The following is a 230,686-nucleotide window of genomic DNA, read 5'->3' on the forward strand; positions in this document are numbered from 1 at the left end:
CGGTAGGCTGGGCGCCATTGTGCAACCATTTGACCGATCCGTCAACATCTAGGTTGATGGTAGCGGGATTGGTGTTTGGGTTGTACGTACCCAATTTTTCCAAAAATTTTCCGTCTCTTTTTGATCTTGAATCTGCGGCAACGATCCAGTAGAATGGTTTTCCTTTTTTACCGTGGCGTTGCAATCTAATCTTTACTGGCATATCACATTAATTTGTAGGGTGCCCGACCCTGATTATTAATTCATTCCCAAGAAAGTGGGAATCTTATTCTTGCTCCCAACAAGCATAGTCGATGAAAGCGGGTGCAAATATACATTTATTCAATTATTTGACAATAACTTCAAGATTCTTTTTTAATGGTTGATAAGTCCTCAAAACTCCTTTTTTTGAAAAGAGGTGTTTTGGGTATTTTAGCTTGTTGCTTTTTTCCTTCCTTAAAATCAAAATTGATAATCATCCCCTCTTGGGAGGGGAGCGAGGGGCGGGTTCGAAAACTGGCAGCAAAAGATAATAGGTTTCTATATAGCTGTAAATCTATTGAATGTGAGATTTCCACCTTTACCGAAATGAATTCGGCACAGACGTGGAAATGAAAAGAAAGTATATGTATTTAATCTTCGATACCGAAACCACAGGCCTTCCCAAACGTTGGGATGCCCCTATTACCGATACTGAGAACTGGCCACGTTGTGTACAATTGGCCTGGCAGCTACATGATGAAATGGGCAATCTGGTCGAACAGCAAGATTTCTTGATCGAACCAGATGGTTTTAACATTCCCTATGAGTCAGAACAGATTCATGGCATCTCCACAGCGTTGGCAGAACAAAAAGGTGTTCCGCTAGAGGATGCTCTTGAAAAGTTCAATGAAGCGTTGTCAAAAACCAAATTCGTGGTGGGGCAGAATGTGGATTTTGATGTCAACATCATGGGCTGCGAGTTTTATCGATTAGGTGTCGAAACCCCTTTGCAGAAATTGCCCGTTTTGGATACCTGTACCGAAGCTACGGCTGAACTCTGTAAGATTCCCGGGGGGCGAGGGGGCAAATTTAAACTACCCACACTGACCGAATTGCACGAATATCTTTTTGGCGAACCTTTCGCCGAAGCACATAATGCTTCCGCAGATGTGGAGGCCACGACAAGGTGCTTTTTGGAACTGGTCAGAAAGCGTCATTATTCCGCTGAAGAACTTGATGTTCAACCTGATTATTTTGAACGCTATTCAGAGGCCAATCCGCAAGAGATAGAACTTATAGGCTTAAAGCATATCAACCTCAAAGAAGCTTCCAAAAAAATAGCGGACCAATTTTGGGAAAAAGATACGGGCGGAATTTCACAAGAGGCGATTGAGGAGAACGAACGGGATCTCGCAGATGTTCCTTTTGTGCATCTGCACAACCACTCTCAATTTTCGGTGTTGCAGTCCACCATGTCAACGGCAGCTTTGGTCAAACAGGCTATTGATGCCCAAATGCCCGCGGTGGCCTTGACCGACCACGCTAACATGATGGGAGCCTTTCATTTTGTGAGGGAGGTCAAAGCGCATAATAAATCCATCCAACAACAAAAAAAAGAGGCAGAAGAAAAAGGTGAGGTGTTCGAAGGCCAAGCGATAACCCCCATCCTCGGCTGTGAATTTTTTGTCTGTGATGACCATACCAATAAAAATGTCAAGGATTACGGCTATCAGATTGTCATGTTGGCCAAGAACAAAAAGGGCTACCACAATTTGGCAAAAATGGCCTCCATCGCCTATACTGATGGATTCTATTACGTGCCCCGCATCGACAAGGAAGTCATCAAAAAATATAAGGAAGACATCATCGTACTCTCGGGAAACCTCTATGGCGAGGTGCCAAGTAAGATTTTGAATATCGGCGAAAAACAGGCCGAGGAAGCCCTGTTGTGGTGGAAAAAGGAATTCGGGGCGGATTTTTATCTGGAAATCATGCGCCATGGCCAAGAGGATGAAGACCGCGTCAACCAAGTTTTGGTCGAGTTCTCTAAAAAGTATGGGATGAAACTGGTGGCCACCAACAATACCTACTATGGCAACAAAGAGGATGCCGAGGCCCATGATATTTTATTGTGCGTCAAGGATGGTGAGAAAGTGGCAACGCCCATTGGTCGCGGTCGCGGTTATCGCTATGGGCTGCCCAACCAAGAATATTATTTCAAGTCTTCAGAAGAAATGAAGGCCCTTTTTAAGGATTTGCCAGAGGCCATTTTAAACCTTCAAGAGATTGTAGATAAAATAGAGTCTTTTGAACTCGCCCGTGACGTGCTTTTGCCCAAGTTTGAGATTCCTGATGCGTTCAAAGTTGCCCAAGATGACATCGATGGGGGTAAACACGGTGAGAATGCATATTTGAGGCACATTACTTACGAAGGAGCCAAAGAACGCTATGGTGAAATCACGCCTGAAATTTCGGAACGCATTGATTTTGAACTGCAGACCATTGAGAATTCTGGTTATCCGGGCTATTTTTTGATTGTTGAGGATTTTATCCGTGAGGCCAGAAATATGGGGGTTTCCGTGGGTCCTGGTAGGGGGTCCGCAGCGGGTTCGGTGGTCGCTTATTGTTTAAAGATTACCAACATTGACCCGCTGGAATACGATTTGCTTTTTGAGCGGTTCTTGAATCCCGATAGGGTATCGATGCCCGATATCGATATCGATTTTGATGATGAAGGGCGTGGTAAGGTGATGGATTATGTCATCAACAAATATGGATCCAACCAAGTCGCCCAGATTATCACCTATGGTACCATGGCGGCGAAATCTTCCATCCGTGATACCGCTCGGGTGCTCGACCTGCCCCTGAACGATGCCGACCGCATTGCCAAGTTGATTCCCACCATGGGAAAGCTGAACAAGATATTTGGTGCAGAAGAGGCGAACCTCAAGAAAATGTTCCGCTCCGATGATCTCGAAAAGGTACATCAGTTATTGAACATTTCAGAAGGGGATGATTTGGAAGGCCGCACGGTGAACATGGCCAGAGTGTTGGAAGGTTCGTTGCGAAACACTGGCATCCACGCCTGTGGCGTTATCATTACTCCCGATGACATTACCAATTTCGTACCCGTGGCCACGGCCAAGGATTCCGACCTCTATGTCACACAATTTGACAACTCTGTCGTTGAAAGTGCGGGATTGTTGAAAATGGATTTCTTGGGATTGAAAACCTTGACACTTATCAAAGACACCGTCAAAATAGTCAAGGCGAGAACAGGGGTCGAGTTGGTGCCCGATGAGTTTCCGTTGGATGATGAGAAGACCTACGAACTTTTTCAGCGTGGCGATACCGTGGGGATTTTCCAGTACGAATCCCCAGGAATGCAAAAGCACCTCAAAAATCTTAAACCTACGGTGTTTGATGATTTGATTGCCATGAACGCCTTGTACCGCCCGGGTCCGATGGAATACATCCCAAGCTTTATTGCCCGAAAGCACGGCGAGGAAGAGATTTCCTATGACCTTCCCGAAATGGAAGAGTTTCTAAAGGATACTTACGGAATCACCGTTTACCAAGAGCAGGTGATGCGATTGTCACAGAAACTGGCAGGCTTCTCGAAGGGTGATGCCGATGTGCTCCGAAAGGCCATGGGGAAAAAGATTTTTGCCCTGCTTCAAAAGTTGAAGCCCCAATTTTTGGATGGCGGCGAAAAGAATGGGCATCCAAGGGACATCCTTGAAAAAATATGGAAAGACTGGGAAGCTTTTGCCTCCTATGCCTTCAACAAGAGCCATTCGACCTGTTACGCCTACATTGCCTATCAAACGGCTTATCTAAAGGCACACTATCCCGCAGAATACATGGCCGCGGTGCTGTCGAACAATATGAACGACATCAAGCAGGTCACTTTCTTTATGGAAGAATGCAGGCGCATGGGGCTTGAGGTATTGGGGCCCGATGTCAACGAATCGTATTACAAATTTGCCGTCAACAAAGAAAATGCCGTTCGTTTTGGTATGGGAGCCATTAAAGGTGTGGGGCGTTCAGCGGTTCAGGCATTGGTTGATGAGCGTAAAGAAAACGGACACTATAAATCAGTATTCGACATTGCAAAACGGGTCGATTTACGGTCGGCCAACAAAAAGGCTTTTGAGAACCTGGCCTTGGCAGGTGGGTTCGATTCTTTTGGGGAAACACATCGTGGCCAGTACTTCCATGACGAGGGTGATGGGGTAAGCTTTCTCGAGAAAGTTATCCGCTATGGGGCCAAATTTCAAGAGAACGAAAATTCATCACAGGTAAGCCTTTTTGGTGATGCCAGCGAGGTACAGATTCCTGAACCTGTGGTGCCACCCTGCGAAGAATGGGGCACCATGGAAAAACTCCGCAGGGAAAAAGAGGTGGTCGGCATTTATATTTCTGGCCATCCGTTGGATGATTTCAAAAAAGAGATCAATGCCTTTTGCAATACCAGTGTTTCCATTTTCAATGATGATCTCGAAAACTATGTGAACCGTGAGCTTTCATTTGCTGGGGTTATCACCGATGTGCAGCACCGAATATCTAAAAACGGTAAAGGGTGGGGATTGTTCACCTTAGAAGATTACACCGATACCCATGAGTTCCGAATTTTTGGAGAGGAATATCTGAAATTCCGTCATTTTTTGATGATTAACTCGTTTGTCTACGTCAAGGTTTTTATTCGGGAAGGATGGATCAATCGAGAAACGGGTAAAAAAGGCGACCCAAGATTGCAGTACAACGATTTCAAACAATTGCAGGATGTTATGGAATCGTATGCCAAAAAACTGACCATTCAATTGAACATTGATGCTCTGCAAGAGAAACGAATCAAATCACTGAAAGATACGTTGCATTCCTTCAAAGGAAAGCATCCGTTGAATTTCACCGTTTATGAAGCCCAAGATGAGATAAAGTTGAACCTATCAAGCCGAAAACAAAAAGTGAACATTACGAGTGAGCTGTTATCCACTTTAGAGGAACAGGAAGTGCATTATAAATTGAATTGATATAAGTTTTGCCAATGTTTTCATAGTCAAAATGAATATCAAACGGGTAAGGAAACCCTGCCATAATTGACTAACTTTGCGAATATTAAAATAAACAGACATGGCATTAGAAATAACAGACGCCACTTTCGAAGATGTGGTTTTAAAAAGTGATAAGCCCGTAGTGGTCGATTTTTGGGCTGCATGGTGTGGTCCTTGCCGAATGGTGGGCCCTATCATTGATGAGGTCAGCGAAGAGTACGATGGCAAGGCTGTTGTCGGTAAGGTAGATGTAGATGCCAATCAGCAGTTTGCAGCCAAATATGGAGTGCGAAACATTCCGACCGTTTTGGTTTTCAAAGATGGTGAGATTGTGAACCGTCAGGTAGGGGTATCTCCTAAGAAGGTATACACTGACGCTATCGATGCAGCACTATAATAGCATACGTTAAGTTTTTATAAAAGGCCCGATTCTTTCGGGCCTTTTTCATTTATCTTCGTTTAGCCATGGATGTAAAATCTTCATTGAACGAAGCAAGACTGTTCCAGAATTTGGAACTTTTGGCCAGCCAAGTAGTCGAGGGTTTTATAAGCGGCATCCATAAAAGCCCTTTTCATGGCTACTCGGCTGAGTTTGCTGAGCACAAAATTTACAATACAGGGGAAAGCACCAAGCACATCGACTGGAAGCTCTTTGCCAGAACCGACAAGCTCTACACCAAAAAATACGAGGAAGAGACGAACCTTCGTTGTCACATGATATTGGATAATTCTTCCTCGATGTACTATCCCGAGGTGAAGCAATTGTCCATCAAAAATTTGAACAAAATAGGATTCGGTGTACTGGCCATCGCCGCTTTGATGAACATACTTAAAAAGCAACGGGATGCGGTCGGACTCAGCATCTTTTCAGATACCTATGATTTTTATGTTGGAGAAAAAAGCAGTGAAAGACACTTTCAAATGTTGCTGCACCAATTGGACTCTGTCGTCATGGACGAGTCAAAAAAGAAAGGCACCCGAACATACCACTACTTACACCAAATCGCCGAAAAAATACATCGACGTAGTTTGATTGTTCTGTTTTCTGATATGTTTCAGACCAAGGTTGAAGAAGAGCAACTGTTTGAGGCATTACGGCATTTAAAGTACAATAAGCATGAGGTGGTATTGTTTCATCTGTTGGACCACGAACATGAACTGAACTTTGATTTTGACAACTCCCCAAAACGATTTGTTGATGTTGAGACCGGAAAGCATATTGACCTGTATGCCGATACTATTAAAGACGCCTACTCAAAAAATGTCAGGGCATATCAAAAAGCCCTTCAACTTAAATGTGCACAATACCGTATCAAGTATGTAACTGTTGATGTCAGGGCAGATTTCTCTACGGTTTTGAATACTTTTATGGTAGAGCGACAAAAATTTGTATGAGGCATTTGATAAAAATTTTTGTTGTGCAAACAAATTAGTAGCTGTATATTTGCCCTCGCTAAACTGAAAAGGTAGCAAGGTTTGAATTCCGCTGTCGCGGAAGTCTGCAAAAAACGGATAAAATCATTGGTCTGGTAGTTCAGTTGGTTAGAATACCTGCCTGTCACGCAGGGGGTCGCGGGTTCGAGTCCCGTCCAGACCGCAAGTGAAACAAGCCCTTCGAAACTCGAAGGGTTTTTTTATGAAACCCTCCTTCCATCCAGTAAATTAATTATTCGAGAACCATAGGCAGCATTTTTTTCTGAATGGGTCACTTGGATGATTGTAACCCCATCTTCCTTGTTCAATTTTTTGAACAGTGCCATGATTTTCTCGCTTTGGGTAGAATTTAAGTTGCCGGTGGGCTCATCGGCCAAAATCAATTTTGGATTGGCAATCAGTGCCCTGGCAACCCCCACTAACTGCTGCTGGCCACCACTGAGTTGGGAGGGAAACAGGTCTTTCTTGCCGACAATATTAAAACGATCCAATATATCCGCCACCATGGCTTTCCGTTCTGAGCCTTTGTATTTTTTATATAACAAAGGCATTTCCAAGTTTTCGTAAACTGTCAGGTCATCCAGCAAATGATAGGATTGAAAAACAAAACCAATGTATTCCTTGTACAAAGTGGAACGATACTTTTCTTTTAGGGTATGTACGGACTCATCCAAAAAGTGGTATTCTCCTTCATTAAAAGTATCGAGCATGCCGATGACATTGAGCAGTGTTGATTTTCCAGAGCCCGAGGGTCCCATTACGGAAATGAATTCACCTTCTTGAACTTCAAGATTGATGTCTTTAAGTAGAAATATACGTTGGCCCCCAGAGTTGACCCATTTGAAAATATTTTTGAGTTGTAGCAACATATCTAGCTATTTATTCCGTTCGTAAACTTTTCACTGGGTTCACAATAGCGGCCTTGATGCTTTGATAGCTTACTGTCACAACTGCAATGCCCAGCGCCAAAACTGCGGCCAAGATCAACATCCACCATTGTATTTCTATGCGGTACGAGAAATCTTCAAGCCACTTGTTCATGGCAAACCACCCCAAAGGCAATGAAATCAATATGGCCCAGCCGACCATTTTAAGAAAGTCAGTGGTCAATCTATAAGAAATTTGGCCAATACTGGCACCAAGCACTTTTCGTATTCCTATTTCCTTGGTCCTTTTTTGTGCGTTAAAGGTTGCCAGGCCAAACAACCCCAGACAGGCAATCAAAATGGACAGCACAGTAAAAATAGAGAAAATTTGGCCAAGGCGTTGTTCGGCCTCGTAACTATTGTTGAATGAATCGTCCATAAAATAATAATTGAAAGGTTGGCCAGGGGCTATCGTTTTCCAGATATTTTCAATGCTAGAAATGGTCGAAGAAATGTCTTGCCCTCCCAACTTTATGGCCATAGACCCCGGAAATCGACCGATAGACAAGCCCAGTGCCTCTATATTATTTCTAAAGGAATCAAAATGAAAGTTTTTGACAACCCCGATAATGGTACTATAATTGACTTGATCCTCGCTAGCGCCTAAATCTGGAGAGATTCTGAGACCAACTGCATTTTTTGCATCTACATTCAATGTTTTGAGCGCTGCTTCATTGACGATTATGGCCGTGGAATCTGTTGGAATACTTGGATTGAAATTCCTGCCTGCGACCAATTCTAACCCCAAAGTGGAAATGTAATCATAGTCTACCATCCAATTTTCTATATTGATTGCATCCTCTTGATCAAAAAAGCCTTCCTTGAAAAAAGTCCAACTGCTTCGCTCAGAGGGTGTGGGCAAAAAACTGGTCAGCGAGGCGCTTTTCACTTCCGCCAATCTTTCAATTTCTTTTTTCAATGTTTGTTCTTGGCTATTTGTATTGTTGACATCCTGCAAGACCAAGATCTGTTCTTTGTCGTAACCCAGTTCTTTATTTTGGATAAAGCGCAATTGCTGATAGACCACTAAGGTCGCCACAATGAGAAAGATTGAAATGGCAAATTGAAAAACAACCAACGAGTTTCTCACCTTACTGCCACCAATATCTGCCAGGCCACTTCCTTTCAAGACTTTTGCGGGTATGAACCGTGACATAAAAAAAGCTGGATAGATGCCCGACAAAAGCCCCAGTAATACTGTCACGCCACACAAAATCAACCAAAACATGGGGGCTGCAAATGGAATGGAAATCGCTTTATCAGCCATATCGTTGAAAATGGGGAGCACCAAATAGGCCACACCAATGGCAAACAATAGAGACAACAGACAGATCAATCCTGACTCCGTAAGAAACTGGCGAACCAAATCGGTCTTGTTTGACCCCAAGGTTTTACGGACCCCAACTTCTTTGGCCCTTTTTAAGGAATAGGCCGTTGATAGGTTCATGAAATTGACACTAGCCAAAAGCACCAAAAATAGCCCTATAAAAGATAGTATGTAGATGTTTTGTATGCTGCCATTGGTACTGAGCTCAGTTTTCATGTTCGAATACAGGTGAATATCGGTCAGGGGCATGGTAGAATACTTGATATAATTTCCGGAAGCCTTAAAGGATTCTTCGGTCATTCCCGGAAAAAATGCTTGAACCCATGGAATAAGGTACCTACCTATCAAAGATTTCAGTTCCGCATTAAAGGATTCCATGTCTGCGGCAGGCGCCATTTTTATGAACGTAAAATAATTATGGCTTCCCCAATGTCCTATCTGCGGATTTTGAAATCCCGCCATGGCCAAGAAGACGGAATGATCGCGTAAAAAAGAATTTTTTGGCAAATCGTCAACCACTCCTGAAACTGTATACGTCTGTGAATTGTTCAACACCATATTTTGGCCCAGGGCATTGGTAATACCAAAATGCTTTTCTGCTGCGGTTTTGGTCAAGACCAATGTGTTTGGTCGGGTAAGTGCTGTTTTCGGATTTCCGACCAAAAGGTTTAATCCAAACATTTTGAAAAAAGTGGAGTCGGCATAGATGGTATGCAACTCCTTTACATTGGAAGTTGTGCTTGCCTTTCGAATGAGGAGGTTTCCCTGATTTAACAGTCGGGTTGCAAGTTCAACTTGGGGGTAGTCACGCACCAACGTTTCGGCCATTGGCTCAGGGGTCTCCGCAAGCTTTTCTGCCAATCCACCGAATTTATTGTCGGCATTGATTCTATAGATGCGATGGGCATCAGCAAACATTTTGTCATAGCTGAGTTCATCATAAATATATAGAGAGATAAGTAGTGCCCCCGCCATACCGATGGCCAATCCGAAAGTGTTGAGAAACGTAAAAAAGGGTTGCTTTTTTAGACTTCTCCAAGCGATTTTAATGTGATTCTTTAACATGATTGTTCGTTTTTAGGCCTGCCAGACTTTTAGAACCTGACAGGTCTTAGATGATTTATTCGGTGCGAAGGCTCTTTGCCGGGTTTGCTATTGCCGCTTTTATGGCTTGAAAACCAATGGTAATCAAGGCAATAAGAATTGCGAGTACCCCCGTGAGAACAAAAACCCACCAACGAATGTTTATTTTATAGGCAAAATCCTGAAGCCAATTATCCATAAAATAGTAGGCCAAAGGAGCGGCCACTAAAATGGAAAGCAGTACCAGTTTTAAGAAATCCTTTGACATAAGTGCAGTGATACTGCCCACACCTGCGCCCAATACTTTACGTATTCCAATTTCCTTGGTACGCTGTTTGGCCATGAAAGTTGCCAATCCGAAAAGTCCTAAGCAAGAAATCAGTATGGATATCATTGCAAAATAATAGGCAAGGGTGCTCGTCAACAGTTCGGTTTTGTATGAGGCTGCAAATTGCTCGTCCAAGAAATCGTAGTACAGGGGAACATTTGGAATTGTACTTTTGAATACAGCTTCTAGCGAGGCCAACGCTTCCTTGGTCTTTTTTGCTTTAATTTTTACAAACAGACTTCCTGCATTTTCAGGGTTTAACAAAAAGATTGCGGGCTGTATTGGTTCATAAAGGGACTGATTGTGAAAGTCTTTCAAAACACCGATAATTTGCCGTGGCTGACCCCATAATTGAATTGATTTTCCAATCGGATTTTGGAGCCCCATAACTGCAACTGCCTCTTGATTGACCACAATGTTAAGTGTATCCATCGACCCTTCACGATAATAGGTTCCCTCAGCAACTTCCACTTCAAAAACATCAGGAAAATTATGCGCTCCCCATAGTAATGCAAATTCTATGTTTTCTTGCTCAATGGATTTGCCGGGCCAAACAACACCACTTGTAGAAGCGCTCATATTGATTGGAGAGGGGCCTGCGAGTGTAACACCCTCAATGCCATCGGTAGCAATCAATTGATTTTTTAGCGCTTCGTAATTACGGGTAACATCTTGGTCTTGATGAATGGATATGAGATGGTCCTTTGCAATTCCCAAATCTTTTTCGCGGATAAAATCTACCTGCATCTTTACCACTATGGCTGCAAAAATCAAGAGTACTGTCAAACCAAATTGCAGTATAACCAACCCTTTTCTTAAAGATACAGTGTTCTTTCTCTCTCGACCATTTCCTTTTAGGGCCATAATTGGCTTAAAAGAAGAAATGACAAAAGCAGGATATAACCCTGAAAGCAATGTGGTGAACAGAAATAGGCAGACAATGCCCACCCAAACAGAAGGTTGGGCAAAATCTATGCTTAGATTTTTTTCAACGAAAGTGTTTACCGAAGGCAGTAGTAGCAAAGTACTTATAGTGGCAATGATAAAAGCGATAGCAGTAACAATTGCAGTCTCTGTTATAAATTGGGCAATAAGTGCATTTCTTTGCGCACCAACCACTTTGCGCACCCCAATTTCATTAGATCTTTTTACAGCATGCACTGTTGATAAATTCACAAAGTTGATGCAAGAGACGATCAGTAGAAAAAAGGCGGCAATGGTAAATATGCGAACATATTCGATTCGTCCTCCACTTACTTCTGCCTTTTCATCGAACTTACCATAAAGGTAGCCGTCAGAAAATTTTTGTAACAGAATCCCCTCTTTTTGCTCTCCTTGTAAATGCGACTGAAAAAGCGTTTCAAGTTTGGCCGTGACATTTTTGTAATCGGAACCTTCTTTTAATAAAAGTACTCCTGCCATTCTATTATTGTCCCACTGTTCCATCCATTCATTTTTGGCCAGAAAGCCATTGAAGCTGTAATAGAAATCATTTTGAATTGTAGAGCTTTTGGGAAAATCTTCATAAACGGCCTCCACGGTATATGTGCCATTGTCCAATATATCAATAGCACTTCCTATCGCTTTTGCTTCCCAGTTGGCACCCCAAAATCGCTTTGCCAAACTTTCGGAAATAACCATTGCACTTGGTTTTTTGTCAAGTTGGGTGATATCACCTTTAAGAATGGGAAATGTAAAACTGGAAAAAAGGGCGGCATTACCGAAAGCCCCCTGCGCCCTCAAATTGACGTCTTCAAGTCTTAAATTGTCTTCATAACTATATCCCAATGTAACGTAATTCTCTACCTCGGGGAACTGTTCTTTTGCATTGTGCAATACTGGATAGGATATTGACCTATATACATCTAGAGTGCCATCGCCCATCGGAATTGTTCGTTTTACACTGAAAAGACGATGGTCATTTTTGTGGATTTTATCCATGTTCCTCTCATCTTGCACCCAAAGAAGCATTAGGAGGGACACCGTCAATGCCACGGATAAACCAAAAATATTTGTAAACAAATACACTTTATTTTTGAAGAGGGACCTAAGCGCGATTTTAATGTGATTCTTTAACATGATTGTTCGTTTTTAAACCTGACAGGTCTTAGATGATTTATTCGGTACGGAGGCTTTTTACCGGGTTTACGATAGCGGCCTTGATGCTTTGATAACTGACCGTAACAATGGCAATGGCTAAAGCCATGAAAGCGGCCAATAGCAACATCCACCACTGAATTTCAATGCGATATGAAAAATCTTGTAGCCATTTGTTCATCGCAAACCAGCCAAGGGGCAACGATATGAGTATGGCCACACCAACCATTTTGACAAAATCGGTGGTCAATCGATAAGAGATTTGGCCGATACTGGCACCCAATACTTTTCGTATACCGATTTCTTTGGTTCGTTTTTGGGCGTTGAAGGCAGCCAGACCAAACAATCCTAAACATGCAATCAGAATGGATAGTATGGAAAAGACCATAAATATCTTGCCCAACCGTTGTTCGGCTTCATATACGGTATTAAAAGAGTCGTCCATAAAACGATGACTAAAGGGTTGACCAGGAGCAAGTTTTTCCCATAGCCCCTTAATGCTTGCGATTGTATTTGAAAAGTCCCCGGCATTCAATTTTATGGCCATATTCCCGGTAGACCGCCCCATCGATAGGCACAGTGCGTCAATATCTTCCCGTAATGATTCATAGTGAAAATTTTTGACCACTCCGATGACGGTGTAATATTCCGGATTTTCTGAATCGATATCTTGGGAAATCCGCGTGCCCAGTACTTCTTTGGCATCCATGCCCAAAACCGGCAGTGCAGCTTCATTGACGATTACTGCTGTAGAATCGGTACCGAACCTGTCGTTGAAATTACGACCCGCTACAAGCTCCATGTTCAAGGTCGGAATATAGTCTTCATCAACATTCCAAATCTGCATCTGAATGGCATTTTCTTGCTCCCGGGAACCTTCCTTAAAAAAGGAAGTGTTTGACCGTGCAGAAGGTGTTGGCAGAAAGCTGCTCAGGGTGGCACTTTCAACTTTCCCCAGTTTAACCACTTCTTCCTTAAACGTATCCACTTGATTTTCTGCGGCAAAGGTGTCATCAATCAACACGATTTGGTCTTTTGTAAAACCAAGGTCTTTGCCCTGAATAAAATTCAATTGTTGATAAACCACCAATGTGGCAATAATCAAAAAAACCGAAATCGCAAATTGAAATACCACCAATGCGTTTCGAATACCCCCACCGCCTGCATCTTTTTGTCCGCCACCTTTTAAGGTCTTCACGGGCATGAATCGCGACATAAAAAAAGCAGGGTAACTCCCCGAAAATAGCCCTAGCAGAATTGTTGCTGCCAATACAATCAGCCAGAAAAAAGGATTCCCAAAAGGAATCGAAATCGATTTCCCTGAAAGGTCATTGAAAAAGGAAAGTACCACCAAGGCCAGAACCATAGCCAAAAGCAATGAAATGAATGAAATCAATCCTGATTCGATCAAAAACTGGCGTACCAGATCTAATTTATTAGACCCCAAGGTTTTTCGGATGCCAACCTCTTTTGCCCTTTTTAAAGAATGTGCCGTTGAGAGGTTCATGAAGTTCACACTGGCCAAAACAATCAAGAAAAGTGCAATAAATGAAAGTATGTACACATTTTGAATGCTACTGTTGGCGCTCATTTCAGATTGCCGGTTAGAATATAGATGGATGTTGGTCAGGGGCATGGTATGATATCTGTAATAGTTGCCCGCCGCCGCAAACGACTCCATCGTTAGGCCTGGAAAAACCTGTTGTGCCCACGGAAGCAGGTATTTTTCGAGTATGGATTCCAACGGCGCCTGAAAATCCTCAATCTTGGCAGTGGGTATGAGTTTGATGAATGTATAATAGTTGGTATTGCCCCATAGATCTTCACGAGAGTCAGCCAATCCGGCCATGGCCATAAAAACACTATGATCTCTTAAGAAAGAATTTTTGGGCAGATCATCAATGACCCCTGTCACAGTGTACGTATCGGTATTGTCTAGAACAAGACTTTGGCCCAATGCACTGTTGATGCCAAAGTGTTTTTCCGCTGCGGTTTTGGTCAAAACCAAGGTATTGGGTTGGGTAAGCGCGGTCTTGGTATCACCGACCAATAATTTGATGCCAAAAAAATCAAAGAAGGTGGAATCAACGAATGTGGCCCGTAGTTCTTTGGTATTGGCCTCTGCGCCAGTTTTTTTTAAGAGCATACTGCCTTGATCCCGAAATCGAACCGTAGATTCAACCTGTGGGAAATCATGCTGTAACGTTCCTGCCATTGGGGCGGAGGTTTGTGAAGCTTCAATTTCTGCACCACCGAACTTAATATCGGCATCTATACGATAAATCCGTTCCGCATCAGCGAACATTTTATCAAAACTTAGTTCGTCATAGATGAACAATGAAATCAATAATGCCCCTGCCATGCCAATAGCAAGGCCAAACGTGTTGAGAAAGGTAAAAAAGGGCTGCTTTTTTAGGCTTCTCCAAGCGATTTTGATATAGTTTTTAAACATGACAGTCTGTTTTTGATTGATGATGGTTGTTATTTCACTCCGTTCGTAAACTCTTTACCGGATTTTGCTTGGCAGCACGAATAGCTTGAAAACTTACCGTAAGTACCGTTATTCCCATGGCCCCCAACATGGCAAGGGCGAAAATCCACCATTTTAAAATGACCCGATAGGGATACTCTTGTAACCACCCGTTCATTACATAATAAGCAATGGGCACGGCAATAAAACACGAGATCACGACCAGTTTCAGAAAATCTTTGGATAGCATGTTCCACACATTGAAGACCGTGGCACCCAATACTTTTCGCACCCCAATTTCTTTGGTGCGTTGCTCCGCCACAAAAGATGTGAGCCCAAAAAGCCCCAAACAACTTATCAAAATGGCCAAAGCGGTAAAAATGCCCGAGAGCGTGCCGATACGCTGTTCGGCTGCAAACTTTTCGGCGTACTCATCATCAACAAAATCGTATTGAAAGGGTATCGCAGGGAAGTTATCTTTAAACACCCGTTCTATAACCGCCAAATTTTGACTGGCACTTTGGTCTGGGTTCAACCGTAGGTTATAATAACTGAAATTATCATGTCGGTCATACACGTACCAAGCTTGCTTCACTGGCTCATAGGGCGATTGTGCAATAATGTCTTCGACCACCCCGATAATTTTCATGGTCGGTCCGGGATCCTCTCCATCTGAATCGCGAATGAGCATGCCCACAGGATTTTCAACCCCCATATACTTGACCCCGGTTTCATTGATCAATATTCCCAACGAATCAGAGGCGATATCCCTAGAGAAATCCCTCCCTTTGACAATCTTTAGATTGAGTGTGCCGGCATATTCGGGTGAAACCTCGGTCCATGCAAAATCTTCTTGAAAACCATCAGGTTTTCCTTCCCAAGTAAACCCACTTCTATTTGACCAAACGCGTGTTGTTGGGCTACTTGATGTCGCCATGGCAATCGCTGCGCCCGACTTTAGAAATTGCTCTCGCATTACATCAGTCTTGCCTTCGAAATCTGCGGACCAAGTCGGTATTTGTACGAGCCCCTGCCTATCATAACCAATCGGCCTGTTTTTCGCATGGTTGATCTGTTGCATCACGATGACCGTACCAATGATGAAAGCCACAGAAACAGTGAACTGTAAGACCACAAGTATTTTTCTGGGCAAACCGGCATATTTACCGGCTTTAAATGTGCCTTTCAACACATCTACCGGCCTAAAAGAAGATAGGTACAATGCAGGATAGCTGCCCGCCAAAAGGGCTGTAAAAAGGACAAAAACCATTGAAATCAACCAAAAATTGACACTTTCCCAAGGAAATGTAATTTCTTTTCGTGCCAACTCATTGAATCCGCTCAACGACAACAGCACGATGGCCACTGCAACGACGAAGGCGAAAAGCACCACCAAAAAAGATTCGCTTAAAAATTGATTGACCAGTTGCCTTTTTTGTGAGCCTATGGATTTTCGGATACCCACTTCTTTGGCCCTTTTCTCTGAGCGTGCAGTACTGAGGTTCATAAAATTGATACATGCCAATAGCAGCACAAAGGCACCAATGATTCCAAAGAGCCACACATATTTGATTCGCCCGCCTACCTGTTCGCCGTCTTCAAAGTTACTCCGCAAGTACCAATCTTTCATGGGAAGCAAAAACAGTTGGGGATTAAATTCTGCGGTATCTTCATTGAGGTCTTTTTTCACATCTCTAATTGCCTGCGAAACACTTTCCATATCAGTGTTATCGGCCAATTGCACAAACAACTGAAAAGAATTGTTTCCCCAATTGTCCAACGATTCCTGAATCCATTCCCGGTTGGCCACATAGTTGTCCCACGGTATGATGTAATCAGTATCGTTGAATGCATTGTTGAAAGGAATGTCTTTGTACACAGCAGAGACATTGAGGTCGTATTGATTGCCTATTTTTACCACCTTGCCAATGGGGTCTTCTGCGCCAAAGAGCGCATCAGCAGTGGATTCAGATAGCATGATGGAATTGATTTCGCGCAAGCCGTCTTTTTCACCTTTGCTGATTTCAAGGTTCAGCAATTCGGGTGCCATGGGCTGCATGTAATTGCCTGGGCGTGATATGCTGTTGTCTTTGTATTTGATATAGCTGTCTTGCGTCCAAGAGGCCATCATCAAGTGTTTGAAGTTGTCAGCATAGCCATCACGCAATGCGGGCTCGAGCGGCAGCGGTATGGCGGGGCCAGTGCCCACATTGCCGTTAAAGGTTTGTGACTGAAAGACCTGTGCAATTTTGTCCTTGTTTTCAAAATAGCTGTTGTAGGTCAGCTCGTCATACATCCAGAGCCCAATGATGAGAGCCACTGCCATACCAAGGGCCAGCCCACCTATGTTGATCAGAGAGTATCCTTTGTTCTTTAAAAGATTCCTCCAGGCGATTTTTAGATAGTTCTTAAACATGATGATTTGTTTTGATTGCCCCTTCGACTACGCTCAAGGCAGGTTTGATTGATGAATAAGCTCTCTTAGACCAGTGCCCCAAACGGTTTGTTTTGACTTTCGGTTACAATTTGACCATCAAAGAGATTGATGATTCGGTGTGCATAATGTGAATCACGGTCAGAGTGGGTGACCATGACTATTGTTGTTCCCTCTTGGTTCAATTCGGTCAATAGGTTCATGACCTCGATTCCGTTTTTGGAATCTAAATTACCAGTAGGCTCATCAGCTAAAATCAATTTAGGATTGGTCACCACGGCCCTTGAGATGGCAACCCTTTGCTGTTGCCCCCCTGAAAGTTGTTGGGGAAAGTGCTTTTCTCGATGCGCAATCTTCATGCGCTCCAAAACGGTCTTCACCTTTTCCCTGCGTTCTGATTTGTTCAATTTTAGGTAAATCAGCGGAAGCTCAACATTTTCATAAACCGTGAGCTCATCGATGAGGTTAAAGCTCTGGAACACGAAGCCGAGATTGCCCTTGCGCAATTGGGTGCGCTGGCTCTCTTTTAATCCTGCCACTTCGTGGCCTGCAAAATTGTAGCTGCCCTCAGTGGGGTTGTCCAACATTCCGATAATGTTCAATAGGGTGGATTTGCCACAGCCAGAAGGCCCCATGACTGCGACAAACTCTCCCTCTTCAACTCTTAGGGTGACCCCATTGAGTGCCAAGGTCTCTACCTCTTCGGTTCTAAAGCTCTTCTTTAGGTCTTTGATTTGTATCATTTCTGTTCGTTTTTCTATTTGTTTTTTCAACTCTTTTTTACACCTTCCTTCTAGGGGGAAAACATTCTCCCCCTGTGGGGGGCTAGAGGGAGCCTCCCTTTATTTCAACACTATTCGCTCTGCTTCTCCGAAGCTATCGTAATTGCTGGTGATGACTTGTTCACCAGGTTGCAGCCCATCAAGGACTTCATAATACCTGGAATTCTGTTTTCCTATTCGTATGTCGCGTTTCAGTGCTTCATCTCCGTTGGGATTTACCACGAAGACCCATTGCCCGCCAGTACTAGTAAAAAAGCCACCTTTTGGCAACAATAAAGCATCGCTTGAAGCACCCAATTGCAATCTTATATTGTAACTCTGCCCGGCCCTAATGGTCTCAGGTTTTTCTTTGGTAAATACCAGGTCAACCCTAAATCTTCCATTGCGTACTTCGGGATATACCTTTCTCAATCGAAGCGGATATTCTTTTTCATTTCTTTCAAGGGTGGCCGATAAATCTCTCTTTACCCGGTCAATATAATGCTCATCAATATCAGCTTCAATCTTAAAATCAGTTAGTACATTGACCTGGCCAATGCGTTGCCCTTGCGTAATGTTCTGCCCAATCTCGGCATCCAAAAAACCCAGTTGCCCGTCGGCAGGGGCACGAACGTTAAGATGGTCAAGCCGCTGGTACACCATGCCCAAGGTTTTTTTCATACGCTGTAAATCGGTATCCAAACCTGCCAAAGAAGTCTTGCGAAGCGCATCATCTTGTTCGGTCTGCAACTTTACAATATCATACTGTTTTTGTGCGAGTTCGTAGTTTTCTTTTGAGGTCAGGTACACTTCACGTGAAACCAATTCATCTTCAAACAATACTTCGTTCTGTTCATAATTTCGCTTTAAGCGCTGAAGGTCGGTACTGGCGGTGGCCAATGACCTTCGGCCCTCAACCTGTCTTGCATCAAAGGTGAGCCTAGTGGAACGTAAATCATTCTGCTTAAGGGCTAGATTGCTTTCACTGGCCAAAATTTGCTCGTAGAGGTTCATGTTCTCCAGTTTCAAGATAATGTCTCCCTTTTTGACCATCGCGCCTTCTTCAATCAACTTCTCAGTTACCCGACCACCCTCATAAGCATCCATATAAATAGTGGCAATAGGGGCGACATTTCCGTTTATAGTGATGTAATCGTCAAACTTTCCCTCACTTACCGAAGCTATGGAGAGTCGCTCTTTTTCCGTTCTAAAAGTGGATTTTGAACTTCCGAATGCTAGCTTCCATCCCACGAAAAGCAACAAAGCGCCCAATGCGATATATCCGTAGTGTTTTGGCCGCAAACCTTTTTTCTTTTCCAGTTGTATATCCATTCTAATTGATGTTAAATATTGGCAACCCCCTATAAAAATCGAGAGTGCTGTTATTGACCCGCAATCGCAACTGGGCCTGTAAATTTTGGTTTTGGGCTGTTGCAAAAAGTGTTTTCGCTTGCCCGAGCTCTATTGCGTTTATCATGCCCTTTTCATATCGTTTTTGTGCTATGTTGAAAGCAAGACGTTGAGACTCCATTCCCTTTTCGGTTTGTACCGTTTCGGCCATAAGGGCGTCATGCTCCTGTACTAATTGCTGTATGATTTGATACAACTCCTGTTCGGTAATTTTAGCATTGTTTCTGGCTCGCTCCAAGGCTATTTTTTGCTGTTTTACCCGTGAGCGTGATGCCCACCCATTGAATATCGGAACATTTAAAGAAGCCCCAATGAATCTGAACGTATTGTCACGAATTTGATCCCGAAAAGGAATGGTTGTTCCGAGCGTATCCCTTATGGTTTCAAAGTAGCCTGTGCCAATGCCACCCAGCAAAGTAACTGAGGGATAAAGACCCCCTCGAGTGGCCGACAATTGTTTTTTAGCGGCCATTACCCGGTACTCTTGTGCTTTTAGTGAGGGTATAAAACCTTTTGCCGTAATAAAAATAGAGTCGGACACCACGGTTTCTGAGCTTTCACCCGAACCAGTTGAAATCATTTCCGGTTGAATGGAAATATCACTTTCACCCTCAATATTCATCGCTTGCAATAAGCTCAGCTTTGCGGCCTTTAATCGATTTTCATTCTGTGTGAGCGATAATTTATCGGCAAGGAGCAAAGATTCGGCTTCATACAAATCGGCCCCCGCCATGACCCCCAATTCTACTTGCTTTTTGACTAAATCATAATTTGTTTGGGAAATCTCCACCTGTTCTTCCGAAATGTCAATGAGTCCTTCAATAAAGTGAATGTCATAGTAGGCCGACATCACCCTAAAAGCCAACAGGTATTTTTGCTGAAGACTTTCTTCTTGTGTAGCCCTATATAAAAACTTAGAAGCTTTAATATTATTTATTTTTTGAAACCCCTGAAAAAGGTCAAATGAGGATTGTACTAAATAGTTGTTGGAAAAAAATTCTGTGTTCACAAAGCTGTTGTCCTCGGGGTTGATAGAGCGGCCAAAATTGACCGTGTAATCTGCAAAACCATTAATGACCGGTAATAGATTGCGAATAGACTGCCGATAGGTTTCCTTGGTGGACGCTGTGTTCAACTCAAAATCGTTAAGTTGAAGATTATTTCCAATTGCGTAGGTCACACATTCGTCAAGCGTCCAAATTTTTTGGGAAAAAATAGCTGTGCTACCAAGAAAGATGAATAAAAGAAAGACGGTTTTTATGTACATTTTATAATACTATGCCAAACTAGTAGCTATTGCTGTGCCATTATTTCAATGTATTGAATATCAGAATTATATATACAATATGTTATAATTATTTTTTGTAAGTGTAAAATATTTATACAAAATATGTCAAAAAATTTGACACAAAAAAGAAACTGTTGTGTTGAATTTGTAGTTTTAGCCCAAATCTTTTCAACCCATGGTCGACGCTAAAGTTTTGGTCATTGATGACAACAAGAGTGTGTTGAGCGCCCTGGAAATTTTATTGCAGTTCGAATATAAGAGCGTTGAAACCCTGTTCAACCCCAATCAAATCTCTTCCTTTCCCGATTTAGAGAATATCGATATCATTTTGCTGGATATGAATTTTTCGGCTGGGGTGAACACGGGCAATGAAGGGCTGTTTTGGTTGAAGGAAATCAAGAAAAAATCCCCTGATACCTCTGTAATCATGATGACGGCCTACGGTGCGGTCGATTTAGCGGTCAAAGCCCTAAAAGAGGGAGCTTCTGATTTTGTGTTGAAACCTTGGAACAATGAACGTTTGCTCACCACGGTAAAATCGGCCTATGAACTGCGCCAGTCCAAACAAGAAATCAACCAGCTCAAAAAGAAGGAGAACAGTCTGAAGCAAGTCATCAATGAGGACAAAAACTACATTATCGGCAATTCAAAGGCATTGACTGCGGTTTTAAATTTGGTGCGGAAAGTGGCCAAGACTGATGTCAATGTCTTGATTACGGGCGAAAATGGAACGGGGAAGGAATTGATTGCCCGCGAACTGCATCGTCTTTCTCCTAGAAAGGATGAGGTTTTTATTGGGGTTGATATGGGTTCTATTGCCGAGAACCTTTTTGAGAGCGAGCTTTTTGGGCACCAAAAAGGTTCTTTTACCGACGCCAAAGATGACCGTGCGGGCAAGTTCGAAGCGGCCCATCAAGGCTCATTGTTTTTGGATGAAATCGGAAACCTTTCCCTACAGACCCAGGCAAAGTTGTTGTCGGCAATCCAAAACAAAGCTGTTGTTAGGGTGGGGGCCAATAAACCCATGGCCGTTGATATTCGTTTGATATGTGCCACCAATTGCAACTTGGAACAAATGGTCGCCGATGGACTTTTTCGCGAAGATTTGTTGTATCGAATCAATACCATACACATTAAAGTACCCCCTTTACGGGAACGAAAAGGGGATATATTGCTTTTATCCGATTTCTTTTTAAAACGATTTGCGAACAAATACGACAAGCCAGGGCTACGTGTCAATAATATGGCCCAAGAAAAATTGGAGGCATATTCTTGGCCCGGAAATATTAGAGAGTTACAGCACACCATGGAAAGAGCGGTGATCCTATCTGAAGGCAATGTGCTAAAACCATCTGATTTCCTCTTGCACCCAAAACCCCCACAATCTTTTGAAGACGGCCCAAAAACCCTTGATGAAATGGAATTTCAAATGATAACGAGGGCCTTGCAAGAGCATGACGGAAACTACACCGCAGCAGCAGAACAACTTGGGGTGTCTCGGCAGACGTTGTACAATAAACTCAAAAAGAGCCCCCTAGCCCCCAAAGGCGGAACAAAGCGTTAGTTACAACAGTGTTACAACAGTATGGAGCAAAAAGAATTGATAAACCGAAAAGAACAGGCCCAATGAAGATGATGCCTTATGAAACTTATGGTTTTAAACTTGATACTTGAATTTGATTTTGTAAATGGCCAGTAGAAACTTTTATTTTCAATTGATTGCAAGGGTCATTTTTTTGGCCTTGACCTCACTTGCGATAGCATTTTCGATTTCTTATGCATCCTATATCGCTCTGGGGTTTTCGATCATCTTGTTGATTGCCCAAGTATTTTCCCTTATCTCATTTATCAACAGCACGAACCGAAAGATTGCCTATTTCTTTGATGCCATAAGAAATGAAGATTTTACGCTACGTTTTCCTGAAAAGGTAACCATCAAATCCTTTAAAGAATTGAACCAGAGCCTCAATCGTGTCAATGGATTAATCCAAGAAGTACACTTGCAGCTTCAAATACGCGAAAATTATTATCAAGAAATCTTAAAGCAGGCCAACATTGGGATAATGACATTCAATGAAAAGGGCCATATTCTATTTGCCAATCCCACTTTAGAAAAATTGCTCAACTATAGTCCATTGAACCACATCAAGCAACTCAATCAAATAGACAAGGGGTTGTACGAAATTTTTAAGCCTTTCGAGCCTTTTGAACGTAAACTGTACCAATTCACCAATGAAAGGGAACAAAAGCAACTGGCTTTAAAATGCACCCAAATGACCTTGAACAATAATCCCTTGCTCTTGGTGGTAGCACAGGATATTCATCATGAATTGGATAAAAAAGAAACTGATTCTTGGGTGCGGTTGATTCGGGTGTTGACCCACGAAATCATGAATACCATTACACCCATCACTTCGATTTCAGATTCTATCTTAAAGCATTTTAAATCAGTGGAGCTGGAATCTTCCAACGACATTGACAAAGACAAGATGGCCAGTTCTATAAAGGGTATGGAAGTGATTCGTGAACAAGGGGGCGATTTGATGGAATTTGTACAATCGTATCGAAGTTTTTTAAGTGTTCCGAAACCTGACAAAACTTTAATATCTGCCCAAAAACTATTTGAAAAAGCACGTGTGCTCACCTCAAAGGAGGCCAGTCAAACAACAAAAATCAACTGGTCTATACAACCCAATGGATTAGAGTTGTTCATAGATGAAAAACAAATCACCCAAGTGTTGATCAATCTGGTAAAGAATGCAGCTCATAGTTTGGAAGGACAAGAAAACGGTACCATTGATGTAACAGCTTCCCTTGACGGGAATGACAAAAAATACATCGAGGTAAAAGACAATGGGCCTGGAATTTCCGAAGAACTGCTGGATGAGATTTTTGTTCCTTTTTTTACAACAAAAGAAAAGGGGACTGGAATAGGGCTAAGCCTATCAAAGCAGATCATTCAGCAACATGGGGGAAACATTGTCGTTCAATCATCATTGAACCATTATACATCATTCATACTTTCATTTTAATCGCAATGAATTCCCCGATGCTTTGTGTCGGGGTTCCCATAAGATGTCATTCCCGTGAATCCCGCCCGTGAATCCCGATAGCTATCGGGATGGTTTATGGCCTTTAGGTCAAAATGAAACCAACAAAATACCCCTACGGCCCTGCCTTGAGGATAGTTGGCTTAAAGAGATTCTTTATTTCACTGCAGCATTTAAAGTCAATGCCAATAGAATGTTTCATATCGGTGCCCTTGGCGATATCAAAAAGCCACAATAAAAAACCCCCAAGTATATGGGGGCGTTCATTCTTGGTGCGGTGCCACTACCAATTTTCAATTTCACGCTTTAGATTTTCTTTTGCCTTGCCGGTTTTCTCTTGAAGCTTCCCCAGCATTTCATCAAACTTGCCGTCTGCGTAGGTTGTATCGTCATCAGTGACCTTTCCATATTTCTGTTTGAACTCACCTTTGATTTGGTTCCATTTACCTTCTATTTGTTCTTTGTTCATTTCTATATTTTTTGATGTTGTTTCTTATAATCGCATATAAAGGTATGGTTGTGCGCATGTGACCATTGCCGACATCAAAAAAAATGTTGACACAAAGACTGAAATCACTGAAAAACAATGGATATCGCTAACAAAAAAGTGAATCGAATCAAACCAATACCGTCACAATAGAGATTTTTGAACACTGCAAACAATAGAAGCTATGGATATACCCAGTATAAAAAACGAAGACCAATATGAGGCCCTGCGTGACAAGGGCTACAGCAAAGAAAAGGCGGCACGTATTGCCAACACTAAAGATGCCGGAAAAAAAGGAGGCAAAGCAAAACCGTACGAAGAATGGACCAAAGAAGAACTCTATGAACAGGCAAAGAAAATAGGTGTTGATGGCCGTTCAAAAATGAACAAATCAGAACTCATCGAATCCCTGCGCGAATAATCGTCCACCAATGTCAAAATCCAAGACCATAGACCCCAATGTCATACGGCAAGTATTCATCTTGTTGCTTGTCTTTTTATTGGGTGGGCTCATTTTTAAAGAAGTGGTGCCCTATCTGACCGGGGTGCTCGGTGCCATTACCCTGTATGTGGTTTTGCGCAAACCGATGGCCAAATTGATAAAAAAGGGATGGCACCCTGATTTGGCCTCGGGGGTGTTGATGTTGTTGTCTTTTATTGGCATATTGATTCCGCTTTCTGGAGTAGTGCTCATGCTCGGCACGAAGGTGAACCAAGCGGTAGAAAACTCCAAAGAGATGACCAAAGAGGTCAAGAAAATGGTGGGTGAATGGGAAAATAAGCTTGGTTTTGATATCGATTCAAAAATAGATACCTCATCTGTCTCGGGCTGGGTTTCTGACAACCTACAAAGCTTTGCCGGGGGCACTTTTGAAACTTTCATCGCAATCGGTATCATGTACATTCTTTTATATTACATGCTCACCAATAGAAAGAAACTCAAAGAATCGCTTTACGAATACATTCCCATCAGCAATTCCAATTTAGATGTCATAGGAAACGACAGCCAGGCCATGGTGAAAGCCAATGCCCTCGGCATTCCCTTGGTGGCCTTTGCACAGGGTATAGTAGCACTTATCGGCTTTTTGATTTTTGGGATAAAAGAACCCTTCTTTTGGGCGGTCATAGTGTTTATTGGCTCTATGATTCCGTTTATAGGCACTTTGGTGGGCACCTTGCCCGTTTTTATCATCACCCTTTCAAACGGCAACACGTTTGCGGCATGGGGCATTTTGCTGTACGGGCTGATTGTGGTTGCTGCCACGGATAACCTCATCCGATTGTTTGTGCTAAAAAAACTGGACAACGTCCACCCCCTGATCACCTTGATTGGCGTACTTGTCGGAATACCCCTTTTCGGATTTATCGGCTTGATATTCGGGCCGCTTATCGTCAGTCTTTTTTTGATTATCGTCCGCATCTACAAAAAGGAGTACGGAACCAAAAAGGCATCTGAATCTGAAAAGTTATAATGTACTCCTTTTTGAATCATTCAATTTGAATCAACAAAATCTTTGTTTACGGCAATCGTTGCCTTGATGATACTGTAATATTGCGTACAACATAAAATTAGAAGATATGATGCAAGATGATGTTGATACAGACACGATTTACCAAGACATAAAAAACATACAGAATAATAAACCCCTGGCCATCCTTCCTGACACCTATCTGATAAAGATGACCAATGGTGACGAAACCAATAACGGTTATGCGTTGTTGCACTTAAACAGGAAGAATATCTTTCTTGTTGATGTGTTGGCGTTGGATGTGCTGAAAACGTACCAAGACAAGGGGTATCATGTTTCAGGCCTGGGCATCACCCATAATGAACTGGTCGATAAAAATCGGCTCGAAGAAGTAACGGAAATTTTAGGGGATGCCCCTATTTTTATGCATCCGCTGGAAAGCCAAAACTACGGCGATTTGACTACGGATGCCCTACAACCGCATGATGCCTTCAAGGGTTTTTCCATCCAAATTTATGATGGGCTCGGCACCGATTCCGGGGATTTGGCATTTTACAGCGAAATCAATAACGGTATGCTCTTTACCGGAAAAACTGCAAAAGGAAGCGAGTACGATTCAGAAAACACATCGATTGAAAGGCCTCGTGGTGCCGACACCACAAATGACATCGCAGCCGCGGAAAATTGGAGGAGATTTACCGCCACTTTTTTACACGTACTGCCTGGCAAGGGAAAACCAGCACTGTACCTGACCGAAGGAGAACAAAAAGACCTCATCATTCAATTGGGAAAGAAACACAGCTAGAAAAAGAAAATATGACCGAAACAGAACAGTTACAATTAGAACAGATAGCAGATACAGGGCATGACATCATTCCGTTACTGCGGTTGCGATATAGTCCCCGGGTTTTCGAAGAGCGAAAAATTCCAGAGGAAGAACTCAAGCAACTTTTTGAAGCGGCAAGATGGGCGGCGAGCTCAAACAACATACAACCGTGGCGGTTTATTTATGCGGAAAAAGGAACCGAAGCCTTTGACCGCATGGTCAACTGTCTGAGCGATTTCAACCAAAAATGGGCTGTCAATGCACCAATTTTGCTGTTTACGATTTATAAGGAAGAAACTGATGACGGCAAAGAAAATTTTCACGCACTGCATGATTTGGGGCTAGCCATGGGCAATATGACCATACAGGCCCAGCACATGGGTATCGCCCTGCACCACATGGCCGGGGTAGACTGGCAGAAAGCTGAAGAAGAATTCAACGTGCCCAAAGGGTACCATTTGAACTCAGCAGTGGCGTTGGGTTATTATGGGGGTGTCGTTGAAAAGTTACCGGAAGAATTAGAAGAACAGGAAACCGCACCAAGAAAACGTATGGAGCAGGATGAATTTGTCTATAAAAATTCTTGGCAGTAGGCTTATCCGAATTATATAACATTGAAAACGTAATTTATGAAGATAGGAATCATTGGTAGTGGAAAAATTGGTGGTAATCTTGGAAAACACTGGTCAAAGGCTGGGCATGATGTGCTCTTCAGCTCGCGCCATCCTGAGGAATTGGGAAGTTTGGCCAAAGAAGCTGGGGATAATGCGGAAGCAACCAGTGTAGAAGCGGTATTTGAAGCAGATATGGATGTGTATCTCTTGGCCGTGCCCTTCGGCGCCATCGATAAGATATCAGAATTATATGCGGGAGAATATGGCAACAAAGTCATCATTGATGCCACCAATCCATATCCGAGCCGGGATGGTGAGGTTGCAGAAAAAGTGCGTGACGCCAATTATGCTGCCTCGGAATATACGGCCACAAAATTCAGCACTGCAAGAACTGCAAAGGCATTCAACACCATTCAAGCGGCCCATTTGAAAAATCGGGCCTTTCAAGAGGTCGATCGTTTGGCCGTTCCGTTTGCAGCCCAAGATAACATCAGCAAAGAAATTGTTGAAGGCCTCATTGAAGACATTGGTTTTGATGCGGTTTACTTGGGCGATTTGGGGAAATCAAAGATGATGGACGTGGATGAAAAATTATATGGAAAATCATTGTCCAAAAATGACCTTTTAAACTTATTTGAATAAAACCTTGTATATGGAATTTGTTTTTGAATACGTAAATGTGAGTGCCAGTGACCGATTGGAAACCCTGGCCAAGGAAAAACTGAGCAATATGGCGCACAAGTACCCTTTTGTACACCGCGCCGATGTCTTTTTCAAAAAAGAAAACCGGAATGATGATAAAGAGCAAATCTGTGTCATTCGATTGAGCATGCCCGGCCCTCGAATACATGCAGAGACGAAGGCCGAAAGTTTTGAGAACGCGATTTCAGAGACCGTACGCGACCTGACCAAACAACTGGACAAGAAAAAAGAAAATTGGGCAAGGTAGTTTGCCCAATTTTTTTATCGAAACTTAAACTATACCACTATTGCCTAAAGGCGATAAGTACAATCCCCCTGTCACAAATCGGCCAATGTTGTAACCGGAAAAGACACCCCAAATAACTTAATCAAGGAATAACTTCACAATCGGAAAACTCAAGTCCTCACCCAAAAACTAGGCATTTCTCCCCGATTGGGATATTGCTTACGCTGGGGTCACAAAAAAGTACAGAGAAACGGCCACCCCAATAATCAACAAGATTAAAAAGGCCAGCACAACTTTAAACCCGATTTTCGTCTTGGTATTCTTCTGAAAAATATAGCCCTGTTTTTCTTTGTGGGGCTCTTTTACAAATTCTGTAGCTTCTTCTCCTTGTTTCATTGAGTTTCAATTATTTGTTGATGTATACTGTTTTTTTGTTCACAAATTCATGTATGCCCTCACGTGATAGCTCACGACCATAGCCCGACGCTTTGGTTCCGCCAAAGGGCAGCCTTGGGTCTGATTTTACCATTTCATTGATAAAGAAACTGCCATCGGGTATGGTTCCGACCATTTTTTTGGCTTCCTCTATATCTTCAGTGAAAAGCATGGTGCCCAATCCGAATCTTGAGTCTGCCAACTTTTGTAGAGAATCTGCCCTGTCATTTGCCTTGACAACAGCAGCTACCGGCCCAAAAAGCTCTTCTTCAAATGCGGGCATGCCGCTGGCCACTTGTTCTATGATTGTGGGTTCGTAATACGTTCCTTTTCGTTCGTTGCCAAAAACCAATTTTGCTCCTTTTTTAAGCGAGCTTTGTACTTGGTCCTCTAAGGTCTCTGCCAAATCCTCACGGGCCAACACGCCAATTTCCGTTTTTTCATCCATCGGGTTTCCAGAAACCAGTTTTCGTACTTTTTCCTTGAAGATTTCCATGAAATCATCATAAATGGCCTCTACCACGATAAACCGTTTTGCAGCGATGCAACTCTGGCCCGTGTTCTGCATTCTCGCCTTTACCATGATATCCATGTATTTTTCCAAATCGGCATCTTCCCACACCACACAGGCGTTGTTTCCGCCAAGCTCCAATACGGTTTTTTTCAAATGTTTTCCTGCTATGGAGGCAATTGCTTTGCCAGCCTTCTCACTGCCGGTAAGACTTATAGCCTTGACCACATCATCTGAAATCACTTTTTCTACAAGATTGTGATCTACAAAGAGTGTTTGAAAACAGAATTCTGGATAGCCAGCGTCGTTGAACAATCTTTCAAGCGTATTGGCACACCCGCTTACATTTGAAGCGTGCTTCAACAACACCGTGTTGCCAGCTGTCATCGTGGGGACCGCAAACCGGAAAACCTGCCAAAAAGGAAAGTTCCACGGCATGATGCCCAATATACAACCCAAGGGGTCATAACTTATAAAACTTTCATGGGCATTGGTCTCAATCAATTCGTCGGCCAAGAACTGCTGTGCATTTTTCTCATAGAATTGGCACAGCCATGCACACTTTTCGATTTCAGCAATGCTCTCGGTAATCGGCTTGCCCATTTCTAATGTAACGAGCTTGGCATAGTTCATCTTGTTGTGCTGCAACAATGCTGACAGTTTGTTTAGATAGTGTATCCGCTCTTCAAGCGGTACTTTTTTCCATTCGCAAAATACTTTTTCAGATTTGGTCAATGCGGTACTTACCTCTTTTTCATCATGTAATGTGTAAGTGCCCATAACTTCTCCGTTATATGGGTTTTTACATTCAATCGACTTCATAGTAAATTTTGCATTAAAGCTAAAAAAGACTGTTCTGGGGCATTGATTCGTTCACTGAAAACATTGATTCGTTCACCCAATAAGCGAGAGTTATGATGCTCAGGTGCTTGTTTCGAAATCTAAGGTTTGTTTCCTTCCAATGCATCGTGGGCTTGCCACAAGGGGGTTGGTGGCAAATCCGTTAACATTAACCTTTTTCGCGTCAATTGGTTTTGCAGAATTCCATCATTTTTGTGGTTGTAGAATGAATATGAACTTTAAAATTTACAACTATGAGCAATAACATAAATACAGTTTTGGGCGTGTTGGCCGGTACGGCGGTAGGAGCCATCATCGGTATGCTTTACGCCCCAGATAAAGGAATCAACACACGAAGAAGAATTTCAGAAAAAGCCATTGAGGCCAAAGACCAATTGGCAGAAAGTGCTCTGAACCTAAAAGACAGCGTAGTTGATTCGGTATCATCAAAGAAAGAAACTTTGGATTCTAAATTGGATACGATCATCACAGACGCCAGCTACAAGGCCGATGAGGTCATTACCAAGTTAGAAGCCAAACTCAAAGATTTGAAAGAACGCAACAAACGGATTCAAAAAACCGCCTAATGCAAATTTTAAAGACATTGGATAGAGCTTCTTCCGATGCTGTCAACACCGGAGAAGATTATCTTGAACTGACCAAGCGATACTACAAGCTGAAAATTTTTCAGCAACTTACCAGCAATTTTGCGGCACTCTGCAAAATGGCAATTATTGGTGGAATCGTCTTTTTGGGAATCATCTTCTTATCGGTAGCTGGTGCCATTGCCTTTGGCAATGCAGTTGACAACTTGCCCTTGGGCTATGTCGCCATGGCTACGGTGTTGATTTTGATTGCACTTGTAATTTATATGGTGCGAAAAAAATTGGTAGATCGATTTGTGCTCAAAAAAATGTCTAAAACTTTCTTTGACGACTGATATGAACAGATTTAATTCTTTTGAGGAGCTCGACCTTGAGTTGAAACAGGTATACCTGAAAAAAGAAATCGCCAAAGAGCGGATTAAGGGCCTGGGTCTGGAAGTACAACATGAACTCAACTCGATAAGCTGGCTCAAAAAAGGCCTGAACGGCATTATCAAATATGGTGCATTATTATTTGTGCGGAAGCTTATCAAAAGATGACAGACTGGTACGAAAAAGAAAAAGCCGCCATTTCTAACGGCGGCTTTTTTTATTCGCATATATCGTTTTGTGGGTGACGGTATCGCAGATAGATGGCCAAGTATGAAAAGCGTCAATCAATTATTGGTTAAAGCACACTGCAACGCAATCATGTCGCTAGTTTTGTAGCGAACACAAACACATAAAAACATACAAGATGAAAAAAATAGTACATATAGGTATTGCAATGTTATTGATAGCTTCTTGCAATATCAAGAAAGAAGAAGAGGGCGAATTGCCCGAAGTGGATGTCGATGTAGAGGCTGAAGCAGGAAATTTGCCGGAATATGAAGTTAACTGGGCCGATGTTGATGTGGGTACAACCACCAGAACGGTAGAGATTCCAAAAGTGGTCGTTGTGATGGAAGAAGAAGAGGTAGAAGTGCCATATTTGGATGTGAACATGCCCAATGAAGGAGAAAAAACCGAGCGCACTGTAATGATAGAGGCTGAGGTCACCGACACTTCGCACGACCTTGAAATCGAAGAAATCTGGGCGGCGAACAACACTTTATATGTCATTTCACGATTGGAAGCCACCGGTGATAATCTAGGAGATAAAAAAATGCGGGTATCTGACCAAGTGACCCTCAATGCACCAGATTTGAACGTAAAGCACCTCATTATCGGAGAGCGTCCAGACCGGGTGTTCAACAATCAGCACACTTACATTTCCACAGAAGACAATGTTCGTGACCATGTGGGTGACGGTGCCAAAAAAATATACTCAAGTTAAAACTTTTTGATTGGTTAGTTTGGTTGGTTTTGACAATGGCTTTAGCTGTGGATTGGCTAGGGCCATTTTCTTGACGTGACCTGCGACAAGAGATGGGCTCTTTTCCACATGACATATTGACCAAAATTTATGAGTCTCCTGAAACCTCGATGAACTATTTGAATTTGGTATACGTGAATCAAAACCAACTTTCAATTGAGCGGAGAAAGCAAAATGAAAAATTTCAGTACTACCAAGACGGCGACTTTTTAAAGGATGGGAAACAGCTGAAAAGAATAAAAGCCCTGGTGATACCGCCAGCTTGGCAAAATGTATTCATCACCCATTTGCCCAATGGCCATTTGCAGGCCATCGGCCATGATGCCAAACAGAGAAAACAGTATCGGTACCATGAGCTTTGGAAAAAGGTGCGTAACCAGACCAAGTTCTATCGCATGATTGAATTTGGCGAGCGATTGCCGACCATCAGAAAACAAACGGAAAAAGACCTTGACCAAAAAGGATGGCACAGATCAAAGGTATTGGCCTTGGTGCTCAAATTGATGGATGAGACCCATATACGAATTGGCAACCATCAATACGCAAAACGCAACAAAACGTACGGCCTGACCACCTTACGAAAAAGACACGTTGCCATCAATGGCAACAAACTTCGCTTTGAGTTCACGGGAAAGCGCGGAAAAAAGCACAAGATTACCCTGAGAAACAAAAAACTGTCACAACTGGTAAGCAAATGCGAAGAAATCCCAGGGTGGGAACTTTTCAAGTTTTTTGACTCCGATGGAGAAAAACATCATGTAGACAGCAGCATGGTCAACGATTATTTATATGAAATCACTGGAGCCGATTTTACGGCCAAAGATTTTAGAACATGGGCAGCAACTCTTGTCTTTTTTGACACCCTGATTGATTTGGGCAGCACTACAGATTCCAGACTAAACCAGAAAAACATCCTGCAGGCGTATGATGCTGCGGCCGCAGCTTTGGGCAACACCAGAAACACCTGCAGAAAATACTATGTGCACCCTATCGTGCCGCTGACCTATGAAAAGGGCAGCATTGAACCCTATTTTGAAAAGGCCGATAGGGCAGAAAGCTCCAATCTGTTCTCAGCATCAGAGAAAGCCGTTTTAGAGCTCATACGAGCCTACAAACCCGAAGTTTTAAAAATGATACAACATGAAGATTGATTTACAACAGGCATGGACAGACATGCTCGAAAAAATGGAATCTTGGGTAGATACCCTGATTATAAACCTGCCGAACATCGTACTCTCAATAGTCGTGTTCGTCATGGCACTGATTCTGTCAAAATACGTGAGCAGATTGGTGCTGAAGCTCCTGCAGAAAAGCTCACTTCAAAAATCGATGAAGAGCCTAATCTCAAAACTGGTATCGGTCGTGGTCATTCTATTGGGCCTCTTTTTGGTACTTGGCATATTGGATCTGAGCAAGACATTGAATACCATCTTGGCGGGTGCCGGTGTGGCTGGTCTGGCCGTGGGGCTTGCCCTGCAAGGTGCGTTGGCCAACACCTATTCGGGCATTGTGCTTTCGTTCATAAAGACCATAAAGTTTGGCGATTGGGTCGAGACCAACGGCTTTGAGGGTGAGGTTGTAGACATTGACCTGCGTGTGGTGACCTTGAAGCAACCTGATAATAACCTGGTCTACATTCCGAATAAGTTGGTGGTTGAAAATGCCCTAAAAAACTTTTCGACCACGGCACAGTCACGGGTTATCTTAGAGTGTGGCGTGGCGTACGGCTCTGATTTGGAGTTTGTGCGAAAACTGGTGCAAGAAACCATCGTCAAAGAATTTGAACCTGTTGACAAAACTGAAGAGGTCATTTTTCTGTATAAGGGGTTTGGAGATAGTTCCATCAATTTTGAGACCCGTTTTTGGATAGATTCCACCTCGGCCCTTGAGGTGGCCAAAGCCAGGACAGAAGCCATGATTGCCATCAAAAAAGCGTTTGATGCCAATGATATCAACATTCCGTTTCCGATTCGCACGCTGGATTTCCCCAGTAATTTCAGATTCACTGAAAAAGAAAATGAGTAGTGGTTTTTAGTGGTCGATGAGGTGCTTTGGGTTCAGTCGACCCTTTGCACCTCATTTTCACTTTTTAGAATCTTGGTGCCATCCTCTTGTTCAATGAACAGCGCTTTGTTGCCAGGCTCCCCATCCCGGGTGACTTCATTTCCCTTTATTGTTTTGGTGACCTTTTCGGTGTAGGTCTCGATGACCTTGCCTTGGGCGGTTCCATCGCCCCATTTCCACTGTACGGTGCTTCCTTCTTTGATCATGTGCTGTTTTTGAACCCAATATGGGCATTATCCTTAGAAATGGATAACGATATCACGTTTTAGAGTAGCGCAGACCATCATCAAATTCAATCGCATCAATCATTTGTTGAAAAGGACAAACAAAGGCGGAATGCTCCTTGTATTTTTGGGATGAGGATGTGAAACGGTAAGCATCCCTAAAGAAATTACCATAACCTTAAAATTTACACGATGAGTACATATACTGATGCAAATACATTGACCGACAAGTTGAACGACCTCTTGGAAAAAACGTATGATGCTGAAAAAGGATATAAGAAAGCAGCCGAAAACGCCGATTCTTCAAACCTTCAAGCCTATTTTGAAAGAAAATCAAAAGAGCGCAACGAGTTTGGCCACAAGATAAAAGCCGAAATACAGACCTTCGGAAATGATGTGGACAAAGGTGGAAGTGCCACCGGAGCCATGCATAGAACCTGGATGGACGTAAAGGCCTTTTTCTCGGCAGACAGCGACGAATCGATGTTGGAGGAAGCCATCAGGGGCGAAAAAGCTTCGGTTGAAGAATATAAAGAAGTCTTGAAAGACACGGCACTGCCCCCAAGCACATCTACCGTTTTGACACAGCAGATGAATCAAATCTCTACTGACTTGTCAAACATCAAAAGCTTGGAAGACCTGAAATAATGGAAAATAGCCCCGAATCAAAAAAAGGGATGCCGATCGGCATCCCTTTTTTCATTTCACCTTTTGCCTGCGAATGCGGTCAGCATATATTTTTGGCGTGACCCCATATTTTTCTTTGAATAGTCTGGCAAAATAGCTTCTTGAATTGATGCCGATTTCGTAGCAGATCTCGGTAATGTTCAAATCGGTCTTTTCAATATATTCTTTTGCCCTTTCGATCCTATAGTTGCGTATATATTCGTTCACAGAAGCATTGTGAAGCTGTTTAAAGGCGCTTTGCAGGGTATTTTGGTTGATGCCCACCCGTCTGGCCAAAAGCACCACACTGTCCATGCTGGCTATTTCTTCCTTGATGATCTTAACGGCCTTGTTCACCTTTTCAATGATAGCTTGCTGTACAATTTTTTGTTCTTTCGGAGAATTCTTTACCTCAAGATACTGCCGTAATTGGTGCGATAGCAGCTCGTAGGCCTTCCCCTCTTGAAAAACAGCCTTGGTAAAACCGCTGAGCTCACATTCCGTGAATTCTTTCAACAATTCGGAAATGTCTAGGCTGTAGTTCATCTTGTGGAAAAAACGGTTGACCCCATTGACGTCTTGAAAAAGCTCGACCAGCTCATCGTTCATTTCTGATAAGAACTGCTCTGTTTTTTCTTCAAAAAGCTTTCTGTTGATTTCAAGGCTAAAGATACAGATAGGCACTTTGCTCGGAAGACGCATAATATGCGGGTCGGTGCTGCTGCCCGACACCATGATGCTCTGTAGCTTTTCTATGGAATTGAACTGCGTCTGGCTCTTGAACCGGTGCTTAAAGGCATGCTCACGGTTGAAGATGATCTTGAGAGGCCTTAAGTTGCCCTGTAGAATCTCAAATTGAACACCTTCATGCAATAGGCAATCCACATCCAACACGCCAAGGCCATGGTCAAATTGAATACATTTTATGTAGCCCGAACCCAGTGCTTCGGGTATTCTGAGACAGTGTTCGTTATGGTCAACATCAAGCGAAACGTTCAGTGTTTCTGACAAATCCGCAAGAATGTCGTAAACCTCACGGTCATCGAATTTGATTGATTTTTTCATGATTGGATATAGTGGACTAAAGATACGCCATCCACATGTATTATCAGGGATTAGAATTAAGATTCAAATGGATAGCATCAAGCCCATTACCAGACTTTTGTGACATTTGTTTTGAAGGCTGATAAAGTGTCGGCCCACTAATCTAAAACAAACATTATGTTACGTTGGACAGTTACATTTATCATATTGGCCGTAATAGCAGCGATTTTTGGTTTTGGGGGCATTGCCGCCGGGGCTGCCAGTATTGCAAAAATATTATTCTTCATTTTTCTGGTATTGATCGTCATTTCATTGATCACAGGTAGAAAAAAAGTATAAACAGTTAACCAAAAACTTATAGAAATGAAAAAATCAATTTATTTATTCTTCGTATTCATATTTGCGGCATTCACCATGGCTTCAACGAGCAGTTGTAGAGATGATAAAGCCAAAAATGAGGTAGAGGAAGTCGGCGAAGACATTGAAGAAGGTGCCGAAGAAGTCGGTGAATCCATCGAAGAAGGTGCCGAGGAAGTTGAAGAAGAAGTAGAAGACGCTACCGACGATCATTGATTTCTGTCAATGTATCGGTAGCATTATAGTAGTGGTCGGGTGGCTGTCTTTGAACGGTCACCCAATTACCATTTAAAAAATTATTAAAGATGACGGAAGAATACGCAAAGCATGAAAAAAATCTGATAAGAGAACTCCAAAAAAAGGGCTACACGGCCAACTATATCATCAAAGACAATACGTTGGTCGATGTGGATACCAAAAAGGAGTATACTTCAGATGAGGTCACCATCGTGGGCGAGCACCGGTACGAAGGCATGAGCAATCCCTCAGACATGTCAATTTTGTATGCTCTGAAAACAAAAGATGGTAGAAAAGGCACCTACCTCGCAGGTTATGGGCCATCTGCCGATATGGAAACCGCTGAATTCTTCAAAAACGTCAATGAAGTACAAGGATAGTTTAAAAAGAGAATTATGGGAACGATAAAGGACAAAAGAAAATTCAAAAGAAAAAAAGAACAAGATAATCCTACGAATCCGACAGGAAAAACAGATAGGGACAACAATGTCTTTGACATTGAAAAAGATACGGTCAAAGAACAGCAGAACAAGAATTGAGAATCCACACATACACCATCGACACTATAGAAACCACTGTAAGGCAGTGGTTTTTTTGTTGGCAAAACCCTCTAGCTATTGTCCTCCTCTTCCTCGGCAACCAAAGGATGGTCGTCCGTGTCAAGCCCCACAATCTTGATGATGTTGACCACGGTATTGTAGAGCATCAACACGACCACGATCAGGGCAGCGCTCAGAATGCTCGAAATGCCCAAAGACACGTAATAGATGATGCTGAACCAATTGGCGGGCACATTGTCAGATTCGGTAATGGGCAGGTTGAACAATAAAAAAGAGGTCACGGCTGCAATGAACACTGCGGTATCCAGCTTTGCTATCTGTAGCACGTGTTTGTAGTGGTCTTTTTTGAGTTTTGATTTTGCGCCTGAACTGATGCCCAAAAGTGTCAACAAAAGGGCCAGAATCGTGGCAGAGGCCAAGGCAATGGTATTGCAGAGCGTGTTCAGGCCCGAAATCGAGTTCTTGATCAATTCCTTGGCTTGGTATCCACTGAGTTCTCCCATCAAAATGGTTCCGATAAGTATCACCATCATTGATATGGCACCGCCCACTAGGGCCCTTTTTGTGTATTTGCTCAATTTTATCCCCATACGTCACAACGTTGTTTCAAGTAAAGTTCAATTTTGGCATATTTTTCATTCAAATTGTTAAACATTCCTACAAAAAAATATGAATTTAGCGTGATTGATTCGTTCTAATACTATTTTTATTGCTGCTATCAAACAGTAGGATCACCAAGGCTTTCTCTAATGAAAACGTATCTGAAATACGACCATGACAAGGTGGGCAAATCATTGCTCAAATTTTTACTTGAAAAAGAAAAAGTTACCTACACTATTCTTGACACAGGGCAATTGGAGCTCAAAGGCAATATCGATACCAAAAGAAGGGATGAGATTATAGCTGTTTTGGCCGCACACGGCATCTATTTCTTGGAAGATAAAAAGACAGCATTGGTACAACGCATCAGAGACACCATAACCGAGATGATCCATGATGAAGACATTGTTAGAAAGCACAAGGTTTCAGTGTATTTGTCCAAAAAACTGGGCTATTCCTATACCTACTTGTCCACCCTTTTTTCTGAGAGCACGTACACCTCTATCGAAAATTTTATCATCCTCAAGAAAATAGACTATGCCAAAACCTTGTTGGCTCAAGGCGATTTGAGCTTGACCGATATTGCATTCAAGCTCAACTACAGCAGCGTCGCCCACTTATCGGGCCAGTTCAAAAAGGCAACGGGCATCACACCGTCACAATTTCAGCGAATTTTAAAAAAAAGAACCCAACAATTGACAGACACTTGATTTTGTGGAACACTAAATGAAAAAAGAGCTACTTCACATTGTTTTGGCAGATGACGACGCAGACGATAGAATGCTGTTTGCAGATGCTGTGGATGAAATTGACATCACCACCAGCCTGAAAGTATTCAAACATGGCCAAGAGTTGATGGATTATCTTATGGATGAATCTGTTCTGTTGCCCGATATTGTTTTTTTAGATTTGAATATGCCCATTAAAAATGGGATGCAATGCCTGAAAGAGATACGACAGACACCACACTTGGCAGCATTGTGTGTCGCCATTTATTCCACCTCATCTTCAGAGCAGGATATTGAGGAAACCTTTGTCAAAGGGGCGAACATTTACATCAACAAGCCGACCAGCTTTACCAAACTGAAAAGAACCGTTGAAAAAGTATTGCGCCTGAACTGGCAATACCATACCGCCAACCTCAACAAGCACAATTTTTTGTTACGTTTGTAGCCATTGAAGTACCATGGGCCTATTCAAAAAACCATCATCAGCAACTACCTATACCATTTTACTGATTTTGGCCAGTGTGCTGTTGCTGTTTATCGCTTCGATTTCATACAAGCGCATCTTGCAACTACAGGAATCGGGAGACATGATCTCACACACCCTGCAGGTCGAGGGCAAGATCAACGAGCTGTTTTCATATTACCCCATGATGGAAGCTGCAGAGTTCAGGGCCTTTCTCATGGCAGATACCACCAACCTGTTCTCATCGAACAATTACAAAGAACAGGGCAAAGTGACGATGCACCAGCTGTATGGCTTGATCGATGATAATCCTAAACAAAAAACCTATTTAGATTCGGTCTCTCGCTTACAAGAAAAGCTGTACAGTTCTTTGACAGCGTTGGATTCTGCTTTTTTGGCAATGCCAGAGCTTAAAAATGTCTCACGTAGGCCAATGGCCGAGGTTTCTAAAATTATGGCCCAAATGGCTGATTTTAGAAATAAAATGTTAGGTGAAGAACGCCGGTTGATTAAGGAGCGAAAAGAAATCTATGACATCAACATTAAAAGGGCGCCACTGTTTCTTCTGCTACTCTCTTTGTTTGCCCTGTTCATTTTTGGGTTCTCGTTCAGGCGGGTCTACCAAAACCGAATGAAAATTCAGCGCACCGAAGCCTTTTTGCAGAACATCCTCAGAAACTCGAACAACATCATCAGTTTTGTTACCCCTATTTATGATTCCAATGATACCATTGTCGATTTTAATTTGGAGTTTACCAACCAGAATATCGAAGAGATAGAGGGGGGAACAGCACCCGAGGTTATTGGCAAACCTTTGTCAAAGACCTATCCGTTCATTTATGAGAACGGGGTCTTTGAGATCATGAAAAGAAGCATGGAAACCCAACAGACCATCTATAACGAAGAGGACTATGAGCTTGAAAATGGCCATTTTTACTACTACACTACCTATGCGCCATCTGAACGGGGGCTTCATATCACTTCGGCAAACATCACGACCCTAAAAAATGCAGATTTACTGGTGCAGCAGGCCAATAAAGAGCTGGAAGCGTTGAACGTCAAATTAACGATGCAGAACACTGTTCTAGAAGATGCCGAAGTTGTTACGGGTATTGGCAGTTTCAAGTGGGATCTTGAAAATGATGTTTCTGAAATATCAAACAATTTTTATCGTCTTATAGAATACGAACCCGAAGATTTTGAGCCTTCTATGGAAGGGTTTAGAAAATTGGTGCATCCTGAAGATTTGCCGCTATACGATAAAAAGGGAAAACAAGCTTTACGAGAGCGAAAAATGACCCAATTTACATACCGTGCGATTACAAAAAGCGGAAAGATAAAGTACTTAAAAACATTTGGCCATTTTGTGGAGCAAAATAATAAACAGTACATGTTGGGGGTTGCCCAAGATGTCACGCAACAGATAACTTACGAACAAAGGCTCAAAAACAAAAACCAAGAGTTGAAGGCCTCCAACGAAGAATTGAAATCGTTCAACAGGGTGGCCAGTCATGACCTTCAAGAACCGCTGCGAAAAATTCAAATGTTTATCTCACGTATTTCTGAAAACGAAGAGAACAATCTCAGCGAACGCGGTCAGGCCTACTTTGATAAAATTGATGATGCTGCCACACGTATGCGCTCGCTCATCAAATATTTGTTGGCCTATTCAAGAATCTCAAAGAAGGTAAAAAAGGTTGCCGATGTTGATTTGAATGTGATTTTAGAGGGTGTCATTGATGATTTCAATGAACGGATAAAAGAAAGTAAGGCACAGATAAAACATGATATGTTGCCCATTGTCAAAGCGGTACCCTTTCAAATGGAACAGCTGTTTTCTAACTTGATTTCAAATGCCTTGAAGTACAAAAGCGAAACTGATAGGCCACGTATTGCAATCACCTCGCAGACCCTCAAAAAGAAAGAGATCACCGAAAAGTTCACCAAAACGGCCAAACAATACCATCGCATAGCCATTCAAGACAACGGCATTGGCTTTGACACCAAGAAAAAGCAAAAGATCTTTGAGGTCTTTCAACGATTGCATGCCAAAGATGAGTACTCGGGTACGGGCATCGGTCTGGCCATCTGCAAAAAAATCGTGGCGCAGCATGGGGGTTTTATCAGCGCCAGCAGTACCCCGAACGAAGGGTCCGTTTTTTACTTTTACCTGCCCGCATAAGCATACAGATTAAGAATAAATTTTTTTCGACCATCAAAAAAGTCTCATGGTAGCGACCTTTGGGGCATAACCTTAAAATACAATAACATGTCTATTTTGACCATTATACTGAACATTTTGTTGCCCCCTTTGGCCGTATTTCTCAAACATGGCCTGGGCACCACATTTTTATTGAACCTTTTGTTGACCTTGATTGGTTGGTTGCCAGGCGTGATACACGCATTTTACGTCAACCAATAGTCAGCATTGAACACTTTATGAATCAAGGGATTCCCAGTACGGGAATCCCTTTTTAATGTTAAAAACCTGTTAATCAGAAAATGTTATAACATCTGTGAATAATGATGTAACAGCTTAAGGGTACTTTCTTGCGAATTTTACGGTGTTGAATCGTTACAGTCAAATTTCAAACGTATAGAAGCAATGAAAGCATCTTTGAAAATTTCCTCGCAAAATGCCAGAATTGGGCAGGTCAGGCCCAAGTACAAAGACGTATCCAATTTAAAAAGTGCCGCACAAAGCCTGTTTCTTGGGTTGAACAATACCTTGACCGAGGCTATCAAGTAATCAGTTTGTTATCGCATCATGTACAAGGTATTGACAATAGCATTGTTTCTCATTTGGGGCATCGGATTCTTTTTTCTGGGCGCAGGCCCAGAAATACACACCAGTCTGGTACTGGCAACGGCCATTTTAATTGTAAAGGTTTACCAAGAAAATTAACGTCTAAATCAACATAAAATCACGATACCATGAAAGAACTACAGATACAATCCACAGAACTGCAGACCATATTTCCAAAGCTTCGAGAGCTATTGGACGGCGAATTAAGAACCCAGCACAAAGAATATGACCTCGACTTTGACAATGAGAGCGGAAGGGGCCATATTTCAGGCATCAGCTTTAAAGGGAACATTGATTACATCGCCTTCGACTTTGAGCTCGAACAAGACTTAGTTCTTAAGCAGCGGGTTTCTGATGGCTATCCGTTATATTTTGCCTATTGCTCAAATGGGGAGTTGTTGCATTCTTTTGGCGAGAACGGCAGAGAAAAAGAAGTTCAAAAATACCAGACCGGGATCTTTTCGAACAGCACAGACGATACAAGCATCTTTACGTTCAAAAAAGGCTCAAGACATCAAGTGACCATCATCGCCGTGAATACCCAAGAACGTTTGGGTGTCGAAGAAAAAAATGATTTTGTGAACCATCAATTGCGCAATGTTTTTGATGAGAAACAGATTGATGGCAAGTTCAGTTATGTAAGCTCGTTCAACCTCAAAATTCAGGATAAGATCCGTCAGTTGAATGCCATCTCTAAAGAAGGAGTAGTGCGCAACTTGATGATGAAGGGCATGGTGCACGTAATTTTGGCAATGGAGGTGGAGCAACATGCCATGGACATCAAGAAACAATCAGAAAACTACGGTTCGCTTACCAAAAGGGAAATGGAAACCATTCGAGAACTCTCTGAGTTTATTGAAAACTATCCTGAAATACAGTACAGTTTAAAATACTTAAGTAAAAAAAGCGGACTGGCCCCTTCAAAACTGCAGGAAGGCTTTAAGATACTGCACGGCAGAACGGTCACAGATTTCATTCGCAACACCAGGGTCGAGGCCGCAGAAGACTTGATAAAGACCACAGACATGAACATTTCAGAGATTGTGTACAGCATCGGCCTGACCAGCAGAAGCTATTTCTCTAAAATTTTTAAGGAAAAATACAGTTGTAGTCCAAAATTTTATCAAGACCATCAAAATACGTTAGCTGCGACAGCCTGATATAAACACTTTCACTTAAGCAAAGGCTGTCCGCCATTAGCGGATGGCTTTTTTTGTGTTCGAACGTCACGCTAACCTGTTTGAGCACAATCGGTTATAATATTTGCCCAATCCATTTTCGACCTTTACTTTCACTGTAATTCCATGTATTTTTAAGTAAACCGAAACCATGCAAAAACCCAACAACAGACTGGCCGGTCAGACCGCCATAGTTACTGGTGGCAGTTCGGGCATCGGTGCTGCCATTACAAAATCTTTGGCTTTGGAAGGAGCCAACGTTTGCATCAATTATCACAGTGATCAGAAAGGTGCGAATGAAGTCGCCGATTGGGTGGCCGACAACATCGGTGCGAACAAAACACTGATTGTGCAGGGCGATGTGGGCCGTGAAGAAGATGTGGACCAACTTTTTGAACAGACTTTGGAACGTTTTGGTACGTTGGATATTTGCGTGGCCAATGCGGGCATTCAGAAAGACTTCCCGATGCACGAAATGTCGTTGGAGGCTTGGCAGGCGGTCATCAACACCAACCTCACGGGGCAGTTTTTGTGTGCCCGTGCCGCCATACGCATCTTTTTGGAGCAGGGCATGCGGCCAGAGGTTTCCAATTCCTTGGGAAAAATCATTCATATAAGCTCTGTTCATGAAGAGATTCCCTGGGCTGGGCATGTCAATTATGCAACATCAAAGGGTGGCCTGGTCATGCTCATGGAAAGCATTTGCCAAGAATACGCCCCCCAGAAAATTCGATGCAACAGCATCGCCCCGGGTGCCATAAAAACAGATATCAACAAGGATGTCTGGAGTGACGAAGAGGGATTGGAAAAAATCCTGAAACTGATTCCCTATGGACGAATGGGCAATCCTGAAGAAATTGGCAGTGTGGTGGCTTGGCTGGCATCCGACGAATCGGAATATATCAATGGCACCACCATTTTTGTGGATGGTGGCATGACCTGTTATCCGGGATTCTCCCAAAACGGATAATCCAAAATTATTTAGACATGACAGACAAAGAAACAAGACAACCTAAAAATAAACGAACAGATAAAACTAAAAAAATGGCGCAGGAGACGAATTGGGAAGGGCAAGCAGAAAATCTTTTGAAAGAATTGTTGACAGCAAAGGAGACCTATGGAAAGCTCCAAAACTTGGAAGTGTACAAAGAGCTCAAAAAATCTTTTAAGGAAAAGGAAAAACTATATTCTAAATTTTCAAAGAAATTGATTGTTGAGCTGTACGACTACAAGCAAACGGTGACCACCGAAAAAAACCTTACGGAAGACTGCATTTTTGAGCCCGTAAAGTATACTTTGATGAACGGCGAAATGACCAACGATGAGGTCAAACAGCTGCTTAGAAAGAAAAGAGTGACACTTGTGGAACTTTACGACGAGGTTTTGGCCAATGCCAATCTTCCTGCATCCTTGAGAACTGTCATTGATTCCCAAAAGAAGGAGCTGCAGCAATGATGGAATATGCTCGTCGTCAGTGCGAATCATCCACAAAAACCACGGCACCCGTTAACTTTCCACACCCTCAATAATCCAATCCTGCAATTTTTGATCGGAATCATTTGTGTGCAGCACGGCGATGTCGCCCGTAGTTTCAAAAACCACGGCACGTACCTGCGAAAGATCTAACACATTGGCTTCCCGTAATTTTGATTTTAGGTCTGATTCCGTAACCCTCGCTTTCTTCAAATTATCGTAATAAATTTTTTCACCCACCATCAAAAACAGTGGCGTGTTGTCGGTCAACTTGGCAATGCCACTGTACCTACGAAGGTAGGCGGTTGACAACTGTAACCCGTACAATACCGCCAAACCGATGATGCCATCCCAAAGGCTCACCGATTTAGACAAAATCGTCGTCGCCACCATGGAGCCCAATGCCACCGTTATCGCAAAATCGAAACTGCTCATTTTTGAAAAGCTCCGTTTGCCACCCAAGCGGGTAAAGAGAATTACCGCAACATAAGTGCCCAATGCCGTCAGTGTGATGGCACATAGCCCTTCATTTGAAAATTTAAACCATTCATCCATTGCTATCGATGTTTTAAGCTTTTATGACCAGTATCTGTTGATTTCTGGTGTAGTTTTACGATTGGGGTATCATTGCGGCAAATCAGGTACTTCAAGCATCCTATCAGGGCCATAGAATTTCAGGGCCACACCAAATACGATCACCGATAAAATCATTCCGATCATAAAGACGGTGTACGTCCACCGCAGCAGCTTATATTTTCGCTCCAAGACCACCCCAAGCGCATGTAGATCTTTGGTCAAGGATGAATAGATGTAATCGTGGTCTTTGATCAATTCCATCATGGCCCACTCATAGTTTTCTACCTTCATTTTATGAAAGTTGCCAAAGAACAACAGGTTGACCCTTTTCTTTTTGACATCTTCTTTGGTAAACTCACCACTCGTAACATTGGGGCGCGTCGCCATGATCGACATCACCATGGAGATGATGCAAAAAATAACAAAAATGGCCGTGGGGTAGATGAGGTAGTCATTGCTCGGATTGTCCAGTTTTGGAACGAGATTGGCCAACGAAAGTGAAATGATGATGGCATTGACCGATAACAAAATGTTGGCCTTGGTATCGGCGATGTCGCTCAATTTGATATGGTTGCGAAGCGTGACCCGATACAGGGTCTGCACCCCACGATCCGGGATTCGGTTTTTGTACTTCGCTTTTAACCGCTCCTTCCGTTCGGTGCGCTTGGCCTTTCGCTTTCGCTTCAACAATTTTTTGAGGTTCTTCTGTTTTTCAGGCTCCCACTTTTCTAAAGCATAATCGGTATAGTAGCGGTGCTCTATCTGAAAAAATTTAATGCTCTTTTTACGCCATTCTTGTGCGGTTGGCAATTCACCGACATGGGCGTTTATTTCTTCTTTCTGGAGCTCAGACCACTCTACGTAATCACTTTTGGCCAAATGCCAATAATAACTGTCTAGCGCTGCTTTTTCCACCTTATTTTTTGGCACGTCAAGCTTGTGCACCAAAGAGATTAGGTTTTGTATGGTTCCCACCTTTTTCGAAGCTATTTTTTCTTGCTCCAAAAAGGTGGTGGCGTTTGATATGTCGATGGATTTCCAGTTGGCATAATCGGTGAGATAGCCCGTGTCCAAGAACCAAACTGCCACGAGCACCAATTCTTGCTGTTCGGCATTCAAATCTGATGCTTCCAACAGTTCTTCGGTATGCTGAATGGTCTCTTGCTTATGCTTCAAGTTATGGAACAAAAGCTTAGGCCCTGTTTGTTCTTTGAATAGTTGCGTTACATGTTGTGCTACTTTTTTAACGAATTCTGACATCATTGATAATTTTAGATTAAAAGGAGGCCACAAAACCAACCTGTATCAGATTGTTTTCTTTTGAGTTGAAATACCCCAAACTGAAGGTCAATGCCTTTAGGCTGCTAATCCATAGCCCGCCCCCTTGTGAGGTATGCCACGTATTTGAATCTTCATTCTTTGCCCATACCCGACCATAATCGAACCCACCGAACATTCCGATGGTCACTGGTGACACCGCTGTCACGTACTGTTTCAAGCGCAATCGCAAATCGGTGGATTGATAGAAATACGAATTGCCCGAGAAGCGTTCATCTCGAAACCCTCTGAGCCCGTTTGCACCGCCCAAGGCGGGGGCGTGGTAGAAGAAAACCTCGTTGGGGCCGATATTGGTGTAATAGGCGGCCTCTGCGGCTAAGGCCAAACTACCGGAAGAAATCAATTTGTGCTGCGCCCCCAATTTGATGTGGGCATAGCCAAAACGGTTTTCCTCTAAATCAAGGTTGAATTTGTATCCCGTGGTCAGCCCCATGTAAATGGACTTAGCAGGAAAATCGCGGGCATCATCCCTTTTGTAATAGAGCGACACTTCTCCACCGGCGAAATGCTGGGTGTTAAAAACCTCTTCTCCCAAATTTGCTGGGGTAAACAAGCGGTTTTCAACTTCAGCAGTACTGAACGATTCGTAAAGCGCCCTGATCTTAAGGGTATGGAATTGTATGCCCACACTCGCTTTCAGCTGTCGTAAACGTGCACGATAAAAATCAATGTCCAAAGCATCTTCGTTGTTCATCGTTTCATTGCCCAGGCCGAAAAAGTTTCGGGCATAGAGGTCGCTGGTGTAATAGCCGTCAACAATAAAGTTCCAGTTGGGGAAGATGTTTCCCCAAGCCCCACTGTACTGCATTTCAAGGGCTTTGAAGGTAAAGTAGTAATTGGCGGCCAGTGAATGTTGTTGTCGAAAGGGGTTACCGTTCAATCCATTTTTATTGTAGGTGTATTTTGCCCCCAGAAAAACACCATCGTCGGTTCTGAATCCTAAGGTGGGCAGCAAAACTTGGGTATCAGGCTTAAAATACCGCCAATGAAAGCTGTTGGTCTTATACAAGTCGCTTAGTTGTTTTGATGGGGTCTTATCCTCAAAAACAATTTTTTCATGCTTCCAATCAAAAATTTTGACCCTTTTGGTGTTTTGAATGTCGTATACATCTTCACCATAGCCACCAATCAATCTAATTTTTAAGGACGGAAGGTCTCCTGAAACAACAAACCTATCATCGTCACCCAGGCCATAGACCAACAGTTCTTTGGTCTCATCAGCCCTAAAAACCCTCTCGTAAAAAACGGGGTTCTTTTCGTCGGTAAGTATACGCTTGACCACCACCTTGGTGCTACCATCGGGCAAATGCTCAATTTCGAACAGATCATCTTTTTCGGTGCCCTTAATGGCCACTGTTCGGTTCAGATATTCGGCATATTCTTTAGCCACCTTGGGAAGTTGCTCCAAACGGGCCAATAGGGCTCGCTGTATTCTCTTTGCTGTGGAATCCTGAATCGCAGCAGGCAATTTTTCGAATGCCTTTTCGATATCGGTTTGTTCCAATTGGTTCTTGATGGCCAATGCTTCTTCTTCCCACGTCTTTATACCATGCCTGGTGGTCAGTGTTCTGTCCAAGCCATTGCCCGCCATGGCCAGCCACTTGATATTGTCAAATTCGGCATCAAAGGTTTGCCAGCGTCGGGCGGTGGGCACAAATAGTTTTACGACCTTCAATGCGGCCCCATCAAACCTGGGAAAGGCATTGTCCCTATCCCGCGGAATGGGCATAAATTCTTTGGTGTCATTATTGGTTTCGTATTCTATCCATCGCCACTGGTCTTGGTGCCTGTCCCAATCGCCAATCAGAAAATCAAAGATTCTGGCACGGATGTAATTGCGTTCGTCGACCACATACGATTCGTCGCTCTTTATCTTCTCGAGCATATCCGTGGTGCTTTCGTAATCTTCTACCTTACCCGATTCATCAAAAGTTCTGCGGTACCCTTTGTAGTTTGCCTGCTCTTCGGAAGGGCGTCTTTCAATAAAGTACAGTTCATCGCCGTAGGTTTCGTTGAATTGGCCCAGTGTCTCTTGTTTCGGCACGTAGAACAAATCGTTGTCAGAATGATTGATGCCCACGGCTTTTGCCAACGGATTGATGACCAGTTGCATGTACGGGTGGGCCGAGGTGAAAAAATCAGAAACCACCTCTTCTGCCCAGGTATCGCGATACTCTTCTTGGTTGTAGGCAATTGCCGGAATTTGAAATTTCAAAAACTTCAGGGCGCTTTTTCTGAGCGAGCGCATGGCATATTGCCGTCCGTTTTCATCTTCCAGACGAAGGGAAAACGATTGGTGCCCACCACCTTCTTTGGTCACTTTGAGGCCACCGTACAATGTATCCAAATACACCACGGGTGCGGTGACTTCCTTTCCAAAATAGGCTCGGTAGCGGTCACCCCAAAGAAATTTGTGAAACCCACTTTTTTCATACGCTTCCGGATTCTGCAATACCTTGTCGGTTTTGGTGGTTTTTTGGCTTTTGGCATAGCTGTCTGGGCCTTGCCATGCTTCCTTTTTGGAAAGGACATCCATCGTGATTCCATTTTTAAAATCGTCCTCTCTGAAAAAAGTCACTTTTGAACTTCCATCCCCGAAATAGTCGAGTTTGGCAAAACCTTGGGTGCCGCGGGTGTACTTGCCCTTAAATTCCAAAGAACCGCCAATGGCCGTGATGCGACCATTGTTTCTGTTGGTTCGGTCTTTTGAACCCAGGGAACCACTGATGATTTGATGGATGTCGCCCCCTGTCAAATACTGCAGGCTTTCTTCATGGCCGGAGACAATGGTGATGCGGTCTGATTGTTGCGCCAAGGCGCTGACCAAAATCCGTAGGTAATTGTACCGTCTAGAGTTCAGGTGGTCTGGGTCGAACGCCCCAAGGTCATTGATGCCCTGCCAGAGCGTACCCAACACCGGAAGCGGAACCAAATGCTGTTTTGCACTGATATTGCCCGCATACATACCGTTACTGAAAACGGGGTGGTGCATGGCAATAAGGATGTTCTTGTCTTGGGCGTCGTTGATTTTATCCTCGAGTTCTTCGGCAAATCGACGTCGGGTGACGATATCGGTACACTTTTGGTTGATGTCTTCTACCCGTGACCAATTGGTAATGAACCATTTGGAATCAATCAGTATCAAATCTAAATTTTCATTGATGACCTTGTGCTCGATGGGGCACGCATTTTCAGGAAAAAATTTGATGTCGTCTTTATCGATATCCTTCACAAAATCTTCCACACGCTCTACCTTATCGGCATCGTAGGCTTTCCACTCATTGTTGCCGGGAATAAAAATGGTGTTGCCCTTAAACTCGTTCACCAAATTCAAATGTTTGTTCAATAGGGCCTTGTCGGCTTCCCAATTTTGCTCTTCGGGGGTGATGTTGTCTCCCGTAAAAATCACGGTGCTGTTAGCGCCGGATTGCTGCAATTGTGTTTTAAAGGCTTCCAAAAGCTGGGGATTGAAGTTGTTTTCGGCATTGCCCAATCCCCCAGCAATAAAAAAGGTGTGGGTTGGAGATTTTTCCGTTGCCGGCGAATCTCTTACTATGCGTTGCTCTTTTAAAGTGGCACACGAGGTGATGAGTGCCATGCTGAAGAGCATCGAAATTCTAAAAAGAGGATTCAAAGGTTTGTTTTTGAAATATCCGAAGATGTTACCCATTGGTTGAATTTTGTGTTACTTATCAATATAATTTTAGATGGTCTGGCGTATTGATGCAATACGCTATTTTGTTGATGTAGAAGCAACGGTTCAAATGCTGTGCTTGAACATGGAAAAGCCGGTCAATGACCGGCCCTTCAATACCTTTTTAGGGGATTTACCTATTCTTCCATGTCTTCTACAAATGGACTGTAACCGAATTTTTGGCCACCTACGGAAGCATCTGCCATCAACCCAGCTTTTGGCAGGGCGAAGACAGCAACGCCATCTTTGTATTTTGCATTTGCGGCCACGCCAGATTTTACGGCCACGGCAGATACACCGGCGGCAAATTCAAAATCTCCATCCTTAAATTCAGCGACATCATCTTCGGTTTCAAAGAAAATGACCTCAGTAAGTGCTTGTCCGCCTGCTTTTAGGCCAATGCTCAGTTTTTTGAGGTCTGCCATGCCAACGGCAACACCGTCTTCGTACAATACACCGTTACCGGATGCTCCACCGACCAAAAGGCCGCCTTTGCCTACATTGGGAAAAATGACGTATCCGGCTGAATCGTCAAAAAAGCGTTCCAATCCGCTGTCTTTTTGCATCAGGGTCTGTCTGGCCTGTTCGGCATCCTGCATGATTTCTTGGTCTTTTTCTGTCTGTGCCATTACAACAACGCCGAAAAGCATTGTGAACAGTACTGTAATTGATTTTAATGTTCTCATGATATTTTCTGGATTTTAGATTATTGTTTGGGGATTCCTATCCCATAAATTCATTACGAAAGTAGCGTACAGATACTGCTTTGATTGACCCTTTCCGTTTATTTATTGATGCAATTCACCTATTGCTACCGCAACGATTCAAATACTTTTATTTTACTGATTATCAATGGTTTGAATTAAAAATTTTGCTTTTTTTTGATTTGTATGTCGAGGCAAAAAAAATGAATCATGAATAGATAGCATATACGGTTCACACCCATCATTATGTTTCAACAGCTTGCAACCACGCTTTTTTATTTATCATTCTTTCTCGCCATCTCCGGTCACGGTGTCGACAAGGCCATCCTTTACGTTGCGCCATAAATAGTTGAAGAACGATTTGGTGGGGTCGCGCTCAACTTCAATTTGTCCGTAGCGATACCCTTGCGCATCGGTTTTTGAGCCATCGTTGGCAAAAATGTTGACCACAGCCGTGAATACTTTGTTGATGCCCAAAAGGTCTTTTTTCAGTACCATAAACTCAAAATCTTCGTATTTCATCTTCATATCGCCCGATGATTTAATGGCATTGCCACTGACAGTAAAATAAAACTCATTGACCTCTCCCTTCACTTTTGCCTCGAGGTTGGTACGCAAAAAGGGGTTGATGTTCTCTGAATTGAAATCCATCAACTGGCCAGATGCGGTAAACCTGTCCGATACATCCAAGGGATAAAACGACCAATCCAATTCAAATGCACCTTTGCCCATGAGTTTGGCCGTTGAGTTCACCGAAGCTTTTTTGTCTTCTATGTTTTGTACGTTAGTGATATTCATATCAATGGCTGTAAAGAGGAGGCTGTCAGGCTGAAAGCCTTCCTTGACCTTTTCTTTGTAGGATAAACGACCATCTTTGATGTGTACGCTATCAATAGCCAACTTCCATGAAATATGCCTTAGCATGTGGCCGAACATCTTTTTATGCCGCGTATCATCGGGCAGTAGCTTGTCGCGATACACCTGCGCTTTGGGGTTGCTGAATGTCAGTTTTGAAATCTTGAGTGAAGCGGGTTCTGCCCAAAAATTTTGGTGCAGCCCTTCTAACTCCACCTTTGGAATGGTCAGCTGCACATGGTCACGTTCCTTATTGAGCACGCTGCTCAATGTTTTTTTGTCATTCTTGGTTTTCAATTCCACATTGCGTAGCTCCGCAGTTGATGATTCCAGATGGATATCATCCAGTTTGAGAATTTCAAACCTTCCCAAACGTGCTTCAATATTCTTGGCCAAAAGCTTTTCCAAGCTGTAATTGACGGGTTTCTTTAAACTGGATTTATCTGAAAAATTGGTCAGTTCACTGACCTTGATATCAAAGGCCCCGACGCTGTGAAGTACGCTGTCGGACTTTTGGTCAAAGACTGTCAGGCTTCCATTTTCAATAATGACCTCACCAATTTCAAATTTATTTTCCCCCGTAGAAAGCGTATCTGATTTGGCACCATTAGATTGAAAATCATTGTTCAGGTACGCTTTTGGATGCTGTATGGTCAATTGGTCCGCCTTCAATTGTTTTTTGAGCAACATATCGCTATAATCAAGACCCTTCAGAATGATGCTTCTTGCCTGAATTTCCAAGCCTTGTTTTTTATCAGGATTTGATTTTGAGAGTTTGATGTTGTCCAGCGAGATTTTGCCCAAAAGAACATTTGTCTCTAGGCTTTCATAGTTGAGATGCCATGCAGCTGGAATTTTGGATGACAGTGCTTCTTCGGTTTTTGTCTTAAAGATGTGCCCAGCAATCAGAATTCCAACGATTAGAATAAAGCTAATTGCTACCGCAATGGTGAACAATGTTTTCTTTTTGGGGCTTTTCATCTTTGATAAGGCGAACAGGTGGTGGCATAAAGGCGTCGCCTCACTTTTTCTCTATCTCGGCACTGTCGCCATCCAAGAAGATTTTGGCATCCGAAGGCTGTTTTACTTGCAGATAAGTTTCTTCACTGACAATAATGGGATATTTCAATACAGAAGGGGTTTTTTCCAATATTTTCATCCAGTCGTGTTCGTCTTCAATCTCGACCTCTTCACCATATTCGTTGATAAAGTCGGGATGGGAAACATCAATCAATTGATGCACCTTCTTACCGAGACCAGCGGCAATTTCTGCCCATTGTGTACCGGTCATATTGGTTTTGCACACATCAATGTTCATCACCTCTTTATCAGAAGACTGCACGTAGCCCAAGGCTTGTTTTCCGATAGATGATGCCGAACTGTAGTAGAATTTTATTTCGCGCTTGTCTGTAGCGATTACACCCATTTTTTCCATTTTAAAAAGCTTTACCAACAATATATTGCCATTGGATTCTAAAAATTAACTTGTTCAAGACATTTATTGGCCCATTTGATGGGGCAATTTGTGCAAGCATGTATATCCTGTTATCTTTCCGTTCAAAGCTTCGCTATGGGCAATTTCTGGATCGTTCTCTATGTGGTCGTCACATTTTGGGCCCTGGGCAATATCATTTTTTACGGTGCCAGGCCTACCAAATCGTTGGCGTGGGCCTTGGCGGTGATTACCTTGCCCTTTGCCGGACCAATTCTTTATTATCTATTCGGGGTCAATAGAAGAAAGTTCCGATTCTTCAAGCGAAAGGAGACTTGGAGAAAAGCGGTTTTTGATGATTTCTATGACGAATTGGGACGAACCGCGAACACCGTTGAAAACAATAATGCCGTACACGAAAAATTTGTTCGGCTCATTACCAAAAATTCCCATCATACCGCTATTTCAGGCAATAAGTTGACCCTACTGAACGATGGTAGGGAAACCTTTGATGCCATTTTTGAGGCATTGGAAAAAGCTGAAAAGTTCATCCATCTGCAGTATTACATCTTTGAAAAAGGCGAATTGACGGATAGGATGCATGAAATTTTTAAAAAAAAGGCAGCCAAAGGGATAGAGATTCGCTTGATTTATGATTCTTTTGGAAGTTTTTCCTTTCGGGGAAAGTTTATGAAGAAGTTCAAGGATATTGGCGTAAAGGCCCACCCCATGTTGCCCATCAGATTCGGAAACCTTTTGTTCAGCCTCAATTATAGAAACCACAGAAAAATTTTGATCATAGACGGAAAAGTAGGTTTTACAGGCGGTGTAAACGTTTCCGATAAATACATTGAACCCGTTTCAGAACTTGGCATTTGGAAAGACCTGCACCTGAAAATAGAGGGACCCGCCGTACAAGACCTGCACCAAATCTTTATTCAAGATTATTTTGTGGCCAGCCGAGAGAAACTGCTGGCAAAGAAAAAATACTTGCCGAAACTGACCGAAAAGGGGGCCACCACTTTGCAAATGGTGGCCTCGGGCCCAGACTCGTTGCATCCGGCAATTTTGCAGCAATACATCGCCATGGTGAATTTGGCAAAAGACGAAGTTTGCATCGCCAACCCCTATTTCATACCAAGTGTCGCATTATTACAGGCCATAAAAATTGCTGCGCTGAGTGGGGTTGCCATAAAACTCTTGGTGCCCAAAAAATTGGATTCGGCGATGGCAAAATACAGTATGTTCTCTTATTTTGAACAGCTTTTGGAAGTCGGTGTTCAAGTTTATTTAAGAACCGATTTTTCACACAGTAAGTTGATTATCATTGATGGAGAAATGGCTTCTGTGGGTTCCGGTAATTTTGATTATCGCAGTTTTGAGCACAATTATGAAACCAATGTCATTGTTTACGACAAGGCAATAGCCCAACGCTTGTTAGCCCTATACGAGGATATCAGAGCAGAGGCGACACAATTACATTATGAAATTTTTAAAAGGAGGCCGAAATGGCAAAAATATTTGGAGGGACTATCAAAGTTTTTTGGCCCGCTGCTTTAAGAAGGCTTCCGTTCATCCAATCGTGATAATCGTTTTGTGCATGGTCTATACCATTGAAGAAAAACAGAAAATATTTCCCAAGGCCATCGAAGAAGAGGTCAGGATCGCTTTATCGTATTTTCCAGAATTAAAAGATACCCCCATTGAGTTTAAGTTTAAGGAAAACATCAAAAAGTCGACGATGCAGGCCCAACCTAATTTTTGGAGCCTCTTGAGACCCAAAAAACACCGTAGCTATTATGTGCTGATCAGTGAGCGGTTTAAAATTTCGGGGAAGCAGTTTCAGACCAAAGACATCCCCAAAGATGTCATGGTCGGTTGGTTGGGGCATGAGCTCGGACATATTATGGATTATAAAAATCGAGACGCCCTAAATATGATTTGGTTCGGAATACGGTACCTGTATTCAGAAGACTATATCAAAAAGGCAGAGCGGGAAGCAGATTCCCATGCGGTGGATATGGGTATGGAAAAATACATCTTGGCCACCAAAGACTTCATCTTGAACATGGCGGGAATCTCAGAGGCTTACAAAAACCGGATAAAACAATATTACCTATCTCCAGAGGAAATCATGATTCTGGTCAAAGAGCGTGATACGGTGAAACAGCTCAAAAAAGAAATGCCCTTGGATTAGCTTATTCTTTTTTGGCTACAAAGTCTTCCCAAGAAGCGAATTTTTCCTCCCCCATCACCCGTTCCATCTTCACTTGTCCACCTTTCTTTTTGTTGTGCGCATTCCAATCATAGAAAACGTCAGGCCGTACCACTGTGGCTTTTACGCCTTCGAGTGCTTTTGACCGCGCCACTTTGTAATTTTTATTGGCATTTTTCAAATGGTCGTCCAAAGCTTGAGCCAGACGTTGCCCATCCAAAGCCATATTATTTGTGCCCAAATACCAGCTGTGGTAAAAACCATCTTCATATCGCTTGGCACATAACGTATACTCCTTGATTTGTACGTCAAACTGATTTTCAAGATGTTTCACGGCATCATCCAACTTGTTCACGGATAATTGCGACCCCACCGTGTTCAAGAAAAATTTTGTTCTGCCCGTAATCTTTATTTCTGCCCTTTCTACATCGGTAAACTGTATCGTATCACCAATGATGTAGCGCCATGCCCCGGCCACGGTGCTGATGATGAGCACGTAATCTTGTTCGGGTTGCACATCGGCAAGGGTAATCGATGGGGCATCTTGTACGAGCGAGCCGTCTTGGTTGATGTATTCTGCCTTAAAGGGAACAAATTCAAAATAGATACCATTGTTGGTGACCAATTGCATGGCATCTGTCTCGGGCCGGCTCTGAAAGGCAATAAACCCTTCAGAGGCCAAATAGGTATCGATGATGGTGATGGGCCTGCCCATAAGGGCATTAAAACTCTTTTCGTAAGGCCCAAACGCAACGCCACCTGAAGTATATACCTCTAGGTTGGGCCAGACTTCATGAATGTTCTTTGCGCCATGGTGTGAAATGACTTCCTGTAGCATCAATTCTATCCAAGAGGGGATGCCGCTTATGGCTCCGATATCCCAATTCTTGGCATTTTTGGCAATTTTCTTTACCCGCTCATCCCAATCATCGATTTGTGCGATTTCTTCCCCAGGCTTGTAATAACCACGAAACCAAGACGGAATGTTGCTCGCGCTGATGCCGCTGATTTCACCTTCTAAATGCCCATTGTTTTCGTCTAAATCTGTTGAACTGCCCAACATTAGGGTTTCTTTTTCGAAGAAATCGGCGGGAAGATCAAAATTGCTCAATGCGTACACCTGTTGTAGGCCTGCATCGCGTATGGCCTTTACCATTTCATCGGTGACGGGTATACGCTTGCTAGTGGTACCTGTTGTACCAGAGCTCAAGGCATAGTAATCGGGTGTTCCGGGCCAGGTCACATTTTCCTCACCATCATGCAGCCTGTGCCACCACTCTTTATTTATGTTGTCGTAGTCAAAAAAGGGGATGCTGTTGGCAAACGACTTTTCGGGTTGTTCTGAAGATAGGATATCGTCAAAATTATAGTGCTTTCCGAAAGTGGTGTGCTTTGCGGTCACCAACAAATCGTTCAATACTTTCTGCTGTTGAAGTATGGGGTCTTTTTCGGGGGACAAGGTGTCGCGAACCTCTATGAACCCTTTAATGATGTTTCCTAAAATCGCCATGGTATAAAATTATAAAAGGGGACAAGTATCTGTTTGCCCCCTTGGTCTCTTTTTCAGAACTATTAAGCGTTTATTTCCTGTCCTTCGTGTTTGCCTTCCTTGATTTCTTCGATAACCTTATCAATAAATGCTGGAAGGTCATCAGGATTTCTACTTGTGGTCAACCCTTCGTCGACCACAACTTCTTCATCAACCCAATTGGCACCGGCATTGATTACATCATCTTTGATGCTTTTGTACGAAGTCACTTTTCTGTTTTCAATAACTCCGGCACTGATGAGCAACCAAGGGGCATGACAAATGGCGGCAACGGGTTTGCCGCTCTTGAAAAAGTCTCGAATGAATTGCAATGCGTCTTCGTTGGTTCGCAAGGTGTCGGGGTTTGAAACACCACCAGGAAGTACCAAACCATTGTAATCTTGTTCTTTGGCATCGGTGACAACTTTGTTCACGTTGATGGTCTCACCCCAATTGCCATTTTCCCAACTTTTGATTTCGCCCATTTCAGTAGAAACGATATCTACGACCGCGCCTTCTGCTTTGAGGGCTTTGTAGGGCTCAAATAATTCCGATTTTTCAAATCCGTTTGTGGCCAAGATGGCCACTTTTTTATTCTGTAGTTTCATGTTGTTGTTTTTTGTTCCAAACAAAGCTAATTACGCTACTACAGAACCATTTGTCCGTTTGCTATTTTGTTTGACTTATTTGGATAGAAAATTACTCGCTACAATTGCAGAGAAAAATAAGGTCAGATTTAGACTGTACAAAAGTTTTTATCAACCCCTAGCGTTTATATTTCGAAAGGCGGATTTCAACCAAAAAAAGGGGGAGGAGGATATTAAATGTACTGGTTCAAAATATTCTCATACAGCTCCTGTTTGCCGCTGATTTGTTCGGGTTCCCCTTTGTTGTTTGCATATTGATATAAATCTATCAGGCTTAGTTTTTCTGCAACGAAATCTGCGCCTTTTCCTTTTTTGAACGATTGGTATCGATGTTGTAGCAGTTCTTCATACTTAGAATTTTGGAGAACGGCATCCGCTACCAAAAGTGCCCTTGCAAAAGTGTCCGCACCACCGATATGTGCCAAGAAAATGTCTTCTAAATCCGTAGAATTCCTTCGTGTCTTGGCATCAAAGTTCACGCCTCCACCTTTTAACCCGCCAGCTTTTAAGAAAACGAGCATGGCCTCCGCGGTTTCAAGCACATTGTTCGGAAATTGGTCGGTGTCCCATCCGTTTTGGTAATCGCCCCTATTGGCATCAATGCTTCCAAGCATCCCGGCATTGGCTGCCACCTGCAGTTCATGTTGAAAGGTATGTTGTGCCAAGGTGGCGTGGTTCACCTCAATGTTCAGTTTAAAATCTTTTTCCAGGTCTTGCTCCCGAATAAAGTTGATGGATGTAGCCGCATCAAAATCATACTGGTGCTTCATGGGTTCCATGGGTTTGGGCTCAATGAAAAAGGCCCCTTTGAAACCTTGTGATCGGGCATAGTCCCGAGCCATGCGCATTATCCGGCCAATATTGTCCTGTTCCAATTTCATATTGGTGTTGAGTAGTGACATATAGCCTTCGCGACCGCCCCAGAACACATAGTTTTCACCGTTGAGTGCGATGGTGGCATCCAATGCGATTTTTAACTGAGCCCCTGCCCGTGCGACCACATCAAAATTGGGGTTCGAACCCGCTCCGTTCATATACCGCGGATTGGAGAATAAGTTTGCTGTGCCCCAAAGCAATTTCACCCCCGAGACAGCTTGTTTTTTCTTTAAATAAGGAACGATTTTTTCGATACGCTTTTCAGATTCGGCCAGAGACCTCCCCTCATCGACCAAATCATGGTCGTGAAAACAGTAGTAATCGAATCCCATTTTGGTGATGAATTCGAAAGCGGCATCCGCTTTTTCTTTGGCAGCCTCAACAGGGTCGGTTGCAGTTGCCCAAGGAAAATTTTTGGTGCCAGGCCCAAAAGGGTCGCCACCGGTTCCGCAGAGTGTGTGCCAATAGGCCATGGCAAACTTAAAATGTTCGCGCATGGTCTTACCGGCCACTTTTTGCTCAGGATTGTAAAATTTATAGGCCAAGGGGTTGTCAGATTCTTTGCCCTCAAATTTGATTTCGCCGATTCCTTTGAAGTATTCTTTATTGCCAAGTAGTGCCATATCTATATATCGAGTATTAATTTCAATTCTTTTTTCCAGGTTTTATATGCTTTTTCATAAAGTGATGGGTCCTTTTCAGGTGTGATGGTCATGACGTGGTCATTTTTTATGTAGGTTGAGAACCTATCATGGTTTCCATCGATTAGGGTACACGCTCTTGCTGCCCCGATGGCTCCCGTAGTGTCATAAATTTCTATTTCTTTTTGAAGTAGTGTTGCTATGGTATCGGCAAAAATTGCTGAACGGAAGAGATTGTCATTGCCAGCACGTATTACTTTGGTCTGTATGCCGTCTGATTGCATAATTTCAAATCCGTAGACAAATGAAAACGCTATTCCTTCCAATGCGGCACGGCATAGGTGCCCATTGCGATGCCGGTTGAGGTTAAGGTTTACGATACGGGTTCCAATATCTTGATTCAATAACATGCGTTCAGCCCCATTGCCAAAAGGGAGAATGACAACCCCATCTGAACCGATGCCTACTTTGCTTGCCAGTTGGTTCATTTCATCGTAGGAAGATACGGCGAGGTTGTTCATCAACCATCGGTATTGAATTCCTGCCCCATTGATGCACAACAGTTTGCCAATACGCTTGGTCTGTTTGTTATGGTTTATGTGGATAAAATTATTGACCTTTTGGCATTCTTTGGCAGAGAGGTTGTCGGTTACGGCATACATCACTCCAGAGGTGCCCCCAGTAGCCGCTACCTCACCAGGATGAAACACATTTAGTGAAAGGGCGTTATTAGGTTGGTCGCCTGCCCGATAAAGAATTGGGGTGCCCTCTTGAAGGCCACAAACCTCTGCAGCTTCTTTTGAAATTGTACATTGTTCGCCAAATGTGGGTTTTATTTCAGGAATAAAGTCGGATGTGATTCCGTAGAAATCCAAAAGCTTTTGGGACAAACGATTTTCTTTAAAGTCCCAAAAGATACCTTCTGAAAGTCCAGATAAGGTAGTGGTGGGGCTTCCAGAAAGGCGAAAGGCGATAAAATCGCCCGGAAGCATCATTTTGTGGACTTTTTCAAATATTTCAGGCTCATTTTGCTTTACCCAAGCCAGTTTCGATGCCGTAAAATTTCCGGGGGAGTTCAATAGATGGTTGTCGCAATAGTCTTGCCCCAGATCCTTATAAGCTTTTTCACCTATCTCAACGGCACGGCTGTCACACCAGATGATGGCCTTTCGTAACGGGTCACCTTGTTTATCGACTAAAACCAACCCGTGCATTTGATAGGCAATGCCCACCCCTTTTATCTGTTTGGCGGCCACACCATGTGTTTCCTTGATTTTTTTGATGCCTTCACAGACCAGCTGCCACCAAGTTTCAGGGTCTTGTTCGGCCCATCCAGACTGGGGGGCATCTATTTCCATTTCTGAATCTGGCACTTGAACGACCCCCAAACTTTTACCGGATACTTTTTCGACAAGGGAAACTTTGATGGAGGAACTGCCCAAGTCCAACCCCAAATAATATGCTTTCTGCTGGTGCATCTGAAGGAGTAATCCTTAAAAATATTGAAAAAGTATTTTAAATGGCGAATCAAAAAGCTTTCTTATCTTTGTCGCGTTGTGTTGGTTCCGAGAACATCGGAACATGTTGTGACATCTAATCGATGTCTATCAATGAAAGGCTTTCCTAAATGGAAGGCTTTTTTTGTTTGACAAAACAGGGTTTTGTCAAATTCCGAACTTGTTTCGGAATCTGTTTAATTAGATTGTGCTCATAGCAAATGATTTAGCTTAACAAATTCCGCACCTATCATGGAATCAATAAAAAATCCCGACAAAGGTCGGGATGAGAACGATTCATAGTATTAAAAACTTAAGCCGTATCGCGAGGCAGATGATGGTCGCGTTTATCCTCTACCTGATGGTTGATGTCTTGTCCATCAACTTCAGATTTATTGATGGCCTGCTCGCGGAGGCTTTGATTGTTCTTGTTTTTTTCTTTATGCTGTTCTTTTTTCTTGTCTGTCATAATAGGTGATTTATCAATTCTGTAATTGTTTTAGGCATCAAGGAAAAGCAAAGGTCACAACGGCGTAAACCAAGGCAAGAACGATGAAAATGATGATGAATGTGGTCCAAGGCACTTTCTTTTTCGGCATTTGGGTCATTCGGTCTTGTACCTTGCCAATGGATTCTTCATTTTGAGCATCGGATACAACTTTTTTATGCGTTTTATCTTCACTTTTCTTCATGTCTTTATGGACTTTTTTCTAAGAAAAATAAAATACCACCTTAAAAACATTGATTCAAAAACCACCTTTTTTTGATTCAAAAGGGATTTTTGCGAAAATTTCATGAATAATGGTGAAGCACATAGTGTACCAAAGAGGCTGCAAGCTTTGCCGTTTGGCCATCCAAATCATATTTTGGATTCATTTCAGCGATATCAAGGCTGATGAGTTTTCCCGTTTGTAGGATGGTTGTTAAACTCTCCAAAACGACATCGGGCGAAAAGCCCATGGGCGATGGCGCGCTTACGCCCGGGGTGTATGCAGAAGAAAATCCATCTAGGTCAATGGTGACATAAACTTTGTCCACTTTATTGATAAATGCATTGAGCTGGGCATTGATTTCGTTTTGAAATCTTGTGCAAAATTTATCCCGCATCACGTAATCAACATCGAGTCGCTTTGCAGTCCCGAAAAGGCTTTGGTCGTTGGCGTCTTTTCGTATGCCCAGACAGAGGTAGTGAAACTCTGAATTTTCCTGTGCTATTTGATAAAAAGGCGTGCCCGAATTGTTGCCCTTTGCATTGTCACGTAGGTCAAAATGGGCGTCAAAATTGATGATCCCGATTTTCTTGTTGTTGCCCAAGTGTTGCTTTACCCCATTAAAATGACCATACGCCATATCATGACCACCACCAAGCAGTATCGGGAAGGAACCTTGCTTTAACAAAAAAGCTGTTTTTTGAGATAGAAGATTTTGGGCCTTTTCCATGTTTTGATTGCTGCAGACCACATCGCCCACATCAAAAAAATGTGTCTTGTTGTCAAGGTGGTTGGGCATTTTTCCCAAGGCAACCCTTATGGCTTCTGGTCCGTTGATGGATCCAACCCTGCCCTGATTTCGGCGAACCCCCTCATCGCAGCAATAGCCCAACAAAGCAAAAGAGTTATTTAGTGAGGACAGTTCATCAACACTTTGGCATTTTACCTTTTCATGCAGGTATAGCAGTTCACCGGAAATTCTTCCTGACCAATCTTCTTTTGATGGGGGGATGTATTCAACCATAATCAGAACAAATTATCGAGTATTGAATCATCCACAATATTTGGCAAGGTCACTTTTAAATCTGGACTCCGTTTCATTTCCCGTTTGATGGCGAACATCGCTTCGTCATTTCTGGCCCAGCTTCTTCGGGCGATGCCATTGTTGACATCATAGAACAGCATGTTTCTTAACCGTTCGGAAGCTTCTGTCGAACCATCCAACAACATTCCGAAGCCGCCGTTGATGACCTCGCCCCAACCCACGCCACCGCCATTGTGGATGCTTACCCAGGTCGCTCCCCGAAAACCATCACCAATCACGTTGTGAATGGCCATGTCGGCGGTAAATTGGCTGCTGTCATAGATGTTGCTGGTTTCCCGAAAGGGGGAATCGGTGCCGCTTACATCATGATGATCACGACCCAACACGATTGGGGCTGAAATCTCACCTTTGGCAATGGACTTGTTAAAGGCTTCGGCTATTTTGATGCGTCCCTCAGCATCCGCATAGAGAATTCGTGCCTGCGAACCGACCACTAGTTTGTTGTCTTCCGCTTCACGAATCCACGTAATGTTGTCCTGCATTTGTTGCTGGATTTCCTTTGGGGATTCCGCTTTGATTTCCTCCATCACTTTTAAGGCGATGGCGTCGGTCTTACGCAAATCTTCTGGTTTGCCCGAGGCGCAGACCCAACGAAAGGGGCCGAAACCATAATCAAAACACATGGGCCCAAGTATATCTTGTACGTAGGAGGGATATCTGAAATCTTTGCCATTATTGGCCATTACATCCGCATTTGCGCGGGAAGCTTCCAACAAAAAGGCATTGCCGTAGTCAAAGAAATACGTGCCTCGTTGTGCGTGTTTGTTAATCGCCGTTACTTGTCTCCGCAGCGATTCCTGCACTTTTTTATTGAATGCTTCTGGGTCTTCAGCCATCATCGTATTGGCATTCTCAAAACTTAATCCCACTGGATAATAGCCTCCTGCCCATGGATTGTGCAATGAGGTCTGGTCGGAGCCCAAGTGTACGAAAATAGCTTCCTCGTAAAACGTTTCCCAAACATCGACGATGTTGCCCAAGTAAGCTATGGAAATTACTTCTTCTGCCTCAATCGCTTTTTTGGTCCGAGAAACCAATCCATCCAAATCTTCAACCAGTTCATCGACCCAACCTTGTTCATGGCGTTTTCGAGCTGCATTCGGATTCACCTCGGCACAGACCGTGATGCATTTTGCAATGTTGCCCGCTTTGGGCTGGGCACCGCTCATGCCACCAAGGCCTGCAGTCAAAAAGATTTTTCCCTTTGGCGATTCATTGGGTTTCAACACCTTGCGGAAAGCGTTCATGACCGTAATCGTGGTGCCGTGCACAATGCCTTGTGGACCGATATACATATACGAGCCTGCAGTCATCTGCCCATATTGGGTCACACCAAGCGCATTGAATCGTTCCCAATCATCTGGTTTTGAATAGTTGGGAATCATCATGCCATTGGTCACTACCACCCTTGGTGCTTCTTTGGTGGATGGGAACAGTCCCATAGGATGTCCAGAATATACATGCAAGGTCTGCCCATCGGTCATTTCGGCCAGGTATTTCATGGTGAGCAGGTACTGCGCCCAGTTCTGGAACACCGCACCATTACCGCCGTAGGTGATCTGCTCATTGGGATGCTGTGCCACTGCGGGATCCAAATTGTTTTGGATCATGAGCATGATGGCTGCCGCTGCTTTTGTTTTTGCTGGATAATCTGAAATGGGCCTAGCATATATTTCGTACTCAGGTTTGAAACGGTACATATAAATGCGTCCATACTCTTTCAGCTCGTCTGCAAATTCGGGAGCCAGTTCAGCGTGCCATCCTTTTGGAAAATAGCGCAGCGCATTTCGAATGGCCAATTTTTTTTCTTCTTTGGATAGGATGTCTTTTCTCTTGGGCGCGGGATTATCTCCTTTGGGATATGGTTTCTTGGGAGGCAATTCGTTCGGAATGCCTTGTAGGATTTGTTGTTTGAAGTTTTCTTTCATGATTGTTTATAAATTGTCCCCTTGAGGGGGCTTTAGGGGTGTTTTTTACATCCCCCGTTTTGCTTCGCAAACCGCCCCCTTCAAAGGGGGAGTATCTAGCTTCCCTCTTCAGATGAAGAGGGGTGGTTCCGCCATGGGTGGAATCGGGGAGTTTGATTAATAATAATTCAAACTCTCCACCTTGATTGAAAATCAAGGTACCTCCCTTTTTCTAAAGGGAGGAGCAATTTTTTTATGCTAGCAGACCATTTTTATAAACCATACTGGGCTTCAACTGCCCTTGGTGGTAGGTGATTTCTTGATAATTATCCGTGGGAAAAAGTGTAAAATCCGCTTTCTTCCCGGCTTCCAAAACCCCTCTGTCGTTCAAGTTCAGGGCAGCAGCGGCCCGCTGCGTGATTCCCGCAAGCACTTCGGCATTCGATAATTTTTCAAACGTACCCAGAATGCTCGCTTGTGCCAGCAGATTGCCCATGGGTGCCGAACCTGGATTGTGGTCACTGGCAATGGCCAAACATGCCCCAGCATCCAAAAGTTTTCGGGCGGGGGTGAACGCACAGCCGAGCCCAATAGAGGCTCCCGGCAACGCCGTGGCGACGGTGTTGCTCTTTGCCAAAAGTGCAATTTCTTTATCGGTGCTGGCCTCTAAATGGTCGGCACTGACTGCCCCAACTTCGACCGCAATTTGGCTGCCGCCCGTCGAAAATTGGTCCGCATGTACGGTAATGTCAAAACCCATGGCTTGCGCCTTTTCAAAATAGGGTCGTATCTGCGACGGCGAATATGCACTTTCTTCGACAAATGCATCGATGCGGTGTGCCAAACCTTCTGATTTTAAGACAGGGAATAACTCATTGCCGATTTCTTCCAGATATCCTTTAGCTGTACCTGACCAATCTTTGGGCACCATGTGCGCCGCCAAACAAGTGGCTATCAAATCTTGGGCAGAAGTTTCGTTGGCTTTTTTGATGGCGCGTAACATTTTCAGCTCCTCATCTACCGATAATCCATAACCGCTTTTTACCTCTAGGGTTGTCACCCCATTTTTGAGGTGTCTTTCACATTGCTTCAAAGTGTTTTTGACCAATACTTCTTCAGGAGCTTGGCGGGTTTTCGTCACGGTATCCCATATACCGCCGCCGGCTTTGGCAATTTCCAAGTAGCTCTTTCCGGCATTTCGAAGTGCATAGTCATGGGCACGACTTCCCCCAAAACAGATATGGGTATGGGCATCCACCAATCCGGGCAAGCAAACTGTTGGGTGGTCGATGGATTCAATTTCATCCGCTTCGGATTTTAAACCCCCATAAAGGCCGATTTTCAAGATTTTTCCTTCGGAAACCAGTAATCCCCCATTGTTGATGATGGTCAACTGCTCGTCTTTCAGGGCACCCTTCAATGGCAAACCTGATAGGGGAAGCAATTGTTTGAACGGACCTATGAGGATTTTCTTTGGCATTTATAGTATTTCAAATTCTTCTCCGAACGGGGTGCCCCAAGTAATGTTTTTTTCGTTCATCACGTTTTGTATCAAGTCGATGATGCTTCCCGATTTAATAAGTTCAATCGTCCTTTCGATATCATCGGCAAACACACGGTCTTTGTCTGCAAAGGATACTTTTTCCCGAAGGAATTTATGTACCTCATCCAAAAGAAGTCCCGATTTTAAGGGTTTCCGAAATTCAAAGGCCTGGGCTGCGGTCAAGAGTTCAATGGCCAGAATCTTTTCTACATTTTCAATGACCTGCAGCGCCTTTCGCCCACTGATGGAGCCCATGCTCACATGGTCTTCTTGGCCTAGCGAAGTGGGAATGCTATCGGCACTCGCAGGAAAACAAAGCCCTTTGTTCTCGCTGGCCAAAGCCGCTGAGGTATACTGTAGCATCATATAGCCCGAATTGATGCCCGTGTCTTTCATCAAGAGCTGTGGCACGCCATGGCCCCCTTCCAACGCCAAATAAATTCTTCGGTCTGAAATGTTGCCCAGTTCAGAGGCAGCCAAAGCTGCATAATCCAATGCCATGGCCAAAGGCTGACCGTGGAAATTACCGCCACTGATGGCATTGTTTTCATCAATAATCACAGGATTGTCGGTCACCGAATTCAACTCAACCTCCAACAATTCTTTTAAGTGCAGCCACGTATTTCGAGAGGCACCATGTACCTGTGGCATGCAGCGGAGGGAGTAGGGGTCTTGTACCCGGTCACAGTCGATGTGTTCCTCGAGAATTTCAGAACCTTTCAGCAGCGTTCGAATGCGACCCGCTACATGCTGGTTGCCCTTAAAGGGTCGCAACGCATGCAGTTTTTCATTGAACGGACTGATGGAACCCTGTAGGCCCTCTAACATCATTGCTCCTATGATGTCTGCCTGTTTTAGGCAGTTTTGGAGCTTTATTAATACCCAAACTGCATGGGCCGAGATGAACTGGGTGCCGTTGATAAGGGCGAGACCTTCCTTTGGGCCAAGTTTCAACGGTGAAAGTCCTGTTTTTTCAAACAATGTTTGGGTAGCTATCTCCTTGTTTTGATACCGGACTTTTCCAATGCCAATCAAGGGTAAAAACAAATGGGCAAGCGGGGCCAAATCGCCCGAAGCACCCACGGAACCTTGTGAGGGCACCACAGGAATCGCATCGTTTTCTATATGCCAGATAATGCGCTCAAGGGTCGCCAATTGAATGCCCGAATGCCCTTTGGCCAAGGCGTGAACTTTCAAGATCAACATCAGTTTGGCCAGTTCGGTTGTGATGGGTTCACCGACCCCTACGCTGTGGCTTTGAAGTATGTTGGACTGTAAAATGCGGGTTTCCTCTTTTGAAATGGAGGTGGTACACAACGGCCCAAAACCTGTATTGATGCCATAAACGGGTGCACCACGATCAACCATTTGTTGTACATGGTCGGCACTTTTTTTGATTTTTGCGATGGTTTTGTCCGAAAGCGTAGCTGCAAGCGTGCCATCGGCCAATTGTAGGGCCCTACCCACCGTCAAAAGGTCTTCTCCGTAGTGAAAATGCTTATCGGTTGGCTTCATCAAGAAAACGTTTTCGTAAAGCAAAAATAGCCTTTAAGTTTTAGAATAGGCCTACCTTTAAAGTTGATAACGTAAACCACTGTATGAATGGATATTTTTGACTTGATTCGAAATCGAAGAAGCGTTTTTCCTGCCCAATACAATGATAAGCCCATCGCAAAAAAGGACGTCGAAAAGATTTTGGAAGCCGCGAATTGGGCACCTACCCATAAAAAAACAGAGCCTTGGCGTTTTACCGTGTTGACAGGAGAAGCGAAAGAGAAATTGGGGCTTTTTCTTTCCTACAAGTACATGGCAACCACAGAGAAGCCAAAAAAGATAAAGACCAAAAAATTGATTGAAAACCCAAAAAAGGCCGGAGCGATTATTGTCATCAAAATGCAACGAGACCCAAAGCTGAGTTTGCCTGAATGGGAAGAAGTGGCCGCGGTGGCCATGGCCGTACAGAATATGTGGCTCTGCTGTACACAACTTGGTGTCGGCTGCTATTGGAGTTCCCCCAAACTGATCGAGCACATGGGAGAGTTTTTGGATTTGAAGATGGGTGAGGTATGTCTCGGTTTTTTCTATATGGGGCATTATGATGGGGAGATTCTCGACCAAACCCGAACCCCTATTGAGGAAAAAGTAGAGTGGTTGGATTGAGTTAATCATCTTTTTCCAAGGGGAACGACCAATGCTAAGTGACTCCGGGAAGCTTGTAAATAATCAAATTTCATTATTCATTTTGTCTTGATACAAAACGAATCAAAAAATCAAGAAGATTTTAAGGAAATTTTTATCCCGATATTTCTGGATAAAATCGTTCCAATCTGGCGCTGCATGCTCCTTCCACTTTTGGTGGACGCACTTTCGCTGGATTGTTCACTATTTCTGGAAAATCTTCGGGTTGTTACATTGGAAAATTGACATCATGGCATTGTCCCCTTGAGGGGACAGCCAATCCGCTTTTGGCGGATGGCAGGGGTGTGATAGTCCTAAAAAGGATTTAATTCCGCTGCATATTTTACGGCCACGACAACAAAAAACACCAAATAGGCAGCGGTTAGCACGAATTTGAGAAACGTCCCCGTCAAAAAACCAATAAATGACCCAAATGCAGCCTTCATGGCTGTTTTTTGATCTGCCTTATTGATGAGCTCGCCCACCAAAGCCCCGATAAAGGGCCAGATGATGATTCCGAAAGGTCCGAATATGGGGAAAAAGATGGCGACCAGTAATCCGACAATGGTGCCCCACATGCCTGCTTTGCTTCCTCCAAAACGTTTTGTGCCCGCTGCGGGAATCACATAATCCAATACCGTGACGCCAATGGCAATCACAAAGGTCACGCCCAAAATCCACCAATTGTCAGGTACCGCTTTGGTCAGGTAGAGCAACAGCAGTCCGACCCAACTAATGGGCGGCCCTGGCAGCACAGGCAAGAAACTGCCCAGTATTCCAACGAGCATTAAGAGAAAGCCTAAAACGAGTAGAACAATATCCATTTTGATATTTATAGTTGGACAAATTTAGGGTTGATTTGTTACATGAATAAAATATTTTCAGATAAAGATCATTCAAATGAGAGTTGCCAAAAAGTCGTAATTTCAGCCAAACTTTAGGGCTGTCATGCAGAGGATGTTGTTCTGTTTATTCATTGTGTCTTTTACGTCTTGTGAGTATTTTAAATCCACTCAAAATCAGACCCAACAAATGGTGAATGACGAACTCTTGGCCATTGATTGGAACGATGTAGATCAATATCCCCTTTTTGAAACTTGTGACGAATCCGCAGCGAAAGACCAACAACTCACTTGTTTTCAAGAGCAGATGTACACGAACATGGTTACTACCCTTGAGGGACTTCAATACACCGTGCCACAAGAGTTGAACGACACCGTAAATATTGACTTGCTCATTGATGAGCATGGCTTTATTACTGTGATTGATGTGCATGATTCAGGTGTTGTCGATGAATTGATTCCTGAATTCAGTCAAGAGGTGACACAGCGATTGAATGATGTGACCACAGTGGCACCGGCACTGAAAAGGGGCATTCCTGTGAGCATGAAGTTCAGACTGCCTATAATTTTAAACACTGCAAACTAATTTGGATAGCGAGAAAATTATATTGGGTATTGACCCTGGTACACAGGTCATGGGCTTCGGCTTGATCAAGGTGGTGAAAAAGCAAATGCACTTCATTCAGATGAACGAACTATTGCTTAAAAAATACCCAGACCCCTATACCAAACTGAAACTTATTTTTGAACGCACCTTAGAGCTTATCGATACGTATCACCCTGATGAAATTGCCATAGAGGCCCCTTTTTACGCCAAAAACGTTCAATCAATGTTGAAATTGGGCCGTGCACAGGGGGTTGCGATGGCCGCGGGGCTTTCAAGACAAATTCCCATAACGGAATACATGCCCAAAAAAATAAAGATGGCCATAACAGGCAATGGCAATGCTAGCAAGGAGCAGGTGGCCAAAATGCTACAGGGATTACTTCAACTAAAATCGTTGCCCAAAAATTTGGACAGCACCGATGGGCTGGCCGCTGCGGTTTGTCATTTCTACAATGAAGGTCGGGTTGATGTAGGTAAACGGTATACGGGTTGGGAGGCCTACGTACGCTCCAATACTGACCGTGTGGATGGGGATGTTTAGGTTTATTCTATTGTTGAAAGGGAGCAGTTTACAGTGAACGGTAAATAGTGAACAGTAAATAGTTGGTATGAAGTTTTACGAGTTGTTGGCTTACCAAAAGTCTTTTGATTTAGGGATGGAAATTTTTGAGATGACCAAATCTTTTCCCAAAGAAGAAATATATTCGTTGACAGACCAAATCAGGCGTTCTTCGCGGAGTGTTTCAGGAAACGTTGCGGAAGCGTATGTAAAAAGAAGATACCCCAGACATTTCATCAGTAAGTTGACCGATAGTGATGGGGAAAACCTAGAAACACAAAACTGGCTCAGATACTCTTTTGCTTGTGATTACATTGAAGAAACACTTTTTAAAAATTTAATTTCTAGAAGTGAAGAGGTTGGCAAATTGATTCATTATATGATTAACAATCCTGGTAAGTTTGGTTCAAAAGAAAACTACAACTGAATACTGTTCACTAAAAACTGTTTACCTTCAAGAGCATGAGTGGCATCTACATCCACATCCCTTTTTGCAAACAAGCCTGTCATTACTGCGATTTTCACTTTTCAACGAATCTGAAAAAAAAGAAGGAGCTAGTCGATTGTCTGGTTAGAGAAATTGAATTTCGCAAAGAAGAGCTCAAAGGTGATCAGATTGAAACCATTTATTTTGGTGGTGGCACCCCAAGTGTATTGACCATTGACGAATTACGATTTTTGATTTCAACGATTTTTGAAAATTATGAGGTGGTTGAAACTCCTGAAATCACGCTCGAGGCCAATCCTGATGATTTGATATCGCTTCAAGATGTCAGCTGTCACACTGAGCGCAGTCGAAGTGCAATCGAAGAGGCATCGGGAACTATCTTTGAGAACTATCAAAATATAGGAATCAACCGTCTCAGCATCGGCATACAATCTTTTTTTGAGGAGGATTTACAGCTGATGAACCGCGCCCATGATTTCCGCGAAGCGGAAAAATGTATCCGCGAAGCGAAAAACCACTTTCAGAACATTTCCATTGACTTGATTTATTGTATTCCGGGGATGGATGACGACCGCTGGAGGGCCAATATCGAAAGAGCCCTGTCGTTTGATATTCCCCATATTTCAAGCTATGCACTGACAGTTGAACCCAAAACTGCTCTTGCTGCTTTTATAAAAAAGGGGATGGTGCAAGATGTGGATGATGAACAGGCCGAACGGCAATTCCATATTTTGCAGGAAATCTTGGAAGGAGCGGGATTTATACATTATGAAACCTCCAATTTTGGAAAACCCAGCTATTTCTCAAAAAACAATACGGCCTATTGGCAGGGCAAGAAGTACATAGGCATTGGGCCTTCGGCACATTCTTTTGATGGCGAAAAAAGGGGTTGGAATGTTCGGAACAATCAAAAATATATTACTGCAATTCAAAGCGGGCAAGTACCGATTGAGTATGAAGAACTCTCAAAAACCGACCGCTACAATGAATATGTCATGACGGGTTTGCGTACCATTTGGGGAGTGTCGCTTTCAAAAATTGAGAATGATTTTGGCTCGAAGTATCGCGAATATCTTGAAATGCAATCCCAAAATCATATTGCCAAAAGTTTACTTTTTTGGGATGGTGATACGCTTCTGGCGACCAAAAAGGGGAAGTTTTTGGTAGATGGAATCGCCTCAGACCTATTTATGGTAAATTTGAAAAAATAACAGCTCCTCCCCTCAGATGAGGGGAGGTGGCTCTCGCCAAAGGTGAGAGACGGAGGGGTTTGAAAACAACCCACCCCGTCCCGACCAAATGTCGGGACACCCCGACCAAGGAGGGGAATTGCACCATTAAAAAGTTGAATATTGCAAGCAACTATCAAATATAACAACGGGCTGTACACCATCGATTTATCAAAACCACTTGATATTTCAATTCCGATTCGTGGCGGTGAAAACAATGTGAACGCTTGGTACGTTGATCCTGCTAAGATAGCTCCGCATCGAGACGGTGATTTTATCGGGAAGGTTTCCGAAGGTGCTTCCACCAATTTCAATGATATTTGGTTCAATCCGCATGCACACGGTACTCATACAGAATGTGTGGGACACATTACCAAGACCTTCCATTCCATCAATCAAAACTTGAATAATTTTTTCTTTGCGGCCGAATTGCTTACCCTTGCTCCTGAAAAGAAAGGGGAAGACTTTGTGATTTCAAAAAAGCAGCTGCAATATGTTTTGGGCGGGGGCACTAGGGACGCGGTCATTATACGCACCCTGCCGAACACGAAAGCCAAATTGTCAAGGCAGTATTCACACACCAATCCCCCATACCTACTTGAGGAAGCTGCACAATTTTTGGCCGAAAAGGGTGTGGGGCACTTATTGATTGACCTGCCATCTGTTGATAAGGAAAAAGACAACGGCGAACTACTTTCCCATAAGGCATTTTGGAATGTTGGCGGTGTCATCAGAAAACATGCCACCATCACTGAGCTGGTCTATGTTCGCAACACTATTGCTGATGGAAAATATTTTTTGAATCTACAGGTAGCCCCGTTTGAAAATGATGCGGCACCCAGCCGTCCGGTGTTGTATAAAGCAATTGAAACATGAAATGGGCATAAACAAATTTCATCATTTATAACCGCAGATATGATTAAATTTTTTATGCGAATTACTGAATGTGCAAAAATTTTTAGTTTCTTCATTTTCAGCAAACTATAAAATTTTAAACAGATGAAAACGATTTTAAAATTGGAAGAGTTGGCGTTGTTTGTATTGGGCTTCTTTTTGTTTATGAAAATGGATGTATCATGGTGGTGGTTCTTTGCACTGCTTTTAACGCCCGACATTGGCATGCTGGGCTATGCGTTTGGCAACAAAGTCGGGGCATTCACCTACAACCTTTTTCACCACCGGGGAGTGGCAATAATGCTATACCTTGCGGGAATCAGTGTTTTAAACCTTCCTGCTTTGGAATTGATAGGGATCATCATTTTTTCACACGCTGCCATGGACCGTATTTTTGGTTACGGACTCAAGTATGAAAAAGGATTTAAATTTACCCATTTGGGAGAAATAGGAAACAACAATGGATAGTGCGATAGAAGCTTTCTTGGGCTTGATTCTGGGGGCCATTCTCATGTATTGGCTCTATTCCCTTTTTAATCGTAAAAAGCGGAGAGAACTAGTTGAGCACCAGTCTGTGGTGATTTTGGATAAAATCAAAAGCGTCTGCAAGCTGGTTTCAGTGGAAGGTGATTTCGCTGAGATTTATCGCTATGAGAATACCAAAGAGAGTTTCTTTAATATGCTCAAGGATAAAAAGAAAGCTTTGATTGTCATCAATGCAAAGGCACAAATTGGTTACGACCTGAAAAAGCTGAGGTTGGAAGCCGACAATGAAAACAAAAAAATCATCCTCTCAGAATTTCCACAACCTGAGGTACTTTCCATTGAGCCTGATTTACAGTTTTACGACATCAAAAGTGGTATTTTCAATACGTTCTCGCCTGACGACCTAACGCAATTGAACCAAAAGGCAAAAGAGCACATCCGTGAGAAAATTCCAGAGAGTGGTCTTATAGATACCGCCAAAAAGGAAGCCTTGCAAGCCGTGCTTTTGATTGAGAAGATAGTGGAGACCATCGGCTGGAAATTGGATTATTCAGCATTGGAGATTTCGAATCGAGAAAAACAATTCATAGAAACTGACACCCAACCATGAAGAGACTATTTTTGACCCTGACTTTGGTTTTGACCGCAAACACGATTATGGCACAAGCCGAAAATGACATGAAAACCTTTGATTCCAACTTTGCCCATGTGGTCTATTTCTGGTTTAACGACCCAGATGATGAAGAGGGGCGACAACGTTTTGAAACTTCGCTCAACAAATTCTTGAACAATTCCAACTTTGCCAAGACCAATTTTGTGGGTACGCCCCCCAAAGGCGGTACGCGATGTGGTCGATGATTCATTTACCTACAACCTGATAGTTACTTTTGAATCCGCTGAGGCCCAAGAGGGCTACCAGAATGAAGCGGCACATTTGGCCTTTATCGAAGAATGCAATGACCTATGGAAAAAAGTGATTGTTTATGATGCAACAGGAATTCCCCCCTTGAGGGGGGAGTAAGGGAGGTGTGAAAATGTGAAGAGATAAATTTACACCTCCCTCTATCCCTCCTTTTTAGAAGGGAAGCTATAAACCTTATTTTCATAATAGTCAAAATGAACATCGAAGAATTTCGTGAATACTGTATATCAAAAAAAGGAGTGGAAGAAACCTTCCCCTTTGATGAACATACCTTGGTCTTTAAGGTGATGGGAAAAATGTTTGCATTGGTCGCCCTTGAACGGCTGCCCCCACAAGCCAATTTGAAATGCGACCCAGAAAGGGCCATAGAACTTCGCGAGGAACATGACGGAACCATAATCCCCGGCTACCACATGAGCAAAAAACATTGGAACACCCTGTTTTTAGAACACCTTTCTCCAAAATTGATACTCGAATTGATTGACCATTCGTATGATTTGGTGGTATCAAAACTTCCGAAGAAATTAAAGGAAGAACTCGACAGCTTACCTGAAGTCTGAGGTTTACCTTTGCCATATCCATTACAGCACATGCAAAAGCTTTTTGATTTTTATCAGGATAAAATTGGGCAGTACACAGAAAAGGCCGAAAAAGTACAGCGCTATTTGAAGGTGCTTTCCTTTTCACGTTTGGGGCTGTTTGTCATCATGTTATTGTTGGTCTACCTGCTTCGCAATGAAGTGAAAGTCGCCTCAGTGGTTGCAGTGCTGTGCGTCGTTCTTTTTTTGGTTTTGGTAAGCCATTATGAAAATGTCAAGACCAAATATCGGCTGCTGCATGCCTTGGTCAAAATCAATACCACGGAAACAAAAGTTTTGCGGCACGAATTTTCCGATTTGTCACCGGGAAGTGAATATACCGATGCTCGACACGCCTACAGTGAAGATCTTGATTTGTTCGGCCAAGGTTCTTTTTTTCAATACCTGAACCGTACCGTACTTCATGAAGGGCAAGGTGAACTTGCACAAAGGTTGACGGCCAATGATATCGATGCTATTACGGCAAAGCAGGAAACGATTGACGAATTGGCCCAAATGCCCGAATGGCGGCAAGACTTTACAGCAAAGGCCATGTTGGTTCAACAAAAAGTGCGGATAGCCGAGATTACCGATTGGCTGAGCGGTTATGAACCTTTCGTGCCCAAATCAATGCGGTTTCTGCCATGGTTGTTTTTGATGCTCACCGTTTTTGTGGGGATTATGGTTTTTAAGGGTGGATGGCCAGAAAGTGTTTTGGTTTTTTCCGTTTTATTGGGTCTGGGCATCACGGGCCGCTATTTTAGGCGAATCATGCAATTGGCAACTAGGGCTGACACGTTAAAGGCCATTTTCAAGGAATATGGAAAGTTGCTCACCATGATAGAGCAAACTGATTTCAAGGCTGCCCAGCTACGCTTTCACAAGCAAAAATTGTTGAAGGATACCCTTGAAGCTTCCGAGACCATAGAAAAGTTTTATCGCCTGCTCAATACGATGGACTATAACAATAATTTCATCTATGCCATTTTGGGCAATGGTTGCTTTCTCGGGGCTTTGCATACGGCGTATCAGATTGAAAAATGGATTTCACGGCACAAAAACGACGTTGCCGAATGGTTTGGAGTCATCGCTCTTTTTGATGCCTATAATTCATTGGGCAATTTCTCATTCAACCATCCGCTGTACAGTTATCCCATAGTGCAAGAAAGTAACAAGGTGTTGGTCTGCGAAGGCATGGGGCATCCTTTGATTCCGCAGGATAAAAATGTGCTGAATGATTTTAGCATTGACCAAAAGGCGTTCTTTATCATCACGGGCTCGAACATGGCCGGCAAAAGCACCTTTCTGCGCAGTGCAGGCCTCATGGTGGTCATGGCCAATATCGGCTTGCCCGTTTGTGCGACGCAGTGTCTGTATTCACCCATTAAACTGGTCACCAGTATGCGCAGCATTGATTCGTTGAGCAAAGGGGATTCCTATTTTCTCTCGGAACTCAAACGGCTTAAAATGGTCATAGAACATCTTGAAAAAGAGCATTATTTTGTGGTGTTGGATGAAATTTTGAAAGGCACCAACAGTACTGACAAGGCTGAGGGGTCCAAACGGTTTTTAAGGCGATTGGTGGGAGCAGGTGCCACAGGGCTTATTGCTACCCATGACCTAAGCCTTTGTACGGTTGCAGAACAGTTGCCCCAAATACAGAATTATTATTTGGATGCCACTATAAAAGACGACGAACTGTATTTTGATTACCGCTTGAAAATAGGAGTCAGCAAAACGATGAATGCCTCATTTTTGCTTGAAAAGATGAAATTGGTCTAGCAGTTAACTTTAAAGTCCTTTGGTCTGTACTTTGTGAAAGCTATCGGCCTGTAGTTTGAGCAGTTCTTCCGCTTTCTGTTTTTTGTAGTTGTACAGTTCTTCTTCTGATTTGATGTCGGCATAGACTTCATCGTTGATGGCCGCTTCAGTGGAAAGCACCAACTTGCGCTGTTTTACCTTTTGGGTGACCCATGTGGCGACAACACTCTCTTGCTCCTCAAACTTAAAATCATATTCCCCTTTTGGTGCCAATAATTTGGCGATGATGGGTGCTGTTTCGATGGCCAGAAAGAGCAAGAATATAAAAAATGATGGAAACCAAGGCAATTTGCCCAAGGCATTGATACGGGCCATGAGTCCGTCAAAGCCATCAATGATGGGTTGCGAATTGGCGACGACTTTTTCATAGTCATTGTTCAATGTTGCAATTTGATTTTCAATGGCCGCTATCTTTTCACCATTGGTTTGTTTTAACTGTTGCAGCTCGGCCAAGTAGGCGTCATGTTTTTCCCGCTTTTCTTTGTAGACGGGCCCTTTTCCTAAAATGCCAGTGCCCGCAGTACCCTCGGCCTCAGAAATGTAGGTGTCGTAAAGCGCATTGGTTTCCGCTTCCTTTGTGGCAACCTCGCCTTTCAACGCAGCAATATCTTGGTTGAGGCTTTCAATGGTCGGAGTGTACTGTAACGCCAGTTGTTCTTTATTGGCCAAGGTCATTGCATTTTTTTCTTCCAACAACACTTGGTTGATTTCCTTTTCAAAGATTTTCATCTCCAAGGGTTTTGAAATGACCACGGCGATTATGATGGCCAAAATGATGCGGGGTGTGGCTTGGGCGATTTCACTCCATTTGCTGTCCCTTTTTCTGATGGTCGAAACGATATACCTGTCGAGATTAAAAATGAGCAGTCCCCAAATCAACCCAAAGAAAATAGCGGTATATACATTGTCAAAGACGGTGTACAAGGCATAGCCACTGGCGATAAAGGCCATAACGGCAGTAAAGAAAACAGTGGCACCAATACCTGCGTATTTGTTGCGTTCTCCGTTTGAACAAGTTTCTAAGATTTGGGTGTCGGCTCCTGAACAGAAGATAAAAAAGCGTTGTAACATGATAGTGCCCGTTTAGGTTTGATAGACTATTAGAACGCAAGTATTTATGATTTGTTACACAAAAAAGCCCTGAAATCAGGGCTTTAACGCTTATTTAGAAAGTTCTGTAAAATATTTATAAAAATAAGGGATGGTCTCAATGCCTTTTAAATAGTTCCAAATGCCAAAGTGTTCGTTGGGGGAATGAATGGCATCACTGTCTAGCCCGAAGCCCATTAAAATGGTTTTGCTGCCCAAAACCTGTTCGAAAAGGGCCACTATGGGAATACTTCCCCCAGTGCGCTCAGGAATGGCTGTTTTGCCAAAAGTGGTTTCATAAGCCTTGGCCGCTGCCCGATAACCAGTGCTGTCGATATTGGTGACATAGGGCAATCCACCATGATGGGGAGCAACCTTAACCCTGACGCCTTTTGGGGCAATCGATTCAAAATGTTTCTTGAACAGTTCGGTAATCTCATCGGGGTCTTGATGAGGCACCAGCCGCATGGAAATCTTGGCGTATGCTTTGCTGGCAATTACTGTTTTAGCCCCTTCACCCGTGTAACCGCCCCAAATTCCGTTTACATCCAAGGTAGGTCGGATAGAGTAGCGTTCTGGGGTAGTATATCCCTTTTCGCCATATACCGCATCAATATCAAGATGGGCTTTGTATTCTTCAATGTCAAACGGGGCTTTGGCCATTTCAGCACGCTCCGCATCGGAAACTTCCTCCACCTTATCATAAAACCCTGGAATGGTGATATGGTTGTTTTCATCATGCAGGGAGGCTATCATTTTCGAAAGTACATTAATCGGATTGGGAACAGCACCACCATAGATGCCCGAATGCAGGTCGCGGTTTGGGCCGATAACTTCGACTTCAACATAGCTCAATCCTCTCAGGCCGGTAGTAATCGAAGGCACATCTTTGGCCATCATACCCGTATCGGAAATCAGGATGATATCATTGGCCAGTTTTTTATGATTCTCTTTTAGGAAATCTTCCAAACTGTCACTGCCCACTTCTTCCTCACCTTCGATCATAAACTTGACGTTACACGGCAGCTGGTTGGTCTTGACCATAAATTCAACCGCTTTTACGTGCATGTACATTTGGCCCTTGTCATCACAGGCACCACGGGCAAAAATGGCCCCCTCAGGATGGATTTTCGTCTTTTTGATGACGGGTTCAAAAGGAGGCGAATCCCATAAATCCATAGGGTCTGGCGGTTGTACGTCGTAGTGACCATATACCAGAACCGTTGGCAGGTTTGGGTCGATTATTTTTTCGCCGTAGACGACGGGGTATCCTTTGGTCTCACAGATTTCAGTAACATCACAACCTGCTTTCTTCAAGGATTTTTTCACCAATTTGGCCGTTTCGGTAACATCTTCCTTATAGGCTGAATCGGCACTTATCGAAGGTTTTTTTAATAGTTCAATAAGCTCGTTGATAAAGCGGTCGTTATGGTCGGCGATATAATTTTTTATGTTTTTCATAGAGGGTATAAGTGTGAAGGCTAAAGTACGAAAAGAACTTTTTGAATATGGCTGCTTTGACTGTTGAAAAATTGAAGTATATTTGCGCTCCCTAAGCGGATGTGGTGGAACTGGTAGACACGCTAGACTTAGGATTTAACCAAATAAAAAGTGTTAATTTGCACTTTATGCGGGTGTGGTGGAATTGGTAGACACGTCAGACTTAGGATCTGATGCCGCAAGGTGTGGGGGTTCGAGTCCCTTCACCCGCACTAAAAGCCGAAGAGAAATCTTCGGCTTTTTTATTTCAAAATTTTGCCGAAAAAAGACACGGGTACAACATAGGTACAACATTTGGTCTATTTTCAGGATAAACTTTGATTTACTGCCATATAATTCTATTTGATATTAACCACTATGTCAATCAATATAAATTCATAGAATTTAGGTTTTCTCGACTCTTGTTCTTCGATTGAGAGTTTATTATCATACAATATTCCCGAAAGTTAAACTCGTAAAATACTTCCATCAAAAGACTACGGCATAAAGCCATCGCTTCTGCCCCTACTCATTTATTCCGTTTCCTTTTGAGCCAAGATTTTATCTTCCGTTTGGTTCACTGCTCAAATATTGTTTAATCTAAAATTTGAGTATTATGACAACAAAAGCGAGTACCAAAAGAAACCGTAGAAGTACAACGACTACTGCGAAGAAAGAATTGAACGGGAAGAAAGTCCCGACACTTCAAATCGAGAACCTTCCCATCGGCAGAATCAAGCCTGACCCCAAGCAACCGAGAAAGACCTTTGATGAGAAACAGCTACAACAGCTCTCGGATAGTATCAAAGAATTTGGTGTGCTACAACCGATAACGGTTCGGAAATCTGAAAAGGACTTTATCATCGTAATGGGCGAACGAAGATTTCGCGCAAGCAAATTGGCGAACAAGAAAACGATTCCCGGCATTGTAAGAACCTACGAAAATGATGACGTACTGGAAGTTCAAATTATCGAAAACCTACAACGAAAGGACGTAGAACCTACCGAAGAAGCCGAAGCAATAGCTTATCTGAGCAATAAGTATGCGCCTTCTGAAATCGCAAAGCGTTTGGGAAGAACGGACAATTTCATTAGACAACGTTTGAAGTTGGCTGGATTGATTGACGGTTTCAAACATTTTGTACGCAGTGGCGAAATGACCATTTCTTTAGGTGTCGGTGTGGCACTTTTTGAACCAGAAGAGCAGCAGATGATGCTGGAAACGATGGGCGAAGAATTCAACGCACATCAGATAAACCGTATGATAAACAACCGAACCTACGACTTGGAAAAAGCACCCTTTGATGTTGCAGATAAGACATTGGTGGCTAAAGCGGGTTCCTGTGTGGAATGTCCATTAAATGCGGCCAATCAAGGTAATCTGTTTGGTGAAGGCAAAATGGTCTGTACGAAGTCAGCCTGTTTTGAAACGAAAAAAACCAAATCGTTCTTGAACCTGATTGAAAAATCTAAGAAAGACAACATACTGCTCATTCCTCAAATACGACAGTATTGGGCAGATGAAGAAAAAAATCAACTGGTCATTTCACAACTTGAAAATAATGGGTTGAAAGTCTATTTGCTGGATGATGTTGAAATTATTGAGACACCCATCGAGCCGACAATGGATGCCATTAAGATTGAATACCAACATTATGATTATTCTGAGGATGAATTGAAAGCAGAATTGGACGAAGCCATACAGAGCTATAAAGAAGACCTGGAAACTTACAATTCAGCAGAAAAGAACGGTTTTGTAAATGGTATCGTCTTCCATCCCGAAACGTATCAAAACAAAAATGTTTTCGTAAAAGTGATTGAGAAATCGAAGAAAGTTTCTACAGACTATTCTGCACCATTGGCCAACAGAAAAATGGCAGATTGTACACCGGAAGAACAAATCATCAAAATCAATGAACGTGAAATCCGTAAGAAGCAAATTGAGAACAACAAGCAGTTTGAGGAAGTGGTGCAGATGATTCGTGAGACGGATTATATCGATACCAAAAAAACACTTTCGGTAGATGAGATGGTTGCTTTTTCCATTTCGCTGTTTGAGAACAATGTAGATTACATAGCACAGCAAAAGTTTTTTTCAAAACTCTTAGGTGATACATCAAAAATGACCAGAGTAGAAACCGTAGCGCATTTCAAGAAGAATTTCAAAAAAGAAATTTTCCATAAGTTGATTCGCTATATCCTCACGAGGCAAGTCCATTTTGGCGAAAGTAATCACGTCAATAATCTCACCAACATTTCATTCTACAATGCGATGCAGGGATATTACAAATCCAAAATTGCAGACATTGAGAAGAACTATGCTGAGAAACGAAACAAGCGTGAAGCACGTTTGAAAGAGCGCATCTCGGTTCTTAAAAAGAAAATTCAGGAACTCAACGATTAGCTTTTGTTGTTTGAAGAAGGATCGGCATTCGTGTCGGCCCTTTTTCTTTTTATAATAACCCTGAAAGAGTTTTAAAAAAAACCATCAATCAATATCGGCGCAAAGATAAACTCGTAAAATACACCCATCAAAAGACTACGGCATAAAGCCGTTGCGCGCATCCCATTTCTCATTTATTCCGTTTCCTTTTGAGCTGTGATTTTAGCTTCCGTTTTGGTGATGCTTAAATATTGTTTAACTAAAATTTCAGCATTATGAAAGACGCAACAAAAGCAAAGATTTCGGTCAAAGAAGCCGAAGCACATTATGAATCTAGTAGAGCAAACTACACGATTGAAGGTGCCGAAAGCCATCTCGCCTATTACCGAGAAAAACATCCAGAGTATTATGCTCTGTTATCACAAAATGTTTAACCAAAAATTAAAAAGCTATGTATTTACAAAATTTGCAACAAGATGAGATTTTCGTTTCCAATGAAATGAAATCCCTAAAAAGTCTGACCCAGATGGAATCCCGTCGTGGGCTTGAAAATGCCATTATCTCAAATGGGAAGATTGTAAATGTGGTATCGAACAGTTACGGCCACATTCCGAATCAACTCTTCTTCAAGAAAGCCGAAGAAATGTTGATTGATGCCGGACTGAACTATCATAAGCGAACCATCAACAAAAACGATAGGTCATTTATCACCGATTTTATCATTGATGATAAAAGCCAATTCACGGTCAAAAATGACAACGACTTGATTCTTCCGATGCTTCGGTTCAAGAATTCCTATGACGGAAGCGAAAAGACCTCTGGCCATTTCGGGTTCTATCGAAAAGTATGTTCCAATGGTCTTCACGTCTCACAGGCCGAAATCGAGTTTTCGATTAAGCACAGCAGAAACAATACAGACTTTATAATGCCAAGGTTGAACAATCTTTTCGATAAATTCTTGGATAACGAGTTCTACACCATTACCAAGAAATTCGACAAGATGAAGGAATTCAAAATCATCGATACCAAGGAATTTGTAAAAGCGATTCTTGACAGAACAAAACTGTTTCGCTATGAATGTAGCGACAAGAACAGCGACCCATCAAAAAAGTCACGAGAGGTTCTGGAAATCCTTAATTACGAAGCCATTTTACTTGACGAAGAACCAAATCTCTGGTTAGGTTACAATGCCTTCAATTCGGTCCTGCACAATGTCCTCAAAAAGAGCTTCGGTCAACAAGAACGGTTGGATAAGAAATTGTTCGGTGAAATCTATGCAATGGCTTAAAGCCAAAAAAGGTTTATCCAGTACCTTAAACTGGATTTTCGACTATTACAAATCCCTACCATCAATACCGCTCAGCACATTTCCCTACATTCCGTTGCACTTCATTCCGGGAAAAGAGCTTCACTACAACTATCTTGGACACAATCCCCAATTTCAGCTTTCCATTCCGCTAACCCTTCCCGCTTAGGCTGGGAAGGAACACTACATTCCTGAGCCAAAATTGTGGATTAAGTCCGCTTTACCAAGTCGGAAGGACAGCACCTCGATTTTCTTAACAGAATTTACGGCAAGAACTTCTTGAGCCCTTGCTCGAAAATTCTTAAAAACCAAGGCACTGTCCCACACATTTTAAGGGGTTTATAATGGATGAAGCCTTGAATGTTTTTCGGGGCATCGAAAAACAGGCAGTGCATAACCAATTCTACATTAAACCCAATCGCTCGCCTCGCTTAACTTCCCGTACGCTCAACTCACAATCGGCTTTAAAAGAATTGCTAATGCCCTTATGGAACTTGTCAAGACCGAGGCAAGTTTCAGCGAAAAATAAGGTATCTACTTCCTTGAAAATGCGAGCATTTTACTACGTCGCAAACACACCTGATTTATTCCCTGAAAGTCTTGACAAAACCCACGTCACCCATTGTGCTACGCACGAAAGAAATCAAACAAACACCCCTTAAAATTTCATCACAACTGAATTAAACAGGGGAATTATAAATCTTTAATTTTTTAGTTATGAGTACTTTAAGAAATCACGTACAACTGATTGGAAACGTTGGTCAAGAGCCAACCATCACGAACCTTGAAAGCGGAAGCAAAGTAGCCCGTTTTTCACTTGCCACAAATGAATATTACAAGAACAAGAAAGGCGAAAAAGAGCAAAGCACCGAATGGCATACTGTGGTTGCCTGGGGCAAGACTGCTGAAATTGTAGAAAAGTATGTAGTCAAAGGAAAAGAGGTAGGCGTAAGCGGAAAACTGAAATCCCGAAGCTATGAGGACAAGGACGGTATCAAACGATACGTTACCGAAATCGAAGCCAACGAAATCTTATTGTTGGGTACAAAAAACGGTAACGGTTCTGACGAATAGACCTAAAAGAAAGAGGGCGCACCTGTGGAAAGTTTCGCCCTCTTTATCATTATCTAATTCTAATACCATTAAACAATGAAAGCACAAGTTAAGGAAATAGAACAAAATTTACGACACTTCACGGGAACGGAAATGTTCTACTACATTCCCATTCTAAGAACCCGATTTACCGACGGGCTGAAATACCTTGCCAACGCGGCGGACTGTTATTGGCTCATTACGGATGCTTCGGTAATTGCCAAAAGTTTGAAGAACCGTAGCAAATGGGTAACGATTGACTTCAAAAGAATGTCAGAAGAAAAACAGGATTACACAGGGTATGAGGCTGAAATCATTTACAGCGATGGTAACGACAACGTTTTGGAAACCCATCGTTACAACGCTACCGATTTTCCATTGGATGAACTGCGGTTGTTTTTTGTAAATGATACGCTGATGTTACCAAGTGAATATTAAAATCTGGTAGCTATGGTATATCTAAATTTCACCGATTTGAATGAGGAAGCACAAAACCGACTTTTAGAGACTTCCAAGGAAGATGTGAAACGAAAATTTGGCGATAGTATTCGCAAATACGTAAATGAGAATTATGGCTGTTTTGAAACAATGATTGAAGAAGAAGCCCTTCGGAATTTATATTCCTATACCTATGTATTTAATATCTGAATGATAAATTTGAATGAAACACACCTCTGAATTTTCAGGGGTGTTTTCATTTTTAGTGCATTCATAATCACGAAAAAATCGTATCTTTATTTCGCTGAAATACAGCACACAATTTATTGTAGGGTTATCCACTTTTTGACTTTCGCCGATAACCGTAACCATCGAAAATTAATATATCGGAAATTTTATTTCCTAAAAAATGGCAATCAGCTTTTTAGCTGGATTGTATGGATTTTTTGTCCCGCGAGCGGGACGAAAAGGAATAGCAAGAGGGTAACACGCTGCGCGATGTTACGGATTCCTTTTCGTATTCAAATCATTGATAATCAATCGTTTAAGTTTATTTTAATCTTTTGATTCTCAGCAATTTGCGACAAATGCCCTCAAAACGCCCATTTTTCGGGAAGGATTTGCGACAAATCGGCGAAATATGGACACATTTATTGGCATCAGGTTCAAGAAGGAAACAGCCAAGCGTTTTCAGGAATTCTCACGCACACACTTCAAGACCCATACCGAGGCAATGGAAGCCATCCTCGATTTTTTCTTCTACAACGAGATATCACCAAAGGAAAATTTAGGTCCTACAGGACGCACCATTGAAGCCAAATTATTGAAACGTATTAATGCGGTAATCGCAATTATGCGTGATGTAGAAAAGACCCAAACCAAACCCACAGTGGCAATGTTGCAATCTCTTTTTGAAATGGATGAACCCAAAAAGAAACCTTTGATTTTAGAAAAGAAATTTACTGAAGTAAAGAAGGAAGTCAAGTTTCAAGAAATCGAGGATACGAGATTCACGAACGAAGAGAGAGCGAAGCGGTAAAAGCGAAAAAGCCAGAATCAACTTTAAAATTCTAACCTATGTATATAAACATCACCGCACAAAAATTAGGAACAAATTACAGTCAGAGCTCGGCAGATTTTGTGGACTATCTCGAAAAGGAAAACGAGGGTTTGGAAAAAGAAGAGATGGAACACTTTTTTAATCAATATGGCGATGAGATTTCAGCTAAGGAAGTGGTCAAAGACATTGATGGTAATACGGCGAAACTCAAAAAGAAAGAACCAAAATTTTATTCTATCACAGTAAGTCCTTCAAAATACGAACTTCGAAAACTTGAAAACAGTAGCGAAGATTTAAAACGATATACCCGAGAGCTGATGAAGGATTATGCCGCCAGCTTCAACCGGGAAATCAATGGGCGAAAAGTAACTGTAGATGATATTAAATACTTCGCCAAAATCGAACATCAACGCACGTTCAAGGGAACGGATTTTCAAGTGAGGGAAAACCAACCATTTGCTACAAAGATTCTTGAATTGAAACAAGAAGTCAGACGCATTCAACAAGGTCAGGCAAAAGGAAACATCGATAGGTTAAAGCTCAAAATTGCCAAACTAGAACGTGAAGCACCGCACCAACTGAATGGGAAACGAATTGTCCAGGGAATGAAAAAGGCAGGCAATCAAAGCCATATTCATATCATCGTCAGCCGAAAGGATGCATCCAACACGTTCAGTCTTTCCCCAGGAAGCAAGCACAAGGCCTCTGAAATAGAGATGCACGGCAAAAAAGTAAAACGAGGTTTTGATAGGGATGCATTTTTCACGAAAGCGGAAGAGACATTCGATAAGACTTTCGCCTACAAACGCAACTATGCGGAAAATTACAAAGCGAAAAAAGATTTTGTAAAGAATCCCAAATTGTACTTCGCCGCTTTGATGAAATTGCCAGCCAATGAAAAGGCATTGGCTTTTAAAATTATGGGTAAATCGGGCATGCCATTGATGCCTAACATCCCAACAAGTAAAGTACAACTCGCACTCAAAGTTATTAAACAGTTGCGAAAAGGCGTTGAAGTCGCAGTGAAATCAAGTTCTATCGGGATATGAATTGGTCATTGGTAGAAATAGTGATTTATTTAGTGGTGCCGGTGCTGTCATTAGCCATACTCTTTTATGCCTTTTACGATACTGAACCAACGGAAAAAACAGATAAACGATACCAGGTAAAATTCTTGACCAAATCGGGAACGTTCAAAATCGACAATGTAAAACGCGGCGCATCCGTCATCGGATCGGCAGGAAGCGGAAAGACTGAAAGTGTAGTTTATGCATTTTTAAAACACTTTCGTGAAAACAGTTTCTGCGGAATTATTCACGACTACAAGGATTTTGAACTGACAGAAATGGCTTATCCGCTTTTTAAGGATGGTGAGATTCCGATTAAAGTCATTTCGTTTGATAGGATTATCCATCGTGTAAATCCCATTGCACCTCGCTATTTGGAAAATGAAGAAAGCGTCAATGAGGTGTCCAGAGTTTTGATTGAAAACCTTTTGGAACAGCGAGAATCCGGAACAACAGGCACCACCAAATTCTTTAACGATGCTGCAGAGGGTTTGATTGGTGGATTAATTTGGAAGCTGAAAACGGACTATCCACAATTCTGCACTTTGCCACATTTGATTGCGATATACCAAATGCTTGATACCGATAGCTTGGTTCAGTTTCTGGAAAGCAACACAACATCGAGGGCAATGGCAGATGCATTCATTAGCGGCAAAGATTCTGACAGGCAGACGGCTGGTGTAAAGAGCACCTTGGCCAATGCGCTAAAACGTATTAGTACCCAACGCATTTTTATGGCACTGTCTGCAGATGATGTACCGTTGAACATAAATAATGAAGAAAACCTGGCGGTCATTTCGGTAGTGAACAACCCCAAATTTGAAACCTCTTATTCGCCAGTAATCGCAACCATAATTCACACCATCACAAAACAGATGAGTGTGCGTAATTCCAGACACTCTTTTCTGCTGATGGAAGAAGCGCCGACAATCCGGCTACTGAATATGCACAGGATTCCAGCAACCTTACGAAGTTATGATATCGCCACCATTTATGTGATGCAGGACAAAATCCAAAACGATATGATGTATGGCGATAAGGCCAGCAAAGCAATATTGAGCAATCTATCCTATCAGTTTTTTGGCAAAGTAAATGACCCAGACACGGCCAAGTATTACGAACGCTTTTTCGAAATCATCAAAAATCCAACTAAGAGCGTAAGTAAGGCCGCCAACATCTTTAAAACCGATACCCGAATAACCAAAGGCGAAAGAGAAGTTTCCAAAAGAAGAGCTGATATTTTCTTTAGACTTAGGCAAGGCGAGTTTGTGACCTTTGCCGATGGGAAGGACAAGAAAGTTCAGTTTAGATTATCAAAGATTCAGAGGCAGCTTCCAACTGACACCAAGGGATATTCGGAAGCAGAATTAAGAGCAAATTTTGAGCGGATCTATGAGGAAGTGAGGTCGATATTTAAATGATTATTTACTCAAAATAATTTAGACTTTTTTAATAGAATGCGAATCAAGTTTGCTATTTTACAAAGAACCAAACCAACAGTTCTATTTATAAATGAATAAAAAAGCAATACAACCATATCGACTTAGCGAAGAAAAAGAAGCGAGATTATGGGCAAACGCTGAGATTATCTTTGATTCTTCAGCCTTACTTGATTTTTACTTTTTACCAAAAACTGCCCGAAAAAAAATTTCCATAGAGGTATTTAAAAAGCTTAAAGACCGACTTTGGTTGCCACATCACGTACAGTATGAGTATTTAAAAAATCGGGAGAAGACCATCAGAAAACCAATCGAAGAAAAGTATAAGCCCTTACGCCAAAAAATCCAGAAAATTGGTTTTTCTGCTAATTCCCAAATTCTAAAAAAGATTGAAGAAATAAAGCGGGAAACATTCAAAGATGATAAGCATCCTCATCTCGACCAGAGTCATCTCGATAAATTTAAAGAGAATACCGAACAGTTTCTTGCACATAGTAAGACTTTTGAAGAAGAAATTCTAAAAGCGGTCGAGACCATTGAAAAGGAAATTCAAGAATTGGAAGATAACGATGATGTGCTTTCAACTTTGGAGAAATACTTTAAAGTTGGTAGAGAATATTCTTTTGAGGAAATAATTGAGATTACGAAGGAAGGAAAACATAGATATGAGTTTAAGATACCACCCGGGTATGGGGATTTTTACGGTAAAGAGAAAAAGGGAACTCAGATTTTTGGGGACTTAATTATTTGGAAGCAGATATTAGAATATGCGAAGGAGAATCAAAAACCAATCATCTTCATTACAAATGATATTGCAAAAGACAATGATTGGTGCTATCGCGATACAAAAGCTACCGAACCACGGATTTTAAGTCCAAGGGAGGAGTTGATTAAGGAAATTAAAGATTTTTCGGGGGTTGAATTCTGGATGTATAATTGGCCTCAATTTCTTTACGAGTCCAACAAAAGATTACAATCAACTATTCAAGAAGAGACTATTCAGAACCTATTTCAATTCATAGGCAGTAGAGAGGTTAAGGGAAATAGTCTGAAGTTTAAGTGCAACAACTGCAGTAAAATCCAAAGTTTCGATAAGTCAGACTTTGATTTGAACTTTGAATTCGTAGGGTCTTCTGATAGAAGTATGGGTGCCGAGAATCAGTATGTCGCAGAAGAAGAATTGAATTGCGGCAATTGCAGCAATCCTATCCTTGTAAAGTTTGGTGTATGGGAGTATCCTGTTGGTGCTCATAATTACGATGATGTTGAAATTGAAGGAGCAGAGCTTCTTGATTCCTTCCATTTCACAATAGATTTCCACGAAGATGACCATCACGATTTTATCACTTGTCAAGCCTGCTCAGGAAATAGGGATGGTGTCGGGAATTTCGTAAGAATGGATGGGGATAGAGCACTTGTAAATGAGTATCCACCAGATCATCCGAAAGGAAAATACGATTCTGTTACTTGCGGTCATTGTGACTGGTGCAACACTATTCATATAGTATGTCCTGACTGTACTTCTATTAATGAGATAGAACAATTTAGGTATGATGAAAATATTGAGTGTGAGGGTGGTTGTGGTCTTGTCTTTAATGCTGACAGCAGTAATGATAGGGAAAACTTAGGCGAATTTGACCTGAAATTAATGGATGACAGGGTTAAACACTGCGAGTCGTGTGGTGAAAATTTTATTGACGAAAGCAATACAGGTATTTGTGAGGAATGCGAAAATGCATACAATGAAAATTAAAATTTAGATTCTGCCTCATTTCCAAAAAATTGGATATATTCCAAAATTTATCAATGCTTGTCTATGCAAAAATCGCAAAATCATTTGTACCTTTGAAATTAATTTAGTATGTAACTAACTATTAGCATTTTGGACGGCTTTAGATATGAATGATTTTGATTTAATAGAAAGTCTTGGCTTGGACAGAGCCATATCTATTACTTCAGAATCTTCACAAATTACTGAAAGTCAATCTGTTGTTCTTAATCAAGTAAAAGATTTTGGTGTTGATGAGATTTATTTCAGTACCGATGAAAACCAAAATAGCTATCCTGCGATATTCCTAAAAAAAGTTGAGAGATTCGACGACCTGACCCTTCGAAGAATTGCCATTGCCCAAAGAAAGATATGGAATTTCAAGAAGGTGATTTTTTTGTATGTGTATTCCGATACAGAGATACGTATATATAATTGTGCCGAGAAACCACTTCAATTCAGGTCCAAGGATACAAACTACAAAAAAGAGCTAAAAACTCTTGAGATAGAATCGTACAAGTTTTCCAATAAGAATAAGCTAAAAGAACTGCTAAGTCTTTTCTCTTCCATCGCCATTGATACCGGTATAATCTGGACAATTGCTGAGGCCCAAAAAATCAGGAATAAGATTAGTCTTCAGCGCAGGGTAGATAAGTATCTCGTAGAGAGTCTGACCAAAACTGCTAAACAACTACAGACAGAAGGGTTGGATATCAACCTTATTCATAAAATAATTATGCGCTCTTTATTTCTTCTTTATCTTGAAGATAGAGGTGCCACCGATGCCAAGTTCTATTCTGAAATTAAAATTGGGGCGCAGTCGTATTTTGACATACTCGACGAAGTTGATAAAACCTATGCGCTATTTCGGAAACTCGAAGAGTACTTTAACGGCAATGTCTTTACCATCGATAACAGCGAGTCAATTTCTAAAGAGCATTTGCAGATAGTAAAAAAGTGTTTCATCAATGGCAACGACGATTCGATACAGCAAAATCTTTTTGAAGACTGGAGGCTATTTGATTTTAGTATTATTCAGATTGAGTTGCTCAGCGAAATTTATGAAAACTTTCTGGCCGAGATAAATCCGACCTTAAAGCAAGATACCGGCACCTATTATACGCCACCATCACTTGTTGAGTTAATCTTGAATGAAAAACTGCCTATTTCCCAAGCAGAAAATAAATACAACGTTAAGATTTTGGACCCATCTTGTGGGTCGGGGATTTTTCTGGTGGAGAGCTTTAAGCGTTTGGTAAAACGCTATGAAATTGCAAATAATAAAAAGCTTACTGACTTTAACGAGTTAAAACAGTTACTCACGGACAATATTTTTGGCATAGAGATTCATCCTCAGTCAATCAAGGTAGCTGCGTTTAGCTTATATCTCGCTTTGGTCGATAATTTAAATCCAAAAACGATATGGCAGAACAAAGACTACCAGTTACCCTATCTTATAAACGACCCATCTGACGAGACCTTAATTAAACAAGGAAGTAATTTGTTTCGTACGGACACTATCAAAAAGAATCCCCAAGTCGAAGCAATCGACTTTGATTTGGTAGTTGGGAATCCGCCGTTTGGCACGAAGAACCTATTACAATCTATCCGAGATTATAGTGACAAATATGGTTTCGCCAAGGAAATGGTTCTTCCGTTTATGCACAAAGCAACAACATTTGCAAAAAATGGAGAAATAGCTCTTATTTTCAACACCAAGGTACTTACAAATAATGCTTCCACATACCAGGTTTTCAGAAAATGGCTTTTTAATGAGTGTTATGTAGAGAAAGTTTACAATTTCTCAATACTTCGAAAAGCACCCAAAAACTTTGGAGGACAACTTTTCGGGTCAGCTACTGGGCCAATCAGTATTGTTTTTTATCGAAATAGTACCCCAAAAGACAAATCCGATACTATACAATACTATGCCCCCAAAACCTACATTAAGTCAAATATTATTGAAGGTGTAAGTATTGATAGTTCAGATTTAAAATATTTACCAAGGGAAGAGTGTCAAAAGCCAGATAGCAAAATTTGGAAAATTGCAATGTGGGGAGGAATGAACGACTTTAATATTATTAAAAAAATTGCATCAAATATTGAATCTTACAATGAATATTTTAATGATGCTAATAATAATTGGAATCCACCAAGATCAGGATTAAATGGCGATAGGGAGCATCAAGATTTTATACCATCAGAAATAATCAATTCAAGATATATTCGAAGATTCTATACCCCAAAAAGTGCCTCAGAACAAAACAGTAAATACTTTAGGAATATAGATTCAAAACTCTTTGAACCACCTTTCGTAATTCTCAAAAAGGGGCAGCAAAAAAGAAAAATCGCTGCATCCTACATCGATTATTTTTCTTACTGTACAACAGCCTGTTACATATTTAACGGCAATGTTGAGCCTGAGAAAAAGAAGGCACTGGTTAGCATACTCAATTCCAAAATCACAACATATATACTGTTTATGGTCAGTTCATCCTGGGGAATTGAGAGAGAGCAGATTTTTAAGGATGAAGTATTGGAAACACCCGCCATAATTAAATTACTCAAAAAGAATCATCTGGCAGGCCTAACCAAGTACTTCAACCAAATTATGAACGGTATAAACTCTGATATCCTCTTCAAGGACTACTCTGATATAGAAAAATCAATCGACAAAATTATATCAGAAGATGTTTTGGGGATGTCCGAAAAAGAAATGATCATTATCAATGATAGCTTGGATTTCAGCCTTGATTTATTTGAGAATAAACAAAAATCAAAAGCTTTAGCGCCAGTAAAAAATATTGCGCACTACGCGAATCGGATATGTTCTGAGTTGAATAATTTTCTGGACAATCAGAATATAGTTTGTAACGCAACAGTTTTTGAAACACCACATTTTTCGCCCTTAATGATAATCAAACTTTCATTTGACTCAGAGAAAAGCGGTATTGCGGAATCTCAAGAAAATGTGACCCAAGAATTACAGAAAATAGACAAACATTTATGGGCAAAGCAAAGCACAAATATCTATTTCAGAAAGAAGCTAAACTATAAGACAGGTAATGAAGTTTTTGTTATCCGTCCCAACCAAAGAAGATTCTGGACGCAATCAATGGCAATTGAGGATGCTTCGGAATTGATATTGGAAATTTTAAACGAAGTGTAGTTAATGGGGCTGGATAAAGGAATAGTTAACAGCTTCAAAAGGGGCTTTGAGAATAAATGTCTTAGGTTGATAACCGATTCTTATTCTACCGCGTTGGAAGATAATGCCATTAAAAGAAATTGGGATGAAAACGACATCACAGCCCAACTGCACCAACATATAAAGGATAATCCTCTGAGATTGGAATGGAATATCTATTCCAATGTAGAGGAACCGCTACCAAAGAAGGGAATGAAAAAGGAAAAAGGCTTTGCTGCTAAATTGTCCCGAATTGACCTTAAGTTTTCAGTCATTACTTCCAATTTAGAATACGTTTACCATATGGAGGCTAAAAACTTGAAAGAAAATGATTCAGCTTTAAAGCGACGCTACATAAATACAGGAATCAACAACTTTCTGTCTGGTAAGTACCAAGAAGGTTGCTTGTTGGGATACGTTTTAGAAGGTGCAATAGACAAATCCATTAATGGGATAAACAAACTTTTGAAAAAGGACAAACGAACGTCTGAGTTTTTGAGCAAAGAGGAAAATAGTGTTCACGGCGACTGTTACAGGTCCAATCATCCTAATGATTTTTCTATTCAGCATTTTATGTTTGACTTTACCTCTCTAAAAAGCGCTTAAAATCATAGTCATCCCTCGTATTTTAGAACACTATGGTAAAGAGAGTTTTAATTTTTCTGATAACTTTCTTAGAATGACGTTTGTAGCTAAAGAAACTACTGTTGAAGATGGTGGTGCAAAAGGTGGTCAAATAGGTGGTGTAACAGGTGGTGTAACAGATGCTGCAATTGATGCCGCAACTACACTTACCAAAAGACAAAAAGAAGTAGTTAAACTTATTGCTGCAAATCCATCTATAACTTATAATGAAGTAGCAGACGCTTTAGGTATTAATGAATCTGCTGTTGGAAAACATATAACAGCAATCAAGAATAAAGGCGTATTAGTACGTCAAGGTGGCACACAAGGTTATTGGGAAGTTAAGCTACCGAAACACTAACAACTACCTTTCATCAAAAAGGCGACTTATCCTTTGAACCTCTGGCATCCGCCAGCCATTTACCATCTTGTTTAACCAGCTTAAAGAGACCAGGTGTTTTATCGTAAGCTGTGGTGTATTTTACCCATGCTACGTCGCCCATAATCGTGTCCCGCAAAACAGTAAAGTTGGAATCATCTTTTGGCGTAGCGTTGAACATATTTATGGTATTCATATAGTTGGAATAAGCCTGTGGCGTTGAGTTGGCTTTTAAGGTTTCTTCATCCTTTTCATAAAAGCTTTCGATAACAACTTGGGCTGTGGCACTTGGTCCTGAAACTTTAGTTTTAGAATCGGCACAAGAGAGGAACAGCACTACAAGTAAGAAAACAACAATATTTTTCATAATGACTTTAATTTGGGTTATTGATATATCTGTGCGACAGTCTCATTTCGATATTTCGTTCACCATCTTTTTCGTTTAGTTCTAAAACAGCCCTACGATCATTGGATAATGAGAACTTGGGCAACACATAAACGAACCGTAGCATTTGGCCTTCCACAATTTTTGAAGGCAATTTATGTTTGTATATCGGTTCTTGATATAGGCGTTGCAATGACTTTTTTTTTCCTTTTTGTCGTGTTTCAATCGAAAGGTTCAAGAAATTCAAATCGTAATCCAAAGTAGAATTATTCTCAATCTGGATGACGAAGTACAGTTCTTCTTTATCGAAAACAATATTCTCAACACTTAAAACAATGCCTTCATTTCGCTTTTTGATACGACCAATGCGCTGTTTCCTATTGAGAAGGTATGCGCAGAATTTTTGGTAATGGTATGTTCTGTTATCTACACGCTCTTCAGAAGATTCAGCAAGAATTGAATCGGTAACAATCGGTTTTTCATTCCCGATACTACTTGATATCGGAATAAAATAATTGAGCTTAGAAAGCTGTTTTTTATACCTTACAATATACGAAAAAATCGAGCCATTTCTGTTGACTACCAGCAAATTACTTTCCTTTCCTGGCTTGGCTTGCAACAGGCCGAAATACTGTTCTTTCTCACGATTGTAGGTAAAGACAAAATTATCTGAACCGGTTATACCTTGCCGAATAGGTTCTGGGAAGAATAGTGCAACATTCTTGGTGTCGTTTGCATAAATGGTATCTAATTTTATAGTTGTTTGCGCTTTCGCGAAAGCAAAAATAAATACAGTCAATATTGAAATTATCGCTCTCATAACTTTGGTTTTAGAATTAATCTGTAATTATTCAGGACGGTTACTTTTACCCTGCGGTTAGAACGCCTAAATACTTGGGTAAGTCCGCCCACTTGCGGTACGCTGGGAATATTAATATCACCAATAACATCATCAAATACCTCTCTGGTTACTTCTTCCCTAAAGTTGTTTTCTACATAAATGCCCTCGCTACCGTCTTGTAAATCGAAGGCTTTTAGTTTGGTGGGATGGTGTTTAATATTCTCAATTTCAATTAAAGCACGATTGGGCTGAAAGCTGATAAAGCCGAAAACTGGTGTGTTCTTCGGCATCAGTTTACCATTGATGGTAGCCGATTTGGTTAGGCGCATCCGCAATCGGGTATTCGCTTGAACAATTTGGTCACCATCTACGACTACGTAAATCGTTTCATCAGTATTGCCGATAATTGAAACTTCATTGGGCTTGGGCGAGGCCGCAAAAAACAGTTGATGTTCCAGACCCAATTCCTTGGCTTCAATTTTTTGTTCTCTTTTAACTTCAGCAGAATCCACCTTTGGTGTTGTTTGTTGAACAACTCGCTTTTGTCCCAAATTATGATAGCGTTTTCCAGAATACTTTATCTTGCCAGCCTTGTAAATGCTGTCCACAATGCGTTGCTTTTTTTGTTCGGGCAAATCGGGATTGTACAGTCCCGTAGAGTCCAGTAGCTTTTCATCATAGATGCTGGGTGCTTTACTTTCGCGGACTTCTTTGAGGTCATTAATCGCATCGAGTTTGGAATCATATTCCTTTTGGTCATCTTCCAGTTCAGGAACAAGCGTCTGTTGCAAGGTGTCTTCATCATTGTCCTCATCTTCCATAAGCATCACTGAATATGAGATAAGGAAGAGGAAAATGATGGCGAGTACACCAGCAAAAATGATTTTATTCTTTTCTACTTTCATAATCTATTTTTCTTAAAGTGTTTTCGAAATAATTGGTAATCAACAATCCGTGTGGATTGTTGGGAAAGTTTCGGTCTACCATAATCAAGTTTCCAGTAGATACCAATTCGTAAGTGTCAATGACGGATCCACGGTTGATTTCAAAAATGGTAACGGTTCGGAAGACGTGGTTTCCGTTTTGTTGCTCAACTTGAGAATCGATACTCAATACTTTTTGCACGAGTGAATACTGCAACAATCGGTTATAGACACCATCAGCCTTTTTCTGACGGTAAAGGTCATCTACAGAACTATTTCCCAGCCAAAGCGCCTTTTCCAAATTGCGTTCGTAGTTGCTGGCATCAATATTATAGAAGTAGGTATGGAACAAATCCAGATGTGCCAAAGCTTCTACCTTAAAATTTTCCTTTTGGGTAACGAGCTTCAGAGGGATAATACTACCGTCTGTATTGATGGCGAAAGCACTGTTTAGCGCATCTTTTTTTGTTTTGAACGCCATCCAAATGGAAAAGCTACTGGACAACATCGAGCATACCACCACGGCCATCACGATAAAGCGGTTCAACATTAGGACTTTGTAAATGTTCTTGTACGGTGTTTTCATAATCAGTTGGTAAATAATCTTAGGGTGAAAGAGGTAGCACGTCTGTACAATTTGAATTTCAGGAACACGATAAACCCTACTGAGCCTAACTGGACCACAGGTGCAAAGAAGCTCTGGCCTGTGTCAGTTCCGAATAGGTTGACCCAGAAATTGGTGTTGATTTCCGTATAAATGGCATTGACAAACACATTGACCAGAAAAAAGGCTGGCACAAGCATATAAACGGCAGCGTACAGTTTAAAGAAGGTATAGGCGAGCGAGCGAAACTTTTCAAATACGGCAAGGCTAATGACCAAAGGAAAAAAGGCTTGCATTATTCCCAATAGGAAAAAACGCTCTGCTAAGAATAGCGGATAGATGAACAAATCCAATATCCAGAGTATGGTACTTAATATAAAGGCCAAAATTTTGAATCCAAACAATGGCGTCACCAACGCCTCGTACAAAAGTGTCATTGCCGAACTTGCCGCATCAAAAAGACTTACATCTTCCTCTAATGGTATATCCTGCATCTGTAACGGTAGTAATGCAGGTGCGGTTCCTCGATACTGTCCTTCGATGGCCACTAAAATCCCATCAAAAAACCCTAATACCTGCGTTGAGAATATGACCAAAAGCACAATGGCAAAATTCTTGGCCAATTCGCCCGGACTCAAACCCCAAGTATAGCCGTCTTTATCAGCAACGCCTTCGTTGTATTTTTTAAGAATATTGACCAAGAAAAATAGGACAGCGAGCGTTTTCATTCCGGCAATGGTATATTGCGAAAAGTCGCTGGCCTGTATGGTCTGGAAAACCGTATCGATGTATTCCAAGCCAATTCCTAAAATGATGGTCGCGGTCATTTTTAATACTCTGTTTCCCGATTATTGACTTTATCCTGCATCTTTCTGAATGAAATAATATCACGGTAGCGTTTTGTTTTCATAGTGATATTGGAAACCATCTGCTTCGATTCCAGTTCCTTGGCTTTCAGTATTTCAGCACGTTCGGCATCACTCATTTTTAGATAATCACTTGAGAGAACTTCGTCTATGAAATCAACCGTGTCAAGGGAATTTTGTACAATGGTTTCGAAAGAACCCATAACCTTGTCAATTTCCTCGGGTTTGATGTAGGGCGAATTCAAAATATCCTGAAGGTCGTTCTGCATTACATTGATAAGGCGCTGATTGTTCTGTGCGATTTCCTCAACTGCCCTAAGCTGTTGGACGACGCTCGATACTTTCTCTATCGCCTCTTTGGCATCCTTCAAGAACTTTACGGACTTAATCATTTCCGCAGTCTGCTTACCGGATTCCAATAGCTGTTTTACCAAACTGATAAAGTTGGTGTTATCATAAACTGGCATCCCTTGGGCGGTAGCACCGCTTGGCAATAAAAGAGCTATTGCCAGTGCCAATCCAAATAAAATTGATTTGATTTTTGTTTTCATAATATTATGTTTTAGATGTAAATTGAATGATTGCTTTTTCCATATCCTGATGCTCATTGTAGAGCTTCATTATTTCCTCGTTTTCCTTTCCATCCGTTAAGTAGGCGGCATAAACTTCCTTTGGAACTTCTAACCGGAAGATGTTGCTTTCCTTCCCGATTTTGATGAACATTTCGGTGTACTTCCGTGGTCCGGAAAGATTGTTTTTGATGGACTTTAATTGGTTCAAATCGTGGCTCGAAAGGTTAAGCCTTTTGACCAGCTCATCGTAGCCTTTTTCATTGTTTAAGCTGTAGATGACCTGTGTGTTTTCAAGAATACTTGCCGATGTGGAATTGTTTGGTAGCTGATTAATGGACTGTAAAATGATACCGATAGCACCATTTTGTTTTCGGATGGCTTGATAATAGAATTCCACACTTTCCAATACGTTGTCGAACTTCAGTTGCTTGGCAAACTCATCAAACAGGATGATGCCTTTTTCGGCGCGATTTCGCCAAATGGTACGCTGGATAGCCGACTTAATCAACTTGAGCATTACGGATAAAATTTCCTTATTGTCCTTCACTTCATCGAGCTCAAAAACAATCAATCGCTTATCTTCTATTTTATAGGTCTGGTCTTCGCTGACCTCAAACAGAAAACTATATAGACCATCACCGACATACTCAGACATCACGTGCAGAAAGCTCGTGACATTAAAGTAGTCGGGATGGATTTTAAGGGTGTTCAGAATATCCTTCTGATGCCTTTCTATAAAATTGTAGAAGCCTTCCAGAGAATGGTTTTCAGAGGTGCTATCGTAATAATGGCGCAATATTTTTTTGACCGAAACCGATTGCGCTTTGGTCACTTTTAAATCTGAAGCAAACAATTCAAAAAGGAAAACCGATAAATCCTCAAGACGTTCCGGTGTGAGGTCATTTTTATCGCTTATAAAGAATGGATTGATACCCAAATTCTTTCCACTTTCATAGCGAAGCACGGTGTATTTCTCAGGGTAGAGCTTGGCAAATTTAGTGTATGAACCACCCAAGTCGATGATGACCAACCGAACCCCATTTTCAAAGTATTGACGTAGAATGTTATTAGCAAGGAACGATTTGCCTTCGCCCGTTGGTGCAAAAATGGCAAAGTTTCGGGCCTTGATACGTTTCTTACGTTCATCCCAAACATCCTTTAAAACAGGAATGTTATGTTCTCGGTCGTTAAAAATGATTCCAGTATCGTCAGATTTGTAATTGGTGTTATTGATGAAAAGGCAAAGTGCGTGCTTTAAATCGGTGACGTATAAATCATTATTCGAAAAATTGGATGAGAAACAGCAATAGCTATTGAGGATGTAATTTTTTCGTTCTTCACCTCGCGGATAGTAAGGGATGATATCGAGTTCCTTAAACTCAGTCTTGATTTTTGAGGTAATCGAATCGAGATTCTTTTTGTCCTTCGCCCAATACACAACGTTGAGATGGCCACGAATAATCCGTGCATTGTCGTCGGCATTAATTTGGTCAAGTATGTGCTGGATTTTGCCCAACACCACTTTGTTTTGTGAACCGAAATTGGAACTTTTGTTCAACTCTTCGATTTTCTTATCGAGTAGTTTTCGCCATTTCTGTTTATCATCCAAATACAGGATTTGGTTGACGATGTGATTTTCATTCAGCGTAAGCCCTAAGCCATCAATAAACCCTTGATGAAACACAAAATCGTCCGAAGTGAATTTCTCATTGGTCTTGCTACTCTGCACACTTTCGCCAAAGCACAGTTCACTGTTGACGGCCAGGGCATCAAAATGATTGTCACCAATGGTGACGTTTTTCTTTTCGAGAAGAATATCAGTATCAAAACCTTCACTGAATCCATTGAAGTATGAGCTGGTCAAGTCTTCTATCTCTTTCGCTTTAAGCGAAACAAAGCGCATCTTTCGGCTGTTATTGATAAATGAAACCGAATCGCTTACTGCATTGGCAAACACCTTAATGTTATCATCCAGTTGTTGGACAATTCCTATGGAAACCTTGCGGAACGGATTGACATATTTAGGATTGTTGAGTGCCTTGTTTTTGGTCAGGATAAAAAACAGATAGCATTGATGTTCGATATAACCACGCCCTTTAAAATGATTGTGAGTCGCTTTTTCGAGAAAGGATTCGTTAGGCAACTGTTCTGAAGAGTAGGACTTCTTCAAATAGATGTCCTGTTTGTGGACGACCGTTCCATCAGGCAATGACTTCAAGGCCTGAAACCAGGCACCGTGTATATCCTCAAAATCCTTTTCGGATAGCGAGTAGATTTCAGGTAAGTTTCCTTTATAGCACAGAACTACATTACCGTTATTGGCAAAAACGATATTATCCTGAATATCTGCAATGGGTTGATATGCCGAAAGGTTCAACTTATTCATAATCAAAACCAGAATTACGCTTGTTACTGATGATTCTTGGAAATGGATTGCCTATTTGAAAAAGCTGAGGGTTGTTGGCAATTCGCGTTAGGGCTATGTAGAGCCCACCATTAAAGACCATTAGCCCGATGATGATGCCAAAGCTGAAAGAAAAAATGATAATGAGCAGTGATGCCAAAATGGATACCATCATTAAAGCGAACAGGGAAATGGGCAGACCAAAAATGACTGCCCGTTTCCGCATATTTCTATAGACCTCGAACCGCTTCATCTTATACCACGATGCCTATGAGATAGGTGAAGATTCCAACTACTGCACCTGCAATCAGTACAAAGACCAATACGCGCGTAATTCCTTTTTTAAGGTCAGCATTCTCACCAAAGAAATGACCCGCATTGAACAAAAAGCCAATGAGAAATATGACCCCTAAGATGATGGGAAAAATGGTTCTGATGGTATCGGAAACGTCATTGACCGAATCTTCAATACCACCAATCTGTGCAAAAAGCGATGTGGATAAGAGCGAAAGAACGCCCGCCAAATAATATGTTTTTTTCATAACGAATGAGTTTAAAATTTTGGTTCATTTCCGTTATGTGAAATTTACATATATTTGAATATAAAATACTGAAAATCAAATATTTGTGAATAAAATATTATTTGATATTATTTGATTTTCGTTGCTGTTATTTGGTGTCAAATTCTATGGTATTTTGAAATCCAACTGTTGAAAACCTAAAAGTTGAAAATGAAAAAGTGGCTCAAAAACGTCAGTTTTGTGATTTTACTTCTCAAAAGTTGCATCCTTTTTGGGCAGGATTTGGATGCAAAAAAAATTATCGTAATTGACCCTGGCCACGGCGGAAATGATTCTGGTGCGATTGGGGTAAATAACTTAAAGGAAAAGAGTATAACCTTGGAAATAGCAAGGTCGATTTCGGAATTGGCAGAGAAAAAACACAGTAAGACTGTGGAAATTTATCAAACACGTTATAGTGATACCTTAATTTCATTAAGGGATAGGGCAAGAATAGCGATAGCTTTGAATGCAGATTTATACTTGTCTTTGCATTGCAATCATTCCGATAATCCGAATGCAAGAGGTGTGGAAGTCTATGTCTCTAATCAAAGGTCAAAGTTTTTGGATGAAGCAACTTGGTTTGGCTTTCAATTACAAGCTGACTTGAATGAGAAACTGGGTTTTGAAAGTAGAGGCGTGAAGTTTGCCAATTTTCAAGTGCTTCGGGAAACTACGGACTTTATGTCTTCAGTTCTTTTGGAATTGGGGTTCTTGAGTAATAAAGATGAGAGTCATTACATTTCTGAATATGGAAATCTTCAGCGTATTGCAATCGCTATTTTATCACTATTAAAAATACCTTGATTATGAAAGAACTAATTTTAGAGTTAACAAAGAGCTTAAAGGATATTGTTTTACAATTCATTTCAGAAGTGATTCTGCTATATAAGTCCTTCAGAAATTGAGCTACTTCCTTTTGTCCACAGCTTTTGTATCAAAAGCAATCAAATTAAAGAGTTCCCGCATTCGGCTTCGGACACGGTTACCATAGCGTTCTTCCAGTTCTGCGGCATTGAGATTGGTGGTAGCGTGGGTTTTTATTTTGCGTTTGGTATCGAGATAGAGTTCGTAACGAGAGAGTAATACTTCACCCATTACGTTCAAATCCTTACCATAAAAACGGCCAGCAGGCTCAACGCCCAAATCATCAAAGCAGTAGAATTTTGTGTTGCCATATTCTTCAACCGTTTTAAAACCCAAGTGGTTAAAGCTAAACGTCACGTTCCGGCAAGGAATCATTTCGTAAGGCCTTTGCAGAGGGACGATATGTCGTAGCAGCTTCATTAAACTCGTCTTGCCACAGCCAACAGGTCCGGAAAGCAGGATGCCCTTTTCGATGTCGATTTCATATTTCTCACAGTTGTCCTTGTCTTTGATAAAATATGAACAAAGCTTCAACAGAATGCCCTTGTCCTCATCATAAATCCTGAACTTTTTACCAAATAGCAACTTGCCCTTGGCATTCAAATAAATCAAGATTTTTGGGAAGTCGTAAAGTACGCTTTTCCCATCAAATTTGCCGAGCGAATATTCCACGCCGCCTTCGGTGATTTTAGAGGGGTTGTCCATAGTCTTTCGATTTAGTGGTTCGCAAGTTGTCCTTGATTTGGGACGGTTGTTTTTTGTTTGGTTTGTTTTCTGATTCGAACAATTCGGTTCTATCCATCCAGTTGATAGCCACAGCTCGCCAATCCCGAATCGGTTCGCCACCGCCTGTTTGCCAATCTCGGTCAGCGTAGTGCTGGTAGAACTTTTCAGCTTCAGCTTTATCAAAATTCTTTTCTTCAAAAAAATCAACGACAGCCAGACAGTCCTTTGGCTGTTTTATTAAGTTTTCTTGTTTGATATTGTTTGTATTAGATACCAATGCTTGTCCATTGGTGGGACGGTGTTGGTACACAGCCTGTCCATTTTTGGGATGGTGGTGTCCCTCAAGCGGTACACCTCTGGGATAGTACTGTTCTGCAAGCTGTTCTAATATGGGATTGTACTGTCCCGTAGCTGGTTCATCACTTGTCCCTAAAATGGACATCTTGATTTTACTGCCCTTATACGGATTATTGGAAGGAAAGTAGGATAGGTATTCCCAAGAATGAAGCTCTGTTATGCACCTGTGGTAAGTTGATTTTGACCCAATCTTGGCCACGCGCATCAATTCTCTTCGATTTACATAGAACTCGTCCATAAAGCGACAGCTGTTCCATTCCTGGAACAGCGCCATATACAGACTGATATGGGTAGGATTTAGGCGGTCATCAAAATAGAACGTTTCAAAAGCCGCGTTGAGTAGCTTTATGTAGTTCATATTCTCAGGAATTTATTCCGTGATGCACACGGTTGGCATCCATTACCTTTTGAATTTCCTCGGAATCATAATAGATGATTCCGCCTACCTTTGTGTAGGGTAAGGTGCCATTGATGCGAAGATTCTGAAGTGTTCCCGGACTCACTTGAAGCAAATCCATTACTTCGGAAGACTTTAGATACTTCTTGATTTTTCCAGAAGCCTGTTTGGCTAAAAGACTTTTGATGTCATCGAGCAATTCCATTTTGAATTCCCGAAGGTCGTCTGTGGTGATGATACTTGTCGGCATAATAGAACGATTTTAAAAGAAAAGGACTATCAGAGGTTTTAAATTTTTATTGATAGTCCTTAACCCGATTTGACTTTCGTTCTACAAATTTGCTATGGATTAATGGATTTTCTTCTCCAGTACGACCGTACTACGGTGAAAATTTAACATCTTTAATTCTGGTATGATTTGGTGCTATTTGACTGTATTGATTCCGAAATTTTCACTCAAAATGAACTGAATTTTATGGGAACGAGGTTAAAAATGAAATCACCGTAGGTTAACCGTACTACGGTTTTTTTTATATTTTGATTTGATGGATAAATGGCTAATAGACACTACTATTTCTCACTTTTATCCATTTCAGAAAGAAGAGAAGTGGTCAGCTCATCAAGGAAAAGGGTTCGGCTTTTTTTCCTGTATTTGATGTCTTGATAGGTTTTGTAAATGTCTTTCGGCTCAACATCGAAAATCTGGCTTAAATAATCTGAAATTTTAACAATACTCAGATTGTTTTTAGCGCCAAGCCCTTTCGCGTGAAGTGCATAAATGAGTTCCACATAGTCTGTATTGCTGAACGGCCAGTGCATTTTTTCATTGTTAGATAAGAAAATCTCATTTCCGTTCAACCCGTTTTTCAATCTGTTTTGCTTGTCCACTAAATATTTGGTCAGGGACTTGTAGGCATTGTATTTGCCGAGCAACATATCCCTTGCCGTACAGAATTCTGGGTCTTGGAAATAGAATTTGGAAAGTGTGATATGATACCCATTGAGATAATCACGAGTGTAATATTCTTTGTCAAAATGCGTCTGCCCTGAATCAATGTATCTTCCGAAGTCCAGATTGTAGAGAAAGAAACGATTGAGTTTGTTGCTTTTCTTTTTGATGGATTTGAGTTGGCTTTTTAAGTCGATTTTCGGAAATTGAATTTCAAACGAATGGATTTCGGAATAATAGATTAACTCAACGAGAGGGACTTGTTTGGTTACTTTAAAAAAATGGATTTCGTCTTGAATGGATTTGAAGCCTTGCGACAGGACTTCTTTTTTAAGCGTGCTTAATGAATCACGGCAGAGCCCAATGGAACGGTGTGCCCTTTCAAGGATGCTCTTATTTTGAAGTTTTATACCATCAAGTTCATTTTTTAGTCGCTGTGTTAATAATTGAAAGTCCATAAGCAGGTGTAATTTGATATGAAACCATAGAAATGGGATTTAGTTGATACGGTTGGTTAGATGATATCATAGTCCTGCAAAATGATATAAATGAATGCCACAGGTCATTTAATTTGTGGTTCATTGGTGTATTTTATGGAACTCTCACTAAAATAATTTTACTTCGTAAACGTACAAGGAAAACTTGCCGTATTTAATTACGGAACGAGCCGTATTTTTCTACGGAAATTTTGTGAGACGTTGAATTTACTTAGGTTGTTTCAGAGGTAATTTGCTCATCTTTTTTTGCGAAATCGCTTTAAAAATTCGCGACGGTTCTTCACGCCAGTCTTTTTGAAGATGTTTGAGGCGTGTTTTGATACGGTGCTTTCGGCAATGAAAAGTTCCTCGGCAATTTTCTTATAACTAAGATTGCTAAGGATGGATAGTGCAACTTCAATTTCCCGTCGGGTTAAATCCTCATAGATTATCTTGCGCTCTACAGATTCTTCGCGCTGTTTTTTCTTCAGGGCAAATACCTCATACATTCGGGTATTGTTTTCAATGAAGTATAAATATCTATCTACCTCAATGGCTGTGATGGCAAAGAAGGCCAAATTCATTACGGTAAAGGTTATCCATTGATAATCACCTATTACGGTGCAGATGGGTAACAGGGCTATACTTGCTACACTCACCATAGATAATTTGTTTCGCCTTAAAATAAACGCATTCGGATTGCTCGGATTTGAAATACGTCTATAGAAAATGATGAGAAATATAAACGCTATTAAGGATATGGGAATAGTAAAAAGAAAGCGAGCCGCATCCAAAGAGTCTGTCAAAAAATAAGGCATCAAAAAAAGAACAACATAGCTGCCACTCGCTAAAAATGCGAGATTTTTAATGGATGAGTTGAATTTCAATACGACGATATCATATTCTTTATAGAGGTAGTAAACGATATATACGCATAATGCAATGGCCACACCATACGTAATGATATATTGAAGGATGAATGGTCCTGGAAAGTTGTCTATGGGTAAAAATCCACCCGTGGCATTGTACGTAATGAAAAGTACGCCGAGATATAAAAACCGTCGAAGGCTACTTCGTGTATTCCTTCTTGAAAAGTAAAAAGTGAGCAATACAATGACCGTATCTATTAAAAGATAGAAGAAAGTTGTCCAATGTATTGATGTGCCGAACATTTACATTACTGGTCATTGCGCTCAAATTTGTTGGTTTCTAAATTCTTTGAAACGTTGTTCCAATTGAAAATCTGTCCGTTCATAGCAATATAAACATCCGGTTTTAGAAGCTGTAATGAGCTCAGTGCATAGCCTAAATTAAATGGTGCATCTGTCTCTGCAGATGAACCTAAAATGAAAGACCCAACCAGTACGATGGTTTTATTCAGGTTGAGTTTTCCGATATATTTTGCGGTATCTTCCATCGTGAAAGTACCGTGAGTTATCAAAATTTTTGTCGCAGCAGATTCCTTAATCTTGCAAACCAACTGCGCTCTGTCCTTATCTGTGATGGCCCTGCTATCCTTTTTGAACACACTTTCGATGGTGTAATCAAAATCAACATTGGCTTTCTCAAGAAAACCTTGAATCGTGACATTTGATTGGGTTACACCTTTTCCGTCCACATAATCCAGTCCTTCAATGGTGCCGCCTGTTGTAAGAATATGTATCATAAAATAGGACTTGTTGTGACCTATAAAGATAGCAGATTTTTAACGGTAAATATTAAATAACATCGCATTAATGACTTGGAAAGAATATCATTTCCACCTCTTTTTTTGTAACCGCACAGCATTAAAAATTGCCAATAATGCCACCCCAACATCAGCAAACACAGCTTCCCACATCGATGCCAAACCACCAGCACCGAGGATAAGAACAATTACCTTCACCCCAAACGCTAATCCGATGTTCTGCCAAACTATCCTTCGGGTGGAACGACCGATTTTGACCGCTCTCGCTATCTTGCTCGGTTGGTCAGTCTGGATGATAACATCCGCCGTTTCGATGGCCACATCGCTACCCAAACCACCCATTGCGATACCTACATCGCTTGCAGCAAGTACGGGCGCATCATTGATACCGTCGCCCATAAAGGCTACAGTCGTATCAGGTTGTTTTTTGAGTTTCTCGACTTCGTTCAGTTTATCTTCCGGTAGCAGACCACCTTTCGCCCAATCGATTTTCAATTCTTCAGACACCTGTTGGGTAATGGAATCCTTGTCGCCCGAGAGCATTATGATTTTAGAGATACCCGCCTCTCGTATCTGATTGATGGCTTGGTGTGCATCTTCCTTCAGTTCATCGGCAATGGTTACATATCCGGCAAACTTTTTATCGATGGCTACCATTACTATGGATTCGACTATAGTATCGGTTTCAGAGGGGACTTCGATGCTATTAGAAACCATCAAAGCTTTATTGCCCACTAATACCTGCTTTCCATTGACCGTACCTTTCAGTCCCTTTCCAGCAACTTCGGAAACTTCGGTTGCTTCAAAATCGGCACCATCGGCCTTATATTCCAGTATCGCTTTTGCAATGGGATGGGTGGATTGTTCTTCCATCGCCATCAGGTATTGCATAAATTCCGCTTCTGCAAAATTGGATTTATTGACCACTTCCTTAATCTTGAAGACCCCTTTGGTAACTGTACCCGTTTTGTCCATTACCACGGTATTTACCTTGGTCATCGCATCGAGAAAGGACGCACCCTTGAACAAAATCCCGTTGCGGGATGCCGCACCTAATCCGCCAAAATAGCCCAAGGGAATGGATATGACCAAGGCACAGGGACAGGAAATTACCAAGAAAATCAGAGCGCGGTAGAGCCAATCCCTAAACACATAATCGTCCACGAAGAAATAGGGCAAAAACGTCAGTCCGATGGCAAGGAAAACCACGATGGGTGTATAAATTCTGGCGAATTTTCTAATGAACAGTTCCGTTTTAGATTTTCGGGCGGTAGCGTTCTGAACCATATCCAAGATTCGCGCGATGGAACTGTCCTTAAATTCTTTGGTAGTCTTTACTTCAATGACCCCATCCAAGTTGATGCTTCCCGCATAGACTTTTTCGCTCTTGGCAATGGTATCGGGTTTGCTTTCACCGGTAATGGCAGCCGTGTTCAGCGATGCTTTTTCTGAAAGTAAAATGCCGTCCAAAGGAATTTTTTCGCCTACGCGAACCTGAATTCTTTCACCAATCTCGACCGTTTCGGGATTGACCGAAACAAAATCCTCATTTCTATAAACCAATGCTTCATCGGGTCGCGCATCCAAAAGTGCCTTTATATTTCCCTTTGCCCGATTTACCGCAGCATTCTGGAAGAGTTCGCCCACAGCATAAAATAGCATTACGGCCACACCCTCGGGATATTCGCCTATGGCGAATGCCCCCAAGGTGGCAATGGACATCAGTAAAAATTCCGTAAAGAAATCGCCTTTTTTGATGCTGTTCCAACCTTCCTTAATAACAGGAAACCCAACGGGAATGTAAGCTACAGTGTACCAAATAATCCGCACCCAGCCCCTGAAGAATGGGAACGTATCGAAATAATCTATGGCAATGCCCGTAATCAGCATTAAAAAGCTGAAAATGGCGGGCAAGTAGGTCTTAAAATTGGATACCTCTGCGGCACTGCTATGGTTATGGCCGTCATCGTGACTGTGCTCACCTTGATGTTCTTTCGGGTCTAAATCCCGTAAGTTTACTTTTTTCTTTTTCATTGCGTTTTTCGGTATTTATTTAAAATTTTGGCTATGTCTTCGGGCATTTCCATTCTTTTCAAAGGTGGTACGTTACTACCACCCGTATTTCCGATAGGTACGTGGTCGATAAGTGATTTCCAACCACCAACCAAAAGTCGCAACACCTGACCCAGAACTTCTTTTGTGTTTCGCTGGCGTAACCCGAATTTTAACATTAACCAATGGGTATAGGTATGTTCCAACGGGTAGGATTGACCGAGAATATGGGAACGTTCAAGGTGATGCCAAGCTTGGGATGAATTTCCACTATGTAATGAAGAACGATATAGGTTCAGTTCATTCAAATAGAATAGCTTTAGACCTTCCGGTATCGTGGTATTGAGTTTCATAATCATTAGTTTTTACTTAGAGTTTTAAGATTCAATCCAAGCCATTGCCTTTTCCTTGTTTTTCATTTCAAAATATTTGGCTTCACTTCCGGTAAAAAAATCGGTTGCCTTGGCCGCCCATTCCTGCCATTTTTTATTCCCGACGAATGCTATTTTCCCGTAATCGTTGATATGGGCTGCATCGGTCTTGATGTCTTCCCAAAATCCCTTGAGCGTATAGCCTTCAAAATCTTCCATTTCAAAGTAGAAGTCCACTTTGTGACCTTTATCGATGATTTGATGGATACGCTGGTGGATGGTCTTTAAGTTGGCTTCATCCAATTTTCCCGATAGCCTTGCGGCTATCAGATTTTCTTTTGTTGTATCTATAAACTGTACCATAATTTTTGACTTTTCAGCTTTCAATATAAGGCTTCGACCCGTGCAACGGAAGTGCATTTATTGTCCGCTGCACTTGTCGCAAATGCCCTTTAATACCAAATTGGCATCCTCTGCCACAAAGCCTTCGGGCAGGTTGATATGCGGAATCTTATGTTCGGTCAAACAAACGGTCTCATCGCAGTTGTTGCAATGGAAATGCAGGTGCAAATCTTGTTCAAGCTCACAATTGCAACCAGGTTCGCATAAGGCATATTTATGAACACCGGTTCCGTCGTCTATTTGATGAACCACGCCCTTTTGTTCAAAAGTTTTTAGGGTTCTGAAAAGGGTAGTTCGGTCCGCTTTCGCGAAAGCCGTCTCAATATCGGTCAGCGAGGTGGCCACGTCCTTTTCTGCAAGATATTTGTAGATAAGTATTCGCATCGCCGTGGGGCGAACGCCATTGTCATTCAATCTTTTTTCTATTTCTTTCATTTTTTGTCGAGTGTTTTTCTAATATTTTTCGCTTTGGTAAAGGCTTCCCAGCCTTCTTTTCCTGCATAGGGAACTATCAATAAAGCTGCAACAGGGTCTGCCCACCACCAACCCAGCCATTTTACGAGCAACAGCCCAATGAGTACGACCACGGTTTGGTAGAGGCATATAAATGTGTCCTTGGCATCGGCCAATAGTGCGGGACTGTCGAGCTTATGTCCATATTTTCGTTTGTAGTAAATCAAAATAGGGTTCACTATGAGCGATACTGCCAGAATCACTATCCCGACCGTTGACCACGAAGCCGTTTCTTGACTGATAAGTTTTGAAATGGAATCATAGGAAATGAACAGGCAGATAAGCGCAAAAGATATAGCTATGACATAGAGCGTTATCATTTTACGTTTTTCTACGCGTCTTTCATCAATTCCCTTGATTTCACCGTGCAATCGCCAGCCCAATGTTCCTGCGCTTATGACCTCGATGGTACTGTCAAGTCCCCAACCAATTAATGCCGAACTGTTCGCTGTGAATCCTGCAACAAGTGAGACGACCACTTCGATTACGTCATAAATGACGTTCCAGATTTGAAGTGTCCTCGCTGTTTTTAAGTCTTGTTTTCTTGTCGCTTCCATATCCTTAATGACTGTGTTCCGCTTCGCCCTTTTTTAGTTCCGCCATTAGATAGTAAGCGTTGTTGACGGCATACTGCGTATTCGGTTCTTGTTCGCTCAAAAGATCAATGGCAATCCAATTGCCATCGTGGGTGCCTTTGGTGACTTCAATGGGTTTGAACGACCAATCATTACCTTCCTTTTCGGCCGAGAATACAAAAAATCTCTCGCCATCGGCTGCTATGGCAGCTTCGGGCATCGCCTTAGTTTGTGTATTTTCCGTTTGGATGCGCCCCTGTATGTACATCCCGGGAATCAGGTTACCTTCCTTGTTCTCGATTTCGGCGTGTACGTGAATCGCCTTCGGGTTTTGTTCAAAGGTCTTTCCTACGGAATAGATTTCGGCAATCAGTTCCTTTCCGGGAATGGACTGTACATTGAATACCACTTTTTGGCCTTCCTTCACCTTATGGACATCCTTTTCAAAAACCATCAAATCTGCGTGTACGTGGTGGGTATCCACAATTTCCATTAAGTCCGTCTGCGGATCCACGTATTGGCCAGTTTTTATGGTAACTTTTTCCACGAACCCTTCGATGGGACTTCTAAGTGCCACCCGCTGATATATAGTTCCGTTCCGCACGCCAGATGCGCTAATGCTCAATTGTTGCAGTTGCGCTTCGAGACCGTTGACCCTGCTTCGGGATGCCTGGTATTCTGCTTCGGCCTTTTGAAAGTTGGCACCGCTGCCCACGCCTGCATCATACAATGTTTTTTGCCGCTCGTAATCCTTTTTTAGAAACTGGCTGTTGCTGAACGCATCGAGATAATCGGTCTGTTTTTCGATGATATTGGGATGAGATAGGTAGGCAACCGTTTGACCCTTGTTGACCTTATCGCCCTCAATGACCTCGATGGAAACCACGTTGGCACCCACTACCGTTGTGACGGTGGCCTCGTTCTGTGGCGGGACTTCCAACTGTCCGTTGGCTTCCACGTACCCGTTCATATTCCGCATTTTCAGGGTATCGATTTCCATTTGCAGGGCATCGAACTGTTTGGCCGTGAGCATTACTTCCTCGGCTTCGCCCTCGGAATGTTCTTTTTCCGTTTCCACATTGGCTTTGTTGTTCTCTACGGATTCTTTTTTGGAATCGCCACAAGCGGCCAACACCAAAAGCATCGCCAACAAACCAATAGCTGTATATGTTGATAGATTTTTCATTTTATTGCTTGAAATATTGTAGTTCGAAAACTGATTTTAGATAATTGTCGAGTGCGTCCAGCGCATCCATTTCCGTCTGTATGGCATCCCTAATAATTTGGGTAAAGGCTGAATAATCCACAGCACCTTCCTTATAGGCCAACAATGCGCCTTGTCGCTGTTCCTCGGCAAGTGGTAAGGCCTTGTCCTTATAGAATTGCCAGGATGCTTCCCATTTTAGATAGGCTTGCAACGCCTGTTGGTATTCCGATTGCAATTGCCGTTTTACAAAGGCTGCATTGGTCTCGGCAATTTCGCTTTGGATTTTGGCTGCCTTGGCCTGACTGCGTTCCGTGCCAGAGAACAGCGGAAGGGATATTCCTGCCTGATAGGTATAGAACCCGCTACTGCCGTTCACCTGTTGCAGTCCGCCCTGAAGGTTGAGATTGGGCAATAAATCGGAACGTTCAGCTTGGTAGCTGGCTTGGGCTTCCTCAATCTGCTTTCGCGAAAGTTCCAGTTCTGGATGGCTTTCTATAGTTGATGGAATTCCCAGTACTGCCACTTCATTTTCATCAAGGGTATCGGGAACGGTATAGAACGTGTCGGAAACCAACCACAGATTGAGCTTCTGTAGGGCAATGGCATAATCGCTTTCGGCCTGTTGCAGTTTATTGGTGATTTGTAAGGCCTGATTGGTTGCCGATGAATATTCCAAACGTGAAATGGCCTCTACCTCGTAATTCAGTTCAATGGCTTTTTCAAATTGGGAATAGATGGAATCCAGTTCACGGTAGAGTTCAAATTTCTGCCGTTGCTGATAGGCCTCTGACCACGCTTTTTTGACTTCCTGTTCGACTTGAAGTACTGAAAGGTTAAGAGCACTTTCCGCCAAGGCGATACGCTGTTTTTGCAACCGTTTCTTCGCACCGATACCGAACAGGTTGATGTTCTGTTGGCCAACGCCTACAATGGTATAGATGCCCTGACCGTCCGAAACTTCCTCACCGCCTGTAAACACTTGGGTATTCCCTAAATCATAGGCCGTGCCTTTCAGGGCGTACTGCTTTTGGATTTCCAGTTGTTTTGTTTTTAAGAGCGGATAGTTTTCCTTGGAAATTTCTACCGCCTGTTCCAATGAAACAACAGGCAGCGTATCGTTCAGACGAACTTGCTGCGCTTCTACTTCTGCGAAAGCAAAAAAGAAACATACCACTACAGAAGCGGTTACCATTTTTGGATTGACCTTTACTTTACGTTCCGAGCGTTTTTCTACCCATTGATAGAAAATGGGAAGAATAAAAAGGGTCAACAAGGTGGATGTAATCAATCCACCAATAACGACGGTCGCCAACGGTCGCTGAACTTCCGCCCCTGCGGATGCGGAAATCGCCATTGGTAGAAACCCAAGGATATCGGTGAAAGCCGTGAGCATTATAGGGCGCACCCGTCGTTTGGTGCCCTCGATGATACGTTCTTTCAAATCGGTCACACCTTCCTCTTTCAGTTCGTTGAGTCCGCTTATCATTACCAAACCGTTCAATACGGCTACCCCAAATAAAACAATGAAACCGACCCCTGCTGAAATACTAAACGGCATATCCCTGAGCCAAAGGGCAAACACACCACCTATGGTCGCCATCGGGATGGCCAGATAGATCATCAGGGTCTGTGGAAAGGATTTTAAGGCAAAATATATCAGGATGAATATGAGCAACAGCGCAATGGGAACCACGGTCTGCAATCGGTCGCTGGCCCGTTCCAGATTTTCGAATGCACCACCATAGCGTATGTAGTAGCCTGCGGGCAACTCAAACTGCGCATCCAGTCTTGCCTGAATGTCCTCGACAACCGACTTTACGTCCCTGTCACGGATGTTGATGCCCACATACGTTCTACGGTTGGTGTTGTCACGGCTTATCTGCATCGGTCCGGGTTCATAGCTTACTTCGGCGATTTCCCGTAAGGGTATCTGGGAACCGTTGGGCAGATTGATGAAGAGGTTTTGAACATCTTCGATATCCTGGCGGTTTTCTTTTTGCAACCGAACTACCAAATCGAATCGCTTTTCGCCCTCGAAAATCACACCTGCCTTACCGCCTGCAAATGCGGCCTGCACCACATTGTTAAGCTGGTCGATTTCCAGGCCGTACTGTGCCACTTTGTTTCGGTTGTAATCAATGGTAATTTGCGGCAGTCCATCGGTGGCCTCGACTTTCATATCGGCAACACCGGGAACGGTCGCAATGATTTTGCCCATTTCTTCGGCCTTGCTTGCAAGCACGTCCAAATCCTCACCGAACAACTTGATGGCCACATCTTCACGAACGCCCGTGAGCAGTTCGTTAAAGCGCATTTCGATAGGTTGGGTAAACTCAAAATTGACACCAGGAACAATACTAATGGCATCTTTCATCTTTTCGACCAGTTCATCTTTACTTTCCGCAGATACCCATTCATCGGTCGGCTTGAGGATGACAAAGACATCGGCAATATCCATCGGCATAGGGTCAGTGGGCACATCGGCCACACCGATACGGCTCAGGACGGTTTCCACTTCTGGAAATTCAGCCTTGACGATGCGTTCTATTTTGGTGGTCGTCTCAATGGTTTCCGAGAGCGAACTTCCCGGTTTCAAAATGGCGTGGAAGGCAATGTCGCCCTCGTCCAATTGTGGAATGAACTCGCCGCCCATTCTGGTAAAGACAAATATGGTCACCGCAAAAAGGGCAAGTGCAATACCGACGACTATTTTTCCCTTTGAAAGTGCCTTCGTAAGCAAGGGTTCGTATTTTCTTTCTATCCAATGCACGAACCTATCGCCATAAGACTTCTTCTCGGTTTTCGGTGGTCGTAGGAACAGGGCGGATACCATCGGCACATAGGTCAGGCAGAGCAGCATCGCACCAATCATTGCAAAGATGAACGTGAGTGCCATAGGCTGGAACATCTTGCCCTCGACACCTTCCAACGCCAATATGGGAAGGAATACTATAAGGATGATAAGTTGACCGAAAAAGGCTGCGTTCATCATTTTTTTGGAAGCCTTGGCTGCGATTTCATCTCGTTTTTCCGAACTGACCGCCTTCTTTTTGACCACGTAGGAATACATTAGGAACACCGTGGCTTCCACAATGATTACCGCGCCGTCCACAATGATACCGAAATCGATGGCCCCCAAACTCATCAGGTTGGCCCAAACGTCAAAGACGTTCATCAGGATAAAGGCAAACAACAGCGATAGGGGAATGGTCGAAGCCACAATCAGCCCACCACGCCAGTTCCCTAAAAGTAGTACCAGTACGAAGATGACAATAAGGCCGCCTTCCAAAAGGTTTGTGGTCACCGTTCCCGTGGTTTCGGCAATCAGTTCGCTACGGTCAAGAAACGGTTTGATGACCACGCCTTTAGGCAAGGATTGCTGAATCTGTTCCATTCGCTGGGTCACGTTTTCGATGACCTCGTTGGAATTCGCCCCTTTCAGCATCAGTATCATCCCACCAACGGCCTCGCCCTTACCATCTTTGGTCAATGCACCGTAGCGCACCGCACTTCCGATGCGAACGTTACCCACATCCTTGATTTTAATGGGAATACCCTCAACGGTCTTGACGACCATATTTTCGATGTCCGAAACATTTCTGGCAAGACCTTCGCCACGAATGAAATTGGCCTGATGGTTACGTTCAATATAGGCACCACCCGTATTCTGGTTGTTGCTTTCAAGGGTCTGGAAGACTTCCGAAATCGTGACGCCTATTGCTCGCAGCTCGTCAGTGTCAACGGACACTTCATATTGTTTTTTGTTCCCACCAAAGGCGTTTACTTCCACAACACCGGGAACCATTGCCATCTGTCTGCGTACAATCCAATCCTGAATCGTTCGCAGTTCGGTTGCCGAGTAGTCGTCTTGATATCCTTTTTCAACTTCAAGCGTGTACTGATAGATTTCGCCCAACCCCGTTGAGATTGGCCCGATAGACGGTTGGCCAAAACCTTCGGGAATCTGTTCGCGTACTTCGGTCAGTTTTTCGGAAACGAGCTGTCGGGGCAAATAGGTTCCCATATCATCATCGAAAACCACGGTTACCACAGAGAGTCCGAAACGAGATACCGAGCGGATTTCCTTAACGTCCGGTAAGTTGCTCATCGCCACTTCCACGGGATAGGTCACGAACTGCTCTATATCCTCTGTACCCAAATTGGGCGATTGCGTGATGACCTGCACCTGATTATTCGTAATATCCGGCACAGCATCAATGGGAACCTGGGTCATACTGTAGATACCGGCACCGATAAGTGCCAATGTGAGCAGACCGATAATAAATTTGTTATTGATTGAAAAATCAATGATTCTGTTAATCATAAAAGAATGGTATTAATTCAGTTTAAATATTGAGGTGCGTTCGCAAGCAAGCGCAAACATACCTTTGAAGTTTTCAAAGGTTGATAACTTCAAAACCGGATATAGTTATCCTGTAAAGCTGAATTAAACCTGCGGGGGCTGAAAGAGAGAGAAAGTAATATCCTTGCCTATACTGTCGAAGTGGGCAAAATTATCCTGAGGAATGGTCGCTTGAAGAAGCTGGAATTTTGCAATGCCAAAGTGTATCGTGTGAACGTGACAGCAGTGGCATTGGCAAAACGGCGAGCAAAGTTCACAATCGTCACCGTGGTCGCCATCAAAATCGACTACCGAAACAGTTTGAACATCATCGGAAACATTTCCCGTATCGCTACAAGGCACTATATTGAGTGCCAAGAAGTAAATCGATAATATGATTGCCAAAACTTTCACGATGCAAAGATAACAGAATTTGTGTGCAACTGGGTTGCAAAGTCCTATTTCAACGAATCAATAACACTTCCACACGTTAACATCGCATCACCGTAATAAGGATTACGGATTTCTTCTTCGGTGCTTAACCAAACCGCCCCTTTATTGTCATTTGCCATTGGGCACTTTTGAACGTATAGAGTATCATCGACATCTTCAAGGTTCATTGCAATGGCAACCAGATTTTCATTGAGAATAATGAAATGGCTGCGTTGGTTTTCCAAATCGGAATTGCTTGCTATGGCATCCAGCATTTCTATACTTTTGGATAGATGGGATTTAAGCATCTTGTCCAAGTCCGTTTGAGTTATTGCCTTCATTTCTTCAGAGGTTGCTTTCGCGAAAGCGGAAACTTTTTCAGCATCACTGGCCACCAAAGCATCTTTGAGTTTAAGGTATGACGGCAAAGCCTTCATAAACTGTTCTTGAAAAGAAGTTGAAAGTGACATTTCCATCGCCATCATTTCTTTCTCTTCTTCAGTACTTTGATTCATCATCGATTTCTTGCCCTGTAATTGGGCAGCGGCATCCACGGTAAAGGTGCCATTGGTCACAATCTCATCACCATTTTCTAAACCGGATGTAACCAAAAACATATCGCCATTGCGATTGCCGAGGGTTACTTCCCGCATTTCAAAAACAGGCTCGTTGGGATTGGTCTTAATGTACACCAAAGACCGTTGACCCGTCCACATCACAGCACTTGCGGGTATGGTCAGGTTTGATTCCGTATTTGCCGTTGTTCCTTCTACTTTACCCGTAACGAACATTCCCGGCTTTAGCAATCCATCGCTGTTTTTGAGATTGGCCCTCACCGTTACGGTTCGCGTTTGGGTATTGAGTATAGGGTCTATGAATGAAATTGTTGCATCAAATTCCTTATTCGGATAGGCATTGGTCGTTACCTTTATTTTTTGTCCTTTTTTAAAATCTGAAATCTGGTTTTCATAGGCATCAAATTCTGCCCATACGCTGTTCAGGTTACTGACTTTTACAATAGGCTGCCCCTGTTTTACATAGTCGCCTTCGGCAGCCATTTTTTCTGAAACCGTGCCCGATACAGTCGCGTAAATCGGGAAGTTTTCTTTGACTTTTCCTGATTCCTCAATACTATTAATTTGGGATTCCGAAAGTTTCCAAAGTTTCAGTTTGTTGCGTACGGCATTGTATAGCGAGGGTTGCGATTCTTTGAGCGATGCCGCTGTAATCAATTCTTGCTGTGCCGCGATAAGACTGGGCGCATAGATTGTGGCCAACAACTGTCCTTTTTGTACTTCCTGACCTTCAAAGTTGATGTTGAGGCGTTCAATCCTACCATCGAAATAACTGGCCTGGACTGCATTTTCTTCTTCGTTCATTTTGATTTTGCCCGAAAGGGATATCGTATTCTCATCATTTGCAGAAGCATTGCCCACGATGGATGTCTGGATGTCCGCCAATGCCATCGCATTTTTGGTCATCTTTATTTCGCTCATTGCCAGTCCATCGGCACCCGATTCCGCAGGAATCAAATCCATTCCGCAAATGGGACAATCACCCGGTTCGGGTTGCATAATCTGGGGGTGCATTGAGCAGGTCCACATTTGACCTTCCGCTTCTGCGGAATGGTCGTGCTTATCTGTCATAGATTCTTCTGACGAGCCACCGAAAATGAGCCAACCACCAAGCAGTCCCACAAGGACCGCAATGGCGATGTATATCATATTCTTTTTCATAGGTTATTATTTTTCGTTCTGTAATCGTTCAATCATTTCTTTCATTTCGGCAATTTCCCTGCGCTGTGCCTTAATGATTTCTTCTGCCAGTTTCTTCACCTCTGGGTCTTTGATGTCCGCACGTTCACTGGTCAAGATGGCAATGGAATGGTGTGGTATCATCGCTTTCATCCATAGTACGTCGCCGACGGTGGATTTTTGGTCCCGAACCAAAAACAATGCCCCCAAAAACAAGACCAAACTACCTAACAAGATGGCTATGTTCTTTTTTTTATCGGTGTACATTTTGCGCATAAAGAACCACATAATGACTGCCATTGCTGCTATGCCCAGACAGACCATATAGAAGCGCGTAAGGCTGAACCATACGTGGTCCCATTCATAGGTGTTGAGATACATCGTAATGTACATTGCCACGAATGAGCAAGCCAGCATCATAAAAAATGTTCTGTATTTTCCTTTGTTTGAGTGATTTGAATGTTCCATTGTTTTTGAATTTTTGGTGTTATTTGTTTCTCTTTTTTATTTTTCTGATTGTGGGTGAACTGATGTACCATAACAAAAACCCGCTCAATACGGTTATCAATCCAAGTAGGGAAAAGGCGCGTAGTACGATTGTGTTAAAATCATCGCGACCTTCATAATCCATCGTATGGGTCATCCACAGAAAGTCGAACCATCGCCAATCCCGATGACGTAGCGTTTGGAATGCGCCATCTTTTTCTGAAACGTAGGCCTTGATGTTTTCAGAGGTTTCATAACTGATGACATAGGCCGGAAGCGGTCTGCCACGATACTCGCTATGGCTGCCCACTTGCTCGATGCGCTCGATTCCTTTTACTTGAAGTTCCGGCAGCATATTCCGTTCAGCGATTTTCAGAGCTTCACTTTCTGAGATTACTTTCTTTACTTTGCCTGTCTTGGCATCAAAAAGTTGCTTGTCATTTATCCAGTAATAGGGATTGCCATCAATTTCCCGAAGTTCTACGGAAACTATCCCTTCTTCAGGATTCACATCGGATGGACTTATCAAATGTGTAAAAGCAGATACCTCGACCGGGGCTTGCCGAAACTGGTCGCCGTGAATTTCGTCGATGTCCGTCCAACTGAAATACATACCACTTATCGTCCACATCAAGAACTGGATGCCCAAGAAGATGCCCAGATAGCGGTGCGCCTTTCTAATTTTTATCGCTGTTTTTCTTTTTACCATATCATTTAGTCGATGTTTGAACCTTTGAGCCTTAGCGAATTGGCGATTACCGAAACCGAACTGAAGCTCATTGCCAGGGCCGCAATCATTGGGGACAATAAAATCCCGAAAAATGGATACAGCAATCCCGCAGCAATGGGTATTCCCAAGGTGTTGTAAATCATCGCAAAAAACAGGTTTTGCTTGATGTTTCGCATTACCACATCGCTTAAATTTCTTGCCTTGACAATACCGTGCAGGTCGCCTTTGACCAAAGTAATGGCAGCACTTTCTATGGCCACATCTGTACCCGTTCCCATTGCGATACCCACATCACTTTTTGCGAGAGCTGGGGCATCATTGATACCGTCACCCGCCATTGCAACTACCTTTCCGTTTTCTTGTAGTTTTTCAACTTCCTGCAATTTGTTTTCGGGAAGCATTCCCGCTTTAAAATCTGCAAGATTGAGTTCGTTGGCCACTGCCTGAGCTGTATCGTGGTTGTCGCCCGTTAGCATAATCACATCGATTCCTTTGTCCTGTAATTCTTTGATGGCCTTGGCACTCGTTTCCTTGATTTTATCACCAATTACTACATAACCGACAAGGTTTCCATCAATCGCGAGATAGGAAACGGTTTTGCCCTGCTTTTGGAAGGATTGGGCTTTTTCTTCCATAGTTTCCAACAACTCGGCATTGGCGTGTTCCATCATCTTGGCATTGCCCAAAGCCACTTTCTTACTATTGACTTCGCCTTCAACACCTTTTCCGGTAACGGCATTGAATCCATCGGCTTTAAGGAATTCGGTGTTTTGTTCTTTTCCAAATTTCACGGTCGCTTCCGCCAAAGGATGTTCACTTTGGTTGTTCAGGGAAACGATGTATTGTAATACTTTACTTTCGTTGAAACCGTTATTGAATGAACCTACTTTTTCCACCGTGGGTTTTCCTTCTGTAATCGTTCCCGTTTTATCCACGATGAGGGTATCGACCTTATCCATCTTTTCGAGGGCTTCAGCATTTTTTATCAGCACACCATTCTGTGCACCCTTACCGACACCGACCATCACGGACATTGGCGTTGCCAATCCCAAAGCACAGGGACAGGCAATTATCAACACCGCGATGGCATTGACCAGGGCATACACATAAGCTGGTTCAGGTCCCCAAATCGCCCAAATCCCAAAAGTGACCACAGCTATGATGACCACAATGGGCACAAAGTAACCTGAAACTGTATCGGCCAATTTTTGGATAGGCGCACGGCTACGACTGGCATCATTGACCATTTGGATGATTTGTGAAAGCAAAGTGTCGGAACCTACCTTTTCCGCTTTCATAAGGAAAGACTGGTTGCCATTAATCGTTCCGCTACTGACTTTATCATCGGTGGACTTGTTGACTGGAATGGGTTCGCCCGTTATCATCGATTCATCGATAGAAGTTTCGCCTTCGGTGATAATACCGTCAACTGGAATTTTATCACCCGGTTTTACCCGAAGGATGTCACCTAACTGAATCTTGTCGATGGCCACTTCCTGTTCCTCACCATCCACGACTTTAAGTGCCATATTAGGTGCCAGTTTCAAAAGTTCCTTGACTGCGGAATTGGTCTTGCTATGTGCACGAGCTTCCAAGAGTTGGCCAAGTAGAACTAACGTGAGAATGACCGTGGCCGCTTCAAAATACACGTGAACGGTTCCCGCTTCGGTCTTGAACTGGTCGGGGAAAAAGTCCGGCACAAGCATCCCGAACACGCTGAACAACCAAGCCACACCAGCGCCAATACCAATAAGCGTGAACATATTGAGGTTCCAGGTTGCGATACTGCGGTAGGCACGCTCGAAGAACATCCAAGTGGCGTAGAAAACCACGGGAATGGAAAGCACGAACTGAATCCAGTTCCAGTATTTCAGTTCCAAAATATCGTATAGCGGATTGTCAGCAATCATTTCCGACATCGCAATGATGAAAATCGGCAATGTAAAGGCCGTGGCTACCCAAAACTTTTTGAGCAGTTTTTTATAGGTTTTTTCTTCTGCGGATAGGTCGGGTTCCATTGGTACCAAGTCCATTCCGCAAATAGGACAGCTTCCCGGCTCGTCCTTTACGATTTCAGGATGCATTGGGCACGTCCACTGTTCAGTAGTAGTTGTAGTCAACTTTTGCTCTTCGACCAAATCCATTCCACAGACAGGACAATCGCCCGGTTTGTCATAGGTTTTGTCACCCTCGCAGTGCATTGGGCAGTAGAATGTTCCTGTTCCTTTGCCTTTAGGTTTTCCTTTTTTCGCTTTCGCGGAAGCGGAATCATCCTTGTGATGATGTTCGCCTGGTTTGTGGATGCTATACGAACCACCATCTTGCTTTAGTGCTTCCTGAAATGTTTCGATAGGAATATGCGATTCCATTTCAATGACCGCTTCAGATTTTTCCAAATTGACCGATGCTTCAATTACACCATCTACTTTAGAAAGAGTTTTCTCAACGTGGGTTCTACAGCCGTTGCAGGTCATTCCGTGTATGTGGTACGTATGTTTCATTTTCTTAGTTTGATATAGAAGTAAATAGCGATAAGGGTATCTGCTGCGATGCACAGTATTTCATAACCTTCGGGAAGGAAACTCGCATTTTCCCAAAGCAGATGCCCTACATCCCAAAGCCCGTGCAGGAACAATCCCAAGGGAATCAACATCGGCTTTTTTGTAAGGCCGAAATACGCCAGCATAAAAAACACCAAAGCACCAAGAGCTTCGATATAGAGTTCTGGGAAATCGGTGGTCACAAAACCGATGTAGATAAAGGCAATGGCGGTAAGGGTCAACGCCCCGATGGTTCTCTTATCAAAACGTAATAGTTCCGTCAAGAGCGGGATACCGATACCGAATGCTATGCCTATGAGTGCTGCCGTCATCTCGTTTTACTTAATTGATGAAAAATTTTATAATCAATCCACCCGCGAGCCAGACATAACAGATAAAGGCCGCATATTTCAAAATGATTTCGAGCAAAGGGCTTTTGGGCGCCATTTCGCTCATAGAGTGTTCCACATCCTTTTTCTTATAGAATCCCAGATAAATTAGGTATCCTGAAATTGCAAGAAAGGCAAGATTGAGATAGAAGGTGTAGTCAATCTTAAAATGTTCCTTGTCCTGAATCTTGACCTGCGACGGGTCGGGCAGCATTCCCAACAAATCGAAACCATAATGCAGTGCCAACGAAGTACTAATCAATGCGGTAAACAACAGGAACAGAATGAAAAATGACATCTTCCACCCATAATATTTCGCATTGATGCGCAGGACGGGAAAAACTACCAAATCACTAAAGATAAAGGCCATTACACCTGCAAAGCTGACCCCTTTACCGAACAGTAATGCTGCCAATGGAATATTGCCCATTGAGCCAATGAATGTGAGAAAAGCCGCTACGGGACCGACCACGATATGTTCCAGAATTTCAAGAAACGTAAAATCCGTTTTGCCTTGGCCGCTGTTAATAAAAAGCGTCTGGAAGAAGGAATCGGGTATAAAGGCCGCTACGATTCCAGCGATGGTAAAGCCAACGGTGACATCTTTCCAGACCATTTGCCATTCCATCTTATATTTTTTGGCGACCCTGGCCCAGCTGTCCTCGTTTTGAATCTGTTTTTTCCAATCCTTGGAATCATCCATCTCATCATCGTCCTGTCCTTCCAAGTTCTTACGTGCTTTTTCTATGAGTTTTTTGGGATTGATGACCCGAATGAGAATCCAGCATATCAATATCAGTAACAGACCGCCCACATATTCCCCAACCACGAACTGCCAGCCCAAAAAGATCGATATGATTATTCCCAATTCGATGACCAGGTTGGTCGATGCCAATAGGAAGGCAATTGACGAGACAAAGCTTGCCCCCTTTTTAAAGATGGATTTTGCACTCGCCAAAGCCGCAAAGCTGCAGGAACTGCTTATGAAACCGAAGAATGTACCCAAGGCCACACTTTTTCCTTCATTTTCGCCCATCGTTTTTTGCATCCGCTTTTCGGTCACGAAAATCTGTATCATACTGCTGATGATATACCCCAAGATAAATGCCCAAAGTGCCATCCAGAAAAATCCCGTTGTGGTATAGGCCGCTTCGCCCCATTGTTTTAAAAAATCGTTCATACGCTTTACTTTTTGTGCCTGTCACGGGAAGGGTCACTAACCAACCATCATATTTCCCTTCCCGCAGCAGGACTTTATTCTAAGCTATCTTTTAGTGTAATCATATAGTCAAGTACTATTGTCTTATTCTTTTCGGAAAGAACGGCATCCCTATGAATTAGTGTGTAACTGTCCAAAGGCATTTCCCCATCCTTAATCTGGCTTATAATTGACCTTAATTTGCTGGTTTTCCTACGGTCGGAAAGGTCATCCCATTCGTTGAAATTCAATTCTGCCTTTCCTTCCTTAATATGATGTTCCAAATACCAAGCAGATGGTTGAATTTTGCTATACCAAGGATAATTGGTATTGTTACTGTGGCAATCATAGCAGGAAGCCCGCAACGATTGTTCAACCGTTGCAGGTACTTTGTTCACGAGCATAAAATCGGTTTGTGGCACCATTTCGCTCTGGTTATAATCCACAGGGAAAAATTGGATGACCACAAAGGCAATCAATGCTATCCACGCTATGATTTTTACTACTTTCATTTAGTTTATTTCACGCTGCACTTTACCACATTTCAGCATTTGAGCACCGAAATAAGGATTCCTGATTTCTTCATTCATACTTAGCCAAGCGCCGCCTTTATTGTTATCATACATTGGGCAATACTGCTCATAAATGATCATTGAAGTTCCCGTTATCGCCACCATATCGGTCATATCCTTACTAAGTGTTTTGAAATGCTCACGTTGGTGGGCTATATCGCTCTCGCCAATATGCTCGGCGTGTTCGGTGGCATCTTCGATGATGTCCTTTAGTTCGTTCTGCTCGCTGTCCGCATAGCTTGATGCATCAAAAGATTTTAGTGATTGTGCCAAGGTGTTGCCCAGTTCCTTTGCTTTGGAATTGTCATCGTTGACCAAAGCATCCTTCAGGTTGAAATAGTCTTTCAATACCACTTCTGCCTTTGTATCTTGATTTTTGTCCATAGCCATATCTTCCTTATCATTCATCGTTTCCTGATGCATCTCGTTGCTCATAGGTGCAGCTGGTTCATTCTTGTTTCCATCCTTGCAGGAAACGGTTAGAATCATTGTGGCAGCAAGTGCCATTGTGCTCATTCTTAATTTGATTGTTTTCATTTTGTGTCTGTTTTAAAGGTTTATAAATGGTTTGTGTTTAAAATCTTGCCGATAGACCGCCACCCCAACCAAAACGGTTGTCGTAGCTGCCCATCAACGAAAAGTTTCTGCTTAAAACGTATTCGAGGCCTACCTGCCAAGTGGTCTCTTCTTCAAAGTCAATCCCTTCCTCAAAATCGGTGACCCAGCCGAAGTCCATCTGGTATTCATATTCCCCGTAAAGGGCGATATTTCGGAATATCATCGTTGCAGTTGCAAACGATATGGTCGGCCTTAATTTGTTGTCTATCCGTAAATCGGAATCGATAAGAAGCGGTAATAGGTAGCGCACACCCACAACGCCCGTCGTTGAAATCTCATCAAGGCTGTCCTCGCCCTCGTTTTCAACATTTACACCACCGAATACACGGAAATAACTGTTGAGCCAACGTTCATACGTGAATTCAGCTTCCAGATTTTCGTTCCAACCGTATTCCCCGCGAAGTGTAAACTGGTTACGAATGTTGGTGGCTGTATAAAAAAGTTCTGTCATATGGCTTGCACCTGTGACTTCACCCCACGTCCACATATGGTCTGCCTCTGTGGTCAGATTGGAAAGTGGATAGCCCTTTAAGCGTTCATCGCGTGGTGTATCATAACTGAACACCCGTGCCATCCCGCTATTGATGTGATAGAGGACGTGGCAATGGAAAAACCAGTCACCGTATTCAACGGCATCAAACTCGATGACCACTTTCTGCATCGGTGCCACGTTCACGGTATGCTTGAGCGGACTGTATTCGCCGTTCTCGTTAAGCACCCTAAAGAAATGCCCGTGCAGGTGCATCGGGTGGTGCATCATCGTCATATTATTCAGCGTGATTCTAACGACTTCGCCCTGTTTAATTTTTATCTTGTCGGTTTCAGACAATGGTACGCCGTTGATTGACCATACGTAACGGTTCATATTTCCCGTTAGGTTGAACAGCATTTCCCGGACAGGTTTTCCATCTTCAAACTCGGTTTTGCCCGGTGCTTTCAGGTAGTGATAGTTGAATTCTGGATTGCCGCCCGTTTTCATATTATCGCCAATTACTTTGTCCTGTGGTACCATATAGCCCATTTTCATTCCGCCCATTTTGCCGCCATCATCCATCTTCATCTTGTCGTCCATTTGCATATCTTCGTGACCCATCTTATCGTGGTCCATTTCGGTGGAATCCTTTTTCATTCCCTTCATCTTGCCCATCTTCATTCCGTCCATTTTCATCGCATACTTTTTCATCTTCTCGATGGAATCGTTTTTTGAGGGATTGAGCTTCGCAGCAGGCGCACCCATCTTCATATCCATTGCCATCATTTCCTGCATCTGTTTGATAAGGTCTGGCTTGGGAACTTCTGGTGCGGGCAAGACTTCGCCCGTTCCCAAAAACGCCGAAGCCTTTCCAGAACCGTCCTGTGAAGTAGCAAGTATTTCGAGCTTCCCGCTTTCGGGAATCGTCACGATAAAATCGTAGGTCTCTGCTACGCTGATAAGCGTTTTGTTCTTTTTTACCGGTACAACATCCAGACCGTCAGATGAAACCAGCATTGGGTCTTGGCCACCAAAGGTGAGCCAGAAGTAAGAGGCTGCGGCGGCGTTGACAAATCGTACCCGCACCCGTTCGCCAGGCTTGAATTCAGGATAGATTTGTTCCGCCTGTCCATTGATAAAGAAGAGGTCATAATAGTTATCGAGTATGGCCATATCGGGCATTCGCTGCCACATCATCTTCAATTTGGCACCTGTGGCACCTTTGGCGATAACCTTGTCCCAACTCTGTATCTGGTTCTTTTTGATGAGATACCATTCATTGCCACGTTTAAGATTTCTCAGCTGTGATTTGGGATTTTCGTCCATCCAATCGGATAGTACCAATACCAAATCCTTGTCATATTCCAAGTCGGTTTCCTTGGGGTTGATTTGGATAGAACCATAAACGCCACGTTGTTCCTGCAAACCTGTGTGGGAATGGTACCAATATGTACCCGATTGTTTTAACGCAAACTTGTACTGTTGGGTCTCGCCGGGTTGAATCGGTGGTGTGGTCAGATACGGTACACCATCGTAAAAGTTGGGCAGTATAAGCCCGTGCCAATGCACCGATGTTTCCACATCCATTTTATTGGTCACGTTGATGATGGCAAATTCCCCTTCGTTGAATTCAAGGTTCGGCCCGGGAATACTTCCGTTAAAGGTCATTGCCTTTACATCCTTACCTGTGTAGTTGACCGTTTCGTAATCTATGGTCAAATCATAGACCCGTTCCGGCCAGTTGTCAATATTCTCTTCACTTTCATTTGCTTTGAATTGGGCGTTCGCACCAAAGGAAATGAGTAATAAGAGAAGTAAATTTATTTTCAGTTTCATAAATATATATTCCTAATTTTTTAAAGTAGCCCTTCCCGTTCAGGAAGGGCTGAACTATTCTTAAGCCAAATAGCTTTCACAAGCCTCGGCACATTTTCTGCACGCTTCGGCGCAATCCTTACAGTGCTGATGGTCGTGCTTGGCACATTCATCGGCACATTTTTCACAAATGCTTTTGCAGTATTCCACCAAACCTTTTGCATCGGCATAATTGGCCGCAAGCAATTTGGCCGTGGCGCTACATACTTCTGCACAGGCTCTGTCCGTACGGATACAATCCACCATCATCTTGATGTCATCGGTATCCAGACAGGCATCGGCGCAATGGTTGCAATGGGTTACACAGTTGTTCAATGCTTCGATTAATCGTGAGTTTTTCATTGTAAAATGATTTTTAGTTAAACATTTAATTTCCTGCGGAAATTACCTCTGTATATCAATGTTTTGTGTCATAATTTTGGTTCTTATCTACATAATTTTGTCCAACGAATTCCTAAAATTCTTTTGTTGGGATTTATAGGTTGAAAGGCTCATTCCCGTCTCGCTTTTAAACTGTCCGCTTAAATGGTTGATATGGCTATAGTCGAGCAGTTGCGCCATTTCAGTAAAATTGTGTTCGTTAGCCTGTATGAGTTCTTTTACCTTTTCAATTTTTAGTTTGATGAAATATTTTTCAATGGTAACACCTTGCGTAAACGAGAATACCTTGCTGATTTTTGAATACTCGTGTCCCAAGGCATCCACCAAATGTTCGGACAGTTTTTTATCAAGTTGAATCGGTAGTTCCTGCATCGTTTTTATGAGTTCGACCTTGACCTTTTCGGTCAACTTTTCTTCCGTACTTCCGATGAGCGAGAAACCGTTTTCTTTCAACAAGGTTTCGAATTTGTCCAAATCAAGGTCATCAATGTCCAGCCGCAATCGACCCAATTCAATCTGATGCAACTCGATATTATTTGCATTCAGTTCATCCTTCAACACCTTGATGCATCGGTCGCATACCATATTTTTTATGTAAAAGTCCTTGACCATAGTTAGTTGATTAGATAATTGATAATCGCAGACTGTGCATAGTACATCCGCACCGACTCGATTTGGTTCATCTGAAATTTCAGTTGCAGTTCCTGTATGTCCAGTACATCATTAAAATCGATGGTTCCCGTTTCATAATTCTTAATCAGGATTTCTTCGGCATCGTTCGCTTGCTTTAAATTCTTTTCTTGGGTATTGAATTGAATACGGGCTTGATTGCGTTGCGATGTTGCTTTCGCGAAAGCGGTTTCCAATACATTCAATCGTTCGTTTTTCTGGGATTCGATTTCCAGTTGCTTCAGTTCGTTCTGTTTGGAAACCGATGAATAGCGGTTGTTGAAAATAGGTATGGACAGCGATACCATTGGCATAATGATATCCTTGCCGTTGTCGCTAAAGGTCATATCGGGACGTTCGGAAACGGGTACATAGTCCAATCCAAAACCGATATTCGGGGCACTTTCTTTCTGATTGAGCAATTCGGATTGCTCAATGGACTCGTAAAGTCTATCGTATTTTAGCAGTTCCGGATTGAGTGCCAATCCTTCTTTGCTATACATCGGGTCTTCCGTTGGAATGGTCATTTCCGGAACAACTTCCACGGCGATACTTTCCTTTCGGTTCAGCAGATTGTTGAAGTTGGACTGTTCCGCCAAATAGTCTTCCTGAAGGACTTCCTTTTGTTGTTGTAATTCGTTCTGCCGAATCTGCAATCGTAGTACGTCCACGGCAGAGGCTTTGCCCACTTCAACAGAGGTCAATGCCAACCGTTCATAGGTCTCTAAGAGTTGGATGTTTTCGTCCAAAATATCCTGCTTCGCCTTATTGGCATACAATTGGTAATAGGATTGGGCGACCGAAAGTGCCAGTTTTCGTTTGGCAATGGCAATTTCTACAAACTCATTTTCCGCCATTGAGCTGGCATAGTTTTCCCGTGCCGTTATCGTGCCGAACCAAGGCAACATCTGCGAAATCGAAAACCGTGCCCGTTGCGCACCCGTTCGGGTTTCGGGTTCGCTTACAAAGTATCCTGCGCTTACAATGGTATTGGGCAATGCATTGACCTCGTTAACCTTTTCTTCGGCAATATTGTACCGCAGCCCGTAAGCCTGAATATCTGGATTGTTTCTTTCGGCTTCCTGAATATAGGATTGTAATTTCTGTGCCTGCCCGCCGATTGAAATCAGTCCAAGGCTCAATATTAGCAATGCGTTCAGGCGGGCTTTCGCACTTCGTCTTCGCTCAGCATAAACTTCAGCGGAAACAAGCAACAACCCGATTATTATGTTTAGATTTCTCATTTGCTCGCTCGTTTAAGTTGGTATTCTTCCCGCCAACTGTACAGCACAGGTAACAGGAAGTATGAGGTTACATCAATTAGCATCCCGCCCACAATAGGGATGGCCATCGGAATCATAATATCGCTACCCTTTCCGGTGGATGTCAGCACGGGCAACAATGCAAGAACTGTCGTTACCGTGGTCATCAAACAAGGCCGGATGCGCTTGCCTGCCGCTTCACGGGTAGCTTGACGAATGCCCGGTTTGTCATTTGGTTTTTCCTTATCGAAAGATTGGTCGAGATAGGTTGCCATCACCACACCGTCATCTGTAGCGATACCGAAAAGGGCAATAAATCCGACCCATACCGCAACGCTTAAGTTGATAGTCTTGATATTGAACAGTTCACGTAGGTTTTCACCAAACAAACTGAAATTGAGGAACCAATCCTGACCGTACAGCCAAATCATCACAAAGCCACCTGCAAAGGCTATGGTGATGCCCGTAAATACCATCAATGAAGTTGTGACCGATTTGAACTGAAAGTATAAAATGAGAAATATGATAATCAGACAGAGGGGAACTACGATTGATAGTGTTTTCTCGGCTCGCAACTGGTTTTCGTAAGTACCGGTAAACTTATAGCTGATGCCCTTGGGAACGGTCAGTTCGCCGCTGTCTATCTTTTCTTGAATTAACGCCTGGGCGTTTTCCACCACATCCACCTCGGCAAAGCCGTCCAGCTTGTCAAATAGGACATAGCCCACCAAGAACGTATCCTCACTTTTGATGACCTGTGGCCCCTGCTCATAGCGGATATCCACCAGTTCGCCAAGGGGAACGGGGCTTCCTTTTTCCACGGGAACATAAATGTTCTTCAGGTCGGTCGGGTTATCACGCAGCTCTCGTGGGTAGCGTACCCTAACGGCGTAGCGTTCCCTGCCTTCAACAGTCTGGGTCAGGGGCATCCCACCAACGGCCACTTGCAGAATTTCCTGTACGTCCATAATCGAGACACCGTAACGTGCCAACTGTTCCCGTTTAATATCGACCAACAAATAGGGCTTGCCCACGATACGGTCAGCAAATACGGCCTGTTCTTTTACACCTTCGGCCTGTTTTAGAATTTCCTCAAGTTCCAATCCGAACGCTTCGATTTCCCGTAAGTTTTGTCCCTTGACCTTGATGCCCATAGGTGCGCGCATACCCGTTTGCAGCATCACCAATCGGGTTTCGATAGGCTGTAACTTAGGGGCGGATGTGATACCGGGCAGTTTAGTGACCCTGACGATTTCGTTCCAAATATCATCTGGACTTTCGATTTCAGGTCGCCAGTTGCGGTAGTACTCGCCATCATCATCAGGAATCAATTCGTTTCTTGTGATGGAAATTTGCATTTGGGATGCTTCATAATTGGCATCGTTTTCTACTTCATTGTTCGGATTAATATGGAACCTTTCGTTTTTCAATACAAAAAGTCCGTCATCGTTTACCCGATAGCGTTGTCTTTCCCCTGATGCGTTGCGCATATACTCGGACTTGTACTGAATTACGTTCTCGTACATCGAAAGCGGTGCTGGGTCGAGTGCGGATTCGGTGCGGCCTGCCTTCCCGACCACGGTCTCGATTTCAGGGATGGTGGCCACGGCCATATCCAGTTGTTGTAAGACTCGCTTGTTTTCCTCTACGCCTGAGTGCGGAAGGGATGTGGGCATTAACAGGAATGAACCTTCGTTGAGCGCTGGCATAAATTCCTTGCCCGTGTTGCGCATAATGAAGAAACCGAGAATGAGTAGTGTTGTGGGAATTATCAGGAACAGCAACCTGTTTTGCAATGCCCATTTCAAGATGCTATCGTAGTATTTTCTGAGCAGCGAAAAGATGCCCAACACACCAAAACAGCTTACCGCTACAAAAATCAGGTTCATTATCAAACTACGGTCAAAACCGAGCGGTCGCCAATACTCGGCCAATAGGAACACAACTGCGATTGTGGCAATAGCCGTATTGATGAGATTTTTTTGCTTCCGCGAAAGCGTAACACGCATCGATAAAATGGCAACCAAGCCAAAAGCGACAAGTACCAATCCTATCCAATACCCAAAAATCACGGCGGTGACTCCCAATAAGATTAAAAGCCCATTGATAACATATTTGAGCCGTTCCCGCATTTCGGTATTTCTAAAGAAAGTGGCTGCGAATGGCGGAATAATAAATAGTGCAATAACCAGTGCTGCGGCCAGTGCCATTGTTTTGGTAAACGCCAATGGTCGGAAGAGTTTCCCTTCGGCACCAATCATCGTAAACACCGGAAGGAAACTGATTATCGTAGTCATTACCGCAGTAACGATAGCACCGGAAACTTCGGCGGTGGCGTTGTACACGATTTCATTTGTCGTATAAGGTTGACCGTTCTCATTTAACCGTAAATCTTCGTCTTCCAGATGGCGAATCATATTTTCGGCGAGGATGACACCTACGTCCACCATCGTACCAATGGCTATGGCGATACCCGAGAGTGCCACGATGTTCGCATCCACATTGAAGAACTTCATCGTGATAAAGACCATCAAAACTGCCACAGGCAATAATCCTGAAATCAATATGGATGCCCTCAAATTGAACACCATTATGATGATGACCAAAATGGTAATCAGGATTTCCAAGGTCAGGGCCTCGTTGAGCGTACCCAAGGTTTCCTGAATTAGTTCGGTACGGTCGTAAAAGGGAACTATGGTTACTTGTGAGGTTCGACCGTCGGCCAGTTCTTTTGTGGGAAGTCCCGAACTTACCTCGTCGATTTGGTCTTTCACGTTATTGATAACTTCCAGAGGATTGGCACCGTATCGGGCTACCACCACACCGCCCACGACTTCGGCACCTTCCTTGTCCAAAATGCCGCGACGTGTCGCAGGGCCCAAGTGTACCTTGCCTACATCCTTAATTCTGATAGACGTGAAATTCTCGGAATCGACTACCGCATTTTCTATATCGGCAATGGATTTTACGTACCCCAGTCCGCGCACCAGGTATTCGGCCTTATTCATTTCCAAGGTCTGCGCACCGATGTCCTGATTGCTTTCCTTAACCGCCTGAACTATATCGGCCAGACCGATGTTGTACTGCCGCATCTTTTCGGGGTCAACATCCACTTGGTATTCCTGTACATAACCACCAATGGAAGCCACTTCGCTCACACCACTTGCAGAAGAGAGCGCATATTTTACGTAGTAATCCTGTATGCTGCGCAATTCCTGTAAGTCCCAACCGCCCGTGACGTTCCCGTCCTTATCGCGGCCTTCTAATGTGTACCAGAAAATCTGTCCCAACCCCGTTGCATCCGGACCCAAAGCGGGATTAACACCTTCGGGCAACAATCCGCTGGGTAGCGAATTGAGTTTTTCGAGGATGCGGCTTCGCGACCAATAGAATTCGATGTCCTCTTCAAAAATTATGTATATGCTCGAAAACCCGAACATTGAAGAGCTACGAATGGTCTTGACGCCAGGTATTCCAAGAAGGGAAGTGGTAAGCGGGTAGGTAATCTGGTCCTCGATATCCTGCGGGGAACGCCCTTGCCATTTGGTAAAAACAATCTGTTGGTTTTCGCCTATGTCCGGTATGGCATCCACGGCCACAGGGTCATTAGGCAATATTCCGGTGTCCCAATTAAAGGGTGCGTTCACGGTACCCCAACCCACGAAAAGGACGAGCATCAGTACCGCAACGAGCTTGTTTTCTATAAGGAATTTTATGCCTTTGTTCAGCATATAAAATGATAATTAGACAGTTATACAATGGTGGCTTGTTGCAATTCTAAAAGTTGAATACAACAAAACGTGCCCAAAACGGAATTACCGCAGGGCTATAAGGTTACTGTCTAAAAATCAAATTAAATAGGTCTCGTAAAGTATCTGAACGTCCCGTTCAATAAAGGGGGGCGAGTAATCCTTGAAGGGAACGATGCTTTCATCAAGTCCCTCGAAAAGATTGATATAGGTGTAGAAAAATGTGGCAACGAAGGTCTGTTGCTCAAAAGTAAGTTTGTTGAATGCTGTTTTAAGGTCGTCGCTACCTTCCTTCACGATTTTTTGGTCTGAGCAACAAGATTTCTTGCTCATTGTAGGGTTTTCACAACCCTTGGCAGGTTGTGCTTTTTCCATTCCGCAGGTTTCTGCCTTTGTGAAGAAACTAAAATCGACCAAAGAATCCCCACAATAGTGCATATCCACCGTAAAGGACATCGTAGTGAACATCACTACAAATGCCATTAAAACAGATAATATTTTATGGAAAACCTTTTTCATCGATGCAAAATTACAAAATTTTAACAATTTTTGTTGGGTTTAACGGAATTTTAATTTTGTTCAATTAGTCAAAAAGTTGTTCGTTATGAATTGTTTAAATGTACTTTTTAGAAGTTGACTACACTTTCAAGCGCATCGTCTGCATCCTTGTGAATGAAATTAGCTTGATAGTTGATGGTGGTTTTCAAATCTGTATGTCGATATAATTTTTGAAGCATAAGTGGATGAATGTTGTCGCCTGCAATATTGCCAAAAGAATGTCGAGCAATGTGCATCGTAACTTTTTTCTGGATGCCTGCCCTTTTTGCAATCTTTTTAAGGTGGTCATTGAATTTTTTGTTTGCTACTTTTTTCTTTCGATATATGTCTTTCGCATCAGATAAGTCGGCTTTTTTCATTTCGGGGAAAACAAAGTCATCATCATTTACTCTTTCCTCGATGTACTGTAATAAGATTTTTTCAACTTTAGCTGGAATTTTAAGTGACAGTAACTTTGAATTTTTTCCCATTCTATAATGCAATCGCCCATCATAAATCTGGGACCATCTTATAAACAACACATCCGAAACACGCATTCCAGCAAAGTAGAAACTGAACAACCAAACGTTTAATGAGTGTCTTTCCATATCGGTCAGTTCAGCAACGCTTTCCAGAGCTTTTATTTCTTTACCTGAAAGCCCTGTTTTTGTGGTTTCGGGAAATTTGATTTTAAACTTACCCTTACCAAAGGGGTATATTTCCTTGCTAACAATCTTATCCCGAATGGCTCTATTAAACAGTAACCTTATCAAGACCATTACATTCATTGCAGTAGTTTCAGTCAATGAGCAAGAACCTTTTAAATGAATCTTGAATTTTTTGAGAAAGCGCTCATCGATTTCTTGAAAAGTCAAATGTCGGCCAGAGCAATATTTTTCTATATAACTTACCCAAGCTGAATCTGTAGAATGGCGATTGATTTTCTTTTCAGCCTCTAAGGCTTCAAGATGCTCGTCAGCAAAATCAAAAAAAGTTAAGCTCGAAGTTGGCTTATATATTTCTTTTTTGATTTGTCGAGCAGTAGCAGCTTTATTATTCGTCTGTAGTGCAATAAGCCCTTTTCTGGCTTCAGATAGTTTGGAAGCTATCAAATTGTTCAGGCTTTCAGCTTCAGAATGCGATTTTTTTACCTTTAGGTTTTTAGAGTCCCAATCCTCTAATTCAATATTATGGCCTATATGTTTGTAAGTTGAACGACGGTCTTTGGTTATCCTAATTGCAAGCGGATACAGCCCTTTTGCGTTAGGCTTTTTGCGAAGTATTATTTTTGCACTCGTTGACATTTTGAACCTGGTTTAGAGACGAAAGCCAAATCAGGTACAACATTTTGTCAAAAATTCACTTTAAAGATACGTCTTTATAAGGAATTTTGGGTACAACATAGGTACAACAAATGTTGATATTAACTGATATTAACTGACTTTAAATAAAATGATTGAAAACATAAATAATTGAAAATGAGTTAATTTATGTTTTCTTGGTGCAAGATATACCAGACTTAGGATCTAGTGCCGCAAGGCGTGGGGGTTCGACTCCCTTCATCCGCACTTAATTTAAGACCGTTGGTTCTAAAAGAGCTGACGGTTTTTTATTTGAGAATGTTTCAAGGAGGAGAAGTTTATCCTGAGCGTAGTCGAAGGGATTCCCTTTATCAGCAGAAAAAAGGCCCCTCAATTTTGAGGGGCCTTTTTTGTAAATTAATGTTTTTGTAGTATCAAAAAATGCCCAGTGCGTCAAAAACCCCGAGAAATTCCAATATCATGCAAACGGGTATCGCTATCAAAATGATGATCAGTGCAATTACCATAAAACGAAGAAAGGCGTTCAGAAAACCTATTCCAATCGTAGAATCATTTTCCATAATCATATAGTTTGCAATAAATTAAACAATTTTTGCCTAAAAAGCATCAAAATAATCGATTAATCGACCTTTTTTGGCTGTCAGCTCACTTTCTTGGGCTTAGTTTTTTGGCCAAATCTTCTAGAGAAACACCTTTTGTTTCGGGCATCATAAATACCACAAAAAGCAATTGCAGCACCATCATGAACGAGAAAAAGATAAAAATGGGCCATGGATTTTCTTTAAAAATCCCGATTTCACTATCCAAAAAAGTGGGGGTCAACAGGGTTATCAACGCAGCAAACACCCAATGGGTACCCGTGCCCCATGACTGCCCATAGGCACGAACTTTATTGGGGAATATCTCTGAGATAAAGACCCATATCACGGCACCTTGGCCTACGGCATGCGAGGCAATGAAGACCAATACAAAAATGAGCAGCAATGTTGAGCTTGCACCACTGTAAAAGCACCAGCCCACCATGGCAAGACTGACAATGTAACCGATAGAGCCAATATACATCAACTGTTTTCTTCCCAAACGGTCAATCAGCGCAATGCCGACAAAGGTGAATATAAGATTCACCACGCCGATGGATATGGAACTGAAAAGTGATTCACCAGAAGCAAGACCTGCCCGTTCCAAAATTTCCGGAGCATAGTACAATATGAAATTGATACCGGAAAGCTGGTTGAAAAAGGCCAACAGAAATGCCAGAATGAGCGGTCTGTTATAGTTGCCCGAAAAAAGATTGGCCTTCTTTTGTGTGATGTCTTCCTCAAGGGCTTTTTTGATTTCAGTTATACGCTCTATGGCCCTCTCTTTTGCTATTCCTAGACTTTCAATGGCACGTAAGACTTTGGATTCTTCCATCCCTTTCATCAGCATCCATCTGGGGCTATTGGGTATTTTTAAGACCAAGAAGGTGTAAATCAGTGCTGGTAACCCCTCGATGCCGAGCATCCAGCGCCAAGCGACATCCGAAGAAAATAGTTCGCCGATGATATAATTTGAAATGAAAGCAATAAGAATTCCAAGTACGATATTGAATTGGTACATGGCCGTCAAACGCCCACGGTTTTCGGCACTTGAAATCTCAGAAATGTAGATGGGCGCCGCTACCGAAGATGCACCGACCCCAACCCCGCCAATAAATCTAAACAAAGAAAAAGTGTAAGGTTCAGTGGCCAGGGCTGAACCAATGGCCGATAAAAAATAGAGGATACCGATCCACAGCAAGGTTTTCTTTCTGCCCAATCGGTCACAGGGGATTCCCCCCAAAAGAGAACCCAAAACTGTGCCCCACAACGCCATAGACATGATGAAGATGCCATGGAAGGTAAAGATGGAGTCACCCAAAAACCAGTTGGTACCCCAAAGTTCTTTGATGGGCTGGTTGGCGCCGCTGATGACCACGGTGTCGAATCCAAACAAAAATCCGGCCAAGGCCGCAGTCACTGAAATTTGAAAAATGCGTCGGTTCATGTTTGGTCAGTTTGGCTAAAACTAGGAAAAAATTAGAGAAACCGATTGAGATACGCGATAACGACACGGGTTGCGCCGGTATTTTCAGCGATATAGTCGGCGTTGATTTTTCCTGTCGTTTCACGAAAATGGTTGTCTGTCAGCAATCTTTGGGTGGTGCTTTGGAAATCTTTGGAATTTATGATAGGCTGAATGCCTTTTCGTTGTACCAATTCTTCTGCTTCGTGAAAACCTTCGTAATTGGGGCCTATCAGTACCGGAATACCATAAACAGCAGGTTCAAGCGTGTTGTGCAGTCCAGTTACGAATCCGCCGCCCACATAGGCAATATCGGCATAGCTATAGATTTTGGTGAGCAACCCGATGGTATCAATGATTAGCACATCATACGCACTTAGATCATGCTGTTCAATTTCAGAGTAAAGAAGGGTTTTTCGTTGGATGGAATCTTTGAGCGATTCAATATGCCCTTGTTTGATGTTGTGGGGCGCAAAGACATATTTGACGTCATTTTCAGTTTGGTTGACAAAAGGAATGATCACCTTTTCATCTTCGGGCCAAGAGCTTCCGGCAACAAAACAGGTCTTGCCGTTTTTGAACGCTTCCATAAAATCAAGCTTATTATCGCGTTGAAGAATTTCGGTGACCCTATCAAAACGGGTATCGCCACTGATGGTACAGTTGTCAAATCCGATGGAGGCAAGCAATGCTTTTGAACGCTCGTTCTGAACGAAGAAATGGTCAAAATTCTTCAGTGCGTTTCTCATAAATTTTCCAAAGGGCTTAAAATAGATTTGGTTTTTTTTGAACGACGCCGATACCAAAATGGTCGGAATCTCTTTTTTGGAAAGTGTTTTCAGATAGTTGGGCCAAATCTCGTATTTGATGAACAATGCCAATTTAGGATTTGCCAAGGATAGAAACCGTTCTGCATTTCTGCGTGTATCCATGGGCAGATAGGTGACCACATCGGCGGCAGTAGTATTTTTTTTCACCTCGTAACCCGATGGGGAGAAAAACGTAAGCAGGATTTTATAGTTGGGATGCTTGGCCCTGAGCTGTTCGATTATCGGAAGCCCCTGTTCAAATTCACCCAATGAAGCCACATGTATCCAAATAATTTCATCCTGCCCAGAAATGCTTGATTTCAGTGTTTTGAACACCCCTTTTCTGCCAGAGACAAAAAGGCTGATTTTGGAGTTGAAAAAAGAAACCAAATGCAAAAACCACCATGTGATGTGTACCAAAATAGTATAGAGCAGGCTCACGAAAGACGCTTTGTGCGAAAATACATTTCTTTGGAATAACAGGTACTGAGGTGGCTTATTTTCTTAATTTTGCGAAAGAATTCCACTGCATGAGAAAAATACAGATGGTCGACCTTCAAAGCCAATACGAGGGAATCAAAGACCAAGTCAACACCTCTTTTTCAAAAGTATTGAAGAGTGCAGCATTTATCAACGGCCCTGAAGTACATGCTTTTCAAGCAGCGTTGGAAGAGTATCTCGGGGTCAAGCACGTGATTCCGTGTGCGAATGGCACAGACGCCCTTCAAATCTGTATGATGGGTCTTGGGCTTGAGCCAGGCGATGAGGTAATAACAGCTGACTTTACCTTTGCAGCTACTGTTGAGGTAATTGCCCTGCTACAATTGACCCCCGTTTTGGTCGATGTCGAACCTGATACGTTTAATATTGACGTTGCTGCTATTGAAAGGGCCATTACACCCAAGACCAAAGCCATTGTGCCCGTGCACCTTTTTGGGCAATGTGCGGATATGGATGCTATTATGGATTTGGCTAAAAAACACAACCTCTACGTCATCGAAGACAATGCGCAGGCCATCGGAGCTACGCATACCTTTAATGATGGAAGTAAAAAAAAGGCTGGAACGATTGGCCATGTGTCGGCGACCTCTTTTTTCCCATCTAAAAATCTGGGTTGTTATGGTGATGGTGGGGCCATCTTTACCAATGATGACGATTTGGCGCATACCATTCGGGGAATCGTCAACCACGGTATGTACAAAAGATACCATCACGATGTGGTGGGGGTTAACTCACGGTTGGATTCACTACAGGCAGCGGTGCTCCGTGCCAAGCTTCCTAAATTGAATGAATACAATGAAAAACGTCGAAATGCCGCCAGAAAATATAGCAGTGCGTTCAAAGGGCAAGAGCATATTGTCGTTCCCAAAACAGTCAATAATTGCGAGGGCATCTGCGATGTATGCGATTGCCACGTATTTCACCAATACACGTTGCAAATTACCAACGGTAAACGCGATGCGCTTGTGGCCCATTTGAATGAAAACGGGATTCCGTGCGGGGTGTATTATCCCATACCACTGCACCGCCAGAAGGCTTATGTTGATGAGCGCTATGATGAAGCCGATTTTGGGGTAACCAACCGATTGGTAGATGAGGTGATTTCTTTGCCGATGCATACCGAGCTGGATGATGAGCAAATCGATTTTATCTCCAAAACGGTTTTAGAATTTGTAAATGGATGATTTTTTTTTCGAATCAATAATCAACCAATAACCAAATAACGATTAACCACTAACTTAAACATGAAAATACTGGTGACGGGTGGCCTTGGGTTTATAGGATCCCATACGGTAGTTGAACTTCAAAATAAAGGTTTTGAAGTGTTGATAGTTGACAACCTTTCCAACGCCGATGAAAAAGTGCTCGAGGGCATTACTGCAATCACGGGCAAAACGCCAATTTTCGAGAAGTTTGATTTACGTGAAAAAGCAAAAGTCCAAGATTTTTTTGGCAGGCATAGTGATTTGACGGGGGTCATTCATTTTGCGGCCTCAAAAGCCGTTGGTGAAAGTGTCGAAAAACCTCTGCTGTACTACGAGAACAATTTGGGGGTGTTGACATACATCCTCCAAGAATTGATCAAAAAGGATGAAGCACACTTTATTTTCAGCTCTTCCTGCACGGTCTACGGGCAGGCCGATAATATGCCGATTACTGAAGATGCTCCAGTAAAGCCTGCCGAATCTCCTTATGGTAACACCAAACAGGTTGGTGAAGAAATCATTTGCGATACTTGTAAGGTAAACTCTAATCTGGCTGCGATTTCATTGCGTTATTTTAATCCCATTGGGGCACACCCAAGTACCGCGATTGGGGAGCTTCCGATTGGGGTGCCCCAAAATTTGGTACCCTTTATCACCCAGACCGGTATTGGTATGCGTGAACAACTCTCAGTCTTTGGTGATGATTATCCGACACCTGACGGCACCTGCGTTCGTGATTACATTCATGTGGTCGACCTCGCCAAAGCGCATGTAAAGGCCCTGCAACGATTGATTCAAAATGAAAATCAATCGAATTATGAAGTTTTTAATTTAGGTACCGGAACAGGAAGTTCAGTGTTTGAGGTTATTCAAAGCTTTGAACGTGTTTCAGGTAAAAAATTGAATTATAAGATTGTCGATAGAAGGCTAGGGGATGTCACCGAAGCGTATGCCGATACCACCAAGGCAAATACTATTTTGGGCTGGAAAGCAAACTCAACTTTGGATGACGCCATGAAATCAGCGTGGGACTGGGAGCAGAAAATCAGGAAGCCCCGCTCCTAAATCCTCTCCCCAAAGAAAAGATGACTTTTGTTATAAGTTTACTGTGTATTTTCTTTTTGAGGGGGCAGCACCGTGTAATTCGGTGCAGGGGTGTTTGTTATGGTTTTTTGAATAATAAACTGCAACTGATTTAATCCGTACATTTAGTTCATTGATTGACCAACAAACCCATACACTTATGAAAAATTTGTTCCTATTCTTTATCACCCTACTCTGTATTTCCCTATCCGCTCAAGACACCTACCTGCATTGTGGAAGTGTACTTGATGTTGCCTCAGGAAAAATGCTTAAAGAAAAAACCATCATCGTTTCTGGCAATACAATAAAAGCTATTGAAAATGGCTATTCCGATGCAGGTGAAAACAACGCGATTGATTTAAAAAGCAAGACCGTGTTGCCCGGATTTATCGATATGCATGTACATATTGAAGGAGAGTCCAGCCCAGCAAGATATTTGGAACGCTTTACAAAAAATGATGTGGATGTCGCTTTTCAATCGACGGTGTATGCAAAAAAAACCTTAATGGCTGGTTTCACCACGGTTCGCGATCTTGGCGGCAGTGGTGTCAATATTGCTTTGCGAAACGCCATAAACAAGGGTATTGTCATAGGGCCAAGAATTTTTACCGCAGGCAAGGCCATTGGCACCACGGGAGGCCATGCCGACCCTACCAACGGCATGCGAAAAGAGTGGATGGGTGATCCCGGGCCAAAAGAGGGAGTGGTGAATTCACCTGAAGATGCTCGAAAAGCGGTTAGGCAGCGCTACAAAGATGGGGCCGATGTCATCAAAATTACAGCGACAGGAGGTGTAATGAGCGTTGCAAAGAATGGGCAAAATCCCCAATTCATGGTTGATGAATTGGAGGCCATTGTAGAGACCGCCAAAGATTATGGCATGCTGACCGCTGCGCACGCACATGGTGATGAAGGTATGCGAAGGGCCATCAAAGCGGGAATCAAGACCATTGAGCATGGCACATTGATGAAAGAACCCACTATGGATTTGATGATCAAACACAATGCTTACTTGGTGCCAACCATTTCTGCAGGAAAGGCGGCTGCTAAAATGGCTGACATTCCTGGCTACTTGCCGCCGATTGTGGCGAAGAAGGCAAAAGAAATCGGCCCTGTCAGCGAAAAGAACTTCAAAAGGGCCTACGAGAAAGGTGTTCCCATTGCTTTTGGTACTGACGCTGGGGTTTCGCCCCATGGCGATAACGGAAAAGAATTTACCTATATGCACGAAGCAGGCATGCCCATAATCGACGCATTACGCTCTGCAACGATCACGAATGCCGAATTGCTGGGTATGGCAAATGAATTGGGGCAACTCAAAGAAGGCTTTATCGCTGACATCATGGCTGTTGAAAACAACCCCTTGGATGATGTGAAGACTTTAGAAAATGCAGTTTTCGTGATGAAAGAGGGTAAAGTGTACAAGCAATAGCTAAAAATACACCCGTACAAAAGGCATCCACGGGTCGGCATAGATGCTTCGGCCTTCGTCGTATAAGACATCATAGCGAATGCCGATGGTCACATTGCGTTGGGTGTAGCCAATGCCCATGAAAAGCGCAGGATACCAGTAGTTATCTTTAAATTCTTGTCCATTTACTTGTTGGTTGAGATTCACGCGCCATTGCTCAAATTCGCCCGAAAATTGCAGAAAAGGCCATGGGTTGTAAAAATTGATAAAACTGCCCCCGTAGGCTAAAAGCTTATTGTCGCCAAATTTTGAGTAGTTGAGGTTGAGCCCGACACCTGTGGCAAATTGGGGGCTGGCTTGATAGAGGGCACTTGGTGAAACAGCGAGATTGAAGGTGTTGTTTCCAAAACCGAGACCAATGCCCCCGCCAAAACGCACCTTGTTCCAAAAATCACTTTTGGAATTTAGTCCTTGGGCAGATAAAAACGTTCCGAACAGACCAAAGAAAGTCAGGTACAAAACACCTTTTTTTGCCGTCATAAAAAAATTGGACATAATCGTTAAATTTTTGGATAGCATCAAGATAAAGATAAGCTTAGATATGTTAAATATTGTATTTTTGATATGATTTTACCTAAAGTTTCGCAAGAACCCAGTTAATGGATAAATATTCGTTTTTAAACGCCGCACATACTTCTTTTTTCTCTGAGCTTTACGAAAAGTACCTGACCAGTCCTGATAGTGTAGAGCCTAGTTGGAGGGCTTTTTTCCAAGGGTTTGATTTTGGATTGGAGAGCTCTTTGGACGAATTGGACGTTCGACCTTCTTCGAACGGGGCTACTGCCATGGTCAACGGGCAACAGGTTGCTGTGCCACAATCACTGCAAAAAGAGTTTCAGGTCATACGCTTGATTGATGGCTATCGCTCACGGGGCCATTTGTTCACAGAGACCAATCCGGTTCGTGAACGTAGAAAATACGAGCCTACCCTTGCCCTTGAAAATTTCGGGCTTTCTGAAGCTGATTTAGATACTGTATTTGACGCGGGCAGCATCATTGGTATTGGTGCAAGTCCACTCAGAGACATCGTAGGGCACCTAGAACGTATTTATTGCGATGCCATCGGGGTTGAGTATATGTACATCCGTACCCCAGAACGCATTCAGTGGATTCAAGACTGGCTGAACGTCAATGACAACCATCCCAATTTTACTACGGATGAAAAGAAAAACATCCTCAGAAAACTGAACGAAGCGGTTTCTTTTGAGAGTTTTTTGCATACAAAATATGTTGGGCAAAAACGCTTTTCGCTAGAGGGTAATGAGTCTCTGATTCCCGCATTGGATGCCATCATCGAGAAAGCGGCCGATTCTGGCGTCAAACAATTTGTGATGGGCATGGCCCACAGAGGTCGGCTGAACGTATTGACCAATATTTTTGGCAAATCGCCCAAAGATATTTTCAGTGAGTTCGATGGTAAGGATTATGAAGAAACCATCTTTGATGGTGATGTAAAATACCACTTGGGGTGGACCTCGATGCGCGAGACCGATTCGGGCAAAATGGTCAATATGAACATAGCACCCAATCCGTCTCATTTAGAAACGGTCAACGCAATTGTAGAGGGTATTGCAAGGGCCAAACAAGACAGTTCGCATGAGGAAGATATTTCAGAAGTGCTTCCCATATTGGTGCATGGCGATGCCGCTTTTGCAGGGCAGGGCGTGGTATATGAAATCATTCAAATGGCCCGGCTGGATGGTTACCAGACCGGGGGTACCATCCATATCGTCGTGAACAACCAGATTGGCTTTACCACCAATTATTTGGATGCTCGTTCATCAACCTACTGTACCGACGTGGGCAAAGTGACCTTGTCACCGGTATTGCACATCAATGCTGACGATGTTGAAGCCGTCGTGCATGCGGCGACCTTTGCCCTCGAATACCGCATGCGCTTCAAAAGAGATGTTTTTCTTGATTTATTGGGATATCGAAAATATGGACACAATGAAGGTGATGAACCAAAATTCACCCAACCGGTACTGTACAAAGCCATCTCAAAGCATCCAAACCCAAGGGATATCTATGCAGAGAAATTATTGGCCGAAGGCATTATCAAAGAGGATTATGTGAAGCAACTTGAATCGGAATACAAAAAGAATCTTGAAGAAGATTTGATGGATTCCCGAAAGGTTGAAAAAACCCGCATCACCCCTTTCATGCAAGATGAATGGGAAGGTTTCAAGCCGGTCACCGAAGAGGCCATGCTGAAAGATATCGATACCTCTTACAATCTAAAAAAACTGGATCAAGTAGCTTCAAGTATCACTCAATTGCCAGAGGGCAAGAAATTTTTGCGAAAACTGGTTCGTTTGGTCGAAGCCCGCCACAAGATGTATTTCGAGGATAACAAATTGGATTGGGCCATGGGCGAACTCTTGGCGTATGCATCACTGATAGAAGAAGGCTTTGATGTGCGTATGACGGGCCAAGACGTTGAACGGGGTACCTTTTCGCACCGCCATGCCGTGATAAAGACCGAAATGCACGAAGAAGAAGTGATTTTGCACAATCTGCTCGGGGCGAATCAGAAAGGAACGTTCCACATTTACAATTCGTTGTTGTCAGAATATGCGGTCATGGGCTTTGATTATGGATATGCAATGGCCAGCCCAGACACCCTGACCATTTGGGAAGCACAGTTTGGTGATTTTAGCAATGGGGCACAGATTGTCATTGACCAGTACCTTTCGGCGGCCGAAGACAAATGGAAACTGCAAAACGGATTGGTGCTCTTGCTTCCGCACGGATACGAAGGGCAGGGGGCAGAACATTCATCCGCCAGAATGGAACGGTACCTGCAACTCTGTGCCAAAGACAATATGTATGTGGCCGATGTGACCACCCCGGCAAACATGTTCCACTTACTTCGCAGGCAAATGAAGGCGAAATTTAGAAAACCGTTGGTGGTGTTTACACCGAAGAGCTTGTTGCGACACCCAAAAGTGGTTTCGACAAAAGAAGAATTGGCCAAAGGCGGTTTTCAAGTGTTGATCGATGATGATTCCGTTAAAGATGGTAATGTAAAAACCTTGGTTTTCTGCACTGGTAAGTTTTATTATGATCTCTTGTCTAAACGTGAAGAACTGAACCGAGACGATGTGGCCTTGGTGCGGTTGGAACAACTTTTTCCACTTCCTGCCAAGGAAATCAGAGCGACCATCAAGAAATATAAGAATGCTGAAGAGACAGTTTGGGCCCAAGAAGAACCTCGAAACATGGGGGCTTGGGGGCATTTGTTGATGCATCTTGAAGAAGCCAAAGAATTTAGGGTGGCATCGCGACGATTTTATGGCGCACCTGCAGCAGGTAGTGCAGTGCGTTCACAACGTAGGCATGCCGAGGTGATTGACTATGTTTTTGACAAGACGAAAGATAATTTTGTAAGAAAATAAAGAATCTGACATAATCTAAAAATATGATTTTAGAAATGAAAGTGCCCTCACCGGGCGAATCCATAACCGAAGTAGAGATTGCCGAATGGCTGGTTGAAGATGGCGACTATGTAGAAAAAGACCAAGCCATTGCTGAGGTCGATTCTGATAAGGCTACGTTGGAGCTTCCTGCTGAAGAAAGCGGTACCATTACTTTGAAAGCCGAAGTGGGCGATGCGGTAGCGGTCGGTGAAGTTGTCTGCCTCATTGATACCGATGCCAAAAAACCTGATGGCGGAGGCGATGCAAAACCTGAGGAGAAAAAGACAGCTAAAAAGGAAGAACCACCAAAAAAGGAAGCGCCTAAAAAAGAGGAGTCCAAGAAAGAAACGTATGCTTCTGGCACACCATCACCTGCAGCCAAAAAGATTTTGGATGAAAAGGGCATCGAGGCGTCATCGGTCTCGGGCACGGGCCGTGACGGTCGCATTACCAAAGATGATGCCGTAAAAGCAGTACCATCGATGGGTACGCCCACGGGTGGTAGCAGAGGCGAGACCCGTTCGAAACTGTCGATGCTCCGTAGAAAAGTAGCGGAACGGTTGGTGGCCGCCAAAAATGAGACCGCTATGTTGACCACCTTCAACGAGGTCGATATGACACCGATTTTTGAGCTAAGAAAGCAATATAAAGAAACGTTCAAAGAAAAGCATGGGGTCAGCTTGGGCTTTATGTCGTTCTTTACCAAAGCGGTCATTCGTGCACTGCAAGAATATCCTGCGGTGAACTCCATGATTGATGGAAAGGAAATGATTACCTATGATTTCTGTGACATCAGCATTGCCGTTTCTGGCCCCAAAGGCTTGATGGTGCCCGTGATTCGTAATGCGGAAAACTTGACGTTCCGTGGTGTGGAAGCCGAGGTCAAACGCTTGGCACTTCGCGCCCGTGATGGAGAAATTACGGTTGATGAAATGACCGGGGGCACGTTTACCATTTCTAATGGCGGAGTTTTTGGTTCGATGTTGTCCACACCGATTATAAATCCACCACAGAGTGCCATTCTGGGTATGCACAACATTGTGGAGCGGCCAATCGTTCGCGATGAGGCCATTGCCATTGCCCCCGTGATGTACGTTGCGCTCTCGTATGACCACAGAATTATTGACGGGAAAGAATCCGTCGGATTTTTGGTTGCCGTGAAAGAAGCGTTAGAAAGTCCCGAGGAATTGTTGATGGATGGTGACGTGAAAAAAGCGTTGGAGCTTTAATCGCCAAACAATAGGTCTTCAGTTTTTTAGATACAACTTTTTCTTGCTATAGTCGATTACCGCCTTCCCCTTTTTAAGGATGTCGGCACCGATGATACCATCAACGGGCAGGGCATTGTGGTTGGTCAAAGCTTGGTTGACGTGCACCAAATCAAAAAGCACTATTTTTCGTTTCTTGATTTTCCAATCCCCGATTTTGATGGTGTTTTTGGCAGAAATCAAGGTTTCCATTTCTATGGCTCCGGCCCCGGCCGCCTTGATTTCCGTTTCTTCAGAGATGAGTTGAAAGAACTCGATTCTATCCATTCCCACACAGGTATTTGAAGCCCCGGTATCTAAAATGAACCGCCCTGAAATACCATTGATCTTGGCATTCAGTTCAAAATGATTGGTATCGGTCAAGGTCAAGGGTATGCGAACATACTTTTTGAACCTAAGGAATTTTTTAAGAGATTTCATGCGATGACATTAAAGACCTTCAAGGTTTTCAAAACCTTGAAGGTCTGAATACCTCAAAGATAATCCTATTTTTGCGGCATGTTGCTTACTGATACCCATACCCATTTGTACAGCGAGGCCTTTGATGAAGACCGTGATACCATGATGCAACGTGCAATGCGGGTTGGTGTCAAACGATTTTTTGTGCCCGCAATTGATTCTACGTATACCGAAGCGATGCTTGACCTTCAAAAGAAGTATCCTGAAAATGTTTTTTTGATGATGGGGTTGCATCCCACGCATGTGAAAGAAAATTTTAAGGAGGAACTTGCACATGTGGAAAAAATGCTGGCAAAACATACAGTCTATGCGGTCGGCGAGATTGGTATTGATTTGTACTGGGATAAAAGCTTTCTCAAACAGCAACAGGATGCTTTTGTGCACCAAATCCGCTTGGCGAAAAAATACCAGCTTCCCATAGTCATCCACAGTCGGGAATCATTTGATGAGATCTTTGAGGTTCTTGAACAGGAAAAGGACAATGATCTGTTCGGAATTTTCCATTGCTTTACGGGTACCGAAGAACAGGCAGAAAAAGCCATATCCTATAACATGAAATTGGGTATTGGGGGGGTGGTCACCTTCAAAAACGGAAAAATTGACCAGTTTTTACATCAAGTAGACTTGCAGCATATTGTTTTAGAAACTGACTCACCATATTTGGCACCCGTGCCCTATCGTGGTAAGCGAAATGAAAGCAGCTATATCATGAATGTACTTGAAAAGCTGGTTGACATATATGGATTGGAAGCTGAAGAAATAGCTAAAATCACTACCGATAACTCCAAACAGATTTTTGGAATTTAAACATATCATGGCTAGAAAGGTGAACATTTTGATGATTTATACCGGAGGAACCATAGGCATGGTCAAAGATTATGCGTCGGGTACCCTGAAGGCATTTGATTTTGATGAGCTTATCGAAAGCATTCCCGAAATCAACCAATTGGATTGCAACCTTGAGGGAATTTCTTTTGAAACGCCCATCGATTCTTCAAATATGAATCCGAAATATTGGGTTGAAATCGCCTCGATTGTTGAAGAGAATTACAATAGGTTTGATGGTTTTGTAGTCTTGCATGGCAGCGATACGATGAGTTATTCGGGATCAGCTTTGAGCTTTATGCTCGAAAACCTATCGAAACCTGTCATTTTCACGGGTTCTCAACTGCCCATTGGAGATTTGCGCACCGATGCCAAAGAAAATTTGATTACCTCTATTCAGATTGCTTCCCTTATGAAAAGTGGCAAATCGGTCATACAAGAGGTGTGTCTGTATTTCGAATATAAATTGTACCGGGCCAACCGCACCACAAAAATCAGTGCCGAACACTTTGAGGCCTTTGCATCGCCCAATTATCCGCCATTGGCCGAATCAGGAGTACATCTAAAGGTTGACGAACAATATCTATGGAAGAAACCTAAAAAACAGCATCAGCTGATGGTGCATAAAGAAATGGATTGCAACGTGGGGGTTTTGAAACTTTTTCCCGGCTTGGGCGAACCTTTTTTAAATGCTGTTTTAAATACGCCGAATTTGAAAGCATTGATTCTTGAAACCTACGGAGCGGGCAACGCCCCATTGGATGACTGGTTTCTCAAAGCTTTAAAAGAGAGGGTCGATAGTGGGCAGCACATCATAAACGTTACGCAATGTACGGGCGGTGGGGTCGCCATGGGGCAGTATGAGACCAGTGCCAAGCTTCAAAAGATAGGGTTGATAAACGGTAAGGATTTGACCACTGAAGCAGCCGTCACAAAAACCATGTACTTATTGGGCAGTGGTATTTCAAATAAAATTTTCAAGTCTGTTTTTGAAACTTCGCTACGTGGCGAAATACATTAATTAACGCCCCAAATTTCATTTAATGCTTATTTTTTTGTTAATTGGGCGGCCTAACCATTTGGAAACAGAGAGGTGGCCGAGTGGTCGAAGGCGCACGCCTGGAAAGTGTGTATACACCAAAAGTGTATCGAGGGTTCGAATCCCTTCCTCTCTGCAAGGCATTTGTAATTTTTTAGTAACGAAATTTTTTTATCTTTAACATTATTAACTAACTAAATTTAAGTTTGAACACGATGAAAAAAATATCCCTTACCCTGGCTACTGCCGGTATGTTTATTTTAGGAACCGCAACAGCATCGGCAGCAATGCTTCAAGATGAGGCAGCCGCTGAAACCAGCAAAGGTTTCACCCAAGTACTTAAAGAACAATTCATTCAAGGTGGTCCTGCCTTTATGGGCATTGTACTGCTGTGTTTGATTCTTGGGCTGGCAGTTGCCATTGAGCGTATCATTTACCTCAATCTAGCTACCACCAACACTGATAAGTTGAAGCAACAAGTGGAAGATGCCTTGGCATCAGGCGGCGTGGAAGCGGCAAAAGAAGTGTGCCGTAATACAAAAGGCCCTGTGGCTTCAATCTATTATCAAGGATTGGACAGAGCAGGTGAAGGCCTTGAATCTGCGGAAAAAGCCGTTGTGGCTTATGGTGGTGTGCAAATGGGGCAATTAGAAAAGAATGTTTCTTGGCTGTCACTTTTTATCGCCATTGCGCCCATGCTTGGGTTCATGGGTACGGTTATCGGTATGATTCAGGCATTCCAGAAGATTGCAGCTGTAGGTAACTTGAGTGCCTCGTTGATCGCAGGTGATATTCAGGTAGCACTTTTGACCACGGTATTCGGTTTGATTACTGCTATTATCCTCCAGATTTTCTACAATTACATCATCGCAAAAATCGATAGTATTGTGAACGATATGGAAGATGCATCAATCGCATTGATTGATATGTTGGCAGCACACAAGAAATAAACCAAACCGAATTAAAGGAATACTATCATTATGAACAAGATTATAAAAATCGTATTAATTGTCATTGGCTTGTTGGCAGCCGGTCTTTGGTTCGCGATGCCGGAACAAGAAGACCCAAATGCTATCAATAGCGGTGCACTGAACTTTATGTTCATCCTGATGTACCTCTTATTGGCTATCGCTGTGATTTTCAGTTTGTTTTTTGCATTGAAGAAATTATTCTCCACGCCCGGAAGCTTAAAAAAGGCATTGTTTGTCTTGGGTGGTTTGGCGGTAGTGGTGGCCATTTCGTATGGTCTTTCCTCGGGCAATGCTGAAGTCGTTGATGCCATGGCCGCACGAGGTATTGAAACTACCGAAAGTACTGTCAAAAACATCGGTGTCGGTCTGAATGTATTTTTCATTTTGACCATTGTCGCCGTTGGCGCAATGCTTTTAGGTGGATTGAAGAAAATGTTTGCTAAATAAAATTGATTTATTATGCCTAGAAGAAAAGGAGCACCTGAGGTAAATGCAGGCTCGATGGCAGACATCGCATTCTTGCTTTTGATTTTTTTCTTGGTGACCACCACGATTGAAACCGATGCAGGTTTGGATAGGATGTTGCCGCCAATGGAGCCGCCAGAAAATCAAGAAGATGTGGTCATTAAGCAGAAAAACATCTTTACTGTCAACATCAATAGAAATGGCCAGTTGTTGGTGGAGGATGAGTTGATGGATTTGAAAAAGTTGCGTGCTGCCGCGGTTGCATTTTTGGATAACGGCGCCGATGGAAGTTGCAACTATTGCAAAGGAAGAAAAGACCCTCAATCTTCAGATAATCCAGAGAAGGCTATTATCTCGCTAAAGAACGACAGGGAAACTAAGTATTCCACATACATAACCGTTCAAAACGAATTGGTGGGCGCTTACAACGAACTGCGTGACCGTGAGGCACAAAGGTTGTACGGGCGTGACTTTACCGAGATGGAGTCAAAATATTTGAATCCAGAGACCCCTTCGGCTGAGCGAGATGATTTGAAGGAAAAGGTTGAGCGAATCCAAAAGATGTATCCTCAAAAATTGTCTGAGGCTGAAACAACATCTAGTTAAAAATTAAAGAACACAGAAAATGGCAAAATTTGCTAAAAAGAAAGATGGAGATTTACCCGCAGTGTCGACGGCATCATTGCCCGATATTGTATTCATGCTCTTGTTTTTCTTTATGACGGTGACCACAATGAAAGACAGTTCGTTACTGGTACAGAATACATTGCCCAACGCTAGCGAAATCAAAAAGCTGGAGAAAAAAGATAGGGTAATCTATATCTATGTGGGCAAGCCAACAAGAGAATATCAGAGTGTTTTTGGTACCGAGGCAAGAATTCAATTGAATGATAAGTTTGCAGATGTTGAAGAAGTTGGATCCTACATTTTGGCTGAACGTGCCAAAAAACCACAAGAGCTTCAAAATGTATTGACCACTGCACTCAAGGTCGATAAAGAGGCTAATATGGGCATAGTCTCTGACATTAAACAAGAATTGCGTAAAGTAAATGCATTGAAAGTAAACTATACCACGTATGAGGGTGATGCTTTCAATAACTTGCAATAAGTAAACACTTAGATTTAGTTAAAACGCTCCAAGATATAAACTTGGAGCGTTTTTTGTTCAAATCACTTCAATGGGTAGAACAATTCTTTTCATTTTTGGTTGCTGTTTTGGCCATTTAATGGTAGCCCAAGTGTATGATGAAAGTGAGCTGGTGGGCACAAAGTATCTTGAAGACCAGTTCTATACCGCAATAGGGTACAATATTCTATTGAATGAACCCGAAGTGGTCGTTCAAAGAAACCTGTCTTACAACCTGCAACTGGGGTTTATAAAAGATATGCCCTTGAACCAAAGAAGAAATGTGGCATTGGGCCTGGGCCTGGGTTATGCAACAAACTCTTATTATACCAATTTGAGGGCAAGTGAAACAGCCCAAGGAGTAACGTATGAAGTTGCAGATGAAGAAGGTTTTAAGAGAAGCAAATTCGAAACGCATGCCCTTGAAGTCCCTTTTGAGTTTCGATGGCGTACTTCTACAGCTACCACTTATAAGTTTTGGAGGATTTATACAGGCTTCAAAATGGCCTATATTTTTTCGAGACGCTCAAAGTTTGTTGCCGAAAATGTGGATAATAGCTTTCAAAATGAGGACATCCAAAATCTACAATATGGGCTTATGCTCAACTTTGGGTATAACACCTTCAACATTCACGCCTATTATTCGTTGAATCCATTGTTGGAAAAGGGAACGGTATTACAAGACGGAACCACTATCGATGATTTGAGAACATTGCGCGTGGGTGTCATTTTCTATATACTATAGCCAGTATTTGAACGTGAACAATTGAGAGAAAACCCCGAGAAAAAAACCTATCAACAATTCCGCCACGCTGTGGGCTTTTAGATAGAGCCTTGAGGTAGTGACCAATCCGGTCAAAAGTGTCAAGAGGCCCAAAGCCAGGGTGATATTGGTTTCAAAATGGATGCTCAATCCTACCACATAGATCAATATACTGCCCATGCCCAATAGGTGCATACTGGTCTTGATTTTAAAAAAAAGGATGAGCAAGGTAGCGCTGACGGCCACCAACAAGCCCGCAAAGAAGTAATAAAGCTCACTGATATAGTTTTGTGCAATGACTTTATACAATACCATGGTATAGAGCACGATACTGATGACCAAGGGATAGATGCGTTCTTTCAACGAAGGGATGAACACCGAGCTGACCAACCCCATATTTCTTAATATCAAGAAAAAAATAATCGGAATGATGACCGTCAGAATGAAAATGGGCAAAATATTGCCGCTTTGCAATTCAAGCGGCACATATTTGGGTGTGACCAGAAAATAGGCCACGGTACCACCAATAGGAACGAACAACGGATGAAATATGTAAGAGATGGCGGTAAAGAAATTGCGCATCAAATTTGTTTTCTGAGTCTCGCAACGGGTATATCCAATTGTTCACGGTATTTAGCCACTGTTCTCCTCGCTATGGGATAGCCTTTCTCCTTTAAAAGCTTGGCCAATTTATCATCGGTCAAAGGTTTTTTCTTGTCTTCTTGGCCAATCACAGTTTCGAGAATCTTCTTGATTTCTTTTGTGGACACATCTTCGCCCTGATCGTTCTTCATTGACTCAGAGAAAAAATCCTTTATAAGTTTGGTGCCATAGGGGGTGTCAACGTATTTGCTGTTTGCCACTCTCGAAACCGTAGAGACATCCATCTGAATTTTGTCGGCGATATCTTTCAAAATCATAGGGCGTAGTTTGCGTTCGTCACCTGTAAGAAAGTATTCCCGCTGGTATTCCATGATGGTGTTCATGGTCACAAACAGCGTTTGTTGGCGCTGTTTGATGGCATCGATGAACCATTTGGCCGCATCCAACTTTTGTTTGATGAACAGCACGGTATCTTTTTGGGATTTTGTTTTCTCTTTGGCATTTTTATAGCCTTTGAGCATATTGCTATACTCTTTTGAAACGTGCAATTCTGGGGCATTTCTGCCGTTCAGGCTCAATTCGAGCTCGCCATCCACAATACGAATTGAAAAATCGGGTACGACATGCTCGACGATTCGATTGTTTCCGGAGTATGAACCCCCTGGTTTTGGATTCAACTTCTCAATTTCTGCAATCGCCTCCTTGAGTTGGTCTTCAGAAATAGCATGCTTTTGTATGAGCTTGTCGTAATGCTTTTTGGTGAACTGCTCGAATGATTTTTCCAATATTTCGGTGGCCAGTTCAATCGACCCTGTGGTTTCTTTTCTTTTGAGCTGTATGATTAGACATTCATCAAGGCTTCGCGCGCATACACCCGGAGGATCCAATTCTTGCACCACCTTAAGCACTTTTTCAATGGTGTCTTCCTCAACATAAATATTCTGTGTAAAGGCCAGATCGTCACGTATGTCGGCAAGAGGTCTTCTGATATATCCGCTTTCATCGACACTGCCCACCAAAAACTCTGCAATGGCCCATTCGTCATCGCTAAGGTAGACGGTATTCAACTGGTTCAATAAATATTGATGGAATGACACGCCTGCGGCATAGGGCACATTCTTTTCCTCATCATCTGAGCTGTAGTTATTGGCACGCGTTCGATAATCGGGAATGTCATCATCACTCAGATATTCGTCTATGTTGATATCATCGGCAGCGATACTTTCACTGTCATTGGTGTCATCATAAACATCATCGTAAGCATCTTCAAAAGCATCTGAATCACTTTCAGCCTTGCCGCCTTCAAGTGCCGGATTTTCCTCCAACTCTTGCTTTAACCGCTGCTCAAAAGCCTGCGTGGGCAACTGGATCAGTTTCATCAACTGTATCTGTTGTGGCGAAAGCTTCTGTGAGAGCTTAAACTGTAAGTGCTGTTTGAGCATAAGAGTTAATTCTTGCTTTAGCTATAAAGTTAAAAAGATTTCCCTTTAAAATTCAGCGTTTTGGGGAGTTCTGGGGAAAGGTATCACGTCTCTAATATTGCCCATGCCCGTTGCAAACTGAACAAGGCGCTCAAAACCAAGGCCAAAACCGCTGTGTTCGGCAGTGCCAAATTTTCGAAGCTCAAGATACCACCAAAGTTCTTCTTCAGGAATGTCTAAATCAGCCATTTTTTGCTTCAATACGTCAAATCGCTCTTCACGTTGTGAACCACCGACAATCTCACCAATACCAGGAAAAAGCACATCCATCGCTCGAACTGTCTTTTCGTCTTCATTGAGGCGCATGTAAAAAGCCTTGATCTTGGCCGGATAATCAAAAAGAATAACGGGGCATTTAAAATGCTTCTCTACCAAAAAACGCTCATGTTCACTTTGCAGGTCGGCACCCCACTCATCAATCACATACTCAAATTTCTTTTTCTTGTTGGGCTTTGAATTTCTGAGAATGTCGATTGCTTCGGTATAGGTGACCCTTTTAAAATTGTTGTCGACCACAAAGCGCAATTTTTCCAGAAGTGCCATTTCACTCCTCTCGGTTTGTGGTTTTGACTTTTCCTCATCCAAAAGACGTTGTTCCAAAAACCGGAGGTCATCCTGACAATTGTCCAGGACATATTTTAGCACCCATTTGATAAAATCCTCGGCCAAATCCATGTTCATGTCCAAGTTGTAGAATGCCATTTCGGGCTCAATCATCCAGAATTCGGCCAAGTGGCGCGAAGTGTTTGAGTTCTCTGCCCTAAAAGTCGGTCCGAAAGTATACACTTTACCAAGCCCCATGGCATAAGCCTCGGCCTCTAGTTGCCCAGAAACGGTCAAATTGGTTTCCTTTCCAAAGAAATCCTCTTTATAATTGACGGCTCCGTCATCATTCAATGGCGGATTTTTGGCATCAAGGGTGGTCACCCGAAACATTTCGCCCGCACCTTCAGCATCAGAACCAGTGATGATCGGTGCATGGAAGTAATAAAATCCATTCTGCTGAAAATAACTGTGTACGGCAAATGCCAATGCTGCACGCACCCGCATGACCGCGGAAAACGTGTTTGTGCGTACCCGAAGATGCGCCTTTTCCCTCAAAAACTCCAAAGAGTGTTTTTTGGGTTGAATAGGATAGGTTTCTGGATCGGCACTGCCATGAACAAAAATATCAGAAACTTGAATCTCGACACTTTGCCCACGCCCCATGCTCTCTACCAAAGCCCCGGTAACCCGAATGGCCGCCCCAGTGGTTATCGATTTTATGAGGTTCTCATCAAAATTTTCAAAATCAACGACACATTGTATGTTCTTGATGGTCGACCCGTCATTGAGGGCGATAAAACGATTGCTGCGAAACGTTTTTACCCATCCGTTGACCATCACCTCTTGTGATTGTGGTTTGGTCGAAAGCAGTTTTTTGATTGAAATTAATGACATCACAAACGATTCAAATTAAGGCGCAAAGATAAGTTTTTGGCCAGAAAGGGAAATATGGAACGTTTCTAAAATCAGTCTTTGTCCAAACTTTCGTCCTGTTTGGGCAAAATGTCAATTTGTGGTTTTTTGAGCACTTGCTTATTGGCAATACTTCGCTCAAGGGAAAGCAATAATGAGGGCAGCAAAATCAAATTCGCCAGCATGGCAAAAAGCAATGTGGCCGATACCAGGGCACCCAAAGCCACAGTGCCGCCAAAACTTGAGATGATAAATACCGAAAATCCGAAAAACAACACGATGGAAGTATAGAACATGCTCACGCCTGTCTCTCTCAGTGCTGCATATACCGATTTCTTGATTTGCCATCGGTTGGCAATGAGTTCTTGGCGGTATTTGGCCAAAAAATGGATGGTATCATCAACTGAAATACCGAAAGCAATACTGAATACCAAAATGGTAGAAGGTTTTATGGGTACGCCCAAAAAGCCCATAAGGCCAGCAGTGATGACCAACGGCAACAGGTTGGGCACCAACGAAATCACGATCATTCTGAATGACCGGAACAGGTAGGCCATAAACAATGAAATCAGACCAATGGCCAAAGCCAATGAGATCAACAGGTTTTTGACCAGATATTTTGTGCCCTTCAAGAAGAGCAATGCTTTACCGGTCATGTACACATTGTAACGTTCGGCTGGGAAGATTTTTGCGATGGACTTGATCAGATCACTTTCAATTTCCTCCATTCGGCTGGTCTTGACATCACGCATAAAAGTGGTGATCCGTGCGGTTTGGCCCGTACTGTCCACAAAACTTTCCAAAAGATTGGCTTCGCCTGACGATTTTCGAGCGGCGTCGAGTATGAACGTATTTTCTTGGGAAGTAGGCAATTGATAATATTTTGGGATGCCATTATAAAAAGCCTGTTTTGAATATTTGGCCAGATTGACCACAGAAACGGGTCTTGACAATTCATCAATTGCATTGATCTCATCAGAAAGTTGGTCCATTCTACGGAGTGTGGCCAATTTCAATACCCCGTTTTTTCTTTTCGTATCGACTACAACTTCTACGGGCATGATACCATCAAACTCTTCTTCAAAAAAACGGATGTCTTTAAAAAAAGCGGCGTCTTTGGGTAGGTCTTCGATGCGGCTTCCAGTAATCTTTATCTGGTAGATGCCAATGATACTTAAAATGAGTACCACTATTGAAATAATATAAACGGGCACTCTCTTATGGCGCACCATACGCTCCATCCAACTTACGAACAGATCAATCCACTTTTTGTTGAGATGCTTCAAGTGTTTGCGCTTTGGCAGCGGCATAAAACTATAAATGATGGGAATGATCAACAACGACAAAATGAAAATGCAGACAATATTTATTGATGCGACGATACCGAATTCTTTCAACAGGTCACTGTCTAAAATGATGAAAGTAGCAAAACCTGACGCCGTGGTGATGTTCGTCATCAAGGTGGCATTGCCAATTTTTGAAATTACCCGTTGCAATGAAAGGGCCTGGTTGCCATGTTTCTTTACCTCTTGCTGATATTTATTGATCAGGAAAATACAATTGGGGATACCAATTACGATAATCAAAGGCGGAATCAATGCCGTTAGAATGGTGATTTCGTATTGAAAAAGGCCCAAAAATCCAAAGGCCCACATCACCCCGATGATGACCACACACATTGATATGAGGGTGGCACGGAAACTCCTGAAGAAGAAAAAGAAGATGATGGAGGTTACCAATAGTGCGGCAAGAATGAACTTTCCTATTTCGTCAATGATGATTTTTGCATTCCATGTTCTGATATAGGGCATGCCCGATACCCGCACATCGAGTCCGGTTTCACCTTCAAAATTTTCGACCAAGTTTTTGAGGTCGTTTAAGATAAATTCGTTGCGTACCGTCGTGTTCAGAATGTCTTTGTCAAGGTAGGCTATGGTGCGGACAGACCCGCTTTCTTTGTTGAAAAGCAAGTCTTCATAAAAGGGCATCTCTTCAAACAAATGTTTTTTAAGGCTATCGATCTCTTGCTTTGTTCCGAGACTACCGTTTACCAATGGTTTTAAACGGAATGACTGGGTTTCATTGTCTTTGACCAGTTCTTGAAGGTTTTCGATGGAGACCGTGTAATCAACTTCGGGCATCGCCTCTAACTGTTTGCTGAGCTTGTTCCAACGGTTGAGGTTCTCAACAGTGAACAAAAGCGAATCTTTTATGGCAAAGACAATGGCGTTGTCTTCTTGGCCGAAAAGCTTGACAAAAGCCTCATATTGAACAGTTTCCGGATGTTCGTCGGGCAAAATGTTGGCCTCTGTATTTGAGAAGCGCATGTTTTTCCACTGCAATGCCAAGAACACAGTGATTCCTGCCAATACCAATAAAATTAGGATGCGGTTTCGTAAAATAAGACGAGAGATCTTGGGCCAAAATCCTTGGGTAAGCTTTTTTACCATTCAAAAAATTCTGTTGGCAAAGGTAGAAAATGAACCGCCGAGAACCTAAATAAAATGAAGGAAGGAGAAGGGTTTTTCCGTTTTAGACTTTCATGATTTCACCCTCTTTCGCTTCCAATACCGAGTCGACTTTATTGCTGTAGGTATCGGTCAATTCTTGAACATCAATTTCGGCATTGGCCAAAAGGTCTTCAGAAATATCCAATTTCTTTAGGTCTTTGTTGGCTTCTTGGCGGGCGTTTCTGATACTGACCTTGGCATCTTCGGCCTCAGATTTTGCCTGTTTGACCAATTGTTTTCTACGCTCTTCGGTCAAAGGAGGCACATTGATGATGATCATTTCACCATTGTTCATGGGGTTGAACCCCAGATTAGAGTTGATAATGGCCGTTTCAATATCTGGGAGAATACTTTTTTCCCACGGCTGAACCGAAATGGTCCGGGCATCAGGGGTGTTGATGTTCGATACTTGAGACAATGGCGTTTGCGAGCCATAATACTCAACCATCACTGTAGATAACATGACAGGGCTTGCCTTGCCTGCACGAATTTTGACGAAGGCCTTTTCTAGGTGCAGCATGGCATCATCCATACTTTCCTTGGCAGCATCAAGAATAAATGTAATTTCTTCGTTCATCGTTTTTCTGTTTTTACTCGATAATCGAGATTTGAATGCTCCGACACTTGCGCCGAAATCTAAAACAAAGTTTTTTTTTAATGCCTCATGGGCTTTCCCAGAGGTAGCTAATATCAACAATTATGCCTATTACACATTGACAACGGTTCCTATATTTTCCCCTGAGACTATTTTCATGAGGTTGCCACGGGTATTCATATCAAATACGACGATGGGCAATTCATTTTCTTGGCTCAATGTAAATGCGGTGGTGTCCATCACCTTTAATCCTTTGGATAGCACATCACTAAAAGTAATGGAATCAAATTTCGTCGCGGCTTTATCTTTTTCTGGGTCGGCGGTATAGATACCATCAACCCTGGTTCCCTTTAAAATCACATCGGCATCAATTTCAATGGCCCGTAAAACTGCTGCGGAATCTGTAGTGAAATAAGGATTTCCCGTGCCACCCCCAAAAATGACCACACGGCCTTTTTCCAAATGTCGAATGGCCCTTCTTCTAATGAAGGGCTCGGCGACTTCGTTGATTTTAATGGCCGATTGAAGACGGGTTTCCACCTCAACCGCTTCTAGGGCACTTTGCAGGGCCAAACCATTGATGACCGTGGCCAGCATGCCCATGTGGTCGCCTTGAACACGGTCCATGCCCTGACTGGCGCCTGCCAAGCCACGAAAAATATTGCCACCACCGATCACAATGGCCACCTCTATGCCTTTCTTAACCACTTTTTTGATGTCTTCGGCATATTCAGCCAGTCTTTTGGGATCGATGCCATATTGGCGCTCTCCCATCAAAGCTTCACCGCTTAACTTGAGTAAAATTCTTTTGTAATGCATTCGGCATTTTTGAAGTCCGAACAAAAATAATCAAAATAATGAACCCGATAGATGCCTTGAAACAGGACTCGAGAAAGTTGTTGCAATAAAAAAACTGTATTTTTTGTAACCTTTTATAAAAATGCCAGTTTACCTTTTGAACACACAAACCAGACCTAGTTGGAAGCACTGACCGACAACGTTTTAATGAAAAAAGTCAAGGCAGGTGACCTCGATAAAATGGGGTTGCTCTACGAGCGTCATAAAAAGCGTTTGTTCGGGTTCTTTTACAACATGAACAGCAACGCTTCATTGAGTGAAGACTTGGTTCAAAATGTATTCATACGCATGATAAAGTACAAACATACATTTACAGGAGAGGGTTCTTTTTTGGCTTGGATGTTCACTACGGCGCGCAATGTGAACCATGACCATTTCAATAAGCGGAAGAAAGCCTACAACGAACGCGAACTGTCTGCTGTGGAATATAAGTTGCAAGCCCATTCAGACACTGAGAAAGTGATTGAAAACCATGAAGATCGGCAATTGTTGCGATTGGCCCTTAATCGATTGGATGCAGAGAAAAAAGAAGTGCTCGTGCTCAGTAAGTTGAAAGAAATCAAGTTCAGTGAAATAGGCGAGATCATGGGCTGTAGCGAAGGCGCTGCCAAAGTAAAAGCCCACAGGGCATTGAAAGAACTGCGAAGTATTTTTCTACAATTACAAACCCGATGAAAATGGAGAAAGAAAGATTTGAACTATTGGCCATCGATTATTTAAGAGGTGGCTTGGAAGGGAAGGATAAAAAAGTCTTTGAGGATTATTTAAAGAAAAATCCAGAGGCAATAGCAACCTTTGAAGAGCTCAAGGAGTCATGGCATTTGATGGATTCGCTCTCGACACCGGAAACTTCTGCAGCAATGGATGCACGTTTTTTTGAATTTCTACATGCCGAAACAGAAAAGAATGCCGGAAAACAGGGCGGCTGGATTGATAATCTGTCAAATTCACTCAAGTATTTGTTCAGACCACAACTGGCTTATGGGTTGATTTTGCTCGGTATCGGGCTGGCGGTTGGTTACTTTTTAAACTCCAACGATAATGCACAGGTCATTGAAAAAACTGTGGTTTCAAATCAAGAGACCGAAGACGTGCGTGAAAAATTGGTGTTGACCCTGTTGGAGCAGCCTTCGGCAAACAAACGATTACAGGGCGTAAGTGAAGCAGGTAAAATAGAAAGTGTTGATGAGCAGGTGATGGCGGCCTTGTTGCAAACATTGAACAACGATCCAAATACAAACGTTCGGCTCGCCGCTATTGAGTCTTTGACAAACTATGTTGACAATCCTATGGTACGACAGGGCTTGGTGCAATCCATCCCTAACCAAGGGTCGCCCATTGTACAGGTGACCTTGGCAAACCTGATGTCTGCATTGCAAGAGAAGAAATCCATAGCACCGTTTCGAAAGCTTTTGAAAGAAAAGAAGTTGGACACAGCCGTGAAGAAAAAAATTGAAAATACCATAGAATCCATCATATAGTTTATTCATCTGTCCTGAGCATAGTCGAAGGATCAATCTGTTCCGCGGGAACAAAATCAAATCACGAACAGTCATCCCGCAGGTGCGGGAGGCATAAAACAAAAAGAATGAAACGATTATTAGTTAAAATGGGCCTGCTCTTTGCCGTACTGCCATTGAGTTTATGTGCCCAGAAAGCAGCGTTTAATGAAACGATCACAAAAGAAGTTGTGTTTGTGCAACAAAGTACCGAGAACACCTTGATTTTAAAAAACATCTTTGGTTCCATCACTGTTGAGGGATATGATGGCGATACGGTTATTTTGGTGGCCGATAAGACCATAAAAGCCCGCACTCAAGAAGATTTGGAATTGGGCAAAAAAGAGTTGCAACTAAAGATTATGAATGAGGGCAATGAGATAATCGTTCACCCTGATGCACCTTACATTGAATTTAACCGACAAGGGTTGAAGTTTGATTGGTGCGGTGATAATTATGAAGAGCCGAAGTACAAGCACCAGATGGATTTTAAGCTAAAGGTGCCAAAAAATATCAGGCTGGATTTGGGTACGGTAAACGACGGTGAGATTCTGGTTCAAAATATGAGGGGTAACTTCTTAAAAGTGGGGAATATCAATGGTGGTATTGAATTGAATGACGTAACTGGGGTCACTGACCTAAACTGTATTAACGGAGATGTTTCGATTACATACGTCGATAATCCCAAAAAATCTTCAACGTATTATTCATTGAATGGGGATATCAACATCAGTTTTCAAAAAGACCTCTCTGCCAATGTATCCTTCAAAACCATGAATGGCGAGCTCTATACCGATTTTGATGTTGAACGGCAGTTTATGGACACCGAAAAAACAAATGAACGAGATAAGGCGAGATTCAAGTATGAAGTGACCCCAAAACTACAAATTGGTAGCGGTGCCATAGCCCTAGACTTTGAAACCTTAAACGGAAATGTATTCATCAAAAAAATATAATCATGAAAAAGAGTAATATACTATTGGCAGTTTTGGCAGTGTTCGTAATGAGTGCGGTACAGGCCCAAAAAAAGGAAATGGACTTGTTTACCATCCCACTCAGTAACCCAGGTAAGCCAGGGGTACTTGAAGTAGAGCAGATATCAGGATCCATCACAGTAGTCGCCTATGATGGCACGGAGGTTATTGTGAAAGCTTCAATAAGTGAAGGGCTTGGCGATTGTGCGGATTGTGGCCGTAAGGGGATGAAAAAAATATCGGGATCCAGTGTCAATATATCTGGGGAAGAGAATGGAAACGTAGTTGAAATCCATAATGAAATCTGGAACAAGAAAACAGATTTGGATATTAAAGTACCTAAAAATTTCTCATTGAAATTGGGTACTGTCAATGATGGAGACATCTATGTGGAAGGTGTCAACGGCGAAATGGAAATCAGCAATGTCAACGGCCACATTACCCTTAAAGATGTCAGTGGTTCTGCTACGACCGATACGACCAATGGCGAAGTGAAAGTGAATTTCAATAGCATAAAGAATGGTGCTGATATGGCTTTCAGCAGTTTCAATGGCAATGTTGAAGTGACTTTTCCGAGTTCGTTAAAGGCCAATGTGAAGGCCAAATCAGACATGGGTGATATTTACACCGATTTTGACATGGCCGTGATAGAAAACAAACCCCAGGTAGAACGCGGGCAGTCATCAAAGGGCTATAAAGTGAAGCTTGAGCAGTGGGTGCGGGGCACCATCAATGGCGGTGGGCCTGAAATGCTTTTTAAGACCTTTAATGGTGATGTCGTGATTAAGTCCAATTAAGCTCAAATACCAATTTCTATTCTAATGAAGCGTATGAAAGTGTACATACATGCCTTATTAATTTGTGCCGGCCTATCCTCTTTTTCCCAAGGTGTTAGTAAGTCTATATTGGAAGAGATAAAGCATAGATCGGAACAATCTCATTCCGATGCTCTAATAATAATCAAAGATGGAAAGGTAATTCATGAGAATTATTTTGGAAAAGCTGAAAAACCAATTTATATCGCTTCAGCGGGCAAATCCCTTACTAGTTTGGCCATTGGAAAGCTTATTGACAAGAAGCTTTTAGATTCTCTTGATCAACCAATTTATACCATTTACCCAGAATGGAAACAGGGTAGGAAGAAAGATGTAACAGTACGAATGCTTATGAATCATACCTCTGGTATTCAAAATAATCTGAATGCCAGTATAGAACTGGAACCCGCTCCTGACTATAAAGTAGACAATATCGTTAAGCTTGCCTTGGCTGCGGAGCTCACAGATGACCCTGGCAGCAGTATAATCTATAACAATAAGGCCGTTGCTTTATTGGGCGGTATTGTTAAAAAGCTGTCAGGTAGTAATTTCGATGATTTTTTTGCTAAGGAATTCTTTGAACCGATGAATATTGTCGACTATGAATGGATTAAGGATAAATCTGGAAACCCCACCGTTCATGGGGCTTTTGTCATCAAAGCTTCGGATTTGGCAAAGTTTGGAATTTTGATACTCAATGATGGGGTATACAAGAATGCCCGCATAATAAGTGAAGAGTGGATCGATGAATCTTTAAAACAGAGCCAAGAGTTCACTCCAATCTGGGGTTTATTATGGTGGCGGCTTCCAGAATATGAGAAGCGTATAATTGATGACTCAATTTGGTCATCATGGAAAGAGGCTGTTGTTGATGGGGCCTTTCTTGATAAAATGCTTCCTATAAAAGACAAGGTATTTGATTCAAAAGATCAGTTCTATGCAGCTATGGAACATATTCTTGGAGAACAGTGGCCAGAGGCATTGAACAGAGAACTCCCCAAATCCATAAAGTTAAGTAGAAGAATTTACGGAGAGAAAATAATGGCCTATTATGCCGATGGTTACCGAGGAAACTATCTGGTAATAATCCCAGAAACTAAAATCATCGCCGTAAGATGTGCAGATTCTCAAGGGTTCGATTATAAAACTGATTTTTTCCCTGAATTTGTGAGCTTAGTCTCTAAGCTATAACATCAAAAAAGCCCCGACCTATGGTCGGGGCTTTTTTATATATCCAAATATGAGTTAACCCAAAGCGACGCGCTGAAAACCAGTGACTTCCAAATTAGAGTCTACTGACTTCACGTATTGCGCAACACTTTGCTTACTGTCTTTGATAAAAGCTTGGTTCACCAAGGTGTTGTCTTTGAAGAAGCGCTTCAACTTGCCTTTGGCGATGTTATCCAACATGGCTTCGGGCTTGCCCTCTTGACGCAATTGATCTTTGGCAATTTCGATTTCCTTATCGATAACGCTCTGGTCAACACCCTCTTCATTCAATGCGACAGGATTCATCGCAGCGGCTTGCATGGCCACATCTTTTGCAGCCTCTGCAGCACCGTCGACAGCTGCTGAAAGACCGACCAAGGTGGCAATCTTATTACCTGCGTGAATATATGAGCCAACAAACGGTGCACTCAATGTCTCGAAGCTTCCGATTTCGATTTTCTCGCCTATGACACCAGTCTGTTCGGTCAGTTTTTCGGCTACGGTCATACCATTGTAACCGGCTTGCAAGAATGCATCTTTGTTGTCATGGCCGAGGGCCAAATCGGCCAATTCTTTGGCCAAGGTCACGAAAGATTCGTTTTTGGCAACAAAGTCTGTCTCACAATTCAGAGAGATAATGACACCTTCTGTATTGTCATCATTGACTTTGGCAATGGCAGCTCCTTCAGAAGAATCTCTGTCTGCCCTTTTTGCAGCAACTTTCTGCCCCTTTTTGCGTAGAATCTCAATGGCTTTGTCAAAATCACCATCAGCTTCTACCAATGCCTTTTTACAGTCCATCATTCCTGCGCCGGTGGCCTTTCTTAATTTATTTACATCTGCGGCTGTTATGTTTGCCATGATTTGAGTTTTTATTGTCTTTCCCGCGAAAGCGGGAATCTGTATTGTTTATGATTCAGTTAATTTTTATTCAACCCCACCTTTGGCCTTGTCTTGCCAATCCTTTAGCTCATCCCACTTGTCATCAGCGGCCATTTTAGCCTGTTTTGGCCAAGAGGTCGGATCCAAATGTGCCATTCTTGAACTTGCCTCAGTCAAAATTTCTTTGATGGCATCAGGCTTTGCTTTTGAAAGCTCTCTATAAGTTCCCACACCAGCTTTGACCAATGCTTCTGCAGCTTTAGGGCCGATACCTTCAATTTTGGTCAGGTCGTCTGCCTTTTCAGTTTTCTTGGGCTTTTCGGTTTTTGGTGCTTCCTTTTTAGGGGCTGCTTCTTTTTTGGCTTTTGACTTTTCTTCTTTTTTTGGTTCTTCTTTCTGAACCTCTTCTTCTGATTCAGCTAATGAAAGGCTTTCACTTTCTTCGGCAACCGGTTCTCCATCTTCATCACCAATGACCATTGCAGTGGTTTTAGAAGTATCCACTATTTCTTCTTCTTCAGTACTTTCTTGCTGTTTTTCATTTCTGCGTTCGGCCAAACCTTCTCCCACGGCATCGGTCACCGAAGCCATGATGACTTCGATTGATTTACCGGCATCGTCATTCGATGGTATCACAAAATCAATGTCTCTTGGATCAGAATTGGTATCGACCATCGCAAAGATTGGGATGTTCAATTTTTGGGCCTCTTTTACCGCGATGTGCTCACGCATGGTATCGACAATAAAAATAGCACCTGGCAAACGTGTCATATCGGCTATGGAGCCCAAGTTCTTTTCGAGTTTTGCACGAAGACGATCAACCTGTAGGCGTTCTTTTTTGGAAAGGGTGTCAAACGTACCGTCTTTTTTCATACGGTCGATGGATGCCATCTTTTTGACCGCCTTTCGAATGGTCACAAAGTTGGTCAACATACCACCTGGCCATCTTTCGGTGATGTAGGGCATGTTCACTTTTGAAACCTTATCGGCAACAATGTCTTTGGCTTGTTTCTTTGTGGCGACGAAAAGTATTTTTCGCCCTGATGCGGCAATTTTTTTAAGGGCCTCGTTGGCCTCTTCTAATTTTGCCGCGGTTTTGTAAAGATTGATAACGTGAATTCCGTTGCGCTCCATATAAATGTAGGGAGCCATGTTCGGATTCCATTTTCTGGTCAGGTGACCAAAATGTACGCCTGCCTCAAGCAGGTCTTTGATTTCTGTTCTAATTGCCATTTTTCGTATTTAGTTTACGTTCCGTTGAGATAGCAATGGTCAGGTGGTCATCACATTCTGCGAATCGCCCTGGCCATTTAGATGCTAAACTAATATCCAAAAGAGCCGATTTTTTTGCTCTTTGGAGCAACGACAACTGGGTTATAAATGAATCCTGATACTGTTCTGCACCAGGATTTTCAATGAACTTAAATATATAGTGATGCGATAAAACGCATCGAAAATGCTTAACGCTTAGAGAACTGGAATTTCTTACGGGCTTTCTTTTGACCGTATTTCTTACGCTCAACCATTCTTGGGTCACGTGTCAACAAACCTTCTGGTTTTAGAACACCTCTGTGCTCTTCGTCGATTTCACAAAGGGCCCTTGACAATGCCAAACGAACCGCTTCGGCCTGGCCTGTAATACCGCCGCCATACACGTTGACACTGACATCATAGTTTCCTTCATTCTCGGTCAAAGCAAAAGGCTGTTTCACCTTGTACTGTAACGTACCCGTGGTGAAATAATCTTCCAATTTTCTTTTGTTAACCGTAATGTTGCCTTTTCCTTCAGAGAGATATACTCGGGCCACCGCGGTTTTTCTTCGTCCGATTTTGTGAACTACTTCCATTATTTGTAGTCGTTTAAGTTAATAGCTTTTGGCTTTTGGGCCTCCTGGTCGTGCTCAGTGCCGACATAAACCTTTAGATTTCTGAAAAGCTCGGCTCCCAGACGATTTTTTGGCAACATGCCTTTGACTGATTTTTCGATCAATCGCTCAGGATGTTTGTCCAACAATTCCTTGGCGGTCGTAGAACGTTGTCCACCAGGATATCCCGTATATCTCAGGTAAACTTTGTCATTCCATTTATTGCCGCTCAACTGTATTTTTTCAGCATTGATGACAATCACATTGTCACCACAATCTACATGTGGTGTAAAATTGGGCTTGTGCTTACCACGAAGTATTTTCGCCACTTTAGACGCCAATCTGCCCAAGGTCTGGCCTTTGGCATCAACCAATAACCACTCTTTGTTGACCGTGGCCTTATTGGCAGAAATTGTCTTATAACTTAATGTATCCACTTCTCTTGAATTAACAGGTTTGTAAACCATTCCCGTTTAACGGGCTGCAAATGTACGATTATTACATAAAATTACAAACGACTGATTCGTAATATTTTTTTGGTTTTTTTGCTGCCAGCAATCCACTTCAAAAAAACATACTGGTTTTCTAAAAATCATGTTAAAAAATGGAAATATGTTCTGCTTGACTGTAACTATTTGAGAAATGTCGGGTCTTTACTGTGCATCAATCAAGGCCAGCTAATTCAACATGAGAACGACCACCATCCTTACTCTTTTTTTATCTCAATTTATTGTTTTTGTCAACGCCCAAGAATCAAAAGAGCCAAAACCGGCTCCTGAATTTATTCCAAAAAAAATCTACTCCACCTTACAGGTCAACGGTCAAGAACCCCCTATTATGGATGGTAAATTGAACGACCCGGTTTGGGACATCGTTGATTGGGCCGGTGATTACATAGAAAATCGACCAGATGAGAACACCCCACCAAGCTATCAGACCAGATTTAAAATTGTTTACGACAGCAAATACCTCTATATAGGTGTGCGATGCTTTGATGCCGAACCCGAAAATATTGTCAGGAGGATGTCTCGGCGTGATGGTTTTGATGGCGACTGGGTCGAATTCAATATTGACAGTTACCATGACAAGCGAACCGCCTTTTCGTTTACGGTCACTGCGGCAGGGGTGAAAGGAGACGAGCTGGTCTCAGAAAATGGCAATAATTGGGACGATAGTTGGAATCCCATTTGGTACACCAAAACCAATATCGATGATGATGGATGGACGGCAGAGCTGAAGATTCCGTTCAGTCAAATAAAATTCAGCAAAGAAGAAAACCCTGTTTGGGGGCTGCAATCCACACGGCGTTTCTTTAGGGAAGAAGAACGTTCGCTTTGGCAGCGCGTACCCTTGGATGCCCCAGGTTGGGTCAGTGAATTTGGCGAACTGCATGGATTGAAAAACATTGAACCGCAAAAACAGCTTGAAATACAGCCTTATACGGTAGCCAGCGGCGAAACCTATGAGGCCGAAGAGGGCAATCCGTTTCGGGATGGCAATGAAACAGATTTGAATGTGGGCTTGGATGCCAAAATCGGCATCACCAATGACCTGACCTTAGATTTGACCGTAAATCCTGATTTTGGACAGGTTGAGGCTGATCCTTCTGCCATTGCGTTGGATGGTTTTCAGATTTTCTTTAGGGAACAGCGCCCTTTCTTCGTTGAGAACAACAACATCTTTGACTTTCGGCTTTCTCAATCACAGGCGGGCAACACGTTTGGGTCAGATAACATTTTTTACAGCCGACGCATAGGTAGAAATCCACAAGGGTCTCCCGATACTGAAGATGGCGAGTTTGTCGACATCCCCGAAAACACACAAATCATCGGAGCTGCAAAGTTCAGTGGAAAGACGCAAGATGGTTGGGCAATCGGGGTGTTAGAGAGTGTGACCGCACGAAAATTCGCCACGGTAGACAACAATGGCGAACGGCGTAAAGAAGTGGTCGAACCCTTGACGAACTATTTTGTGGGCAGGTTACAAAAAGACTTCAATGATCGAAACTCGTATATCGGTGGAATTTTTACAGCGGTGAATCGTGATTTTCTGACCGAAAACATCAGTTTTCTGCACCGTCAAGCCTACACTGGCGGGTTTGATTTTAAACACCAATGGAACAATCGCGATTGGTACGTGGGGGGCAATATTAATTGGAGCCATGTTCGCGGCAGCGAAGAGGCGATACAGAATACCCAGGAATCCATCACCCACTTGTTTCAAAGGGTCGATGCTGACCACGTGAATGTAGATGAAGATAAAACCTCTCTGACGGGCACCGGCGGTAATTTACAACTGGGCAAGGTGGGCGATGGCCACTTTATGTTCGAAACAGGGGGTACATGGCGTTCACCAGAATTGGAGTTGAACGATATTGGTTTTCAACGTGAATCTGATGATATTAGGCATTATACCTGGGTGGGCTACCGAACCCTGAAACCAGATAGCACGTTTAGAAGGGTGGGTATCAATTACAACCATTGGAGTGCGTGGGATTTTGGGGGCAACCATAACTATTTACAGTTCAACACCAATAGCTGGCAAAACTGGAAAAACAACTGGTTCTCAAATCTTGGGTTCAACTATGCCCCAATTCAGTATTCAAACTTCGCTTTGAGAGGCGGGCCACGGCTGCGAAGGTCCCCGTGGATGAGTTTTTGGAACGGAATCAGAACAGACAACCGAAAAAAATTACGTTTCAATGTATTCCATAACGGACGAAAGGCACTTGACAACTCTATCAGGTCATACTACATAGAGGCAGGATTCACTTACCAACCTATAGACGCCCTACGAGTTTCTGCCTTTCCATCATTCAATATCAATCTTGATAGATTACAGTTCATTGACAATATTGATACCGATGATGGTGTACGGTATTTGAATGGTGAAATAGATCAGCGTACCATAAGTATGTCTTTCCGTCTCAACTATAATATCAATCCAAACTTGACGATACAATATTGGGGCCAACCGTTTATATCAAGGGGTAGGTATTCTAACTTTAAGCATGTGACAGATGCCACCGCAAAGCAGTTTGAAGACCGATTTTTACAATATGATGCCAATCAAGTGGTGTTGGCAGATGATGATTACAGTGTAGATGAAGATTTGGATGGGACTACGGATTTCACGTTCGGCAACCCTGATTTCTCTTTTGTGCAATTTCGTTCCAATCTGGTGATTCGGTGGGAGTACATACCCGGCTCTGAAATCTTCTTGGTGTGGTCGCAAGATGTATCACGTTCCGGAGACCCCACTGCCGGATTGTTCGATAGTTTGAATGACAACATTTTCGGGCAGACCCCCCAGAACATCTTTTTGTTGAAAGCGACCTACCGATTCGTTTTTTGATGCATTTACACTATAAATCACAATTCTTCGTTTAGGGTACACACCCCAAAAATCAACATGATGAAAAATAATTGGATTTTAGCCGCTGTTTTTTCAGCAATACTGTTCTCGTGTTCAAGTGACAGTGACGACAACGATGGCGAAATGTTGGATTCAAACACGCTGGTGGGAACATGGGAAATGACCGAAGTAAGGTTTGCCGACAGCAACAACACAAGCTTGAACCTAGTATTGGAAATTGCCAATAACCTGATTGAAGAAGATTGTGACATATTAACACTAACTTTTAATTCAGATGGAACAGCGGTTTCAGAAAGTAAATTGAACAACTTTGATGTTGGTGCAGTAGGCACTGGCCTTTCCGTTCCTTGTCCTGAAAGTACTGACTCAGAAACCACTACTTGGGATTTGGAAGGAAATCAACTGACCTTTATTGATAGTGATATGATGGAGGAAACCATTACCGTTGATTTAAATGGCGACACACTCATTGTTGATGGTGTCGACTTTGATGAAAATAATTTAGAAGGCACGGAAATTATATTCACCAGACAGTAAAAGTTTTATAAGAATTTTTTGAAAGGGCCCATTGAATTCAATGGGCCTTTATTTTTTTGAGCGCATTAACCAACGCTTCATTGGCTTCTTGGTCACCGATGGTAATGCGTACCTTTCCTGGAGCGCCAAATTGCGAAACAGGCCTGACCATAATGCCCTCTTGCATGAGCTTATCGGTAAATTCCATTTCAGGTAAAGGTGGGTCAATGATGAAAAAGTTTGCTTGACTGGGCCAATACTTGATTCCGAGCGCAGCGAAGGAATCTGATAAATACTGCCTTCCCTCTCGCACGGTCTTGACCGTCTTTTCAACAAACAGTTTATCATTCAACGCGCCAATGGCCGCTTCGATAGAGGTGAGCGGTAACAAGAATGGCTTGTGAATGAGTCTGAGGTAGTTTGCAATCTTTGCCGTGGTATAGCAATAGCCAATACGTTGGCCTGCAAGCCCATACGTTTTTGAAAAACTGTTCAATCCCAAAATATTGTAGCCCTGTTTCACATAGGGAAGGGCCGTGACATAATCTTCTGCATCTGCAAAATGGCGGTAGACTTCGTCGAAGACTACCAAAATGTTTTTTGGGATACGTTCTAGAAAATCCTCTAAAACAGCTTTCGGAATATAGGTTCCCGTTGGGTTGTTGGGGCTGGTAAGAAATACAATTTTGGTCTTTGCGGTAATGGCACTTAAAATTTCCTCGGCATCCAAAGCGTAATCGGGTTCCAACAGTCGAACATCAACTTGCTTGGCACCGTACCATCTCGAAAAAACGGAATAGGGCAAAAAACAGGGATTTGAAAAAATGACCTCATCGCCATCATTGATGAAAGCCCTCAAAATCATATCGATGATTTCAGAGCCGCTGTTGCCCGTGATGAATTGGTCAGCGCCTAATTGATTGTCAAAGTCATTGGCAAGGGCTTCCCGTAAACGGATATCGGTCTGGTCAGGATAGATATCGATCAGATCGATGGCTTTTTTCATGCCCTCAAGGGCTTTCGGCGAAGCCCCCAATGGGTTTTCATTAGAGGATAGCTTGTAGATTTTTTTTGTGGAAGCGGGAATGTTCTTTCCACCTTTATAGACCTCTTTTGGTTCGAGATGAGGTTTGAAAATTGATTCGATTCCGTTTTTCATCAATCCAATTGTTCTGAGTACAACAATAAGGCCAGTGCTTTTTCAGTGTCACCGGCATCCAAGATTTCTTTGGCTCTTTCGTGTAAAAATTCTTTTGAATCGGTATCGAACAATAGTCCAGCGGTTTCAACTTCCTTAGGTGATGGCAGTTTTTCCACATTCCCTAAACGCCCCAGATTATTTCCTGTTAAGATTTCGCTTTCGCGGATGCCCTCAGGAAGCGCATCGACCCCGATACCTTTGGTCCGAATCGGCTTCGGAATTTCAAAAAGTGCTTCACCATTGGCGCGTACATACCAACTACCGCCCATTCTTCCTACCAAATCCAATTTTTTGGTGTCCAACTGTCCGTCGATGAGGTAGTTTTCATTGATATGGATGAGTTCCACTTTGGCCAAAATCAGGTTGCCCGCCCCAGGCAGTTCTGCCAACTCGATGACCTCTTGTACGATGCACTCAAACGAAACTGGGGCTTCACCCACTCTTGGCGGCCTGACTTTTTCGCTGGGCACTTGGGTAAAACCAGCTTTGATAAATTCATTCATCCCTTTGTCATACGCCGTGCTCGAAAGTGACATTTGCTCTACGATGTCGTGGTTCACGATGTTGATGACGACCTCAGGAACTTCCTTGACATTTTGATGGGAATGTTTTGTGCTGTTATCGCGCCCACTTCGTGCTGGTGAAAAAATCATGATAGGAGGATTCGAACTGAACACATTGAAAAAACTAAACGGACTCAGATTTACATTCCCTTCTTTATCAACAGTGCTGGCAAAGCAAATGGGCCGGGGTGCCACAGCTGACAACAAATAGCTGTGCAGCTCGGGTTGGGATATGTCGTTTGGGTTGATGGTTTTTATCATAACTTTTCTGTCATGTCGAGCGCAGTCGAGACACAAGAAAAGTTTGGGTTGCCATTTCGACTGCGCTCAATGTGACATCCCAAACTTTACAATTATTTAGCTGGCAACACTTTGGTGCTTACTTCACCAAAACCTACACGTTGTCCGTCTTTTTCGGCATAGCCACGCATCGTCACTGTATCGCCATCGTTAATGAATTTTCGTTCTGTACCATCCTTCATTTTTAAAGGCTTGGTGCCCATCCATGCCAATTCGAGCATTGAGCCATACGAATCTTCACTTTTTCCTGAAATGGTGCCTGAGGCCATCATATCACCCACATTGATGTTACAGCCATTTACGGTGTGGTGCGCCAATTGTTGGGCCATATTCCAGTACATATATTTGAAATTACTGTGGCAAACAGTAGTTTCTTTACTGCCTTCAGGGGTTATGCCCACTTCAAGATTGATGTCATAGTTCTTTTCTCCTTCATATTGCAGATACGGAAGCACTTCTGGAGTTTGTTCCGGTCCTTCCACCCGAAAAGGTTCCAAAGCTTCCAAGGTGACAATCCATGGTGAGATGGAAGAGGCAAAATTCTTTGCAAGAAATGGACCCAGTGGCACGTACTCCCATTTTTGGATGTCACGGGCCGACCAGTCGTTAAACAGTACTAATCCGAAGATATAGTCCTCAGCTTCGGCGGTTGAGACCGATTCACTCAAATGAGTGTTCCTTCCAGTGATAAAGCCCATTTCCAACTCAAAATCCAATCGCTGTGATGGGCCAAAAACCGGTGTGTCACTATCATTGGGTTTGGTCTGCCCCTTAGGTCTATGAATCGCCTCGCCGCTTACTATGATTGAACTGGCCCTACCGTGATAGCCCACGGGAATATGCTTCCAGTTGGGCAACAGTGCATTGTTCGGGTCGCGGAACATGGTGCCCACATTGGTGGCATGCTCGATGCTCGAATAAAAGTCGGTATAGTCACCGACATAGACCGGCATGTGCATCTGTGCTTCTGATTGCTTGACGAACAATTCAGGGTTGTTCGCCAAAACCGAGTTGTCGTCTTGAAGCCAATGTTGGATATTTTTACGCACTTTTTTAGTGATATCCTTCCCCAAAGAAATGAAATCGTTGAGCGCTTCTTTTTCAAAAACCGCGGTGTTGAAATCAAAAACATCAAGCTCAGCTACTGCAGCGAGGTCTAAAATATGCTCACCTATGGCAACACCAGCACGTGGACTTCTATCTTTGGTCGAAAATATTCCAAAGGGAATGTTATGGATTGAAAAATCTGAGTTTTCGGGTATGTCTATAATCATATTAGTTTAGATATGAGATTTGAGACATTAGATATTAGACTTATTGTCGAAAGGTTAGAACTTGTTGTCTCACGTCTAAAATCTAACATCTAAGGTCTATTTTTTACTCCAACCAAGACTTATAATACTTGCCATCATCAATCTTAAGCGCATTTTCAGTGACTTGCAATGGTTTGAACGTATCGATCATCACGGCCAGCTCTTCGGTGGCTTTTTTACCAATGCTTGCCTCATACGTGCCAGGATGCGGCCCATGCGGAATACCCGCAGGATGCAGTGAAATGTAACCCGGACCAATGCCCGTACGACTCATAAAATCGCCATCAACATAGTACAACACTTCGTCAGAGTCAATGTTTGAGTGGTTGTAAGGAGCGGGTATCGCTTTCGGGTGATAGTCGTACAATCTTGGGCAGAACGAGCAGACCACAAAAGCTCCCGTTTCAAATGTCTGGTGCACCGGTGGCGGTTGGTGCACACGGCCTGTAATGGGCTCAAAATTGTGGATGGAGAATCCGTACGGAAAGTTGTAACCATCCCACCCTACAACATCAAAGGGATGTGTGGCGTATGTTAGGTTATGCAACATGCCCTGTTTTTTGATTTTTATCAAAAACTCGCCTTTTTCATCGATGGCTTCCAAATCTTGTGGCAATTTATAGTCGCGTTCACAGAAAGGGGAATGCTCCAACAATTGCCCAAACCAATTTCGGTAGCGTTTTGGGGTATAGATGGGGTGGAACGATTCTGCATACAAAATCCGGTTGTCCTCCGAATTGAACTCAATTTGATAGATCATTCCGCGGGGAATGATGAGGTAATCACCATACTCAAAAGGAATATTGCCCAAAAAGGTCTTCAGCGTGCCCGAGCCTTTGTGGATGAAAAGCATCTCATCGGCATCCGAATTTTTGTAGAAATAGTCGGTCAGCGACTTTTTTGGTGCTGCCAACCCGATATGTACATCATTGTTCACCAAAAGGGGTTCCCGGGCTTCCAAAAAATCGTCTTTTGGTTTCACGTCAAAACCAATCAATTTTCTAGAGGTGATGTTTTTTTCCACCGCAATTTTCGGGCTCACATCCAAAGGCCTCCCAATTTCCTTTACCTGGGTGGGGCGGTGAATGTGGTACAACAACGATGACATGCCGTCAAAACCGATGGTGCCGAACAATTGCTCATAGTAAAGGCTGCCATCCGGCTTTTCAAATTGGGTGTGCCGCTTCTGCGGAATTTTTCCTAATCTGTGATATATGGGCATTTCTTTTTGAGTTTAGAGTTCAGAATTTAGAGTTTAGAGTTGCATTTCATAACTCAGCACTCATAACTCATAACTAAATTAATGCAAAGTGCCTCGAAGCTCCTGCTCGCGTTCAATCGCTTCAAAGAGTGCCTTAAAGTTACCTTTTCCGAACGATTGTGCACCCTTTCTTTGAATGATTTCAAAGAACATGGTCGGTCTTGGCTCTACGGGGCGGGTAAAAATCTGCAGCAGATAACCCTCGTCATCACGGTCGACCAAGATGCCAAGCTCACGAAGTGGAGCAATATCCTCATCAATTTCACCCACTCTATCGGTCACCGCTTCGTAATAAGTGTCGGGCACACGCAAAAATTCAACGCCACGGCTGCGCAAATCACGAACCGTTTTGATGATGTCGTCAGTAGCGACGGCGATGTGCTGCACCCCCTCGCCCTCATAAAAATCGAGGTACTCTTCAACCTGGGATTTTTTCTTACCCTCAGCCGGTTCGTTGATAGGGAATTTGATTCTACCGTTGCCGTTGCTCATTACCTTGCTCATCAGAGCCGTGTATTCGGTAGAGATATCGTTGTCGTCAAAAGATAGAATGTTGACAAAGCCCATGACTTTTTCGTAGAAAGAGACCCATTCGTTCATGCGGTTCCAACCTACATTGCCCACCATGTGGTCCACATATTTGAGTCCTGTAGGGGCAGGATTGTAATCAGGTGTTTCCCATTTTACATAACCCGGTAAGAAGATGCCCTCGTAATCTTTACGTTCTACAAAAATGTGTACGGTCTCGCCGTAGGTGTGAATTCCCGACCGTACTACTTTACCGTGGTCATCCTTTTCAACCTTAGGCTCCATATATGATTTGGCACCATTGGCCACAGCCGTCTCATAGGCATACGTGGCATTATCGACCCAAAGGGCGACGACCTTGACACCATCACCATGGTTGTCAATGTGCTTTCCGATGTCGGTGCCGCTTTTTAGGGGAGAGGTGAGCACCAAACGAATTTTATCTTGCACCACCACATAGCTTTCGCGGTCTTTGAGTCCGGTTTCCAGTCCGGCATAGGCATACGATTGAAATCCAAATGCGGTCTTGTAAAAGTGTGCAGCCTGCTTTGAATTGCCAACATACAGTTCAATATAATCGGTGCCATTGATGGGCATGAAGTCTTTGGCTTCATTGTGAATTTTGGGTATGGCTGTTGTCTCCATGAAATGATATGTTTTTGAGATTTAATCCAATTTTGTTGTTGATGCAACAAAAATAAGTATTTTTGGAATGCGAAAACGGTTTCGAATTAAAATTTTAGGTTAAAATTCTAGCTCCTGTTTCGTGCTTGAAACAAAATCTCAATAGTTATGGATTCCCGCCTACGCGGGAATGAGAAAAATGCTCAATCAAATAGACGAAATACAGGGAATCGGGTTGCATTTGGATTTGGTGCTTCGAAAAATCCAAGAGGCATATCTTCGAAAGTTTGAAGAACTAGGTGTTGATATGACCATTGAGCAATGGGTCATTCTGTACCGCATTTATCAGTTGGGCGATGAAGCCTCGCAATCAGATATTGTAAAATCAAATTTTCGCAATCGAGCAACAACATCACGCGTGATCGGCGGCCTCGAGCGTAAGGGGTGGATTGCCAAAACTAGGTTCGAAGGAGATTTGAAACGTTTCAAGTTAGAATTGACCCCTCAAGGACAAAAAATCATAGCCATCATTGAACCCCATGCCAACATACTACGTGAGCAGGCGGTCATGGGTTTGGATACTTTGGAATTCAATATCTTTCTGAAAGTTTTAGATCAGATTGGCGAGAATTATGAAGCTTACGAATAACACAGCCCTTTTTCTTTTATCCTTCACATTTTGCTTGTTCAGCGGTTGTAAAAAACAACCGAAGCCAGTTGAAAAAATAGTCCAGATAGTTGCCAATAAACCTTTGAGTGCCCATTGGACCTACTTGCAGGAAATATCAAAACTTCCCCAGAAAGAATACGATAACAAAACTGCGGGCATGGCAAAGATTGAGGGTGGCAGTTTTATGATGGGCGGTGTCTCAGAGCAGGCGAGGCCCGATGAACTCCCCAGGCACAGTGAAACGGTGCACACTTTTTGGATGGACGCCACCGAAGTGACCAATGCCCAGTTTCAAGAGTTTATTGATGCCACAGGATATGTGACGACCGCCGAAAGGAAAATTGAATTGGAAGGAAAAAGTTACCCTCCCGGAGCTTTGATTTTTGATAAAACGAATCCGCAGCTCTGGTGGAAATTCAAAGAAGGCGCCAATTGGAAGCATCCGTATGGGCCTGAAAGCTCCATTGAGGTTAAAGCGAACCACCCCGTGGTTCAAGTATCGTGGTACGATGCGATGGCCTATGCCCATTGGATGGGAAAGCGTTTGCCCACCGAAGTCGAATGGGAGTATGCTGCCAGTGCGGACCAGAATGCCATTTATCCATGGGGAAATGATTTTTCCGTTGCTACCAATCATGCCAATTTTCATCAAGGTACTTTTCCTATGGAAAACATCGCACAAGACGGATTTGAAAAAACTGCGTCAGTGGGTTCCTTCCCACCCAATGCAAACGGACTTTCAGATATGGCCGGCAATGTGTGGGAGTGGTGCCTTGACACTTATCACCCCAATGCGTATGAAATGCCTGATAAGCGTCAGAACGGTTATTTTGCCAACTACGTGAACCCCAAGCAGCAAAAAGTGATCCGAGGCGGTTCTTTTTTATGCAGTGAAAGCTATTGTACGGGCTACCGAGCCGCTGCTCGAATGAGTTCTACGCCAGATACGGGTTTGGAGCATACCGGTTTTCGGTTGGTGTATGTGCAATAGCCACCATATTCGATTATCATTCTATTTTTCCATCGTGAAATCCAGCTCGTTTCCATACGCCGCTATTATAGACCCACAGGTTGGTGATACGGTATTGGTTTTCTTTGACACCTAGACTGTCCTTTGTTGATACAAACACCTTGCCCGTGATAACAGCGGTAGTGCCGTGATGCTCTATTTTTGTATCCTGCAATTGATACTCCAAGACTTCAACAGTTCCTGATTTTATGTTTTTGTCACGTTTTTTGAGATAATTGAACCAATCTGCTTTTCCAATCACTTTCGAACTGCTGTTGGTGTGCAAATAATTGTCCGTTACCATAGAATCCAATGTTGCCAAATCGCTTTCAGCAAACGCTTTGTTGAACGTATCCAATGCCGATAACAACTCTTGTTGTTTTTGGTCAGTATCCTGAATTTTGGATTGGTTTTGCTGACAACCAGAAAGCAGGATAAACAGTAAGCACACAGCAACATTTCGGAAAAATTTCATGACTATTCGTTTTATTGATTTACAAGGTTTAAAATTAGGGTCTAAAACTTTGATTTGTAAATTTTTATCCCAAAAAATACTTAAAAACCCTACTTTGAGACAATACAGCATAGAAATTGGATAATTGTATTGATTTTCCTGTCAGAAGAGCATCGCATCTTTGCACCGTATAATTTAATATTATGAAAAAGACAAGATTTTATCCGACAGTATGGCAAGCGATGACATTTCCATCCGGTGTAGTAGGGCAATGGGATAATAGTGGCAGACGTATCAAAGAAATGATTCTTAAAAACGATATGGCCACCGAACTTGGGATTTCTGAAATGGAATTAAACCTTATAAAAATCACTGCTTTTGACGAAGCGGGCAACGAACACCATATTTTAGATTTTCCGGGTCAAAACCCGTTACCTATCAGAGGTTGGGCCTCTGGGCATTTTTTGAGATCACGTAGTGTGGTCAATCTGCCAGAAGGCTCGTATGCTACCCTACGTTTTTATTTGGGGGGCAAAAACAACCGTTTTACCTATAGCGATGGGGTGACCGAAGCTGCCAATGAGTTCGATCATTTGGATTTTACCATTGAAAACGGCTTGACCGTTGAAGGTAACGAAGCTGCTGAAGTGAAGTTGTGGTTTGACTTTGCCCCCTACAAATTGAGCAAGCGTTTTAAAGGCTTGACCGATTTGTTCAAAGGAACCCAAAAGCCAAGACCTCGTTTGGCCAACAGCTTTGGAAACTAAAAAAGAAAACAATAATTCTTGAAAAGAAGGGCACCGATTTCGGTGCCTTTTTTATTTCTCTAATTTCTACCATGAATTTTAATATCTGTACTGAAGCAGATTTTTAGTACCTTGAAACTATACCGTAATCAAATTCTGGCACTTATGATGACTCAAGGCAAACTTTCAACGATTCTTTTTTTCATGATGTTCAGTACCATTTGTGTATCCGCACAAGATGATATCTTCGAAAAGCTGGCGGAAATTGCTGTGATTGACCAAAAGGTGATGATGCCGATGCGAGATGGTATACGCCTAGCGACGGACATCTATCGACCCAAGGGTGATGGCAAATACCCAATAATATTTTCGCGCACTCCTTATAACTTCAACTCATGGGGCGATGGCGAAAAGCAAACACGCACGGCAGAAAGGGCGTATGAAGTGGTAAAAAGGGGCTATGCTTATGTGGTACAGAATGAAAGGGGACGCTATTTTTCTGAAGGGGAATGGGACATTCTTGGCACACCGTTGACCGATGGTTATGATGCTTTTAGTTGGATGAAGGACCAACCATGGTCCAATGGTAAAATAGGAACGCTTGGTTGTTCGTCCACTGCAGAATGGCAAATGGCCGTAGCTGCCTTGGACCATCCATCACATGCCGCTATGGTCCCCCAAGGTTATGGGGCCGGTGTCGGTCGTGTGGGCGATTATTACGAACAGGGCAATTGGTACCGGGGCGGAGCGGAACAGCTATTGTTCTTTTCATGGCTCTACGGGGTTGAGCATGACAAGTTCAAACCTCGAATTCCCAAAGAGGCCACCCAAGAAGACTTGATTCGAATATCACGATTTTATGATTTGGCCCCTGAAAATCCCGAGGTAGACTGGAAAGAGAAGTTTTATCACCTACCCGTTCAAGATATTCTACAGAACGTCCATGGCAAACGGGATATTTTTGACAAGATGGTGCGCCGCCACCCCAACCATGAGGATTGGTACAAGGGAGGGCTCTATCACGATGACATGGATTTTGGTGTGCCCAGCTTTTGGTTCGCTTCTTGGTACGACGTTTCCATCAGCCCGAACATCGCCTTGTTCAACCACGTGCGGAACAATGCCAAAGATGCAGAGGTGCGTGAGAACCAATATTTGGTCATTGCCCCCGTGCTGCATTGCAGGTATACCCGAGCCACCGAAAACACCATGGTTGGTGAACGTAGTGTAGGCGATGCACGACTCAACTATGATGAGCAGATATATAGTTGGTTTGACCTTTGGCTAAATGGCAAAGAAAATGATTTTAAGCAAAAAACACCTCGGGTACAATACTATACCATGGGGAGCAATGTTTGGCAATCTTCTGAAACATGGCCACCTGCGAATGCGGTAATGACGAGTTACTATCTGAGCAGTGGGGGCAACGCCAACAGTCTTTTCGGTGATGGAAAGCTGACCGCTGAAAAGTCTGAGGCTGCAGAAAGCTATGATGCCTTTACCTACGACCCCATGAACCCCGTGCCCTCATACGGTGGCAATGTATGTTGTATGGGCAACGCGGTTGAAGGCGGTGCTTTTGACCAAAGTGCCATAGAAACACGCCATGATATTTTGGTGTATACCACCGAACCGTTGGAAGAGGGTGTCGAGGTCTCTGGTTTCATCGAATCCACACTTTATGTTTCCTCTGATGTAAAGGATACCGATTTTACCATCAAGCTGATAGATGTGCATCCCGATGGTAGTGCCTATAATCTTGACGAGACCATACAACGGGTACGCTATCGTGAAGGTTATGACAAGGAGGTATTTATGGAGGAAGGGGAAGTGTATCGAATTGATTTGACACCGATGGCCACAAGTAACTATTTCAAAAAGGGCCACCGCATCAGGGTTGAAATATCCAGCAGTAATTTTCCCCGTTTTTCACGGAACCTGAACACAGGCGGAAAAAACTATGATGAAACGAAAGCTGTAGTGGCGCACAATAAGGTGCACCATTCTTCAAAATATCCCTCCGAAATTCGTTTGCCGATTGTGAAAAGGTAATGTGTAGGCTATAATTGGGGATTTGTCTAAGTGTAACTTAATGCTTGGTGAAAAGTTCAATGGTATAATCCAGTAATTCCTTTCCGCCGGCATCACCATGACCAGGAATAACAATCTCCATTTCAGGAAAGGTAGTTTTTACTTTTTTGACCGTATTGGGCCAAGCATCAACATTGGCATCTCCGATAAAACCTTCGGGAGCATTTATCGCTTTTACCAAACAACCCCCGAACAACACTTTTTCCTTGGAAAAGTAACCTACAATATTATCATAGGTATGACCCTGCCCTAAAAAACGTAGTTGTACCACGGCTTCTCCGACGTTCAAATCTCTGGATTCTTCGAAACCTACTTCTGGGAGGGTATATTTTTTTTCATCAATAAACTCAAGAGTCAATTGATTGGCGTAAGAAGGGATATTCAAATCATGAAAGGCATCCAGCCCTCCGATACAGTCATCGTGAAAATGTGTGGCCACGACTCCTATAATCTTACAATTGAGTTGTTCCTCTACCCAAGCAATCAGTTTTTTGGAATCTTCGTTGCTTACTGGACTATCTAAAACCAAGGCTTCATCGCTATTTTTTATTATAAGTCCGTTGCAGGCTACTTTACCAAAGCTTTCAGTTTCCAGAAATGAGATGTGCTGATAGGTGTTCTGGGTGAGTTGTTTTATTTGGATTTGACCAGTTTCCCAGTGTGTCAATGATTTTTGTGAGCTACAACTTGTGAGTATGAAACACAATAAAATGAAGATTTTGGCTCTCATGAAATTGATTTTAATGCGCCTCCAACCAATTTTCGCCTGTACCAACATCTACATTCAGCGGCACAGCCACTTTATAAATGTTTTCCCTTTCAGTTTTAGTCATCTCCCAATTCTTTAAAATGAAATTTGGAGTTAGAAGCAGGTGTATGTTCCTGTTTCATAATGGCTTCCATTTTCGTAACTATTTTAGGATGGGCATCTGATACATCCAGAGATTCCTTTATATCAGCGTCCAAGTCGTACAATTCAAGGTTCATATTTCCCTCAAAAATATTTTTTCGAACCGCTTTCCATTTGCCCATTCTCATGGCCTGTTGCCCTTTGTAACTGGGAAACTCCCAATACAGAAACTCATGTTCAAGTTGTAGCTTTCCCAATAAAGTAGGCATAAAACTTAGTCCATCCATGGCATTGGGTTTTTCAATGCCCACCACATCACAAATGGTGGGAAGTACGTCATAAAAAATGGAAGTATGGTCCGTTGTAGTTCCCGCTTTGATGTAATCGGGCCAACTTGCAATCATGGGCACTCGAATACCCCCTTCATAAACGAAACCTTTGGTTCTTCCATGGCCATTTTCGAAGGGTGCAGAACTATTGAAAAAATCAAAATCGACCCCACCTGTGTAAGTAGGCCCATTGTCGCTTGAGAAGATGATCAATGTATTTTCATAGAGCCCCAATGTCTTTAACTTGGCTACCAATTCGCCCAACTGTTGGTCGAGGTAGGTAATCATTGCGGCATAGGTTGCTCGGGGATATTTATTGGGAAAATAGCCTTTATCTCCATAGTAAGGCTCTTCCTCCCCAAATACTTTTCTGTATTGCTCCACTAATTCTGATGGGGCTTGCAAAGGCAAGTGGGGAAGGGGCGAGGCATAATAGAGAAAAAAAGGTTCTTCTCTATGGGTTTCAATAAACGAAAGGGCCTTTTCGTGTATTAAAGTTGGCGCATAATCTTTCTGGATAAAGCGTTCAAAAAATCCATCCTTTTTTTGAATTGAAAGGCTGTCCCATTTTTGATGGGGAGCCATCAGTTCGTTGTTTAATATGACTTTTGATTCGTTATGCCAAAGATGGGTCGGATAGAGGTTGTGCGCTTGGCGTTGACAATTGTACCCGTAAAATTCATCAAAGCCCTGTTGGTTCGGCGCTCCCTCGGTATGGGGTGCGCCAAGCCCCCATTTGCCAAATATGCCCGTGGCGTACCCTTTGGTTTTTAGGAGTTCGGCCAAGGTCTCAGTTTCTTCGGGAATGGGTCGTTGTCCTTCCAAAGAAGAATCTTTGAACATGGCTTCGTAGTCCCATACATCACCCCGCTCTTTCCATTCATCGTTGCCTCGAATGTAGGCATGGCCTGCGTGTTTTCCGGTGAGCAACATGTAGCGTGCTGGGGCACACACGGGAGCACCCGAATAGTGCTGGGTAAATCGCATACCCGATGCCGCCAAAGCATCAATATTTGGAGTCTTGATTTTCTCTTGGCCATAAACCCCTATCTCGCCATAGCCCAAATCATCGGCCAAAAAATAAATGATATTTGGACTTTTTTGTTGGGAAAATGAAGTAGTGGCAACACAAAGAACTAGTAAGAAAGAACCCCAATATTGAACACTCTGCTTCATATACTAAAAACTATTTTAATGCGCCTCCAACCAGTTTTCACCAATGCCTACTTCAACATCTAAGGGTACTGCAAGTTTGTAGGCATTTTCCATTTCGGTTTTGATAAGGGATTTCACTTCTTCAAGTTCGGGCTTGTAGGCATCGAATACCAATTCATCATGTACCTGCAGCAGCATTTTTGTCTTGTAATTGCCTTCGGAAAGTTTTTTGTGGATGTTGATCATCGCTATTTTGATGATGTCGGCCGCACTGCCTTGAATCGGGGCGTTCACCGCATTGCGTTCTGCTGCACCGCGCACCACTTGGTTGCCGGCATTGATATCCTTTAAATAGCGACGCCTGCCCAAAACCGTCTGTACGTAGCCGTGGTCGCGGGCAAAATCAATTTGATCGCTGATATAATTCCGCAGTTTCGGATAGGTTTTGTAATACGTCTCAATCAATTCTTTGGCTTCCGTTCGACTGAGGTCGGTCTGATTGCTCAACCCAAAGGCAGAAACCCCATAAATGATTCCGAAATTCACTGTTTTGGCATTGCTACGCTGCTCACGGGTCACTTCGTCGATGGGCACATTGAATACTTTTGATGCTGTGGACGCATGAATATCCTCCCCATTTTTAAAGGCCGAGATCATGGTATCTTCCTCGCTCAGGGCGGCAATAATACGGAGCTCGATTTGTGAATAATCCGCAGCCAACAACATGTAGTTTTCATCACGTGGAATAAACGCTTTGCGCACTTGCCGACCCCGTTCGGTACGGATGGGAATGTTCTGAAGATTTGGGTTGTTACTGCTCAAGCGCCCTGTTGCGGCCACGGTCTGCATATAATCGGTATGTACCCGCCCCGTACTTTTTTGCACCTGTTCGGGCAGCGCATCCACATAGGTGCTTTTCAACTTGGTAAGACCACGGTAATCCAACACATTTTGAATGATTTCATGGTCTTTGGCAAGATAGGAAAGTACATCTTCTGAAGTGGAATATTGCCCCGTTTTGGTCTTTTTGGGCTTATCGACCAGTTTCATCTTATCGAACAAAATCTCACCCAATTGTTTTGGAGAGCCAATATTGAATTCCTGCCCTGCCTTTTCGTAAATGTGCTGTTCCAGATTTTTGATGTCCGCTTCGAGCGTGGTCGAGAGGTCTTTTAAAAATGCTTCGTCAAGGTTGATACCCTCGCTTTCCATATCGGCCAAGACCCTCAGCAAAGGCACCTCTATGTCTTGAAAAAGTTTCTCGGTCTTTGCCTCGGCAAGTTCAGGCCGAAAATGTGTGGCCAGTTGAAAGGTGACATCGGCATCCTCTACGCCATATTCGGTCTGTTTGTCCAACGGAACATCGCGCATGCTCAATTGGTTTTTTCCCTTTTTGCCGATGAGTTCGGTGATGGAAACGGGCGTGTAGTTCAGGTAGGTCTCCGAGAGCACATCCATATTGTGCCGCATATCAGGATTGATGAGATAGTGCGCCAGCATGGTATCGAACAATTTTCCCTTGACCTCTACATGGTATCGTTGCATGACCTTGATGTCATATTTCAGGTTTTGACCCACTTTTTCGATGGACTCAGATTCAAAAAAAGGACGTAGTTTTTCAATCAGCACGGTTACTTTTTCTTTTTCTTCAGGAAATGGCACATAAAACCCTTTGCCTGCGCCCCAACTGAACGCAATACCGACGAGTTCGGCTTCCAACGGATTGATGGAAGTGGTCTCCGTATCAAAACAGACCGAAGGTTGTTTCATCAGGTTTTCCAAAAACAATTCCATGCCCAGACCATTCTGAACCATCTGATAAAAATGGGAGATATCGGCAATCGTTTGTCGGCTGTTAATGTCTTTGATGGTTGCAGGTGCCTCAGAAGGGTCTCCACCGAACAAGGTAAATTGGCCACTACCGGCCGCTTTGGCCTCTTGTTTGGCCGTTGGTGTGCTAGTAACCTGAGTGGTGGCTTCTGCTTCTCCAGAAAATATTTTGATGAACTGCTCTTTGAGTCTCCTGAATTCCAATTCCTCGAAAATTTCCTGGACAGCCTGGGCATCAGGGGGACACATTTTGTAATCCTCGGCACTGAAAGTAACGTCGCAGTCGGTTTTTATTTCGGCCAAGGTGCGTGACAAACGGCCGAGTTCAGCATTTTCTTCAACCTTTTCCTTCATTTTGCCCTTGAGCTGGTCGGTGTTGTCCAGAAGCCCTTCCATAGAGCCAAATTGCTCCAAGAATTTTTTAGCGGTTTTATCGCCGACCCCGGGCAGGCCAGGAATGTTATCGCTCGCATCACCCATCATGCCCAGATAATCAATGACCTGTTCTGGGCGTTCGACCCCAAAACGTTTCTGCACCTCGGGGATGCCCCAGATTTCGATGCTATTGCCCATTCGAGCCGGGCGGTACATGAAAATATTCTCAGAGACGAGTTGCCCGAAGTCCTTGTCTGGGGTCACCATAAAAACCTTATAATTTTCTTTTTCGGCCTGTTTGGCGATGGTGCCGATAAGGTCATCGGCCTCGTAGCCCTCCAACTCCACAATCGGAATTTTCATCGCCTGTAATATTTTTTGAATGTAGGGCACCGCAATTTGGATGGCCTCAGGGGTTTCATCACGATTGGCCTTATAGTCTTCAAAGATTTCGGTACGCTCAACACTGCCGCCCTTGTCAAAGGCCACGGCCAAATGGTCGGGCTGTTCGCGTTTGATGACATCGAAAAGCGAGTTCATAAACCCCATGATGGCCGAGGTGTCCATGCCCTTTGAGTTGATTCTCGGATTTTTGATGAGCGCATAGTAGCCCCTAAAAATCAAGGCGTAGGCATCTAAAAGAAAAAGGCGTTTTTGGTCAGACATTTTTTGAAAGTTAGAAGTACAAAATAAGAAGTACGAAATCCTAAAAGTACAAAGTTTTAGTAGATGAATTATCCCTTGAGGATGTCATCCTGAATGTGTAATGTTGAGCGTGTTACACTGAGCGGAGTCGAAGTGCAGTCTAAGGGTTAGGGGTGTCAAAACATTTTCTTCACCTACCCTTCAAAGCTGAAATCCTCACAAGAAACTCTCCGATTCAATATTTCTGTGCCCCTCTTCGGAATACACCCGATATGAAAACCCGGAATGGATGCAGTACCCACCCGTTTCCCCATTTTTGTTGATGGCAATGTAACCTACTTGAAAGCTTTTGTGGTTGGGATTGCTTTTCACAATACGAGCGACAGCCTCCTCACAAGCTTCCTGTGGTGAACGCCCTTGCCGCATCAATTCCACCACCAAAAAACTCCCTACTGTTTTTACGACTTCTTCGCCTTGTCCCGTTGCGGCAGCTCCACCCACTTCATTGTCCACAAAAAGTCCTGACCCAATAATAGGAGAATCCCCGACGCGCCCCGCCATTTTGTAGGCCATGCCACTGGTGGTGCAAGCTCCGGAAATGTTTCCTTCAGAATCAATGGCAACCATGCCAATGGTGTCATGGTTCTCAATATTGATGACGGGCTGGTATTTGGATTCCTTTTTCCATTCCTCCCATTCCAATCGTGATTTTTCCGTCAGTAAATTTTCCTTTGGAAAGCCTTGTTCATAGGCGAACTGTTCTGCGCCAATTCCCGCCAACATCACATGGGGGGTATCTTCCATTACTTTGCGTGCCACCGAAACCGCATGGGTCACATTTTGCAGATAAACGACCGCTCCACAATTTCCTTTTGAATCCATAATGCAGGCGTCCAAAGTAACATTGCCGTCACGGTCTGGACGACCTCCTTTCCCTACAGATTGGTTGTTGGTGTCGGCCTCTTCCATTTTTACCCCTTCTTCAACAGCGTCCAAAGCAGTTCCTCCCTTTTCCAACACTTCCCAAGCTTTGTTTGTAGCATTGGGCACGTTCCAAGTAGCGATGACTATAGGTTTGACGTTTTCATACGTCGTAGTTGCCGATGATGTTGCTTCTTGGCACGAGGCCAATACGGGGGCAGAAATCAGCCCTGCTGTTGACAAGCTTGAATTTTTTAAGAACTTGCGTCTTTTCATGGAATCAAATTTTGATTGAATATACCAATTTGTATGCTATACTTCTATCTTTGGATTCCCGCTGTCACACTGAGCGCCGTCGAAGTGCAAGCGGGAATCACAAAAAGGATATTTAATGCTTGTAGAAGTTTGCTGCAATTCACTAGAGTCTGCCTTGAATGCCCAAAGTGCTGGCGCCGATAGAATCGAGCTCTGTTCTGAATTGGGTGTTGGTGGAATAACCCCATCCTATGGTATTATCAAATTGGTCAAGGAGCGATTGTCCATTCCTGTTCATGTTTTGATTCGCCCTCGAAGCGGTCATTTCACCTATTCCGATACTGAATTTGAGGTGATGAAAGCCGATATCGGATTTTGCAGGAAAATAGGAATCAATGGTATTGTTTCTGGGGTTTTGCAGAAGGATGCTTCTGTCGATTTGGAACGAACCCGATTATTGATCGAGATGACAAAGCCCTTACATTTTACATTTCATCGAGCATTCGATTGGGTTCCCAATCCAGTAAAAACTTTAAGACAATTGGAAGATATAGGCGTGGATACGATTTTGACTTCTGGTAAGCACTTGACTGCTGAAAACGGTCTAGAAAATTTGAAAAAATGGCAGCAGCAGACCCAGGTGACCCTCATGGCAGGCGCAGGAATACTTCCTGAGAATATTTTAAAGTTCAAGAAAGCAGGTCTAAAAGCCGTTCATCTTTCGGGAACAAGTTTTGTGAATGAGGTTTCCATCAGTCGAAAAATCCCCATGAACGCTCAAAAGCATTTACAAGAGCATCATGTGGCCGTAACGAATGCCGAAACCATTCGTCAAATTGTACAGGCCGTTAAATAATGTGAAAAAGCAAAACGGCTAAATGTTAAAGAAATATATTTGTACATGCTTCGATGGACCATCTTTATTTTGATTTATTTGATTTTAGGGTTTTATTCGCTACAGGCCATAAAAACAGCGGCCAGACAACCCTGGTTGCACTACCTTTTCATAGTGGTCTGTCTTTTGGTGCTGGGTAATTTTATCTATCAATTTTCATGGGCAGATTCTGGCCGTGTGTTGAGCAGGCCAAAAAGTTATGCCTTTGGTTTTTTGCTGGCAATGCTTTCATTTCAGATGATTACTATCCTGTTTTTGTTTGGGGAGGATATTTTCAGGATTTTTACCGGCCTTTACCAGAAGCTGTTCGGATCAGAAAAAGAATTCAGCATCCCCACCCGCCGCCGTTTTTTGAGCGTGCTGGCCCTGGGTATCGCGGCATTGCCGTTCGGGGCGTTGCTTTGGGGCATGTACAAGGGCAAGTACAATTACAAAGTGCTCAAATATGTATTGGAGTTTGATGATTTGCCCGAAGCTTTTGACGGATACCAGATTACACAAATATCTGACATACACAGTGGCAGTTTTGATGACCGAAAGAAAATTGAGTACGGAGTCAACCTCATTAATGAACAACAGAGCGATGTGATTTTGTTTACTGGGGATATGGTCAACAATATGGCCGCTGAAATGGTGCCTTGGAAAGAGTTGTTCAGCACTTTGAATGCCAAAGATGGAAAGTTTTCCGTTTTGGGAAACCATGATTATGGCGACTACGTGAGCTGGGAAACCGAAGAGGCCAAAACAAAAAACCTCGAAGACTTAAAAGTACTTCAAAAAGGTATGGGTTTTGATCTTTTGATGAACGAGCACCGTTACCTTGAAAAAAATGGCGAAAAAATTGCCTTGGTCGGTGTTGAGAACTGGGGCGCAGGGGGATTCAAAAAAGCGGGAGACCTCAAAAAAGCATCCTCAGGAATTGAAAAAGATGATTTTAAAATACTGATGAGCCACGATCCCTCACATTGGGAGCAGCAGGTCATCAGCGATGACTATCATTACCACCTTACCTTAAGTGGCCACACACACGGCATGCAGTTCGGTATTGAAATACCGGGGTGGATCAAATGGAGCCCTGTAAAATGGCGTTACAAGTATTGGGCAGGCATTTACGAAGAGCTGGGCCAGTTTATCAATGTCAACCGTGGGTTTGGTTTTATTGGCTACCCTGGCCGCGTGGGTATATGGCCCGAGATTTCAGTCATAACATTAAAGAAGAAACCCCAAGAGTCTGCTTAGAAAGGTATCAATCGTTTGTTCATGCTCCTTTTTGTACATTATTTCGTTGAAATTTTGAACCGTAGCTAAGGCTATGCTTAATCCCGAAGCTTCGGGATTGCCTCATACTGCATCAAATAATTTCTATGAATATTCCAATTATAAGTTTCAACGCAAACTCTTAACGTGAATTTAACGACAATCAGATTGTCAAAGCCCTCACTTGATGTAAAACTTTAACATTTTTTCTTACTTTTGGCCTGAGAACCAAATCGTTTTATATGTCAAAGTTTGGCGAACTTATCGACCTAAACATTCCTGTGCTGTTGGACTTCTATGCGGAATGGAACGAACAATCAACGGCCATGCACCCTGTGCTACGTGATGTGGCAGCCGCTTTGGGTGACAAGGGCAAGGTCATAAAGATTGATGTTGATAAAAACAAAGAGCTTTCGCAGGCACTTCGAATAAAAGGGTTGCCAACGTTGATGATCTACAAAAAAGGGGAAATGGTTTGGCGCCAAAGTGGTGAGCAAGATGCCAATACGCTTATCGGCATACTCAACGAGTACATTTAATCAATTTATTGTTGTTATTCCCACGGATTAGGCTACCCTCAGCATAGACTACGGCGTGAATCTATTCATTTTCCGTAGCGGTTTAAATGTTTATGTGTTTATAAGTTGAAGAATTTCAGATTTTGTTGCAAATCTGCTTTTTGTTTTACACCCCAAAGTTATGTCTTCCTCTCGCTTCATGGTTTGCTTGTCGGAGACAAGAAGGGGGCAGTTTTCTTATAAATTTTTACACCCTTAAACCCGCTAAACTTACAACTTAATTGTCCACTCACTCCCAAAAGGAAATAATTATCGTAACCAGCAGAACTAATCCTCGACCGTGTCACCTAGAACGTCTGCCGGAGGTACGGTGTCATCCTCAGTTCGTACGGCATCCAAATCAACCGTATCCAAGGCATTTGGGTCTTCAAGAATAGGTTCGGGCTCTTCTAAAAACTCTGGTTCATCCCCAATAAATTGTGTGAACCTGTCAATGTACTCATTGAAAATCAGGGTTTCCTTTTGTGCCAGTTCTTGGTCTTGGTTCTCGATAAGGATGTCTAGGTTTCTTCGATAGGCTTCCATATCAGAAAGTATATCCTCGATTTTATCATATTGCTCATCGTAAGGGATGCCCGCATAGTATTCCAAACGGTCTTGGTAGATGGCTATCAATTTGTGAAATAGCTCACGGGCCTTCTGTTTTTCTCCAACCTTATAATATCCATCCACAAAAGGCTCGACAAAAGTGTAAAAAGCAAAGTGCTCAACGGGTATGTTGGCCATGGTGATATCAATGACCTCTTTAGCCTTGTTGATTTCACCTTCGTTGATAAACGTTTCCATCAAGCGGGCCAAGTTGCCGCGGAATGAAATGCCCTGTGAACGGGTCTGGGGGTCATGGTAGATACCGTCGTTGCCTGAATTTCCCCATTCCCACTTCTTGACAATGTCATACATCAACTTACTGTCTATGCGGCCCATGTCAAAAATACCCTCGTATTCGGTCTTTATCGGCACGAGCTTGTAGACAAGTCCGTCGAGTTGCAGATAGTCTTTCATCCACAGGTATTCTGCACTGTCAAAGCTTCCGCCAGAGAAATAGATGGGGCGTTTCCAGTCGTTGTTCGCCAATAGATCTAGCATCAAAATACGTTGCTTGGTCAAAGCGCTCTGTGGCAGATCAATATCGATATAATCGACAATGAGTGCTGAATCCTTTTCCTTGACCAATCCACTTTCAATGACATTTTTCTTGTTGACGGGCACTCGTATCTTGTTGGTGGGATAATACACAATCTCTTGGGTGCTTTTGGAATATTGGCTCAGGTCTGCTCCTTGTTTTTCCAACAAATATTTGAACTTGGTCTGTGGTTTGTCACTGCCCACCCAATCCATAAAATCCTTTATGTTCCAACGGTTCTCGGTCACCCCTTGATAGTAAATGGCATCGCGGGTACCGTAACTGTACTTGTCATGGGTCAATTGTGAAGGTATGGGCGCACTCTCATAAGCCTGACGTTTCATCTGGTCAATGTACCAGTCAGTGGCGAAAAGGCTGGTGCAGACAATACGTACATCAGTACGGTGGCCCTCAATTTCCTGCACATACCATAACGGAAATGTGTCGTTGTCGCCAATGGTGAACAAAATGGCCCCGGCATCTTGTTGACAAGAATCGAGATAGGCCTTGGCGGTAGAACGTGCCGTTTTTCGATTGGAGCGGTCGTGGTCGTCCCAGTTTTGGTAGGCCATCAACAAAGGTACTGCCAAAAGACACAGACCGATGGTCAATGGGGCGGCCAGTTTGCCCTTGAGCAGTTTTCGAGCCTCATCGAAAAGTCCATAGGCGCCGATGCCGATCCAAATGGCAAAGACATAAAAAGAGCCTACCAATGAATAATCTCGTTCTCGAGGTTGGAATATATATGGATTCGTATAAAATTGTATCGCCAGCCCCGTGAACATAAAGAACACAAAAAGCACCCAAAATTGTTTTGGATTTTTGGAAATCTGGAAGACAATGCCGATGATGCCCAAAAGCAACGGCAAAAAGAAATAGGTGTTTCGGGCTTTGTTGTCGAGCCAATCTTGCGGAAGGTTCTTTTGGCTACCAAAGAAAAAGCTGTCGATAAAGCCGACGCCACTTCGCCATTGGCCGTTGTCATCAAAGCGCCCCTGTACATCGTTCTGGCGCCCAACGAAATTCCACATAAAATACCGCATGTACATATAGCCCCATTGAAAATCAAAGAGATATCTGATGTTTTGCGCCAAGGTCGGAGGTTCAACCTCAATATAGTCGCTGAACTCCCTCAAAAAGCGAATGTATTGCTCGGCATCAATTTCACCAGAGTCGTAGGCATTTCGAAACTGGTTCACCGCATTTCGCAGCTCGTTGTTGGAGATGTATTCCGGTTTGATCTTGAATTCAAGCGCGCCGTAGTATTGCATGTAATTTTCGGCATGCTGTTCGCTCCATAATCTGGGTAGAATACCGACATGTTCTTTGTTCGGGCCTTGAAGTGCGCCTTCGTAATGGTTGACAATGACATATTTGCCCAGTTTTTCATCCTTTTCATATTTGGGCTGGTCGTCAATATCATCACCGGGTTCTGCAAACGTATCAGAAAAATAGGCACCGTAAATGGGGCTATCGACCCCTGGGTATTGCTCTCTGTTGTAATAGGCCAACAAAGAACGTGCATCTTCAGGGTTGTTCTCATTTACCACAACTTGGGCATTGGCACGAATGGGCAACATCAGCCAAGACGAAAAGCCCAGAATTAAAAACATCAGAGACAAGGTGATGAGGTTTCCCGTCTGAAAATTATTCTTTCGGGTGTATCTAAGTGTAAAGTAAAACGCCGCCACGAACAACAGCCCCATGATGATGGTGCCCGAATTGAAAGGCAGGCCGATGCTGTTGACAAAGAAAATCTCGCTCCATCCGAATAATTTCAATACATAGGTCAGCGAAAATTTATAGACCAGAATCAAGACTGTGATGACAGCTATGTTGGCGAGCAAAAAGTTTTTGGCTGTGGTCTTTTTATAGGTTTTGAAATAGTACAATAACCCGATGGAAGGTATAGCCAAAAACCCCATAAATTGAATTCCGAAGGTGAGTCCGACCACAAAGCAGATCAACAGCAGCCAACGATGCCCTCTTGGTTCTTCCAGACTATCTGTCCATTTAAGCCCTAGCCACAGCAACAGTGCCATGATAAAACTGGCCATGGCATATACCTCGGTTTCGCCGGCATTGAACCAGAAACTATCGGAAAACGTGAAGGCCAATGCACCGACCATTCCGCTGCCCAGTACAGCTAAAGCTTTATTGTTGTTGAATTTTTTCTTGGAGGATATCAGCTTTCGGGTCAGGTTGGTAATCGTCCAAAAGGTAAACAACACGGCGAAGGCGCTTGATACCACAGAAACACAGTTCACCATCAACGCAATTTTCGTTTCATTGCCAAATGCGAACAAAGCAAAAAAGGCCCCGATCATTTGCAGCAACGGTGCCCCGGGGGGGTGGCCCACCTGCAATTTGGCAGAAGTACTGATGTATTCACCAGCATCCCAAAAACTGCCCGTGGGTTCTACGGTCAGGGCATAAACGATAAGCGCAATGGTGAAGGATGCCCAACCGAGTAGGGTATCCCATTTTTTGAAGTCGTTCGCGAACATAGGTCGTTGTTAAGCGTGGGGCGAATTTAGCAATTAAACGGGATACGGTCTGGTGTTTTTTCAAAACCTTTAACAGCAGAACAAGGGTGATTGAGGTCAAAATTTGTTTGGTGTAACCAAAGATTGTCTTAAATTTGCACCCGCATTTGCGGTATTGGCCTATGGTGTAATTGGCAACACTACTGGTTTTGGTCCAGTCATTCTAGGTTCGAGTCCTAGTAGGCCAACGAAGAAAGTCCCAACCATTTAAGTTGGGATTTTTTATTCCCGTCCCTTGGTTGTGTAAGAAATGTAATTATAGTACATTTGCACCACTGAACGGATATAAAGGTATTCATAAGGGGACTTCGAGTCCCCTCTTTTATTACTTGATTTTATGCTGGGCGATAAGGTCACCGAACTTTTGAAAAAGGCACTTGAGCAACGACCATCACTTTTTTTAATTGATTTGTCGATAACAAATGATCATAAAATAAAGGTAGTTTTAGATGGTGACAACGGGGTGACCCTAGAAGATTGTATTGCGGTCAGTAGGGGTATTGAGCACGAGCTTGACCGTGACGAGCATGACTTTTCGTTAGAGGTGACCTCAGCTGGTGCGATTGCACCCTTGCAACTGCCCCGACAGTATAGAAAGAATATAGGCCGCAAGTTAAAGGTCAAGACAAAAGAGGGTGAGTTTGAAGGCAGTCTGACCGAGGCCGATGAAGAACATATAGTATTGGAGTGGAAAGCCCGAGAACCGAAACCCGTTGGCAAGGGCAAGCATACAGTACAGAAGCGGCAAGAGATTGCGTTTTCTGATATCGAAGAAGCAAAAGTGGTTTTAAAATTTTAATTATTAAGTAGCATGGAAAATCTGGCGCTTATTGAATCCTTTTCAGAATTTAAGGACGATAAGTTCATTGACAGGGTAACTTTGATGGCGATATTGGAAGAAGTCTTCCGCGGTGCGCTGAAAAGAAAGTTTGGTTCTGATGATAATTTTGACATTATCATCAATCCCGATAAGGGAGATTTGGAAATTTGGAGAAACAGAGTTGTTGTCAAAGACGGTGAAGTCGAAGAACCCAATGAAGAGATATCACTTTCAGAGGCCCGAAAGATCGAACCTGATTTTGAGGTGGGTGAAGATGTGTCTGAAGAAGTGAAGCTCAAAGACCTGGGCCGTAGGGCCATCTTGGCATTGCGACAAAACTTGATTGCCAAAATACATGAGCATGACAATACCACCATCTACAAACAGTTCAAAGATCTTGAAGGTGAGATCTATACGGCCGAAGTACACCACATACGCCATAAGGCAATCATTCTTCTTGATGATGAGGGCAATGAGATTATCATGCCCAAAGACCGACAGATTCCATCTGATTTTTTCAGAAAAGGAGACAACGTCAGGGGAATCATTGAGAGTGTAGAGCTGAAGGGCAACAAACCTGCCATCATCATGTCAAGAACATCGCCCAAGTTTTTAGAGCAGTTGTTCCATCAAGAAATACCCGAGGTGTTCGATGGCCTGATTACCATTAAGAAGGCAGTGCGCATTCCTGGGGAGAAAGCAAAGGTGGCCGTTGACTCGTATGACGACCGTATCGATCCTGTGGGTGCCTGTGTCGGTATGAAAGGCTCACGTATTCATGGCATCGTTCGTGAACTGGGCAATGAAAATATTGATGTCATCAACTGGACGAACAATCCACAATTGATGGTGACAAGGGCATTGAGCCCAGCTAGGGTAACTTCCGTTAAGCTCGATGATGAAAAGAAGACCGCGCAGGTATTTCTAAAACCAGAAGAAGTCTCAAAGGCCATTGGTCGTGGGGGCCATAATATTCGTTTGGCAGGCCAATTGACTGGTTATGAAATAGATGTATATCGCGAAGGCGTTGAAGAAGATGTGGAGTTGACCGAATTCGGAGACGAAATCGATTCATGGATCATTGAAGAATTTAGAAAGATAGGTCTTGATACGGCACGCAGTGTATTGGAGCAAGATGCCGAAGATCTTGTCAAGCGTACCGATTTAGAAGAAGAGACCGTGGCTGAGGTAGTGCGCATACTGAAGTCAGAGTTTGAAGATTAGATTATATTTGCACAACCAAAAAACAAGGGTAGAAAGGTTATATGGCTGAAAATCCAACGATACGATTAAATAAGGTTCTCAGGGAATTGAACATCTCTTTGGACAGGGCCGTCGATTACCTTAACTCTCAGGGGCATGATGTTGAGGCAAGGCCTACCACAAAGATTTCAGATGAGGTTTACCAAGTACTGTTGGATGAGTTTCAGACTGACAAGAGCAAACGTGTGGCCTCTAAAGAAGTAGCCGAAGAGAAGCAGAAAGAGAAAGAGGAGATTCGCCAACAGATGGAGCAGGAGCTCGAAGAGCGCCGTGTCGCACGAGAGCGCCGTAATGCCAAAGCTGAGGTGGTTCAGGCCAAAGTTGAGCTTGAAGGGCCAAAAACGGTCGGTAAAATCGATTTGGAAAAAAAGTCTGGCTCCTTAGAAGACAGAAAGGTACAAGAAGAAAAGAAAGAAGAAAAAGCTGCTCCAAAAAAAGAAGCGCCAAAACCGGAAACGGCAAAGAAAGAGGAGCCCAAAAAACAGCAAGAGGCTGAACCCGCGACCATCGAGACCCAATACAAAAAGTTGGATGGCCCCAAGATTACCGATAAAATTGACCTTTCAAAATTTGATAAGCCCAAAAAAAAGAAAGAAGAGTCGAAGAAAAACGACGCTGCTTCTGGTTCAGACCGTAAGCGTAGGCGAAGACGTATTGTCAGCAAGCCGAACCAAAATGCATCCGGTAACGGTAGGGGAGGAAACAGAAGGGGCCAACGTGCGGGCGCACCAAAGGTAGAGCCTACCGAAGAAGAAGTACAAAAGCAGGTTCGCGAGACCCTTGAGAAACTTCAGGGCAAATCAAGCAAGGGCAAAGGGGCTAAATATCGTAGAGAAAAACGCGACCAGCACCGTCAGCAAACGGCGCAAGAAATTGAACAACAAGAACTTGAGAGCAAGATTCTGAAGGTGACCGAGTTCGTGACCGTCAATGAGGTTGCGACAATGATGAACGTCTCGACCACCGAAATCATCTCGGCTTGTATGTCATTGGGCATCATGGTGACCATGAACCAAAGATTGGATGCTGAAACGCTGTCAATTGTGGCAGAAGAGTTTGGCTATGAAGTTGAGTTTGTCACCGCCGAAATCGAAGAATCGATTGAAATTGAGGAAGATGCTCCCGAAGATTTACAGCCCAGAGCACCTATCGTGACGGTTATGGGTCACGTTGACCATGGTAAAACCTCGTTGTTGGATTATGTTCGTGAAGAGAATGTCATTGCCGGTGAGAGCGGAGGCATCACCCAGCATATTGGTGCCTATGGTGTAACCTTGAATGACGGCCAACGAATTACTTTCTTGGATACTCCAGGTCACGAAGCCTTTACCGCGATGCGGGCAAGAGGAGCACAGGTGACCGATATCGCCATCATCGTAGTTGCTGCAGATGATGACATCATGCCGCAGACCAAAGAGGCCATCAGCCATGCCCAGGCAGCGGGGGTGCCCATTGTATTTGCCATCAATAAAATTGATAAACCGACAGCGAATCCTGATAAAATCAAAGAAGGTCTGGCCAGTATGAATTTGTTGGTGGAAGACTGGGGAGGAAAAATACAATCACATGACATTTCGGCCAAAACAGGCGAAGGTGTCAAAGAACTTTTAGAGAAGGTTTTGCTGGAAGCTGAATTGCTGGAATTGAAGGCAAATCCCGATAAATTGGCCAACGGTACTGTGGTTGAGGCATTCTTGGATAAAGGCCGCGGCTATGTTTCCACGATTTTGGTGCAAGAAGGTACGCTTGAAATTGGCGATTATGTGCTTGCAGGCACCCACAGCGGTAAAATCAAGGCCATGCAAGATGAGCGTGGAAAAGATGTGAAAAAAGCAGGTCCTGCAACCCCTATCTCTATTTTAGGGTTGGATGGTGCACCACAGGCAGGTGACAAGTTCAATGTGTTGGAAGACGAGCGCGAAGCCAAATCAATTGCTTCCAAGCGTTCACAATTACAGCGTGAACAATCTGTTCGTACACAACGACATATCACTTTGGATGAAATCGGAAGGCGAATCGCTTTGGGTGATTTCCAAGAGCTGAACATTATTTTGAAAGGTGATGTGGATGGTTCTGTGGAAGCCCTGACAGATTCCTTCCAGAAACTTTCCACAGATGAGATACAGGTAAACATCATACATAAAGGTGTCGGTGCCATCACCGAATCAGATGTGTTGTTGGCAAGCGCATCCGATGCCATCATCATCGGCTTCAACGTACGACCTATGGGCAATGCGAGGGATATTGCCGACAAGGAAGAAATCGATATCCGTACATACTCCATTATTTACGATGCCATCAATGATCTCAAAGATGCGATGGAAGGCATGTTGTCACCTGAAATGAAAGAAGAGGTGACAGGTACGGCCGAGATTCGTGAGACCTTCAAGATTTCGAAAATCGGTACCATTGCAGGCTGTATGGTGACCAGCGGCAAAATCTTTAGAAACTCCCAGATTCGATTAATACGCGATGGTGTTGTGGTCTTCACTGGTGAATTGGCCTCATTGAAACGCTTCAAAGATGACGTGAAAGAGGTTGCCAAAGGATATGAATGTGGTCTTCAGGTCAAGAATTACAACGATATTAAAGAAGGCGATACCGTTGAGGCGTTCCAAGAGGTGGCGGTGAAGAAGAAACTTTGATGTTTGGTGCACGATGCTAGTAGTTCGATGTTTGATCATAACCTTCGACTTTAAAAACATCACCCAGCACCGGGCATTATACATCCGACCTCACTCAGGCTTCAACAACATGGCATTCGGATATTTTTTACGCACTTCAAGATATTTGCGCTCGGCCTCAAGACGGTTTTTGAACTTGCCTACGCGTACCCGATAGGTAGGCGATTCAAATTCAATCTTAGAGGGCATATTCGGAAAATCTTCATCGATCTTGGTCTTAAGGTTGAGTGCCTTTTGGTAGTTTCCAAAACCGACCTGAATCTGATAATATTCTGATTTTGAGTGAACTGCAGTGTAAGCTTTCACCAATTCATCGATTCTAGAATCTTTTTCGATGTTTATCTGGCCTTCCTGGGCCAAAATCCCAAAAGAAAAAAGAAAAAAAGCTGCGGAAAAAAATACACTCTTCATAGGCTTACAATATAGCTTTTGCATCAAAATACAAATGTAATTCTTTAAATATGATGGGATTAAAAACCCTATTATTTAGACTGATTATAAATTGTGGATTATAAATCCCTTAACATTTTAAAAATTGCTGGCGTATCGTATTTTTGTGCACGATTTGAACCACGGTAATTACTAACTCACACGTTGTCAATTGAAATTACTGTGCCAAGATTTCACTAGCATGAAAAAGGTTTTGAACCGCATTCAATTTTTACTGGTTTTTGGTCTAAGTTTTCTACTTCTCCCACTCTTTTTTTCACCCGCACTGGCTCAGGATGAAGCTGTAGCTGAAGAACCTGCAGCCGAGGCTACTGCCGAAGACCTTGGCGGAGACCCAGTAGCCGGAAAGCAACTTTTTAACCAGAACTGTGCCGCTTGCCATGCTTTGAATCGAAAGATGACAGGCCCGGCCTTGGCCAATGTCGAAACCCGACTGGCCGAAGAAGAAGGTTTGGACAAAGAGTGGATGTACCAGTGGATCAAGAACAGTGCGGGCATGATTGCTTCTGGTGATGCATACGCCAACAAGATTTATAACGAATACAATCAAGCGGCGATGACCGCTTTTCCGACCCTCAGCAATGAGGATATTGACAATATTTTGGCGTACACGGCAGCGCCCGTAGCCACTCCAGCCCAGCCAACCGCTGCGGCTGGTGAAGCTGTAGCGGACAGTGGAGAAGGCGGCGGTATTTCGAACAGTATTATTCTAGGAGCGCTTGCCCTTGTTTTTGGCATCTTGGTCATTATGCTGTTTTTGGTCAATCGTACCTTGCGGCGAATTGCCGAAGCCAATGGTGTGCAAGTGGTCAAGGCAGATGCAGAGAAACGTACCCCAATTTGGAAAGCCTTTGCACAAAACCAATTCTTGGTTTTGGTGACTGTCATTTTTTTACTGTTGGGCAGTGCCTATTATGCGTATGAGTGGATGTCGCAAATTGGTGTTGATCAAGGGTATGCCCCCGTGCAGCCAATTCACTACTCGCACAAGATACATGCCGGCGACAACAAAATAGAATGCAAGTACTGCCATTCATCGGCAAGGGTGTCAAAGCATTCGGGCATTCCATCGCTGAATGTTTGTATGAACTGCCACAAATCCATTTATGAGTACACGGGTAATCCTGAAGGTCCCACAGCCGAGGATTTGGCAAACGGCTACACCAATGAATTTTACACCAAAGAGATCAAAAAATTATACAAAGCCGTGGGCTGGAATGAGGAAGAACAGCGTTATACCGGTGAAACCCAACCTGTGGAATGGGTGCGCATCCACAATCTTCCCGATTTTGCCTACTTCAACCATTCACAGCACGTTTCAGTGGCGGGCATTGAGTGCCAGACTTGTCACGGCCCAGTGGAAGAGATGGAAATCATGTACCAATATTCACCATTGACCATGGGCTGGTGCATCAACTGTCACCGTGAAACTGAGGTACAAGTGGCCAACAACGGGTATTATGAAAAAATACATGACGAGCTTTCGAAGAAGTATGGTGTTGATAAATTGACCGCGGCACAGATGGGTGGATTGGAATGTGGCAAGTGTCACTACTGATTTTGGAGGTGCGATTTACGAAGTGTGATTGAAAGATATAAAACTGATTGAACAAAAATTGAAAATATTTGATTTTAGAAGTATGTAATGCGAGAAAGAATTTCAAACCATGAAGTTTGATAATCTAAAATCGTGATTCTAAAATCGTAATTAATGTATATGGCATCAAACAAAAAATACTGGAAGAGTGAAGCGGAGTTGAATCCGAACGATTCCATTGTTGAGAGGCTAAAGCAGAATGAGTTTCCCGAACAGATTCCTGTTGATGAATTTTTGGGAGACAAAGAGGGGTTGGCAGATTCAAATACCTCTCGAAGAGATTTCTTGAAGTACGTGGGGTTCAGTACTGCAGCTGCGACAATGGCGGCATGCGAGGGCCCAGTGCACAAATCCATTCCCTATGTGGTGCAACCCGTGGATATTGTTCCCGGTGTGGCCAATTACTACGCCACCACCATCGCCGACGGATTTGATTTTGCAAGCATTTTGGTGAAGACCAGAGAAGGTCGCCCCATCAAGATAGAAAACAATACGGATGCCAAAGTACATGGTGGAACCAATGCCAGAATACAGGCGTCGGTGCTATCCTTATATGATAGCAAAAGGGTACAGGGCCCTATGGCGGCGGGCGAGCCCATAGAGTGGAAAGTTTTGGACGCCACGGTGCGTGCCAAGTTGGGCAGTTTAAAAAATTCAAGCAAACAGATTGCATTGCTTACCCAGACCTATGCGAGCCCTTCCGCAAAACGATTGGTTGATGAGTTCAAGGCCGAATATGGCAATGTGAACCACATTACCTATGATGCCATATCTGAAGATGCTGCATTGAACGCTTATGAGGCAGCCTACGGCGAGCGTGCCTTGGCCGATTATGATTTTGAGAAAGCCGAGTTGATCGTTTCTTTCGGTGCAGATTTCTTGGGCGATTGGCAAGGTGGAGGATACGATTCAGGCTATGCCAAAGGTCGTGTGCCCAAAAACGGGAAGATGTCAAAGCATATCCAGATGGAGGGCAACATGACATTGACCGGAGCGAATGCCGACCACAGATTTCCCATGACCGGTGCGCAACAAAAGATTGCATTGGCAAAATTGTACGGTAAACTCAACGGAAGCAATGTAGGTGGAGGCACCTCCGAGGTAGATGAAGCAGTTGATGCCGTGGCAAAACAGATTCGAAAAGCAGGCCGCAAAGCGGTGGTTGTCAGTGGCATCAATGATGTCAATGTGCAAACTGTGGTGCTTGCCATCAACAAGTTGTTGAACAGTGAGGCCTTTGATCCTTCCAACCCAAAATATGTGCGTCAGGGCAATACGGCCCAAGTCAACAAGTTGATTTCCGATATGAATGCAGGCCGTGTGGGCATGTTGATTATGGATGGTGTAAACCCTGTCTACTCATTGCCCAACAGTGCCGACTTTGTTTCTGGTCTTGAGAAGGTTGATGTTTCAGTAACCTTTGCTTTCAATAATGATGAAACTGCCCAGGTTTCAAGTTATGTGGCCGCAGCTTCCCATTATTTGGAATCTTGGGGCGATACAGAAATCAAAAAAGGGCATTACAGCCTTCAACAGCCCGTCATTCGAGAGCTTTTTGACACTAGACAGTTTCAAAATGCACTTTTGACCTGGATGGGCAGTGATAAAACATACTACGATTACGTCAAGGAAACTTGGGAAACTTCCATTCTAAATGGGGGAAGCTGGAACAAAACACTTCAAGCCGGGGTCTATGCCGCAGGCCAAGAGCCTATGGTCATCGAAGATGCCCCAGCACAAGAACTAAACCAGACTTTGGCCGATGCCAGAAACGGCGGTCGAGATAGGCAAGCTGAACAGGCTGCCCAAAATGAGGAAACCGTGGCATCAACGATTGTTCCGATTGCATCGGCCATTCGTTCGTTGGCAAATTCTGCTACTGGTGACATGGAGCTGGCACTCTATTCTAAAGTAGGTATGGGTGATGGTCGCCAAGCCAGTAATCCTTGGTTACAAGAATTTCCAGACCCGATTTCAAGGGCCACTTGGGACAACTACCTGACGGTCTCAAAAGCAGATGCTGAAAAGCTGGATTTTGAAAATTATAATGTAGCGAATGGCGCCCTCAACGGTAGCTATGCCAAAGTAACCGTCAATGGGGTTACTGTTGATAATGTACCCGTGCTTATTCAGCCAGGTCAGGCTGTGGGTACCGTTGGTTTGGCTTTCGGTTATGGAAAGAAAGCAGGTTTGAAAGAGGAAATGCAGACAGGTGTCAATGCCTTCCCATTGTACCAAAATTATAATGAGGTACAGTCGGTCTCGATTTCAAAATCGGAAGGCATCCACGAATTTGCTTGCATCCAACTACAAAATACATTGATGGGCCGTGGTGATATCATCAAAGAGACCACGCTCAACACGTTCAATTCCGAAGACCACCACGTGTGGAATCCGGTTCCAGAAGTTTCCTTGAACCATCAAGAAGTTCCTGCGGTTTCTGTTGACCTTTGGGATGAATTTGACCGTTCCATCGGGCATCATTTCAACATGTCAATCGATTTGAACGCTTGTACAGGCTGCGGTGCCTGTGTGATTGCCTGTCATGCCGAGAACAACGTTCCGGTAGTGGGTAAGGAAGAAATGCGAAAGTCTCGTGACATGCACTGGTTGCGTATCGATAGGTATTATTCCTCAGAGGAAACATTTATGGGTGATGTTGAGGAAAAAGAAACAGCACCTGATGGTTATCGACAGACGATGGCGCAGTTGGAAGACCCCTCTGTGAATCCACAGGTTGCCTTTCAACCCGTAATGTGCCAGCACTGTAACCATGCGCCTTGTGAAACGGTTTGCCCGGTAGCCGCAACAGCGCACAGCCGTCAAGGGCAGAACCACATGGCCTACAACCGTTGTGTGGGTACGCGCTACTGTGCGAACAACTGTCCGTACAAAGTGCGAAGGTTCAACTGGTTCCTATACAATAATAATGACGAGTTCGACTACTATATGAACAATGATTTGGGCAAGATGGTCATCAACCCTGATGTCAATGTTCGCTCGCGTGGTGTCATGGAAAAATGTTCTATGTGCATTCAAATGACACAAAAGACCATTTTGGATGCCAAGCGCGAAGGTCGTCCGGTCAAAGATGGCGAATTCCAAACGGCCTGTTCAGCCGCATGTAGCACAGGGGCCATTGCATTTGGAGACATCAACGATAAAGAAAGTAAAATTGCCGAGTTGAAAGAAGATGACAGGGCATACCATTTGCTGGAGCATGTGGGCACTCGACCCAATGTGTTCTACCATGTGAAGGTACGCAACACTGATGAGGCATAACAATAACTAAGTAAGCAACTAGAATAGAGATTATGGCGTCGCATTACGAAGCACCTATACGAAAACCCTTGGTACTCGGTGATAAAGGCTATCATGACGTAACGGTCGATATTGCTGCACCGGTCGAGGGACGGGCCAACAAGCATTGGTGGATTGTCTTCACCATTGCCCTTGTAGCCTTTCTTTGGGGTCTTGGGTGTATCATTTATACGATTTCCACTGGTATCGGGGTATGGGGTCTGAACCCAACCGTGAACTGGGCGTGGGATATTACCAATTTCGTCTGGTGGGTCGGTATCGGTCACGCAGGAACGCTGATTTCAGCGGTATTGCTGCTCTTTAGGCAAAAATGGAGAATGGCCATCAACCGTTCTGCAGAGGCGATGACCATCTTTTCGGTAATTCAGGCGGGGCTTTTCCCGATCATTCACATGGGTCGCCCGTGGTTGGCGTATTGGGTATTGCCGATTCCGAACCAATTCGGTTCGTTGTGGGTGAACTTTAATTCTCCCTTGCTCTGGGACGTGTTTGCGATATCTACCTATCTATCAGTGTCGTTAGTGTTCTGGTGGACAGGATTGCTTCCTGACTTTGCGATGATTCGTGATCGCGCCGTTAAGCCCTTCCAAAAGAAAATATATAGTCTGTTGAGCTTTGGATGGACAGGCCGTGCCAAAGACTGGCAACGTTTTGAAGAAGTTTCACTAGTACTTGCTGGATTGGCAACGCCACTAGTACTTTCAGTACATACCATCGTATCATTCGACTTCGCCACCTCGGTGATACCTGGATGGCACACTACGATTTTTCCACCTTACTTTGTTGCGGGAGCGATTTTCTCTGGTTTCGCTATGGTACAGACTCTGCTCATTATCATGAGAAAAGTCTGCCATTTGGAAGCTTATATCACAGTTCAACATATTGAATTGATGAATATCGTGATTATGATTACAGGTTCGATTGTGGGCTGTGCCTACATTACCGAGTTGTTCATTGCATGGTATTCTGGAGTGGAATATGAACAATATGCATTTTTGAACCGTGCAACTGGACCTTACTGGTGGGCCTATTGGTCGATGATGACCTGTAACGTATTCTCACCACAGTTCATGTGGTTCAAAAAGTTGCGCACGAGCATTATGTTCTCGTTCTTTATTTCGATTGTGGTAAACATTGGGATGTGGTTCGAGCGATTTGTGATTATCGTGACCTCATTGCATAGAGATTATCTACCCTCTTCGTGGACGATGTTCTCGCCCACATTTGTGGATATCGGAATCTTTATTGGTACGATTGGATTCTTCTTTGTGCTGTTCCTTTTGTATTCGCGAACCTTCCCCGTGATTGCACAGGCAGAGGTGAAATCCATTTTAAAATCTTCAGGAGAGCGCTATAAAAAACTAAGGGAAGAGGGCAAACCGTTATATGTGATGCCTTCCCGAGGAAAAACTGTTGAAGGGCCCGTCACACAAGACGTTCTGATGGGCGAGGTGAAGCCCGCTGTTGGCGATAAAGTGGGTGTCAACGAGCTGTTGGGCTCTATCGGTACGTTTGACCCCTCAAAGGAATCGGCCGACGACTTGAAAAAAATAAAAGGAGTAGGTCCGGAAATGGAGCGTATTCTCAACGAAATAGGAATTTATACGTTCGCACAAGTAGGACGAATGACAGAGCGCGAATACGATTTGTTGGATTCCATCACAGGTAAATTCCCAGGTCGCGCACAACGCGATGATTGGGCAGGGCAGGCAAGATTGTTGAACAATAAAAAGAACTAATGGCATCAAAGGTTATACATGCGGTCTACAACGACGATGACATTTTGATGAAGGCCGTCAAAAAGGTCAGGGCAGAGCACCACCATATTGAAGAGGTATATACGCCTTTTCCGGTACACGGATTGGACAAGGCCATGGGGTTGGCAGACACCCGTATTGCCATCACCTCATTCATGTATGGTTGTTTGGGGCTGGCCGTTGCCATTGTCATGATGAACTATATCATGATTGAAGATTGGCCGCAAGATATTGGGGGCAAACCCAGCTTCAGCTATTTGGAGAACATGCCAGCTTTCGTGCCAATCATGTTTGAAATGACGGTATTTTTTGCAGCACATTTGATGGTCATCACCTTTTACCTGAGAAGTAGAATGTGGCCGTTCAAGAAAGCGGAAAACCCAGATGTGAGAACGACTGATGACCATTTCTTGATGGAAGTCGGTGTACATGATAACGAAAAAGAGCTATCAGAACTGTTGTGGGATACAGGTGCTGTCGAAGTAACCGTAACCGAAAAGGATTCTTGATGATGAAACAAGTTGTAAAAGCGACATTGGTGTTGGCTGTGATATTGGTTTTGGCTTCTTGTGCCAATAAGAACGAACCAAACTATCAGTACATGCCCAATATGTACGAATCTGTGGGGTATGAAACCTACGAAGAAGTCGATAATGGACTGTTCCCGATGGGTACCGAGGCAATGACTCCGCCAGAAAATACCATCTCACGCGATTGGTTGCCTTATGAGTTCGAGAACACTCCAGAAGGAAAGGAATTGGCGCGTTTGCAACCAAGTCCACTAGATTCATTGAACACGGAGAAAAACTTGGCTGCCGGCATGCAACTATACACGGTTTATTGTGCAATATGCCATGGTGATAAAGGCGCCGGTCAGGGCACCCTGGTCAAACGCGAAAAAATATTGGGTGTGCCAAGTTATGCTGATGAGGCTCGAAACATAACCGTTGGCAGTACCTACCATACCATGTATTACGGACTTAATTCAATGGGTTCTTATGCTTCTCAAATGGCCAGTGAAGAAGAGCTATGGCAAGTTGCCGAGTATGTGATGAAATTGAAAGAAGACCTAACAAAATAACTAACGTAACCATAGATGATGTACACGTTTTCAAATAGGTTAAAAATCGGTTCAGTGGTCATGATGGCTTTGGGGCTCATCTTTTTGGTCATAGGATTCATCAGTGCACCCAGTACGGTTGAAGAGGCCAAAGAAATGGTTGCCGCAGCACACGCTGACGGTCATGGAGGGCATGGTGTGGCGACTGGGCATGTAGAGGAAGACGCCGGCCACCAAGATGAAAAACGATATGAAGGTGAAATGACCCCAGACGTGCCATTGGAAAAAGGCCATGGTGATGTCGTAAAAAGAGGAGGCGCCCACAACTCAGACGGTGACCAAATCTCTCATGGCGAGTCACACGATGCGGCCCATGACGAACATTTGCTGCACCAACTGCAGAATCGACCATGGGCGGCATTGTATGTTGCAGCCTTTTTCTTCTTCATGATTTCATTGGGGGTCTTGGCCTTCTATGCGATACAACGTGCTGCACAGGCAGGTTGGTCTCCATTGCTTTTCCGAGTTATGGAAGGTATTACAGCTTATCTCGTGCCCGGCGGTATCATTGTTTTTGTGATTTTGGTTCTGTCCGTAATGCACATGAACCATCTTTTTGTTTGGATGGATGCCGATGTGGTTGCACACGACAAACTGTTGCAAGGTAAAGCGGGGTATCTGAACCCAACTTTCTTTTTGGTACGCGCTGCTTTGTTTTTGGGCGGATGGATTTTCTATCGCGAATATTCCCGTAAGCTATCATTGCGACAAGATGAGTCGAACGACAACACCAACTTTGTAAAGAATTTTAGATGGTCGGCCGCCTTTTTGGTGTTCTATCTGATTACAGAATCAATGATGTCATGGGATTGGATTATGAGTGTTGACCCACACTGGTTCAGCACCCTGTTCGGTTGGTATGTTTTTGCGAGCATGTTCGTATCGGGTATCACCGTGATTGCCATGGTGAGCATCTATTTGAAATCGAAGGGATATTTAAAAGATGTAAACGACAGCCACATTCATGATTTGGCAAAGTTTATGTTCGGAATCAGTATTTTCTGGACCTACCTTTGGTTTGGCCAGTTCATGCTGATTTGGTATGCGAACATTCCTGAAGAGGTAACCTATTTTGTGACCCGTATTGAAGATTACAAATTGCCATTTTTTGGTATGGTTGCCTTGAATTTTGTATTCCCATTACTGGTTTTGATGAACAGTGATTATAAGCGGGTCAATTGGTTTGTTATAATGACGGGAATCGTTATTCTGTTTGGTCATTATTTGGATGTTTTCAATATGGTGATGCCAGCAACAGTAGGAGACCAATGGCATATAGGAATTCCAGAAATAGGAGGTATTCTGTTCTTTGGTGGTTTGTTCATTTTCTGGGTGTTCAACACCTTGACCAAAGTTCCCTTACAACCCAAACGAAATCCATTTTTGGAAGAAAGTAGACAGTTTCACTATTAAGTAGTATACGCAAGAAAGAGAGACGATGACAACATTATTGATATTGACGGTTCTGGTTTTGGTGGCGATTGCGATATGGCAAATGACCAAAATTTTCGAATTGTCTCAATTAAGGGCTGACCGATCGGTTTCAGAAATTGCCAATGATTCTGACAACAATTACAATGGCTATTTGCTGTTCGGCTTCTTGATTTTTATCTATGGCATCACTATTTTCAGTTTTGCAAAATATTCAAAGGTACTTTTGCCTGATGCGGCCTCAGATCATGGTGCGGGCTACGATCAACTGATGTGGATTTCCTTTGCCATCATTTTCTTCGTGCAGACCATTACCCAAGCCCTATTGCACTATTATGGCTATAAATACCGAGGTAAGGAAGGAAAAAAAGCGCTTTTCTTTGCCGATAACGACAGGCTCGAGTTTATTTGGACCATCATTCCCGTGATTGTTTTGGCGGGATTGATTATTTGGGGATTGTATTCTTGGACAAATATTATGGATGTCAACGACGAGGATGACCCTCTGATCGTTGAACTATATGCACAACAGTTTAATTGGACGGCCCGTTACGCCGGAAACGATAATGTACTGGGCGATGCCAGCGTGCGTTTAATTGATATCAACAAAGCCAATGTGCTTGGGTTGGATGAGTCAGACCCCAATGCGGCTGACGATGTGATTGTAAGAGAGCTGCACCTGCCCGTTGGTAGAAAGGTGAATTTCATGATGCGCTCCCAAGATGTGCTGCACTCTGCTTATATGCCACATTTTAGGGCACAGATGAATTGTGTGCCAGGTATGATTACACAATTCTCGTTCACGCCAACGGTAACTACTGAAGAGATGCGGTTGAATCCCGATGTGGTTGATAAAGTGAAGCGAACCAATAAGATAAGGGCTGAAAGAGCGGCCAATGGTGACCCCGACTCAGATCCATGGGAGTTTGACTATGTATTGCTCTGCAACAAAATCTGTGGTAAGTCACACTATAACATGCAGATGAAAATCATCGTTGAAACGGAGGAAGAATACAATGCTTGGATGGAGGAGCAAAAGACCTTTAAGGAGACTGTTATGGTTGACGATGCCACCCAACCCGCATTCAATACCGCCAAAGGTGCTGATGATGAAATGGGTATGGAAGAAGAGGCCGAAAAGCCTGAAGACAAAATGGAAGAAATGATTGAAGAGACGGAAGCCAAACCCGACTCTCTATAAAATAAAGCTAGAAAAAGAAATTTAAAGTAAAGAATTATGTCTGCAGTAGCACATACTCACGTAGATGACCATGGGCACGACGATCACGGGCATCACCATAAAGAGACTTTTATAACAAAGTACATCTTTAGCCAAGACCATAAAATGATTGCCAAGCAATATTTTATCACAGGCGTCTTGGCAATGGGTTTCATTGGCATTGCAATGTCACTGCTTTTTAGAATGCAATTGGCATGGCCTGGTGAATCGTTCCCCGTTTTTGAGGCCATTTTAGGAAAGTGGGCACCAGATGGTGTCATGGACGCAGACATCTATTTGTCATTGGTCACCATGCACGGTACCATCATGGTATTCTTTGTATTGACGGCAGGTCTGAGCGGTACGTTCAGTAACCTTTTGATACCCTTGCAGATTGGGGCACGTGATATGGCTTCCGGGTTTTTGAACATGCTTTCCTATTGGATGTTCTTTATCTCAACGGTAATCATGGTCATTTCACTCTTTGTAGAGGCAGGACCAGCCGCTGCGGGATGGACGATTTATCCGCCCTTAAGTGCACTGCCGATGGCACAGCCAGGCTCTGGTGCGGGTATGACCCTTTGGTTGGTTTCTATGGCGATATTCATTGCGTCGTCACTGTTGGGTTCTTTGAACTATATCGTGACCGTATTGAACTTGAGAACAAAAGGCATGACCATGACACGTCTGCCATTGACCATTTGGGCCTTTTTTGTGACAGCAATCATCGGTGTGATTTCTTTTCCTGTACTATTGTCAGCAGCGTTGTTACTGATTATGGACAGAAGTTTCGGCACTTCCTTTTTCTTATCGGATATTTTTATTCAAGGCGAGGTATTGCACTATCAAGGGGGGTCGCCCGTACTTTTTGAGCACCTGTTCTGGTTCTTGGGTCACCCTGAGGTATATATCGTAATTCTGCCCGCAATGGGTATCGTATCAGAAGTGATGTCGGTCAACGCAAGGAAACCTATTTTTGGGTATCGTGCCATGATCGCTTCCATTTTGGCAATCGCCTTTTTGTCTACCATAGTTTGGGGGCACCACATGTTCATTTCAGGTATGAACCCCTTTCTAGGATCGGTATTTACTTTTACGACCTTGTTGATTGCGATCCCATCCGCAGTAAAAGCCTTTAACTGGATAACGACGTTATGGAAAGGAAACCTACAGCTCAATCCGGGCATGTTGTTTTCCATTGGTATGGTATCCACCTTCATCACAGGAGGTTTGACAGGAATCATTCTGGGCGATAGTGCGCTCGACATCAACGTACACGATACCTATTTTGTGGTTGCACACTTTCACTTGGTGATGGGCATATCGGCGCTGTATGGGCTATTCGCTGGCGTGTACCACTGGTTCCCGAAAATGTTCCAGGGCCGTATGATGAACAAGAACTTGGGCTATGTACATTTCTGGATTACCGCGATTGGTTCCTACGGAATTTTCTTCCCGATGCATTTTGTGGGCATGGCAGGGGTGCCGAGACGCTATTATCAAAACACGGCTTTCCCAATGTTTGACGAATTGACTGATGTTCAGGTATTGATGACCATATTTGCCATTGTTACCGCAAGTGCCCAATTAGTGTTCGCTTTCAATTTTGTAAGAAGTATTTTCTACGGAAAACGCGGTCCTGTAAATCCATGGAAGGCAACTACGTTAGAGTGGACGACGCCCCAAGAGCATTTTCACGGCAACTGGGCAGGTGCCATACCACACGTACACCGCTGGCCTTATGATTATAGCAAGACCTATGAAAATGGGGAATACATCATAGAAGGTCAAGATTTTGTGCCACAAACAGTGCCACTTCAAGAAAACGAAGAAGAGCTCAACCATTAAGCGCTTGAGATAAAAGTAAAACTAAACCATCCGTCTTTGGCGGATGGTTTTTTGTTGGCTGACTTTGGCATTATGATTGTACTTTTTTTAAATATCTTTAATCAGTAATTGACCCCTTGAGGGGACTTTAGGGGTGTCTTCCATTAACGGATGTTTCCCAAAATTGTATTCGTCATGAAAAAAGTACTTCCATTTCTCTTTGTGTTACTCACCATTTCATTGGCTGCTCAACGAAAACCCAAGATCAAGGGCAATCGAGTGGTGACCGAGGTCAGCGATGAACTGCCGCCCTTCAATGCCATCATTTTAGAGGATGATTTGGAAATTACTTTGAAAAAATCGTTCGGTCCGGGCTATGATATTGAGGCCGACGATAATTTAATTGATATCCTAAAGTTCACGATTGAAGACAGTACGTTGGTCATTTCTTCCTTTTACGAGGTTACGGCGAGCAAAAAATTTGACATTGCCATCAATTTCACCGAACTGAATGCGATTACCCTGAAGGAAGGGTATATCAAAAGCGAGGATATCATTTCAAGTGAGACCTTTATGGCCGATGTTTTTGGCGATTCAAGACTTGACGTTAGTGTAAATGCCGGAGTGATGGATTTGAACTTGGAGGATGTCAGTACTGGGGATTTCAATCTTGATGTTGATTCACTCAATGTCACCATGAAAAAACGGGCAGATGCATCCATTTATTCCGTCAGCGGTTCAAAAAAAATACAGCTTCAAGAAAATGCTGATTTAGAACTGGAAGGAACCACAGATTTGTTGGAAACTTCGGTTTTTGATGACGCCAAACTCAAGGCCCGCAAGCTTGAAGCAGCTACAATCAAACTAATGGCCAACAGTGCTGCCAATGTACAAATCAATGCCTTTAAAGCACTGGAACTTTCGGCGTCTGGCAATTCAAGGGTACAGCTCTATGGCAATCCGAAGATTACGGTATTGGAGTTTCTTGACACCACCCAGCTTGTTAAGCGTGAAGATTAGATGATAGGCGCGGTCATCAAATGCTCAGGAATGGCAAAACCTGCTACCAGTGCTTTGGCATGTGGTCTGAGCTCTGTGCTCAACCGTTCTACCCGCTGGCGGATGGCCTTTGACTTTGTGCTGCCCAAATAGCCTTGTTCAAGATACCATGAGGCATTTTTTCGAATGATCGACAATCCGTGAAGCGCCCCCAATTGGTACAGCAACTCTTGATATTCTTTGTCATCGACCTCTTTTACAAATTCATAATACCATTTCATGGCCAAAGCATCACTGTAGGCTTTGCCAAGCTCTAGCAAATGGGTCTGCGTCTTTAGAAAAGCCTGATAGCTTGGCACTCCTTTTTTGATATAGTTTCTTATACGCATGGCGACGGTATAGGTCAACCTTCGCAACCTGAAATCAAGGGCATGCAAGTGAAATTTCGGATTGTAGAGGTGCTCTCTGTCCACTTTATTTGAATACGCTGGATTTATAGTGGCAATTTTATCAGAAATGCGGCTACCCAACAGTTTGAGCACACTTATAAATCCGCCCGAATTGAACTCGGCCCTAAAACCAGAAAGCACCCCTTTGGCTGCCAATTGCAGTAAAACAGTATTGTCGCCTTCAAAAGTGGTAAAGATGTCGGTGTCATTTTTTAAGTCGGCAATTCGGTTCTCCAAAAGATAGCCCTTGCCACCGCAGGCCTCACGACATTCTTGAATGGTTGCTGTTGAAAACCATGTGATGATGGCTTTGAGCCCTGCAACTTGGGTTTCTATTTTTCGTTTGTCACCTTCACTGACCGCATACTCGTGCATGGCTTTCTGCAGTACAGCATGGTACACATAGGTTGAAGCCACTTTGGGGATAAGCCGAAGTTGATGGCTGGGATAATCCATGAGCAGGTCTTCCTGCATTTTGATATTATCATTGAACTGCCGCCGCTTCATGGCATAGTTGACAGCAATTGCCAATGACATTTTGGCTCCGGCCAATGCCCCCTTGGCCACACAAATACGACCGCCCACGAGTGTGCCCAGCATGGTGAAGAATCGTTTGTTCGGATTTTTGATGTTTGAACGGTAATTTCCGTTTTTGTCGATGCCGCCATAATTGTCAAGTAGATTCTCAACCGACACCTTTACTTGGTCGAACCAAATTTTACCATTATCCACACCGTTCAATCCCAGTTTATAACCATTGTCTTCGATAGTAATGCCTGGTAGCGTTTTGTGGTTTTCATCCCTCAGGGGAACCAGAATGGCATGGACCCCCCTGTTCTTTCCATCGACCAACAGTTGGGCAAAGACTGTTGCCATGGTAGAGTGCAGTGCATTGCCAATATATTCTTTGTTGTCATTTTTGCCCGGAGTATGAACAACAAGTGCACGTTCACCATGAATGTAGGTAGCCGTAGTCTTGATACCGCGAACGTTACTGCCATGCCCTGTTTCGGTCATGGCAAAACAACCCAATAAAGTCGCTTTTCCTGCAGCTTCGAGATATTGGTCATGGTGTCTTTTGCTTCCCAGATTATGGATGCTTCCGCCGAATAGGCCAAACTGCACCCCAAATTTCACTCCGAGACTTCCATCAACGTACATCAAATGTTCAAAAATGGAAGCATAACTTTCGATATTCCCTTTCCCACCATAGGTTTTGGGATATGCCAAAGCACCCCATCCATCCATGGCCAAAACCTTTACCTGTTCCAATACTTTGTCACGGGCTTTTTCTTTGTCACGAATGATTTCCCAATTAAAAATTCCTTGGTTTAAAAACCCTCTAAAAGACTCGACGTCAGCAATAAAATTACGGTTTAGGATTCGGTCAATTTCTTTGGGGCGATATCGTTCAGAATAGGTTTGGTGAACCACTTCAACATTGAATAAATGGTTGTAGTGGTTGGGCTGTATGCCCAAGTTTTGTTCTATTTCTTGTAAATGTACGTTCGGTGCACAGGTATCACAGTAAAATTGGGCAACTTTTCTTGAAAAAGCCTCAAGAGGATAATTTTCACTTTCTATGAGTGTGGCATTGCTATCGGTAATAACCTGTTGCCAATTTTTGACCTCGCTATCCTTCGGGGGCTTCTCTCGCACCAACCAAGACCGTAAACGGGTTTTGTCTTGTGGGGTCAGTGAATGATCAGATTCCACAGCTTTTTTAATGACCTGTACTTCAGAAGCGGATAGTAAATCGTCAGCCCAGATGACATAAAAGAACGGTATGTAGGGCAACACCCCATTACTATATGTAGTTGAAACCATGAGCTGAAATTACAATAAATCAGATTATAATGTCTGAGAATGTTACCGTGTAATTACGTTATATTTGTTTGAAATGAACGAGCATTTAGACCCAACAAGGGAACACTTTTCACAGGAGGAACTCGATATAGAGCGCGCCCTTCGGCCCATCACTTTTGATGATTTTACCGGGCAGGAGCAAGTACTTGAAAACCTCAAGATCTTTGTACAGGCAGCCAACCAGCGTGATGAGGCACTGGACCATACCTTGTTTCACGGCCCCCCGGGATTGGGAAAAACGACTTTGGCCCATATTTTGGCCAATGAACTTGGCGTGGGCATTAAAGTCACATCTGGCCCAGTGTTGGACAAGCCTGGGGATTTGGCAGGCTTATTGACCAACCTTGAGGAGCGCGACGTACTGTTTATTGACGAAATCCATCGGTTGAGTCCGATTGTAGAAGAGTATCTGTATTCTGCCATGGAAGATTACAAGATTGACATCATGATAGAGACAGGCCCGAATGCCCGTTCCGTTCAAATCAATCTCGCCCCATTTACGTTGGTAGGGGCTACCACGCGCTCAGGATTGCTGACCGCACCTATGCGCGCTCGCTTCGGAATATCAAGTCGATTGAATTACTATGATACCGAACTGCTCTCGACCATTGTGCAACGTAGTGCCGATATTCTAAAGGTGCCCATTACCAATGAGGCGGCCATAGAAATTGCTGGGCGAAGTCGCGGTACTCCACGAATCTGTAATGCTTTATTACGTAGGGTGCGTGATTTTGCACAGATTAAGGGTGACGGTAATATTGATATCGATATTTCAAAGTTTGGCCTTAAAGCGCTTCATGTCGATGCCCATGGTTTGGATGAGATGGACAATAAGATTCTTACCACCATCATTGACAAATTCAAAGGTGGCCCCGTGGGTATCACGACGCTTGCCACAGCAGTCTCTGAAAGTGCCGAGACCATTGAAGAGGTCTACGAGCCCTTTTTGATCCAACAGGGGTTTATCATGCGCACACCTCGTGGGCGTGAGGTTACTGAATTGGCCTACAAGCATTTGGGAAGAATCAAAGGTGGCGAACAGCCTGGCTTATTCTAACGCTTAGCTTGGCGTTGTCGGCCTCGGCAAGATTCAGCCTTTTGAAAGGCTAGGGATACACCCCTTCATTTGATGATAGAGGCAGAACCAAGCGTAATTTTTAAGGTAAAGTTAAGTCCAATGGGAAAGCTGGCATTCCATATTTATTTGGTTTTTTCCCCAATACTCTTTTCGACTTTGTATTGCCAAGAGTTGGAAGAAACGTCAAATAGGGGTATTGAATTTTCTGGCAGCATCAACCTGAACACCAACGGCATCTCGCCTGTACCGGCCTTTTCTTTGGATAAACCTTCGGTTATCGGCATTTTTTCATTGAAAAGAAAACGGTTTGGTTTCACTCCAGAAATGGCTTTTTCCACCAAGGCAAAACCATGGTTCATCAACCCACGTATTACTTATGAGATGATTGATGGTGAAAAGTTTGGTTTTAGCCTGTCTGCACTGTATAGTTTTAACTTTACGTATCCTGAAGAATTGATTGGCAATACGTTGCAATCAACAACCGTAGTCGAGCATTATGCGTTGTTGCAATCCAATTCAATCTATTCCATATCGGCGAAGTTATCGATTGGGCTGACCACATTTCATGGTTTAGGACTTCAGAATGCCTCCATACAACGTGGTAATTTTTTCATTCTGGCCGCAAACATCACCAAGCTGAAAATCACGGAAAATCTATATCACAGTCTATTTCCACAATTGGTATATGTTGATTTGGATGGTGATAGCCAAGGCCTTTTTGTTTCCACAATCTATGGCATAGGGCATAAAAAATGGCCTTTTTTTCTGTCCACTCAATTGACCCACGCCGCGGCCACGAATATTTCTCCCAATCCGGGTTTTAAATGGAATGTGGGGTTGACCTACCATTTTTGAGAGGTTTTTGAAAGAATTGTTGGCTTAAAGAGAAAACGAGGATTTACATTTTAGTCGCTTATAAGTCAGTGATTGAGGATTTGAAAAATTTGTTTAAAAGCACAAAATTGAAAAAAAACCGAAGCCAAGTGCCTCAGGTTTGATTTTTTTAAATCCTACTGTTTCGAACCATTTTTACCATAAAATGAATCATTTTTCATATTTTAAATGATAAAAGTTCCTTTTCTTACATAAGAATAGAAGTGAATGAATCATATTTTGCATTCACTTAAAACTGTTTTCGATGCCCATCTTTATGGATCGTCATATTGTACCTGGCATTGAGGCCAAGCATGCCGCCCAAGCACATCGCGAAGACCTAAAGATTCAAGATGAGTATGGATGCCGCTGCATGACCTATTGGGTCGATGAAGACCGAGGTAGTGCTTTTTGTTTGATTGACGCGCCCAATGAGGAATCTGTAAAAAAAATGCATGATAGGGCGCATGGTTTGGTGCCTCACGAAATTGTGCAGGTGAACAGCAATGTGGTCGAAGCATTTTTAGGGCGTATTGAAGACCCAGATGGCTACTACGACCCAGATGAACCAGATCTTAAAATTTTCAATGACCCCGCCTTTCGCATTATTTTGGTAGCCCGGGCAGACGATTCCAAATTGCTAAAAAATAGACTAGGCTCAAAAAAAGCGGAAAGACTATTGGCCTTGTACCATGAAATCATTCGAGAACAAGTAAACGAGAACCAAGGTCGGGAAGTGGAGCTGAAAGGGGAGCGATTCATCGCTTCTTTCGTATCGGTCACCCAAGCCTTTGCTTGTACCAAGGGCGTTCAAAAAGGACTTCATGTTGCAGGCGAGCTGATTGGCCTACGAATGGGGCTTAATGCGGGAATGCCTGTCACCAAAGACAAAAGTATTTTTGGCGACGTCATTAGAATGGCAGAATATCTGTGTCTAACGGGTGTTCCCAATCAGACGATAATGGCTTCCATTATCAAAGAACTTTACAAAGATGACGGGCAATACAATATTGGCGACAAGGCTTTATTCAAATCCATATCGCCTGCAGACGAAAATGTGCTTCAACTGCTATTGGATGTGCTGAGAGACCATCATGCAAATCCACAATTCGGCATACAGGATTTCTGCAAAAAAACGGGCATGAGCAAATCAAAACTCTATCGCCAAAGTACCTCGCTTTTGGGTTTGTCACCCAATGAACTGGTACGCGAATACCGTCTCAAAAAAGCCCTCTCCTTTTTAAAAACTGACCGAAATATTGCTCAAACTGCCTTTGATTGCGGTTTTGGTAGCCCCTCGTATTTTACCAAATGCTTTCAAGACCGATTTGGCCTACAACCTTTGGCCTACCAAAAACTGGCCTGAACCTTTTGGTTCAATTCTCTTATTTTTTGGTTTTTTCTTGATAGTCTTCGCCAGTAGGCTTTTTTAGCTTTGATTTTATAAAACCAAAAATTCAAAAGCGATGAAAACAAAGTATGTACTCACTTTAATGTTGGGCCTTTTTATAAGCCTTGCGGCGTACTCACAAGATCAAACTGAAATGAGAAAGAAAATGCAAAAAGAAATGATGCAAAAAGAGAATCCAATGAAAACCTATGTGATCGAGCGTGAGATTCCCGATGCAGGAAAGCTAACCGGAGAACAGTTGAAGGGCATATCCCAAAAATCGTGCTCAGTGTTAAAAGAAATGGGTTCGGGTATTGAATGGCTACATAGCTATGTGACCGATGATAAAGTATTCTGTGTTTATAAGGCAGAAAACAAAGAACTTTTGGTAGAACATGCCAAGCGAGGCGGTTTTCCAGTGAATTCGATTCAAGAATTAGCAACCAAGATTGGGCCAGAAACTGCAAATGAATAAGACAATTTAATAAATTGAACACTTGTTTTTTAGCGTTAAATCTATCCTCAAAGTTGAGTAAAAAGCAAACACACAACCATCTTATAAAAACCGAAGCCAAGCGCCTCGGTTTTTATCTTGCGGCATCTCAAAGGCTGAGTTTTTGAAAGAGGAAGTCCTAAAACTTTAAAATGGCTTGGCCAAACCAAGGCTATTAGTTTCTTTTAGAACTTTCCTTATCTTAGATTACTAACCCAACCAAAACCAAATGACCCTCTCCCCATGGGATATTGCTATCGTGATTGCCTATATAGTCGGTGTCTTGGCCCTTGGGTTTTACCTTTCCAAAAAATCATCCAAGAATCTTGAATCTTATTTTTTAGGGGGAAATGAATTGCCATGGTACTATTTGGGTCTCAGCAATGCCTCGGGTATGTTCGATATTTCAGGTACCATGTGGAGTGTGGGCATTCTTTTTATCTACGGACTGAAGAGTGCTTGGCTACCTTGGCTCTGGCCTGTTTGGAACCAAGTCTTCGTTTTTGTCTACCTCGCCATTTGGATGCGCCGTTCAAACGTGATGACCGGGGCCGAATGGATTACTTTTCGCTTTGGCGATGGTAGGGGAGCCAAACTGTCCCATATCATCATAGTTGTTTTTGCGGTCATCAGTGTATTGGGCTTTATCGCCTATTTCTTTGAAGGCATCGGTAAGTACAGCACCTCGATATTGCCTTGGGACATGTCGTTCGATTTCTTTGGGTATCACATATCCTCCGCTCGTAGTTATGCCTTGATCATTTGTGGCTTGACCTCTCTTTACACGGTCAAGGGGGGCATGCACAGCGTGGTCGCAACAGAAGTGATGCAGTTCATTATTATGACCATCGCCTGTATCGGGGTGGGTATTGTTGCGTACAATATGGTTTCTTTCGAACAGATTTCAGAGGTTGTGCCCGCTACATGGAACCAACTATGGTTCGGTTGGAACTTGGATTTGGATTGGAGTAATTCAGCTTTTCCTAAAGTCAACAACAAAATTGCTGCTGATGGTTTTGACCTCTTCGGTATTCTGTTCATGCTGATGGTGTTGAAAGGAATTTTTGCATCCATTGCAGGGCCTGTTCCCAGCTACGACATGCAGCGTATCTTGGCGACAAAAACTCCCGCCGAAGCTGCTAAAATGAGCTTTTTGACTGTCTGTGTTTTATACATCCCACGCTATTTTATGATTATTGGGTTTGCTGTTTTGTCTTTGGTCTATCTTGGCCCCGAATTGCATGCCATGGGCGATGCCATTGACTTTGAACAGGTGCTGCCCATGGCCATCAACAAGTTTCTTCCTGTCGGATTGAAAGGGTTAATGCTTGCCGGTTTTTTGGCCGCCTTTATGGGCACCTTCGCTGCATTTGTGAATTCGGCCCCTGCCTATATCGTGAATGATATTTATAAAAAGTACATCAGGCCAGAAGCTTCTGATGGGCGATTGGTCAGATTGAGCATTCTATCGTCATTGGGTTTGGTAGTGGCTGGCATTGCATTTGGTTTCAATGCCGGGTCTTTGAACACGCTCATCTTATGGTTGAGTTCTTCCCTCTACGGGGGTTACGTTGCGGCGAACGTTTTGAAATGGATTTGGTGGCGCTTTTCGGGCAACGGTTATTTTTGGGGAATGCTCTTCGGATTAATCGCTTCTACGGTCAAGTTTTTGTTCTTCCCTGACTATGTCGATATTTTTGTTTTCCCGATTATTTTTGCTTTTTCAATGTTGGGCTGTGTTATCGGAACCTATCTCGAACCTTTGCCAAATCGAGAACAGATCAAACAATTTTACAAACAGACCAAACCATGGGGCTTCTGGGGGCCGATTAAAAAGGAAGTGATGGCTGAAGACTCAGATTTTGTTCCGAATATGGACTTTAAACGCGATAGTTTCAACATTGTAATCGGCATCATTTGGCAAATGGCGCAGGTAGTCATCCCGATATATTTTATGTTGCGCCAAAACACCGAAATGGTCATTTGGAGCGCTATTTTAATATTGACCAGCTATTTGTTGAAGAAACTTTGGTGGGACAAACTAGAAACCTAAAACCTTTTTAAAATGCAAATCACAGGAACCTTTTTAGACGAGATCAGTCATGATATCCCACACCAAAACTGGGGGGAAAAGGAGTGGAATGCCGATTTTGCGCACATGAAAAAAATAGGTATCGACACAGTAGTACTGATTCGTGCGGGCTACAAGAGGTTTTTGGCCTATCCGTCAAAATATCTTATCGGTAAAAATGACTGCTTTGAGCCACAAGTCGATATGGTACGGTTGTTCTTAGAACTGGCTGAAAAATACGGTATGACCTTTTTTTTTGGCACCTATGATAGTGGAAAATATTGGGAAACCGGCGATATGCGGTATGAGATAGATGCAAATCTGCATGTTATTGAAGAGGTTTACAAAACCTACGGTCATTATAAAAGTTTCGGTGGATGGTATTTGAGTTTAGAACTGAGCCGAAAAACCAAGGGAGTAGTAGAATCCATAACTAAATTGGGCAATCAATGTAAGGCGATAAGCAATGGGTTGCCTGTATTGATCTCTCCGTGGATTGATGGTAAAAAGGCTGTGATGGCAGCCTCTAAGCAGATTACAAAAGACAATTCAATTTCTTTGAAGGCGCACGAAAGAGAATGGGATGAAATCTTCGATGGCATTAAGAACAGCATCGATATTGTTGCCTTTCAAGACGGGCATGTCGATTATAATGACCTAGAGCACTATTTACGATTGAATAAAACGCTCGCAGAAAAGTATGGGCTGCAGTCTTGGTCAAACTCTGAATCTTTTGATCGCGATATGCCCATTAAGTTTTTGCCCATCAAATGGGAAAAGCTTTTGTTTAAGTTGGAAGCTGCAAAACGTGCAGGTTGTGAAAAGGCGATTACCTTTGAATTTTCACATTTTATGAGTCCGCAGTCGGCGTATTTGCAGGCAGGCCATTTGTACAATCGGTATATGGAGCATTTTTCGAGTTAAATCAAAAGATTGGATTGTCCCCTTGAGGGGACTTTAGGAGTGTTCTCTAAATTAGAAAACGGATTATTATAAACTAAATTTTGAACCACTACGCCGAAACATATAAAAACGAACTCCTCAACGAGGTCGTCCCGTTTTGGGAAAAAAATTCCTTGGATAAAGAGTATGGAGGGTATTTCACCTGTATTGACAATTCTGGTGAAATTTATGATACCGATAAATTTATATGGTTGCAGGCCCGCCAAATATGGATGTTTGCGACGCTTTGCCAAAAAGTGCAAAAAAATGAAGCGTGGAAGAAAATTGCGATGCACGGAGCACGCTTTTTGGAAAAACAGGGTCGGGATGAATTCGGTAATTGGTACTTTTCATTAAACCAAAAAGGTGAGCCTTTGGTGCAACCCTATAATATTTTTTCAGATTGTTTTGCTGCGATGGCCTTTGGTAAATTGTATGAAATAGAGCCCAAGGAACGTTATGCCGAAATTGCCAAGACCACTTTTGAGAATATTTTAAAACGTCGAGAAAATCCCAAAGGAAAATATAATAAAATCTATCGAGGTACGCGAAATCTTCAGAATTTTGCCCTTCCGATGATTTTGTGCAATCTTTCGCTAGAATTGGAACACCTTCTAGGAAGCGAACAAGTTGATAGCGTGACCGATTCTGTGGTTAATTTGATCATGAACAAATTCTATCATAAAGAAAGCGGGCTTGTTCTTGAGAATATTTCTGTTGGGGGTGAATTTGTAGATAGTTTTGAAGGAAGGTTATTGAATCCCGGTCATGCCATCGAGGCAATGTGGTTTATCATGAATTTGGGCATTCGCAAAAAGGATATCGATTTAGTCAAAAAAGCTGAAAAAATTATGTTTCAGCAATTGGAATATGGTTGGGATAACGAATATGGTGGAATCTTTTATTTCATGGATATCAAAAACCATCCGCCCCAACAATTGGAACATGACCAAAAACTGTGGTGGGTGCATGTGGAGACCTTGGTGGCTTTGGCAAAAACGTACACCTGTACCCAAAACGATAAGGCAAAGAAATGGTTTGAGAAAGTACATGATTATACATGGAACCATTTTCGGGACAAAGAAAACGGCGGTGAATGGTACGGCTACCTTAATCGGAAGGGCGAAGTGCACCTGAATTTAAAAGGAGGCAAATGGAAAGGGTGCTTTCATGTGCCCCGTGGATTATTGGAGGTATGGCAAACACTTGAAAGATAAATATAGAATGCGATACTTTTTAGCAATCTTTTTTTGCTTTGTAGGCTTGTTTTACTGCAATGGTCAAAACCAAGTCGATATTCTTATTATTGGCGCGGGCGCGGGCGGAACGTCAGCAGGTATTCAAGCGGCACGAATGGGCCCCAAGGTACAGATTATTGAGGCCAGCCCATGGTTGGGCGGTATGTTGACCTCTGCAGGAGTCTCCGCCATCGATGGCAATCACGAAATGCCCGCTGGAATCTGGGGTGAGTTCAGACAAAAATTGCGTGATCATTATGGTAGGGCCGAGGCACTTGAGACCGGATGGGTCAGCCACACGCTTTTTGAGCCTTCGGTGGGCAATAAAATACTTCAGCAAATGGCCGATATTCCCAATCTCAACACCACATTCAATGCTCTTTACACAGATGTTAAAGAGGATGCAGAGGGCTGGCAAGTTACCTACACACAAAAAGGCAAAACGCATTATACGAAAGCTAAAATTCTTATCGATGCCACTGAAATCGGAGAACTGTTGCCTCTGGTTGGAGCTGGTTTTCGTTTGGGCATGGATTCTAAAAACGAGACAGGAGAAATTGAGGCACCAGAGGTCGCAAATGACATCGTACAAGATTTGACCTATGTCTTGACCTTAGAAGATGTTGGAAACAGAAAAGATAAAAAAGGATTGGTCAAACGTCCCAAAAATTATGATGCAAAGGCCTATGAATGTGCCTGTAACCGCAAAGATGGTGAAATGTTCGGCGGGGTTTCGAACTGTGAACAAATGCTCAACTATGGGAAGTTGCCCAACAACAAGTACATGATGAACTGGCCCAATTGTGGAAACGATTTTTATGTAGATTGGCCCAATATGACTGCAGACGAGCGACAAGAAACATTGAAAGAGGCAAAAGCCTTCACGCAAGGCTTTGTGTATTACATCCAAAATGAATTGGGCTATAAAAATCTTCGCGTGGCTGAGGAATTTCCGACGAAGGACAACTTTCCGATGATTCCGTATGATCGCGAGGCCAGAAGAATCAAGGGGAAAGTCTTTTTGACAGCAGATCATTTAGAACGACCATACGATTTCAATTTATATAGAACAGGCATTGCAGTGGGTGATTATCCTATCGATCATCATCATGATAAGAATCCTAAAGCGCCCGAAATCGACTTCATCAACATCAAAGTGCCAAGCTATAATGTACCGTTGGGGAGTTTGGTTCCCGAAAAAACGGAAAACTTTATAGTGGCGGAAAAAAACATCAGCGTATCGAATATTGTGAACGGTACAACCCGTTTGCAACCAGTGGTTTTAGGAATCGGCCAAGCTGCAGGGGCCTTGGCAGCAACTGCAATTCAAGAAGGTAAAAAACCATCTGAGGTTTCCATTCGAAAAGTGCAAAATGCCCTTTTGGAAAACAATTCTTATTTGATGCCCTTTATAGACGTGAAAAAAGAACACCTTGGGTTCGCTTCAATGCAACGAATCGGAGCAACCGGAATTCTAAAAGGCTATGGTATGCCCTATAAATGGGCCAACCAAACATGGTTCTATCCTGAACGGATCGTATCGGAATACGAATGGAAACAAGGTCTATTGCACTATTATCCTAAATTGGAAAAAGTACATGCTTCAGGTGCGGGAATGACACTTTCATTCTTCAAATCGTTGACACAGCTTATACATCCTGATTATCCGATTTCCTCCATCCAAGAAAATTGGAGAGACTGGAATATTGAACAAGAGTATGATGAAAAAATTTCTTTGAACAGAAAGACCATCAGTATCTTGACAGACAAGGTTTTGAATCCGTTTGAGAAGGACATTGATTTTGAGGGAAATGTAATTGGCATTGAATAGGCTTTTAAAAAGTGGGCCTACTTTAGTTTTTCCCAAATCGCAAGGGATTGGCTAAATAATCATAAAAAAATCTTTGTAAGATGGGCAAAAGTCAATATTCAAAATTGATAAAAACCGAAGCCAAGCGCCTCGGTTTTCTGTCTTGCGGTATCTCAAAGGCTGAGTTTTTAGAGGAGGAGGCACCCCGGCTGGAAGCATGGCTCAAAAAAGGCATGCACGGCGAAATGCAGTATATGGAAAACCATTTTGACAAACGCTTGGATCCAACAAAACTGGTCGAGGGGTCAAAGTCTGTCATTTCGCTTTTGTTGAACTATTATCCATCTGAAGAGCAAAATCCAGATTCATATAAAATCTCAAAATACGCTTACGGAACAGACTATCACTTTGTCATTAAGGATAAACTCAAAAACCTGCTCTATTTTATTCAAGAAGAAATCGGTGAAGTTCATGGTCGCGCTTTTGTCGATTCCGCTCCAGTGCTCGATAAGGCATGGGCTGCCAAAAGTGGACTCGGATGGATGGGCAAGCACAGCAATCTCTTGACCAAAGAAGTGGGGTCGTTCTACTTCATTGCAGAACTCATCGTTGATTTGGAACTGGAGTACGACTCGCCCGTGACAGACCACTGTGGCACCTGTAAGGCCTGTATCGACGCCTGCCCCACACAGGCAATCGTTGAACCCTATGTCGTTGATGGCAGCAAATGCATTTCCTATTTCACAATTGAACTCAAAAATGAAATTCCGACTACCCATAAAGGTCAATTTGATGATTGGATGTTCGGCTGCGATGTCTGTCAAGACGTATGCCCTTGGAACCGTTTTTCAAAATCACATGACGAACCTTTGTTCAATCCGCATCCTGAATTGTTGGAAATGTCAAAACAAGATTGGGATGAGATTACCGCGGATGTTTTTAAAAGAATCTTTAAAAAATCGGCCCTAAAGCGAACGAAATTCTCCGGTTTGAAACGAAATATTGACTTTTTGAAATAAATCTTTAGCTACTCTAACGTTTGCGTAAATCAAGTGTTGAAACGAAGGTGCAATTTTTCCTATTATTGTAATCCTTGATTTTTACGCTACACTTAGAATGAAGAACAAAATACAGCTGATTACCTACGTTGACCGTATCGCTTGTAAAAATATTTCAGAACTGAACCGACTCATTCAGAATGAGTTTGAAGGTTTGTTTGGCGGGGTGCACATCCTTCCATTTTTTTATCCGATTGATGGTGAAGATGCCGGTTTTGATCCCATTGACCACCAAAAAGTGGATCCCAGACTGGGAGATTGGGGTGACGTAAAAAATCTCAGCAAAACCGTTGGTGTCATGGCTGATTTGATAGTCAATCACATGTCTGCCGATTCTGAAGAGTTCAAAGACTTTCTGGCAAATGGTAAGGCTTCAAAATACGCTTCTTTGTTTCTGACCTATGATAAAGTGTTCCCCAACGGAGCAACAGAGGGTGAGCTACTTCAAATTTATCGTCCACGACCTGGTTTCCCGTTCACAAAGTTCAAACTATCCGATGGTTCACAACAATTGGTGTGGACGACCTTTACCCAAAAACAGATTGACATCGATGTGTATTCTGAGGGAGGTGCAACCTACTTGGAGACCATTTTGAACCTGTACGAAAAGGCTGGTATCACCATGATTCGTTTAGATGCTGCAGGATACTCCATCAAAAAGGCGGGCACTTCGTGCTTTATGATTCCAGAGACCTTCGAATTTATCGATACACTCACGCAAAAGGCGCACCAACACGGTATCGAGGTCTTGGTCGAAATACACTCGTTCTATAGAACCCAAATTGAAATCGCCAAAAAAGTAGATTACGTGTATGATTTTGCGCTCCCTGTTTTGGTGTTGGATACGCTTTTCAATCAAAATGCTGAAAATCTAAAGAATTGGTTGAATATTTCTCCGAAAAATGTGATTACGGTGTTGGATACCCATGATGGCATTGGTATTGTGGATGTCGCATCCGAAGGAAACGAAAAAGGCTTGATTCCTGATATGGTTCTTGACAATATCGTAAACAAAATTCATGCAAATAGTGAAGGAAGGAGCTTGAAGGCAACCGGGGCCGCTGCTTCAAATCTAGACCTATACCAAGTGAACTGCACCTATTTTGAGGCCTTGGGCAAGGATGAAAACATGTATTTGATGGCTCGGGCCATTCAGTTCTTTGTGCCCGGTATTCCACAGATATATTATGTCGGACTTTTTGGGGATGATAACGATATGGAGCTGTTGGCAAAGACCAATGTGGGGCGTGATATCAACAGGCACTATTACACAAGGGATGAAATCCTCAAAAAAACAGCCAGCCCGATGTTTGAAAAATTGGCCGAGTTGATGAAAATACGAAATGGGCACGATGCTTTTAACGGTCAATTGGAGTTATCTGATACTGGCAACGATGAGCTCAAAATAAAATGGACCAACGAATCAGAGTGGATCCAACTCGACCTCGACCTCTCGATTATGAAAATGCAGATAGAAGGAACTTTGAATGGTGAAGTAAAATCACTGTTTTCAATATAAGAACAAAAAAACACTATCTTGAAAAACAAAGCTTTCCAAGGCCATCAGTGGAAATGATGTTTGGAAGAGTGCCAACTAAACTAAACTTAAGAAAATGGTGAAAATCAAAAAGCCCCAACTCAGTTTTTGGCAAATATGGAACATGAACGTTGGGTTTTTCGGAATCCAATTTAGTTTTGGTCTTCAACAGACAGCCGTGAGCCCCATCTTTTCTTTTTTAGGGGCACACCATGATGAACTGCCACTTTTAAATTTAGCAGGACCGGTAACTGGTCTTTTGATTCAACCAATTATCGGCGCTATTTCTGATAAGACATGGTCTCCAAAATGGGGTGGTCGTAGAAAGCCTTTCTTTCTGATTGGTGCCATTTTGGCAAGTTTGTGTTTGTTCGCATTTCCTTTTAGTCCTGAACTGTGGTTTGCTGTTGGACTTTTATGGATTTTGGACGCAGGAAACAATACGGCGATGGAGCCCTATCGTGCTTTTGTGGGCGATAAGCTACCAGACAAGCAGTTGACCTTTGGCTACCAAATGCAGAGTTTGTTCGTGGGCGCGGGCATCACTTTGGCCAATTTGTCATTGTTCGCGTTTCAACATTGGTTCAGTACGCCCACAGATGGGGGAGGCCTTTTTGACACGGCTAGTGAAGGTGTTTCTTCAATTCCCACTTGGGTGTATTATTCGTTCTTTTTGGGTGCTCTGGCCTCGATAGGTACGGTGATGTGGTCGGTTTGGAAAACACCGGAAATTCCTCCAACAGATGAGGAATTGGAAGAAATTAAAAAGCACAATGAGGGTACACCATCACCGATTATTCAAATACTCAGCGTACTTTTTGTCATTTTTTCTGTTCCATTGTTATTGGGCTATTTGGTTGGTGAACTGTACCCACGATTATGGGACAACATCAATCTTTGGGTAATCATTGTATTGGTGTTTGCTTTTTTCTGGCTCTTTTTCCTATATCGGATTATCAGGAACAACACCAACAATACGACCATTAAAAAGTTGGGTGAAACTTTGGATCCCCTGATAGAAGCTGCCGAAGCCATTGGGATGATGCCCGGCTTTTTATGGAAGCTCGCCGCGGTCTATCTATTTCAGTGGTATGCCCTGTTCGTGTATTGGCAGTTTATGCCACCCATGTTGAGAACCAGTCTTTTTGGTATTTCAAATGAGGATAACGAGAGATTTGAATCTATCATGACCTCATTCAAAGAAGGAGCTGAAATCAGTGCACAAGACATGTCATTCGCTGAACAAATACAATCTTTGGCAGAGCAAGCCCTGGGCCATGCAGGTTTGATGAACGGCACCTATAATTTTGTGACCATGCTGGTTGCTTTGGCTTTGGTACCTGTGGCAGCTAAAATTGGGTCAAAATTGGTTTATGTGGTCTGTTTGTTCTTGACCGCAATTGCAATGCTGAGCATGCCCTATATCACCGATAAATGGTTGCTGTTGGCGCCAATGGTGCTGTTCGGTATTGGTTGGGCAGCTATGATGGGCATTCCTTATGCGATGGTGTCAAAGGTGATTCCCGAAGAAAGGCGCGGGGTGTATATGGGTATCGTAAATATGATGATTGTGATTCCTATGCTGATACAGACGGTTAGTTTTGGTCCTATCATCAAGAATGTGCTGAATAATGACGCTACTCATGCAATACTTTTTGGCGGTGTTTTCTTTGTAATTGCCGGAATTCTTGCCATGCGCCTCAATTTACCGAAAGAGAAATTGGACAATCAATTGGATGTTGAGATTCCATCCGAATAAATATTGAATCACAGACGACTCATTTAGGTAAAGGGTATTTTTCAAAAAGAGGAATACCCTTACCTTTATCCCCTTAGCGATAAACCATGAGCAAAGAAAAACAGCGACGAGAGGCATTGATTTATCACGCCAAACCACAGCCGGGCAAAATCAAGGTGGTGCCCACCAAACCGTATGCCACGCAACGTGATCTGGCCTTGGCCTATTCCCCGGGTGTTGCGGAGCCCTGTTTAGAGATTGAAAAGAACAAAAATGAAGTCTATCGCTATACGGCAAAGGGCAATGTGGTTGCCGTGATTTCAAACGGTACGGCGGTTTTGGGCCTTGGCAATATTGGACCAGAAGCTTCAAAACCGGTGATGGAAGGCAAGAGTTTGTTGTTCAAAATCTTTGCAGATATCGATGGGATTGATATTGAGTTGGATACTGAGGATGTCGATAAGTTTGTGGAAACCGTCAAAATTATCGCTCCAACCTTTGGCGGAATCAACCTTGAGGACATCAAAGCCCCAGAAGCTTTTGAAATAGAACGCAGACTAAAGGAAGAGCTGGACATTCCCGTGATGCACGATGACCAACACGGTACCGCCATCATCTCGGCCGCTGCATTGCTCAATGCCCTCGAATTGGCCAATAAAAAAATAGAAGACGTGACCATCGTCATCAGTGGTGCGGGCGCGGCTGCAGTTTCGTGCACTCGGTTGTACAAGGCATTCGGCGCAAGAGCGAAGAACATAGTGATGCTCGACAGTAAGGGCGTTATTCGGGCAGATAGAAAAAGTCTTTCCGATGAAAAGAAGGAATTTGCGACAGGTCGAAAAATAGATACGCTTGAAGAGGCCATGAAAAACGCCGATGTGTTCATTGGTCTTTCGATAGCGGATATTGTGTCTCCCCAAATGTTGAAATCGATGGCCAAGAACCCCATCGTTTTTGCCATGGCGAATCCGAATCCTGAGATTGCCTATGATTTGGCCTGTAAGACAAGAGACGACATTATCATGGCAACGGGCCGCTCTGACAATCCGAATCAGGTAAACAATGTACTGGGCTTCCCTTTCATATTCCGGGGTGCATTGGATGTCAAGGCAACCAAAATCAATGAAGCAATGAAAATGGCTGCCGTTCGCGCACTGGCCGATTTGACCAAAGAACCGGTACCAGAACAGGTAAACATCACTTACGACACCAAACGACTGACCTTTGGTAAAGACTACATCATACCCAAGCCCTTTGACCCCCGTTTGATCACCAAAATACCACCTGCCGTTGCCAAAGCGGCCATGGATAGTGGTGTGGCCCGAACCCCCATAGAAGATTGGGGTCAATATGAAGAAGAGCTGTACCAACGCTCGGGCAATGACAACAAAATTGTTCGTTCACTGCACAACCGCGCCAGGGTCAACCCAAAGCGCATCGTTTTTGCGGAAGCTGAACTGCTCGACGTCATCAAAGCTGCACAGATTGTACATGATGAGGGTATCGCGCACCCCATTCTTTTGGGCAATGAAGAAACCATCAAAAAGCACAAAAGAGAACTTGATTTTGATGCCGAGGTGCCCATTATAGACCCCAGATCTGAATCTTCAAATGCTATTCGCACGATGTATGCCGATAAACTCTGGCAATCTCGAAAGCGCAAAGGCGAAACACGCTACAGTGCCCGCGTCAACATGGGAAAGCGAAACTATTTTGGATCCATGATGCTGCTTGAAGGTGATGCTGACGGAAT

Annotated in this window: 209 protein-coding genes and 4 tRNA genes (2 of these 213 running past the window's edge); 113 read left to right on the forward strand and 100 right to left on the reverse strand. The window is 43.1% G+C overall.

Annotated features, from left to right (window positions below):
• Positions 1 to 202, reverse strand: the beginning of a protein-coding gene (locus tag AAAH86_RS09175; protein WP_343487279.1) for a 30S ribosomal protein S16. 473 nt of this gene lie to the left of the window's left edge; the window shows 202 of its 675 coding nt (coding positions 1–202); its start codon is at positions 200 to 202; its stop codon lies off the left edge, out of view.
• A 403-nt stretch (positions 203 to 605) separates the two neighbouring features.
• Between AAAH86_RS09175 and dnaE the strand changes: the two genes are divergently transcribed.
• The 4 genes from dnaE to AAAH86_RS09195 all read left to right on the forward strand — a co-directional run bounded on the left by dnaE (position 606) and on the right by AAAH86_RS09195 (position 6,612).
• Positions 606 to 4,994, forward strand: coding sequence for a DNA polymerase III subunit alpha (gene dnaE, locus AAAH86_RS09180; RefSeq protein WP_343487280.1), 4,389 nt, complete (start codon positions 606 to 608; stop codon positions 4,992 to 4,994).
• 100 nt (positions 4,995 to 5,094) lie between these two features.
• Entirely contained in the window at positions 5,095 to 5,412 is a 318-nt protein-coding gene (trxA, locus tag AAAH86_RS09185) for a thioredoxin (protein ID WP_343487281.1), read from the forward strand.
• Between the two features lie 68 nt (positions 5,413 to 5,480).
• Complete coding sequence (locus tag AAAH86_RS09190; RefSeq protein ID WP_343487282.1) at positions 5,481 to 6,410, forward strand: DUF58 domain-containing protein; 930 nt, start codon at positions 5,481 to 5,483, stop codon at positions 6,408 to 6,410.
• 128 nt (positions 6,411 to 6,538) lie between these two features.
• Positions 6,539 to 6,612, forward strand: a tRNA-Asp gene (locus tag AAAH86_RS09195).
• Positions 6,613 to 6,649: 37 nt separating this feature from the next.
• Here AAAH86_RS09195 and AAAH86_RS09200 read toward each other — a convergent pair.
• The 8 genes from AAAH86_RS09200 to AAAH86_RS09235 all read right to left on the reverse strand — a co-directional run bounded on the left by AAAH86_RS09200 (position 6,650) and on the right by AAAH86_RS09235 (position 20,552).
• Positions 6,650 to 7,318 carry an ABC transporter ATP-binding protein gene (locus tag AAAH86_RS09200; protein WP_343487283.1) on the reverse strand — a complete coding sequence of 223 codons (669 nt, stop codon included), beginning with the start codon at positions 7,316 to 7,318 and terminating at the stop codon, positions 6,650 to 6,652.
• Between the two features lie 10 nt (positions 7,319 to 7,328).
• The gene (locus AAAH86_RS09205) at positions 7,329 to 9,767 is read right to left on the reverse strand and encodes an ABC transporter permease (RefSeq protein ID WP_343487284.1); all 2,439 of its coding nucleotides are present in this window, start codon (positions 9,765 to 9,767) and stop codon (positions 7,329 to 7,331) included.
• 55 nt (positions 9,768 to 9,822) lie between these two features.
• A complete protein-coding gene (locus AAAH86_RS09210; RefSeq protein ID WP_343487285.1) occupies positions 9,823 to 12,192 on the reverse strand; it encodes an ABC transporter permease in 2,370 nt (789 codons plus the stop codon).
• A 37-nt stretch (positions 12,193 to 12,229) separates the two neighbouring features.
• The gene (locus tag AAAH86_RS09215) at positions 12,230 to 14,662 is read right to left on the reverse strand and encodes an ABC transporter permease (RefSeq protein WP_343487286.1); all 2,433 of its coding nucleotides are present in this window, start codon (positions 14,660 to 14,662) and stop codon (positions 12,230 to 12,232) included.
• Positions 14,663 to 14,696: 34 nt separating this feature from the next.
• Complete coding sequence (locus AAAH86_RS09220) at positions 14,697 to 17,096, reverse strand: ABC transporter permease (protein WP_343487287.1); 2,400 nt, start codon at positions 17,094 to 17,096, stop codon at positions 14,697 to 14,699.
• 65 nt (positions 17,097 to 17,161) lie between these two features.
• On the reverse strand, positions 17,162 to 17,857 hold the full coding sequence (locus tag AAAH86_RS09225) for an ABC transporter ATP-binding protein (RefSeq protein WP_343487288.1): 696 nt from the start codon (positions 17,855 to 17,857) through the stop codon (positions 17,162 to 17,164).
• Between the two features lie 99 nt (positions 17,858 to 17,956).
• Positions 17,957 to 19,207: an efflux RND transporter periplasmic adaptor subunit gene (locus AAAH86_RS09230; protein ID WP_343487289.1), complete on the reverse strand. Its 1,251-nt coding sequence runs from the start codon at positions 19,205 to 19,207 to the stop codon at positions 17,957 to 17,959.
• Between the two features lies 1 nt (position 19,208).
• Entirely contained in the window at positions 19,209 to 20,552 is a 1,344-nt protein-coding gene (locus AAAH86_RS09235; protein WP_343487290.1) for a TolC family protein, read from the reverse strand.
• A gap of 196 nt (positions 20,553 to 20,748) precedes the next feature.
• Between AAAH86_RS09235 and AAAH86_RS09240 the strand changes: the two genes are divergently transcribed.
• Entirely contained in the window at positions 20,749 to 22,137 is a 1,389-nt protein-coding gene (locus tag AAAH86_RS09240) for a sigma-54 dependent transcriptional regulator (protein ID WP_343487291.1), read from the forward strand.
• A gap of 124 nt (positions 22,138 to 22,261) precedes the next feature.
• Complete coding sequence (locus AAAH86_RS09245; RefSeq protein ID WP_343487292.1) at positions 22,262 to 23,605, forward strand: ATP-binding protein; 1,344 nt, start codon at positions 22,262 to 22,264, stop codon at positions 23,603 to 23,605.
• Positions 23,606 to 23,906: 301 nt separating this feature from the next.
• Here AAAH86_RS09245 and AAAH86_RS09250 read toward each other — a convergent pair whose 3' ends face one another.
• Complete coding sequence (locus AAAH86_RS09250; RefSeq protein WP_343487293.1) at positions 23,907 to 24,092, reverse strand: CsbD family protein; 186 nt, start codon at positions 24,090 to 24,092, stop codon at positions 23,907 to 23,909.
• Between the two features lie 202 nt (positions 24,093 to 24,294).
• Between AAAH86_RS09250 and AAAH86_RS09255 the strand changes: the two genes are divergently transcribed.
• From AAAH86_RS09255 to AAAH86_RS09280, 6 genes are all read left to right on the forward strand, one after another.
• On the forward strand, positions 24,295 to 24,531 hold the full coding sequence (locus tag AAAH86_RS09255; protein WP_343487294.1) for a Rho termination factor N-terminal domain-containing protein: 237 nt from the start codon (positions 24,295 to 24,297) through the stop codon (positions 24,529 to 24,531).
• A 10-nt stretch (positions 24,532 to 24,541) separates the two neighbouring features.
• Positions 24,542 to 25,582, forward strand: a complete 1,041-nt coding sequence (locus AAAH86_RS09260) for an AI-2E family transporter (protein WP_343487295.1) — start codon at positions 24,542 to 24,544, stop codon at positions 25,580 to 25,582.
• 106 nt (positions 25,583 to 25,688) lie between these two features.
• A complete protein-coding gene (locus AAAH86_RS09265) occupies positions 25,689 to 26,384 on the forward strand; it encodes a hypothetical protein (RefSeq protein WP_343487296.1) in 696 nt (231 codons plus the stop codon).
• An 11-nt stretch (positions 26,385 to 26,395) separates the two neighbouring features.
• A complete protein-coding gene (locus tag AAAH86_RS09270) occupies positions 26,396 to 26,998 on the forward strand; it encodes a nitroreductase family protein (RefSeq protein WP_343487298.1) in 603 nt (200 codons plus the stop codon).
• 36 nt (positions 26,999 to 27,034) lie between these two features.
• Entirely contained in the window at positions 27,035 to 27,661 is a 627-nt protein-coding gene (locus AAAH86_RS09275; protein WP_343487299.1) for an NAD(P)-binding domain-containing protein, read from the forward strand.
• A 10-nt stretch (positions 27,662 to 27,671) separates the two neighbouring features.
• The gene (locus AAAH86_RS09280; protein ID WP_343487300.1) at positions 27,672 to 27,968 is read left to right on the forward strand and encodes an HPF/RaiA family ribosome-associated protein; all 297 of its coding nucleotides are present in this window, start codon (positions 27,672 to 27,674) and stop codon (positions 27,966 to 27,968) included.
• Between the two features lie 198 nt (positions 27,969 to 28,166).
• Here the strand turns inward: AAAH86_RS09280 and AAAH86_RS09285 are convergent, their stop codons facing one another.
• Together AAAH86_RS09285 and AAAH86_RS09290 are read right to left on the reverse strand one after the other, a co-directional pair.
• Positions 28,167 to 28,343: a hypothetical protein gene (locus tag AAAH86_RS09285; RefSeq protein ID WP_343487302.1), complete on the reverse strand. Its 177-nt coding sequence runs from the start codon at positions 28,341 to 28,343 to the stop codon at positions 28,167 to 28,169.
• A 10-nt stretch (positions 28,344 to 28,353) separates the two neighbouring features.
• Positions 28,354 to 29,715, reverse strand: coding sequence for an NAD-dependent succinate-semialdehyde dehydrogenase (locus AAAH86_RS09290; protein ID WP_343487303.1), 1,362 nt, complete (start codon positions 29,713 to 29,715; stop codon positions 28,354 to 28,356).
• A 272-nt stretch (positions 29,716 to 29,987) separates the two neighbouring features.
• Between AAAH86_RS09290 and AAAH86_RS09295 the strand changes: the two genes are divergently transcribed.
• From AAAH86_RS09295 to AAAH86_RS09320, 6 genes are all read left to right on the forward strand, one after another.
• A complete protein-coding gene (locus AAAH86_RS09295; protein ID WP_343487304.1) occupies positions 29,988 to 30,320 on the forward strand; it encodes a YtxH domain-containing protein in 333 nt (110 codons plus the stop codon).
• Positions 30,320 to 30,673 (forward strand): hypothetical protein, encoded by a 354-nt coding sequence (locus AAAH86_RS09300; protein WP_343487305.1) that lies wholly within the window; start codon positions 30,320 to 30,322, stop codon positions 30,671 to 30,673. The genes AAAH86_RS09295 and AAAH86_RS09300 overlap by 1 nt, the downstream gene beginning before the upstream one ends.
• A gap of 1 nt (position 30,674) precedes the next feature.
• On the forward strand, positions 30,675 to 30,878 hold the full coding sequence (locus tag AAAH86_RS09305; RefSeq protein WP_343487306.1) for a hypothetical protein: 204 nt from the start codon (positions 30,675 to 30,677) through the stop codon (positions 30,876 to 30,878).
• 196 nt (positions 30,879 to 31,074) lie between these two features.
• Positions 31,075 to 31,653, forward strand: a complete 579-nt coding sequence (locus tag AAAH86_RS09310; RefSeq protein ID WP_343487307.1) for a hypothetical protein — start codon at positions 31,075 to 31,077, stop codon at positions 31,651 to 31,653.
• Between the two features lie 92 nt (positions 31,654 to 31,745).
• A complete protein-coding gene (locus tag AAAH86_RS09315; protein WP_343487309.1) occupies positions 31,746 to 32,843 on the forward strand; it encodes a DNA topoisomerase IB in 1,098 nt (365 codons plus the stop codon).
• Positions 32,833 to 33,717 carry a mechanosensitive ion channel family protein gene (locus AAAH86_RS09320; protein WP_343487310.1) on the forward strand — a complete coding sequence of 295 codons (885 nt, stop codon included), beginning with the start codon at positions 32,833 to 32,835 and terminating at the stop codon, positions 33,715 to 33,717. The genes AAAH86_RS09315 and AAAH86_RS09320 overlap by 11 nt, the downstream gene beginning before the upstream one ends.
• 32 nt (positions 33,718 to 33,749) lie before the next feature.
• Here the strand turns inward: AAAH86_RS09320 and AAAH86_RS09325 are convergent, their stop codons facing one another.
• Positions 33,750 to 33,962, reverse strand: a complete 213-nt coding sequence (locus AAAH86_RS09325; RefSeq protein ID WP_343487311.1) for a DUF2945 domain-containing protein — start codon at positions 33,960 to 33,962, stop codon at positions 33,750 to 33,752.
• Between the two features lie 210 nt (positions 33,963 to 34,172).
• Here AAAH86_RS09325 and AAAH86_RS09330 point away from each other — a divergent pair, with 210 nt between their 5' ends.
• A complete protein-coding gene (locus AAAH86_RS09330; RefSeq protein WP_343487312.1) occupies positions 34,173 to 34,628 on the forward strand; it encodes a PA2169 family four-helix-bundle protein in 456 nt (151 codons plus the stop codon).
• A gap of 51 nt (positions 34,629 to 34,679) precedes the next feature.
• Here AAAH86_RS09330 and AAAH86_RS09335 read toward each other — a convergent pair whose 3' ends face one another.
• Positions 34,680 to 35,711 (reverse strand): helix-turn-helix transcriptional regulator, encoded by a 1,032-nt coding sequence (locus AAAH86_RS09335; protein ID WP_343487314.1) that lies wholly within the window; start codon positions 35,709 to 35,711, stop codon positions 34,680 to 34,682.
• Positions 35,712 to 35,867: 156 nt separating this feature from the next.
• Here AAAH86_RS09335 and AAAH86_RS09340 point away from each other — a divergent pair, with 156 nt between their 5' ends.
• From AAAH86_RS09340 to AAAH86_RS09355, 4 genes are all read left to right on the forward strand, one after another.
• Complete coding sequence (locus tag AAAH86_RS09340) at positions 35,868 to 36,029, forward strand: DUF1328 family protein (protein ID WP_343487315.1); 162 nt, start codon at positions 35,868 to 35,870, stop codon at positions 36,027 to 36,029.
• Between the two features lie 24 nt (positions 36,030 to 36,053).
• Positions 36,054 to 36,263: a hypothetical protein gene (locus AAAH86_RS09345; RefSeq protein WP_343487316.1), complete on the forward strand. Its 210-nt coding sequence runs from the start codon at positions 36,054 to 36,056 to the stop codon at positions 36,261 to 36,263.
• Between the two features lie 89 nt (positions 36,264 to 36,352).
• Positions 36,353 to 36,664: a hypothetical protein gene (locus AAAH86_RS09350; RefSeq protein WP_343487317.1), complete on the forward strand. Its 312-nt coding sequence runs from the start codon at positions 36,353 to 36,355 to the stop codon at positions 36,662 to 36,664.
• Positions 36,665 to 36,679: 15 nt separating this feature from the next.
• The gene (locus tag AAAH86_RS09355) at positions 36,680 to 36,823 is read left to right on the forward strand and encodes a hypothetical protein (protein WP_343487318.1); all 144 of its coding nucleotides are present in this window, start codon (positions 36,680 to 36,682) and stop codon (positions 36,821 to 36,823) included.
• A gap of 71 nt (positions 36,824 to 36,894) precedes the next feature.
• Here AAAH86_RS09355 and AAAH86_RS09360 read toward each other — a convergent pair whose 3' ends face one another.
• Positions 36,895 to 37,434: a hypothetical protein gene (locus AAAH86_RS09360; RefSeq protein ID WP_343487319.1), complete on the reverse strand. Its 540-nt coding sequence runs from the start codon at positions 37,432 to 37,434 to the stop codon at positions 36,895 to 36,897.
• Positions 37,435 to 37,593: 159 nt separating this feature from the next.
• Here AAAH86_RS09360 and AAAH86_RS09365 point away from each other — a divergent pair, with 159 nt between their 5' ends.
• The 9 genes from AAAH86_RS09365 (at position 37,594) to AAAH86_RS09405 (ending at position 44,074) form a co-directional block, all read left to right on the forward strand.
• The gene (locus tag AAAH86_RS09365; RefSeq protein ID WP_343487320.1) at positions 37,594 to 38,154 is read left to right on the forward strand and encodes an AraC family transcriptional regulator; all 561 of its coding nucleotides are present in this window, start codon (positions 37,594 to 37,596) and stop codon (positions 38,152 to 38,154) included.
• Positions 38,155 to 38,170: 16 nt separating this feature from the next.
• The gene (locus tag AAAH86_RS09370; RefSeq protein ID WP_343487321.1) at positions 38,171 to 38,617 is read left to right on the forward strand and encodes a response regulator; all 447 of its coding nucleotides are present in this window, start codon (positions 38,171 to 38,173) and stop codon (positions 38,615 to 38,617) included.
• 13 nt (positions 38,618 to 38,630) lie between these two features.
• Positions 38,631 to 40,817, forward strand: a complete 2,187-nt coding sequence (locus AAAH86_RS09375) for an ATP-binding protein (protein ID WP_343487322.1) — start codon at positions 38,631 to 38,633, stop codon at positions 40,815 to 40,817.
• An 87-nt stretch (positions 40,818 to 40,904) separates the two neighbouring features.
• Positions 40,905 to 41,057 carry a YqaE/Pmp3 family membrane protein gene (locus AAAH86_RS09380; protein WP_343487323.1) on the forward strand — a complete coding sequence of 51 codons (153 nt, stop codon included), beginning with the start codon at positions 40,905 to 40,907 and terminating at the stop codon, positions 41,055 to 41,057.
• 183 nt (positions 41,058 to 41,240) lie between these two features.
• Positions 41,241 to 41,384 (forward strand): hypothetical protein, encoded by a 144-nt coding sequence (locus AAAH86_RS09385; protein WP_343487324.1) that lies wholly within the window; start codon positions 41,241 to 41,243, stop codon positions 41,382 to 41,384.
• 18 nt (positions 41,385 to 41,402) lie between these two features.
• Positions 41,403 to 41,540 (forward strand): DUF5670 family protein, encoded by a 138-nt coding sequence (locus AAAH86_RS09390; RefSeq protein WP_343487325.1) that lies wholly within the window; start codon positions 41,403 to 41,405, stop codon positions 41,538 to 41,540.
• A 29-nt stretch (positions 41,541 to 41,569) separates the two neighbouring features.
• Entirely contained in the window at positions 41,570 to 42,601 is a 1,032-nt protein-coding gene (locus AAAH86_RS09395) for an AraC family transcriptional regulator (protein ID WP_343487326.1), read from the forward strand.
• Between the two features lie 169 nt (positions 42,602 to 42,770).
• The gene (locus AAAH86_RS09400) at positions 42,771 to 43,589 is read left to right on the forward strand and encodes an SDR family oxidoreductase (protein ID WP_343487327.1); all 819 of its coding nucleotides are present in this window, start codon (positions 42,771 to 42,773) and stop codon (positions 43,587 to 43,589) included.
• A gap of 74 nt (positions 43,590 to 43,663) precedes the next feature.
• Positions 43,664 to 44,074 (forward strand): hypothetical protein, encoded by a 411-nt coding sequence (locus AAAH86_RS09405; RefSeq protein ID WP_343487329.1) that lies wholly within the window; start codon positions 43,664 to 43,666, stop codon positions 44,072 to 44,074.
• 51 nt (positions 44,075 to 44,125) lie between these two features.
• Here the strand turns inward: AAAH86_RS09405 and AAAH86_RS09410 are convergent, their stop codons facing one another.
• The 6 genes from AAAH86_RS09410 to AAAH86_RS09435 form a co-directional block, all read right to left on the reverse strand.
• Positions 44,126 to 44,647: a YetF domain-containing protein gene (locus AAAH86_RS09410; protein WP_343487330.1), complete on the reverse strand. Its 522-nt coding sequence runs from the start codon at positions 44,645 to 44,647 to the stop codon at positions 44,126 to 44,128.
• A 69-nt stretch (positions 44,648 to 44,716) separates the two neighbouring features.
• Complete coding sequence (locus AAAH86_RS09415) at positions 44,717 to 45,844, reverse strand: Pycsar system effector family protein (protein ID WP_343487331.1); 1,128 nt, start codon at positions 45,842 to 45,844, stop codon at positions 44,717 to 44,719.
• A gap of 100 nt (positions 45,845 to 45,944) precedes the next feature.
• Entirely contained in the window at positions 45,945 to 49,676 is a 3,732-nt protein-coding gene (locus AAAH86_RS09420; protein WP_343487332.1) for a ShlB/FhaC/HecB family hemolysin secretion/activation protein, read from the reverse strand.
• A gap of 161 nt (positions 49,677 to 49,837) precedes the next feature.
• On the reverse strand, positions 49,838 to 50,386 hold the full coding sequence (locus tag AAAH86_RS09425; RefSeq protein WP_343487333.1) for a hypothetical protein: 549 nt from the start codon (positions 50,384 to 50,386) through the stop codon (positions 49,838 to 49,840).
• 300 nt (positions 50,387 to 50,686) lie between these two features.
• Entirely contained in the window at positions 50,687 to 52,240 is a 1,554-nt protein-coding gene (locus AAAH86_RS09430; RefSeq protein ID WP_343487334.1) for a hypothetical protein, read from the reverse strand.
• A 40-nt stretch (positions 52,241 to 52,280) separates the two neighbouring features.
• Complete coding sequence (locus AAAH86_RS09435; RefSeq protein WP_343487335.1) at positions 52,281 to 52,694, reverse strand: hypothetical protein; 414 nt, start codon at positions 52,692 to 52,694, stop codon at positions 52,281 to 52,283.
• 135 nt (positions 52,695 to 52,829) lie between these two features.
• On the opposite strand from AAAH86_RS09435, the gene cls reads away from it, so the two are divergent.
• Together cls and AAAH86_RS09445 are read left to right on the forward strand one after the other, a co-directional pair.
• Positions 52,830 to 54,251, forward strand: coding sequence for a cardiolipin synthase (gene cls / locus AAAH86_RS09440; protein ID WP_343487336.1), 1,422 nt, complete (start codon positions 52,830 to 52,832; stop codon positions 54,249 to 54,251).
• A gap of 40 nt (positions 54,252 to 54,291) precedes the next feature.
• Positions 54,292 to 54,888 (forward strand): hypothetical protein, encoded by a 597-nt coding sequence (locus AAAH86_RS09445; RefSeq protein WP_343487337.1) that lies wholly within the window; start codon positions 54,292 to 54,294, stop codon positions 54,886 to 54,888.
• A 1-nt stretch (position 54,889) separates the two neighbouring features.
• Here the strand turns inward: AAAH86_RS09445 and AAAH86_RS09450 are convergent, their stop codons facing one another.
• The 10 genes from AAAH86_RS09450 to hutH form a co-directional block, all read right to left on the reverse strand.
• Complete coding sequence (locus AAAH86_RS09450; protein ID WP_343487338.1) at positions 54,890 to 56,416, reverse strand: GH3 auxin-responsive promoter family protein; 1,527 nt, start codon at positions 56,414 to 56,416, stop codon at positions 54,890 to 54,892.
• Positions 56,417 to 56,478: 62 nt separating this feature from the next.
• Positions 56,479 to 57,042, reverse strand: coding sequence for a type 1 glutamine amidotransferase domain-containing protein (locus AAAH86_RS09455; protein WP_343487339.1), 564 nt, complete (start codon positions 57,040 to 57,042; stop codon positions 56,479 to 56,481).
• A 212-nt stretch (positions 57,043 to 57,254) separates the two neighbouring features.
• Complete coding sequence (gene xylA / locus AAAH86_RS09460; RefSeq protein WP_343487340.1) at positions 57,255 to 58,580, reverse strand: xylose isomerase; 1,326 nt, start codon at positions 58,578 to 58,580, stop codon at positions 57,255 to 57,257.
• A 2-nt stretch (positions 58,581 to 58,582) separates the two neighbouring features.
• Complete coding sequence (locus AAAH86_RS09465; protein ID WP_343487341.1) at positions 58,583 to 60,076, reverse strand: FGGY family carbohydrate kinase; 1,494 nt, start codon at positions 60,074 to 60,076, stop codon at positions 58,583 to 58,585.
• Positions 60,077 to 60,407: 331 nt separating this feature from the next.
• On the reverse strand, positions 60,408 to 60,563 hold the full coding sequence (locus AAAH86_RS09470) for a hypothetical protein (RefSeq protein WP_343487342.1): 156 nt from the start codon (positions 60,561 to 60,563) through the stop codon (positions 60,408 to 60,410).
• A 37-nt stretch (positions 60,564 to 60,600) separates the two neighbouring features.
• On the reverse strand, positions 60,601 to 60,786 hold the full coding sequence (locus tag AAAH86_RS09475; RefSeq protein WP_343487343.1) for a hypothetical protein: 186 nt from the start codon (positions 60,784 to 60,786) through the stop codon (positions 60,601 to 60,603).
• 100 nt (positions 60,787 to 60,886) lie between these two features.
• Positions 60,887 to 61,828: a formimidoylglutamase gene (hutG, locus tag AAAH86_RS09480; protein ID WP_343487344.1), complete on the reverse strand. Its 942-nt coding sequence runs from the start codon at positions 61,826 to 61,828 to the stop codon at positions 60,887 to 60,889.
• A gap of 2 nt (positions 61,829 to 61,830) precedes the next feature.
• On the reverse strand, positions 61,831 to 63,837 hold the full coding sequence (locus AAAH86_RS09485) for a urocanate hydratase (protein ID WP_343487346.1): 2,007 nt from the start codon (positions 63,835 to 63,837) through the stop codon (positions 61,831 to 61,833).
• A 232-nt stretch (positions 63,838 to 64,069) separates the two neighbouring features.
• A complete protein-coding gene (gene hutI, locus AAAH86_RS09490; RefSeq protein ID WP_343487347.1) occupies positions 64,070 to 65,296 on the reverse strand; it encodes an imidazolonepropionase in 1,227 nt (408 codons plus the stop codon).
• Positions 65,297 to 66,874, reverse strand: coding sequence for a histidine ammonia-lyase (gene hutH, locus AAAH86_RS09495; protein WP_343487348.1), 1,578 nt, complete (start codon positions 66,872 to 66,874; stop codon positions 65,297 to 65,299).
• Positions 66,875 to 66,961: 87 nt separating this feature from the next.
• Here hutH and AAAH86_RS09500 point away from each other — a divergent pair, with 87 nt between their 5' ends.
• Positions 66,962 to 67,519 (forward strand): nitroreductase, encoded by a 558-nt coding sequence (locus tag AAAH86_RS09500; RefSeq protein WP_343487349.1) that lies wholly within the window; start codon positions 66,962 to 66,964, stop codon positions 67,517 to 67,519.
• A gap of 332 nt (positions 67,520 to 67,851) precedes the next feature.
• Here AAAH86_RS09500 and AAAH86_RS09505 read toward each other — a convergent pair whose 3' ends face one another.
• Positions 67,852 to 68,361: a DUF456 domain-containing protein gene (locus AAAH86_RS09505; protein WP_343487350.1), complete on the reverse strand. Its 510-nt coding sequence runs from the start codon at positions 68,359 to 68,361 to the stop codon at positions 67,852 to 67,854.
• A 208-nt stretch (positions 68,362 to 68,569) separates the two neighbouring features.
• Between AAAH86_RS09505 and AAAH86_RS09510 the strand changes: the two genes are divergently transcribed.
• From AAAH86_RS09510 to AAAH86_RS09560, 11 genes are all read left to right on the forward strand, one after another.
• Positions 68,570 to 68,965: a hypothetical protein gene (locus AAAH86_RS09510; RefSeq protein WP_343487351.1), complete on the forward strand. Its 396-nt coding sequence runs from the start codon at positions 68,570 to 68,572 to the stop codon at positions 68,963 to 68,965.
• Position 68,966: 1 nt separating this feature from the next.
• A complete protein-coding gene (gene ruvC / locus AAAH86_RS09515; protein WP_343487352.1) occupies positions 68,967 to 69,527 on the forward strand; it encodes a crossover junction endodeoxyribonuclease RuvC in 561 nt (186 codons plus the stop codon).
• A gap of 67 nt (positions 69,528 to 69,594) precedes the next feature.
• Positions 69,595 to 69,972 carry a four helix bundle protein gene (locus tag AAAH86_RS09520; RefSeq protein WP_343487353.1) on the forward strand — a complete coding sequence of 126 codons (378 nt, stop codon included), beginning with the start codon at positions 69,595 to 69,597 and terminating at the stop codon, positions 69,970 to 69,972.
• Positions 69,973 to 70,007: 35 nt separating this feature from the next.
• Complete coding sequence (gene hemW, locus AAAH86_RS09525) at positions 70,008 to 71,204, forward strand: radical SAM family heme chaperone HemW (RefSeq protein ID WP_343487354.1); 1,197 nt, start codon at positions 70,008 to 70,010, stop codon at positions 71,202 to 71,204.
• A 141-nt stretch (positions 71,205 to 71,345) separates the two neighbouring features.
• The gene (locus tag AAAH86_RS09530) at positions 71,346 to 72,098 is read left to right on the forward strand and encodes a cyclase family protein (RefSeq protein ID WP_343487355.1); all 753 of its coding nucleotides are present in this window, start codon (positions 71,346 to 71,348) and stop codon (positions 72,096 to 72,098) included.
• A gap of 123 nt (positions 72,099 to 72,221) precedes the next feature.
• The gene (locus tag AAAH86_RS09535) at positions 72,222 to 72,584 is read left to right on the forward strand and encodes a DUF4260 domain-containing protein (protein ID WP_343487356.1); all 363 of its coding nucleotides are present in this window, start codon (positions 72,222 to 72,224) and stop codon (positions 72,582 to 72,584) included.
• The gene (locus tag AAAH86_RS09540) at positions 72,577 to 73,212 is read left to right on the forward strand and encodes a DUF4230 domain-containing protein (RefSeq protein WP_343487357.1); all 636 of its coding nucleotides are present in this window, start codon (positions 72,577 to 72,579) and stop codon (positions 73,210 to 73,212) included. Before AAAH86_RS09535 ends, AAAH86_RS09540 begins: the two co-directional genes overlap by 8 nt.
• Positions 73,209 to 73,460, forward strand: a complete 252-nt coding sequence (locus AAAH86_RS09545) for a hypothetical protein (RefSeq protein WP_343487358.1) — start codon at positions 73,209 to 73,211, stop codon at positions 73,458 to 73,460. Before AAAH86_RS09540 ends, AAAH86_RS09545 begins: the two co-directional genes overlap by 4 nt.
• Positions 73,450 to 73,623 carry a Dabb family protein gene (locus tag AAAH86_RS09550; RefSeq protein WP_343487359.1) on the forward strand — a complete coding sequence of 58 codons (174 nt, stop codon included), beginning with the start codon at positions 73,450 to 73,452 and terminating at the stop codon, positions 73,621 to 73,623. The genes AAAH86_RS09545 and AAAH86_RS09550 overlap by 11 nt, the downstream gene beginning before the upstream one ends.
• Positions 73,624 to 73,718: 95 nt before the next feature.
• Positions 73,719 to 74,084 carry an MmcQ/YjbR family DNA-binding protein gene (locus tag AAAH86_RS09555; RefSeq protein ID WP_343487360.1) on the forward strand — a complete coding sequence of 122 codons (366 nt, stop codon included), beginning with the start codon at positions 73,719 to 73,721 and terminating at the stop codon, positions 74,082 to 74,084.
• Between the two features lie 30 nt (positions 74,085 to 74,114).
• On the forward strand, positions 74,115 to 75,884 hold the full coding sequence (locus tag AAAH86_RS09560) for a DNA mismatch repair protein MutS (RefSeq protein WP_343487361.1): 1,770 nt from the start codon (positions 74,115 to 74,117) through the stop codon (positions 75,882 to 75,884).
• Between the two features lie 9 nt (positions 75,885 to 75,893).
• Here the strand turns inward: AAAH86_RS09560 and AAAH86_RS09565 are convergent, their stop codons facing one another.
• Together AAAH86_RS09565 and AAAH86_RS09570 are read right to left on the reverse strand one after the other, a co-directional pair.
• Complete coding sequence (locus AAAH86_RS09565; RefSeq protein ID WP_343487362.1) at positions 75,894 to 76,994, reverse strand: DUF4407 domain-containing protein; 1,101 nt, start codon at positions 76,992 to 76,994, stop codon at positions 75,894 to 75,896.
• A 90-nt stretch (positions 76,995 to 77,084) separates the two neighbouring features.
• Complete coding sequence (locus tag AAAH86_RS09570; RefSeq protein WP_343487363.1) at positions 77,085 to 78,473, reverse strand: dipeptidase; 1,389 nt, start codon at positions 78,471 to 78,473, stop codon at positions 77,085 to 77,087.
• A gap of 169 nt (positions 78,474 to 78,642) precedes the next feature.
• Between AAAH86_RS09570 and AAAH86_RS09575 the strand changes: the two genes are divergently transcribed.
• From AAAH86_RS09575 to AAAH86_RS09640, 14 genes are all read left to right on the forward strand, one after another.
• Positions 78,643 to 78,724, forward strand: a tRNA-Leu gene (locus tag AAAH86_RS09575).
• 383 nt (positions 78,725 to 79,107) lie between these two features.
• A complete protein-coding gene (locus tag AAAH86_RS09580) occupies positions 79,108 to 80,895 on the forward strand; it encodes a ParB/RepB/Spo0J family partition protein (RefSeq protein ID WP_343487364.1) in 1,788 nt (595 codons plus the stop codon).
• A gap of 254 nt (positions 80,896 to 81,149) precedes the next feature.
• Positions 81,150 to 81,308 carry a hypothetical protein gene (locus AAAH86_RS09585; RefSeq protein ID WP_343487365.1) on the forward strand — a complete coding sequence of 53 codons (159 nt, stop codon included), beginning with the start codon at positions 81,150 to 81,152 and terminating at the stop codon, positions 81,306 to 81,308.
• Positions 81,309 to 81,325: 17 nt separating this feature from the next.
• Positions 81,326 to 82,162 (forward strand): DUF932 domain-containing protein, encoded by an 837-nt coding sequence (locus AAAH86_RS09590; RefSeq protein WP_343487366.1) that lies wholly within the window; start codon positions 81,326 to 81,328, stop codon positions 82,160 to 82,162.
• Positions 82,163 to 82,897: 735 nt separating this feature from the next.
• On the forward strand, positions 82,898 to 83,254 hold the full coding sequence (gene ssb, locus AAAH86_RS09595) for a single-stranded DNA-binding protein (RefSeq protein WP_343487367.1): 357 nt from the start codon (positions 82,898 to 82,900) through the stop codon (positions 83,252 to 83,254).
• 75 nt (positions 83,255 to 83,329) lie between these two features.
• Positions 83,330 to 83,710 (forward strand): DUF6876 family protein, encoded by a 381-nt coding sequence (locus AAAH86_RS09600; RefSeq protein WP_343487368.1) that lies wholly within the window; start codon positions 83,330 to 83,332, stop codon positions 83,708 to 83,710.
• A 12-nt stretch (positions 83,711 to 83,722) separates the two neighbouring features.
• Positions 83,723 to 83,920 carry a hypothetical protein gene (locus tag AAAH86_RS09605; RefSeq protein WP_343487369.1) on the forward strand — a complete coding sequence of 66 codons (198 nt, stop codon included), beginning with the start codon at positions 83,723 to 83,725 and terminating at the stop codon, positions 83,918 to 83,920.
• Positions 83,921 to 84,350: 430 nt separating this feature from the next.
• On the forward strand, positions 84,351 to 84,749 hold the full coding sequence (locus AAAH86_RS09610; protein WP_343487370.1) for a BfmA/BtgA family mobilization protein: 399 nt from the start codon (positions 84,351 to 84,353) through the stop codon (positions 84,747 to 84,749).
• 38 nt (positions 84,750 to 84,787) lie between these two features.
• Entirely contained in the window at positions 84,788 to 85,819 is a 1,032-nt protein-coding gene (gene mobB, locus AAAH86_RS09615; protein ID WP_343487371.1) for a MobB family relaxase, read from the forward strand.
• Positions 85,816 to 87,258, forward strand: coding sequence for a type IV secretion system DNA-binding domain-containing protein (locus AAAH86_RS09620; protein WP_343487372.1), 1,443 nt, complete (start codon positions 85,816 to 85,818; stop codon positions 87,256 to 87,258). Before mobB ends, AAAH86_RS09620 begins: the two co-directional genes overlap by 4 nt.
• A 91-nt stretch (positions 87,259 to 87,349) precedes the next feature.
• Entirely contained in the window at positions 87,350 to 89,029 is a 1,680-nt protein-coding gene (locus tag AAAH86_RS09625; RefSeq protein ID WP_343487373.1) for a PIN domain-containing protein, read from the forward strand.
• A 145-nt stretch (positions 89,030 to 89,174) separates the two neighbouring features.
• Positions 89,175 to 92,213, forward strand: coding sequence for an N-6 DNA methylase (locus AAAH86_RS09630; protein WP_343487374.1), 3,039 nt, complete (start codon positions 89,175 to 89,177; stop codon positions 92,211 to 92,213).
• A gap of 3 nt (positions 92,214 to 92,216) precedes the next feature.
• Positions 92,217 to 92,837: a hypothetical protein gene (locus AAAH86_RS09635; RefSeq protein WP_343487376.1), complete on the forward strand. Its 621-nt coding sequence runs from the start codon at positions 92,217 to 92,219 to the stop codon at positions 92,835 to 92,837.
• A gap of 73 nt (positions 92,838 to 92,910) precedes the next feature.
• Entirely contained in the window at positions 92,911 to 93,216 is a 306-nt protein-coding gene (locus AAAH86_RS09640; RefSeq protein WP_343487377.1) for a winged helix-turn-helix transcriptional regulator, read from the forward strand.
• A gap of 13 nt (positions 93,217 to 93,229) precedes the next feature.
• On the opposite strand, the gene AAAH86_RS09645 is transcribed toward AAAH86_RS09640, so the two are convergent.
• The 9 genes from AAAH86_RS09645 to AAAH86_RS09685 are packed head-to-tail and all read right to left on the reverse strand — an operon-like array spanning position 93,230 to position 100,371.
• Complete coding sequence (locus AAAH86_RS09645) at positions 93,230 to 93,601, reverse strand: hypothetical protein (RefSeq protein ID WP_343487378.1); 372 nt, start codon at positions 93,599 to 93,601, stop codon at positions 93,230 to 93,232.
• Between the two features lie 7 nt (positions 93,602 to 93,608).
• Positions 93,609 to 94,439, reverse strand: a complete 831-nt coding sequence (locus tag AAAH86_RS09650; protein WP_343487379.1) for a DUF4138 domain-containing protein — start codon at positions 94,437 to 94,439, stop codon at positions 93,609 to 93,611.
• Positions 94,436 to 95,365: a conjugative transposon protein TraM gene (traM, locus tag AAAH86_RS09655; protein ID WP_343487381.1), complete on the reverse strand. Its 930-nt coding sequence runs from the start codon at positions 95,363 to 95,365 to the stop codon at positions 94,436 to 94,438. Before traM ends, AAAH86_RS09650 begins: the two co-directional genes overlap by 4 nt.
• Positions 95,346 to 95,969, reverse strand: a complete 624-nt coding sequence (locus tag AAAH86_RS09660; protein WP_343487382.1) for a conjugal transfer protein TraK — start codon at positions 95,967 to 95,969, stop codon at positions 95,346 to 95,348. Before AAAH86_RS09660 ends, traM begins: the two co-directional genes overlap by 20 nt.
• A 2-nt stretch (positions 95,970 to 95,971) precedes the next feature.
• Entirely contained in the window at positions 95,972 to 96,814 is an 843-nt protein-coding gene (locus tag AAAH86_RS09665; protein WP_343487383.1) for a hypothetical protein, read from the reverse strand.
• A gap of 2 nt (positions 96,815 to 96,816) precedes the next feature.
• Positions 96,817 to 97,404, reverse strand: a complete 588-nt coding sequence (locus AAAH86_RS09670; protein WP_343487384.1) for a conjugal transfer protein — start codon at positions 97,402 to 97,404, stop codon at positions 96,817 to 96,819.
• A 4-nt stretch (positions 97,405 to 97,408) separates the two neighbouring features.
• Positions 97,409 to 99,811, reverse strand: a complete 2,403-nt coding sequence (locus AAAH86_RS09675; protein ID WP_343487385.1) for a TraG family conjugative transposon ATPase — start codon at positions 99,809 to 99,811, stop codon at positions 97,409 to 97,411.
• Positions 99,804 to 100,082 carry a hypothetical protein gene (locus tag AAAH86_RS09680; protein WP_343487386.1) on the reverse strand — a complete coding sequence of 93 codons (279 nt, stop codon included), beginning with the start codon at positions 100,080 to 100,082 and terminating at the stop codon, positions 99,804 to 99,806. The genes AAAH86_RS09675 and AAAH86_RS09680 overlap by 8 nt, the downstream gene beginning before the upstream one ends.
• A gap of 1 nt (position 100,083) precedes the next feature.
• Positions 100,084 to 100,371, reverse strand: coding sequence for a hypothetical protein (locus tag AAAH86_RS09685; RefSeq protein WP_045802054.1), 288 nt, complete (start codon positions 100,369 to 100,371; stop codon positions 100,084 to 100,086).
• Positions 100,372 to 100,560: 189 nt separating this feature from the next.
• Between AAAH86_RS09685 and AAAH86_RS09690 the strand changes: the two genes are divergently transcribed.
• A complete protein-coding gene (locus AAAH86_RS09690; protein WP_343487387.1) occupies positions 100,561 to 101,196 on the forward strand; it encodes an N-acetylmuramoyl-L-alanine amidase in 636 nt (211 codons plus the stop codon).
• 102 nt (positions 101,197 to 101,298) lie between these two features.
• Here AAAH86_RS09690 and AAAH86_RS09695 read toward each other — a convergent pair whose 3' ends face one another.
• The 32 genes from AAAH86_RS09695 to AAAH86_RS09850 form a co-directional block, all read right to left on the reverse strand.
• Positions 101,299 to 101,961, reverse strand: a complete 663-nt coding sequence (locus AAAH86_RS09695; RefSeq protein WP_343487388.1) for an ATPase — start codon at positions 101,959 to 101,961, stop codon at positions 101,299 to 101,301.
• Positions 101,945 to 102,697: a hypothetical protein gene (locus AAAH86_RS09700; protein WP_343487389.1), complete on the reverse strand. Its 753-nt coding sequence runs from the start codon at positions 102,695 to 102,697 to the stop codon at positions 101,945 to 101,947. The genes AAAH86_RS09695 and AAAH86_RS09700 overlap by 17 nt, the downstream gene beginning before the upstream one ends.
• Positions 102,698 to 102,701: 4 nt before the next feature.
• Positions 102,702 to 102,986: a helix-turn-helix domain-containing protein gene (locus AAAH86_RS09705; protein WP_343487390.1), complete on the reverse strand. Its 285-nt coding sequence runs from the start codon at positions 102,984 to 102,986 to the stop codon at positions 102,702 to 102,704.
• 320 nt (positions 102,987 to 103,306) lie between these two features.
• Positions 103,307 to 104,143 (reverse strand): RteC domain-containing protein, encoded by an 837-nt coding sequence (locus AAAH86_RS09710; protein ID WP_343487391.1) that lies wholly within the window; start codon positions 104,141 to 104,143, stop codon positions 103,307 to 103,309.
• A 275-nt stretch (positions 104,144 to 104,418) separates the two neighbouring features.
• Entirely contained in the window at positions 104,419 to 105,333 is a 915-nt protein-coding gene (locus AAAH86_RS09715; RefSeq protein ID WP_343487392.1) for a helix-turn-helix transcriptional regulator, read from the reverse strand.
• A gap of 5 nt (positions 105,334 to 105,338) precedes the next feature.
• Positions 105,339 to 105,827 (reverse strand): asparaginase domain-containing protein, encoded by a 489-nt coding sequence (locus AAAH86_RS09720; RefSeq protein ID WP_343487393.1) that lies wholly within the window; start codon positions 105,825 to 105,827, stop codon positions 105,339 to 105,341.
• A gap of 87 nt (positions 105,828 to 105,914) precedes the next feature.
• Positions 105,915 to 107,882, reverse strand: coding sequence for a heavy metal translocating P-type ATPase (locus tag AAAH86_RS09725; protein ID WP_343487394.1), 1,968 nt, complete (start codon positions 107,880 to 107,882; stop codon positions 105,915 to 105,917).
• Positions 107,879 to 108,253, reverse strand: coding sequence for a DUF3703 domain-containing protein (locus tag AAAH86_RS09730; protein WP_343487396.1), 375 nt, complete (start codon positions 108,251 to 108,253; stop codon positions 107,879 to 107,881). Before AAAH86_RS09730 ends, AAAH86_RS09725 begins: the two co-directional genes overlap by 4 nt.
• A gap of 24 nt (positions 108,254 to 108,277) precedes the next feature.
• Entirely contained in the window at positions 108,278 to 108,634 is a 357-nt protein-coding gene (locus tag AAAH86_RS09735; protein WP_343487397.1) for an STAS/SEC14 domain-containing protein, read from the reverse strand.
• 57 nt (positions 108,635 to 108,691) lie between these two features.
• Positions 108,692 to 109,108 (reverse strand): transcriptional repressor, encoded by a 417-nt coding sequence (locus AAAH86_RS09740; RefSeq protein ID WP_343487398.1) that lies wholly within the window; start codon positions 109,106 to 109,108, stop codon positions 108,692 to 108,694.
• The gene (locus AAAH86_RS09745) at positions 109,105 to 109,743 is read right to left on the reverse strand and encodes a cation transporter (protein ID WP_343487399.1); all 639 of its coding nucleotides are present in this window, start codon (positions 109,741 to 109,743) and stop codon (positions 109,105 to 109,107) included. Before AAAH86_RS09745 ends, AAAH86_RS09740 begins: the two co-directional genes overlap by 4 nt.
• A 4-nt stretch (positions 109,744 to 109,747) precedes the next feature.
• Complete coding sequence (locus tag AAAH86_RS09750) at positions 109,748 to 110,947, reverse strand: efflux RND transporter periplasmic adaptor subunit (protein WP_343487400.1); 1,200 nt, start codon at positions 110,945 to 110,947, stop codon at positions 109,748 to 109,750.
• A gap of 1 nt (position 110,948) precedes the next feature.
• A complete protein-coding gene (locus AAAH86_RS09755; RefSeq protein WP_343487401.1) occupies positions 110,949 to 115,292 on the reverse strand; it encodes a CusA/CzcA family heavy metal efflux RND transporter in 4,344 nt (1,447 codons plus the stop codon).
• 123 nt (positions 115,293 to 115,415) lie between these two features.
• Positions 115,416 to 115,724, reverse strand: a complete 309-nt coding sequence (locus AAAH86_RS09760; RefSeq protein ID WP_343487402.1) for a DUF6660 family protein — start codon at positions 115,722 to 115,724, stop codon at positions 115,416 to 115,418.
• Between the two features lie 44 nt (positions 115,725 to 115,768).
• Positions 115,769 to 117,478 (reverse strand): efflux RND transporter periplasmic adaptor subunit, encoded by a 1,710-nt coding sequence (locus AAAH86_RS09765; RefSeq protein WP_343487404.1) that lies wholly within the window; start codon positions 117,476 to 117,478, stop codon positions 115,769 to 115,771.
• Between the two features lie 6 nt (positions 117,479 to 117,484).
• Positions 117,485 to 117,964, reverse strand: coding sequence for a DUF305 domain-containing protein (locus AAAH86_RS09770; protein WP_343487406.1), 480 nt, complete (start codon positions 117,962 to 117,964; stop codon positions 117,485 to 117,487).
• Positions 117,965 to 117,983: 19 nt separating this feature from the next.
• Positions 117,984 to 118,691, reverse strand: a complete 708-nt coding sequence (locus AAAH86_RS09775; protein WP_343487407.1) for a PepSY domain-containing protein — start codon at positions 118,689 to 118,691, stop codon at positions 117,984 to 117,986.
• A 5-nt stretch (positions 118,692 to 118,696) separates the two neighbouring features.
• Positions 118,697 to 121,213, reverse strand: a complete 2,517-nt coding sequence (locus tag AAAH86_RS09780) for a heavy metal translocating P-type ATPase (protein WP_343487408.1) — start codon at positions 121,211 to 121,213, stop codon at positions 118,697 to 118,699.
• Positions 121,210 to 121,584, reverse strand: a complete 375-nt coding sequence (locus AAAH86_RS09785) for a DUF6010 family protein (protein WP_343487409.1) — start codon at positions 121,582 to 121,584, stop codon at positions 121,210 to 121,212. Before AAAH86_RS09785 ends, AAAH86_RS09780 begins: the two co-directional genes overlap by 4 nt.
• Before the next feature lie 10 nt (positions 121,585 to 121,594).
• A complete protein-coding gene (locus AAAH86_RS09790) occupies positions 121,595 to 122,821 on the reverse strand; it encodes a permease (protein ID WP_343487410.1) in 1,227 nt (408 codons plus the stop codon).
• 74 nt (positions 122,822 to 122,895) lie between these two features.
• Positions 122,896 to 123,351, reverse strand: a complete 456-nt coding sequence (locus AAAH86_RS09795; protein ID WP_343487412.1) for a heme-binding domain-containing protein — start codon at positions 123,349 to 123,351, stop codon at positions 122,896 to 122,898.
• Positions 123,352 to 123,948 (reverse strand): DUF3347 domain-containing protein, encoded by a 597-nt coding sequence (locus AAAH86_RS09800; RefSeq protein ID WP_343487413.1) that lies wholly within the window; start codon positions 123,946 to 123,948, stop codon positions 123,352 to 123,354.
• A gap of 37 nt (positions 123,949 to 123,985) precedes the next feature.
• Positions 123,986 to 126,337, reverse strand: coding sequence for a multicopper oxidase domain-containing protein (locus AAAH86_RS09805; RefSeq protein WP_343487414.1), 2,352 nt, complete (start codon positions 126,335 to 126,337; stop codon positions 123,986 to 123,988).
• Between the two features lie 60 nt (positions 126,338 to 126,397).
• Positions 126,398 to 126,718, reverse strand: a complete 321-nt coding sequence (locus tag AAAH86_RS09810; RefSeq protein ID WP_343487415.1) for a four-helix bundle copper-binding protein — start codon at positions 126,716 to 126,718, stop codon at positions 126,398 to 126,400.
• Positions 126,719 to 126,805: 87 nt separating this feature from the next.
• On the reverse strand, positions 126,806 to 127,369 hold the full coding sequence (locus tag AAAH86_RS09815) for a helix-turn-helix domain-containing protein (protein WP_343487416.1): 564 nt from the start codon (positions 127,367 to 127,369) through the stop codon (positions 126,806 to 126,808).
• Between the two features lie 2 nt (positions 127,370 to 127,371).
• The gene (locus AAAH86_RS09820) at positions 127,372 to 128,670 is read right to left on the reverse strand and encodes a TolC family protein (RefSeq protein ID WP_343487417.1); all 1,299 of its coding nucleotides are present in this window, start codon (positions 128,668 to 128,670) and stop codon (positions 127,372 to 127,374) included.
• On the reverse strand, positions 128,667 to 132,419 hold the full coding sequence (locus tag AAAH86_RS09825; protein WP_343487418.1) for an efflux RND transporter permease subunit: 3,753 nt from the start codon (positions 132,417 to 132,419) through the stop codon (positions 128,667 to 128,669). Before AAAH86_RS09825 ends, AAAH86_RS09820 begins: the two co-directional genes overlap by 4 nt.
• A gap of 117 nt (positions 132,420 to 132,536) precedes the next feature.
• A complete protein-coding gene (locus AAAH86_RS09830; RefSeq protein ID WP_343487419.1) occupies positions 132,537 to 132,956 on the reverse strand; it encodes a hypothetical protein in 420 nt (139 codons plus the stop codon).
• A gap of 107 nt (positions 132,957 to 133,063) precedes the next feature.
• Positions 133,064 to 134,278, reverse strand: coding sequence for a site-specific integrase (locus tag AAAH86_RS09835; protein ID WP_343487420.1), 1,215 nt, complete (start codon positions 134,276 to 134,278; stop codon positions 133,064 to 133,066).
• A gap of 431 nt (positions 134,279 to 134,709) precedes the next feature.
• Complete coding sequence (locus AAAH86_RS09840) at positions 134,710 to 134,856, reverse strand: hypothetical protein (protein WP_343487421.1); 147 nt, start codon at positions 134,854 to 134,856, stop codon at positions 134,710 to 134,712.
• 85 nt (positions 134,857 to 134,941) lie between these two features.
• Positions 134,942 to 136,321 carry a sugar porter family MFS transporter gene (locus AAAH86_RS09845; protein ID WP_343487422.1) on the reverse strand — a complete coding sequence of 460 codons (1,380 nt, stop codon included), beginning with the start codon at positions 136,319 to 136,321 and terminating at the stop codon, positions 134,942 to 134,944.
• Positions 136,322 to 136,353: 32 nt separating this feature from the next.
• The gene (locus AAAH86_RS09850) at positions 136,354 to 137,589 is read right to left on the reverse strand and encodes a glycosyltransferase N-terminal domain-containing protein (protein WP_343487424.1); all 1,236 of its coding nucleotides are present in this window, start codon (positions 137,587 to 137,589) and stop codon (positions 136,354 to 136,356) included.
• Between the two features lie 89 nt (positions 137,590 to 137,678).
• Between AAAH86_RS09850 and AAAH86_RS09855 the strand changes: the two genes are divergently transcribed.
• From AAAH86_RS09855 to AAAH86_RS09865, 3 genes are all read left to right on the forward strand, one after another.
• Positions 137,679 to 138,833, forward strand: a complete 1,155-nt coding sequence (locus AAAH86_RS09855) for a DegT/DnrJ/EryC1/StrS family aminotransferase (protein ID WP_343487425.1) — start codon at positions 137,679 to 137,681, stop codon at positions 138,831 to 138,833.
• 60 nt (positions 138,834 to 138,893) lie between these two features.
• Positions 138,894 to 139,919 carry a UDP-glucose 4-epimerase GalE gene (gene galE / locus AAAH86_RS09860; RefSeq protein ID WP_343487426.1) on the forward strand — a complete coding sequence of 342 codons (1,026 nt, stop codon included), beginning with the start codon at positions 138,894 to 138,896 and terminating at the stop codon, positions 139,917 to 139,919.
• A gap of 178 nt (positions 139,920 to 140,097) precedes the next feature.
• A complete protein-coding gene (locus AAAH86_RS09865; protein ID WP_343487427.1) occupies positions 140,098 to 141,369 on the forward strand; it encodes an amidohydrolase family protein in 1,272 nt (423 codons plus the stop codon).
• Here AAAH86_RS09865 and AAAH86_RS09870 read toward each other — a convergent pair whose 3' ends face one another.
• Positions 141,370 to 141,903 (reverse strand): alpha-ketoglutarate decarboxylase, encoded by a 534-nt coding sequence (locus AAAH86_RS09870; RefSeq protein WP_343487428.1) that lies wholly within the window; start codon positions 141,901 to 141,903, stop codon positions 141,370 to 141,372. It lies immediately after the preceding gene.
• Between the two features lie 104 nt (positions 141,904 to 142,007).
• Here AAAH86_RS09870 and AAAH86_RS09875 point away from each other — a divergent pair, with 104 nt between their 5' ends.
• Together AAAH86_RS09875 and odhB are read left to right on the forward strand one after the other, a co-directional pair.
• Positions 142,008 to 144,806 (forward strand): 2-oxoglutarate dehydrogenase E1 component, encoded by a 2,799-nt coding sequence (locus AAAH86_RS09875; RefSeq protein ID WP_343487429.1) that lies wholly within the window; start codon positions 142,008 to 142,010, stop codon positions 144,804 to 144,806.
• A 23-nt stretch (positions 144,807 to 144,829) separates the two neighbouring features.
• The gene (gene odhB / locus AAAH86_RS09880; protein WP_343487430.1) at positions 144,830 to 146,056 is read left to right on the forward strand and encodes a 2-oxoglutarate dehydrogenase complex dihydrolipoyllysine-residue succinyltransferase; all 1,227 of its coding nucleotides are present in this window, start codon (positions 144,830 to 144,832) and stop codon (positions 146,054 to 146,056) included.
• An 18-nt stretch (positions 146,057 to 146,074) separates the two neighbouring features.
• Here odhB and AAAH86_RS09885 read toward each other — a convergent pair whose 3' ends face one another.
• Positions 146,075 to 146,515, reverse strand: a complete 441-nt coding sequence (locus tag AAAH86_RS09885; RefSeq protein ID WP_343487431.1) for a retropepsin-like aspartic protease — start codon at positions 146,513 to 146,515, stop codon at positions 146,075 to 146,077.
• 78 nt (positions 146,516 to 146,593) lie between these two features.
• On the opposite strand from AAAH86_RS09885, the gene AAAH86_RS09890 reads away from it, so the two are divergent.
• The 8 genes from AAAH86_RS09890 (at position 146,594) to AAAH86_RS09925 (ending at position 151,725) form a co-directional block, all read left to right on the forward strand.
• Positions 146,594 to 147,361: a TatD family hydrolase gene (locus tag AAAH86_RS09890; protein ID WP_343487432.1), complete on the forward strand. Its 768-nt coding sequence runs from the start codon at positions 146,594 to 146,596 to the stop codon at positions 147,359 to 147,361.
• 7 nt (positions 147,362 to 147,368) lie between these two features.
• On the forward strand, positions 147,369 to 148,400 hold the full coding sequence (locus tag AAAH86_RS09895) for an asparaginase (protein WP_343487433.1): 1,032 nt from the start codon (positions 147,369 to 147,371) through the stop codon (positions 148,398 to 148,400).
• Positions 148,401 to 148,466: 66 nt separating this feature from the next.
• Positions 148,467 to 148,554: transfer RNA gene (locus AAAH86_RS09900), tRNA-Ser, on the forward strand.
• 79 nt (positions 148,555 to 148,633) lie between these two features.
• Positions 148,634 to 149,368 carry a MotA/TolQ/ExbB proton channel family protein gene (locus AAAH86_RS09905; RefSeq protein WP_343487434.1) on the forward strand — a complete coding sequence of 245 codons (735 nt, stop codon included), beginning with the start codon at positions 148,634 to 148,636 and terminating at the stop codon, positions 149,366 to 149,368.
• Positions 149,369 to 149,398: 30 nt separating this feature from the next.
• Positions 149,399 to 149,836 (forward strand): hypothetical protein, encoded by a 438-nt coding sequence (locus AAAH86_RS09910; RefSeq protein ID WP_343487435.1) that lies wholly within the window; start codon positions 149,399 to 149,401, stop codon positions 149,834 to 149,836.
• Positions 149,837 to 149,848: 12 nt separating this feature from the next.
• Positions 149,849 to 150,460 (forward strand): biopolymer transporter ExbD, encoded by a 612-nt coding sequence (locus tag AAAH86_RS09915; protein WP_343487436.1) that lies wholly within the window; start codon positions 149,849 to 149,851, stop codon positions 150,458 to 150,460.
• 19 nt (positions 150,461 to 150,479) lie between these two features.
• Positions 150,480 to 150,962: a biopolymer transporter ExbD gene (locus AAAH86_RS09920; protein ID WP_343487437.1), complete on the forward strand. Its 483-nt coding sequence runs from the start codon at positions 150,480 to 150,482 to the stop codon at positions 150,960 to 150,962.
• Between the two features lie 70 nt (positions 150,963 to 151,032).
• A complete protein-coding gene (locus AAAH86_RS09925) occupies positions 151,033 to 151,725 on the forward strand; it encodes a porin family protein (RefSeq protein WP_343487438.1) in 693 nt (230 codons plus the stop codon).
• Here AAAH86_RS09925 and AAAH86_RS09930 read toward each other — a convergent pair.
• From AAAH86_RS09930 to pyrH, 6 genes are all read right to left on the reverse strand, one after another.
• Positions 151,720 to 152,325, reverse strand: coding sequence for a hypothetical protein (locus AAAH86_RS09930; protein WP_343487439.1), 606 nt, complete (start codon positions 152,323 to 152,325; stop codon positions 151,720 to 151,722). The genes AAAH86_RS09925 and AAAH86_RS09930 overlap by 6 nt on opposite strands.
• Positions 152,325 to 153,788, reverse strand: coding sequence for an RNA polymerase factor sigma-54 (gene rpoN, locus AAAH86_RS09935; protein WP_343487440.1), 1,464 nt, complete (start codon positions 153,786 to 153,788; stop codon positions 152,325 to 152,327). Before rpoN ends, AAAH86_RS09930 begins: the two co-directional genes overlap by 1 nt.
• 45 nt (positions 153,789 to 153,833) lie before the next feature.
• The gene (gene asnS, locus AAAH86_RS09940) at positions 153,834 to 155,267 is read right to left on the reverse strand and encodes an asparagine--tRNA ligase (RefSeq protein ID WP_343487441.1); all 1,434 of its coding nucleotides are present in this window, start codon (positions 155,265 to 155,267) and stop codon (positions 153,834 to 153,836) included.
• Between the two features lie 71 nt (positions 155,268 to 155,338).
• A complete protein-coding gene (locus tag AAAH86_RS09945) occupies positions 155,339 to 157,735 on the reverse strand; it encodes an efflux RND transporter permease subunit (protein ID WP_343487442.1) in 2,397 nt (798 codons plus the stop codon).
• Between the two features lie 82 nt (positions 157,736 to 157,817).
• Positions 157,818 to 158,372, reverse strand: a complete 555-nt coding sequence (gene frr / locus AAAH86_RS09950; protein ID WP_343487443.1) for a ribosome recycling factor — start codon at positions 158,370 to 158,372, stop codon at positions 157,818 to 157,820.
• Between the two features lie 129 nt (positions 158,373 to 158,501).
• Entirely contained in the window at positions 158,502 to 159,209 is a 708-nt protein-coding gene (pyrH, locus tag AAAH86_RS09955) for a UMP kinase (protein ID WP_343487444.1), read from the reverse strand.
• 186 nt (positions 159,210 to 159,395) lie between these two features.
• Between pyrH and AAAH86_RS09960 the strand changes: the two genes are divergently transcribed.
• The 5 genes from AAAH86_RS09960 to AAAH86_RS09980 all read left to right on the forward strand — a co-directional run bounded on the left by AAAH86_RS09960 (position 159,396) and on the right by AAAH86_RS09980 (position 163,727).
• Positions 159,396 to 159,923: an RNA polymerase sigma factor gene (locus AAAH86_RS09960; RefSeq protein ID WP_343487445.1), complete on the forward strand. Its 528-nt coding sequence runs from the start codon at positions 159,396 to 159,398 to the stop codon at positions 159,921 to 159,923.
• A 2-nt stretch (positions 159,924 to 159,925) separates the two neighbouring features.
• On the forward strand, positions 159,926 to 160,729 hold the full coding sequence (locus AAAH86_RS09965) for a HEAT repeat domain-containing protein (protein WP_343487446.1): 804 nt from the start codon (positions 159,926 to 159,928) through the stop codon (positions 160,727 to 160,729).
• Between the two features lie 107 nt (positions 160,730 to 160,836).
• Positions 160,837 to 161,703 (forward strand): DUF4097 family beta strand repeat-containing protein, encoded by an 867-nt coding sequence (locus tag AAAH86_RS09970; protein ID WP_343487447.1) that lies wholly within the window; start codon positions 160,837 to 160,839, stop codon positions 161,701 to 161,703.
• Positions 161,704 to 161,705: 2 nt separating this feature from the next.
• Positions 161,706 to 162,518, forward strand: coding sequence for a DUF4097 family beta strand repeat-containing protein (locus tag AAAH86_RS09975; protein WP_343487448.1), 813 nt, complete (start codon positions 161,706 to 161,708; stop codon positions 162,516 to 162,518).
• Positions 162,519 to 162,542: 24 nt separating this feature from the next.
• Complete coding sequence (locus tag AAAH86_RS09980) at positions 162,543 to 163,727, forward strand: serine hydrolase domain-containing protein (RefSeq protein ID WP_343487449.1); 1,185 nt, start codon at positions 162,543 to 162,545, stop codon at positions 163,725 to 163,727.
• 54 nt (positions 163,728 to 163,781) lie between these two features.
• Here AAAH86_RS09980 and tsf read toward each other — a convergent pair whose 3' ends face one another.
• From tsf to rplM, 4 genes are all read right to left on the reverse strand, one after another.
• Complete coding sequence (gene tsf / locus AAAH86_RS09985) at positions 163,782 to 164,606, reverse strand: translation elongation factor Ts (protein ID WP_343487450.1); 825 nt, start codon at positions 164,604 to 164,606, stop codon at positions 163,782 to 163,784.
• 66 nt (positions 164,607 to 164,672) lie between these two features.
• Entirely contained in the window at positions 164,673 to 165,860 is a 1,188-nt protein-coding gene (gene rpsB, locus AAAH86_RS09990) for a 30S ribosomal protein S2 (RefSeq protein WP_343487451.1), read from the reverse strand.
• A 227-nt stretch (positions 165,861 to 166,087) separates the two neighbouring features.
• Positions 166,088 to 166,474, reverse strand: a complete 387-nt coding sequence (rpsI, locus tag AAAH86_RS09995) for a 30S ribosomal protein S9 (RefSeq protein ID WP_343487452.1) — start codon at positions 166,472 to 166,474, stop codon at positions 166,088 to 166,090.
• Positions 166,474 to 166,929 carry a 50S ribosomal protein L13 gene (gene rplM, locus AAAH86_RS10000; RefSeq protein ID WP_343487454.1) on the reverse strand — a complete coding sequence of 152 codons (456 nt, stop codon included), beginning with the start codon at positions 166,927 to 166,929 and terminating at the stop codon, positions 166,474 to 166,476. Before rplM ends, rpsI begins: the two co-directional genes overlap by 1 nt.
• 250 nt (positions 166,930 to 167,179) lie before the next feature.
• On the opposite strand from rplM, the gene AAAH86_RS10005 reads away from it, so the two are divergent.
• Entirely contained in the window at positions 167,180 to 169,846 is a 2,667-nt protein-coding gene (locus tag AAAH86_RS10005; protein WP_343487455.1) for a DUF5916 domain-containing protein, read from the forward strand.
• 57 nt (positions 169,847 to 169,903) lie between these two features.
• Positions 169,904 to 170,404 (forward strand): lipocalin family protein, encoded by a 501-nt coding sequence (locus AAAH86_RS10010; RefSeq protein ID WP_343487456.1) that lies wholly within the window; start codon positions 169,904 to 169,906, stop codon positions 170,402 to 170,404.
• 37 nt (positions 170,405 to 170,441) lie between these two features.
• Here AAAH86_RS10010 and hisC read toward each other — a convergent pair whose 3' ends face one another.
• The 5 genes from hisC to hppD form a co-directional block, all read right to left on the reverse strand.
• Entirely contained in the window at positions 170,442 to 171,542 is a 1,101-nt protein-coding gene (gene hisC, locus AAAH86_RS10015) for a histidinol-phosphate transaminase (protein WP_343487458.1), read from the reverse strand.
• Positions 171,542 to 172,408: a flavin reductase family protein gene (locus AAAH86_RS10020; protein WP_343487459.1), complete on the reverse strand. Its 867-nt coding sequence runs from the start codon at positions 172,406 to 172,408 to the stop codon at positions 171,542 to 171,544. Before AAAH86_RS10020 ends, hisC begins: the two co-directional genes overlap by 1 nt.
• 92 nt (positions 172,409 to 172,500) lie before the next feature.
• The gene (gene fahA / locus AAAH86_RS10025; protein ID WP_343487460.1) at positions 172,501 to 173,721 is read right to left on the reverse strand and encodes a fumarylacetoacetase; all 1,221 of its coding nucleotides are present in this window, start codon (positions 173,719 to 173,721) and stop codon (positions 172,501 to 172,503) included.
• A gap of 103 nt (positions 173,722 to 173,824) precedes the next feature.
• Positions 173,825 to 174,982, reverse strand: coding sequence for a homogentisate 1,2-dioxygenase (locus tag AAAH86_RS10030; RefSeq protein ID WP_343487462.1), 1,158 nt, complete (start codon positions 174,980 to 174,982; stop codon positions 173,825 to 173,827).
• Between the two features lie 78 nt (positions 174,983 to 175,060).
• Positions 175,061 to 176,194: a 4-hydroxyphenylpyruvate dioxygenase gene (hppD, locus tag AAAH86_RS10035; RefSeq protein WP_343487463.1), complete on the reverse strand. Its 1,134-nt coding sequence runs from the start codon at positions 176,192 to 176,194 to the stop codon at positions 175,061 to 175,063.
• A gap of 178 nt (positions 176,195 to 176,372) precedes the next feature.
• On the opposite strand from hppD, the gene AAAH86_RS10040 reads away from it, so the two are divergent.
• Together AAAH86_RS10040 and AAAH86_RS10045 are read left to right on the forward strand one after the other, a co-directional pair.
• Positions 176,373 to 176,822, forward strand: coding sequence for a MarR family transcriptional regulator (locus tag AAAH86_RS10040; RefSeq protein ID WP_343487464.1), 450 nt, complete (start codon positions 176,373 to 176,375; stop codon positions 176,820 to 176,822).
• A gap of 178 nt (positions 176,823 to 177,000) precedes the next feature.
• Positions 177,001 to 177,834: a formylglycine-generating enzyme family protein gene (locus tag AAAH86_RS10045; protein ID WP_343487465.1), complete on the forward strand. Its 834-nt coding sequence runs from the start codon at positions 177,001 to 177,003 to the stop codon at positions 177,832 to 177,834.
• 16 nt (positions 177,835 to 177,850) lie between these two features.
• Here the strand turns inward: AAAH86_RS10045 and AAAH86_RS10050 are convergent, their stop codons facing one another.
• Positions 177,851 to 178,327 carry a nuclear transport factor 2 family protein gene (locus AAAH86_RS10050; protein WP_343487466.1) on the reverse strand — a complete coding sequence of 159 codons (477 nt, stop codon included), beginning with the start codon at positions 178,325 to 178,327 and terminating at the stop codon, positions 177,851 to 177,853.
• 182 nt (positions 178,328 to 178,509) lie between these two features.
• Here AAAH86_RS10050 and AAAH86_RS10055 point away from each other — a divergent pair, with 182 nt between their 5' ends.
• Both AAAH86_RS10055 and AAAH86_RS10060 read left to right on the forward strand, forming a co-directional pair.
• Positions 178,510 to 179,073 carry a hypothetical protein gene (locus AAAH86_RS10055; RefSeq protein WP_343487467.1) on the forward strand — a complete coding sequence of 188 codons (564 nt, stop codon included), beginning with the start codon at positions 178,510 to 178,512 and terminating at the stop codon, positions 179,071 to 179,073.
• 144 nt (positions 179,074 to 179,217) lie between these two features.
• The gene (locus tag AAAH86_RS10060) at positions 179,218 to 181,104 is read left to right on the forward strand and encodes a CocE/NonD family hydrolase (RefSeq protein ID WP_343487468.1); all 1,887 of its coding nucleotides are present in this window, start codon (positions 179,218 to 179,220) and stop codon (positions 181,102 to 181,104) included.
• Between the two features lie 37 nt (positions 181,105 to 181,141).
• Here AAAH86_RS10060 and bla read toward each other — a convergent pair whose 3' ends face one another.
• From bla to AAAH86_RS10080, 4 genes are all read right to left on the reverse strand, one after another.
• Positions 181,142 to 181,873: a subclass B1 metallo-beta-lactamase gene (gene bla, locus AAAH86_RS10065; RefSeq protein ID WP_343487469.1), complete on the reverse strand. Its 732-nt coding sequence runs from the start codon at positions 181,871 to 181,873 to the stop codon at positions 181,142 to 181,144.
• Positions 181,874 to 181,968: 95 nt separating this feature from the next.
• The gene (locus AAAH86_RS10070) at positions 181,969 to 183,498 is read right to left on the reverse strand and encodes an arylsulfatase (RefSeq protein WP_343487470.1); all 1,530 of its coding nucleotides are present in this window, start codon (positions 183,496 to 183,498) and stop codon (positions 181,969 to 181,971) included.
• 15 nt (positions 183,499 to 183,513) lie between these two features.
• Complete coding sequence (gene polA, locus AAAH86_RS10075) at positions 183,514 to 186,348, reverse strand: DNA polymerase I (protein ID WP_343487471.1); 2,835 nt, start codon at positions 186,346 to 186,348, stop codon at positions 183,514 to 183,516.
• 195 nt (positions 186,349 to 186,543) lie between these two features.
• Positions 186,544 to 187,524, reverse strand: coding sequence for a N(4)-(beta-N-acetylglucosaminyl)-L-asparaginase (locus AAAH86_RS10080; RefSeq protein ID WP_343487472.1), 981 nt, complete (start codon positions 187,522 to 187,524; stop codon positions 186,544 to 186,546).
• Positions 187,525 to 187,639: 115 nt separating this feature from the next.
• Between AAAH86_RS10080 and AAAH86_RS10085 the strand changes: the two genes are divergently transcribed.
• The 3 genes from AAAH86_RS10085 (at position 187,640) to AAAH86_RS10095 (ending at position 190,194) form a co-directional block, all read left to right on the forward strand.
• The gene (locus AAAH86_RS10085) at positions 187,640 to 188,359 is read left to right on the forward strand and encodes a copper homeostasis protein CutC (RefSeq protein WP_343487474.1); all 720 of its coding nucleotides are present in this window, start codon (positions 187,640 to 187,642) and stop codon (positions 188,357 to 188,359) included.
• 45 nt (positions 188,360 to 188,404) lie between these two features.
• Positions 188,405 to 189,637, forward strand: a complete 1,233-nt coding sequence (locus AAAH86_RS10090) for a metallophosphoesterase (protein ID WP_343487475.1) — start codon at positions 188,405 to 188,407, stop codon at positions 189,635 to 189,637.
• A 260-nt stretch (positions 189,638 to 189,897) separates the two neighbouring features.
• Positions 189,898 to 190,194 carry a thioredoxin family protein gene (locus AAAH86_RS10095; protein ID WP_343487476.1) on the forward strand — a complete coding sequence of 99 codons (297 nt, stop codon included), beginning with the start codon at positions 189,898 to 189,900 and terminating at the stop codon, positions 190,192 to 190,194.
• 306 nt (positions 190,195 to 190,500) lie between these two features.
• Here the strand turns inward: AAAH86_RS10095 and AAAH86_RS10100 are convergent, their stop codons facing one another.
• Entirely contained in the window at positions 190,501 to 193,863 is a 3,363-nt protein-coding gene (locus AAAH86_RS10100) for a DUF2723 domain-containing protein (protein WP_343487477.1), read from the reverse strand.
• Between the two features lie 155 nt (positions 193,864 to 194,018).
• On the opposite strand from AAAH86_RS10100, the gene AAAH86_RS10105 reads away from it, so the two are divergent.
• The 4 genes from AAAH86_RS10105 (at position 194,019) to infB (ending at position 198,630) form a co-directional block, all read left to right on the forward strand.
• Positions 194,019 to 194,090 (forward strand) — tRNA-Gln (locus AAAH86_RS10105).
• A 149-nt stretch (positions 194,091 to 194,239) separates the two neighbouring features.
• On the forward strand, positions 194,240 to 194,701 hold the full coding sequence (gene rimP, locus AAAH86_RS10110) for a ribosome assembly cofactor RimP (RefSeq protein ID WP_343487478.1): 462 nt from the start codon (positions 194,240 to 194,242) through the stop codon (positions 194,699 to 194,701).
• A gap of 12 nt (positions 194,702 to 194,713) precedes the next feature.
• The gene (gene nusA / locus AAAH86_RS10115; protein ID WP_343487479.1) at positions 194,714 to 195,946 is read left to right on the forward strand and encodes a transcription termination factor NusA; all 1,233 of its coding nucleotides are present in this window, start codon (positions 194,714 to 194,716) and stop codon (positions 195,944 to 195,946) included.
• A 41-nt stretch (positions 195,947 to 195,987) separates the two neighbouring features.
• Positions 195,988 to 198,630, forward strand: a complete 2,643-nt coding sequence (gene infB / locus AAAH86_RS10120; RefSeq protein WP_343487480.1) for a translation initiation factor IF-2 — start codon at positions 195,988 to 195,990, stop codon at positions 198,628 to 198,630.
• Positions 198,631 to 198,720: 90 nt separating this feature from the next.
• Here infB and AAAH86_RS10125 read toward each other — a convergent pair whose 3' ends face one another.
• A complete protein-coding gene (locus tag AAAH86_RS10125; RefSeq protein WP_343487481.1) occupies positions 198,721 to 199,080 on the reverse strand; it encodes an SPOR domain-containing protein in 360 nt (119 codons plus the stop codon).
• A gap of 220 nt (positions 199,081 to 199,300) precedes the next feature.
• Here AAAH86_RS10125 and AAAH86_RS10130 point away from each other — a divergent pair, with 220 nt between their 5' ends.
• From AAAH86_RS10130 to AAAH86_RS10170, 9 genes are all read left to right on the forward strand, one after another.
• Entirely contained in the window at positions 199,301 to 200,677 is a 1,377-nt protein-coding gene (locus AAAH86_RS10130; protein ID WP_343487482.1) for a cytochrome c3 family protein, read from the forward strand.
• 159 nt (positions 200,678 to 200,836) lie between these two features.
• Entirely contained in the window at positions 200,837 to 203,998 is a 3,162-nt protein-coding gene (locus AAAH86_RS10135) for a TAT-variant-translocated molybdopterin oxidoreductase (protein WP_343487483.1), read from the forward strand.
• 32 nt (positions 203,999 to 204,030) lie between these two features.
• Positions 204,031 to 205,776 carry an NrfD/PsrC family molybdoenzyme membrane anchor subunit gene (gene nrfD / locus AAAH86_RS10140; protein WP_343487485.1) on the forward strand — a complete coding sequence of 582 codons (1,746 nt, stop codon included), beginning with the start codon at positions 204,031 to 204,033 and terminating at the stop codon, positions 205,774 to 205,776.
• Positions 205,776 to 206,303, forward strand: a complete 528-nt coding sequence (locus tag AAAH86_RS10145; protein WP_343487486.1) for a DUF3341 domain-containing protein — start codon at positions 205,776 to 205,778, stop codon at positions 206,301 to 206,303. Before nrfD ends, AAAH86_RS10145 begins: the two co-directional genes overlap by 1 nt.
• A gap of 2 nt (positions 206,304 to 206,305) precedes the next feature.
• Positions 206,306 to 206,875 carry a cytochrome c gene (locus AAAH86_RS10150; protein WP_343487853.1) on the forward strand — a complete coding sequence of 190 codons (570 nt, stop codon included), beginning with the start codon at positions 206,306 to 206,308 and terminating at the stop codon, positions 206,873 to 206,875.
• A gap of 18 nt (positions 206,876 to 206,893) precedes the next feature.
• Positions 206,894 to 208,327: a quinol:cytochrome C oxidoreductase gene (locus AAAH86_RS10155; RefSeq protein WP_343487854.1), complete on the forward strand. Its 1,434-nt coding sequence runs from the start codon at positions 206,894 to 206,896 to the stop codon at positions 208,325 to 208,327.
• A gap of 25 nt (positions 208,328 to 208,352) precedes the next feature.
• Positions 208,353 to 209,546: a cytochrome c oxidase subunit II gene (locus AAAH86_RS10160; protein WP_343487488.1), complete on the forward strand. Its 1,194-nt coding sequence runs from the start codon at positions 208,353 to 208,355 to the stop codon at positions 209,544 to 209,546.
• Between the two features lie 36 nt (positions 209,547 to 209,582).
• Entirely contained in the window at positions 209,583 to 211,412 is a 1,830-nt protein-coding gene (locus AAAH86_RS10165; protein WP_343487489.1) for a cbb3-type cytochrome c oxidase subunit I, read from the forward strand.
• 174 nt (positions 211,413 to 211,586) lie between these two features.
• Positions 211,587 to 212,411, forward strand: coding sequence for a DUF2807 domain-containing protein (locus AAAH86_RS10170; RefSeq protein WP_343487490.1), 825 nt, complete (start codon positions 211,587 to 211,589; stop codon positions 212,409 to 212,411).
• On the opposite strand, the gene AAAH86_RS10175 is transcribed toward AAAH86_RS10170, so the two are convergent.
• On the reverse strand, positions 212,408 to 214,666 hold the full coding sequence (locus tag AAAH86_RS10175) for an acyl-CoA dehydrogenase (RefSeq protein WP_343487491.1): 2,259 nt from the start codon (positions 214,664 to 214,666) through the stop codon (positions 212,408 to 212,410). The two genes, AAAH86_RS10170 and AAAH86_RS10175, sit on opposite strands and share 4 nt — an antisense overlap.
• Before the next feature lie 73 nt (positions 214,667 to 214,739).
• Here AAAH86_RS10175 and ruvB point away from each other — a divergent pair, with 73 nt between their 5' ends.
• The 12 genes from ruvB to AAAH86_RS10235 form a co-directional block, all read left to right on the forward strand.
• Positions 214,740 to 215,762 (forward strand): Holliday junction branch migration DNA helicase RuvB, encoded by a 1,023-nt coding sequence (gene ruvB, locus AAAH86_RS10180; protein WP_343487492.1) that lies wholly within the window; start codon positions 214,740 to 214,742, stop codon positions 215,760 to 215,762.
• Between the two features lie 120 nt (positions 215,763 to 215,882).
• Positions 215,883 to 216,638: a hypothetical protein gene (locus AAAH86_RS10185; RefSeq protein ID WP_343487494.1), complete on the forward strand. Its 756-nt coding sequence runs from the start codon at positions 215,883 to 215,885 to the stop codon at positions 216,636 to 216,638.
• A gap of 283 nt (positions 216,639 to 216,921) precedes the next feature.
• The gene (locus AAAH86_RS10190) at positions 216,922 to 218,022 is read left to right on the forward strand and encodes a nickel-binding protein (protein ID WP_343487495.1); all 1,101 of its coding nucleotides are present in this window, start codon (positions 216,922 to 216,924) and stop codon (positions 218,020 to 218,022) included.
• A 100-nt stretch (positions 218,023 to 218,122) separates the two neighbouring features.
• Positions 218,123 to 218,521 carry a DUF4242 domain-containing protein gene (locus tag AAAH86_RS10195; RefSeq protein ID WP_343487496.1) on the forward strand — a complete coding sequence of 133 codons (399 nt, stop codon included), beginning with the start codon at positions 218,123 to 218,125 and terminating at the stop codon, positions 218,519 to 218,521.
• A gap of 247 nt (positions 218,522 to 218,768) precedes the next feature.
• Positions 218,769 to 220,592 (forward strand): sodium:solute symporter family protein, encoded by a 1,824-nt coding sequence (locus AAAH86_RS10200; RefSeq protein ID WP_343487497.1) that lies wholly within the window; start codon positions 218,769 to 218,771, stop codon positions 220,590 to 220,592.
• Positions 220,593 to 220,604: 12 nt separating this feature from the next.
• Positions 220,605 to 221,534 (forward strand): DUF4434 domain-containing protein, encoded by a 930-nt coding sequence (locus tag AAAH86_RS10205; protein ID WP_343487498.1) that lies wholly within the window; start codon positions 220,605 to 220,607, stop codon positions 221,532 to 221,534.
• Positions 221,535 to 221,611: 77 nt separating this feature from the next.
• Positions 221,612 to 222,769, forward strand: coding sequence for an AGE family epimerase/isomerase (locus AAAH86_RS10210; RefSeq protein WP_343487855.1), 1,158 nt, complete (start codon positions 221,612 to 221,614; stop codon positions 222,767 to 222,769).
• 7 nt (positions 222,770 to 222,776) lie between these two features.
• Positions 222,777 to 224,621 carry an FAD-dependent oxidoreductase gene (locus tag AAAH86_RS10215; protein ID WP_343487499.1) on the forward strand — a complete coding sequence of 615 codons (1,845 nt, stop codon included), beginning with the start codon at positions 222,777 to 222,779 and terminating at the stop codon, positions 224,619 to 224,621.
• A gap of 80 nt (positions 224,622 to 224,701) precedes the next feature.
• Positions 224,702 to 225,619, forward strand: coding sequence for a tRNA epoxyqueuosine(34) reductase QueG (gene queG, locus AAAH86_RS10220; RefSeq protein ID WP_343487500.1), 918 nt, complete (start codon positions 224,702 to 224,704; stop codon positions 225,617 to 225,619).
• 97 nt (positions 225,620 to 225,716) lie between these two features.
• Positions 225,717 to 227,177: a sucrose phosphorylase gene (gene gtfA / locus AAAH86_RS10225; protein ID WP_343487501.1), complete on the forward strand. Its 1,461-nt coding sequence runs from the start codon at positions 225,717 to 225,719 to the stop codon at positions 227,175 to 227,177.
• A gap of 94 nt (positions 227,178 to 227,271) precedes the next feature.
• Positions 227,272 to 228,954, forward strand: coding sequence for an MFS transporter (locus tag AAAH86_RS10230; protein WP_343487502.1), 1,683 nt, complete (start codon positions 227,272 to 227,274; stop codon positions 228,952 to 228,954).
• 86 nt (positions 228,955 to 229,040) lie between these two features.
• Positions 229,041 to 230,686, forward strand: the 5' portion of a protein-coding gene (locus AAAH86_RS10235; RefSeq protein WP_343487503.1) for an NADP-dependent malic enzyme. It continues 664 nt past the right edge of the window; only the first 1,646 of its 2,310 coding nucleotides appear in the window; its start codon is at positions 229,041 to 229,043; its stop codon lies off the right edge, out of view.

Origin of the sequence: Allomuricauda sp. d1 (assembly GCF_039592695.1) — a bacterium.
GTDB lineage: Bacteria > Bacteroidota > Bacteroidia > Flavobacteriales > Flavobacteriaceae > Flagellimonas_A.

Bases quoted from the DNA above. Each gene is read 5' to 3' on its own strand.
- AAAH86_RS09910 (WP_343487435.1), top strand. From the start codon at position 149,399: ATGAACAAGATTATAAAAATCGTATTAATTGTCATTGGCTTGTTGGCA.
- AAAH86_RS10215 (WP_343487499.1), top strand. From the start codon at position 222,777: ATGCGATACTTTTTAGCAATCTTTTTTTGCTTTGTAGGCTTGTTTTAC.
- AAAH86_RS09330 (WP_343487312.1), top strand. From the start codon at position 34,173: ATGAGTACATATACTGATGCAAATACATTGACCGACAAGTTGAACGAC.
- AAAH86_RS10055 (WP_343487467.1), top strand. From the start codon at position 178,510: ATGAAAAAGACAAGATTTTATCCGACAGTATGGCAAGCGATGACATTT.
- AAAH86_RS09335 (WP_343487314.1), bottom strand. From the start codon at position 35,711: ATGAAAAAATCAATCAAATTCGATGACCGTGAGGTTTACGACATTCTT.
- rpsI (WP_343487452.1), bottom strand. From the start codon at position 166,474: ATGGAAGTAGTTCACAAAATCGGACGAAGAAAAACCGCGGTGGCCCGA.
- AAAH86_RS09295 (WP_343487304.1), top strand. From the start codon at position 29,988: ATGAGCAATAACATAAATACAGTTTTGGGCGTGTTGGCCGGTACGGCG.
- AAAH86_RS09310 (WP_343487307.1), top strand. From the start codon at position 31,075: ATGAAAAAAATAGTACATATAGGTATTGCAATGTTATTGATAGCTTCT.
- AAAH86_RS10170 (WP_343487490.1), top strand. From the start codon at position 211,587: ATGAAAAAAGTACTTCCATTTCTCTTTGTGTTACTCACCATTTCATTG.
- AAAH86_RS09765 (WP_343487404.1), bottom strand. From the start codon at position 117,478: ATGAAAAAGAATATGATATACATCGCCATTGCGGTCCTTGTGGGACTG.
- AAAH86_RS09945 (WP_343487442.1), bottom strand. From the start codon at position 157,735: ATGGTAAAAAAGCTTACCCAAGGATTTTGGCCCAAGATCTCTCGTCTT.
- AAAH86_RS10150 (WP_343487853.1), top strand. From the start codon at position 206,306: ATGAAACAAGTTGTAAAAGCGACATTGGTGTTGGCTGTGATATTGGTT.
- AAAH86_RS09370 (WP_343487321.1), top strand. From the start codon at position 38,171: ATGAAAAAAGAGCTACTTCACATTGTTTTGGCAGATGACGACGCAGAC.
- ruvB (WP_343487492.1), top strand. From the start codon at position 214,740: ATGAACGAGCATTTAGACCCAACAAGGGAACACTTTTCACAGGAGGAA.
- AAAH86_RS09650 (WP_343487379.1), bottom strand. From the start codon at position 94,439: ATGAGAGCGATAATTTCAATATTGACTGTATTTATTTTTGCTTTCGCG.
- AAAH86_RS09845 (WP_343487422.1), bottom strand. From the start codon at position 136,321: ATGAACCGACGCATTTTTCAAATTTCAGTGACTGCGGCCTTGGCCGGA.
- AAAH86_RS09700 (WP_343487389.1), bottom strand. From the start codon at position 102,697: ATGAACTACATAAAGCTACTCAACGCGGCTTTTGAAACGTTCTATTTT.
- AAAH86_RS09450 (WP_343487338.1), bottom strand. From the start codon at position 56,416: ATGGCGATTTTAGGAAACATCATTAAAGGGTTCATAGAGGTTCGCGAC.
- AAAH86_RS09640 (WP_343487377.1), top strand. From the start codon at position 92,911: ATGACGTTTGTAGCTAAAGAAACTACTGTTGAAGATGGTGGTGCAAAA.
- AAAH86_RS09265 (WP_343487296.1), top strand. From the start codon at position 25,689: ATGATGCAAGATGATGTTGATACAGACACGATTTACCAAGACATAAAA.
- AAAH86_RS09735 (WP_343487397.1), bottom strand. From the start codon at position 108,634: ATGGTACAGTTTATAGATACAACAAAAGAAAATCTGATAGCCGCAAGG.
- AAAH86_RS10195 (WP_343487496.1), top strand. From the start codon at position 218,123: ATGAAAACAAAGTATGTACTCACTTTAATGTTGGGCCTTTTTATAAGC.
- AAAH86_RS09505 (WP_343487350.1), bottom strand. From the start codon at position 68,361: ATGGATATTGTTCTACTCGTTTTAGGCTTTCTCTTAATGCTCGTTGGA.
- AAAH86_RS09610 (WP_343487370.1), top strand. From the start codon at position 84,351: ATGGACACATTTATTGGCATCAGGTTCAAGAAGGAAACAGCCAAGCGT.
- AAAH86_RS09325 (WP_343487311.1), bottom strand. From the start codon at position 33,962: ATGATCAAAGAAGGAAGCACCGTACAGTGGAAATGGGGCGATGGAACC.
- galE (WP_343487426.1), top strand. From the start codon at position 138,894: ATGAAAATACTGGTGACGGGTGGCCTTGGGTTTATAGGATCCCATACG.
- AAAH86_RS09710 (WP_343487391.1), bottom strand. From the start codon at position 104,143: ATGGACTTTCAATTATTAACACAGCGACTAAAAAATGAACTTGATGGT.
- AAAH86_RS09740 (WP_343487398.1), bottom strand. From the start codon at position 109,108: ATGAAAGAAATAGAAAAAAGATTGAATGACAATGGCGTTCGCCCCACG.
- rpsB (WP_343487451.1), bottom strand. From the start codon at position 165,860: ATGGCAATTAGAACAGAAATCAAAGACCTGCTTGAGGCAGGCGTACAT.
- AAAH86_RS10145 (WP_343487486.1), top strand. From the start codon at position 205,776: ATGGCATCAAAGGTTATACATGCGGTCTACAACGACGATGACATTTTG.
- AAAH86_RS09475 (WP_343487343.1), bottom strand. From the start codon at position 60,786: ATGAAGAAAAGTGAAGATAAAACGCATAAAAAAGTTGTATCCGATGCT.
- AAAH86_RS09605 (WP_343487369.1), top strand. From the start codon at position 83,723: ATGGTATATCTAAATTTCACCGATTTGAATGAGGAAGCACAAAACCGA.
- AAAH86_RS09630 (WP_343487374.1), top strand. From the start codon at position 89,175: ATGAATGATTTTGATTTAATAGAAAGTCTTGGCTTGGACAGAGCCATA.
- AAAH86_RS10060 (WP_343487468.1), top strand. From the start codon at position 179,218: ATGATGACTCAAGGCAAACTTTCAACGATTCTTTTTTTCATGATGTTC.
- AAAH86_RS09290 (WP_343487303.1), bottom strand. From the start codon at position 29,715: ATGAAGTCGATTGAATGTAAAAACCCATATAACGGAGAAGTTATGGGC.
- AAAH86_RS09410 (WP_343487330.1), bottom strand. From the start codon at position 44,647: ATGGATGAATGGTTTAAATTTTCAAATGAAGGGCTATGTGCCATCACA.
- AAAH86_RS09810 (WP_343487415.1), bottom strand. From the start codon at position 126,718: ATGAAAAACTCACGATTAATCGAAGCATTGAACAACTGTGTAACCCAT.
- AAAH86_RS09500 (WP_343487349.1), top strand. From the start codon at position 66,962: ATGGATATTTTTGACTTGATTCGAAATCGAAGAAGCGTTTTTCCTGCC.
- AAAH86_RS09795 (WP_343487412.1), bottom strand. From the start codon at position 123,351: ATGAAAGTAGTAAAAATCATAGCGTGGATAGCATTGATTGCCTTTGTG.
- AAAH86_RS09920 (WP_343487437.1), top strand. From the start codon at position 150,480: ATGGCAAAATTTGCTAAAAAGAAAGATGGAGATTTACCCGCAGTGTCG.
- AAAH86_RS10050 (WP_343487466.1), bottom strand. From the start codon at position 178,327: ATGAAATTTTTCCGAAATGTTGCTGTGTGCTTACTGTTTATCCTGCTT.
- AAAH86_RS10205 (WP_343487498.1), top strand. From the start codon at position 220,605: ATGCAAATCACAGGAACCTTTTTAGACGAGATCAGTCATGATATCCCA.
- AAAH86_RS09875 (WP_343487429.1), top strand. From the start codon at position 142,008: ATGGATAAATATTCGTTTTTAAACGCCGCACATACTTCTTTTTTCTCT.
- AAAH86_RS10230 (WP_343487502.1), top strand. From the start codon at position 227,272: ATGGTGAAAATCAAAAAGCCCCAACTCAGTTTTTGGCAAATATGGAAC.
- AAAH86_RS10005 (WP_343487455.1), top strand. From the start codon at position 167,180: ATGAGAACGACCACCATCCTTACTCTTTTTTTATCTCAATTTATTGTT.
- AAAH86_RS09680 (WP_343487386.1), bottom strand. From the start codon at position 100,082: ATGAAGCGGTTCGAGGTCTATAGAAATATGCGGAAACGGGCAGTCATT.
- AAAH86_RS10070 (WP_343487470.1), bottom strand. From the start codon at position 183,498: ATGAAGCAGAGTGTTCAATATTGGGGTTCTTTCTTACTAGTTCTTTGT.
- AAAH86_RS09805 (WP_343487414.1), bottom strand. From the start codon at position 126,337: ATGAAACTGAAAATAAATTTACTTCTCTTATTACTCATTTCCTTTGGT.
- AAAH86_RS09665 (WP_343487383.1), bottom strand. From the start codon at position 96,814: ATGACCGCGACCATCATTTTAGGAATTGGCTTGGAATACATCGATACG.
- AAAH86_RS09820 (WP_343487417.1), bottom strand. From the start codon at position 128,670: ATGAGAAATCTAAACATAATAATCGGGTTGTTGCTTGTTTCCGCTGAA.
- AAAH86_RS09220 (WP_343487287.1), bottom strand. From the start codon at position 17,096: ATGTTTAAGAACTATCTAAAAATCGCCTGGAGGAATCTTTTAAAGAAC.
- AAAH86_RS09315 (WP_343487309.1), top strand. From the start codon at position 31,746: ATGGGCTCTTTTCCACATGACATATTGACCAAAATTTATGAGTCTCCT.
- gtfA (WP_343487501.1), top strand. From the start codon at position 225,717: ATGAAGAACAAAATACAGCTGATTACCTACGTTGACCGTATCGCTTGT.
- AAAH86_RS09780 (WP_343487408.1), bottom strand. From the start codon at position 121,213: ATGAAACATACGTACCACATACACGGAATGACCTGCAACGGCTGTAGA.
- AAAH86_RS10160 (WP_343487488.1), top strand. From the start codon at position 208,353: ATGACAACATTATTGATATTGACGGTTCTGGTTTTGGTGGCGATTGCG.
- AAAH86_RS09585 (WP_343487365.1), top strand. From the start codon at position 81,150: ATGAAAGACGCAACAAAAGCAAAGATTTCGGTCAAAGAAGCCGAAGCA.
- nrfD (WP_343487485.1), top strand. From the start codon at position 204,031: ATGGCGTCGCATTACGAAGCACCTATACGAAAACCCTTGGTACTCGGT.
- AAAH86_RS09980 (WP_343487449.1), top strand. From the start codon at position 162,543: ATGAAGCGTATGAAAGTGTACATACATGCCTTATTAATTTGTGCCGGC.
- AAAH86_RS09200 (WP_343487283.1), bottom strand. From the start codon at position 7,318: ATGTTGCTACAACTCAAAAATATTTTCAAATGGGTCAACTCTGGGGGC.
- pyrH (WP_343487444.1), bottom strand. From the start codon at position 159,209: ATGCATTACAAAAGAATTTTACTCAAGTTAAGCGGTGAAGCTTTGATG.
- AAAH86_RS09285 (WP_343487302.1), bottom strand. From the start codon at position 28,343: ATGAAACAAGGAGAAGAAGCTACAGAATTTGTAAAAGAGCCCCACAAA.
- AAAH86_RS10040 (WP_343487464.1), top strand. From the start codon at position 176,373: ATGCTCAATCAAATAGACGAAATACAGGGAATCGGGTTGCATTTGGAT.
- nusA (WP_343487479.1), top strand. From the start codon at position 194,714: ATGGAAAATCTGGCGCTTATTGAATCCTTTTCAGAATTTAAGGACGAT.
- AAAH86_RS09775 (WP_343487407.1), bottom strand. From the start codon at position 118,691: ATGGTAAAAAGAAAAACAGCGATAAAAATTAGAAAGGCGCACCGCTAT.
- AAAH86_RS09555 (WP_343487360.1), top strand. From the start codon at position 73,719: ATGAACATCGAAGAATTTCGTGAATACTGTATATCAAAAAAAGGAGTG.
- AAAH86_RS09825 (WP_343487418.1), bottom strand. From the start codon at position 132,419: ATGCTGAACAAAGGCATAAAATTCCTTATAGAAAACAAGCTCGTTGCG.
- AAAH86_RS09885 (WP_343487431.1), bottom strand. From the start codon at position 146,515: ATGAAATCTCTTAAAAAATTCCTTAGGTTCAAAAAGTATGTTCGCATA.
- AAAH86_RS09570 (WP_343487363.1), bottom strand. From the start codon at position 78,473: ATGAAAAACATAAAAAATTATATCGCCGACCATAACGACCGCTTTATC.
- dnaE (WP_343487280.1), top strand. From the start codon at position 606: ATGTATTTAATCTTCGATACCGAAACCACAGGCCTTCCCAAACGTTGG.
- ssb (WP_343487367.1), top strand. From the start codon at position 82,898: ATGAGTACTTTAAGAAATCACGTACAACTGATTGGAAACGTTGGTCAA.
- queG (WP_343487500.1), top strand. From the start codon at position 224,702: ATGGGCAAAAGTCAATATTCAAAATTGATAAAAACCGAAGCCAAGCGC.
- AAAH86_RS09365 (WP_343487320.1), top strand. From the start codon at position 37,594: ATGAAAACGTATCTGAAATACGACCATGACAAGGTGGGCAAATCATTG.
- AAAH86_RS09345 (WP_343487316.1), top strand. From the start codon at position 36,054: ATGAAAAAATCAATTTATTTATTCTTCGTATTCATATTTGCGGCATTC.
- AAAH86_RS09260 (WP_343487295.1), top strand. From the start codon at position 24,542: ATGTCAAAATCCAAGACCATAGACCCCAATGTCATACGGCAAGTATTC.
- AAAH86_RS09390 (WP_343487325.1), top strand. From the start codon at position 41,403: ATGTACAAGGTATTGACAATAGCATTGTTTCTCATTTGGGGCATCGGA.
- AAAH86_RS09255 (WP_343487294.1), top strand. From the start codon at position 24,295: ATGGATATACCCAGTATAAAAAACGAAGACCAATATGAGGCCCTGCGT.
- AAAH86_RS09580 (WP_343487364.1), top strand. From the start codon at position 79,108: ATGACAACAAAAGCGAGTACCAAAAGAAACCGTAGAAGTACAACGACT.
- AAAH86_RS09975 (WP_343487448.1), top strand. From the start codon at position 161,706: ATGAAAAAGAGTAATATACTATTGGCAGTTTTGGCAGTGTTCGTAATG.
- AAAH86_RS10155 (WP_343487854.1), top strand. From the start codon at position 206,894: ATGTACACGTTTTCAAATAGGTTAAAAATCGGTTCAGTGGTCATGATG.
- AAAH86_RS09540 (WP_343487357.1), top strand. From the start codon at position 72,577: ATGGATAGTGCGATAGAAGCTTTCTTGGGCTTGATTCTGGGGGCCATT.
- AAAH86_RS09685 (WP_045802054.1), bottom strand. From the start codon at position 100,371: ATGAAAAAAACATATTATTTGGCGGGCGTTCTTTCGCTCTTATCCACA.
- AAAH86_RS09375 (WP_343487322.1), top strand. From the start codon at position 38,631: ATGGGCCTATTCAAAAAACCATCATCAGCAACTACCTATACCATTTTA.
- AAAH86_RS09905 (WP_343487434.1), top strand. From the start codon at position 148,634: ATGAAAAAAATATCCCTTACCCTGGCTACTGCCGGTATGTTTATTTTA.
- AAAH86_RS09730 (WP_343487396.1), bottom strand. From the start codon at position 108,253: ATGAAACTCAATACCACGATACCGGAAGGTCTAAAGCTATTCTATTTG.
- AAAH86_RS09425 (WP_343487333.1), bottom strand. From the start codon at position 50,386: ATGAGAACATTAAAATCAATTACAGTACTGTTCACAATGCTTTTCGGC.
- AAAH86_RS09800 (WP_343487413.1), bottom strand. From the start codon at position 123,948: ATGAAAACAATCAAATTAAGAATGAGCACAATGGCACTTGCTGCCACA.
- AAAH86_RS09590 (WP_343487366.1), top strand. From the start codon at position 81,326: ATGTATTTACAAAATTTGCAACAAGATGAGATTTTCGTTTCCAATGAA.
- AAAH86_RS10045 (WP_343487465.1), top strand. From the start codon at position 177,001: ATGGCAAAGATTGAGGGTGGCAGTTTTATGATGGGCGGTGTCTCAGAG.
- AAAH86_RS09215 (WP_343487286.1), bottom strand. From the start codon at position 14,662: ATGTTTAAAAACTATATCAAAATCGCTTGGAGAAGCCTAAAAAAGCAG.
- AAAH86_RS09245 (WP_343487292.1), top strand. From the start codon at position 22,262: ATGGCCAGTAGAAACTTTTATTTTCAATTGATTGCAAGGGTCATTTTT.
- AAAH86_RS09870 (WP_343487428.1), bottom strand. From the start codon at position 141,903: ATGTCCAATTTTTTTATGACGGCAAAAAAAGGTGTTTTGTACCTGACT.
- AAAH86_RS09635 (WP_343487376.1), top strand. From the start codon at position 92,217: ATGGGGCTGGATAAAGGAATAGTTAACAGCTTCAAAAGGGGCTTTGAG.
- AAAH86_RS09235 (WP_343487290.1), bottom strand. From the start codon at position 20,552: ATGTACATAAAAACCGTCTTTCTTTTATTCATCTTTCTTGGTAGCACA.
- hutH (WP_343487348.1), bottom strand. From the start codon at position 66,874: ATGAAGCCAACCGATAAGCATTTTCACTACGGAGAAGACCTTTTGACG.
- AAAH86_RS09305 (WP_343487306.1), top strand. From the start codon at position 30,675: ATGAACAGATTTAATTCTTTTGAGGAGCTCGACCTTGAGTTGAAACAG.
- AAAH86_RS09470 (WP_343487342.1), bottom strand. From the start codon at position 60,563: ATGACAGACAAGAAAAAAGAACAGCATAAAGAAAAAAACAAGAACAAT.
- AAAH86_RS09690 (WP_343487387.1), top strand. From the start codon at position 100,561: ATGAAAAAGTGGCTCAAAAACGTCAGTTTTGTGATTTTACTTCTCAAA.
- AAAH86_RS09930 (WP_343487439.1), bottom strand. From the start codon at position 152,325: ATGCGCAATTTCTTTACCGCCATCTCTTACATATTTCATCCGTTGTTC.
- rpoN (WP_343487440.1), bottom strand. From the start codon at position 153,788: ATGCTCAAACAGCACTTACAGTTTAAGCTCTCACAGAAGCTTTCGCCA.
- AAAH86_RS09380 (WP_343487323.1), top strand. From the start codon at position 40,905: ATGTCTATTTTGACCATTATACTGAACATTTTGTTGCCCCCTTTGGCC.
- AAAH86_RS09225 (WP_343487288.1), bottom strand. From the start codon at position 17,857: ATGATACAAATCAAAGACCTAAAGAAGAGCTTTAGAACCGAAGAGGTA.
- infB (WP_343487480.1), top strand. From the start codon at position 195,988: ATGGCTGAAAATCCAACGATACGATTAAATAAGGTTCTCAGGGAATTG.
- AAAH86_RS09320 (WP_343487310.1), top strand. From the start codon at position 32,833: ATGAAGATTGATTTACAACAGGCATGGACAGACATGCTCGAAAAAATG.
- AAAH86_RS09750 (WP_343487400.1), bottom strand. From the start codon at position 110,947: ATGAAAAATCTATCAACATATACAGCTATTGGTTTGTTGGCGATGCTT.
- AAAH86_RS09395 (WP_343487326.1), top strand. From the start codon at position 41,570: ATGAAAGAACTACAGATACAATCCACAGAACTGCAGACCATATTTCCA.
- AAAH86_RS09250 (WP_343487293.1), bottom strand. From the start codon at position 24,092: ATGAACAAAGAACAAATAGAAGGTAAATGGAACCAAATCAAAGGTGAG.
- trxA (WP_343487281.1), top strand. From the start codon at position 5,095: ATGGCATTAGAAATAACAGACGCCACTTTCGAAGATGTGGTTTTAAAA.
- AAAH86_RS09890 (WP_343487432.1), top strand. From the start codon at position 146,594: ATGTTGCTTACTGATACCCATACCCATTTGTACAGCGAGGCCTTTGAT.
- AAAH86_RS10090 (WP_343487475.1), top strand. From the start codon at position 188,405: ATGCTTCGATGGACCATCTTTATTTTGATTTATTTGATTTTAGGGTTT.
- AAAH86_RS09340 (WP_343487315.1), top strand. From the start codon at position 35,868: ATGTTACGTTGGACAGTTACATTTATCATATTGGCCGTAATAGCAGCG.
- AAAH86_RS09620 (WP_343487372.1), top strand. From the start codon at position 85,816: ATGAATTGGTCATTGGTAGAAATAGTGATTTATTTAGTGGTGCCGGTG.
- AAAH86_RS10085 (WP_343487474.1), top strand. From the start codon at position 187,640: ATGCTTGTAGAAGTTTGCTGCAATTCACTAGAGTCTGCCTTGAATGCC.
- fahA (WP_343487460.1), bottom strand. From the start codon at position 173,721: ATGATTATAGACATACCCGAAAACTCAGATTTTTCAATCCATAACATT.
- AAAH86_RS09790 (WP_343487410.1), bottom strand. From the start codon at position 122,821: ATGAACGATTTTTTAAAACAATGGGGCGAAGCGGCCTATACCACAACG.
- AAAH86_RS10125 (WP_343487481.1), bottom strand. From the start codon at position 199,080: ATGAAGAGTGTATTTTTTTCCGCAGCTTTTTTTCTTTTTTCTTTTGGG.
- AAAH86_RS09205 (WP_343487284.1), bottom strand. From the start codon at position 9,767: ATGTTAAAGAATCACATTAAAATCGCTTGGAGAAGTCTAAAAAAGCAA.
- AAAH86_RS10020 (WP_343487459.1), bottom strand. From the start codon at position 172,408: ATGATAAAAACCATCAACCCAAACGACATATCCCAACCCGAGCTGCAC.
- AAAH86_RS09670 (WP_343487384.1), bottom strand. From the start codon at position 97,404: ATGAAAACAAAAATCAAATCAATTTTATTTGGATTGGCACTGGCAATA.
- AAAH86_RS09725 (WP_343487394.1), bottom strand. From the start codon at position 107,882: ATGAAAAAGAAAAAAGTAAACTTACGGGATTTAGACCCGAAAGAACAT.
- hutI (WP_343487347.1), bottom strand. From the start codon at position 65,296: ATGCCAAAGAAAATCCTCATAGGTCCGTTCAAACAATTGCTTCCCCTA.
- AAAH86_RS09970 (WP_343487447.1), top strand. From the start codon at position 160,837: ATGAAACGATTATTAGTTAAAATGGGCCTGCTCTTTGCCGTACTGCCA.
- frr (WP_343487443.1), bottom strand. From the start codon at position 158,372: ATGAACGAAGAAATTACATTTATTCTTGATGCTGCCAAGGAAAGTATG.
- AAAH86_RS09420 (WP_343487332.1), bottom strand. From the start codon at position 49,676: ATGGGTAACATCTTCGGATATTTCAAAAACAAACCTTTGAATCCTCTT.
- AAAH86_RS09960 (WP_343487445.1), top strand. From the start codon at position 159,396: ATGAAAAAAGTCAAGGCAGGTGACCTCGATAAAATGGGGTTGCTCTAC.
- AAAH86_RS09280 (WP_343487300.1), top strand. From the start codon at position 27,672: ATGGAATTTGTTTTTGAATACGTAAATGTGAGTGCCAGTGACCGATTG.
- AAAH86_RS10100 (WP_343487477.1), bottom strand. From the start codon at position 193,863: ATGTTCGCGAACGACTTCAAAAAATGGGATACCCTACTCGGTTGGGCA.
- mobB (WP_343487371.1), top strand. From the start codon at position 84,788: ATGTATATAAACATCACCGCACAAAAATTAGGAACAAATTACAGTCAG.
- AAAH86_RS09455 (WP_343487339.1), bottom strand. From the start codon at position 57,042: ATGAAACTACAGAATAAAAAAGTGGCCATCTTGGCCACAAACGGATTT.
- AAAH86_RS09350 (WP_343487317.1), top strand. From the start codon at position 36,353: ATGACGGAAGAATACGCAAAGCATGAAAAAAATCTGATAAGAGAACTC.
- AAAH86_RS09275 (WP_343487299.1), top strand. From the start codon at position 27,035: ATGAAGATAGGAATCATTGGTAGTGGAAAAATTGGTGGTAATCTTGGA.
- AAAH86_RS09865 (WP_343487427.1), top strand. From the start codon at position 140,098: ATGAAAAATTTGTTCCTATTCTTTATCACCCTACTCTGTATTTCCCTA.
- AAAH86_RS10165 (WP_343487489.1), top strand. From the start codon at position 209,583: ATGTCTGCAGTAGCACATACTCACGTAGATGACCATGGGCACGACGAT.
- AAAH86_RS09485 (WP_343487346.1), bottom strand. From the start codon at position 63,837: ATGAAAGAAAACTTCAAACAACAAATCCTACAAGGCATTCCGAACGAA.
- AAAH86_RS09915 (WP_343487436.1), top strand. From the start codon at position 149,849: ATGCCTAGAAGAAAAGGAGCACCTGAGGTAAATGCAGGCTCGATGGCA.
- AAAH86_RS09445 (WP_343487337.1), top strand. From the start codon at position 54,292: ATGGTCTATACCATTGAAGAAAAACAGAAAATATTTCCCAAGGCCATC.
- AAAH86_RS09545 (WP_343487358.1), top strand. From the start codon at position 73,209: ATGAAGAGACTATTTTTGACCCTGACTTTGGTTTTGACCGCAAACACG.
- AAAH86_RS09600 (WP_343487368.1), top strand. From the start codon at position 83,330: ATGAAAGCACAAGTTAAGGAAATAGAACAAAATTTACGACACTTCACG.
- traM (WP_343487381.1), bottom strand. From the start codon at position 95,365: ATGAAAGTAGAAAAGAATAAAATCATTTTTGCTGGTGTACTCGCCATC.
- AAAH86_RS09465 (WP_343487341.1), bottom strand. From the start codon at position 60,076: ATGCACCAGCAGAAAGCATATTATTTGGGGTTGGACTTGGGCAGTTCC.
- bla (WP_343487469.1), bottom strand. From the start codon at position 181,873: ATGAGAGCCAAAATCTTCATTTTATTGTGTTTCATACTCACAAGTTGT.
- AAAH86_RS09520 (WP_343487353.1), top strand. From the start codon at position 69,595: ATGAAGTTTTACGAGTTGTTGGCTTACCAAAAGTCTTTTGATTTAGGG.
- AAAH86_RS09645 (WP_343487378.1), bottom strand. From the start codon at position 93,601: ATGAAAAATATTGTTGTTTTCTTACTTGTAGTGCTGTTCCTCTCTTGT.
- cls (WP_343487336.1), top strand. From the start codon at position 52,830: ATGGGCAATTTCTGGATCGTTCTCTATGTGGTCGTCACATTTTGGGCC.
- AAAH86_RS10130 (WP_343487482.1), top strand. From the start codon at position 199,301: ATGAAAAAGGTTTTGAACCGCATTCAATTTTTACTGGTTTTTGGTCTA.
- AAAH86_RS09675 (WP_343487385.1), bottom strand. From the start codon at position 99,811: ATGAATAAGTTGAACCTTTCGGCATATCAACCCATTGCAGATATTCAG.
- polA (WP_343487471.1), bottom strand. From the start codon at position 186,348: ATGTCTGACCAAAAACGCCTTTTTCTTTTAGATGCCTACGCCTTGATT.
- AAAH86_RS09925 (WP_343487438.1), top strand. From the start codon at position 151,033: ATGGGTAGAACAATTCTTTTCATTTTTGGTTGCTGTTTTGGCCATTTA.
- AAAH86_RS09385 (WP_343487324.1), top strand. From the start codon at position 41,241: ATGAAAGCATCTTTGAAAATTTCCTCGCAAAATGCCAGAATTGGGCAG.
- AAAH86_RS09785 (WP_343487409.1), bottom strand. From the start codon at position 121,584: ATGACGGCAGCACTCATAGGCATAGCATTCGGTATCGGTATCCCGCTC.
- AAAH86_RS09840 (WP_343487421.1), bottom strand. From the start codon at position 134,856: ATGGAAAATGATTCTACGATTGGAATAGGTTTTCTGAACGCCTTTCTT.
- AAAH86_RS09400 (WP_343487327.1), top strand. From the start codon at position 42,771: ATGCAAAAACCCAACAACAGACTGGCCGGTCAGACCGCCATAGTTACT.
- AAAH86_RS10175 (WP_343487491.1), bottom strand. From the start codon at position 214,666: ATGGTTTCAACTACATATAGTAATGGGGTGTTGCCCTACATACCGTTC.
- AAAH86_RS09535 (WP_343487356.1), top strand. From the start codon at position 72,222: ATGAAAACGATTTTAAAATTGGAAGAGTTGGCGTTGTTTGTATTGGGC.
- AAAH86_RS09830 (WP_343487419.1), bottom strand. From the start codon at position 132,956: ATGAAAAAGGTTTTCCATAAAATATTATCTGTTTTAATGGCATTTGTA.
- AAAH86_RS09695 (WP_343487388.1), bottom strand. From the start codon at position 101,961: ATGGACAACCCCTCTAAAATCACCGAAGGCGGCGTGGAATATTCGCTC.
- AAAH86_RS09815 (WP_343487416.1), bottom strand. From the start codon at position 127,369: ATGGTCAAGGACTTTTACATAAAAAATATGGTATGCGACCGATGCATC.
- hppD (WP_343487463.1), bottom strand. From the start codon at position 176,194: ATGGAGACAACAGCCATACCCAAAATTCACAATGAAGCCAAAGACTTC.
- AAAH86_RS09210 (WP_343487285.1), bottom strand. From the start codon at position 12,192: ATGTTAAAGAATCACATTAAAATCGCGCTTAGGTCCCTCTTCAAAAAT.
- hisC (WP_343487458.1), bottom strand. From the start codon at position 171,542: ATGAAAAACGGAATCGAATCAATTTTCAAACCTCATCTCGAACCAAAA.
- AAAH86_RS09560 (WP_343487361.1), top strand. From the start codon at position 74,115: ATGCAAAAGCTTTTTGATTTTTATCAGGATAAAATTGGGCAGTACACA.
- AAAH86_RS10185 (WP_343487494.1), top strand. From the start codon at position 215,883: ATGGGAAAGCTGGCATTCCATATTTATTTGGTTTTTTCCCCAATACTC.
- AAAH86_RS09190 (WP_343487282.1), top strand. From the start codon at position 5,481: ATGGATGTAAAATCTTCATTGAACGAAGCAAGACTGTTCCAGAATTTG.
- AAAH86_RS10095 (WP_343487476.1), top strand. From the start codon at position 189,898: ATGTCAAAGTTTGGCGAACTTATCGACCTAAACATTCCTGTGCTGTTG.
- tsf (WP_343487450.1), bottom strand. From the start codon at position 164,606: ATGGCAAACATAACAGCCGCAGATGTAAATAAATTAAGAAAGGCCACC.
- AAAH86_RS09745 (WP_343487399.1), bottom strand. From the start codon at position 109,743: ATGGAAGCGACAAGAAAACAAGACTTAAAAACAGCGAGGACACTTCAA.
- AAAH86_RS09720 (WP_343487393.1), bottom strand. From the start codon at position 105,827: ATGATACATATTCTTACAACAGGCGGCACCATTGAAGGACTGGATTAT.
- AAAH86_RS09430 (WP_343487334.1), bottom strand. From the start codon at position 52,240: ATGAAAAGCCCCAAAAAGAAAACATTGTTCACCATTGCGGTAGCAATT.
- AAAH86_RS09360 (WP_343487319.1), bottom strand. From the start codon at position 37,434: ATGGGGATAAAATTGAGCAAATACACAAAAAGGGCCCTAGTGGGCGGT.
- odhB (WP_343487430.1), top strand. From the start codon at position 144,830: ATGATTTTAGAAATGAAAGTGCCCTCACCGGGCGAATCCATAACCGAA.
- AAAH86_RS09755 (WP_343487401.1), bottom strand. From the start codon at position 115,292: ATGATTAACAGAATCATTGATTTTTCAATCAATAACAAATTTATTATC.
- AAAH86_RS09660 (WP_343487382.1), bottom strand. From the start codon at position 95,969: ATGAAAACACCGTACAAGAACATTTACAAAGTCCTAATGTTGAACCGC.
- AAAH86_RS09705 (WP_343487390.1), bottom strand. From the start codon at position 102,986: ATGCCGACAAGTATCATCACCACAGACGACCTTCGGGAATTCAAAATG.
- AAAH86_RS10010 (WP_343487456.1), top strand. From the start codon at position 169,904: ATGATGAAAAATAATTGGATTTTAGCCGCTGTTTTTTCAGCAATACTG.
- AAAH86_RS10135 (WP_343487483.1), top strand. From the start codon at position 200,837: ATGGCATCAAACAAAAAATACTGGAAGAGTGAAGCGGAGTTGAATCCG.
- AAAH86_RS09510 (WP_343487351.1), top strand. From the start codon at position 68,570: ATGGTGAATGACGAACTCTTGGCCATTGATTGGAACGATGTAGATCAA.
- AAAH86_RS09895 (WP_343487433.1), top strand. From the start codon at position 147,369: ATGGCTAGAAAGGTGAACATTTTGATGATTTATACCGGAGGAACCATA.
- AAAH86_RS09435 (WP_343487335.1), bottom strand. From the start codon at position 52,694: ATGGAAAAAATGGGTGTAATCGCTACAGACAAGCGCGAAATAAAATTC.
- AAAH86_RS09300 (WP_343487305.1), top strand. From the start codon at position 30,320: ATGCAAATTTTAAAGACATTGGATAGAGCTTCTTCCGATGCTGTCAAC.
- AAAH86_RS09625 (WP_343487373.1), top strand. From the start codon at position 87,350: ATGAATAAAAAAGCAATACAACCATATCGACTTAGCGAAGAAAAAGAA.
- AAAH86_RS10200 (WP_343487497.1), top strand. From the start codon at position 218,769: ATGACCCTCTCCCCATGGGATATTGCTATCGTGATTGCCTATATAGTC.
- AAAH86_RS09715 (WP_343487392.1), bottom strand. From the start codon at position 105,333: ATGTTCGGCACATCAATACATTGGACAACTTTCTTCTATCTTTTAATA.
- AAAH86_RS10080 (WP_343487472.1), bottom strand. From the start codon at position 187,524: ATGAAAAGACGCAAGTTCTTAAAAAATTCAAGCTTGTCAACAGCAGGG.
- rimP (WP_343487478.1), top strand. From the start codon at position 194,240: ATGCTGGGCGATAAGGTCACCGAACTTTTGAAAAAGGCACTTGAGCAA.
- AAAH86_RS10030 (WP_343487462.1), bottom strand. From the start codon at position 174,982: ATGCCCATATATCACAGATTAGGAAAAATTCCGCAGAAGCGGCACACC.
- AAAH86_RS09270 (WP_343487298.1), top strand. From the start codon at position 26,396: ATGACCGAAACAGAACAGTTACAATTAGAACAGATAGCAGATACAGGG.
- xylA (WP_343487340.1), bottom strand. From the start codon at position 58,580: ATGGCACTACTTGGCAATAAAGAATACTTCAAAGGAATCGGCGAAATC.
- AAAH86_RS09355 (WP_343487318.1), top strand. From the start codon at position 36,680: ATGGGAACGATAAAGGACAAAAGAAAATTCAAAAGAAAAAAAGAACAA.
- AAAH86_RS09965 (WP_343487446.1), top strand. From the start codon at position 159,926: ATGGAGAAAGAAAGATTTGAACTATTGGCCATCGATTATTTAAGAGGT.
- asnS (WP_343487441.1), bottom strand. From the start codon at position 155,267: ATGTCATTAATTTCAATCAAAAAACTGCTTTCGACCAAACCACAATCA.
- AAAH86_RS09565 (WP_343487362.1), bottom strand. From the start codon at position 76,994: ATGTTACAACGCTTTTTTATCTTCTGTTCAGGAGCCGACACCCAAATC.
- AAAH86_RS09855 (WP_343487425.1), top strand. From the start codon at position 137,679: ATGAGAAAAATACAGATGGTCGACCTTCAAAGCCAATACGAGGGAATC.
- AAAH86_RS09835 (WP_343487420.1), bottom strand. From the start codon at position 134,278: ATGTCAACGAGTGCAAAAATAATACTTCGCAAAAAGCCTAACGCAAAA.
- hutG (WP_343487344.1), bottom strand. From the start codon at position 61,828: ATGGTTGAATACATCCCCCCATCAAAAGAAGATTGGTCAGGAAGAATT.
- AAAH86_RS09770 (WP_343487406.1), bottom strand. From the start codon at position 117,964: ATGGAACATTCAAATCACTCAAACAAAGGAAAATACAGAACATTTTTT.
- AAAH86_RS09230 (WP_343487289.1), bottom strand. From the start codon at position 19,207: ATGGATATACAACTGGAAAAGAAAAAAGGTTTGCGGCCAAAACACTAC.
- AAAH86_RS09240 (WP_343487291.1), top strand. From the start codon at position 20,749: ATGGTCGACGCTAAAGTTTTGGTCATTGATGACAACAAGAGTGTGTTG.
- hemW (WP_343487354.1), top strand. From the start codon at position 70,008: ATGAGTGGCATCTACATCCACATCCCTTTTTGCAAACAAGCCTGTCAT.
- AAAH86_RS10190 (WP_343487495.1), top strand. From the start codon at position 216,922: ATGCCCATCTTTATGGATCGTCATATTGTACCTGGCATTGAGGCCAAG.
- AAAH86_RS09405 (WP_343487329.1), top strand. From the start codon at position 43,664: ATGGCGCAGGAGACGAATTGGGAAGGGCAAGCAGAAAATCTTTTGAAA.